The organism is Dyella sp. PARNA 12/25, from assembly GCF_055702865.1.
Window position 1 is genome coordinate 508,420 of record NZ_JBVQCI010000001.1, and the last position, 223,397, is coordinate 731,816.

Sequence of the window (223,397 nt, forward strand, 5' to 3'; positions counted from 1 at the left end):
TGGCGTAGGTCGTGCCTGCGGCCCAGGTGCCACGGAAGCGCTGAGACGTAGCCGGTAGCGAGCCATTGTTGCCGTACATCTGGTCGCCATCAAACGTGGACGGGTAGTACAGGTTGTCTCGAAACATGCCGATCGACGTGCGGCTCTTCCAGCTATACGTACGGATGCCAATAAGGTTCCAGCCAGTGAGCGGTGTGATGGTGGCGCTGATGGCGTTGTACGAAGAGGGGATGACACGCGAGTCGTTCTTTCCCATCCATGGCGTGTCGAGGTATTGATAGCCGCCGCGCAACAATAGCCATGGGTTGCCGAACTGCAGATACGCCTGACTGAAGGCGCCGATGGATTGATGCGGGCCCATCAGCGATACGTCGATCTTGGCCACGTCACTCGATTGCGTGCCGAGCGAATTCGCCGTTGCGAATGAGCCACCCACGCTGAAGCCGCCGAGAAACGGGCCAGTCTGCGCATTGATCAGCGCCGCCAACGAAAAGGCATGGGCGTCCGGCGTCTTGTCGGTGTCGTAGAGACGGCTGAAGTAATACGCGCGTAGCTCGCCGTCGGCATGGCCGTTGGTGAATATATCGTCGAGGCCCGTGTTGTCCGCATGGGCAACCGGCATAAGTGCAGGCAACAGCGCACTGACGGCAACAGCGAGAAGTTTCTTCTGCATGGCCTACCTCTGGTGAAGTGACAGAAGGTGAGCGCGGGCATCCGCAACCTCCCCGGGTTGCGCCGCGCGTTGAACACTTGGCATCGAAGGGCTGGCCTGCTCCCGCCACCCCTGACGAGCAAGCGCTATATATCAGACTATATAGCGACGGCGACATGATCTCGTAGCGACCTGATGCCGCTAAAGCCTGGGGTCACGCAAAGACTTGCGACGGGAAGCGCCAGCCACACGTGGTCCCGTATGACTGGCGGCCTCTCAAGGAGGGGCGGGGTTGCCCGACGTCAGGCGTCCAGCGCCACCGATGCCTCGGAGGTCAGCATCAGGAAGGTAAACGTCTCCTGCAGGTAGAGCCGAACCTCGCTGTCGGTATGGCTCAGGTAGCCGATGGATATGTCCTGGCCAAGGTGCAAGGCAAAGTCGCCGCCTCGTGTGCTGAGCACGAAGCCGCCTTTGATGGCAGGAGCCCACACGATGTCGCCATCCACCAGATGCTGGATATCGCGCAGCACGGGATAGCCTTCCTCCGTGGCGCCGCTGACGGCGGTGTAAGGCTGCTCACCCAGCAACAGCGTGTAAGGCCCGTTGACCCCCGCACGCCGCAATTGGCTTACTGCTTGCGCCACCGCCGCAGGGTAGTGGTCCACATCAGAGGGGAGCGCCATCACGGTGTTGCTGGTGCCTTGACGGATGCCTTGTATCCCTGCCGGGGCATAACCCTCGAACACGGCGCGATCCTCCGCCAGTGCGAGTTTGCGGGCGGCATCCTTCAGCGGTTGCAGGTCCGGATCCTGAGCACCCCATTCCACCGAGTCGAGCGCCTGCCGCGACAGAGCGAAAGGCACGCGAAGCTGCATAAGCGGCGTCACCTCGTGCTGTGCAGCCTGAATCCCTTCATCGGGATTCGCGATCTGCCGCAGATGGCCCGTGCCGACTGCGCTGTAGTCGGCGCCTTTCGGACCGATGACATCCACGACGCGCCGCGCTGCCATATGGCGCTTGAGCGTGCGGCATGCCTCTTCTTCGATGAGCTCCCACGCCTTTTCGGAGATCGGCGCCAATTTCCGGTGAAGGTTATTCATTTGCTGATGCTCCTTTTAGCGAACCGATGCCGAGCGAGCCATCGGCGGGTGGCTTGGGAGATTCGGATGATGGCGCCGTGGCAGGTCCGTCCGATGACAGGCCACGGCCCGATGGCGCAGCGTCGTCCACGGAGACGTTTTCCAGGAAGGTCGCCGACGGCACGAAGAACAAGGTGCCTGTGACGGCCCTGCTGTGATCGAGCAGCCGGTCGTAATTGCCGGGAGGGCGACCGACGAACATGTTGATCAGCATCTGCTCAATGCGATGCGGCGACTTGGCATAGCCAATGAAATACGTGCCGAACTCACCCTTGCCGGTATCGCCAAATGGCATGTTGGCGCGAACGATTTCCAGCTCTTCACCGTTCTCCACGATGCTCGTCAGCGCGTTGTGCGCATAAGACGGTTTCACCGCATCGTCCAGTTCGATATCCGACAACTTGGTGCGGCCGATGATGCGTTCCTGCTCCTCCACCGGCACGTTGTTCCAGCTCGGCATGTTGTGCACATACTTCTGCACAATCACGTAGCTGCCACCGGCAAAGCCCGGGTCTTCGTCGCCGATGAGGGTGGCATCGAGGGCATCCTGATCCACCGGGTTCTCGGTGCCATCGACAAAGCCGATCAGGTCGCGATCATCGAAATACTTGAAGCCCTTCACCTCGTCCGATGAAGCAACGGCGTCGCCGAGCTTCGCCATGATCTGGGTGGCGAGTTCAAAACACAGATCCATCCGCATCGCGCGAATGTGAAAGAGCAGGTCGCCCGGTGTGGCAACGGCGTGGTGCTGGCCTTTGATTTCACGGAAGGGATGCAAATCCGCCGGCCTGGGTTCTCCAAAGACCCGATCCCAGGCAGCCGAGCCAATCGCCATGACGCACGACAGGCGTCCTTCGAGATCACGAAAGCCTACGGCGCGCAGCAGCCCGGCAAGGCCGTTGCACAAGGCGCGGACGGCTTGGGCATGCTGTGACTCCGACTTCAGCGTCACCACAAGAAAAATGGCAGACGGGGTGAGTTTCGCCGTTACCGGCTGTGGAATAGCAGAGGGCACGCTCCATTCCTCACTCTTGGGGTCCCCTGAGTGTAGTCGCGGCTCCTCGCATTTCGAAAGCGTGTTTGGGGGATGAGCTTGTAAGCGCGGGTCGCCATCTTGTCGCATGCTAGAGTTTTCGCGGTTGTGAAAAGCCTGTTCGCGATGGCACCACGCCGCCGTTACAAACTTCCCGCCGTGATGAGTGAGGCACGACCTATGGATCGCCTGGAGGCCATGAAGATCTTCGTCGCGGCGCTGGATGAAGGGAGTCTTGCCGGCGCAAGTCGAAAGACCGGGCGTTCCGCGGCGGCCGTGAGCCGGGCCATTGCTTATCTGGAAGCGCATGTGGGCGTGCCGCTGCTGCACCGGACCACGCGATCCATCAAGTTGAGCGAGGCGGGTGAGCGTTATGCTGCGGCCTGTCGCAAGGTGCTGATGGATCTGGAAGAGGCCGACCGCAGCGCAGCGGGCGAGCGCTCCGTGCCACGCGGCACCTTGACCATCACCTCGACCATGTTCATCGGTGTGGAGATCCTGAGGCCCATCGTGGATGCCTTCATGCAGGAATATCCCACGGTCAATGTGCGGCTCTACCTGTTGGAGCGACCAGTCAACCTGATCGACGAAGGCATGGACCTGGCATTGCGCGTGACGCCCCTGGGGGATTCGTCGCTGGTTGCGCATCCTATTGGCGAAGCAAGGCGGGTGATTGTGGCGTCGCCTCGCTATCTCGCCACCCACCCACGCATCGCAGAACCCGCGGACCTCAGTAAGCACCAGATCATCGCCATGTCGCATCTGGGGCAGGATTCGTGGGCCTTTCCACCGCTGGATGGCTCCAGCGTGCCGCGCTCCGTGTCGTTTACGCCTCGCCTGGTGGTCAACAATGTGCGCGGTGCGGTTGCATCAGCGGTGGATGGCCATGGTGTAACGCGCTTGCTCGCCTATCACGTTTCGCCGGAAATCAAGCAAGACTTGCTGCAGATATTGCTAGCCGATGTCGAGCCGGCGCCGCTGCCGGTGAATATCGTGACGCCGTACGGAAGGTTGGCCGTACCCAAGGTACGAGCCTTTGTCGATTTCGCCGTGCCGCGTTTGCGGGCGCGCTTTGCCACTCTAGCCAAGGAAGCGGAAACACCGCCGAATGCCCCGATTCTTCCGCGGCGCGGAAGAATGTCTGCCGGATAGCGTGGATTCGCTAAGTCGTCTCGTGCTCCTAGATTGAAGGTGTCGGCGCCACAGGCCCGATCAGCACACGCTGAACCACCTTCATCCATGAGCGAGACAGACCATGAACAACCAGCAGAAAGTCGCCATCATCACCGGTGCATCCCAGGGTATCGGCGCGGGCCTCGTCAAGGCATTCCGTGACCGCAACTACCGTGTGATCGCCAACTCCCGTTCCATCAAGCCATCCAACGATCCCGACGTGATCGCGGTGCCGGGCGACATCGCCGATCGCGCCGTGGCCGACCGCATCGTAAAGGAAGCGCTGACGCGCTTTGGCCGTATCGATACGCTGGTCAACAACGCGGGCATCTTCATGGCCAAGCCTTTCACCGCGTATAGCGCTGAAGACTATGCCAGCAACCTGTCGGTGAATCTCACTGGTTTCTTCAACATCACCCAGCTTGCCATCGCTGAAATGGCAAAGCAGGGCAGTGGCCATGTCGTCAGCATCACCACCAGCCTGGTGGATCACGCGATTGACGGCGTGCCGTCGGTGCTGGCCTCGCTGACCAAGGGCGGCCTCAATGCGGCCACCAAGTCGCTGGCCATCGAATACGCCAAGCGTGGCGTGCGCGTGAACGCCGTGGCACCGGGCGTCATCAAGACCCCGATGCACGCACCGGAAAGCCATGCCGCGCTCGCCGGACTGCATCCGGTGGGGCGCATGGGGGAAATCTCCGATGTTGTGGACGCCGTGCTGTATCTCGATGGCGCCGGTTTTGCGACGGGTGAGGTGCTGCATGTCGACGGCGGCCAGAGTGCCGGTCACTGAACTGCGATGGGGTGGGCACCAGGCTCACCCCCCAATCATCGAGGAGAGCGTTATGCCTATCGTGAACATCAAGATTACCCGTGAAGGTACGGGGTCCGGCCGGAACGCAGCCACTGCCGAAGAGAAGGCCGCCTTGGTCAAAGGCGTCGGTCAGTTGTTGCTTGACGTGTTGCACAAGCCGCTCAACGCCACCATCGTGGTGATCGAAGAGCTGGACGTGGAGAACTGGGGTTGGGCGGGTGTGCCTTTGCCCGAATTGCGCAAGCAGCAGAGTGAGTAAGCCTAAGTGCCGCGGTTGCGTGGAGATGCTACGCAACCGCGGCTGCACGCAACTTATGCCAATGTGATGGCCACATCGATATTGCCGCGCGTCGCCTTAGAGTAAGGGCAGGTCTGGTGGGCGAGTTCGACCAGGGTCTGCGCGACGACACGGTCCAGGCCCGGCAGGCTGACGTTGAGGCGGGCCTGCAGGAAGTAGCCTTTCTCCGGCGTGTTGCCCAGATCCACTTCCGCCGCAACGGCGGCATCCTGGGGGAAACGGGCGCCAATGGTCTGGGCGGCCTTCTGCATGGCGCCAATGAAGCAGGCAGACCAGCCCGCGGCAAACAGCTGCTCGGGATTGGTGCCCGCGCCGTCAGAGCCCGGTACCGAGAGCTTGACGTCCAGCCGGTTGTCACTGCTGCGCGAAGCGCCGTTACGGCCACCGGTGGTGAGGGTCTTGCCGGTGTAAAGAATGGTGTTGTTCTGCGACATGGTAAGTTTCCTTGGGAATGGGCCGGGCCAGCGATGGGGTGGGAGCTGCTGGTCGGTGTGCATAGGAAACCGTGGCGCTGTATCGCGGGTGTGTCTCCGATGGGGCGCAAAGGCATCGCAATGTGTCACCGGCAGGGAGGGATACGTTTCGATACAAACGTCCTCACCTTCCGCCAGCTGTGGCACCCGGCGTTGCTACAAACGGATACAAAAAGCCGGCAGCGCGGACACGTCCGGGACAAGCGGCAGCGGTTTCATGGTTGCCACAGCGGCGCATGGTGACGCCGCGTCTGACCCACGAGGCAAGAACCATGTTTTCATTCCGAATCCTTGCAGCCACCGCCGTGATCGGTGCCGCGCTGGCGGCTTCCTGGCCCGGCGCGTGGAGCGATGCCAATGCACAAGGGGCGTCCACGCCCGCTAGGGCCCCGGAGCTGAGTGGTGCCACAGGCTGGCTCAATGGGCCCCCGCAATCGCTCGACGCGCTGCATGGCAAGGTGGTGCTGGTGGAGTTCTGGGCGCGCGAGTGCATCAACTGCATCCACGTGTTGCCGCATACCAAGGCCTTGCATGACAAGTACGCCAAAGACGGGCTGGTGGTGATTGGCGTCCACACGCCGGAACTCGATGAGGAGCGGAGTGTGTCCAGCCTGCAGGCGGCCATCCGTCAGTTCCAGATCGACTGGCCGGTAGCCATCGACAATGATTACCGCATCTGGAATGCCTACCGAAACCAGTACTGGCCGGCCATCTACCTTATCGACCGTAACGGCCGTCTGGTATACAGCCACTTTGGCGAAGGGAACTACGATGAAACCGAATCGCGCGTTCGCCAGTTGCTCGGGCAGGCGCCCTGACGCGTCAATGCAACCTCAGGGATAACGTCATGGATCATGTTGAGCACATTCTCGTCGTCGATGACGACCACGACATTCGCACCGGTGTGGTCGACTACCTGCGAAAGAATGGCCTTCGCGCCGATGCGGCAGTGGACGGTCGCGATATGTTTGCCAAGCTCGAGGCGTCGGCGTTCGATCTGGTGGTGCTCGACATCATGATGCCGGGCGACGACGGTCTGGTGCTGTGCCGTACCTTGCGCAGTGGCAAGCATCGCGCGCTACCGATCCTGCTGCTCACGGCGCGAGACGACGAGACCGACCGCATCATCGGTCTGGAAATGGGCGCGGACGACTATGTGGTGAAACCGTTCTCACCACGTGAACTGCTGGCGCGCATCAAGGCGGTGATTCGCCGTACCCACATGCTGCCGCCTAACCTGCGCATCACCGAAACCAGCGATGAGCTGTCGTTCGGCCGCTGGCGCCTTAACACCACGGCCCGCCACCTGATGGATGAGGACGGCACCATCGTGGCGCTGAGCGGTGCGGAGTTCCGTTTGCTGCGAGTATTCCTGGATCATCCGCAACGCGTGCTGTCGCGCGATCAACTGCTCAACCTTACCCAGGGCCGGGATGCGGAGTTGTTTGATCGTTCCATTGACTTGCTGGTAAGTCGCTTGCGCACGCGATTGGGCGATGGCGCCAAAGAACAGTCGTATATCAAGACCGTGCGCAGCGAGGGTTACGTGTTTTCCATGCCGGTGACCGTGCACGGAAACCTCTCATGAGCCGTACGTCACCGCGCTGGCTGCCGCGCAGCATGGCGTCGCGTCTTTACCTGATCATTCTTGCCGGGCTGATGCTGGCGCAGGGGCTTTCTTTAGCGTTGCTGCTGTACGAGCGTTATCAAAGCACCACCGCGGTGATGCTCAACACGGTGGAGCATGACGTGGGCACCTCGGTAGCTGTGCTCAATCGACTGCCTGCCGAGGAACGCGCGAGCTGGCTCGGCCGGCTGCAACGCGACAATTACCGCTATCTGCTGGGACCCGGGCAACCGGGCACGCCGTTGATCTCGGAGCGTTCGCGCGAAGTAACGCGGCGCATTGCGAAGGAGGTCGGTCCTGATTTTCAGGTGCATGCCGACACCATCTCCACGCAGCCTGAGCGCTATCAGGTGCACTTCACCCTGCACGACGGGACGCCGCTCACCCTCGAAATTACCCCACGCCTGACGCCGGTCGCACGGTGGCTGCCGTTTGTGCTGGTGCTGCAGGTGCTACTGCTGTTGTTGTTCACCTGGCTCGCGGTACGCCTGGCTACGCGCCCGCTTACCCGCCTCTCCCAGGCCGTGGAAGCGATGACGCCGACCGCGGATGGGCCAAAGATGAGCGAGGAGGGGCCCACCGAGGTCGCCCAGGCGGCGGTGGCCTTCAATACGATGCAGGAGCGCATCGGGCGACACCTGAAGGAGCGCCTGCACATCCTCGCGTCGATCTCACACGACTTGCAGACGCCGATCACGCGCATGCGGCTTCGCGCTGAATCACTGGAGGAGGGCGAAGATCGGCAGAAGATTCTCGGCGACCTGAAAGCCATGGAGCACTTGGTGCGCGAAGGCGTGGCCTATGCGCGCAGCGCGCACGGGGGCGCGGAGACCCCGGTGCGTGTCGATATATCCGCGCTGTTGGAGAGCATGGTGTTCGATTACCAGGACGTGGGGCGTCCGGTATCGCTTTCGACCACGGTCAGCGGCAGCGCCATGCTTCGGCAGCAGGCCTTGAAGCGCGTGCTGGGCAACCTGATCGACAATGCCATCAAATACGGCGGTGCTGCCGAAGTCAGTGCTTGGCGAAACACTGAGGGCGGGTTGTGCATCGCCGTCGCCGACCGCGGGCCCGGCATTCCCGAAGATGAGCTTGAGCAGGTGCTGCAACCGTTCTATCGCCTCGAGGCATCCCGCAATCGTGACACCGGTGGCTCTGGCCTTGGGTTGGCGATTGCCACGCAGCTGACGCGCGCCATCGGCGGAGAACTGACCCTCGCCAACCGCGAAGGTGGTGGTCTGACGGCATTGATGGTTTTGCCCTGATAGGAAGCGCGAAGCAGGACGGGCAGTAGCCAGTGGACTTGTGACATCTTCACGCGATCTTCGCATGTCGAACGTGCTTGCATGGCGTGCGCGCTAGCCTGGCCCAAACGGTGTCAGCTGACCTGGCGCGGGGCAAGTCGACGTCACCTGAGCCGCTGTCATCGGCAGCCGCCTCCGGCAATCTGTGCTACCTTTTTGACCACGCGACGATGCCGTTTCCGCCGCGATCACGGAAGTTTTCGAGCCACGTCCACCGCCCTCCAGCGGGCGGTATGTCCAGCCAGATTTTCCGGGAGCACCTTCGATGGCACTTACCCGCCGCGAATTCATCAAGTTCACTGGCCTAGGTCTGGCAGCATCGAGCCTTGGTGTGCTCGGCTTCGGACCATCAGGGGTGGCGCAAGCCGCTGCCGTAAGGCCCTTCAAGCTCACCCGCGCCACCGAGACCCGCAACACCTGCACCTATTGTTCGGTGGCCTGCGGCATTCTGATTTACAGCATGGGTGACCATGCTAAGAATGCGCGCTCCAACATCATCCATATCGAAGGCGACCCGGATCATCCGGTAAACCGCGGCACGCTGTGCCCGAAAGGCTCGGCCCTGCTCGATGTGGTGCACGCGCCCACGCGACTGAGGATGCCGCGCTATCGTTCGCCGGGCGGCACCGAGTTCAAGGAAGTGTCCTGGGATTTCGCCCTGGACCGCATCGCCAGGCTGATGAAGGACGATCGCGACAAGAACTTCATACCCAAGAACGCCGCTGGCACGACGGTGAACCGCTGGACCACCGTCGGCATGCTGGCTGCGTCGGCATCGTCCAACGAAACCGCGTACCTCACCTGGAAGGTGGCGCGCTCCCTCGGCATGGTGGTGTTCGACAACCAGGCGCGTGTCTGACACGGACCGACGGTGGCCAGTCTGGCCCCATCATTCGGTCGCGGTGCGATGACCAACACCTGGCAGGACATCAAAAACGCCAACGTCGTCGTCGTCATGGGTGGCAATGCCGCCGAAGCGCACCCGTGCGGATTCAAATGGGTGATCGAGGCGAAGATCGAAAATGGCGCCAAGCTCGTGGTCATCGATCCGCGCTTCACGCGCACGGCCTCGGTGGCCGACTACTACGTACCCATCCGTCCGGGCACGGACATTGCGTTCCTCAATGGCATCATCCGCTATCTGCTGGAGAAAGACGCCATCCAGCACGAGTACGTGCGCGCGTACACCAACGCCAGCCTGATCGTGAAAGACGGCTTTGCCTTCCAGGATGGCCTGTTCAGTGGCTACAACGAGGAAACGCATAGCTACGACAAATCCAGCTGGGACTACGAACTGGACGACAAGGGGTTCGCAAAGAGCGACGACACCTGGCAGAACCCGCATTGCGTGATCAATCTGCTCAAGCAGCATGTGTCCCGCTATACGCCAGAGATGGTTTCCCGCATTTGCGGCACGCCGCAAGACAAGTACCAGCACGTGTGCGAGCTGTTCGCCAGTACCTCCGCGCCCGACAAGGCGCTGACCAGCTTGTTCGCGCTGGGCTGGACTCAGCATTCGGTGGGTTCGCAGAACATCCGCACCATGGCCATGGTGCAGTTGCTGCTGGGCAATATCGGTGTGGCCGGCGGCGGCATGAATGCGTTGCGCGGGCATTCCAATATTCAGGGGCTGACTGACGTTGGATTGCTCTCCAACCTGATGCCGGGTTACCTCACCTTGCCCAACGACAAGGAAACCAGCTTCGACGAGTACATGAAGACGAAGCTGTTCAAACCGCTGCGTCCGGGCCAGACCAGCTACTGGCAGAACTACCGCAAGTTTGTGGTCAGTCTGCAGAAGGCGCTGTACGGCGACGCAGCCACCCAGGAGAACAGTTGGGCCTATGACTTGCTACCCAAGCTAGACATACCGCTGTACGACATCATCAAAGCGTTCGAGATGATGAACGCAGGGCAGATGAATGGCTACATATGCCAGGGCTTCAATCCACTGCAGGCGTTCCCGGATCGCGGCAAGATCCGCCGCGGCTTGAGCAAGCTGAAGTTCCTGGTGACGATGGATCCGCTGGATACGGAAACCTCGCGTTTCTGGCAGGACTTTGGCCCGCAGAACCCGGCCAAATCCGCCGAGATCCAGACCGAAGTATTCCAGCTGCCGACTACCTGCTTTGCCGAAGAGAACGGCTCGCTGGTCAACTCGGCACGCTGGCTGCAATGGCATTGGAAAGCAGCCGATGGTCCTGGTGAGGCAAAGTCGGATATCTGGATCATGAGCGGCATCTTCCATCGCCTGCGCGAGATGTATCGCAAGGAAGGCGGTGCGTTCCCGGATCCCTTGCTCAACATCACCTGGAAATACACCGATCCGGTGAATCCGGATCCGGAGGAACTGGCCAAGGAAATGAATGGCCGCGCGTTGGCCGATCTCACCGACCCGGCCACCGGTGCGGTGACCAAAGCAGGCACGTTGCTCGATGGCTTCGCTCAGATGCGTGACGACGGCACGACGGCGTCGGGTTGCTGGATCTTCTCAGGCAGCTTTACCGAGAAGGGCAACCAGATGGCGCGCCGTGATGCCACCGATCCACGCGAGCAGGGCATCGCGCCGAACTGGGCGTGGGCATGGCCGGCCAATCGACGCATTTTGTACAACCGCGCCAGCGCCGACCCGGATGGCAAGCCTTGGAATCCCGCTAAACCGGTCATCTCATGGAACGGCAGCCGCTGGGTGGGTATCGATGTGCCCGACTATGGCCCCACCGTGAAGCCCTCTGACGGCGTCGGTCCCTTCATCATGAACGCCGAAGGTCTGGGGCGATTGTTCTCGCGCGATCAGATGAGCGACGGTCCCTTCCCCGAACACTACGAGCCGTTCGAATCACCGGTCGAAAACGTGCTTCATCCCAAGGTGAGCAACAACCCGGTGGCGCGCGTGTTTGAAGGTGATCGTGCTGCATTTGGCAGTCCAAAGAACTTCCCATACGTGGCGACCACCTATCGCCTCACTGAGCACTTCCATTACTGGACCAAGCATGGGTTGATGAACGCGGTGCTGCAGCCGGAAGAGTTCATCGAGATCGGCGAGGTGCTGGCGAAGGAGAAGGGCATCGAGCAGGGCGGCTGGGTCAAAGTGACCTCCAAGCGCGGCGAGGTGGTGTGCAAGGCCTATGTGACCAAGCGCATCAAGCCGCTGTCGGTGGATGGCAAGCCGACGCACGTTATCGGCGTGCCCATCCACTGGGGCTTCACCGGTCAGGCCAGGAAGGGCTACGGCGCGAACACGCTGACGCCATCCGTCGGTGACGCCAACACCCAGACACCCGAGTTCAAGGCGTTCCTCGTCAACGTGGAAAAGACCAGCGCGCCGGTAGCGGCCTGAGGGGACAGTCATGTCAGATCTGCAATCACAAGACTACGTCCGCCGCTCCGCGTCGACCTTGACGCCGCCCTCGGCGCGTAGCCACGTAGAACAGGTGGCCAAGCTCATCGACGTCAGCCGATGCATTGGCTGCAAGGCTTGCCAGACGGCGTGCATGGAGTGGAACGACCTGCGTCCGGAGGTTGGCACCTTCGAAGGGTCTTATCAGAACCCTGCGGACTTGTCGCCGAGCGTATGGACTCTGATGAAGTTTGCCGAGTACGAGAACGAGCAAGGCAATCTCGAGTGGCTGATTCGCAAAGACGGCTGTATGCATTGCGAAGACCCGGGTTGCCTGAAGGCTTGTCCGGCGCCGGGCGCCATCGTGCAGTACGCCAACGGCATCGTCGATTTCATCAGCGACAAGTGCATCGGCTGCGGCTACTGCGTGAAGGGTTGCCCGTTCGATATTCCGCGTATCAGCAAGCAGGACCACAAAGCCTACAAATGCACGCTATGTTCCGATCGCGTTTCGGTCGGCCTGGAGCCGGCATGCGTCAAGGCTTGCCCAACGGGGGCCATCATGTTCGGTTCCAAGACCGACATGACGCACCAGGCCGAAGAGCGCATCGTCGACCTGAAGTCGCGTGGGTTTGAACAAGCCGGCCTGTACGATCCGCAGGAAATCGGCGGCACCCATGTGATGTATGTGCTGCATCACGCGGACAGGCCGTCGTTGTACTCGGGTCTGCCGGATCGACCGCACATCAGCCCGGTAGTGACGGCGTGGAAAGGCATCATCAAGCCGCTGGCCATGGTGGGTGTGGCCATCGCGGCGCTCGCGGGTCTGTTCCACTGGGTTGCCGAAGGCCCGAACGAGGTGACCGAAAAGGACGAGGCCGAAGGCGAGCGTGTCCTGCGCGAATCGGAATCGGAAACGGAGAAGTCGCCATGAGCGCGTCGAAAACCGTCATCACCCGATACACCACGCTCAACCGGGTCAATCACTGGATCAATGCCATTCTCTTTGTACTGATGGTGCTGTCCGGCCTGTCGATGTTTCACCCGATGCTGTTCTTTCTGTCGGGCCTGTTCGGCGGCGGAGAATGGACGCGAGCGGCGCATCCGTGGATGGGTAGCTTGCTGTTGATCAGCTACCTCGGCCTCGTCGTGCAATTCTGGCGTGAGAATCTTTGGACGAAGGATGATGTTACCTGGCTGAAAGCAGCAAGGTTCGTGGTGACCAATGAAGAGGACAGTGCACCGCCAGTCGGCACCAACAACGCCGGTCAGAAGATCGTGTTCTGGTCGATGACGCTGCTGATTCCCGTGCTGTTCTTCACCGGCCTGGTGATCTGGGAAGTGTATTTCGGCCGGGCCACCTCGATTCATGTGCAACGCGCCGCCGTGCTGATCCACAGCATGGCGGCCATCGCGGCGATCATCGTTTGGATTGTCCACGTGTATGCGGCGATCTGGGTACGCGGCTCCATGCGCGCCATGACTCAGGGTTACGTGACGCCCGGCTGGGCGTGGCGTCACCATCGCAAGTGGCTGGAGGAGCTGCCGTCCGGCCAGCATGGCAAGAACATGATCAGGAAACGCCCGTGAGGCAAGCCGAAACCCCGCCCGACAGCAAGTGGACCGGACCAGCGCACGCTGGCGTCAAGTCTCCCGACCCGATTGTGCTGGCCAACCCGGCCAAACGCTTCGCCGCTACCGCGCAACGCTTGGAACAACTGGCCACCCGGCACCCGCTGGAGCCCTGGCTGCGTTTCATGGCGACGCTGGCGCGGGCGCAGCACGCCGTTGCAACGACGCTCGCTCCCGCTACGGCACTCAGTTCGGCCGTGGTTGCCCAGGCCACGGAGGCGCGTTTGCCACCACTGGCGGCGGACGGCCATCGCCGCGATGCATCCTGGAGCCGGGGCCTTGCCGTGCTGCTCGACAGCATCGATCACGAGGCGTTGCCGCCTGCGGCGCAGGACGCCGTGGCGCAGCTGCGCCGCAGTGACGCTACCGCGCTGGACAAGCTGGCCGACCAGTTTCTGCGCGGCGGGCTCACGTCCACTGATGCGGGCGCTGCCGTCTTCGTTGCGGCGGCCTTGCAGGTCTACTTCACCGGCTCAGCGGCCCAGCTCAAGGTCGACGACTTGCGGCTGCTCGAAGAACGCAGTCTTTGCCCTTGCTGTGGATCGCCTTCCGTAGCCGGGGTGATTACCGCCAGCGGTATCACGCCAGGTACTCGTTACCTGTATTGCTCGCTGTGCTCAACGGCGTGGAATCACGTACGCGCCGTGTGCATAACCTGTGGCGCTACCAGGCAACTGCTTCTGCAAGGTATCGAAGATGACCCGGGCCTTGTCAAGGCCGAAACCTGTGGCGACTGCCACACCTACGCCAAGCTGCTCTATCAGGAACGCGATATGCAGGCTGACCCCTATGCGGACGACCTCGCCTCGCTGGGGCTGGATCTGCTGATCGCTGAAGAGGGCTTTGCCAGACACGCGCCGAATCCGCTGCTACTGATGGGTGATAGCGAGGCGGTCTTGGAGTAGACCGCACGTTTCTTCGATGCCCCTGTTCGCCTTGACCCTGCCAGTCGGTCGCTCCAGCATAGGGGCTACCAATTCTCCATCGCCGTGCGCCCGCGTTGACGTCTGGGCGACCGGTGGTGTCAGTGGATGAGCGCCATGGCCGAGCCCGAGGTCAATGTCCTGCGCCACCTGCCTGCGGTTGCCGCTGCGCTGGCAACCCCTGAGGCGGCGCTGCTGGTGGAGCGCTATGGGCGCATCGCCGCCACGGATGCGATTCGTCAGGTCATCGATGATGCGCGCGATCTCTTGCGCACGACACCCACGGCCGCACCCAGCGCCAAGGCGCTGGCCCAACAGGCCCAATCGCTTCTGGAAGCTCAGGTACCGAGCCTGCGCCCGCTGTTCAATCTCACCGGCGTGGTGCTGCACACCAACCTTGGTCGTGCCGTGCTCGCCGACGTCGCCATCAATGCGGCGGTGGAAGCGATGCGCCATGCAGTAGCGCTGGAATACGACCTGGCCAGCGGCACACGTGGCGATCGCGATGATCACCTGCGCGCGTTGCTTTGCGAGTTGACTGGTGCAGAAGACGCCACCGTGGTCAACAACAACGCCGCGGCGGTGCTGCTCTGCCTCAACACCTTTGCGCTCGGGCGTGAGGCGGTGGTGTCACGTGGTGAGCTGATCGAGATCGGTGGTGCGTTCCGCATGCCCGACATCATGGCGCGAGCCGGCGCCCGCATGGTCGAGGTGGGCACGACCAATCGCACCCATCCATCGGACTATCGCAATGCATTCAACGAGCACACCGGTTTGGTGCTCAAGGTACATACCTCGAATTACCGGATCCAGGGCTTTACGGCAGAAGTCGGCGCACGTGAGCTGGCTGACATCACCCGTGCCGCCAGCGTGCCGCTGTTGAACGACCTGGGTTCTGGCAGCCTTGTCGACTTGTCGCGTTACGGGCTCGTCAAAGAACCCACCGTGCGACAGGCGGTGGCTGAAGGCGCGCAGTTGGTCACCTTTTCCGGCGACAAGCTGCTGGGCGGTCCGCAGGCGGGGTTCATTGTCGGTGAGCGCGCGCTGATCGAGCAGATCAATCGCAATCCACTGAAGCGGGCGCTACGCGTGGACAAGCTTCGTCTTGCTGCCCTGGAAGCCACGCTGAGCTTATATCGCGATCCAGACCGTCTTGCCGAACGCCTGCCCACGCTGCGCTTTCTGGCTCGCCGCAAGTCGGATATCGACGCACAGGCTCACCGACTGCAAGCGGGCGTGGCCGAGCGGCTCGGTGACGCGTTCGTGGTCGAAGTCGGTGACTGCCACAGCCAGATCGGTTCCGGCGCCTTGCCGACGGATACGCTTGTCAGTAGTGGACTACTGATCCGCCCTTGCGGTAGCCAGCGCACACTCGAGACGTTGGCGGAAGCATTGCGCGTATTACCTCACCCGATCATCGGGCGCATTGCCGAGGGTGCGCTGTGTTTCGATCTACGTTGCCTGGCTGAGACGGATGAAACGCTCTTTCTGGCAGCGCTCGCGCAACTGGATACCAGTGACCTGACTGCGCGCACTTTATGATCGTCGGCACGGCAGGCCACATCGACCATGGCAAGACATCGCTGGTCAAAGCGCTGACTGGCATTGATGCCGATCGCCTGAAAGAAGAGAAAGCTCGCGGCATCACCATCGATCTGGGCTTCGCCTACCTGCCGCTTGAAGACGGCACCATTCTCGGCTTTGTCGACGTGCCCGGGCACGAGCGCTTTGTGCACACCATGGTGGCTGGAGCCAGCGGTGTCGATGTCGCCTTGCTGGTCGTGGCGGCGGATGATGGCGTCATGCCGCAGACGCTGGAGCATCTTGCGATTCTGGATCTGCTGCGCGTCAGGGGCGGATTGATCGCACTGACCAAGTCCGATCTGGCGACACCCGAACGACTGAACGAAGTGAGGGTGCAAATTCGCGAGGCAATCGCGGGCACGACGCTTGAAGGTGCGGAAATACTGCCGGTTTCCTCCGCCACAGGGCAGGGCATTGACGCGCTGCGTGATCGACTCGTTGACGAAGCACATGCGTTGGGAGAGCGCGTCGCCGATGGGCGCTTTCGCCTCGCCGTTGACCGCGTGTTCATCCTGTCCGGTATCGGCGTGGTGGTGACTGGCACGGTGCTTTCGGGCGAAGTACGCGTGAAAGATCAACTGCAACTGAGTCCTTCGGGGCTCACGGCCCGCGTGCGTTCGCTGCATGCGCAGAACCGGCCGGTGGAGCGTGGGCGGGCAGGGGATCGTTGCGCGCTCAACCTTGCCGGCGAGGGCATCGCCAAGAATACGATTCATCGCGGCGACCTGCTGGTGGATCCTGTGCTGCATGCGCCGACCAACCGTATCGACGCGCGGCTGCATCTCCTGCCCAGCGAACCCAAAGTGATGGGGCAGTGGTTTCCGGCCCGCCTGCATCATGGCGCCGTTGAGGTCGGCACGCGCGTCGTGGTGCTCGAAGGCCATCAACTGTTGCCGGGCCGTACGGCCGACATCCAGCTGGTGCTGGATCGACCGATTGCCGCGTCGGTGCTCGACCGTTTCGTGCTACGCGATGTCTCTGCCAGGCGCACCATCGGTGGCGGTCAGTTCATTGACCTGCGCGCGCCTGCGCGCCAGCGCCGTTCTTCCGAGCGCGAGTTGCAACGTCGCGCACAAGCCATCGACGATCCACAGGCGGCTTTTGCGGCCTTATTGGATGCACCTCCATTCGCTTGGGACCTTGCTGCGTTCGCGCGGGATCGTGCGTTGTCGGCGGCGAAGCGCGAGCACATCGCGACGGCACTTTCAGCGGTAATTTTTGATGTCGGCGAGGCGTGCATCGCCGTCAGTCCAGGGCATTGGCAGGCTTTCATCGTTGACCTGCTTGAGCGTCTCCAGGCTTTCCATAAAACCCAGCCCGACTTGCAGGGCATGGGGCGGGAACGGCTGCGGCAGGCCTTGCCACTCAAGTTGCCCGCTGCGGCGTTTGCGCTGGCTCTGCAACATGCCGACCTTGCGGATCGCGTGGTGCGCGATGGCGCCTTCGTGCGTTTAGCTGGCCATTCCCTGCAGCTGAGCGCGGAACGCGAGGCGCTATGGCGGGCCGTTGCGCCACTATTGGGTGATGACGTGCGATTCCGTCCACCGCGCGTGCGGGACATCGCTGGGACCCTGGCACGCGCGGAACCGGACATCCGACAGTTGATGAAATTCGCCGCACGCCTGGGTCTGGTGGATGAGGTGGCGCATGATCACTTCTTCCTGCGCACGACGACGCACGAGATGGTGCTGATTGCCGCCGACGTGGCCGCCCACGCAAGCGATGGTCGGTTTACGGCGGCGCAATTTCGCGACCGCCTCGACAATGGTCGAAAAGTGGCGATCCAGATACTGGAGTTTTTCGACCGACAGGGCGTGACGCTCAATCGTGGTACGTTGCGTAGCATTCGGGCGCAGTATCTCGACTTGTTTGGGCCCGCTACTGCAGTATCCAATTTACATGGAAGAGCATCGTCTCCGGTGGGGCGTCCGGACTTCAAATCCGGGTGAGGCAGATAAGACTGTCTCGGGTGGGTTCGACTCCCATTCTCTTCCGCCACTCTCGCTCGTCTTCTCCGCGAGTGCGGCACAGGCAAGGAACGGCGCATGGCGCCTCACCGCTTCACTTTCGACGTCATCCCGGCGAAGACCGGGATCCAGTGACTTTGCGCCTGGTTGTGGCAACACGGCTGGGTTGCCGCCTACGCGGCGGGCGTTTCGATCGTCTGCCGACGCTCGAGTCACTTTTCTTTTGCTGGCCCAAAAGAAAAGTAACCCAAAGAAAATGGCCTTAAGAGCGGGGCTGCCGTAGCGTCGTGATAAATACGAGCCTTGTCGTCTGCGAAGTCCGGATCGTCACGATCGCCCGACACGCGGTGCGGCTACACCGCAACGCGCCATCGCGAAGAGGACTTAAAGCGGTCGAACGCTATGTTGTGTGTTGGAGAGTCCGTGGTGAACTGCACTTCGCCCTCTCCCCTCCGGGGAGAGGGCTGGGGTGAGGGGCCAATCTTGCCTCACCGTTCCATATACAACTTCATTCCGGTGAAGCGAGGAATGACGAGCAAACTAATTCCACCGTTTGCTCAACCTGGATCTGGTGACGTACTGATCAGATGACCTCGATGCCCGGGGTGCCTGTCGTGGCTGTGCCGATGATGCTCGCTCGCGGATATCCCGCCTCTTCGATCATCGTCCGGATCTCCTCAGCGCGCTCAGGCTTGCACGCTACAAGCAGGCCACCCGATGTCTGCGGATCGGTCAGTAAGTCGCGACGCCATTCCGGCATGTCCGTGGAGAGGGTGACGCCTTCGCCATAGCTGAGCCAGTTTCGCTTGGAGGCACCCGTGACATAGCCGGCCTCGGCCAACGCCTCGGCTTGGGTGAAATAGGGAATGCGTGCCTGTTCGATTCGAAGTCGCATGCCGCTGCCACGGGCCATTTCCATGCCATGCCCCAGCAGGCCAAAACCGGTGACATCGGTGATCGCGTGGACGTCGTCATCCTTGGCCAGCTCATGGCCGACGCGGTTGAGCAGGGTGGTCGACGCAAGCATCTCGGCATAGGCGTCAGCTGATAGCGACTGCTTCTTGAACGCCGCCGAGTAGATGCCCACACCGATACCCTTGGTCAAAATCAAGGCATCGCCCGCTTGTGCACCCGTGTTGCGGCGCACGTTGGCGGGCGCGCACAACCCGATGGCTGCGAGGCCGTAAATGGGCTCGGCCGAATCGATAGAATGGCCGCCCGCAATAGGGATACCGGCCTGTGCGCAGATGGCTTCGCCGCCGGCGAGGATGGCGCGCACTGTTTCAATGTCCAGCTTGCCCAGAGGCATGCCCAGGATGGCCAGCGCCATGATCGGCCTGCCGCCCATGGCGTACACGTCGGACAGCGCATTGGCTGCAGCGATACGGCCGAAATCGTGAGGGTCGTCCACCACCGGCATGAAGAAATCGGTAGTGGCGATAACGCAGGTGTGTTCATCCACTTGCCACACGGCGGCATCGTCGCTGGATTCGGTGCCCACCAGCAGCTGCGCAAACGGCATCGCTGCCGGCTTGTCGGTAAGCAATTGCTGAAGCACTGAAGGCGCAAGCTTGCAGCCACAGCCGCCACCATGGGCTAGGTCGGTCAAACGAACGGAGGTCATAGCGATCCTGCGAAAGTCCCGATGGTGCTGAGGCCAGTCTACTGCGAGCCTCCCATGGTGGCCACGCCCGCGGGTGGCGCAAGAAGTCTAAACGGCCGTTGAAATGCTCTAGACAAAGCGGGCAGGGCCGGTTGCAAGCCTTTCTTCTCGTGACCATAGGAAGTCGGCGCGGGCACGTCCCATCGACACGCCGACGGAAAGCGACGAGCCGCGTTTCGTCATTCGAGCTATTCGCGTTCCGTCGATGGCGGCTTTAGTCGATCAACGCAAAAGGTAGCTGACATGGGTTGCAAGGAGTTTTGAGGCTTAGCGCTGGGTCGGACGAAAGATGAACTGGTTGATACCAGCGGATTAGGCCGTATTTGGAGCGCATACCGGGAGAACCGGTCTACCGGTTGTCATGCTGGCGTGCCAACGCCCACAGCCTTCATGTAAGGCTCTGCCCAGAGCGCGATCTGAATATGCATCGATTTGCACCAGGCTTTGTGCATGCGAGAGACGTCTGAACTATCGCGGCCCTTGGCAGCGAGATAGGGCCGTAGGGTTTCGTTGAGCACGGCAACGAAGGCGACGATGTCGCTATAGGGCACGTGGGATGTGGATGGCGCACCATCCGTCTGGTTCTTTTTCAGATGGGTATGTCTGAGTGCGATTTCATGCTGGTAGTCGAGCCAGTCCTGGTCGTAGGGTCGAAGACAGGTATCGCGAATCCATTGCTCGAACCGACGGCTGCTTCGCGCAAGATAATCCGGCAGCGGTGAGCCATCCACGTTTCGCGAGTGCATGGCAAGGTGGGGTATGCCCGCAATGATGTTGGCCCGCCAGTGTTTCACGATGGCCTCGACCTGCTCGTCGAGCACCGCACCGGCCATACGCAGAAAGTATTCGTCTTCGGCCGTAAATCCAGCGGATGCCTTGAGTTGTTCAAGATCGGCAAGTGTCACCGGCGAGGGTGCAACATCAGGTGTTCCGTAGGTATAACCCGGGATGTCGATGGCAGAACGGTTCATGGAGTATCTCGGTGAGGAAAGGTGTGGCTGCCCGATGCGTTGGCGCCGGGCAAGCCGGGAGCGTCGAGGCTGATCAGGCGGCGGTGCCGTACTGACTGACGGCGTCCATGACACGGGCCGAGTACACCAAGGCAGCACCTGCATTCAGGGCGATGGCCACGCCGAGCGCTTCTGCGATTTCCTCTCTGGACGCACCATGCTTGAGGGCTTCGCTGGTGTGGACGGTAATGCACCCGTCACAGCGGCTGGTGACTGCGACTGCCAAGGCGATCAGTTCGCGCGTCTTTGCGTCCAAATGGTTGGTCTTGCTGCCCGCTTTGGACAGCGTCTGATAGCCGGCCAGCGTGTCGGGGCTCAGCTTGCCGATGTCGCCAATTCGGCCCATCAGCTCCGTCCGGTATTCAGGCCAATTCATCATGAGCATTCTCCTTGGATTGTGAGGCGGGGCTTCCCTGGCCGGACCCGCACGTTTCTGAGATGTGTTGCGGAATCGTCAGAACGGGATGGGTGGGTACGTCAGGGCAGCGGGGGATGGGTGCGTAAGCTACGCCAAATATTTCTGCAAGTTGATCCAAAGATCTGCATAAGGTTCATGCACAATTGCATGGCTGTCGCTAGCACCAGTCCCTCAGTTTGATCGGAAAGCTATCTATGGAATGGAGTGATCTGCGGGTGTTTCTGGCCATTGCCCGCGAGGGAACGCTGGGTGGTGCCGCGCGCAAACTGGGGCAGACCCAGCCCACCATGGGACGGCGATTGCAGGCGCTTGAGCAAGCGTTGGGGCATCGGCTCTTGCATCGCACCAAGGATGGCTTCGTCCTGACCGACGAAGGTACGGCCGTGCTTGGCCATGCCGAACGCATGGAGGAAGAGGCCCTCGCTTTCCAGCGCCACCTCGCAGGGAAGGAGCAGCAGCTCGATGGCATGTTGCGCATCACCTCGTCGGACTGGTTTGCTGAGTTTGTGCTGACGCCGGTCATCGCTCAGTTCCATGAGCAACATCCGCGGGTCATGGTCGAGTTGCTGACTGACTCGCGAGTTTTCAGCCTGTCACGACGGGAAGCCGACCTGGCGTTTCGTATCCAGCCATTCGACGAACCGGACATCGTTTCGCGCAAGCTTCTTCAGATGCCTTATGGCGTCTATGTGGCCTCGACCTATCTGCATCCAGTACCTGGCGATGGCGAGGGTGCATCGCTGTTGATGATGAACCTTGCCTTTGGCGGCATGCCCGAGGTGGCCTGGTTGCAACGCATGCTGCCGAACGCGCGTGTCGCTTTCCGCAGCAACGCGCGAGCGGTGCAGGCACGCATGTGTGCCAAGGGTGCAGGCATTGCTGTGTTGCCTCGACCTTTGGGTGACGCCATCGGTGAGCTCAAGCGCATTGATCTGGGCGAGGAGCCGCCGGTGCGTGAAGTGTGGGTGGGCTATCACCGCGACATGCGTGGGCTTGCAAGGCTCAGGGCACTGCTCGATTGTGTGGTGGACCGGTTGGCCAGCTGACGGCTGGACGGATCTGCAACGAATGCGGGTCGGCCCTGGCGCGAGCCTGTCCAGCCGTCATGGCTGCCTTGTATAACTGGTTGCCTTGACCATCGAAGGGGAATACCTGTGCGCAGGAACCATCTAGTCGCAGCCCTGGTTGCTGTCTTGTTGAGCCATGGTGTCAGCGCCAAAGACGTGGTGCGTTACCCGCTTTCAGACAGTAACTTTCCTATTTCTGCGGCGGTAGAAGTACCTGCTGGTAAAGCATTGGTATTCGTCAGTGGTAACGTTCCGCCAGTGGTCGACGCCAACGCAGCCAAAGATTCCGTAGGCGCCTACGGGGATACCAAGACTCAGACCATCGGTGTGCTCACCGGGATACAGAAACAACTCCAGGCAAGGGGCCTGAGCCTGGGCGACGTAGTGAAGATGCAAGTGTTTCTGGTTGGCGATGACCAACACGGCGGGCGTATGGACTTCGACGGCTTCATGGCCGGCTATACGCAGTTCTTTGGCACCAGGACACAGCCACATCTGCCGGCTCGCTCGGCGTTCCAGGTCGCGGGGCTCGCCAACCCTGGCTACCGCGTGGAGATCGAGGTGATCGCGGCCAGGCCGTAGGGCAGGCCGCGAAGCCGCACGCGCTGAGGCCTGGATAGCCTCGCTGTCGCGCCGGGTATTTTCACGCGGGCTGGACCCCACATCGGGCTCCATGCACGTGTGCACGAGATTTGGGAACTTCGAAAGTCTCGCTCTCGCTCGTCATCCCCGCTTTCGCGGGAGCGACGGGTTATGCGAGGTTTCCATGCGTTATAACGGCTGCTGGCTTGCCCTCCGCCGTTGTGAGTGAATTCGAGCGTATCAACCGGGTAACGCTGCCGTCGTCCATCGTCGTAGGCCCTAAGCGCCATGATCATGCGGACTCTCAAGCGGTTGGTCATTTTGCTTTTGGTGGTACTGGCCACCATGGTTGGCATGCGCGCATGGGATGCGTGGCGCGGTCCGCCGCTGCACCCCTGGCACACCTTTGAGCCACACGAGCTGACTGCCGCCCAGATCGATGCCACCGACTGGAAAGGCTACCTCGCTGCTGAGAATGCGATCTTCGATGAGGTGAGGCGCAACGTCACCGAGAAGCTTCCCACCAGCGATCAAATTGCGACCAATCGCTATTACGCAAACGCGCCGATCTACCCCGGTCGCTTTGCCACGGATTGGAACCGCTCGTATCAGATGGTCCCCAACGGAACGCCTGTCGGTGCCGTGGTACTCCTGCACGGGCTGACCGACTCGCCGTACAGTCTTCGCCATATCGCCCGCGTTTACCGTGACGCGGGTTTCTACGTCGTCGCCATTCGCTTGCCCGGACATGGCACCGTGCCGGCAGGCCTTAGCCATGTGCAGTGGCAAGACTGGGTCGCTGCAACGCGGCTAGCTGTGCGCGAAGCGCGTGCCCATGTCGACCCTCATGCACCGCTGCACATGGTGGGCTTTTCCAATGGCGGTGCGCTGGCGTTGAACTATGCGCTCGATGCAATCGAGGACCATCGCCTTGCTCGTCCGGACCGGCTGATTCTCATCTCACCCATGGTCGGCATCACGCGCTTTGCCCGCTTCGCCGGCATAGCGGGCTTGCCCGCCATGTTGCCGGCATTTGCGCGCGCCTCCTGGCTGGATGTGGTCCCCGAGTTCAATCCGTTCAAGTACAACTCATTTCCCGTCAATGGCGCGCGTCAGGCCTATCGGCTTACTGACGTGCTGCAGAGCCAGCTGCAGCGCCTTGCGCAGAACCATCAGCTGGGTGATCTCGCGCCGGTATTGACCTTCCAGTCCGTAGTCGACTTCACGGTGAGCACGCGTGCGGTCATACGGTCGCTGTATGAACTGCTGCCGGACAACGGCAGCGAGATCGTCCTGTTCGACGTCAATCGCGATCACTTGTTTGATGTGCTGATGCGTCGTTCTTCATCCACGGCGCTGACGCGTGTGCTTCCCAATGGGCCGCAGAGTTTCCGCATCACCGTGCTGAAGAGCGTGCCGCCGGATGACGCCATCGTGGAGATGACCATCGCGCCGCATACCACGGAACAGCAGACACGCCCCCTGTCCCTGTATTACCCAGAGGGCGTGTTCTCCATGTCGCACGTATCCTTGCCTTTTCCCTTGGATGATTCGCTCTACGGCACGACACCCAACCCTAATGAGTTCTACGGCACCCATCTTGGTACCCATGCGCCGCGCGGTGAACGTGGGGCATTGGTGCTGAATATTGATGCCATGATGCGCATGGCATCGAATCCGTTCTTCAGCTACGTACTCGACCGGGTGCGCGAACAGATCGCCAACCCGGCCCCGCCACCGACCCGCGGCGATACCCGCAGCCTGAAGCCGCCCTCCAAAGCCGAAAGAGAGGCCATGGAAAAGGAATTCGAGGAAGACGGTGACATCGACGCAGGCGGGGCGCAGTTGCCCTGGTAGGGTGCGGGGCCTCAGCCCGAGTCCTACCCGGCATCTCTGATGCCCTCCGTTGACCCTTGGGCTGTGTTCTCTGATTTTCCCTAACGACCGGGCCATCGGGCCCAATGGCGCTGTTTCCCCATTGGGCATGACATCAATGTGTGTGCCATCCCAGAGATCAAAGTTTGCGCAGTTTGGCGGCGTTATCTACGTACTTTGCTAGTTGCTGGTCGGCAATGTCTGTGCAAATGCATATAAAACATACAGTTGCGTTGGATACATTTGCGACAACGCCTTCCCTTTTGACAACCAAAGTTGGTGCCGGAAAGATGATGCTGCTACGAGCGGGGGCGGGGATTCCGATCGCATACGGTTATGCCTGAGCCTGCGGGGGCGAGATTCGGCGAAGGCCGTCTGTCCGAGCACTCACCGCTCAAGTTGCGCTCCCCTGTAGATCAAGAAGAAAGCTATCGATAGCCTCGCCACATGTGATCTGACAACCAGTGCGACTTTTCCGTAGCGGTGAGCTATTGCATCGCATCAACACCCTGCCTGCAATCGAGAAGCGGCTGGATTGCGTTGATTATCGGCGCATGTATGTCAGATTTGCCACAGGATGGGTTCTGGCTATGACTTCAGATAGTTTGCGAAACGGTGGCCGCAGTGACATCGATAACGGAACATGAACTCCTTGGGATTGAAAGTTGATCGGTCACTTGGGGTTGCGCGTACTGATATGACCGGCAACTGACCTTTATTCCAAGACTCGGGCGGCCCTGCATACGAGCGCATAGCGTCGTATCTGATCTCCGACTTGCCGACCCCGGACATCCCGACCACAAAGATGATCTGGCCACGCATCCGCGTATCGAGTGCACGCAACACGGCCTGACGCCCCTTATCAAACGCCGGATGCCTGATGATGGTCCTCATTCGGAGTCCTCCGTAGCAAAGGGCTCTATCAACTTCACATTGGACGACCATCTCTCTAGTCGCTTCAAAGGAGTCGAGACGGCGCTCCGACTTTCAATGTCGTCCATCAGGTGCTCCACACTCCCGGCAGCAGCATTTGCCTCTGCCGCCCGAATTGAGCGCTCTTTCCGATTTGCATCTCGGATTCTTGCGTTATCAACGCGGACGTCTCTATCGAAAAGTGCTTCGGACAGTTTTGTTTCTGGCGATCACTGACCCCGACTTCAGTTGGGTCGCCCATAGGGCGGAGGTGGAAGATCCTGATAATTCTCATATGAGGATGGAACAAAGAATGGGAAGTTCATTTGCGTTGGGCTTACGCAAGAAGAACACGGAGCACCATATGCGTACATGTGTAGAGCGTACTGCGGTCGCTCGCGGATTGAAGGCAATTTTCGTTGAGGAAGCAGCCTCACTTACCTACACCCATCGGTCAAAACACCCCGTCGATCACATGATTAACTATATGTGCTTGGCTGAGGAAATCGGGGTGACTCTCGTCATGTTCGGCGTACCTAAGGTCGCGTCGCTATGGGAGGGTAACGCGGAGATTCTTCGCCGATCCAGGTTTGTCTTCATCGATCGCTATCGTCATGACGAGCAGGATGATAGGGGCAATTTCGAAAGGCTTTCGATGTCCATTGCCAAGGCTCACCGTTTCAGTCGACCAACCCTCATTCGAGACACTCTCGATTTGGCGTACGCGTCCAGCGCCGGTGTTTTCGGAGAGTTGGACGCGTACTATCGGCGAGCCGATGACCTTCGATCGCTTGAAGAATGCCCGGCAATTTGTAAGCGGCATCTCGAACAGGCTGTGAGTAGTCAGGCTACGTTGGCAACCCTTCACGCGGAGGCGTCGCTCTTTGACTTCCTGAGGACCCCCGCTGATGCCACGACCATTCGAAATATTCTTCAGTGATGGCACATAAGCGAACCTCACCGAAGATAAGCGTGCTCCTGCCTCATTGGACCGTATTGCCACCGCTCCCTATCCGTGGAGTAGGAACCTCCATGGTTGAATCGCTGGCCTATTACTATGATCGCCTCGTCTGGACTACGGGGTTGGCAGATGAAGAGATTGCTCTATTGATTCGCCCCGAGCGTGCCAAATCGCGAAATAGGCAATTTGATTTGCGCACTATCGACCCAGTGTTTAAGGATATCGTCGCATTGGAGGCATTGACAGGGCAGAGAAATCTGAGGCACGGGACTCTGTGGGCACTCTCCGGCGTCATTTCAAAATGTTCAAGTCAATATAGGCGAGGAACGCGGCGTTGGTGTCCAATGTGTTATCTGCATTGGAACGATGAGAGTTACGAGCCTTTGCTGTGGAGTGTTGATCTTATTAGCTGCTGCCCAGTTCATGAGTGCCGCCTTGAATTTGAGTGCACGATCTGCGGTTCATTCCAGACGAGGGTGAGCGATCTAAAGCGGCGAAGAATATGCTCATCATGCGGAGAATCCTTGGGATGGAAGTCTGCTCCTGCGCGATTGCCAACCCTTCTGTTGTGGGTTGATAAGCAGATTCAAGAGTTGGTCGAATTTTGCGCAACCCCTCGGGAGCATCCATTGTCACGGAGCACATACGAGCGTTTTGTTGAGGGGCTTCAAAAGAATGTACGTGGTCGTGGCGGTGTTCAAGGGGCCATTCGACTGTGCCTCCGCGACATTCACAGGAGAGCCTTTCTGAGGTCTGGCCGTTTGACGATTCGATCCTTAGTTAACTTGTGTGCCCTGCGAGGTATATCAGTAAGTCAGTTTTTGAATGCACCAAGTGAGTCATCAAGTCCGGCACTATTCGATCATTGGTGTGCGCTTTCCTATCCTCCGCTTCCATCGGCATGTCGTGCCAAGCGAATCTATGTGGCGACCAGACTAGTCGCTTCTATGCTTGACACTAGACCTTTATATGTACCGCCGTTGTCGCTTCTTTTGCGGCCTCTCAACGTTCGGGTGGCTATGGTTCGTGACGCGGATCCAAAGATTTGCGAAAGATATGAAGAGCTATATGCGTGTCAGGGAGACATTGAACGTCTCGAGTCTTTGAGACGTTCCTACATGTTCGTGAGACACCTAATCATCAAGCATGGCGTTCGATGGGAGGCGAGGTCTTTCTTGGACTCGATTGTTGATGCTGAAGTGAAGCGATCTGACGCGGTTAAGCTTTTGGATGGTGCTTTCGCAGCGATGAATGCTTACGACGCTTCGAATATTCAGGGCTATGAAAGAGATTTGCGAATCTGGGACGCCGTGGAATGGGTCATCGGCAAATGGGCTGATCGGGGCCAAGCACGATAGTCGAATGCCAGATTGACCGGGGGGATCCGCTAGACTGATTGAGACCTAATGTATGAGCAACGACCATCCAATTGACTTTAAGCTTGATCACGAACTCTTGACGTCCATTCGTGAGTTGCTCGAGCCAGGGGAGACTCTCGCCGGGTTTATTGAGGTTTCCTTGAGAAAGGCAGTTATTTTTCGGAAGATTCGCCGCGATTTCATAGCTCGGGGCATGGCGTCAGGTAATAAGGCTAGGGCGACTGGCCGCTATGTGACGGCGGATGAGGTCTTGAAATGTCTCGAGGAAATGCTGAAGTGAAATTTTGAAGAGTCGGTGATCAGGTGTTTTCTTGCCCATCCGGTGGTGCACATCGGGAGTCTTAGCTTGCCTGCGCTTCGGTTAAACGGGTTACCCGCCTGCTGAATTCGCGACCCAAGGTAGATGTCACCAGCATCAGGTTCACTACCCACGTAGTGTTCAGGCCAAACTGGAGATTGTTCGTGCAAGTTGGCGGCTAGGAAACGTCCGCTTCCGACCCAACGCGGACCTTTCGCAATGCAAGTAGTTTTACTTATCCAGCCGGCGTAGTTCTACGGTCGTCAATCGACACGACTAGCGTAAAACTGTCGTCTGTGCCCTCTCCGAACTAAGGAACTTGCCGCGACGGCGCTCAGCTATCGATGGTCGTTCGCCCCAGCCCAACCCGTGGCATGCGCAGAGCGCATTTCGGTCAACGCTGACTTCAGAGCAATTTTCAGGCGAAGAAGTGATGCAATCTCCGGCAATCAAAAAGAGTAATGCAGCGATGTCCAATCTGTGGCGTCAGTTTCTGATCATGGCCCGCACCTCCGCAACCTGCCTGATTTTCGCTGTGGCGTGCTACATGGTCCCTGTTTCGCAGAACGCTTCAGCTCAGGCGTCAAGCGCTCATCCAGTGTCTTCCTCCGAGGCAGAATCCATCGCACGTGAGGCCTACGTCTATACCTATCCAATGGTCCAGAACTACTTGACCATCTATCAATTCTCGCTCGATCCCCACGGTAGCCAGTACAAGGGGCCGATGAACCAGATTCACAACGTGGCGCGCGTCTTTACACCGGCAGACACAGCGATCGTCACGGCAAACTCCGATACGCCGTACTCATATCTCATTATGGATCTTCGAGCCGAGCCGCTGGTGGTGACGCTGCCGAAGGTCGCGAAGAACAGGTACTACTCGCTGCAACTGGTCGATTTATATACGCATAACGTCGACTACTTAGGTACACGCAAGGATGGCAATGACGGCGGCAAATTTCTCATCGCCGGACCCGGCTGGAACGGCCCGCTGCCGGCGGGGATCAAGCGAGTAGTGCACAGCCCCACGCAATTGATGTTCGCGCAATTTCGAACGCAGCTGTTCAACGCGGGAGACCTGCCCCAAGTAAAGGACATTCAGAGTGGATATGGCGTACAACCTCTGAGTGTCTACTTGGGCCGCGCGGCGCCACCCACCCCCCCAAGTATCGACTACCCGGCTATCACGCTGGAAAGTGCGAAAACCGACTTTTGGAGGTACGCCAACTTTCTCCTCCAGTTCGCCCCGCCTTTGGCCGGCGAAGATCACGTGCGGGCAAGATTCGCGCGAATTGGCGTCACTGCTGGCGCGCCGTGGCCGCCCGCCGGCCTCTCTGACCAGGTAAGGAAAGCGATCGGAGTCGGGGAGCAAGCCGCCTCCAAGGATTTGGAAGCTTCGACGCTCACGCTCAAGACATCCGTTGGGTTGTTCGGTACACCAGAAAAGATGCGCGGAAAATACAAAGAGCGGGCGCTAGGCGCGATGGGCGGCATCTACGGGAACGATGCGGAAGAGACGGTCTATCCAGTCTACCTGACAGATGCGGCCGGCAAGATGCTCGACACGGGCAAGTTCAACTACGCGATCACCTTTAAACCAGGCCAGCTTCCACCAGTCGATGCGTTTTGGTCGGTCACTATGTATGACGGCAAGACCCGTTTGATGGTCGAAAACCCAATCCATCGCTACTTGATCAATGCCGCGATGCTCGACTCCCTTAAGAGAGATGCAGACGGTGGCATTACCCTCTACTTCCAAAATGCCTCTCCAGGCCCGGCGCTCGAGTCCAATTGGCTGCCTGCGCCTGACGGACCAATGGGTCTGGTGATGCGCTTGTACTTGCCCAGGCCGCAGGTGATCAGTGGGCAGTGGACGCCTCCGCCGCTACGAGAGCTGGGGGAAGTAAAGAAGTGAGCTGACGAACTCCCATTCAAATTGGCCCGCTGCTCAAACCCAGGATACCATCATGCGCCATCACGCCATTGGTTACGCGCTTGTCGCTTCGCTTCTGAGTTTCGCGAGTGTCCACGCGGCCGTACCGCAGGGAGGGACGGTTCCCGTAACAGTCGACAATTTTCCGCGCGCCGAATCGGACACGTACCTTTTCGTCGTGAATAAGCGCGCCGGCGGCATCGGTGTGTTCAATCATGAGCGGCAACCCGCCGCCATCGACAAACAGGACGTCGTTCGCCTCAATCGTGACACGCTCTATTCCTCGGCTGTATTTGATCTGGATGCCGGCCCTGTCACGATCACGCTGCCCGATGCAGGCAAGCGTTTCATGTCAATGCAGATCATCAATGAGGACCACTACGTACCAGGGGTGTTTTATGGCGCTGGGAGCTACACGCTGGACAAATCGAAGGCAGGTACGCGCTACATCGTGGCTGCCGTGCGGACCCTGGCAGACCCTAGCGACCTGAGGGACTTGGATGCCGCGCATGCCTTGCAAGACGCCATCAAGGTTCAGCAAGCCAATCGGGGCAGCTTCGAAGTTCCGCACTGGGATCCGGCGAGCCAGAAGAAGGTACGTGATGCGCTGCTGGTACTCGGCTCCACCATTCCCAGTTTCAAAAACGCCTTTGGCCAGAAGGGCGAAGTTGACCCGATACAGCATCTCATCGGAACAGCGGCAGCATGGGGCGGCAATCCTGATAAGGACGCCATCTACCTGAACGTGACACCTGCCAAAAACGACGGCAAGACCATTTACCACCTCGTGGCAAAAGACGTGCCGGTCGATGCATTTTGGTCGATCAGCGTCTACAACGCCAAGGGCTACTTTGAGAAGAACGCGCTGAACGCCTATGCGCTCAATAACATCACGGCGAAAAAAAGCGCTGATGGCTCCGTTGCCATCCAGTTCGGCGGTTGCGACGGCAAGATACCTAACTGTCTACCCATCGTACCCGGCTGGAACTATATGGTTCGTCTCTACCGCCCCCGTGCGGAGATTATTGACGGATCGTGGAAGTTCCCTGAGGCGCACGAATAGGTGGTTAACGCGTTCGCCAACGGCGAAAGGCGGCATGAATACGTGCTAATCCTGGGGAACCTATGGCTCAGAGAGCATTCCTTCGAGCGGTCGCCTTGGCGTCTGTCCTGATCTTCGCATTTTTGCCGTCAGTCACTCTTGCGTACGACTCGTCACCGGCAAACGCGAATGGGTGGGACTTTCAATTTACACCCTATTTGTGGGGCGCAAGCCAGACAGGTAGCGTGCAGGTCAGAAATTTCCGCAGCGTCAATGTGGATGCTCACTTCTCGGATATCCTGAAGGACCTGAAGTTCGGCATCATGGGCACTTTTGAAGCCCATACGGGCAAGTGGTCCATCCTTGCAGATGCCTTTTATGTGAATGTGGGGAAGACATCCGATCCATTGCTGGGTGGCCGTCTGGGAACCGCACATTCGGGTGGCGAAACCGCCATTCTTCAGTTGGCCAGCGGCTACCGTATCAAGGATGACTCCACCTTCGTGGTCGACGCGGTACTCGGAGTGCGATACACGAATCTGTTGAGCCGGCTTGATTTATCTCAGAGTGCGTTGCTGCCCAACGGTGCTCGCTTCAATTCCCGCTACAGCTGGACTGACGGATTCGCCGGGGTTCGGGCGCTTTATCGTCTGGACCCTGCATGGACGCTAACGGGCTATGCCGACGTAGGTGCGGGCGGAACAAAGCTCTCCTGGCAAGCGCTTCTCGGTGCGAAGTACAACATGTCGAAATCATCCGACCTGATGTTTGGGTATCGCGTGCTTTCGCAGGATTACGGCGAAGCTGCTTTCCACTACAACATCCGCACCGGGGGCCCTTACTTCGGCGTGAATTTCCGTTTCTGAATGAATGGGTATGGAGAGCAAGATCGGCCATCGAGGCCTTTCCAAGGTGCGAAAAGGAATGGGCGCCAAGCCCGACATTCAGCGAGAAACGAAATGGTGTTCCGACTGATCGTTCGCCGGTATGAATAGCGCTGAGGTCCGATTCCGACCCATTATAGGTATTCCGCTACTCGCTTAAGGGGCTTCAATGCGCTACTGGTTCTGGGCTGTCCTGGCCTTGTTGCTGGCCACCGGTCCCGCTTTCGCACAGCCGTCCAAGGCGAGGATGACCGGGGTCTATAGCGATCTTCGCTACAACCGAGAAGGTGGTGATCTGCTGGGCATGGAGCTGCTGGTGGTCCCCAGTGCGTCTGGTTACACAGCCTTCGTGCAAATCGCCGAGGGTGGCGCGCCATATACGGCAGTGGTCCCAGTTGTTGTCGAAGGATCGCGAATCTCGTTCACGCTACCGCCCGGTGGGGCGTTTGGCGGTATGCGGTTTGATGGCGAGCTGAAAGGGGCCTCGCTGGTCATCAGTTCGCCGGCGGGAACCAAGGAGACCCTGATGCGAGGCAAAAGCTACTGGCAGTGATAGCGTTCGTGAATGTCCGCAACCCAGAGCGGACCTTACGCGGGCCGTCGCGTCGCTTGGTTCGGTATCAAGGCAGTCCTTTCCCCAAAAGAATCCGAAGCTTGCCCTTCAGTGCACATGTAGCCGGGCCCCAGTCGGCTGCGCCCGCTGACACCAATGTTTGTACCTCCCCTTTGACACCAATGTTTGTACAACTGGTACATACATTGGTGTCATGCCCACCATGCCTTGTGGCAGGGGTATGACTTCAGGCCCAGGTCACTACTGTTAACTTCGCACTATGGTGTAGTCGAGGCTATGTAGCAGTGCGGGTGGGCTATGGAAGACAACGTCGGCCATCTGAAGAAATTCCAGAAGGAGCTCTCCGCGGGCACCGTGTCGCTGGTGCTGCTGGCGGTGCTGGGCCAGTCGCGGCAGGCGATGTACGGCTATCAGATCGCCAAGCGTCTGGAAGAGGTGGGCGAGGGCGTGCTCGCTGGAAAGCAGAGCGCGCTGTATCCCGTGCTGCGCAATCTCGAGGGGGCGGGGCTGCTGGTGAGTGAGGTGGAGCCTTCGGTCAGTGGGCCGCCTCGCCGCTACTACCGCATAACGAAACAAGGGCGAGACGTGTTGCGGGACTGGGTGGATGCCTGGAATGCCACGCGTGACTCCGTCGATGCCGTATTGCAAGGAGGGGTGACATGAATGCGCCACGTACGATCGCCGAGTACCTGAAGCAATTGAGGGCCGCGTTGCGCGGTGCCGATCCTGCGTTGATCCAGGACGCGCTGTATGACGCCGAGGAGCATCTGCGCGCGGAATTGGCGGAGAACCCGCAGCGCAGCGAAGCGGAGATGTTGGCGCACGTGGTGGGCACGTACGGCGCGCCTGAAGAAGTCGCCGATATTTACCGCGATCAGGAAATCAAGATCCAGCGTGCGTTGCGCCCGCCGCCGATGCCCAAGCGCCGTTCGGTGTTGGGACGCTTCTTCGGCGTCGCTGCCGATTCGCGCGCATGGGGCGCCATGTTCTACATGCTGCTGGCGCTGGCTACCGGTATTTTCTATTTCGTGTGGGCGGTAACGGGCACGGTTGTATCACTGAGCTTTTCGTTGACGATCATCGGCATTCCGCTGGTGGTGTTGTTTCTCGGCACGGTGCGCGCGCTTTCGTTGTTGGAAGGGCGCATCGTGGAAACGATGTTGGGGGTACGCATGCCGCGGCGTCCGCCTTATCCGTCGCCGGCAGGTACTTCGTTCCTGCAGCGCATCGGTGCCATGTTCACCGATGGGCACACGTGGACGACCTTGCTCTACATGGTGCTGATGCTGCCGCTGGGCATTTGCTATTTCGTGGTTACAGTAACGCTGATGAGCGTGTCGCTTGCCTTTGTCGCAGCGCCCGTGTTGAAAACACTGAGCGTGACAGGCGTGCTTGGCCTGGATTGTGGCTCCCCGTACTGGCTCTGCAGCGAAGGTTACTGGTGGGCAGCTGTGCTGCTTTGCTTGCTCGGTATTCTGCTGCTGTTCGCCACGCTTCACGTCGTACGCGGTATGGGTACGCTGCATGGCGCCATCGCCAAGAACCTGCTCGTGCGCCAGACAGAGCGCGGGAACTGAGTCGTGCAGACGCACGCGCTCTGCCGATTGGCCGGGGATTGGTTGGGTAACGAATTGATTGCCACGACGCGATGGGGGCAGGGTGGCCCGGCGGTGGGACGCATCCAGGCCAAGCTGGCCCTGGGTGGCCGTGTCCTGGTGCAGGATTACCGTGAAGAGCGCGATGGCGAGGTGTCGCTGCAGGCGCATGCCGTGTTTGTGGCTGAGCCGGAACACAACCAGTACAGCCTGCACTGGTTCGACAGTGTTGGCTTTGTGCCCGGCACGCCGGCACCCGGGGTGTGGGACGGTGAGCGTCTGACTTTCGTACGCAGCTCGCCGCGTGGACAGACGCGACATGTCTATACGTTTGAAGGCGATGACGTGTTTACGTTGAAGCTGGAGAGTTCGTTTGACGGTGGTGTGAGTTGGGAGCCCGTTTTGAGCGGTATGTATCGCCGTTTGGATTGACTCTTGGAAAGCGTCGCGCGCAAGCGCGCTCCTACAAAGATGCGTTGTTGTAGGAGCGCGCTTGCGCGCGACCGTTAGTTACACCAGTTGCAGATCCTTCGGCTTGGCGCCCGGAAACACAGCCTGCAATTGGCTGCCCGAGAGGCCCCACATGCGCCCCAGCAACCCACCCAGCACGTCCCGGTAATTGTTGAGCACGGGGTAGTCGCGATTCTGGAATAGGCTCTGCGCGTTCACGGCCATCTGCTGGCCGGCCACGCGGCCACCATTCACCTTTCCGCCGAGCACCCAGTACACCGTGCCGTGCCCGTGGTCCGTGCCCTTGTTGCCGTTCTCGCGGAAAGTACGGCCGAACTCGGAAACCACCACGACCACGGTGTTATTCCACTCGTCGCCCAGTGCATCCGCATAGGCGGCCAGACCCTTGCCGAGATTGGTGAGGTTGTTGGCGAGCTGGCCGCTGGTGCTGCCCTGGTTAACGTGCGTGTCCCAGCCACCCACATCCACGAAGCCTAGCCGGTACTGGTCGCGCATCATCGTGGCGATGCGCTGCGTTTCTTCGGCAAAGTTCTTGGCGTTGGGTGCGCCGCGGTTGGCCTTCATCATCTCGTCTTGCAGCTCTTTGGAAACGGACTGCCGCAGCTCCAGACCGTCGGCTGCCGCAGAGGCCAGCGTCGTGTCCCGATACATGCCAGCCAAGATGCCGGACTGTCGTTCGTCGAACGTGGGCTTGGGGTTGCCGCGCAGGGAGATGTTAGGGATGTCGTGCTGGCCGCCCTGGAAGCTGAGCGGCAACGCATCGGTAAAGGCGATGGATGGCACACCGGTCATCTGCCCTGAAAGACGCGCCATGAAACCGGAGCGGAAATCGCTGCGCGCATTGCTTGGCTGGCCCGATTCGACGTTGTCCTGCGTTTCGAAGTGGCTGCGCGACAAATCGTCAGTACCGGCGAACGGCACAAACGCCACCTGACGTTTCTGCCACAACGGATAAATGGAATCGCGCAACACCGGATTAAGGCCCCATTCGCTGTCGAGGCCAAGGGCGCTGTTGGTGTTGTACGGATCGGGTCGGGCGATGGAAAGCGTGGGGCGTGACTCGTAATAGAAATCACTGCTGTGCGGCACCAGCAGGTTGTTGCAGTCGTAGCCGCCGCGCAGGAATACCAACAGAAAGCGCGGGGCGTTGGCGGGTGCAGCAAACAATTTTCCGGAAAAGGAGAGGGCAGGTGCGGCGACAACGGCGGTAGCAGCGGCAAGCAGGAATTCGCGGCGGTTCATGGCAGTCTGCCTCAGCGGTAATTGAAGTCGGGTGAGGAGAGCAGGAAGGTGTTCCATTCCTGCTGCGAGGTAGCTTTGGTCAATGCGTCCCGCGTCGGCGTGCTTAGCTTGGTGTCGTAAGTGTCGTAATAGAGCCGGGTGGTGAGCATCGGAAAGTCACCGCCAGTTTTCGGCTGCCCTTCCGGTGTCAGCAGGCGGTTGTTGCCGGTGCCGATGGCGCCAGCGATCTCAAAGCGTTTGGCCATCTGACCGGAGCTCGACCATCCCGTGCTGTCCAGCGGCCAACCGTCCGGTGTGAGGCGACCGAACACCGGTTCACCCAGCTGGTTGAGCCAGTTGAGCAGCGGCTTGGCGTTGGCAATGGGCTTGCCGTCATAGGCCATGCGCACCGATGAAACCACGAACTGCATAGGGTCTTTGAACTTCTTACCGTAGCTGGCGGCCAGCTCTTTCGAGTCGAACATGGTGCGTAGCACTTCGGCGATGTCGCCGTCGGTACGTTCGAAGGTGTGCGCCATCCTGGCCACCAGCTCCGGAGGCGGGTTGTCGGACACGAAGAACTCGGCGAGCTTCTTCGAGACGAATTGGGCGCAAGCAGGCTGCCTGGTGATCAGGTCAACGGCTTGAGCGATCTCGTCGAAGCCGCTGCCTTTGATCTTGTGGCCGAGCAACACCTTGTCACTGAAATCATGGCGCTTGGGGTTGAACTCGAACATGCCATTGCGCACTACCATTTCGGCTACGCGTGGGCGCATGGGGCCGGGTTCGCGCAGCGGTGCCACGCCAGCACCGGTGAGAATGAGTGCAAGTTGCTGCACGTCCTGCTGCGTGTAACCGGAGCCGACACCCAGTGTGTGCAGCTCCATCAGCTCGCGCGCATAGTTCTCGTTGACGTGGCCCTTGGCGTTTTGTGCGTTGTCGAGAAACTCCATCATCGCTGGACTTTCCAGCGTCGCCATCACCAGATCGCGGAACTTGCCCAGCGCATGAGGGCGAATGGTGTTCTGCACATAATCGGCGGCCACCCAGCGCACGCGGCCCTTAGCTCCGTACACGCTGAAATGATTGAGCCAGAACCACACCATCTGTTCCTTGAGCTGGTTAGGCCCATAGATGGCGTGCAGCATTTCGATTTCCTGTGCCTGCTGCAGCAGATCGTTGGCATGCTGTTGCTGCGCCTTCTTGGCGGCTTCCTTGGCGTCGCCATCCGGCATGGCTTTGATGTTCGCCTGCTGATCACGCAGGTTGGTCAGCAGTTGCTCGGTGGAAACGCTGCCAGCCTCATAGGAATTGATCAGCGCGTTGATCGGTGCCGGCAGCTCATCGCTGATGCGTCCATCCAACTGCCGGTCGAGCAGGCGCGAACGGCCAAGGTCGCGGTAGGTAGCGACGGTAGATGTGTCGAGTTCAAAGCTGTCCCGACGCAGCCAGTCCACGTCTTCCTGTGACAGCACGCGAGCATCGCGCGCCATGGTGCTGCCGGAGCTTAGTGTGAGCAGTACGGCGAAAGCGGTCAGCCAGGGGCGGATTTGAAGTTTCCGGGTGTCGCGCATGCGTCAGGGTTCCAGGCGGCAAGGTTGAACGACGGCGTTGGCTCGGCAGTGTCAACGCGGCACTTGGCGCCCGGATTACCGGGTTTGGGGCGGGTGGAGAAAATTTGTTCGGGGCGGATTCATGCGGCGGGCGCTTCCTTACGCTGGGCCTTCGGAAGGCAGGAGTGTCTTCTAAAAGGAGTAGGGGGGCGAGTTGCCTTGGACCAACCTAGTCGCAAGATTGGCGCCCTCTCCCCAACCCTCTCCCACGAGGGGAGAGGGAGCAAGAGCGGAGAGCCAAGAGCCAAGAGCCAAGAGCCAAGAGCCAAGAGCCAAGAGCCAAGAGCCAAGAGCCAAGAGCGCCACCGCGATGCTTTAAGCCCTCTGCGCGATGGCGCGTTGCGGTGTAGCCGTGCCGTTTGTCGGGCGATCGTGACGATCCGAGATTCGTTCGCGTCAAGGCTTGTATTAATCACGACGCTACGACGACCCCGCTCTTGAGGCCATTTTCTTTGGGTTACTTTTCTTTGACCCCGGGCATCCTGCCCTCCGCCCTTCGGGCCGGCTTTGCCGTTCGCACGCGCTCCTGCGCGTGCGTGGGCCAGCAAAAGAAAAGTGACTCGAGCGCCGGCAGGCGACATTGCCACCTTCGCGGTGGTCGAAACGCCCGCCGCGTCCCACAGGGACTAGCTTCGCGTCGTAGGCGGCACGCTGGCCTTATCGCCACATTCAGAGCCGAGAGCAAAGTCACTGGATCCCCGCTTTCGCGGGGATGACGATGAGGGGGCATGCGACGGTGAGAGGGGTATACGACGGTGAGAGGGGTGCGCGTTCTCGCCGACACACACTCTTCACCCCCAGCCCTCTTCCCGCAAGGGAGGGGGGACAACAAGCTAAAACTCATCCACAAACTCCACCACCGCCCCCAACAACGACGCCTCCACCTCCGTCACCGCCCGCACCGCCGCCGCATGCAAAGCATCCTTCGCCTGCACTTCGATCAGGAACAGCTCGCCCCCATTGTCATCCACCAGATCGGTAGAGCTGGAATCGTCGCGCAGGTAGCTCGTCTCGTCATCGAGCTCTTCAACGTGTTCGATGCCATCGATGCCATGCAGGATGGTCACCATCGTGTCTGCGCTGTCACGGCTTCCTGTCATGCGAATGCGGATCGTGGGCATGAGAGCGGCTCCCAGGTTCCAGCGCCCCTATGCTGGAACAAAGCACGTTCAAAGCAGGTGATAGCAACCTGTGGGATACCATAGTGCTTTGCAGGAGAGCCCCGTGCCCAAGATTTACGACCGCGCCTATTTCGACAAGTGGTACCGCCACCCGGATCACTCCGTCGCCTCTCCGGCGGAGCTGAAGCGCAAGGTGGCCATGGTGGTGGCGCAGGCCGAGTACTACCTGGGGCGCCCGGTGCGCAGCGTGCTGGACGTGGGGTGCGGTGAAGCGGTCTGGCGGGCGCCGTTGCGCTCACTGCGGCCCGGTATTCACTATCAGGGACTGGAGGCCAGTGAATATGCCGTGGCCCGTTACGGTCGCAGCCGGAATATCGGTTTGGCACGATTCGGGCAGCTGGAGCATCTGCGGTTCGATCATCGCTTCGATGTGATCGTTTGCACCGATGTGCTGCATTACCTCAAGCCCGCAGAGATTCGCGCCGGTCTGGTTGGCATCGGCGACATGCTCGAGGGCGTCGCATTTCTCGAGGTATTCACCAGCAAGGATGGTGTGGATGGCGATATGGATGGATTCCATTCGCGTGCGCCGTCCTGGTATCTGAAGGCGTTCAACGATGCTGGGCTGATGCCGTGCGGCTCCCATTGCTACCTTGGCCCAAGATTGGAGCGACGGGTGGCAGCGTTGGAGCGGGCGCAAAGCGCGTGATGCTTTTTTGTAGGAGCGCACTTGTGCGCGACCGCAACGCTTCGTGTAACGATATCGCTCGGCGGTCGCGCACAAGTGCGCTCCTACAGATAGAGAAAGGCAGTGGCTGTCAGAATTCCAGGTGCGCGCGCAGGCCAACGAAGCGCGCGGGGCCGCGGTCGCGGTTGTAGCCCGGGTTGTGGATCAACTGAAGATCCGGACTCAGCGTGAGGTGCGTGATGGGCGTGAAGCTGTAGTACGCCTCGAGAATTTGCTCGCGTCCGTAATTGAGAGCGCCATCGCCGAGCACGAAACCATTGCCACCCAGCGCCAGATAATCGCGATGGTCGCGTGACAGGCCGTTGATGTTCACCGCCATGGCGAAATGATCGGTGGGGCGGCCCCAATGCACACCCGACAGTTGAAAGCCGGCGCTCAGCGTGCGATCGACTTCGGTAAATACGAAAGACTCCGTGCGGCCGTCATTCCAGCCCGCGCGCATAAACAATCCCGTCTCGCCGTTGTCGGCAAGAGGAAGTTCGCCATTGATGCCGAAGCCATATTTATGCCGGCCCGGCTGGTCATCTGCGCGGATGTCTGGAGGCTGGCCCGTGGCAAGTGCGATGGCGGCGGCATCGCGATAGATTCCCATGCGCGCCTTGTTGCGGAACGCCAGAAAGCGCAGCGCCCAAGCGTCTGGCGAGGGCTGCACGGTCAGCTCGATTTGCTGGCCTTGCGAGTCGCTGAAGGAGCTGACCAGTCGCTGGCCGTTCGCTTCATAGGGCATGCGATAGATGCCGTAGCGCAGGCTCCAGCCCGCGTCGATCCACGCCATCATCAGGCCTTCGGTGTAGCCACGCGTATCGGCGGCGAAATCCCAGGCGGTGTTATTGAACAGCGACCAGTTCATGAACTGCGTGCGCGTGCTGCCGGCGTAGCGGTTCTTGTCGAAGTCATCGTTCACGGCCATCTTGCCGAGCTTCACTTCGAAGCGGCGCGCGGCTTCTTCGCTGGGCAGTTGATCCTGGGCGCGTTCTACCGGTGCGGGATCGCCGCCGAGCGGTAAGGTCCAGCGCAGGTAGGCTCGCGCGAGATACGGCGTCTTGCCCAGCGATACCGTGCCGGAGCGGATCACGTCGCCATTGGTGAGGCCGCCCAGGCCAGTGGCCCCGGACACGCCTTCGCCCTTGAACATCTCCACATCGGTATAGAGCTGCAGGTGCGCGGGTAACGCCACGCCGAAGTAGAGGCCAAAGGTATGCGAACGTGCGGTATCGCCGTTGGGGTGCAAGCTGTTGTCACCCGCATAGGGTGAATGTAGCGAATCCTGGTGCTGATCGACAAAGGTGTACTGTGCGCCCAACCATTGCGGCACAAACAGATTGGCCTCTTCGGCATGCAGAACGCAGGAAGCAGACAACAGGCAAGTCACAGCGGTAGCGAAGCGATATCGCATGAAAGGCTAGGCCAGCAGGGAGTCAGGTTGTGTGCACAGCCGGGGAACGGCGGGCACGCGAGCGCTGCTCCAATGTAAAAAGGCCACCTTGCGGTGGCCTGTTATGACCATTCCGCCAATGGGCGGCAAACTCACTCTTTGGCGATGACGCGGGCGTTCTCGCCGCTACCTTCGAGGTAAACCTTTTCGCCGTTGTGGAGTGCGGAGGAGGGTTGGGTGACAGAGACCAGCACGCCGTTCTTCAGACGAACGATAATCTGCTGGCCCGGCACCGGCTTGTCGTAGTGCTTCTGCACTTCGTTGCCGGCCACGGCGCCGCCGACGGTGCTCAGCACCATGGCGACATCGCGGCCCGTACCTGCGCCGATCAGGCTGCCCACGCCCAGGCCGACGGCGCCACCGACGACGGCACCTACGCCGGTGTGATGATTGCTCTGGATCTGCACATCGGTGATTTGCTCGATGACGCCAGCGCGGATTTCAGTGCTTCCAGCCGTGGTTCCGCTGGGCGATGTGGCGCAAGCGCTGAGTATGGCGGTAACGGCAAAAGTGGCGAATAGGCCCTGAAAGCGGTGTCCGGTCATGATCGCTCCTGTTCATTGGTGGGGTAACTGCGGCCCACGTCGGGCGAGGGTGGTGAAGAACCGCTCGATCGTCGTGGAGCTGTCACTCAATATCGTAGAGATCACCCAAGGAACGTGAAGTCGCCGACAGGGGGCCTTGTTTGCAGCTTTCCTGTGTGTCGGCATGCGAGTGATGGCCTTACGGACAGGCTCTCCAGGCAGAATGCCAGGCACAAAAAAAAGCCAGGCCGATACGGCCTGGCTTTTTTGGGGAGACCCTAACGATCAGCCCACGCCGCGCGAGGCTTTCTTGCGATCGTTTTCCGTCAGGTGCTTCTTGCGCATGCGGATTTCCTTCGGGGTGACTTCGACCAGCTCGTCGTCGTCGATGAAGTCCAGCGCCTGCTCCAGCGAGAACTTGGTCGCCGGGGTCAGCTGGATCGCGTCGTCCTTGCCCGAGGCGCGCATGTTGGTCAGCGGCTTGGGCTTGATGGCGTTGACGGTCAGGTCGTTGTCCTTCGCGTGGATGCCGATCAGCTGGCCTTCGTACACCGAGTCACCTTCGGCAGCGAACAGCTTGCCGCGATCCTGCAGCGGGCCAAGCGAGTAGGCCGGGGTGGTGCCGCCGGCGTTGGCGATCATCACGCCGTTGAGGCGCTTGGCGATGGCCACCGGCGTGTACGGACCGTAGTGGTCGAACACGTGGAACAGCAGGCCCGAACCCTGGGTAAGGGTCTTGAACTGGTTCTGGAAGCCGATCAGGCCACGGGCCGGGATCAGGTACTCAAGGCGCACGCGGCCCTTGCCGTCCGACACCATGTTTTTCAGGTCACCCTTGCGGATGCCGAGGCGCTCCATGACGCCGCCCTGGTGCTGTTCTTCGATGTCGACCACCAGCTGCTCGATCGGCTCCATCTTCTGGCCGTCGATGTCCTTGATGATCACTTCCGGGCGCGACACGGCCAGCTCGTAGCCTTCGCGGCGCATGTTTTCGATCAGCACCGAGAGGTGCAGTTCGCCACGGCCCGAAACCAGGAACTTGTCGGCGTCGGAACCGTCTTCCACGCGCAGTGCCACGTTGTGCACCTTCTCGCGGTCCAGGCGCTCACGCAGCTGGCGGCTGGTGAGGAACTTGCCGCCCGACAGATCCTTGTTGCCGACGAACGGCGAGTTGTTGACCTGGAAGGTCATGCTGATCATCGGCTCGTCGACGCTCAGCGCCGGCAGCGCTTCCGGCACGTCGACCGAGGTGACAGTGTCGGAAATGGTCAGCTCGGGGATGCCCGAGATGGCGACGATGTCGCCGGCTTCGGCGCTGTCCTGCTCGATGCGCTCGAGGCCAAGGAAGCCGAGCACCTGGCCGACCTTGCCCTGGCGCTTCTTGCCATGGCGATCGATGACGGCGACCGGCATGCCCTTCTTCAGGGTGCCGCGCTGGATGCGGCCGATGCCGATGACGCCGACGAAGTTGTTGTGGTCCAGCTGGCTGATGCGCATCTGGAAGGCGCCTTCCGGATCGACGTCCGGCTTGGGTGCGTGCTGCATGATCGCTTCGTACAGCGGGGTCATGTCGCCTTCGCGGGCGTTCTCGTCCAGCGAGGCGTAACCGTTCAGCGCCGACGCGTAGACGATCGGGAATTCCATCTGCTCATCGGTGGCGCCGAGCTTTTCGAACAGATCCCACACCTGCTCGACCACCCACTCCGGACGGGCGCCCGGACGGTCGACCTTGTTGACCACGACGATGGGCTTAAAGCCCATGGCGAACGCCTTCTGGGTCACAAAGCGCGTCTGCGGCATCGGGCCGTCCATCGCGTCGACCAGGATCAGCACGGTGTCCACCATCGACAGCACGCGCTCCACCTCGCCACCGAAGTCGGCGTGGCCTGGGGTGTCGACGATGTTGATGCGGTTCTTGGTGTCGGTCTTCTTGTCGGTCCAGGTGATGGCCGTGTTCTTGGCCAGGATCGTGATGCCACGCTCCTTTTCCTGGTCGTTGCTGTCCATCACGCGCTCGGCGAGCACGGTGCGCTCGTTGAGGGTGCCGGACTGCTTGAGCAGCTGGTCGACGAGCGTGGTCTTGCCATGGTCGACGTGGGCGACGATGGCGATATTGCGCAGATTTTCGATGGACATGGGGTCGGCTCGGGCGGCACGGGGGCCGTCGCGTGAGGTTTCTGAAGGGATAACCCGCGAATTATACGGGGTTATGTGACAGCTTGCTTGAAAAGTCTTAACAATCTCGTTCAGGCCCGAGAGTGGGCAAACGGTCGGCCGTCACCTTTGAGACACCCTGGCTGTGTTCCACTCTCGCGTTCCGGCGGGCTTGTCTCAGCGGCCTGCCAAGGTGGGGGCGTGAAAATTGGCCTTAGCCGATGGATGCTGCTTGCACCGCTGCTGGCGTCGTGCGTGGCTGCGCCTGTGCCCACGAACAAGGAGTCCGGCATGCAAGCCCCTGACTTTGTGCGCGGTGAAATACAGGTCACCGAGCACCGGGAAGGTGACGATTTATTGAGCGCCGGCCTGGGGTTGGCGGGGTTGACGGGCAACCCGATGCCGTTCGCCCAGCCGCAGCATCCGACCCCGGCTGAATTGCGTCGCCGCGCCATCCAGACGAGCTGGAAGGCTATTGCGGACCTGGGGCCGTTGGGCGGCTATGGCCGGGTTTATGGCGCGGTGCCCCCGGTGCCGGGGCGGGAGTACCAGGCCTTCGCGTGGATTCCGGGTGCCCATTCGCCGCATCGCGTGCTGCTGCAGGTGCCTGACCACTTTGATCGTTCGCGCCGTTGCCTGGTGGTCGCGGCGTCGTCCGGATCGCGAGGCATCTACGGCGCCATCGCGCTGGCGGGGGCATGGGGGCTGCCGCGTGGTTGTGCGGTGGCTTATACCGACAAGGGTACGGGCGCGGGCTATTTCGACCTGGCGGACGACAGCGGCGTGGCGCTGAATGGCACCCGTGCCAGGCGCGGCACGACTCTCTTGGAGTTTGAACCGGCAGAGGACGCGGAACGCACCGGTATCGCCGTCAAGCATGCGCACTCTGGCGACAACCCCGAGGCCGACTGGGGGCGTCACGTGCTGCAGGCTGCCCACTTTGGCCTGGCCATGCTCGATCGCGCATTTCCTGATCAGGCGCCTTTCACTGCGCAAAACACGCGCATCATCGCCACCGGGATCTCCAACGGCGGCGGCGCGGTATTGCAGGCCGCTGGCCTGGACGACGGCTACTTGCTTTCCGGTGTCGTGGCGCTGGAGCCGAATGTGCATGTGCCTGATCAGGGCAGGGCCTTGTTTGACTATGCGACGGAAGCATCCATCTGGCTGCCGTGTGCGTTGGCCGGAACCCGCTTCGACGCCTCACCGCTGGCGCGCACAGCGAAGGCAGAAGTACCGCCGGCATGGGCGCAACGTTGCCATCAGCTGCATCAGCGTGGACTGGTCAGTGGCACACGCGTGAATGCGCAGGCATCGCAGGCGTATGAGCATCTGCGCGCCAGTGGCTGGACCGATGAAACGATAATCACGGCGGCATCCACGACAGCCTTTGATCTGTGGCGTGCCATCACTGCGGCTTATGCGAGCGCGTACATGCGCCGCGGCCCGCACGATATGCCGTGCGGATTCCATTACGCGGGAATAGGTGCGCATGGCGGGCCCGGTGTGGCGGACGCCGTGACTCGCGCGAGCTGGTGGGCGGATGCCTCGGGCATCCCTCCGGGCAATGGCGTGGGTTTGTTCGGCGGCACGGATCATTCGGCGGACCCCACCTTGCCGGGAGCCTTGTGTTTGCGCGCTCTATGGGAGGACACCGATGCCAGTACTCAACCACTACGTGACGGTGTCGCGGCAACCACGGTGAAACTGCCACGCGGCAGCTTGCCGGTTTGGGTAGTGCACGGCGCGTCCGATGGCTTGCTGCCACCGGCCTTCACGTCCGACCCTTATGTCGCGTGGGTCCATGCCAAGGGCGGGCACCTGCTGTATTGGAAGGTGCCCCATGCCCAGCACTTCGATGCCTTTCTGGCGCTGCCGGGCTTCGGCGACCAGCATGTGCCCTTGCTTCCTTACGGCTATGCCGCGTTGGACCGGCTGTGGGCACATATCTATGAAGGCGCGCCCTGGCCGGCGGTGGTACCGACTCCCGCACCGCAACCGCGTGGCGCCGGGGCGATGACCAGGCAAACGCTGGACTTGCCGGCTGCGTGGACCCAAGGACCAGGGTGAGCCCGTTCTTGATGGGTGATGGGAGAGCAACCGCCTGCCGTTGACGCCAGCTGGAGTATGCTTGCCGGCCCGCAGGGCGCCTGTGGCCGCGCGCTGCTTTTGAAAACAAGGATTTCCGATGACCATCAACGTCACCTTCAACACCAACCGTGGTCCGATCCACCTGCGTCTGCACGACGACAAGACCCCGGTAACCGTGGCCAGCTTCGTCAATCTGGCTCGCCGCGGTTATTACGATGGCTTGTCGTTCCATCGCGTGATCGCCGACTTCATGGTTCAGGGCGGTTGTCCGGAAGGTAGCGGCCGTGGTGGTCCGGGCTATCGTTTCGAGGACGAGTTCAATCCGTCGCTGCGCCACGACAAGCCGGGCGTGCTGTCGATGGCCAATGCTGGTCCGCGCACCAATGGCAGCCAGTTCTTCATCACTCACGGCGCCACGCCGTGGCTGGACGGCAAGCACAGCGTGTTTGGCGAAGTGATCGGTGCGGAAGATCAGGCCGTGGTCGATGCCATTCGTCAGGGCGACGTGATCGAAAAGGTCATCGTGGAAGGCGACGTCGATGCGTTGCTGGCTGCCCAGGCTGAGCGCGTGAAGGAATGGAACGCGGTGCTCGATCAGCGCGGCTAAGCGCAAACGTGAAGTGGATGTGTAAGAGGCCGCCGATTCTTTTGAATCGGCGGTTTTTTTGTGCGCGGTTGTCATGGCAGCAGAGACATCCGCGGCCTAGAATCCATGAGCTCCACACGACACACGATGTGCGCCATCCCATTCCCTAGGAGATGTAGTCATGTCATTTCTCAATGATTTGCTCGGTGCGGTTCAGGGCAATCAGGCCGGCGGTTCCTCGCTGGTTTCGGTGGCAGGTCAGTTGATTGAAAAAGCCGGCGGCGTGCAGGGCCTCGTGGCCATGCTGCAGCAGCACGGGTTGGGCGACGCCGCGCAATCCTGGGTTGGCACCGGTGCCAATCAGGCGGTTTCAGGTGAGCAGTTGGGCCAGGCGTTGCAGAACGGCGGCCTTGGCTCGCTGGTGCAGGAAGCGGCAGGCAAGCTGGGCGTCGATCAGAACCAGTTGCTGGGTCAGCTTTCGCAGGTGCTGCCGCACGCGGTGGATCACCTGACGCCCGATGGCCAGGTGCCTGCGCAAGGGCAGGGCGGGCTGGATCTGGGTTCGCTTGCCTCACTGGCGGGCAAGCTGTTCGGCGGCGATAAAACCGCCTGAAGAGAGATCAGTAGCCCCGACGGTGCGCGACGCACCGTCGGGGATGCCTGCGTCCTTAGGTGACGTTACGCCGAAACAGCGCGTGATAGATCACCAGCAGAATCACGGCGCCGACGATCGATCCCAGGAAATGCACGAGACCGGTTTCCGGCCACCACCCCAACTTTTCGCCGACGTAGGTGGAAATAAACGAACCGGCAATACCGAGAATAGCGGTGATGATCCACCCCATCGCTTCTTTGCCCGGGGTTACCGCCTTGGCAATGATACCTACGACCAGACCGACAATGATCACCCATAGCCAGTGCATATTCGTATGTCCTTGGTGAGTGTTCGTAAGGTTTCCTGAGTGGTTCTGCCGAGCCCTCTCCGATGGGCCCGTTGCCCCGTAGCCGCCCCCTCCCGAGCGAATGCCCCGAGGCCGGCCCATCATGCTCCCGTCGCCGGTCGTGCGCACGTGACGGGTTCTTGAACGGCCTCGACTATGGAATAAGGCGGATGACGCGCCGCCGCATGCTAAAATTTCCGGGTTTACTGTCTTCGTAAGTCCCCAAACACGAGGAAGTCATGCCCCAGCTTGCCCAGCGTGTCGGTCGTGCCAAGCCCAGCGCGATCATGGTCATCGCCGAAAAGGCCAAGCAGCTCAAGGCTGCCGGTCGAGACATCATCAGCTTCTCCATTGGTGTTCCCAACTTCCTGCCCGGCGAGCACGTCTATGCCGCCGCACGCGAGGCACTCCAGCACGACACCGGTCAGTACGGCAGCAATCGCGGCGCGGATGCGTTGCTCGATGCCTTCCTGGCACACATCGAAAAGCTGGGCTTCACGGGTTACGGCCGCACCCATCTTTCCATCGGCATCGGCGCCAAACAGGTGCTGTACAACCTGGGCGAGGCACTGCTGAACGAAGGCGACGAAATCGCTTTTGCCGCACCGTTCTGGACCACGTATCGCGACATCGCCGACATCCTTGGCGCCAAGGCGAACATCCTTCATTGCGGCCCCGAGCAGAACTACAAGCTCACGCCCGCGCAGCTCGATGCCGCGCTGGCACGCAAGCCGAAAGTGTTCCTGTTCAACAACCCGTCAAATCCGACGGGCATGGTGTACACGCGTGATGAAATCGCGGCGCTGGCCGAGGTGCTGGCGAAGTATCCGGATACCTGGATCATCACCGACGACATCTACAACTCGATGGTGTTCGACGGCATCGGCTATCACAACTTCGTGCACGTGAAGCCGGAGCTGAAGGATCGCCTGATCTTCGTCGATTCCGTATCCAAGACCTACGGCATGCCGGGTTGGCGCGTTGGCCTCATTGCTGGCCCGGAGAACGTGGCCAAGGCCATCACCACGCTCAATTCCAACCACATTACCAGCCTGCCGGAAGTGATCACGGCGGCCGCTGTTGCCGCGTTCGGTGGCCCGCAGGACGTGCCGCAAGCCAAGTGCAAAGAGTTTGCCGGCAAGCGTGACATCGTGGTCAACGCACTGCGTGCGATCCCTGGCGTGGTGTGCCCGACTCCGCAGGGTGCGTTCTACGCATTCCCTGATGTCTCTGTCGCGTTCGGCAAGAGCTACAAGGGCGTGAAGATCAATGACGACATTGAACTGTGCGCCGTGTTGCTGGAGGCGGTAGGCGTGGCCTGCGTGCCAGGCTCCGCCTTCGGTGAACCGCGCGCCATGCGCATTTCCTATACCTGCCCGACTGCACAATTGCAGCCCGGGCTGGAACGCATCCAGGCGTTCTTTGCGGAACTGACCTGAGCATTCATGACCTCGTGCCTTACGGATATGCCGCCTCTTGCTCGTCATCCCCGCGAAAGCGGGGATCCAGCGCCTTTCGCCTGTAGATGCCCGAAAGTCACTGGATTCCCGCTTTCGCGGGAATGACGGTGTTTTGATGTTGCCCGCTGGCATGCATTTCGTTTTCCACGACTAGCAAAGTTGAAGGAGTTTCTCCGATGAAAGCCCCCGTTCGTGTTGCCGTTACCGGCGCTGCCGGCCAGATTGGTTACGCCCTGCTGTTCCGCATTGCCGCGGGCGACATGCTGGGTCCGGATCAGCCCGTGATTCTGCACCTGCTGGAAATCACTCCGGCGCTGCCCTCGCTGCAGGGCGTGGTGATGGAGCTCAACGACTGTGCGTTCCCGACGCTGGCCGGTGTCGTGGCCACCGACGACCTGAACGTCGCTTTCAAGGATGTGGACTACGCGCTGCTGGTCGGTGCACGTCCGCGCGGCCCTGGCATGGAGCGCAAGGATCTGCTCGAAGCCAACGGCGCCATCTTCGGCCCACAGGGCAAGGCCCTGAACGATCACGCCAAGCGTGACGTGCGCGTGCTGGTGGTCGGCAACCCGGCCAACACCAATGCGCTGATTGCTCAGCAGAACGCCCCGGACCTGGACCCGAAGTGCTTCACCGCCATGGTGCGCCTGGACCACAACCGCGCGCTGTCGCAGCTGGCCGAGAAGACCGGCAAGCACAACACCGACATCAAGAAGATGACGATCTGGGGCAACCACAGCTCCACCCAGTACCCGGATCTGCACCACGCCACCGTGGGCGGCAAGGCTGCGCTGTCGCTGGTCGATCAGGCCTGGTACGAGAGCGATTTCATCCCGACCGTGCAGCAGCGCGGTGCCGCCATCATCAAGGCTCGCGGTGCTTCGTCGGCTGCTTCGGCAGCTTCCGCTGCTGTCGACCACATGCGCACCTGGGCGCTGGGCACCGCGGAAGGTGACTGGGCGTCGATGGGTATTCCGTCTGACGGTTCGTACGGCATCGAGCCGGGCGTGATCTATGGCTACCCGGTGACCGTCAAGGATGGCAAGTACGCCATCGTGCAGGGCCTGGAAATCAATGATTTCTCGCGCGCCCGCATGGACGCCACCAACAAGGAACTGCGCGAAGAGCGCGCTGGCGTCGAGCACCTGTTCGCCAAGAAGTAAGCGAACAGCGATCGTTGCAGGGACAAGGGCGGCCATGTGCCGCCCTTGTCGTTTGTAGGCGCCTCAATGACCGCGCGGTGGGGGCTGCAAGGTGGCGAGAATGCTCCGCACGTAACCGATCAGCGCTTCGTCGGCCCACGAACTGCCGGTCAGTTCCGGCTCGTTCGCATGCGCTTCGCGGATGCGCTCATGCGTGCCCGGATCGTCGCCTGCATAGCTGCGGAACAGCGTCGCCCAGCGCAGGCCGAGTGCCCGTGCCTCGGGTTCATGCGGCGACGCGCCGTTGGTCATGGCCTTGCGCAGCTCGACCAACAGTGGCGGCCATGCGTTGAATGTCGCGCCGTAGTGTTCGCGCATAAAAGCGAATTCATCGGGTTTCAAATAGCGCTGGTAGATGGCCAGCCGGCCCTCCACGAAGGCCCGCTCGATGAAGCTTCGCATGGCGGTGGTGACCCCATGGCATCCCAGGAGCCTGGCTCGTTATCGTGCATGGTGTTGAGGCGCACCAGGAAATCCGGATTGCCGCCGGTGTCCCGATACAACGTGCGCATCCAGCGCAGCGCCAGGATCTGCGCCTCGGGCGCATCCGGCGACACGCCACGGTCTATCGCTGCCTGTACGGTGCTGACCATGGCGCTCCATTCGGCGCGGGTGTCTGCATCGTGAAGCAGCGGTAACTGCTTGATTTCCTCGGTGGAAAAGTAGTTCTCGTACATCGTCATCAGCTCCAGGGTGTCCAGCCATTCGGCCAGATCAGGGGGCTGTCCGGCGGCCAGCTGCGAACGCAACTGGATGAGCTTGCCGCGCAACCGCTCGGCACGCGTCATTTCGCGATCGATCTGAACCAACTGGCGGTCGATCAGCTCAGCCAGTGGCAGCTCCGGCCCGGACAGGGCTTTTCCGATGTCGGCCAGCGACAAGCCCAACTGGCGCAGGGCTTGAATACGATGCAGGCGCTCGATGTTGGCCCGGTCGTACAACCGGTAGCCGGCAGCGGAACGCAATGAGGGCACCAGCAGGCCGATGGCGTCGTAGTGGTGAAGCGTGCGGACGGTGAGTCCGCAACGCCGTGCAAGTTCGCCTACGGTCAACTCCATGCTGTGTCCTCCTTGCGTACCAGTGACTCTGGGGGCTCACGTTACGTGAGGGTCAAGCCTCTCTATGCGATGGCGCTTCATGGTTAAATCAGCGGATCCTCGACTGGAACATGGATATGAAGCAACTTATTGCGATCACCACCTGTTGTCTGCTACTCGCTGCCTGCGGCGGCGTTCACGGCATACGTGAGACCACTCCCAAGATGAGCAGCCGCACGAACAAGGACATGACGACCTATCTGGAGTGCGTGCAGGCGAAGTGGTCCGCGACGTCCCAGGTCAGCATGTCCAGCAAGAAGGAAGAGAGCACGCTCTCGGCAACCGACAAGGCGGGCGCGAAGATGCAGCTGGTGGTGACCCCGGATGGCACCGGCGCACAGGTGATGATGTACGAGACGCAGGACGTGAAGAAGGATTACAACTCCGCCTATCGCGAAGCGGCGATTTCCTGCCTGTGATGGTTTTGCCAGGGTGATGGCTATCTGTGCCATCACCCGGCAGACGCTCGACCAAGGTCGCAAGGTTCATTTCGTGCGGCTGATCTAGGCTAAGTCGGTAACCTGAATGAGGGTGCTGGCGATGCGTTACGAGGAGTTCTATCAGCGTTCGGTGGAGCAGCCTGAGGCGTTCTGGGCCGAACAGGCGCAGCGCATTCACTGGCACGTTCCGCCAAAGCAGATCCTCGACGTCTCCGATCCGCCGTTCCGGCGCTGGTTTGTCGGCGGCACTACCAATCTTTGCTACAACGCCATTGATCGCCACCTGGACGAACGCGGTGGCCAACTGGCGCTGGTGGCCATTTCGGCCGAAACCGGGCTAACGCGCGAACTCACGTATCGCGATCTCTATCGCGAAGTGAATACCTTTGCCGCCGTGCTTGAATCGCTGGGCGTGGGCAAGGGTGATCGCGTGGTCATCTACATGCCCAACGTCGCAGAAGCGGTCTTCGCCATGTTGGCGTGTGCACGCATCGGTGCGATTCATTCCGTGGTGTTTGGTGGTTTTGCGGCTCACAACCTCGCATTGCGCATCGACGATGCCCAACCCAAGCTGCTGATTGCTGCCGATGCCGGCATGCGCGGTGGCAAGGTTATTCCCTACAAGCCGCTGGTGGATGCGGCGCTGGAAGAAGCCCGGCATCAGCCACCTCATGTGTTGATTGTCGATCGCGGTCTTGATCCGCAGATGACGCGCGTCGCCGAACGCGATCTCGATTACGCAAGCCTGCGTGCCTCGTACGAGGGCGCGGAAGTACCGGTGACGTGGCTGGAATCCAACGAGCCAAGCTATTTGCTCTACACCTCGGGCACCACCGGCAAGCCCAAAGGTATCCAGCGCGATGTGGGTGGCTATGCGGTAGCCATGGCGCTATCGATCACCACCATCTTCGACATTGCACCCGGGCAGGTGATGTTTTCCACCTCCGATGTAGGTTGGGCGGTGGGGCATTCGTACAACGTGTATGCACCGTTGATCGGCGGCGCGACTTCGTTGCTCTACGAAGGTCTGCCGACCCATCCTGACCCGGGTATCTGGTGGAAGCTATGCGAGCGCTACGGCGTGCGCACCATGTTTTCTTCACCCACCGGCATTCGTGTGCTCAAAAAGCAGGACGTGAGCTGGCTGAAGAAATACGACTTGTCGCGGCTTCAGTGGTTGTTTGTTGCCGGTGAGCCGCTGGATGAACCGACCGCGCACTGGATCACCGAAGGTCTTGGCGTGCCGGTGATCGACAACTACTGGCAAACCGAAACCGGGTGGCCGGCGATCACGCTGATGCCAGGACTCGACCTGAAGCCTGTGAAATTCGGTTCGCCGGGTTTGCCCGCGCCGGGTTATCGCATGAAGGTGATTGACGAAGGCACCGGCGAAGAGCTGCCGCCGCACCAGAAGGGTGTACTGGTATTCGTGCCGCCGTTGCCGCCGGGCTGCCTCACCACCGTGTGGGGTGACGACGCGCGTTACGTCAGCAGCTACTTCAGCCACTTCAAGGAACAGCTGTACAGCTCGCTGGACTGGGCCATTCGCGATGAGAACGGTTACACCACCATCCTTGGCCGCACCGATGACGTGATCAATGTGGCGGGTCATCGCCTGGGAACGCGTGAGATCGAAGAGTCGGTATCCACGCATCCTGCGTGTGCGGAGGCTGCGGTGATCGGCGTGTACGACGAGTTGAAAGGGCAGGTACCGGTGGTGTTCGCCACGCTCAAACAGGGCGTAAGCGACGCTGCCGTGAGTGTTGCCAGAGGCATGCAGCAGCGTGTGGTGGAGCAGCTTGGCGGCGTGGCTAAGCCGGCACACATCTACATGGTCAATGCCTTGCCCAAGACGCGCTCCGGCAAACTGCTGCGGCGCTCGCTGCAGGCGTTGGTCCAGCACACGGATCCAGGCGATCTATCCACGTTGGATGATCCGGGTGCACTCGATGAAGTGAAGCGTGCGCTGGAGCGTGGCCCTGACGTCTGACGAGTGCGATCACGTGCGACGCACTGGCGGTTGGCCCGCATAGTTGGCGCGGGGGCGGATAAGGCCGCCGTAGTCCTGCTGTTCGAGCGCGTGTGCCAGCCAGCCAGCCATGCGGCCCGCGGCAAACAGCGAGAGCGCCGCATCCGCGCTTTGGCCGTAGAGCGTAGCGATGGTTGCCAGTGCAAAGTCCAGGCTCGGCAATCGGCCCACGCTGTCATGCACGGCGTCGGCCAACTGACGAATGCGCACCAGCCCGGCCAGGCGCGGGCGAACTTCACCAAGCATCTCAAGCAGCAGTGCGGCGCGGGGATCACCTTCGGGATACAGCGGGTGACCGAATGCGGGAAGCTCGTCGCCGCGACGCAGGCGTTCGCGCACGTGATCCACCGGGCGACGTTCGCGCAGCGCCTGTTGAATGAAGGCATGCGCGCGCGCTGCGGCACCGCCATGCTGCGGGCCGGACAAGGCGGCGAGCCCGGCACTCACGGAAGCATGCAGGCTCGCACCGGTGGATGCGGCTACACGCGTGGCGAAGGCCGATGCATTGAGTTCATGGTCCGCGCAGAGCACCAGTGCACCTCGCACGAGGTTCGCCAGCGATTCATCGCCTGGCTTCCAGCTCTGCGCCATCAGGCGGTGGATCGGGCGGCGATCGGGGCGAGTACCGCAGAGCAGGGCAGCGGTTTCCCGCAACAGTCGTGCAGCGCATTCGCGTCGTTGCTGTGGGTCGGAACTGAGCGTGTAGGGCGAGGTGAGGGCGAGCAAGGGCAGGGCAGCCGCGGTACGTTCCATCGGCGGCACTTCCTCGCGCCTGGACAGCAACGCCACGACGGGCGGCCAGGCGCCCACTGGTGCAGTGGTGAAGGGATCACCTTCGCCACCCCAAAGCAGGCGAGCCACGTCTTCCAGACTCGCGCTATCACGCGCCAGCGCAATGGCAGATTCGCCGCGGTAGTAGTGACCACGGGGCCGAATCAGCGAGATGCGCGTTTCCAGTACGGGCAGGCCCCAGGTCAGGCTGTGGGCCGCGCCTTGCGCCGCGCCACGTCCGGCCTGCCTGCGGTCGATCAGCCGCTCGATATCGTCGGTTCGGTATTCGCGGCTGCGTCCGTCGGCGCCGGGCCGCGAGTCGATCTTGCCGCGACTGACATAGGCATAGAGCGTGGAAGAGCTGACGCCCAGACGGCTGGCGGCTTCGCGGGCGGATAGGTAGTCAGAGCGCATGTGGACATATTGATCCTGTCGATCAAGATTGATCAATACATCGTCCGGTGACACAGTGATCACCGCGGGCGCGGCATGTACTGCGCCGCGACATGGCCTTGCCAACGCATCGCCTACAATATGAGGTTTAGGAGAAAGAGCATGTCCCTCCCCGAATCCGCCGGCACGCGTTTTCGCGCCGCCGTTGCCGCTGAAAGTCCCCTTCAGGTGATGGGCGCCATTACCGCCTACGCCGGCCTGATGGCCAAGCGCGTGGGCTACAAGGCGCTATACCTTTCCGGTGGTGGTGTCGCTGCCAACTCGCTGGGCATTCCCGATCTGGGCATCTCCACCATGGAAGACGTGCTCACCGACGCGCGCCGCATCGTGGACGCTACCCAGATGCCGCTGCTGGTGGACATCGATACGGGTTGGGGCGGCGCATTCAATATTGCGCGCACGATCCGCTCGTTCATCAACGTGGGCGTCGCCGCCGTACATATCGAAGACCAGGTGGGCCAGAAGCGTTGCGGCCATCGTCCTGGCAAAGAAGTGGTGGCCAAGGAAGAAATGGTCGACCGCGTCAAGGCTGCCGTGGACGCCCGCACCGACGCCGGTTTCGTGATCATGGCGCGTACCGACGCGGCTGCGGTGGAAGGCATCGATGCAGCGATCGATCGTGCCTGCGCCTATGTCGAAGCAGGCGCGGACATGATCTTCCCCGAGGCGATGAAGACGCTGGAGGACTACCGCCGCTTCAGGGCCGCGGTGAAGGTGCCGATCCTGGCCAACCTCACGGAGTTCGGCTCCACGCCGTTCTTCACCACGAACGAACTGCGTACCGCCAACGTGGATATCGCGCTGTATTGCTGCGGCGCTTACCGCGCCATGAACAAGGCCGCGCTCAATTTCTACGAGACGGTGCGTCGCGAAGGCACGCAGAAGAACATCATCGACACGTTGCAGACCCGCGCTGACCTGTACGACTTCCTCGGCTACCACGCCTACGAGGACAAGCTCGACGCACTGTTCGTCAGCAACAAGGCCTGAGCCACTACCCCATTCGCCGGCCGGGGCATGCCGCGGCCGGCAGAGTCGCATGCATTTAGGAGACGTATCCGATGAGCGAGCAAACCCTTCCCAAGCCCAAGAAATCCGTCGCGCTGTCGGGCGTGGCTGCTGGCAACACCGCGCTGTGCACGGTGGGCCGTAGCGGCAACGACCTGCATTACCGTGGCTATGACATCCATGACCTCGCAGCCAAGGGCTGTTTCGAGGAAGTGGCTTACCTGTTGGTGCACGGCGTGCTGCCGAACTGGGCTGAGCTGAATGCTTATCGCGCCAAGCTCAAGCGCCTGCGCGGTCTGCCCGCACCGGTAAAGAGCGCGCTGGAACTGCTGCCCGCCGCCACCCACCCGATGGACGTGATGCGCACGGGTTGCTCGGTGCTTGGCACCGTGCTGCCGGAGAAGGACGACCACAACGTCACCGGCGCTCGCGACATTGCCGATCGCCTGATGGCCAACTTCGGCTCGATGCTGCTGTACTGGTACCACTTCAGCCACAACGGCAAGCGCATCGAAACTGAGACCGACGACGAGTCGATCGCCGCTCACTTCCTGCACCTGCTGCACGGCAAAAAGCCAAGCGAGCTGCACGCGCACTCGCTGGACAAGTCGCTGATCCTGTACGCCGAGCACGAGTTCAACGCCTCCACCTTCACCGCGCGCGTGATTGCCGGCACCGGTTCGGACATGTACTCGGCCATCACCGGCGCCATCGGCGCGCTGCGTGGCCCCAAGCATGGCGGCGCGAACGAAGTGGCGATGGAAATCATTGCCCGCTACCACAGCGCAGCTGAGGCGGAAGCCGATATCCGCGCCCGTGTCGAGCGCAAGGAGATCATCATCGGCTTCGGTCACCCGGTGTACACGGTGTCCGATCCGCGTAACGAGATCATCAAGGAAATTTCGCGCAAGCTCTGCACCGAGGGGGGCAACCAGACCCTGTTCGATGTGTCGGAGAAGATCGAGCGGTTGATGTGGGACCAGAAGAAGATGTTCCCCAACCTCGACTGGTACTCGGCCAGCGCCTACCACATGATGGGCGTGCCGACGGCTATGTTCACTCCGCTGTTCGTGATCGCCCGCACCTCGGGCTGGAGCGCGCATGTGATCGAGCAGCGTGAAGACGGCAAGATCATCCGTCCGAGTGCGAACTATGTCGGCCCGGAAGACCAGACTTACGTGCCGATCGAGAAGCGCTGAGCTTTACGACAGGATGGTGTAAGTAAAAAGGGGCCTTCGGGCCCCTTTTCTTTGTGCATCTTTCGTTGCGGTTCAGGACCCTGTACGACATTGCTATCGTTTCGTGTGCATCGGTGTAACAGTTTCGATACAGCTGTTCCACATCGCGATTCGTCTTGCGAAGAGCCTTGTAACACCTTGATCTGGCGACTCATGGCCCTGTGTTTATGACCAGCGGTCAACTCGGCCTGCAGGGCGGGGTGTAGCAGATATGAATCACCAGGGGTATTTACCTGCCTGACTAAAGCCAGACTCAGTGGTCATGAGTCCACTCAAACGGCTGATTTCTCGGCTGTCGCACCAGCCCGTGCGCCGATGCTAAACGTGGCACGTATGTTGCGACTAATCCGTGCTGGACCTGCAAGACCAGCTACACAGGGGGTCACCGCATCGTTCCAGGAGTAATGACTATGCGTAAGACTCTAATTGCAACCGCGATTGTGCTGGGAATGGGGTTGGCACTCCCTGCATTCGCCGGAAATAACACCAATACGTCCAACAACAACACGCTGGATGATGCCAGCACACTCAGCAACACCACCAACGAAACCACGACGAGCTTCACCGACTCGTTCAACACCAACAACGCAACCGCCACCAGCAATTTGAGCGGCTATGTAACCAATGTCGTGGTATCGGGCATTGGCAACAACGCGTCAAACGATGGCAACGCGAACGGCGGTAAGGGCGGCAAGGGCGGCGGTGGCTGGGGTGGCGACGGCTACGGCGGCGACGGCGGCAAAGGTGGCAGCGGCGGCGACGCCCACTCCCACAGTGGCAGCGGCGGCTCGGCCGACTCGTACACCGGTGATGTCCATGGCAGGAGCAGGGCCAGTGGCGGTTATGGCCATACCTCTACGGGCGACGCCAATCTCACAAGCGATGACGACAACAGCGGCAGCGCCACCAGCGGTAACGCTGGCAATGCGACCGGTGGCAACGGCTCGTCCGGCAACGCCAACGGAACGTCTGGCAACGCGTCCTCTTCGGGTGGTGCCAGCGGTTCGTCCAGCAGCACGGCTGGCGCCGGTGGCGCTGGCGCCGCCGGTGGCGACGGCACGGGTGGTGCGGGCAGTGGCGGCAATGGTGCAGCAGGTGGCAATGGCGGCAGCATCAATGTCAACGCTGGCACCTTCGATATGTCCAACAACATGACGGGCGCAGCAGCTGCGGCGGCAGGAGTTTCGATCCTTGCGCAGAACAGCGGAGCTGCAGCTTTGATTCAGCAGAGCGTCAACGTTCAGGCCAACCTGAACTTCTCACATTAAGAGCGATAGCGGTTATGCACGGCGGGGCAGGTTTTTGCTCCGTCGTGCATGGCTTCCGGCCTGAACACTCGTTCTTGCGAATGTAGGTGCGTTCGTGCACCCATTCGGAGCACGAAAACGCCTGTGGAGAGACATCGTGCCTTCGTTCAAGTGGATGTTCAGTTTGTCCGCGCTGTGCGTGTTGTCGATGTCGACAGGCGTCAGCGCATCCGATGCTTCCATTCCTTCGGCTTACATCGCCGAAGGCGCCGATTCTCCCATCGCACTTTACGTCGAGGCATCCAGGGTGGAGGGTCCAGCGGACGTCAGTGAGCTTGGCAAAGGGGTGGACACTTCCACACTTGCCAGCATGAGTGGTGGCACCGACTACTACAACACGACGCAGAACTCGACGATTACCGGAACGGTGAGCGGTGATAGTGCCAGCCATGTGTATTCCGGGGACAACATCATTACAGGCGGTTCGTTTGCCGGCGAGGCAGGCATCCCCATTGTCGTGCAGAATTCGGGGAGCAACGTCCTCATTCAGAACGCCACGGTTATCTCCGTAGGGTTCAAACCATGAAGAAACAGGTGGCGCTGCTGGTGGTTTTGGCGGCGCTGCCGCTCGGAAGCCACGCCAGTACGCCGGTGGGCGTATTGGGTGGGCAGGGCAATACCTATACGGTGCAACTCACGAGCCTCAAAGAGGCACGCTACAGAAGCACCATCCATCAGAAGTACGACTTCAGCTGCGGCTCCGCGGCTGTTGCGACGCTGCTCACCTATCAGTACGGCTACCCGATGAATGAGCAGGTGGCCTTCGAGCAGATGTACACACACGGGGACCGCACCAAGATCAACAAGGAAGGTTTCTCCTTGTTGGACATCAAGAATTTTCTCGCAGCCAACGGGTTTGAAGCCGACGGCTTCAAGGTGCCGTTGGATCGGCTGGAGAAGGAAGGCCTTCCCGCCATCGTGCTGATCAACGAGAAGGGCTATCACCATTTCGTGGTCGTCAAAGGGATGCGCAATGAGCGCGTGCTGGTAGGTGACCCGGCGCGCGGTACGCGCGTAATTGCACTCGACCACTTCATGAAAATCTGGACCAACGGTTTGTTGTTCGTTATTCACAACCGACGCAATCTTGCCGTGTTCAACAGTGCCAACGACTGGAAAGTGGCGCCGTCAGCGCCGCTGTACATGGGCATCGATCGCAACGGCCTCTTCAACACCGTGATGCCCAAGAAAGGGCGGGACGACCTTTGAGGGGAGCGTGATGAGACCGACGGTACGCTTGATTTGCCTGGGAACGTTCTTTCTCGCATACGGTTATGTCGCCAAGGCGCAGGACGGGGTGGCGGTGCCCCCTGCTGCGCCGGCACCGGCAGCGGCCACGACGTCTGAAGCGGCAGCACTTCCCGGGGGGGACGAAGTGTCGCAATGGGCGCCCGTCAGCGCGGATACGCTGGACGACATGCGAGGTGGCTATGACATTGGCAATGGATTGATGGCGTCGTTTGGTATCGATCGCGCTGTTTATGTCAACGGCAATCTGGTTACGTCCACCAGCTTCAACGTGCCTGACATCGCGCACATGACCCAGGCTCAGGCCGCAGCGATGTCCAGCGCGCTGAACTCCGTGTCCGTAACGCAAGTCGGGCCCAACAACACGTTTGATCCGACCGCACTGAATGGTGTCTCTGCCGGGACGGTGATTCAGAACACGCTGAACAACCAGAAAATACAGACCATCACTACGCTCAATACGACAGTCAACACGCTTAACGCGTTCCGCCAGATGAATTTCCAGGACGCATTACAGCAACCACAACTGCAGTCGCCGGGGCATTGATCGCTATGGGACGCGTATGGAGATAAGTCCTTTAAATCTCCACGAACACGCCGCGTTTGTTTACCGCGGCGTGTTCGTTAACGCGCGATATCAAAACGTGAGTCATGGGGAAGCATGATGCGACACGTAGCGTGGAAGTACGTCTGGTCGGCAGGATGCACGGGCCTGGTGATGCTCGGCGCACCTGTTGCTGCCCAACAGGTGCAGACGCCTGCGCCGGCGTCGACGAACTGGGCACATCCGGCCTCGTCCAACATTCCGGTGGCGCCCAGCAACGCGCCTCCAGCGGCGCCTGCCGGTACGGCGCCAACGTCGGATGAGGTGCGAAAAAAGGTGGCGGAGCAGGGTGAGCGCATCGATGCCATGCGCAGCCAGATTTCCGCGCAGATGGAACAGCTGGACGCCATGAAGCGCGCGCTGGCGCAGCAGGAGTCTGACTATCAGGCTCTGCGCCACGCCGTCGGCATGGACGAACTGGACAAGCAGCGTGCGGGCAGCATTGCCGCGGGTGGTGCTGGCGCGTCGGCGTTGCCCATGCCGGCCGGACAGGCGGTTGCCGCGAATGCGCCAACTCCCGACCAGTCGGGTCAGCAGCCGGTGGGCGAGGCACCCAAGGTGGATACACGACCGCCAGCGGTGGCCCCGATCTTCCAGCAACCGGGTGTGCTGACGCCCAAGGGCCGGTTCATCCTCGAGCCGGCGTATCAGTTCGAGTACTCGTCGCTGGATCGCGTGGCCTTGGTGGGCTACACCGTGATTCCCGCCATCCTTATCGGCCTCATCGATGCGCGACAAGTCAAGACGACCACTCAGATCGGCTGGCTGACGGGGCGCTACGGCATCACCGATCGCATGGAAGTCGAGTTGCGCGTGCCGTATGTCTATCAGCACACCGATACGGTGAGTCGCGAAATATTCACGGGCACGGCGACTGACAATGCCTTCGGCTCCAGCGGTCATGGCCTGGGCGATGTCGAAGGCACTCTGCGCTATCAGTTGAACGTGGGCGGCCCGGATAAGGCGTTCTACGTCGGTTGGCTGCGTGTGAAATCGAACACCGGCAAAGATCCGTTCGAGGTCACGACTGATTGCGTGCACCGTTGCGTGGAAAACGTGATCAACGAAGTCGACCTTTCGGCGACCGGTACGGGCCTTCCGTTAGAGCAGCCCACGGGTACGGGCTTCTGGTCGATCCAGCCGGGCGTCACCTGGCTCTATGCCACCGATCCGGTGGTGTTCTTCGGCAACCTTAGCTACTTGTACAACGTGCCGCGCGATAACGTCAGTCGAAAGATTCTGCTGGGTGGCACCGAGGAACTGGGCAAGGTCAAGGAAGGCGATATCGCCGATGTCAGCATCGGCATGGGTTTGTCGCTCAATGAACGAGCATCGATCAGTATTGGTTACGACCAGAGCTTTGTTGGCCTCACCAAACAGAACGGCAAAACAGTGCCAGGCTCAGTCAAAACCGTGCTTGGCACACTGCTCTTGGGTGGCTCGTGGCGCATGACCGACAAACGCACGCTCAACTTCACCCTTGGCGTCGGCGTGACGCGTGACACGCCTGACGCCACCGTGACGGTGCGCGTACCGATGATGTACTAGCGCATCTAACGTGCGCGCAGCCGGGTGAATGCCGTGCGGCTCAAAGGCCCTCTTGCTGCATGGCTGCCTTGACCCCAGCGTCTTCCAGCATGCGCTGGTAGAAGCGGGCAATGTTGTCCAAGCCACTCAGGTCCACGCCCTTGGCCATTGCCCAGCGCAACACCACGAACAGATAAGGGTCGGCGATGGAGCGTGTGCCGACCAGCCAGTCCTTGCCTTGCAGCTGGGCGTCAAGGCGCTCGTAAAACGGACGCAGCCGCTCGATGGCCTTGCCGCGCACTGCTTCCTGGGCCGTTGCGTCATCGATGAAGCGCTCGGGACGGAACACCGGGCGGAAGGCGGGGTGCAGATCCGAGTTGATGTACGCCAGCCAACGATTGACCTCCGCACGACTGCGCATGCTGCCATCACCACCCAGACCGGCCTGCGGATACTTATCCGCCAGATAGTTGAGGATCGCGGTGTTCTCGGTGAGCACCCAGCCATCGGCTTCCTGCAGCGCTGGCACCACGCCAGCCGGATTGACCTGCCGGTACGCCGGTGTCCCCAGTTCGGTGCGTTCCACTCGATGCGTATCGTATGGCTGGCCAATCCATTCGAGCACGACGTGATCGGCCAGCGAACAGGCGCCCGGCAGGTAGTACAGCTTCATGCATGCATTCCTTGATGAGTGATAGCTGAGCAGTGTCGCCTGTCGGACGTGCGCGCCTCAAGCCTCAGCCTGAGCGCGCAGGCGGCGACGCTGCGTGAGCCAGCCACCCAGGCAGACACCCGCTACCAGGAGCACATCGAGAGCGTAGGCGGCCCATGCATGGGCTTCGAACCAGGGCGCGAGCCAGTGGTCGTGCGCGATCATGCGTGCCGCCGTCCAAGCGATGGCCGCAGCGCCGACGGTGACGATGATCGGGAAGCGTTCGATCAATCGAAGGATCAATGACGAGCCCCACACCACCAGCGGCACGCTGATCGCCAGGCCAAGGACCACCAGCAGCATGTGGCCCTTGGCGGCACCGGCGATCGCCAGCACATTGTCCAGGCCCATCAGTGCATCGGCCACCACGATGGTGCGCATGGCAGCCCAGAAACCGCCGGCGGCGTCCACGTCATGCGCAGGCGTGGCTTCCTGTTGCAGCAACTTCCACGCGATGGGCAACAGCAAAAGGCCGCCGACGAGCATGAGGCCCGGCAGCTTCAACAGGTAGACCACCACAGCGGTCAATAGCAGGCGCACGGCAACGGCGCCCACGGTGCCCCACAGCACGGCTTTTTTTTGCAGGCGGCGGGGAAGGTTGCGCGCAGCGAGTGCAATCACAATGGCGTTGTCGCCAGCGAGCACCAGGTCGAGCAAGACGATGGCCAGCAGGCCGTAAAGAAATTCGGTGAGTTCCATGCATCGATCTCTGCGCGTAAGACAAATGCAGCAACGACGGACACGCGCGGCCCGTCATTACTGCAAAAGTCTCGTTCGCGACAGAGCCGCTGCGGTGACCGGAGCGCTGTTGCGCTCGTGGTGACGACCACCGCAAGAACACCAATGACACGGTGTCCGGAACTACTCCCTTTTGGGATCAGTATTTTCGTATTGTCGAGGCCGGCTTGCACGCCAGTCAAGCCGGATTCTTAACCATGGGCCATTGGCAGAAGGCGAAGCGCCTTCGTTGGCTCACCCGGGAATACGTACCCAGCCTTCCATCAACACGCGTGCGCTGCGGCTCATCACCGCCTTCGTGACGGTCCAAGTTCCATCAACCCACTTCGCCTCAGCACCCACCCGCAACGTGCCGGACGGGTGACCAAAGCGCACAGCCTGGCGTTCGCCGCCGCCCGCCGCGAGGTTCACCAGCGTGCCCGGAATCGCCGCGGCCGTGCCAATGGCCACGGCCGCCGTGCCCATCATGGCGTGATGCAGCTTGCCCATCGACATGGCGCGCACGAGCAGGTCGATATCGCTCACCTTCACCGGCTTGCCACTGGACGCGACGTAATCGGCCGGTTTGGCGACGAAGGCCACCTTGGGTGTGTGCTGGCGCGTGGCGATTTCGTCGAGCGAGTTGATCAGGCCCATACGCAGCGCGCCGTGTGCGCGAATGGTCTCGAACATCGCCAATGCCTTGGCGTCACTGTTGATAGCGTCTTGCAGCTCCGTGCCCGTGTAGCCGATCGCGGCAGCCTCTACGAAGATCGTGGGGATACCCGCGTTGATCATGGTGGCCTTGAGCGTGCCGACGCCCGGTACGTCCAGATCATCGACGAGATGGCCGGTCGGAAACATCGCTCCACCAGCACCTTCTTCCTCGGCGGCTGGATCCATGAATTCCAGCTGCACTTCGGCGGCGGGGAAGGTCACACCGTCCAGCTCGAAATCGCCGGTTTCCTGCACGGCACCGTTGGTCATCGGCACATGGGCGATGATCGTCTTGCCGATGTTGGCCTGCCAGATGCGTACGATGGCGATGCCGTCGCTTGGTACGCGCGCGGGATCCACCAGACCACCTGCAATGGCAAAGGGACCGACCGCTGCCGACAGGTTGCCGCAATTGCCGCTCCAATCGACGAAGGCCTTATCGATGGCCACCTGGCCAAACAGGTAATCCACGTCGTGGTCGGGCCGCGTGCTCTTGGACACGATCACCGTCTTGCTGGTGCTGGAGGTGGCACCGCCCATGCCGTCGATCTGCTTGCCATAGGGGTCGGGACTGCCGATCACGCGCATCAGCAGTGCATCGCGCGCAGCGCCCGGCACTCGTGCCGATTCAGGTAAATCTTCAAGGCGGAAGAACACACCTTTGCTGGTGCCGCCGCGCAGGTAAGTGGCAGGGATGCGGATCTGCGGTTTAGTGCTCATGGGAATCCTGTGTCGATGCAAGCCTCCCCTCTCCCCAACCCCTCTCCCACAAGGGGAGAGGGGCTATCGCGATTCTTGATTCTTACGCGGAGAAAAGGGGGTGATGCTTTATCTCCCTTCTCCCCTTGTGGGAGAGGGGCCGGGGGAGAGGGGAACGCTTTTAGCGAGTTCTTTCAAAATCACCTCAAGCACCGCCTCGTTGTTTTGCAATATGTCATTGTTCCAAAACCGCAGCACAGTGAAGCCCTGACTCTGCAACCACGCGTCACGCACCGCATCGCTACTGCTGCCGTTGTGCTGGCCGCCATCGGCCTCAACGATCAAGCGTGCACCGAAATGCACGAAGTCCACGATATAGGCACCGATGGGCTGTTGCCGGCGGAATTTCTGATCACAAATCCGATGTGCTCGGAGGTGGCGCCACAACAGTTGCTCTGCGTCGGTCATGTTCTTGCGCAAGACCTTGGCGAGCTGTCTCCGCTCCATATCCCTCTCCCAACCCCTCTCCCGCAAGGGGGGAGGGGCTTTTAGGTCACGCCGCCTGGGAGGCTTCGAGGAAGTCCTGCGCGAAGCGCTGCAGCACGCCACCTGCCTCGTAGATCGACACTTCTTCCGCGGTATCGAGGCGGCACGTCACCGATACTTCGACGTGCTCGCCATTCTTGCGATGGATGACCAGCGTGAGGTCCGCGCGCGGCGTGCGCTTGCCGACCACGTCAAAGGTTTCGGTGCCATCAATACCAAGCGTCTTGCGGTTCGTGCCGGGCTTGAACTCCAGCGGCAGCACGCCCATGCCGATCAGGTTGGTGCGATGGATGCGCTCGAAGCCTTCAGCGGCGATGGCTTCCACGCCTGCCAGACGCACACCCTTCGCTGCCCAGTCGCGCGACGAACCCTGGCCGTAGTCGGCGCCCGCGATCACGATAAGCGGCTGCTTGCGATCCATATAGGTTTCGATGGCTTCCCACATGCGCATGACGTTGCCTTCCGGCTCCACACGAGCAAGCGAACCCTTCTTCACTTCACCGTCGACCACCGCCATCTCATTGAGCAGGGTGGGATTGGCGAAGGTGGCGCGCTGTGCCGTGAGGTGATCACCGCGATGGGTCGCGTACGAATTGAAGTCTTCTTCCGGCAGGCCCATCTTCGCCAGATACTCGCCCGCCGCGCTGTCGAGCAGGATTGCGTTCGACGGCGACAGGTGGTCGGTGGTGATGTTGTCGCCGAGCACTGCCAGTGGACGCATGCCCTTGAGCGTGCGCTCACCTGCCAGTGCGCCTTCCCAATACGGCGGACGACGAATGTAGGTGCTCTGCGCGCGCCAGTCATACAGCGGCGCAGCGGTGGTGCCGGTGCTGCCCGTGCGCGCGAACATGGGGTCGTAGACTTTGCGGAACTGCTCGGGCTTCACGCTGGAGGACACGATTGCATCGATCTCTTCGTCCGAGGGCCAGATGTCCTTGAGCGTCACCGGCTGGCCGTTGGCATCGATACCAAGCACGTCCTTCTCGATATCAAAACGGATGGTGCCGGCGATGGCATACGCGACAACCAGCGGCGGCGAGGCGAGGAAGGCCTGCTTGGCATACGGATGGATGCGACCGTCGAAGTTGCGGTTGCCGGAAAGCACAGCGGTGGCGTACAGGTCGCGATCGATGATTTCCTGCTGGATCGCCGGATCAAGCGCGCCTGACATACCGTTGCAAGTGGTGCAGGCGAACGCCACGATGCCGAAGCCGAGCTTCTCCAGCTCAGGCAGCAGATTCGCTTCCTTCAAGTACAACTCCACGGCTTTGGAACCGGGAGCGAGCGAGCTCTTCACCCACGGCTTGCGCACCAGGCCGCGTGCGTTTGCGTTGCGAGCGAGCAGGGCGGCGGCAATCACGTTGCGCGGATTGCTGGTGTTGGTGCAGCTGGTGATGGCAGCAATGATCACCGCGCCATCGGGCATCTGGCCCGGCTGTTCCTTCCACTCGCCAGCGATGCCGCGCGCGACAAGGTCAGCCGTTGGCAGGCGCTTGTGCGGGTTGGACGGGCCGGCCATGTTGCGCACGACGGAAGAGAGGTCGAACGACAGCGTGCGCTCGTACTGCGCATGCACCAGCGTGTCGGCCCAGAGGCCAGCGGCTTTGGCGTAGGTTTCGACGAGCTTGACCTGCTCATCGCTGCGACCGGTGAGGCGCAGGTAGTCGATGGTCTGGCCGTCGATGAAGAACATCGCCGCAGTAGCACCGTATTCCGGCGCCATGTTGGAAATGGTCGCGCGATCGCCCAGCGTCAAGCTGGCGGCACCTTCGCCGCGGAACTCCAGATAGGCGCCAACCACCTTCTCCTTGCGCAGGAATTCGGTGAGGGCCAGCACGATGTCGGTGGCGGTGATGCCTGGTTGACGCTTGCCGGTTAGCTCCACGCCGATGATGTCCGGCAGGCGCATCCAGGAAGCCCGGCCGAGCATGACGTTCTCGGCTTCGAGACCGCCAACACCAATGGCGATGACGCCGAGCGCGTCGACGTGCGGCGTATGGCTGTCGGTGCCGACGCAAGTGTCAGGATAGGCGACGCCATTCTGCACCTGGATCACCGGCGACATCTTCTCCAGATTGATCTGGTGCATGATGCCGTTGCCCGGTGGGATGACGTCGACGTTTTCGAACGCCTTCTTCGTCCAGTTGATGAAATCGAAGCGGTCTTCGTTACGGCGATCTTCGATCGCGCGGTTCTTCGTGAATGCATTCGGGTCAAAGCCACCGCATTCCACGGCAAGCGAGTGATCGACGATCAACTGCACCGGCACCACTGGGTTGACCTTGGCCGGGTCGCCACCGCGCTCGGCGATCGCATCGCGCAAGCCAGCCAGATCCACCAGCGCCGTCTGGCCGAGGATGTCGTGGCACACCACGCGCGCCGGGAACCAGGGGAAATCGCGCTCGCGCTTGCGTTCGATGATCTGCTTGAGTGATTCGGTGAGGATCGCCAGATCGCAACGGCGCACCAGATTCTCGGCAAGCACGCGCGAAGTATAAGGCAGCGTGTCATAGGCGCCTGGCTGGATCGCGTCCACGGCGGCACGTGCATCGAAGTAATCCAGCGACGTGCCGGGGAGGGATTTGCGGTAGACGGTATTCATAATGTCGAGAACCCTGGAGTTAACGTCCGGCGAACTGCCGGTCGACACAGGGCGCGTGCCGCTGCTCGATCGGCATGTGCGGCTTGTCTCGTGGACCACGGCCGCGCACACCGGGCGGAGGGGATGCGCCCGCACGTGTCCGAACGGCAGAAGTCCTAGTGCCGGCGACCATGGTGAAAATTTCACCGTGACAAAGGCACGATTGAGAAGTCGCACGATCAATCCAGCAATTGTAACGCACCCTCCCAGACGTGACCGCACCGGAACCTGCATTTGCGACCTTGGTCCAGGGGCACTATTCGAGCTTCCTTGCGGTTCCATCAGGCGTGCTCGCCAAAACGTTGATCATCTGTCCAACCGTCTGGGCAGGCCCTTCCCCTAGTCGTGAGATCTCCCCATGAGTCCGCATGACATTCGCTCGGCCAAGCGCCCCGATCCTGATCAGCCCATGGTGGATGTGGCCAACTACGTCATCGACTACGTTGTCGACTCTGTCGAGGCGTATGACACAGCGCGTTACATGCTGCTGGACTCGCTCGCCACCGCCTTGATGGCCATGAAGTTCCCCGAGTGCGTCAAGCACCTTGGCCCGGTCGTACCAGGTGCAAACCTGCCCGGCGGCGCCCGTGTGCCAGGCACCAGCCATGAGCTGGATCCGATGCAAGCAGCGTTCGCCATCGGCACTCAGATCCGCTGGCTGGACTTCAATGACACCTGGCTGGCGGCGGAGTGGGGCCACCCCTCGGACAATTTGGGCGCCATCCTCGCCGTTGCCGACTACCTCAGTCGCAAGGCCGAGCGAGAGGGTGGCAGGCCGATGACGGTCCGCGATGTGCTGACCTATGCCATCAAGGCCCACGAGATCCAGGGTTGCTACGCCCTCAGGAACAGCTTCAACCGCGTCGGCCAGGACCACGTGATCCTGGTGCGCCTGGCCAGCACGGCGGTCGCCACGGCCATGCTGGGCGGCACCACGGAGCAGATCATCACGGCCATCTCCCACAGCTGGATCGACAACGGCCCCCTGCGCACCTACCGCCATGCCCCAAACACCGGGCCACGCAAGAGCTGGGCCGCCGGTGACGCCTGCCGTCGAGCGGTCACCCACGCTATTAATGCGGTGTATCGCGGCGTGGTGGGCTACCCGTCGGCCCTCAGCGCCAAGACCTGGGGTTATTACGACGTCGCCTTCAAGGGCAACGCCTTCCAGTTCGAACGCCCATTTGGCAGTTACGTGATGGAGAACGTGCTGTTCAAGATCAGTTTCCCGGCCGAATTCCATGCCCAGACGGCCGTGGAGTGCGCCATGCAGCTCCACGGCGCCGTGGCCGGCAGGCTCGAGCTAGTCGAAAAAGTGGTGATCGAGACCCAGGAGGCGGGCGCGCGCATCATCGACAAGACCGGCCCACTGGCCAACTATGCCGACCGCGACCACTGCATCCAGTACATGGTGGCGGTGCCGCTGATCTTCGGCCGTCTCACCGCCGATGATTACAGCGACCAGGTGGCTGCCGACCCGCGCATCGACGCCCTGCGCGAAAAGACGGTCGTCAGCGAGAACCCGCAGTTCACCCGGGACTACTTCGACCCAGGCAAGCGTTATATCGGCAACTCGGTGCAGGTGTTCTTCATGGATGGCACCTGCACGGAGAAGGTCTCCATCGACTATCCGATCGGCCACCGCAAGCGCCGAGGCGAAGGTATCCCCTTATTGCTTGCGAAATTCGAAAGCGCGCTGCGTGGCCACTTGCCGGCCCACCGCGTGAAGGCCATTCTTGAAGCCACGGAGGACCAGGCCGGGCTGGACGGCATGGCAATTCAGGAGTTTCTGGGTCTCTTCACGTTGTAAAGACAGCGTGAGCAGAAAATGAACGGGCGTTTGGGGTCGATTTGCAATTGTTTAACTTTTGCTAAACTACTCCGCGCCCGTTTCGGGTAAATAGCTTGTTAGGTTTCAAAGTCATGTTCGGGGGTTCGATAGGAGTTGGAGTCCCTGGCTGATTGCTTTTCCCGTCTGGGGTGAACGGACGCGTACACCAATAAACGAGGAGACACCTGATGAAACGTAAGGGCCTGTACCTAATTATTGCCCTCGCCCTGGGCGGCGCCGGCGCCGTTCACGCGCAGGACAACACTTCCAGCTCTGCTGAATCGACCGCACCGTCTATGTCCACGACCACCTTCGACGGTCGCTGGTATATCGCGCCCACCGTCGGCGGCTACTACAACGACAGCAACCGCGACACCAACAGCCGTCAGTTCTACTACGGCCTGGGCTTCGGTAAGTTCTGGACGCCCAACTTCTCGCTGGACTTCTTCGGTGATCGCACCAAGCGCACCGTCGATACCAACGCCGGCGGTGGTCGCTGGTCCAACAACACATACGGCTTTGCTGCTCGCTACTACTTCCTTGATTGGAATGCATGGCGCCCGTACATCTTGGGCGGCGTGATGGGTAGCCAGCACATGAGCAACTTCGACAAGGGCTGGTCCCCGGCCGCCGAGATCGGTGCCGGTGTGTCCAAGACCATCACCGACAGCGCCGACTTCCGCGTGGAAGGTGGCTACCGTTACGACTGGGACGACAGCACCAAGCTGCCCAACCAGACCAACAACAAGAACGGTTACGGCGACTGGTTCCTGGGCTTCAGCATCGTGCAGCGCTTTGGTTCGCCGCCGGCGGCTCCCGCACCGGTTGCACCGCCGCCGCCGGATTGCTCCAAGCAGTTCCGCAATGGCGTGAACCTGTGCGACAACAAGTGCCCGGATCTGCCGGAAGGCACGATCGTCGGTCCGGATGGTTGCCCGCAGAAGGTCGTGATCGACCTGCGCGGTATCAACTTCAAGTTCGACCGTCCGAAGAAGGGCGAGAAGGACATTGCCAAGTCGCTGGCCGAACCGACGAAGGATTCGTTGGCCATCCTCGACCAGGCAGTGGACACCTTGCAGCGTTACCCGCAGGTACGCGTCTTGGTGGCCGGTCACACCGACAACATCGGTACGGCTGCGTACAACCAGTCGCTGTCCGAGCGTCGTGCGAAGATCGTGTACGACTACCTCGTCGCGCATGGCATCGATGCCAGCCGTCTGGATGGTCCGGTGGGCTTCGGCCTCACCAAGCCGATCGCCACCAACGACACGGAAGAGGGCCGCGCCCAGAACCGTCGTACGGAACTGCAGGTCCAGCAGGCTCAGCCGGCCCAGCCGGCGCAGCAGTAATCGGATCTGTCCGCAGTACCGAAAAGCCCGGCGTATGCCGGGCTTTTCTTTTTGTAGGTGTTCACACACAGATGAGTCAGGAATTCAACTGCTATTCGTGTAAGTCAATGCGCGACACGTTGCCACACATCTAGTGTTGGCGCGCAACGCAAACATGGTGTGCCTGAACCTCACTTCACCAAGACCGTCTCGTAATGCGTGCGATGAACTTAACGGTTTTGCTACACTTCGCGGCGCTTTGGATCTTGTGACACTTTTTCGATCGGGACGCAAAGCAAGGGACTGCGAATTTTGTCCCTGGATGTAGAAGCAGTTTTGATGCGCGTTTTCCGTCTGGGGTGGAACGGACGCGAATACCAATAAAGAGTGAGGAGACACCTGATGAATCGTAAGGGCTTGTATTTCGTTATCGCCCTAGCCCTGGGCGGCGCTGGTGCCGCACACGCGCAAGACAGCACTGCCGGTGCAGCCAGCTCGGGTTATGACGGCCGCTGGTACATCGCTCCGACGGTGGGCGGCTACTACAACGACACCGATCGCAACACCAACAGCCGCCAGGTTTACTACGGCCTGGGCGTTGGTCGCTTCATTAACTCGTACACCTCCATCGACCTGTTCTTCGATCGCACCAAGCGCGACCGTGACAGCGCCGTCGGCGGTGGTCGTTGGTCCAACAACAACGCTGGCGTTGCTGCTCGCTTCTACTACGGCGACTGGAATGCATGGCGTCCGTACGCCCTCGTCGGCGTGATGGGCAGCTACCACCAGAACTCGGGTGACCACGGTTGGGCACCGGCCGCTCAGCTGGGCGCTGGTATCTCCAAGACCATCACCGACAGCACCGACTTCCGCGCTGAAGCCGGCTACCGCTACGACTGGGACGACAAGAGCCAGTCGAACAAGAGCGGGTACGGCGATTGGTTCCTGGGCTTCAGCATCGTTGCCCGCTTCGGCGAGCCGGCTGCTGCTCCGGCCCCGGCTCCGGTTGCTCCGGTTGCTCCGGACTGCTCCAAGCAGTTCCGCAACGGCGTGAACCTGTGCGACAACAAGTGCCCGGATCTGCCGGAAGGCACGATCGTTGGTCCGGACGGCTGCCCGCAGAAGGTCGTGATCGACCTGCGCGGCGTGAACTTCAAGTTCGATCGTCCGAAGAAGGGCGAGAAGGACATCTCGAAGGCACTGGCCGAGCCGACCGCTGACTCGCTGGCTACCCTGAACCAGGCTATCGACACCCTGCAGCGTTACCCGCAGGTGCGCGTGACCGTTGCCGGCTTCACCGACAACGTCGGCAAGGCTGAGTACAACCAGGCTCTGTCGGAGCGTCGCGCACAGATCGTGTTCGACTACCTGACCGCTCATGGCATCTCCGCCAGCCGTCTCGAAGGCCCGATCGGTCACGGCATCAACAATCCGATTGGTGACAACACCACGGAAAGCGGTCGTGCCCAGAACCGTCGTACGGAACTGCAGGTCCAGCAGTAATCGGATCTGTCCGCAGTACCGAAAAGCCCGGCGCAAGCCGGGCTTTTCTTTTTGGGTGTGGGTATCGCGCACGCCAATCATCTACCATCATTTCTATGCGTCCTTCTCGACCTCGTCCCTCTACACGTCCTGCCGTCACGCCGAAGCATGGCTTGGCACGCGTGCTCAGCAAGTCCGGCGTCTGTTCACGCAGTCAGGCGGAGAAAGCAATACGAGAAGGGCGGGTGACTGTTGACGGCAAAGTGGTGCTTGATCCGGAACGTTCTGCTGATGCACAACGTCAACGCATCGCACTGGATGGTGTGCCGCTCATCGAGGCGTCGCGTGTGTATATTGCGCTCAACAAGCCGCGCGGCATTGTGGTGAGCGCAGCGGACGAACGCGGACGCGACACGGTGTACGACTTGCTGAAAGACGCCGGCCTGCCATGGCTTGGGCCGGTGGGGCGTCTCGACAAAGCCAGCGAAGGCTTGTTGCTGTTAAGTAATGACAGTGTGTGGGCGGCGCGCCTGACTGAGCCGAAGCATCACGTAGACAAGGCCTATCACGTGCAGGTGGATAGTGTTCCTGATCAGGTGTTGCTTGATGCACTGGTCGAGGGCGTGGTGGAGCAGGGCGAGCGCCTCGCTGCACGTAAAGCCACGTTGTTGCGGCATGGTGAGAAGAATGCCTGGCTGGAGATTGTGCTCGACGAGGGGCGCAATCGGCATATCCGGCGATTGCTGGCGGCACATGATGTGGCTGTGCTTCGGTTGATTCGAGTAGCGATTGGACCGCTGGTACTTGGTGGTTTAGCCAAGGGGCAGTGGCGGCATTTGACGCCGGAAGAGGTCAGGCTGCTGGGCGCCGATGGGGCGCGCTGACATTCATTATTTCTTCTCTATCGGCTCTTTTGTAGGAGCGCACTTGTGCGCGACAACCTGACGGCGCTGTGACGCCATCATGCCGCAGTCGCGCACAAGTGCGCTCCTACAAGAAACGCATCGACCGGCAGTGTGGGGCCGGTCGATGCATTTCAGATCAGATCACGCCGAGCTTCTTGCCCACTTTGGTGAAAGCAGCAATCGCCTGATCCAGATGCTCACGCGTGTGCGCCGCACTCATTTGCGTGCGAATGCGCGCCTGCCCCTGCGGCACCACCGGGTAGAAGAAACCGGTGACGTAGATGCCTTCCTCAAGCAGTTCGGTCGCCATGGCTTGCGCTTTCTTGGCGTCGTAGATCATCACCGGCACGATCGGGTGCACGCCCGGCTTGATGTCGAAGCCAGCCTTGGTCATCTGCTCGCGGAAATAGCGCGTGTTCTCCTTCACCTGATCGCGCAGGTCGCCAGCGGCGGCCAGCATGTCGAACACCTTGATGCCGGCAGCCACCACGTGCGGCGGCAACGAGTTGGAGAACAGATAAGGGCGTGAGCGCTGGCGCAGCATTTCGATCACTTCGCGGGGGCCGGTGGTGAATCCACCCAGCGCGCCGCCAAGCGCTTTGCCTAGCGTACCGGTGATGATGTTGATCTTGTTGAGCACGCCTTTGACTTCGGCCGAACCGCGGCCGGTGTCGCCGAGGAAGCCGGTGCAGTGGCATTCGTCGATGTGCACCAGTGCGTTGTACTTTTCGGCCAGCGCGGTGATTTCGTCGAGTGGCGCGATGAAGCCGTCCATCGAGAATGCGCCGTCGGTGGTGATCAGTTTGGTGCGCGCACCAGCGGCGTCGGCAGCTTGCAGCTGCTTCTCCAGATCAGCCATGTCGCAATTGGCGTAGCGGAAGCGCTTGGCCTTGCACAGGCGGATGCCGTCGATGATGGAGGCGTGATTGAGCGCGTCGGAGATGACCGCATCCTCTTCGCCCAGCAGTGGCTCGAACAGGCCGCCGTTGGCATCAAAGCAAGCGGCGTAGAGGATGGTGTCCTCGGTACCGAAGAACTCGGCAATCTTCTTCTCAAGCTGCTTGTGCAGATCTTGCGTGCCGCAGATAAAGCGTACGGAGGCCATGCCAAAGCCGTGGGTGTCCAGCGCGTCCTTGGCCGCCTGGATCACCTCCGGGTGGTCGGCGAGTCCGAGGTAGTTGTTGGCGCAGAAGTTGAGCACTTCCTTGCCGCTGTCGAGGCGGATTTGCGCCGACTGCGGCGAGGTGATGATACGTTCGGCCTTGAACAGGCCCTGCTCACGGATCGATTCGAGTTCGCTGGCAAAGCGCGACTGGCCGGGGTAGCTCATGGGGAAATTCCAGCTGGGTCAAAAGCCTATTTTGACCCCTCGGGGGCGAGCTGGGAAGGAACGGTGCAGCAGGGGCCCTCGCGGCCGGCGCGGCCTCCATGCCGTCATTCCGGCCTACGCCGGAATGGCGACGCTTTGAAGGGGGCGTTACCCCTGATGCAGGCCAAACTCCGCGCGGGTGGTCTTGCCCTTGTCGTCGATGCCGTCGGCGTTGAGCTTGGGGTCCTTGATGGCGACGCGCTTGTCGTCCAGCTTGCCCTTCAGCCAGGTCTGCACCGCAGCGGCGCGCCGGTTGGCCAAGTCACGCATGGCTTGCTCGTCGACCGACACGTTGGTTTCCATCAGGCTGCGCATTTCGTCCGGCTCAAGCGACTTTTTCAGGCCGAGCACGTTCGTGGGCTTGCCCTTGAAATCGGCGTCCTTGTAGGCGCGCTTGAGATACTTCTCGTACTCGTCGGGCGTCACATTCACGTCGGCCAGGGCGGTGTCGGAGGTGTCAGCGTTCTTGCCGGACTGGTCCAGTGCCTTCTGACGACGAACCTGGTTGTCCACCGTCACTTTGCGCAGGCCGTCCTGATCCTTGCTCGGGTCCACGCGACCGATGATGTCGAGGTTCAGCGAGGTTCGCTGATTCAACATCCCAACGATCTTGCCAAGTCTTTCCTGCGCGCTCTTGTCGAGCACGGCTGAGCCGGGTTCGAACTCGACATAGCCAAGATCTTCATGACTGCCGCCACCGAATGCGGCACCGAGCAGGCGGAAGGGTGCCGTGGCTGCCTTTGCGATCAGATTGCCGATGGCGCGCCAGATCAGGCCGCCCATGCTGAACTGCGGATCGTCCAGTGAGCCGGATACCGGCACGTTCACGTCGATGTTGCCCTGCGTGTCCTTCAACAGGGCAACGGCCAGTTTCACGGGCAGATGCTGGATGCCAGGGCTCTCGTCGCGATCACCGAAGGTCAGCTGGGTGATGAAGATGTGGTTGTCTGCATTGAGCTTGCGGTTGTCCAGCATGTAATGCACATCCACCGTCAGCTTGCCACCGGTGATCGGGTAACCGGTGTAGCGGGTGGAGTAGGCCGTGAGGCGGGTCAGCTCGACGTCATTCGCCTTGCCTTTGATGTCGAGGAAGGCCACTGGCTGCAGCGGATTGATGGTGCCGTCGATGTCGACGGGCGAGGCGTCATCCAGCGCTGCCTGCACCGAGAGATCGGCAGGCGGGTCGCCAGGCGTCGTGCCGAATGCGCCGATCTTGCCGGTGAGCTTGGTCAGGTTGGCCGTGTAATTCGGCTTGATAAAGTTGTCGGTGTAGTTGAGCTGGCCGTTCACCAGCGTGATGCCGCCAAGATGGATGTCCGCCGCAGGCGCGGCCGGTGTGCTTGGCGCGGCTGGCGTTGCAGCGGCGGTGGATGGCGTGGTCACCGCCGGGGCGGGCGCCTGCGGCTTGGGGGCGGTCGCTGCGGCGGCAGGCTGGTTGTTCTCGGCGCGGGTCACCGACACCGGCGCTTCTTCCGGTTTGGCCACGACGTCGGAGAGATTCAGCTTGCCACTCGCATTCACAATCACGCGGGCATAGAACGAGCTGAGCACCAAGCCGCCGATGTGCATGCGAGGCGTGCCCGATCCGTAGGCGACATCGAGGTTCGAGCCGCTGAGCGTGCGCCAGCGCAGGAAGTCGTCGCCAGTGAGTTTGTCCTGAATGCGCACCTGTTCCAGTGCCGCATTGCCTTTGTAGGTGAACTTGGGCTCGGTGGTGCGGCCGTCGTAATGCACCTTGCCGTTGCTGGTGATGCGTGCACTGGAGATGGTGACGTTGAGCGGCACGCTGATATACGGCTGGAAAGTGGAGATATCCAGCTGCTTGGTGGTCAACTGGATATCGGCCAGCGTCGGCGTGGGTTGCAGCTTGCCTGTGGCCGAGAAGCTGCCCTTGCCAATGTTGCCTTCAAGCTTGAGGTCACGCGGCTCGTTGAGCTTGTCGCTCAGGTTCTCCATGCCGCCGCTAAGCGAATCGATCTTGATCTTTACCGGCTTGTCGCCGGCGGCCAGATCGGTGAAGGCAATCGCGGCTTTTTCAAAGCCCAGGTGAGCAATGCTCCAATGCCAGGGCGGGCTGTTGGCCGCGGGCTTCTTGTTTTTGGCGTCCTTGGCGGCGAACAGGTCGAGCAGGCTGATGTACTTGTTGCTGTTGCGCTGCACGTCGAGGCTGAGGCCGGTGGCGACGACCTTGCCAAGCTTGGCCTCTTGCGTGGCCATGTCGACCTGGTTGATCTCGGCTTCCAGCTTGTTCCATGCCACCGGTGAGCCCTGTCCTTTGAACTGAGGCTCCATCGCAAAGTCGGTTACCGTCGCGTGCGCATCGGCGAGATGCACGTTGACGGCCTTGCTCCAGTCGAGCTGAAGCTGTCCTGAGGCATCCAGCTTGCCCTTGGTGAGACGTGCGGCCAGGCCTTGGTATGCCGAAGCCTGCAGTGCCGCGATATCGACATTCTTCTGTTCCAGCGTCGCGGCCAATTTGCTCGCGGCCAGATCCACCGTGCCGCGCATGGCGATTTCGCCACCAAAGAACGCCGCTGCCATGTCGAGTTTCGCGGGCGGGGCAGGGAGCATGCTCAGTCCCTGCAAACTGCCATGCACGTTGCTCAGGTCGATTTTGTCCTTGGTAGCATCGGTGTAGTGGATGGCGCTATTGGCGAGCGCCATCGAGGCGATGCGCATATCGGTGGGTGGCGCCTTCTTGTTGGCGTCCGCCTGCGCAGCAGGGGCCAAGAGCGTATCGAAGTTGCTATGACCGCCTTCGCCCGCCGTGTAGTGCAGCTGGGCCTGATCAAGCTTCATCGCGCCAAGGTGGTAGCGCGATATCAGTGGCTGCACATCGGCGAGCTCGGCCGCGCCGTGAACCAGGTTGAGAATCGGCTCGCTCTTGCTGCTGTTGAGGGTGAAATCGTCGAGCTGCAGGTTACCGGTGAGTTGCAGCTCAGGCGTGGGTTTGGCCTGCACGAAGTGCAGCACGAGCGCGCCGCTGAGCATTCCCTTGGGAATGGCCACAGGAAGCTGCATGGGCACGTAACCCATATAGCGCCCGAGATCCAGATGGTCGAGCTGAAAATCGATCGTCGACTCGCGTGTGTCGGCAAACGGTTTGGTGCGGCCTTCGATGCGCAGCGGGCTGCCGTCCACGTTCATGGAAAGCAGCGGCTGCACAAAGATGTCCGTCTTGCTGGGCAAGTTGGCAATGAAAGGAATGCCCAGTTCCAGTTGCTGGACGTGATGATTGGCCTTCAACACGTCGTCGTCGAACTGAATGTCGCCGTTGTGCACATGAATATTGGACAGCGCGTAACGCGTTGGCGGTGCATTCGGATCGGAGTTGGCGGTCAGGCGATCGACAATGTCGCTGAAGTTAAAACGCTGCTCCCCGGTGCGCACGATGCGGATGCGCGGATGCTGCAGGGCAAGCTCGTCCAGCACGGGCTTCATGCGGAACACGGACGACCACGATGTGTTGATGACAGCCTGATCGATATCCACGAAGGCTGATTTGCCATCACTATCGGCAATGTGCAGCTGATCCAGCTGCAGCCGCAGCGTATACGGGTTCAAGTGCACGCCACCGAGCGTCACCGGGCGCTGCAGGGCGGCGCTGGCGCGCGTTTCGATCTGGCTGCGAATGAGGGAGGGCGCGGCAAAGAAGCCAAGAAGGCCGAAGATCACCACCACAATGGCGAAGATCAGTGCCCACTTGCGGACCCGGTGTGATCGATAGACGGCGATAGCGCGGTCGCGTCCCGCGGCCAAATGAGGATTACTGAATACGTCAGCCATCCGACGATGCTCCCATGACATCGCGCGCCGACCGTGCACGGCCCTCTAGGCCTACACCTTCACAATCCCAGCGATTCTGTCGGCCGCCCTGGCATGAAGTGTACTAGGGCGGCCGAGATTTCAGCGTGACATTCCGAGCCCGAATGCCAAGGTGTGACAGGTTACGCTCAGGTCCAGGAGCAAACGACCTTGCCGCACTTGCCGGCATCCATCAGGTCGAAGCCCTTCTGGAAATCGTCGATATGGATCTGGTGCGTGAGCACCTTCTGCAGCGGGAAGCCGGTCAGCACCATCTGGGTCATCTTGTACCAGGTCTCGTACATGCGACGGCCGTAGATCCCCTGCAGGGTGAGGCCCTTGAAGATCACACGGTCCCAGTCGATGCCGGCGCCCTTGGGCAGAATGCCGAGCAGGGCGATCTTGCCGCCGTGGTACATGCAATCGAGCATGTCATTGAATGCGCGCGGGTTGCCGCTCATTTCCAGGCCCACGTCGAAGCCTTCCATGTGCAGGTCCTTCATCACGTCCTTCAGCGACTGGTTGGCCACATTCACCACGCGCGTGGCGCCCATGTCCGCGGCCAGCTTCAGGCGATAGTCGTTGACGTCGGTGACCACCACGTTGCGCGCGCCCACGTGCTTGGCGATGCCCGCGGCAATGATGCCGATGGGGCCTGCGCCGGTGATCAGTACGTCTTCACCGATCAGGTCGAACTCCAGCGCGCAGTGCGCCGCGTTGCCGTAGGGGTCGAAGAACGCGGCCAGCTCCGACGGAATCTGGTCCGGGATCGGCCACAGATTGGAGGCCGGCATGGTCATGTATTCAGCAAATGCGCCGTTGCGGTTCACGCCGATGCCGATGGTGTTCGGGCACAGGTGCTGGCGGCCAGCACGACAGTTGCGGCAGTGGCCGCACACGATGTGGCCCTCGGCCGAAACACGGTCGCCGATTTTGTAACCAGTGACGCCTGGGCCGATCTCGACAATGCGGCCGACAAATTCGTGGCCGATGGTCAGGCCGGGCTTGATGGTGCGCTGCGACCACTCATCCCACTTGTAGATGTGCAGGTCGGTGCCGCAGATCGCGGTCTTTTCCATCTTGATCAGCACCTCGTTGGGGCCGACCTCGGGAACGGGCACTTCTTCCAACCAGATGCCCTGTTCGGGGTTGCGCTTGACCAGGGCTTTCATCATCTGAGGCATGGGATTTCCGTGGGGAAGGACGAGAAAACGTCCATTATAAGACGCCGAGCGAGGCTGCCTTCTTGCAGTGCAGCGTTGCGACGGAGGCCGTCACGGACTATGGTCGTAATTTTTTGCGATGGCCTTGAGGAACAGGACGATGCGAGCGAAGAACAAGCTGCTGACCGCAGCACTGGGACTGGCCATGGCGACCGCCACGCAAGCCGATGAAGGTATGTGGATGCCCTCGCAGTTGCCGTCCATCGGCAAGCAGCTGCATGCCGCCGGCTATCAGGGCGACCCGGCCGACCTGGCTGACCTCACCAAGGCGCCGTTGAATGCGGTGGTGAAGGTGGGTGGCGCCACCGGCGCTTTCGTCAGCGACGATGGCCTGGTGCTGACCAACCACCACGTGGCCTTCGGCGTTATCCAGTACAACAGCAACGCGCAGCGAGACCTGATCCAGAACGGTTTCGTCTCGCACGATCGCGCGGAAGAGCTGCCCGCCAATCCGGACTTCCGCCTGCGTGTCACCACCGGGTTCGACAAGGTCACCGACAAGGTGCTGGCCGATGCCAAGGGCAAGACGGGTCGTGCCTACTTCGATGCGGTCGACGCGAGCAGCAAGACGCTGGTGGCCGAGTGCGAGCGGGAGCCGGGCATGCGCTGCAGTGTGGTCAACATGTTCTATGGCCGCGACTTCTATCTGGTAAAGCAGCTGGAGCTGCGCGACGTGCGGTTGGTCTACGCGCCGCCACGTGCCATCGGCAACTACGGCGACGAGGTGGATAACTTCGTATGGCCGCGCCACGCCGGCGACTTCACCATGCTGCGCGCCTATGTCGGTCGTGACGGCAAGCCGGCGGATTACGCCAAGGACAACGTGCCGTATCACCCGCCGGCGCATTTGCAGATCGCCACACAAGGTGTGAAGGAAGGGGATTTCGTGATGCTGGCGGGTTACCCCGGCATTACTTATCGCCACCGCACCGCGGCCGAGTTTGCTGACCAGGTGCAGTGGCGCTTGCCGACCACCGTGCAGGTGATGCAGCAATTGCAGGGGGTGATCGAGGACACCGGCCGGGACGATCGTCAGGCCGCCATCCGTTACGCCTCCCAGCTGCAGTCGCTGAAGAACGGCATCAAACGTTTTCAGGGCGAGCTGGATGGCCTCAAGCGCAGCGACGCCGTTGCCATTCGTCGTCAGGACGAAGACGCCATGTTGAACTGGCTGAAGGGTCAGGCGGGGGCAGGCGCGTTGCGTCCGCAGATCGATCAGATGAACCAGCTCATTGCGGCAGCCAACAGCATGCGCGAACGCGATCTGTTGCTGGGGCTGGTGCAATCGCAGTCACAGCTGATGCGCTCTGCACTGACTCTGCAACGCCTTGCCTATGAACGCGGCAAACCGGATGCGCAGCGAGAGGCAGGCTACCAGCAGCGTGACGAGGACCTGATCGCGGGCATGCTCCGCCAGGTGCAGCGTCGCTACGCCCCCTCGGTAGAAAAGCAGTTGCTGACCGCCTTACTGCTTCGCTACCAGAAGTTGCCCGATGCCCAGCGCCTGCCTGAATTCGATGCCGCCTTTGGGCGTACACCGGCTGAGCTGAAGGCCAAGTTGGATCGTGTTTACACCGCCACCCACCTGGGCGACGAGGCACAACGGTTGCAATGGCTGAAGGCGGACGCTGCCGCGCTCAAACAGTCGGATGACGCACTGTTGGCATTGGCCGTCCAGCTACAGCCGGCGCTATTGCGCATGGAAGACGAGCGCAAAGCCCGCGAGGGCGATCTGCTGCGCCTGCGCCCCGCCTATATGAAAGCGTTGATCGCGTACCGGGAGAAGCAGGGGCGCGCCGTTTACCCTGATGCGAACTCCACGCTGCGGGTGAGCTACGGCAACGTGACACCGCTGAAGGCACGTGATGGCGTGATGTACGACGCACTGACCACTACGCAGGGTATTGTCGAAAAGAACACAAATGCCGAACCGTTCGACGCGCCCAAGCCATTGCTGGAAGCCATTGCGAAAGGCGAGTACGAAGGTTATGTCGACGCCAAGAGCGGCGCCATGCCGGTGGACTTCCTCAGCAACCTCGATACCACCGGCGGCAACTCCGGTTCACCCGTGCTCAATGCCAAGGGTGAACTGGTCGGCCTCAATTTCGACAGCAATTGGGAGGCAGTCAGCGCCAGCTGGATGTTCGACCCCCGTTACAAGCGGGCCATCCACGTCGATCTTCGTTACATGCGCTGGTTGATGGACAAAGTGTACCCGGCACCACAGTTGCTCAAGGAGCTGGGCGTACCCGCTCACTAACCAGCAACTAGTCCCACCTAATGTAGGAGCGCACTTGTGCGCGACCGGGGTTCACCGTCGGTCCGCGGTCGCGCACAAGTGCGCTCCTACATAAAGCGAGGTGGGCAGGGGGTTCACACCGGTTTCATCGCCGTGAGCGTCCAGTAAGCGCCTCTTTCAGTGCCTGCTTGGCCTCTGGGGGCGTTATGAACCTCGAAGAGCACGGCTGCTGCGAAACCGCAGCAGGTATCGGTCGCCGTACGGTTTTGAAATCCGCGCTTGGTTTTGTCGCACTGGGCTTGGCAGGTGGCGTACCCGCGCTACTCCCGGGCGTGGCCGAGGCGGCAGCCTTGACCAAGGAACAACGCGACCGCCTGACACCCGATCAGATCATTGCGCTGATGAAGGAAGGCAACGAACGCTTCCGCACCGGCAAGATGCAGGCGCACGACTATCTCGCGCAGAAACGCGCGAGTGCGGCCGGCCAATATCCTGCTGCCGTTATCCTCAGTTGCATCGATTCGCGAGCGCCTGCCGAAATCATTCTGGACGCGGGCATTGGCGATACGTTCGTTGGTCGCGTGGCCGGCAACATCATCAATGATGATCTGTTGGGCAGCCTCGAATTCGCCTGCGCAGTGGCGGGCGCGAAAGTGGTGCTGGTGATGGGACACACTGCTTGTGGTGCCATCAAGGGCGCCATTGACGGTGCCAAGCTTGGCAACCTCACCGGCCTGCTCGACAAGATCAAGCCCGCCGTCCAGGCCACGCAGTTCACTGGCGAACGCAGCAGCAAGAACGACGCCTACGTCGATGCGGTCGCTGCCACCAACGTGCGCCTGACCATCGATGACATGCGCCGTCGCAGCGACGTGCTCGCCGGACTGGAGAAGGACGGCAAGATCAAGATCGTCGGTTCGATGTACAACCTGGTGGGCGGCAAGGTGGAGTTTTACTCCTGAGGCGCCAGCCCTGTTGTAGGAGCGCACTTGTGCGCGACCGCGGAGCATCGGTGCACCTCGTTCGCGCACAAGTGCGCTCCTACAGAGAGCAGGGGATTCACCGTTAGAATGGGCGGATGCCGATCGATCAGCGCCCGCTTGCCGTGTTTCTGATGGGCCCGACCGCGTCGGGCAAGACCGCGCTTGCCTGCGCACTGAGCGAGCAGTTTCCGGTGGAGCTGATCAGCGTCGATTCCGCGCTGGTCTATCGCGGCATGGATATTGGCACCGCCAAGCCCGATGCAGCGACCTTAGCGCGTTACCCCCATCGCCTTATCGACATTCGCGACCCTGCCGAGCCGTATTCGGCAGCGGACTTTCGTCAGGATGCCGTTGCTGCCATGCAGGACATGACGGCCAGGGGCAAGGTGCCGTTGCTGGTCGGCGGTACCGGACTCTACTTTCGCGCCTTGCAGCAGGGCCTGTCTCGCCTGCCTGAGGCCGATGCCACGATTCGCGAGCGACTGACCGGCGAAGCCATGACGTTGGGCTGGCCCGCGCTGCATGGGCGCCTGCAGCAGCTGGATCCCGCCGCCGCCGCTCGCATTGGCCCCAATGACGCGCAGCGCATCCAGCGCGCGTTGGAGGTGATCGGGCTGACGGGACGCCCTTTGTCCGAGCAACAGCAGGGCGGCAGCGGCGAACGCTTTCCGTGGCGCGTGCTCAAGCTAGCCTTGCTGCCGGCTGACCGCGCGCCGCTGCATGCTCGTATCGGGCAGCGCTTCGACGCCATGCTCGCCGCGAATTTTCTGGACGAAGTGCGCGCGCTGCGCGCCCGTGGCGGTCTTCATGCCGATCTCCCGGCGATACGCGCCGTGGGCTATCGGCAGGCCTGGGAGCATCTGGACGGCGAGACCGACGCGGCGACGTTCCGTGATCGCGGCATTTTTGCCACGCGGCAGCTAGCCAAGCGACAGATCACCTGGCTGCGCAGCGAGCTCGATGCTCGCGTACTGGATCCCGATCGCCCCGGTTTGCAGCAACGGGCAGAAGACGCCCTGCGGCTCTTTCTCGGTGACGACGAGTAGTCATGGGCGAGACGTCTTCTAAACGTCTTCTTCACACCTCGCACTTGGAAGCATTTGCTCTTTCATCAACGATTTAAAAGTGGTTAATATTCCTATGTCTTGGGCCGGGGCGCCTCGTGCGTCTTTTCTCCGGCCCGTCCGTTTGCAAGGGGAGAACAAGAAATGTCCAAAGGGCAATCGTTGCAAGATCCATTTCTCAATGCACTGCGCCGGGAGCGCGTTCCGGTCGCCATCTACCTCGTCAACGGCATCAAGCTTCAGGGCACCATCGAGTCTTTCGATCAGTTCGTCGTGCTGCTGCGCAACCAGGTGAGCCAGATGGTCTACAAGCACGCCATTTCCACCGTGGTGCCGAGCCGCAACGTGCGCGTGGGCAACGGCCACGACGGGCATGGCGACGCGGTGATCACGTCGACCGATACCGAAGGTTGATTCGGCGGGGCGGCCAACCCATGTGAGTAGGGACGGCGTCTGGCCGACCTGGCGTTATCGCCCGGTGGCCCGCCGACATACACTCTCCACTCCAGCCAGCGTCGCGGGCGACTCGCTCGCGGCGCGGCTTTGCTCATACAGGTCTATCCGCCCTCGTGTTTGATCGTCAAAAGAAAGGCGAGCGCGCCGTCCTTGTCCTGCCGCATTCGCGCGGCATGGGTGACGCGGAGCGACGCGCAGAAGAATTCGCCGAGCTGGTCAAGTCGGCCGGCGCCGAGATCCTCGGCAGCATCACGGCAAGGGTCGACGTACCCAACCCGCGCTATTACATCGGTACCGGCAAGGCCGACGAAATCGCCGAGGCCGCGCGCGCGCTCGACGCCGACCTGGTGCTCATCGACCACCTCCTGTCGCCCGTGCAGGAGCGCAACCTCGAGAAGCTGCTCAATATCCGCGTGGTCGACCGCGCCGGATTGATTCTGGACATCTTCGCCCAGCGCGCCCGCTCTCACGAAGGCAAGCTCGAGGTGGAGCTAGCCCAGCTCAAGCACCTGGCCACGCGCCTGGTGCGCGGCTGGACCCACCTGGATGCCCAGCGCGGCGGTGCCATCGGCAACCGCGGCCCGGGCGAAACCCAGCTGGAAACCGACCGCCGCCTGCTCGCCGAGCGGGTGAAGATGCTCACCAAGCGCCTGGAGAAGGTGCAGACCCAGCGCGGGCAGCAGCGCCGCGCGCGCCTGCGCAACACCGTGCCGAGGGTGGCGCTGGTGGGGTACACCAACGCCGGCAAGTCCACGCTGTTCAATGTGCTCACCGAAGGCGACGTATTCGCCGCCGACCTGCTGTTCGCCACGCTGGATCCGACCGTGCGCAAGCTGGATGGCCTGTCCTGCGGGCCGGCCGTGCTGGCGGATACGGTGGGCTTCATTCGTGAATTGCCGCACGACCTGGTGGCCGCCTTCCGCGGCACCTTGGCCGAGGCGCGCGACGCCGACCTGCTGCTGCACGTGAGTGACGCCGCCGACGAGGAGCGCGAGCGACTGGCGCGAGTGGTCGACACCGTGCTGGAGGAGATCGACGCTGGCGACCTGCCGCAGCTGAGGGTGATGAACAAGATCGATCTGGCCGGGATGGAGCCGCGCATCGACCGCGACGGCGACGGCCGGCCGACCACCGTCTGGCTGTCGGCAGCGACCGGCCAGGGGCTGGATCTGCTGCGCCAGGCGCTGGGCGAGCTGCTGGGCGGCGAGCGGGTACAGTCCGAGCTGCGTCTGCCGCATTCCGCCGGCCGCCTGCATGCCCGCCTCAAAGCCGCTGGCGCCATTGCCGGCGAAGAAGTGGACGAGGAGGGCTGGCGCCTGAACATCGACGCCCCGCGCAGCGTCATTGCCCCGCTCAGCGGTGGCAGCGCTGCGGAAGCGGCGCTGCTGCGAGACCTGCTCGGCACCGAAGAGCCCCTGTAGGAGCGCACTTGTGCGCGACCGGGGCATTGCATGGCAGCGCGAAAACCGGTCATCGCGGTATCCGGCCACCCTGCGGGTCGCGCACAAGTGCGCTCCTACAGTGGCCCCTTCTGTAAGACCGGGGCATGAATCCCCGCCCAGCTCTGGTAGAATGCCCGGTGTTTGTGCGGCCATCCGTGCGTGGGCGGCTCACTTGCCACGACAAGCACCCGACACCATGTCCAAACCCGCTCAACGCGCTTTCCGGCTAATGCTGCCGGCCTCCCAGCGGCCTCAAGGAGACTGACCATGGCCTGGAACGAACCCGGTAACAACGGGCAACGTGATCCCTGGGGCAAGAACCGCCAGCCCGGCAACAAGCCGGGCCTGGAGGACATGCTCAAGCAACTTCGCGACCGCTTCGGCAAGCTGGGCGGCGGCGCCGGTGGCATCTTCACCATCCTGCTGGCCTTTCTGCTGGTGTGGCTGGTGATGAGCAGCTACACCATCGTCGATGCCCGTCAGGCCGGCGTGGTGCTGCGTTTCGGCAAGTATTCCCGCACCTTGCCGCCAGGTTTCCATCTCAAGCTGCCCAGCCCGATCGAATCGGTCACCAAGGTCGGTACCACCGAGGTGCGCTCCGTTTCTGACAAGGTGCGCATGCTGACCAGCGACGAGAACATCATCGCCGTCGACTTCAACGTGCAGTATCAGGTGTCGGATGCCCGCAAATACCTGTTCTCGTTGAGCGGCCCGCCGGAAGACACCTTGCGCCAGGCCGCTGAAGCCGCCGTGCGCACCGTGGTCGGCGCCAACGTGATGGACAATGTTCTCACCAGCCAGGGTAACGAGCCCATCGCTGCACCCGCGCCGGTCGGCAGCGTGGCCGCACCCTCCACGGTGGCAGCGCCTGCAGCCCCTGCCGCTGTGGCGGTCAATCCGCAGACCCGCGATACCCTGCAGCAGCAGACCCGCGAGATTCTTCAGTCCACCTTGAACGAATACGACGCCGGCCTCGTAGTGACCGACGTGAGCTTCCAGAACGTGGCGCCGCCGCAGGAAGTGAAAGACGCCTTCGACGACGTCAACGCCGCCCGCGAAGACAAGCAGGCCAAAGAGAACGAAGCGCGTGGTTATTCGGCCCAGGTCGTGCCGGTCGCTCGCGGCGATGCCGCGCGCATTGCCGCCGAAGCCCAGGGCTACGCCGTGCAGCGCGTGGCATCGGCTACCGGTGACGCCGCTCGCTTCAACCTGATCCTGAAGGAATACAAGTCGGCGCCGGACGTGACCCGCCGCCGCCTGTGGCTGGAAACCGTCGAGGATGTGATGTCCAACAATCCGAAGGTGCTGGACGGCTCCGGCGGCCGCAACATGATTTATCTGCCGCTTGATCGTGCGACCGGCAAGGAAGTGCAGGGCGTGGGCGCGGTGATGCAGTCCGCCGCCAACGACAGCCTGACCGGCAAGGAGAAGCAGCCATGAAATTCATCGTCGGCATTATCGCCGTGCTGATCGTGCTGCTCGGCTTCAACAGCCTCTTCGTAGTGCATGAAGGCGAAACCGCCCTGGTGCTGCAGTTTGGCCGCATCGTGCGCACCGGCGACACGCCGGGCCTGCACGCCAAGCTGCCGTTCATCCAGCAGGTGATGACGTTCGACAACCGCATCCTGACCCTGGAAGCGCAGCCCGAGCGTTACTTCACCTCCGAAAAGAAGAGCGTCAACGTCGACTTCTACGTGAAGTGGCGCATTGCCGACAACGCCGCGTATTACCGCGCGACTGCCGGTGATGAGCTGCAGGCCGCCAACCGCCTTTCGCCCATCGTGAAGGATGCGTTGCGCTTCGAGTTCAACGGCCGCACCTTGCAGGAGCTGGTGGCCGCCGGCCGTAAGGACGTCACCGAGCGCGTGCGCAAGCAGACCGACACCGCCTCGCGCAAGAATCTCGGTATCGCCGTGGTCGATGTGCGCATCAAGCGCATCGACTTGCCGGACGAAGTGAGCGAATCGGTCTACAAGCGCATGCGTGCCGAACGCGCGCAGCTGGCCAACGAACTACGCTTCACCGGCCAGCAAGCCGCCGAAACCATCAAGGCCGACGCCGATCGCCAGGCACAGGTCATTAAGGCCGAGGCCGGGCGCGACGCCGCCAAGGTGCGCGGCGAAGGCGATGCCCAGGCCGCGGCCATCTACGCCCAGGCTTATGGTCAGGACCCGGAGTTCTTCGCGTTTTATCGAAGCCTTGCCGCGTACCGTACGTCGTTCAAGGACGGCAAGGGTGTACTGGTGCTCAAGCCGGATTCGGAGTTCCTGCGGTATTTCAACGACGGCGCGTCGTCGCGGCACTGAGTGGTGACGTTTGATGCCGCGTGAGCTGGTGGTTGCGTTGTGCCTGGTGCTGGTGATCGAAGGGCTGGTGCTGTTTGCCGCGCCGCGTGGGTGGCAGGCCACCATGCGCGAAGCGGTGAAACTCAGCCCGCGTACGCTGCGCCTGTTTGACGCCGCAGCCATCGGCGTCGGTTTGATCGCACTGCAGTTGATGCATTGAGTTAATGCGGTGGATGGGCCGCTCAACCCATCGGAATTTCCAACGAAGCCTCACCGTCGTCCCAGCAAAGGCTGGGACCCAGTGACTATAAAGGCGCTGGATTCCAGCCTTCGCTGGAATGACGAGCAATGGGTTTCGACTTAACTACGCCTCACGTAGGCACCCGATTCTTCAAATTGACGAGAGCAACATCATCATGGGCAAGTCAGTAGTCATCCTTGGTGCGCAGTGGGGCGACGAAGGCAAGGGCAAAATCGTCGACCTGCTGACCGAACAGGTCAAAGCCGTCGCTCGCTTCCAGGGCGGTCACAACGCCGGCCACACGCTGGTCATCGGCGGCAAGAAGACCGTGCTGCATCTGATCCCCTCGGGCATCCTGCGTGACGACGCGCTGTGCCTGATCGGCAACGGTGTGGTGCTGTCGCCGCAGGCGCTCAAGCAGGAAATCGAAGAGCTGGAAGCGCAGGGCGTGGAAGTGCGCTCGCGCCTCAAGATCAGCCCGGCCACCCCGCTGATCATGCCGTACCACATCGCCGTCGATAAGGCGCGCGAAGCAGCCGCCGGCAAGAGCGCCATCGGCACCACCGGTCGCGGCATTGGCCCGGCCTACGAAGACAAGGTGGCTCGCCGCAGCGTGCGCGTGGCCGACCTGATGTACCCGCACGAGCTGCCCGAGAAGCTCAAGGCAGCGGTGGAGTACCACAACTTCATCCTCACCCAGTGGCTGAAGGCCGAGCCGGTCGACTTCCAGACCGTGCTGGATGACGCGCTGGCCTATGGCGAATTCATCCGCCCGATGGTCGACGATGTCGCCACCATCCTGCACGACGTGCGCAAGGAAGGCGGCCACATTCTGTACGAAGGTGCGCAGGGCGCACTGCTCGACATCGACCACGGCACCTACCCGTACGTCACCTCGTCCAACACCACCGTGGGCGGCGCACTCGCCGGCACCGGCGTGGGCGCGGGCGACATCGACTACGTGCTGGGCATCTGCAAGGCCTACGCCACGCGCGTCGGCGGCGGTCCGTTCCCGACCGAGCTCAACGACGACATGGGCGAACGCCTGCGCAAGGTCGGCAACGAGTTCGGCGCCAGCACCGGCCGCCCGCGTCGCTGCGGCTGGATCGACCTCGTCGCGCTCAAGCGCGCCGTGCAGATCAACGGCATCAACGGCCTCGCTATCACCAAGCTCGACGTGCTCGACGGCCTGCCGACCATCAAGGTCTGCATTGCGTACGAATACCGCGGCAAACGCCGCGAGCTCGCACCGCTCGATGCGGATGGTTGGGCCGAGTGCAAGCCGGTGTACCTGGAATTCCCGGGTTGGGACGAATCCACCGCCGGCATCCGCGAATGGGACAAGCTGCCCGCCGCCGCCCGCGCCTACCTGCGTGCGGTGGAGGAGCTGTCGGGCTGCAAGCTCTCGCTCGTCGCCACCGGCGCCGACCGCGACGACACCATCGTGCTGGACGATCCGTTCGCCTGATCGCCGACGATGTGCAAGTGATACAGAGAAGCCCCGCATGGCGGGGCTTTTTTGTGGGCGATGGAGCGATGCATTGCTTCGAACCCCAAAGGCACTGGATTCCCGCCTTCGCGGGAATGACGGGAGTGAAAGTCCCCTCCACCTACGTCATTCCCGCGAAGGCGGGAATCCAGCGCCGTTCCGCTCCGCGGCACCATGACTTCTGGCCAGTGCCGACCTGAGGCCGCGTGCCTCACCATCGGAGCGTTTTGCGCCGATCAGGATCGTATCGGCCTGTCCACTGAGGGGAGACAACATGCGTACTCGTCTGGTTACCGCCATGGCACTGGCTCTCGCTGGTGTTTCGTTCACGGGTGCAGCGCTGGCGATGGATGTCTCGCCACAGGAGCAGGCCACCACCCAGCTTCCGCGCTCGGTGCGTCCCACGCACTACGACGTCTCGGTGGTGCCTCACGTCGACACGCTTAGCTTCGACGGCAAGGTCACTGTCGACATTGACGTACTTGAGCCCACCCGTAGCATCACGCTGAACGCGATCGACATGCGCTTCTCCTCGGTGGCGCTGACACCCGCCGCAGGCAAGGGCAGCTTCAAGGCGCCCAAGGTGTCTGTGGACGACAAAGCGCAGACCGCCACCTTCACCTTCGACAAGCCGGTGCCCGCCGGCAGCTACAAGCTGTCAATGAGCTACACCGGCAAGATCGGCACGCAGGCCAACGGCTTGTTTGCCATCGACTACGACAGCAAGGCCGGCAAGAAGCGCGCGCTCTACACGCAGTTCGAGAACTCCGGCGCACGCCGCTTCATCCCCTCTTGGGACGAGCCCAACTACAAGGCCACGTTCAACCTGATCGCCACCGTGCCGTCCAGCGAGATGGCCGTGAGCAACATGCCGGTGGCATCGAAGAAGGACATCGGTCACGGCCTGAGCCAGGTGACATTCCAGCAGTCACCGAAGATGTCGACCTACCTGCTGTTCTTTGGCACCGGCGATTTCGACCGCGTCACCACGATGGAAGACGGCACCGAGATCGGCGTCATCACGCAGAAGGGGTTGTCCGCGCAGGGTGCCTTCACGCTGGAGTCGGGCAAGGCTGTGCTGAAGGAATACAACGACTACTTCGGCGTGAAGTACCCGCTGCCCAAACTGGACAATGTCGCCTCGCCGGGTAGCAGTCAGTTCTTCTCCGCCATGGAAAACTGGGGCGCCATCTACACCTTCGAATACGCGTTGCTGCTCGACCCTTCGTTCTCCACGCTGCAGGACAAGCAGAACGTGTTCGGCACCGCTGCACACGAAATGGCGCACCAGTGGTTTGGCGATCTGGTGACCATGCGCTGGTGGGACGACCTGTGGCTCAACGAAGGCTTTGCCTCGTGGATGGCCTCACGCACCACGGCGCGCCTGCATCCGGAATGGAACACCAAGCTGAGTGACACCGTCGGTGCGCGTGAATCGGCCATGTCGCGCGACGCCGTGGGCACCACGCACCCCGTGGTGCAGCACGTGGAAACCGTGGACCAGGCCAGCCAGGCGTTCGACGCGATCACCTATTCCAAGGGCGAGTCGGTGATCGGCATGCTCGAAGCCTACGTAGGTGAAGATAACTGGCGAACCGGCGTGCGCAATTACATCAAGGCCCACGCTTACGGCAACGCGGTGTCCGACGATCTATGGCGCGCCATCGATGAAGCCGCGCCGGGTAAGCAGATCACCACCATCGCGCACGACTTCACGCTGCAGCCGGGCATTCCCCTGATTCGCGTGGAAGCGGGCACGTGCAGCAAGCACACCACCACGCTCAAGCTGACGCAGGGTGAATTCACTCGCGACCGCCCGGACAAGCAGCCGCTGCGCTGGCACGTGCCCGTCATCGCGCGCGCCGCTGGTGGCAAGGCAGTCAGCACCGTCGTCGACGGCGAAGCCACGCTCACTGTGCCGGGGTGCGGCACATTGCTGGTCAACGCAGGGCAGAGCGGTTATTACCGCACCCTGTACGCGCCCGCGCAGTTCGCCGCGATCAAAAAGGACTTCGCCAAGATCGCCCCTGTCGACCAGCTCGGTGTGATGGGCGATACGTGGGCGCTGGGCATGGCGGGTCTGCGACCGGCTTCCGACATCCTCGATCTTGCCAAAGCCACGCCGATCGACGCCGATCCGCAGGTCTGGGACGAAATTGCCGCCGACCTTTCCGGTCTGGATGCTTACTACGACGGTGATGCGAAGCGTCAGACCACCTTCCGCGCCGCCGCGGTCAAGTTGCTCGGCCCGAAATTCCAGCGCATCGGTTGGGAAGCCATGCCGGACGAAAGTGTGCCGACCACCATCCTGCGCACGCGCCTGATCAACGTACTGGCCGGCCTGAACGACAGCGCCGTGGTGGCCGAGGCGCAACGTCGTTATGCCGCTCAGGCGACCGATCCCAACGCGGTTCCCGTCGCGCTGCGCAAAACCATCCTGTCTGTGGTCGCTCATCACGCCGACGCCGCTACGTGGGAAAAGCTGCACGCGGAAGCCAAAGCCGAGAAGACGCCACTAGTGAAGGATCGCCTGTACGCGCTGCTTGCCGTCGCGGAAGACAAGTCGCTCGCGCAGCGCGCACTCGACCTTGCACTCACCGACGAGCCCGGCGCCACCAACAGTGCTGGCATGATCTCCATCGTCTCCCGCAAGTACCCGGAACTCGGCTTCGACTTCGCGCTCACGCATCGCGAGCAGGTCGACAAGCTCGTGGATGGCAGCTCGCACAGCCGCTATTACCCGGCGCTTGGCAGCAGCTCGTTCAACCCGGCGATGATCGACAAGATCAACGGGTACGCAAACCAGTACCTCGCCACCGGTTCACGCCGCGACGCGGAAACCGCCGTGGCGAACATCAAGTACCGCATCATGGTGCGCAATGAACGCCTGCCGGATGTGGACGGGTGGTTGGCCAAGAACGGCGGTTGAGTCACTCGGCCGAGCTTTCTCTCAATGCACGACCTCAAAAAGCCCCGGCTCGTCCGGGGCTTCTTGTCGAACAGATCAAGATCAACCTGTAAGTTGATTTGCACCCATTCAACCTGAAGGTTGATTTGCTTGTCCTCCGCCTGTCGGTTGAATCGTGGACGTCATTCGCATACCCGAACAGCTGGGCACCGTCTTGAAGGCAGCACGTCTACGCCTTGGACTCACCCAGGCCGATATCGCGCGCCAATTGGGTATTTCCGTGCAGGCTATGTCCAAGCTTGAAAACCAGGCAGGGCGAGCAACAGGCGTATCTGGCGGAAATCATCGATAAGGTGAATGGCTTGTTCGAAGGCCAGCTCAGCGATAACGATCAGTTGGTGTACGTCAACGGCGTTCTGAAAGGGAAGCTGCTTGAAAACGAGATGCTGGTGCAGCAAGCGGCGAGCAACAGCAAAGAGCAGTTCGCCAATTCACCCGATTTGAAGCATGCGCTGTTGCATGCCGGCATGGATGCTGAAGAGGCCTACACCATCATGAGCAGGCAGTTGCTGTCGTCCGAGCGAACCCTGGCCGGGGTGTTGCAGATCTTGTTGGGTCCGGCTCAGTTGTATGAAGCGCTGCGCGCGAAGAGTGAAGGGCGCGCACCGCCGCTGTAACGAGCGAGTGGGACCAGGGGCGCGAATAGGGATCGCGCCCCAGTTTGTGGAGCAGCCTGCTGATGGAGTGTTGATTGCCGGGTAGCCGCTTCAACACTGACACGCCTGTCGTCCATCCCAGACACTCACGTCGAGCCAAACCCTGACAGGCGAAACGCACCGCTGTTTGTTAGTTTCGGCATGTCACGCGCGGCGTCTTCGCAACCGGCTACGCGGGTGACCATGGCAGTAATGTCATGAGGCGCGGGCCGCAGGTGCTGACACACCCACGACCCGCTAACCACAACCAGCTGACTAAGAGTTGATCATGGCTAACCGCGATCATACGGCAGGCGCTCGCCCGTTAGTTCCCCCTGACGGCACCCTCACTGCACCACCCGGCAGCCCGCGCCCAGCGGGCACCCAAGGCACCCCACGGTTGTTGGCGTTTCCTGTTGATCCTGCATTGGCGGCGTACGCCTTGATGCGTTTGCGGATCGACATTGCGCGCTATCGGGAGGCCGAGGCATCGGGCCTGCCGGTCAAACCGGTGGCGTGGCCGGTCTCTGGTGAATTTATTGCCTACCTCACCACGGCCATTCATTGCCTGGACCACTACGCCGGCATGCTCGGTCCCGAGCCTCCAGTGACTGTTTAACCCCGTCCGATGATCGTCCCCCGTGGCGCATCAGCTCTCGGGTCGATGCGCCACACCTGGACGATCACCTACTGACGGATAGGTATTTCACCTACATGGATCAGCGTAGTCACTGATCCATCGCTGCCTCGTGCCCGACAGGAATGCGCTGCATGATCCTCACGAAGCTCGACCCACATATCGTTGTGGCTCCAACGTTGCGTCTGCCCACGCCGGGTGAGGCGTTGGCGCGGAAGTACATGCAGCCGAATGGGCTTCAGGCCGCACACTTGGCACGGCGCGCCGGCATCCCGGCTCCACACATTAGAGACATCATGCAGAACGCCCGGCCAGTCACCGCCAGCATCGCATGGCGGCTCGCATTGACCTTGGATACCAGCGGGCTTTATTGGATGCTGCTACAGGCGCACCACGATTTGCGGCAGGTGTTGCAACAACATTCAACGCGCTGACCCCAACTAGAACGGCAGGGTGTTCAGGAGCAGCTCTGATCCTTTGCGCTGTCATCGTCTTTCTCGTCGTCGTCATTGGCGCCCAGCGAGAGGGTCTTGCCGTTATCCATGTGCAGCTCGCCATCGTCGATTCGTTCCTCATCGCCACTCACCGTGGTGAATACCGCATCGACGAGGCCTGATCCGTGCGTGCCGCGTACGCGGAAGGCGAAGCTGTCGTCACGTTCGTCTTCGCTGGTGGCCGCCCAATCCAGTGAGACGTGCTCGATGTGGCCTACGCAACGCTGAATCACCGGGTGCTTGTTCATAGCCGCTGTGGCCTGATCGGTGAACTGGTGCCACCCCCAGTACGCTACGCCGCCACCGATCAGCACGAGACACAGCAAGGTCAGTAACACGCCCAGAAGAATACCGACCCATAGCGGTATTGCCCGGCGAGATTTAGGCGCAACGGGTGCGGGCCGCGTAGGGATGGGCGGCGGCGGAGGGAAGGGTGCAGGTCCTTGCATGGCGATACGTCACTGTCTTGGTGAATGAGCGGAGACCGAGAGGTGGCTGGGCTCCGTGTCACAGTGTGCAACAGCCACCGGCCGGATGCGCGCTGAGAACAACTCGCCACCCGCAGGCCCGCCTTGGTTACCACCGGCGCCGACCGGAGCGGCACCATCGTGCTGGACGATCCGTTGGCCTGAATGTTGGTGTATCGGTCATGCAATAAGCCCCGCCAAGTGCGGGGCTTTTGTCGTCTTGACGAGAAAGTAGGGCGCCGAGTTGTGACGCTGACTGCGCTAAGCGAAATTACCTGATGGCTTCCGTGGCTCGGAACACGAAGACTGCGATGCGTATCTCTGGGTAAGGGCTTATGTACGCTGATTCCGCTGCATGGGTGACCGTGTCGTACTTCGTCAGGCAAATACTATGAAGCGCTGGGCCACGACTTTCGTCGGTTTTTTTATGGTTGCACCGATAGCGTCTGCACCAGCAATGACTAGATCCTGCAACTTCACCCCGCTGACCATAACGGACAGCGCGGCGACCATCGGGAACTTGTCCGTTACATTGGGGGAAGTGGATAACCCTGATGACCCCAAGGCGTGGTTGGGGCCCGTAAGTATTTCTCTGCAGGGCCGACCGGTATGCGCGTCTAGTGCGTTCGTGCCCATCGTGGAGGAGCCCCTGTTAGTGGCGGGCAGGATGCTGTTTGTTCCTACCTATTCCGGTAGCCAACGGCGCGTTTACGCACTGGATATCAAAACTTGCAGAGTGCTTTGGAAGAGTCCGGTTTATGTCGCCGATCCCATTCTCCGGGACGATGTGCTGATGATTGGAGATCGCAGCATCCATCTGAATGAGTCGTGCGGCCCGGTCACATCGGCTGGGGGGAAGTAGTGGCCACCGGCCGGGGCCATCCTCTACAGGGCCTATAAAAAAGGGCCGGCAGTTAGCCGGCCCTTTTCTTTGGTGCTTACCTGTTCAAATCCTTCAGAAACTCCTTGGTGTACTGCAGTGGAGTCGTAGAAGGCACCGAGTTGCACGTTGATGACGCCGTCGTCTGGCTGCACGGATTGTCTCGGTCGAGCGACCAGAAGTGCAGGCCGGCCAGGCCGTTGGAGACGGCGTAGCTGGTGATGGTGTCGGTGTTGGCGATGCTGAAGTTCTCGTCGGACGCATCGTTTACGCCGATCATCGGGGTCAGCTCGATTTTGCTGGCTGGGATGCCATAGGTGTGTTGCAGGTTGGTCACCGCCTGGATGGCCGACTGACCCATGTCGCACTTGCCGTTCGACACCACGCAGACGGCGGCACCGGGGCTGCCGTAGTCCATCACCATCAGGTTGATGGTGTAGTTGGTGAGCGAAGAGGCTTTGACTGCCTTTACCACCATGTCGCCCAGACTGTTCACGCCGCCGTAGCTGCCGTCGGATGCACCCAGGGTGGCGACGGTGAAGGAGAAGCGCAGGTTGGGGTAAAGCGACTGGCCGTACACGGCGGCCGACACCAGGTTGTTGATGTCCGCTTGCGATTGGCCACCTTCAATGTCGAAATCCACCCCCACCATCTGCGGCGACATGTAGCGCGACAGGAAGGTGGCGAAGTTGGCCGTGCTGCCACACGTAAACGTTCCCGCCTGGCCGCCGGTGGAAACCACATAAGGCAGACTCGCGCTTGCCAGCGCGGAAATGTTGGCGCTGGCGAAGCTCGCGCCCGGCACGCCGCCCCAGTTTTCGCTGCCGCATTCGCCGGTGGCGAAGGCGAGGGTGATCGCACTGAGGTTGGTTACGTAGTTGGACTTGAGACTACCGCTGCCGACCACCGGAATCGACGAGCCCGTGGCGGCGGCCGTCTGCATGGTGTCGGTGTTCCAGTTCATGTTGACAGTGACGTCCTTGTACGGGCTAAACAGCAAGTTGGCGCCCGTGCCCGGCGGGTTCGCTGTACCGCCGCCGCCCGTGCCACCACCGCCGGTACCACCACCCGTGCCGCCGCCGGAGGAGCCGCCGGTGCAGGAGCCTTGCGAGGTCCAGGGCTGCGCGGAGCCGGTGGGGCCGTTGTTGGTCGCCGGATCGTTACCCTGCGTCCACCAGTTGGCGACGTAGTTGATGCCGTTTTCGCTGGCGGTCTGTCCGCCGGTGTAGACCTGGGTGGCGGCCCATGCCGTGGCGCAGGTGCCGCCGGAACCGCTGCCGCCCGTTCCGCCTCCGCCCGTGCTACCGCCGCCGCTGGAGCCCGACCCACTGCATGCGCCCTGGGATGTCCATGGCTGGCCGGTGCCGCTGCCACCGTTGCTGGTGGCGGGGTCGTTACCCTGCGTCCACCAGTTGGCGACGTAGTTGGTGCCGTTCTCGCTGACCACGGCGCCGCCGTTGTAGGCGGTGCTGGCGCTCCACGCCGCAGCGCAGGTGGCCTGCGCGTGTGCGGCCTGCACCGGGGCAAGCGTCATCAAGCTCATGGCCATCGCGCCACCGGCGCTTGCGCCAATGGCATGGAGTGCCGTGCGAAACCAAACAACCGACTTCTTCAAGCGCATGGAAGGTCTCCTGGTTGTGTTGCTCACTAGGGCGGAAGGTGTCCCTGGCGACTGGCCGTGATCCGGTTGGCGATGGGCGTCCCCGTGCTTCCTGCGTGCCGCGGCGTGCCTGGGCGGCGGCAATGTCTGTGCGTGTCCCCATATGACAACGTTGTCCGCAAACTGCAACGCAAACTGTGATGTCCGTTGTGCATCGAAGGGCCTGATCACTCTCAGTCGTTGTAGGCCAAAAATACGGCCAACTTGCGCATTATTGTGCAACGCGGCGATGCGACGGATGGAGTGTTGCGTTGCCAACGTCTGCTGTCGTGTTGCTCTGCAAAAAGATTGTTTCAGACGTCTGGACGTCCACGTTTCGCTGACAGAGACTTTAGTGACAACGTTGTCCTTTGATGCGACGGCGCACGGCGGGGCAGCCGGGCAGGATGCTCGGCGAGGTCGCGGGATCTACCGGCCGGCGCGAGGGGGCGTCGGTTTTCATGAAGCCATTCACAGGAGGTAGCGCATGGCATCGCGCTACGAGCAGCAACGCGGATATGTGCGCGCTGAACCCTAGTTTGGCCGGTGTGGTCAAACTAGGGGATTTCGAAGGCAAGGTCTGGCCAGAGGACGATTTGCCTTGACGGGCGAAAGCAGGGATTCCCTAGCCCGGCAGGCTGACCACCGGTACGAACCCGCCGAAGATCATGCGCTTGCCATCGAAGGGCATAGGGCTGGCGGCGTCCATGCGCGGATCTTTCATGACTTTCTCCATGCCGGCATCGCGGGTGGCCTTGTCGGGCCACTCGATCCAGGAGAACACCACGGATTCGTCCTGCGTCGCCTGCACGGCGCGGCGGAAATCGGTGTGCTTGCCGTCAGGCACGTCGTCACCCCAGCACTCCACCACTCGGATGGCGCCAAACTCCATGAAAATGGTGTCGAAGGTACGGGCGTACCCGATGAATAGCTCGCGGTTGGCAGTGGGTACGGCGATCACGAAACCATCGATGTAGGACATGGCTGTTTCCTCAGCGGAACGGGCGGCCGACATGGCCGCCATTATGGATGCGACGAACGAGCATGTGGGGGTTCGACACAGCACCCACCTTCTGCCCGTCGACGCAAGAAAGCGATTGACGGATGCTTCGTCAGCTGAGGTTGTACGCCCGGTCAAAGAAAAAGGGCTCCGCATGCGGAGCCCTTTCTGTGTACGACAGCGTAAACGCGATTACGCCACGTTCGGTTCGCTGAAGGCTTCGATCTCGCCCTTGAACGCTTCCACCGGCACGCAGCTGCAGAACACGTTCTTGTCGCCGTAGACGTTGTCGACGCGGGCCACCGGCGACCAGTACTTCTGGAACTTCAGGCTGGGCAGCGGGAAGGCGGCCAGTTCGCGGGGGTAGGCATGCTTCCACTCGGAAGCCGACACCATCACCGCGGTGTGCGGCGCGTGCTTGAGCGGGTTGTCTTCGCGATCCAGCTTGCCTTCGTCCACGGCGCGAATTTCGTCGCGGATCTGGATCATGGCGTCGATGAAGCGGTCCAGCTCGTACTGCGATTCGCTTTCGGTCGGCTCGACCATCAGCGTGCCGGCGACTGGGAAGCTCAGTGTCGGTGCGTGGAAGCCGAAGTCGATAAGGCGCTTGGCGACGTCTTCCGCACCAATGCCGGTGGCGTCCTTCAGCGAGCGCAGGTCGAGGATGCACTCGTGCGCCACCAGGCCATTGCGACCGGTGTAGAGCGTCTCGTAGTGCGGCGCCAGGCGCTTGGCGATGTAGTTGGCGTTGAGCAGGGCCACCTGGGTGGCACGGCGCAGGCCGGCGTTGCCCATCATGGTGACGTACATCCAGCTGATCGGCAGGATGGAGGCGGAGCCGAAGCTGGCGGCCGAGACCATGCCCACCTCGCCTTCACCGCCGAACGTGCGCGGCAGGAACGGAGCGAGGTGCGATTTCACTGCGCACGGGCCCACGCCCGGGCCGCCGCCGCCGTGCGGGATGCAGAAGGTCTTGTGCAGGTTGAGGTGCGAGACGTCCGAACCCCACTTGCCCGGCTTGGCGACGCCGACCAGCGCGTTCATGTTGGCACCGTCGGTGTACACCTGGCCGCCGTGCTCATGCACGATTTCGCAGATCTTGACGATGTCTTCCTCGAACACGCCGTGCGTGGACGGGTAGGTGATCATCAGCGCGGCGAGGCGGTCGCTGAACTTCTCGGCCGCGCGCTGAATGTCGGCCACGTCCACGTTGCCGTTCGCGTCGCACTTGGTCACCACCACCTGCATGCCGCACATCTGCGCGGAAGCGGGGTTGGTGCCGTGGGCGGATTCCGGAATCAGGCAGATATCGCGATGACCCTGGCCGCGCGAGCGGTGGTAGGCGCGAATGGCCAGCAGGCCGGCATATTCGCCCTGTGCGCCGGAGTTCGGCTGCAGGCTGACGGCGTCATAGCCGGTGCATTCCACCAGCATGGCTTCCAGCTCGTCGATGAGCTGCTTGTAACCGGTGGCCTGGTCGGCCGGGGCCAGCGGGTGGATGTTGGCGAACTCGGGCCACGTCACCGGGATCATCTCGGCGGTGGCGTTGAGCTTCATGGTGCAGCTGCCGAGCGGGATCATGGTGCGATCCATCGCCAGGTCCTTGTCGGCGAGCGAACGCATGTAGCGCAGCAGCTCGTGCTCGCTGTGGTGCGTGTTGAAGGCCGGGTGGGTCAGGAACTTGGTCTTGCGCAGCAGCTGCGGCGGCAGGGCGTCGTGCGTGCTGGCATCAAGCGCATCGATGTCGGTGATGGAGGCGCCGAACACCGTGGCCAGCGCGATGACGTCAGCGCGCGTGGTGGTTTCATCGAGGCTGACGCCGACGCTGTTGGCGTCGATCGCGCGCAGGTTGATGCCGGCGGCACGTGCCTTGGCATGCAGTGCGGCTGCATCCACACCAGTGACGTGCAGCGTGTCGAAGAAATGGGTGTTGGCGGTGACGCCAGCCTGACGCAGTGCCACGAACAGGATCGAGGCGAGGCGATGCACGCGACGGGCGATGCGGGTGAGGCCTTCCGGACCGTGGTACACGGCGTACATGCTCGCCATCACGGCCAGCAGCACCTGCGCGGTACAGATGTTGGAGGTAGCCTTCTCACGGCGGATGTGCTGTTCGCGCGTTTGCAGCGTGAGGCGGTAGGCCGGCTTGCCTTCGGCGTCGATGGACACGCCGATCAGGCGACCCGGCATCGAGCGCTTGTAACTGTCGCGGCAGGCCATGAAGGCAGCGTGCGGGCCGCCGAAGCCGAACGGCACGCCGAAGCGCTGGGTGTTGCCCACCACGATGTCGGCACCCCATTCGCCCGGCGAGGCGATCAGGGTGAGGGCGAGCAGATCGGTGGCCACGCAGACCACGCCGTGGCGCGCGTGCACGGTCTCGGCGAGTGCCTTGTAGTCGTTGATCTGGCCAAAGGTGTTGGGGTACTGCAGCAGCACGCCGTAGCTGTCCACCTTGGTGGCTTCGCTGTCGTCGGCGATGTGCAGGTCGATGCCCATTGCCTCGGCGCGGGTCTTGAGCACTTCCAGCGTCTGCGGGTGCACGGCGCTGGAAACAAAGAAGGTGTTGGACTTGGATTTGGCCGAACGCTTGGCCAGCGTCATCGCTTCGGCGGCGGCGGTGCCTTCATCAAGCAGGGACGCGTTGGCGATCTCCATGCCGGTGAGGTCGGCGCACATGGTCTGGAAGTTGATCAGCGCTTCCATGCGGCCCTGCGAGATTTCCGCCTGGTACGGCGTATAGGCCGTGTACCACGCCGGGTTCTCCAGGATGTTGCGCAGGATGACGTTCGGCGTGTGCGTGCCGTAGTAGCCCTGGCCGATGAAGCTCTTGAGCACCTGGTTCTTGTCGGCGATGGCGCGAATCTTGGCGATGGCCTCGACCTCGGTGATCGGGGCGGGCAGCGCCAGCGGAGCCGGCGACTTGATCTTGCCCGGCACGATGGCGTCGGTCATCGCTTCCAGCGAGTCGTAGCCCAGCAGCGCCAGCATGGTGGCGATTTCTGCGTCGTTGGGGCCGATGTGACGCTCGATAAAGGCGTCGTGGTGCTCGAGGTCGCGCAGGGAAGGATTGGCGTTCTGACTCATGGCAGGGGGCGTCCGTAAGAAACGTGCAAGCCGCACGCGAAGCGCCCCTCTGTCCTTTTGCCTGAGAGTTTGGAAGCTGGGGGATAGTCCCTTCGCTTCGTGCCCCTTCGGCGCCGGATTCAACCGGTCTCTCCAGAGTGTTACCGCGGGTGATGGTCTGGGGCCTGAGCGATTACGGGCGTTGCGCCTTCGGCAGCGGTTCGCACCGCTTCTCCCACCACACGCTAAACGAGGATTATAGGGTGCCTTGGCCTCAATTGCCTCCCCGGCGGGCGAGGGCTTCAGTCTCGGTGCTGCCTATGTCTCAAACCTCGTAAGATGGCTAGAGCCTTTCACTGCTCGTCATTCCCGCGAAGGCGGGAATCCAGCGCCTTGAGGCCATCACGAAGACAAAGACGCTGGATCCCCGCCTTCGCGGGGATGACGAGCGGAGCGTCCTCGCCAAAATTCAGCACCGGAGCCTCCCCATGCCCAAGCCCCCTTTCAAATTGGCCCGTATCGACCACGTGGTACTGCGCGTGGCCGATGTCGCCGCCATGCAGCGCTTCTACTGTGACGTGCTGGGATGCCGGGAAGAGCGCCGCCAGGATGAGATCGGCCTGGTCCAACTGCGCGCCGGGGACTCCCTGATCGATCTGGTGGCGCTGGACAGCAAGCTCGGCCGCATGGGCGGTGCTGGCCCGGGCAGGGAGGGGCACAACATGGACCACTTGTGCCTGCAGGTGGAGGGCTACGACGAGGCTGCCATCAAGGCCCATCTGACCGCTCATGGCGTGCGCGTGGGCGAGGTTGGCTCGCGCTACGGCGCCAAGGGCGAAGGTCCGTCGATCTATCTGTACGACCCTCAGGGCAACATGATCGAGCTGAAAGGCCCGCCGCACGCCTGACGGTCAGCGGCCGTCTCTGCTCGCCGCCTTCACCCGGTGGTCGCAAAATCCTGCCTATAGTCCCCGACCGCTAGTCCGGGTTGCGCGGTTCCCGCGTAGCCGGAGGTGCCCCGTCCCTGGCAAGCCAACGTTCGGCGCCACGGGACCAGCGCTGTACCCGATGCCGCCCACGGTTCCAGTTCTCACGTTTGATCCCGACAGGAGAACGAGCATGGCGACATACATCACGCTGACGCACCTGACCGAGCAAGGCATGCGTGCGATCAAGGACACCACGAAGCGCGCAGAGGCACTGAACACGGTCGCCGGAAAATTTGGCGCCAAGGTCAAGGACGTGTACTGGACGTTTGGGCAGTACGACATCGTGACTGTGATCGAAGCACCCGACGAGTTATCGGCAACGGCTTTCGGCCTGACCATCAGCGCTGCGGGGAATACGCGCTCAGAAACGCTGCGTGCGTTCTCCGGTGAAGAGATGCAGACCGTGCTGGGCAAGATGGGGTAAACCGGTCGACTGGCGATGGACCAAACTCATGGTGATGGGTTTGGTTCACTCGCTTGGTGAGCCATGCGCGTTGCGTAAGCTGCTAGAACCGATAAATCACCCCAAGCCCGCCGCCATTGGTATTGAGCTTGATTTGGTTGCCGTCCTCGTGACTGCTCTCATCCTGTCCGTAGTAGCGGTGGAACAGGTAACCCGTGAGCTTCCAGTTGGGTGAAAGCGTGTACTCGAGGCCAAGCACGAGCTCCCAGTTGGTCTGTGCGGTGGATACCTCGCCGCCTTCGGTGCGAAAACTGTTGAACCAGGGCAGGCGTCCCCACGTGCCATCGGCAGTGAAGCGAAGCGAGTCGTTCAGGGGATAGCGCAGGTGCAGGCCGAAGATCGGTACGGGCAGCTCCTGCACGTAGAAATCTTCTTTCAGTTCATTACCTACGCTGTCAGCGGCGATGTTGCCCTTGACCACGAAGTTGAGCATCACATAGGTGGCGCCGATGCTCCCCCAAAGCTCCCCGTCGTGACCCACCATGGTCAGTCGATGCCAATAGGAGGCATCGAATGCGATGAAGTCGTTGAAGTGGGTAGCGGAGCCCAATGGCCCTGGCGCAATGGTGGTGCCGTTGAAGTACACCGGTACATCGGTGCTCGAGTGGCCGATCAGCTGGCTGGTCGAGAATCCAAGATGCAGCTCGCTGACCTCCGAAAAAGGCTTCCACGCCAGAAATCGGATGGTTTGCATGTTGTTGACGTTGAGGTCGCTGCCGAAGTGCAGTCGGGTGCCCTGGACGTTGTTCTCGCGCACTTGCACCCAGCCATTGGGGGAACTCAGTTCACCAGCAAGCGAGAGATGCCAGGACGTGTCGTTGTCGGCCACGGCAGGGGAGGCCAACAGCACCCCCGCTATCGGCAGCAGGGCCCACCTGCGCCGGGCACGTGAAGCATGCCGCATCGTCAATGGCGTGGACGCGTTCATGGCAAGCAGGGTGGCGACGCGCCACGTGCCGTCCTTGGCTACCGATACCGGTCGCCAAGCCTCAATCGTTCAGCTTACGCTCCAGATCTGATCTGGCAATGCGCGATGTGTGAAAGGCTGGCGAACCGGCGATGACAGCGGGCCCGCGCTAACTCAACCCTGCGGAACACCCGTCATATCAGGGAGATGATGCGCAATGCCCTTGTGGCAGTCGATGCAGGTTTTCTCGCCCGTGACCAGCCAACGTTTATGGATATCCGCCGCGCGAGTGGATTGCCGGGTCAGGTCCATCGACTGGTAGTTGTGGCAGTTGCGACATTCCAGCGAATCGTTGGCTTTCAGTCGCGCCCACTCGTGCTGCGCCAGTTCCAATCGGTGGTCGAGAAACTTCTCGCGATTATCAATGGTGCCAAACAGCTTGCCCCAGACCTCTTTGGAGGCCTGCATTTTGCGGGCGATCTTGTCGGTCCAATTGTGCGGCACATGGCAGTCGGGGCAGGTGGCTCGCACGCCGGAACGATTGGTGTAGTGGATGGTCGTTCTCAGCTCCTGAAACACGTTGTCATGCATCTCGTGACATCCGGTGCAGAACGCCTCGGTGTTGGTGGTTTCGAGGGCGGTATTGAATGCACCCCAAAACAGCACGCCGGCGATGAAGCCACCCAGCGTCAGGAAGCCCAGGCTGTAGTGGACGCTAGGCCGGCGTAGCGTGCGCCAGAAGCTGGCGCCCCAAGACTTGATCCGGGACCACATGATCAGTTCGCCTTCTGCTGTGACTGTTCGGACAGCACCGTGTCGATGTCCTTGAAGTTGTTGGCGACAAGGGGCTTGGCGTCGGTCTGCACCACGTGGCATTGGTTACAGAAGTAGCGCCGTGGCGAGATGGTGGCGAGGAACTGGTTGTCACGGTCCATGTAATGGGTGACGCTCACCGGCGGCGCCTGGAATTTGTCGGCATTGGCGCGCGCATGACATAGCAGGCAGCGATTGGAGTTCTTGTCGACCTGGTAGTTGTCGATGCTGTGGGGGATGGTGGGTGGCTGCATGGGATAGGCGCGGTTGCGCCGAATATCCGCGTTCTCGACACGTGCCAGCAGTGGTGGCGTGCCGTGCTGGTCGATGGGTACGCCACGACGGAACGGGTCGATCTGTTCGCCGCGGGGACGCTCTTCTGCTGTCGAGGCGACAGCCGGTGTTGGCGAGGTTGCGGCAGCCGCCGTCACAGCAGGCTGGGTCGAGGTTTCGCCGCCCGTCTTTCGGCCCAGTGCGAAGGCAATGACAGCCACAACCAGCACAACCAGTGCGCCGATGGCAATAAGCGGTTTGTCGCGCATAAGGAGATCCTCTTAAACCGCCACCACTTTGACGGCGCACTTCTTGTAATCGGTTTGCTTCGAGATCGGGTCGGTGGCGTCCAGCGTCACCTTGTTGATCAGCTGGCCTGCGTCAAACCAGGGCACGAACACCACACCGGTCGGCATGTGGTTGCGTCCGCGCGTTTCGATGCGAGAGCGCATTTCGCCGCGCCGCGACACCACCTTGACCTCATCGCCACGCTTGAGTCCGCGGGACTTCGCGTCGTCGGGATTCATGAACACCACGGCCTGCGGGAAGGAGCGGAAAAGCTCGGGCACACGCATCGTCATCGAACCGGAGTGCCAGTGCTCAAGCACACGGCCGGTGACCAGCCAAAGGTTGAATTCGGCATCCGGCATTTCCGGCGGGGGCTCATAGGGCAGCGCCCAGATCACCGCACGCCCGTCGGGGTTGCCATAGAACTGGAAGCCTGTGCCGGGCTTGACGAAGGGGTCGCTGCCTTCGCGATAGCGCCAGAGCGTCTCCTTGCCATCGACCACCGGCCAACGCAAACCGTGCGCCTGGTGGTAGGCATCGAAAGGTGCAAGATCGTGTCCATGGCCTCGGCCGAATTCGGCGTACTCCTCAAACAGGCCCTTCTGCACGTAGAAGCCGAAAGCTGCCGACTCGTGATTCTCGTAACCCGCTTCGATGTCGGAGACTGGGTAACGATCCACCTTGCCGTTCTTGAACAGCACGTCGAACAGCGTCTTGCCCTTGAACTGCGGGTTGGCGGCGAGAATCTCCGCCGGCCAGCACTCGTCAGTGGTGAAGCGCTTTGAAAACTCCATCAACTGCCAAAGGTCCGAGCGCGCTTCGCCCGGAGCCCTCACCAGCTGATGCCAGAACTGGGTGCGACGTTCGGCATTGCCATAGGCACCTTCCTTTTCCACCCACATGGCGGCAGGAAGAATGAGGTCAGCGGCCTGCGCTGTAACGGTGGGATAGGCATCCGATACGACGATGAAGTTCCGAGGGTCGCGATAGCCCGGATACGTTTCCTGCATCAGGTTCGCACCGGCCTGCATGTTGTTGTTGACCTGCACCCAGTACGCATTGAGCAGGCCGTCTTTCAATGCACGGTTCTGCTGCACCGCGTGGAAACCGGGCTTGGGCTGAATGATGCCCTCCGGAATCTTCCAGATTTCTTCTGCACGCTTGCGGTGCGCGGGGTTGGCCACCAGCATGTCAGCGGGCAGGCGATGGCTGAACGTGCCGACTTCACGCGCCGTTCCACAGGCGGAGGGCTGGCCAGTCAGCGAGAACGGGCTGTTGCCGGGCGTGGAGATCTTGCCCGTGAGCAAGTGCAGGTTGTAGACCATGTTGTTGGCCCACACACCGCGCGTGTGCTGGTTGAAGCCCATAGTCCAGAACGACGTGACCTTGGTCTTCGGGTCGGCATAGAGCTCGGCCAATTGCTCCAGCCAGCCTTTCTCCACGCCGGTCATCTCCACCGCTTTTTCAAGGGTGTAGGGCGCGACAAAGGCAGCGAATTGTTCGAAGTCGATGACTTCGCTGGCGTTGGGATCCTTCGCGTTCTTCGCTTTCAGTTCGAGCGGGTTGTCAGGCCTCAGGCCGTAGCCGATGTCGGTGACGCCACGCTTGAACGAGGTGTGCTGATTGACGAAGTCCTTGTTGACGCGCCCCGTCTTGATGATGTGGTTGGCGATGTAATTGAGGATGACCAGATCCGTTTGCGGCGTGAAGATAATCGGGATGTCCGCCAGCTCGAAGCTGCGATGCTCGAAGGTGGACAGCACCGCCACCTTGACGTGCGGATTGGACAAGCGGCGATCCGTTACGCGCGTCCACAGAATGGGATGCATCTCGGCCATGTTCGAGCCCCACAGCACGAACGCATCGGCAGCTTCGATGTCGTCGTAGCAGCCCATCGGCTCATCCATGCCGAAGGTGCGCATAAAGCCCATCACGGCCGAGGCCATGCAATGGCGTGCATTGGGGTCAAGATGGTTGGTGCGGAAGCCCGCCTTGAACAGCTTGTTGGCGGCGTAACCCTCCCAAACAGTCCACTGGCCCGAACCGAACATGCCGACGGCCCCAGGGCCCTTCTCCTTGAGCACGCGCTTGAATTGGGCGGCCATCACATCGAAGGCTTCGTCCCACGACACCGGGGTGAACTCGCCATCCTTGGCGTACGCACCATCCTTCTTGCGCAGCAAAGGCTGCGTCAGACGATCGGTGCCGTACATGATCTTGGAAAGGAAATAGCCCTTGACGCAATTGATGCCGCGGTTGACCTCGGAGAGTTGGTCACCATGCGTGGCCACCACGCGGCCGTTCTTGACCGCTACGTTCACGCCACAACCGGTACCGCAGAAGCGGCAGGGCGCCTTGCTCCACTTGAGCTGGGTGAGATCGCCTTCGAGCAGCACATTGGTAGCCGCAGCGGGAAGAGCGATGCCCGCGACGTTGGCGGCGACAGCCACCGCCGTATTGCGGATGAACTCGCGTCGCGTCATGGTCATACGTCAGTCCCTCGCGAAGATGCCTGGAGTACCGCCACCGCATCGAGGTCGGCGTTGGACTCCACATGGTGATAAATGAGCGATACGTTGATGATGCCGGGCAGCGCTTCCATGGCATCGATGAGGTCGACGATCTTGCGCTGATGGTCGGTTTCGCAAAGCAACACGCAGCGACATTCGCCGGTAGCGGCGATGGCAAGTGCAGGATGTGATTCCACGAATGTGCGCAGTGCGGGCATGGCATCCTGACGATGCATCACGACCAGGCTGGAAATGTGCTCTTCACCATTCATCGTGCTAGCTCCATTCGAGGCTGGAACGCGAACGCGTGGCATGCGAAGCAGTTAGTGCCCATGGTCAGTGTCCCGGCGGGCCGCTGATGAACATCTGCCAGAACCACACGACGAAGCCGTAGGAGGCCACGATCATGACGGCGAGCACGGGGAACAGAACGACGGTGAGCAACAGAAAGGCCGTTCGCTCCTGTCGCTTAAGGTTTGTTGCAGGCGTCGTTTCCATGTACACCCCCATGAAGCGAGAAGGTTGTATCCAGACTCATACAGCGCAAGCATGCACTGCATAGGACGCCGAAATCTGACCTAGGTCAGCTAGGCTGTCGTTCGCAGAAAACCCCTGCGCTTCTGCGGTCACGAGTCGCAGAGGTACATGGTTGAGTGTAGCCAGCGCCTTTGGCTTATGCGGTGAAGTCCGTGTGAATTTAACTATCAAAGAAGGATGAGCTATGCCGTTTTGGACCAGAACGCATCTCCGGCCGTTCGCCGCCTGCCTTTTGATATTGCTGGCGGCTTCTTCGAGCGCCTTGGAGGTCGGCAGCACCGCAGCGCCCTTGCGAAGCTTGCGGGTCGTTCTACCCGGAAAGCTCGCGCTGACATTCGACGCCACGATGCTGTCGACGATGCCCCACACGGAGATCAAGGCGGGGGCGCACCATGAGCCTGTGAGCGTCTGGCGAGGTGTGCGGCTGCAGGACCTCCTCAAGCGGGCCGGTGTTGCACTGGATACGCCATTGCATGGCAAGGCTCTGGCGTCGTTTGTGAGGGTCAGTGCTGCCGACCAGTATCAAGTCGTGTTTAGCCTGGCGGATCTTGATCCCACGTTGGGTGACGCACAGGTCATGCTGGCGGACGAGCGTGACGGAAAGCCCCTGGCCGCTGACGGGCCGTTCCGGTTGGTGGTGCCCGGCGACAAGCGGCCAGCCCGCTGGGTACGCAATGTGACGGCGATAGAAGTGGTGGACGGCAGCGCAACCTCTGCGCCGTGACTGAGTGGTTGCTCAGGCGGCGTCTGCCGGTGGCACGTCGAGTTCGTTCACTGCTTCTCTGGCAAGTGGCAACAAGCCTTCGCCACCTTCGGCGAGATGGGCTTTCAACTGCCGGCGCATTGCCGGGTCCCAGAACCGTTTGAGGTGATCGCGCACACCGCTGACGGCGGTGGCGTGGTCCGGCTCCACCGCGAAGTAGATCGCGATGTCGTTGGCCATGGTGATGAGTCGCTCGATTCGCATGATGGTTCCAGCGGCGCCTACGGCAACAGACGTTGGGGATGGGTGTAGACGTTGTGGCTGCCGGGTCGCGCAAACCCCACCAGGGTCACGCCCGCGCTGCGAGCGAGTTCAATGGCCAAAGCGGTTGGCGCGGAGATGGCGGCGAGCACGGAGATGCCGGCGCTGGCAGCCTTGGTGACCATTTCGTAGCTGGCGCGACTGGTGACGAGCGCCATGCCATGGGCGGGAGAGATACCTGCGCGGTGCATGGCGCCGATCAGCTTGTCCAATGCGTTGTGCCGACCGACATCTTCACGCACCAGCACGATTTGGCCCGTTGAATCCGCCCACGCCGCAGCGTGTACGGCGCCGGTCGCGCTGTTCATAGGCTGCAGTGCCTGAAGCTGGTGGAGGGCATGCTCCAGCACGCCGCGTGTCATGGTGTAACCGACGGCAACCGTTCCACTTTGGCGAATGGCATGCTCCAGATCGCGGGTGCCGCAGATGCCGCAACCACTGCGGCCGGGCAGCAGACGCTGTTGTTCGATGTGTGCACCTGGGGCATCGTCGGGGACGCGCATGGCCAACTCGATACCTTCGAGCAATGCACGGCTCTCCACGGAGAGCAACTGGGACGCATCGGTGATCAGCCCTTCACTGAGCGAGAAGCCGAGCGCAAAGTCGTCCAGATCGAGTGGTGTCGCCATCATCACGGCGAAACTGGCGCCGTTGTAGACCATGGCAACGGGTACCTCTTCGGCAATTAAGTCGTCTTCACGCACGAGCTCGCCATGGCGCCAACGGTCGACCGTGCGGCGCACAACCCCATTCGACGCTTCGTTGGGCTCGGGAGCGCTCAAGCGGGTTTCCCCGATTGTTCCAGCAGCGCTTCCTGCGTCTCGGAAAAGGCGCGGTGGCGCTTCTGCCATTCGGATGGCTGGCTGACGCGCGTCACTTGAACCGCCGTGACCTTGTACTCCGGGCAGTTGGTGGCCCAGTCGGAATTCTCCGTGGTGATCACATTGGCGCCGGAACCGGGGAAGTGGAAGGTGGTGTAGACCACGCCTGGCTGCATACGGTCGGAAATGGCTGCGCGCAGTACGGTTTCACCCGAGCGACTGGCAATGCCGACCCAGTCACCGTCGACAATGCCGCGTTCCTCAGCGTCGTGGGGATGAAGCTCCAACCGATCCTCGTCGTGCCACATCACATTGGCGGTGCGCCGCGTCTGTGCGCCCACGTTGTACTGACTGAGGATGCGGCCCGTGGTGAGGATCAACGGGTGCTCCGCGTTGACCTTCTCCGACGTGGGTACGTACTCGGTGAGCATGAAGCGACCCTTGCCACGCACGAACTCATCGACATGCATGACCGGCGTGCCAGACGGGTGCTCGTCGTTGCACGGCCACTGGATGGAGCCAAGCTGGTCGATCTTGTCGAAGCTCACGCCGTGGAAGGTGGGAGTCAGTTGCGCAATCTCATCCATGATCTGCGAGGCGCTGCTGTAGTTCATGGGATAGCCCATCGCCTGCGCCAGCAACTGGGTGACCTCCCAATCGGCATAACCACCCTTGGGTTCCATCACCTTGCGCACGCGGGATATGCGTCGCTCGGCATTGGTGAAGGTGCCGTCTTTCTCCAGGAAGGAGCTGCCAGGCAGGAACACATGGGCGAACTTGGCCGTCTCATTGAGAAACAAATCCTGCACCACGATGCATTCCATCGCACTCAGCGCGGCCGTGACGTGCTGCGTATCCGGGTCGGACTGGGCGATGTCTTCGCCTTCGATATAGAGACCCTTGAAGCTGCCGTCCAGCGCCGCCTCGAACATGTTGGGAATCCGCAGCCCCGGTTCGCTCAACAGCGGTACTCCCCAGGCTTCCTCAAAGGAGTGACGCACCGCATCGTCGCCGACATGACGATAGCCCGGGAATTCGTGCGGGAACGAGCCCATGTCGCACGAGCCCTGCACGTTGTTCTGTCCGCGCAGCGGATTCACACCGACGCCTTCCCGGCCGATGTTGCCGGTGGCCATGGCCAGGTTGGCGATGGCCATGACCGCGGTGGAGCCCTGAGCATGCTCGGTGACGCCCAAGCCGTAATAGATCGCACCATTGCCTCCGGTCGCGTACAGCCGCGCGGCGGCGCGCGCCTGCACGGCCGGGATGCCGGTAACGCTTTCCATCGCTTCGGGGCTGTATTTGTCCTGCGCTACGAAGGCACGCCACTTGGCGAATGCCTCCGGTTCGCAGCGGCTGGCAACGAATGCCTCGTTCACCAACCCCTCGGTCACAATGACGTGGGCCAGTGTGTTGAGTACAGCAACGTTGGTGCCGGGACGCAGACGCAGATGATGGTCCGCCTGGATGTGCGGCGTACGTACCAGATCGATCCGGCGCGGGTCGATCACGATCAGACGGGCGCCGGCACGCAGGCGCTGTTTCATCTGTGAACCGAACACCGGATGCGCGTCGGTCGGGTTGGCGCCGATCACCAGCACCACATCGGTGGATTCGATGGAGTCGAAATCCTGAGTACCGGCTGATTCTCCCAGCGTGGCCTTGAGGCCATAGCCGGTCGGCGAATGGCAAACGCGGGCACAGGTATCGACGTTGTTGTTGCCAAAACCGGCGCGCACCAGCTTCTGCACCAGATAGGTCTCTTCATTCGTGCAGCGCGAAGAGGTAATGCCGCCAACGGCATGCTTGCCGTAGGTGGCCTGGAGCCGCTTGAACTCGTTGGCGACATGCGTGATGGCTTCATCCCAGCTCACGGCGCGCCACGGGTCGGAGATCTTGGCGCGAACCATCGGCGTGGTGATTCGATCGGGATGCGAGGCATAGCCAATGGCGAAGCGCCCCTTCACGCAGGAGTGGCCGTGGTTCGCGTGGCCGTCCTTGTTCGGGACCATGCGCACGATCTCCTGGCCCTTCATCTCAGCGCGGAAGCTGCAACCCACGCCGCAATAAGCGCAAGTGGTGACGACGCTGTGTTCTGCCTGGCCTTTGTCGATCAGCGATTTCTCGGAGAGTGTCGCGGTGGGACAGGCCTGCACGCAGGCGCCGCACGAAACGCACTCGGATTCCAGGAATCGGTTGTCCTGGCTGGCCGCCACCTTGGACTCGAAACCGCGTCCCTGGATGGTCAGCGCAAACGTGCCCTGGACTTCGTCGCAGGCGCGCACGCAGCGCGAGCAGGCAATGCACTTGGAAGGATCAAACGTGAAGTACGGGTTGGATTCGTCCTTGGCAGAGAACAACGGATTGACGGTGCCGTCCTTCTGTTTCGCGGCCACATGGTTGGCGCCGTCATAGCCGTAGCGCACTTCACGCAGGCCGACCACGCCAGCCATATCCTGCAACTCGCAGTGACCATTGGCGGGGCAGGTCAGGCAGTCCAAAGGGTGATCGGAGATGTAAAGCTCCATCACGCCACGGCGAATTTCGGCCAGCTTGGGCGTCTGCGTTGCGATCTTCATGCCTTCGCCGACAGGCGTGGTGCAGGAGGCGGGATAACCTTTGCGCCCCTCGATCTCCACCAGGCACAAGCGGCACGAGCCGAACGCTTCCAGCATGTCGGTGGCGCAGAGCTTGGGAATGTTGATGCCTGCCTGCGCCGCGGCACGCATCACAGAAGTACCTTCCGGCACCACGATGCGCCGGCCGTCGATGTCCAGCGAGACCATGGTCTCTGACGTGGACTTGGGTGTGCCGAAGTCGATGTCGACAATGGAAAGCATGCGGCGTTATCTCCTCAGACCTCGACCTTACCGGGGACCGTGAAATCCTCGTGGAAATGGTCCAGTGCGCTTAGGACAGGGAAGGGCGTCATGCCACCCAGGGCGCACAACGAGCCGGCCACCATGGTTTCGCACAGATCGCGCAACAACACTTCGTTGCGTTCGCGCTCAGTGCGATCGCTCGCGATCATGCGATCAATCACCTCCACGCCACGCGTTGAGCCGATACGGCAAGGTGTGCATTTGCCACACGATTCGATCGCACAGAACGCCATCGCGTAACGCGCCTGCGCGGCCATGTTGACCGTGTCGTCAAACACCACCACGCCACCGTGACCCAGCATGCCACCGATGGCAGCCAGCGCTTCGTAATCGATGGGCGTATCCAGTTGCGACGCAGGAATGTACGCGCCAAGGGGGCCGCCCACCTGCACCGCACGCACCGGTCGACCACTTGCCGTGCCACCGCCGTACTCTTCAATCAGCTCGCGCAGCGTCAGGCCAAAGGCACGTTCCACCAACCCCGGTCGCTTGAGGTTGCCAGCCAGCTGGATGGGCAGGGTGCCGCGCGATTTGCCCGTGCCGTAGTCGCGGTAATACGCAGGTCCCTGGTCGAGTATCAGCGGCACGCAGGCAAAGGTAAGCGCGTTGTTGATCACGGTGGGCTTGTCGAACAGGCCGCGCAGCGCCGGCAACGGCGGCTTGACGCGTACCTGGCCGCGCTTGCCCTCGATGGATTCGAGCATCGAGGTTTCTTCGCCGCAGATATAAGCGCCGCCGCCCATGCGGACTTCCAAATGGAAGGCCCTGCCACTGCCGCGCACGTCATTACCCAGATAGCCTCGGGCCTTTGCGACGGCCATGGCCGCCTCCATGGCGCGCTGCGCATGCGGGTATTCGACGCGAAGATAGATGTATCCGTGGGTGGCACCTACCGCGAGGCCAGCGATGGTCATGCCTTCGATCAACATGAAGGGGTCGCCTTCCATGATCATGCGGTCTGCAAAGGTGCCCGAGTCACCCTCGTCGGCGTTGCATACCACGTATTTGCGGTCGGCCTGCGCGTCCAGGCAGGTCTTCCATTTAATGCCGGTGGGAAAGGCCGCACCGCCACGGCCGCGAAGGCCTGATTCGGAGACGGCTTGTACGATGTCCGCGCCGCTCATACGCAGGCAGGCTTCCAGACCGCGATAACCGCCGTGTGCAAGATAGTCGTCCAGGCTACGCGGATCGACCACACCGACACGCGCGAACGTAAGCCGCTGTTGGTTCTTCAGGTAAGGAATCGATTCCGTGAGGCCGAGCGCCAATGCGTGCTCGCCGCCATGCAGGAAGTCGGCATCGAACAGGCCGGGCACGTCGTCCGTCTGCACGGGACCATACGCGATGCGTCCCTGAGCCGTTTCAACTTCCACCAGCGGTTCCAGCCAGTACATGCCGCGCGAACCATTGCGTACGATGCGTACCTCGATGTTGCGCCGCTTCGCCTCGTCGGCAATCGACATGGCTACCGTCTTGGCGCCCAACGACAGGGCGCCAGCATCACGCGGTACGTAGACGGTGACGCTCATGGCATCTCCTTGGCCAGCCACGCGTCGAATCGCTCTGGTGTCACTCGACCTTTCAGTTCCCCATCGACCATCATCGCCGGTGAACAGGCGCAGTTGCCCAGGCAATAGACAGGTTCCAGCGTGTAGATGCCATCGGTGGTGGTCTCGTGAAAGTCGATGCCCAGCCGATGCTTCACATGTCGCTCCAGCGGCACTGCGCCCATCGCCTGACAGGATTCCGCCCGGCACAGCTGGATGACATGTCGCCCCGCCGGCTTCTGGCGAAAATAGTGATAGAAACTGATGACACCGTGCACGTCGGCGCGTGACAGGTTCAGCTCGCGCGCGATCAATGGCACGGCCTGTTCCGGCACGTAGCCAAGCAAGTCTTGTATGCCGTGCAAGACCGGGAGCAGGGCGCCCGGCGTGTCCTTCAGCCCACCGGTGACTTCAAGCACGGTCGCGCGTATGGGTTCGGGGATCTCCGGCAGCGTGTTGCCGTTTGCCGTGCGTTTCATGTTTCCACCATCCGGAATCCCTTCAGAACAAGCTTGTGATCTTTGTTAACGCTACCCATACACCGATCAGGAAAGCATGCCAACGAGCTTTCCTATGGCCCGCCCACCGCTGCACGCATCGTGGACCAGGGATGCTGACAATACCGGGACACCCTAAAGGTGCGTTGTTGCGCCGCAGCGTGCGATATCCACAAAATGACCAGAACTCTTGCGCGGGCAGGTATGTCCACCCAGCATGCGGGTGATTTCGTATGCTCTTTCGCTAACCAACCTTTCAAGGCTCCATGATCGGCTACGACCAGGCACTGGAACGGCTCCTCGCGAACGCTAGTCGATTGCCCACGGAACCGTGCGCGACGACTGCGGCTCTCGGGCGCGTGTTGGCAAGCGACGTGTCCAGCCCCATGGCGCTGCCCTCGTTCGATCACTCGGCGATGGATGGCTTTGCGCTGGACGCAAGCCAACCATGCGAGGCGGGTTCGGAGCACGCCGTGGCGGGCTCTCAGGCAGCCGGCGATGACGCACGGCCGTCCTCCGGCAAGGCCTGGGAGATCATGACCGGCGCTAGGTTGCCGGATGGGCTGAATGCGGTGGTGCCCGTAGAGCGCACACAATGGCTGGCGACCCGTGAAGACGGCGCGCCCCTGCGCATACGTCTGCTTGATCCGTTGGAGCAGGGTGCCAACGTGCGCTATGCGGGTAGCGATGTGGCCGAAGGGGCTACCGTGATCGCTGCCGGCACCCGTATCGAGCCCTCTCATGTCATGTTGCTCGCCGCACTTGGCGTGATGAGTGTCGACGTGGTGCGGGTGCCACGCATAGCGGTGATAGCGACGGGCAAGGAACTGCAGCCGGATCCGACCCAGCCACTGGGCCCCGGCCAGATCTACAGCTCCAACGCGCCGTATCTCGCCGCTGCGCTGGTCGCCGCGGGTGTGCAGGTCATGTCGTGTGAGACGGTCGACGACACGGCCGATACCTATGCCGATGCCGTGCAGCGCGCTCGTTACGCCGGTGCCGACATCATCATCAGTACGGGCGCCGTTTCCATGGGGCGTTACGACTTTGTACCCGAGACCCTGAGCGGGCTGGGTGCCGAGCTGTTGTTCCACAAAGTCGCCATTCGCCCCGGTAAGCCGGTGCTTGCCGCCCGGCTCGACAACGGCACCTTGGTGATGGCTCTGCCGGGCACGCCGATGGCGGTCGCGGTGGGGTTTCGTTTCTTTGTGGTGCCGGTGTTGCGCGCCATGCTTGGCCAAGGCCGTGAGCAAGCGCTCTACGCATGGCTTGACTCGCCAGAGCACCCCAAGCCGGGTCTTCGCCACTTCTTGCGCGCTACGCTCTCGCAAGACGCGGAAGGGCGTTTGCACGCGAGCGTACTCAGCAAGCCCCAGCCGTTTCGCATCGAGCCGTTTGCACGAGCCGACGCCTGGGTGGTGTTGCCTGAAAGCTCGGGCGATTTTCCGGCGGGAAGTATCGTTCTCGTCGCCGGCTTGCAGCCCGGTGCACCGTTTGCCGCGATGGACAACCAACCGCAGGAGGCCATGTCATGAAACTGCAGATCGAAGGCCAGCATTTGCGCGTGCGCATTGGCGAGGAGGAACTGGCTCAGCTGCTGGCAGGCGAGCCAGTGCGTGCCAGCACCCAGTTCGCGAACGCATTCGCCATGGCCTGCACGCTGCGCCTCGCTGCTGGGGATGAAGCCCAGCTTACCGGGCAGCCGGAGGCATGGCTCATCGAACTGCCCGCAACATCCGTACGCGAGCACGCGGAACGGCTGCCAACGCGCGACGGTCTCGCTTTCACCCTCAACGGCCATAAGCCAGGCGACGCGCTCCAATTGCTGTTCGACGTGGATGTACGCGACAGCGTGCGCCAGCGGCGTTCCCGCTAGAACACACGCGCCATGCCTTCGTTAGGCTACTCTCGGGCGCGCTGACAGCAACGCGAAGGAGCGACCAGATGAAGCGTAGTGCATGGCGTGGACTGTTTTTGCTGGGCATGACGCTGTTGCCCTGGTCGATGGCCTCCGCCGCCGATGACCACATCACCGTCGCGGCGGCCGCGGATCTGCATCACGCCATGGATCAGGTGGTCGAGGCTTATCGGCATGACCATCCCGCTAGTCGCATCGAGGTGGTTTACGGTTCCTCCGGCAATCTGCTGACCCAGATCGAGCAAGGGGCACCGTTTGACTTGTTCTTCTCCGCTGACAGCGACTATCCGCAGCAATTGGTGGCGCACGGCAAGGCAGGGGGATCGCCAGTGCCTTATGCGCTTGGCCATCTGGTGCTGTGGAGCGCCAGCCTGGACATGACCAATGTGCAGGTGGCTGATCTGGCCCAGGCGCGCTTTGGTCGCATCGCCATCGCCAACCCCCAGCACGCGCCCTACGGCAAGCGCGCCGAGCAGGCGCTGCGCAAGGCCGGCGTGTGGGACAAGGTGCAGGAGCGGTTGGTATACGGCGAGAACATCGCGCAGACGGCGCAGTTTGCGCAGAGTGGTAACGCCCAGGTGGGCCTGCTTGCCGAGTCGCTGGTGCTGGCCGCACCGGGCAAGGGCAGCTACGCGGCGGTGCCGCAGTCGTTGTATGAACCGTTGCGGCAGAGTTTCGTGGTGACCCAGCGCGGCGCCAACAATCCATTGGCACAGGACTTTGCGCGCTTCGTGCAGGGAGTGCAGGCGAGGGCGATACTGAGCCGTTTCGGATTCAGCTTGCCCGGCAACACGGAGCCCTGAGCGAACACCATGGCGCTGCTGTCCGACCAGGATCTGCAAGCACTCGGGCTGACCCTGCGGTTGGCGACGACGGTTACCATGCTTTTGCTGTTGCTCGGTACACCGTTGGCATGGTGGTTGGCGCACACTCATTCACGCTGGCGGCGCCCGGTGGCGGCGGTGGTGGCGTTGCCACTGGTATTGCCGCCGACCGTGCTGGGCTTTTATCTGCTGATGCTGCTGGGCCCCGATGGAGCGGTAGGGCGACTTATCGCCGCGATGGGCTTGGCCGCACTGCCGTTCACCTTCAAGGGACTGGTGGTGGCTTCGATGCTCTACTCGTTGCCGTTCGTGGTGCAGCCACTGACGAATGCTTTCGAAGCCATCGGCAATCGCCCCATGGAAGTGGCTTCGAGCCTGGGCGCTGGCCCCTTGGACCGTTTTTTCACGGTGGCGATGCCGTTGGCGTTACCGGGCGTGCTGACGGCAACGGTGCTCGGCTTCGCGCATACCGTCGGCGAATTTGGCGTGGTGTTGATGATCGGCGGCAATATTCCGGGGCAGACACGCGTGTTGTCGATGCGTATCTACGATCACGTGCAGGCCGGTGAGTATCACCAGGCCAACGTCTTGTCTCTGTGTCTGTTGGTGGTGTCGTTCACTGCGCTGCTCGCTATGTCACTGTTCCAGCCGCGAAGGCACTCGCGTGACTGAGTCCCTGCATGGCCTTGATGCCAAGCTGTCGATGCGACGCGGTGCGCTTGCGCTCGATGTCGACTTCGCTTTGCCGCCACGTGGCATCACCGCTCTGTTCGGGCCTTCTGGCTCGGGTAAGACCACCTGCCTGCGCGCCATCGCAGGGCTGGAGCGCGCTGAAGGGCGCGTTTCGTTCGGTCATCAGGTATGGCAGGACAGCGCGAGTCGCGTGTTTGTGCCGCCGCACCGGCGCAGGCTTGGCTATGTGTTCCAGGAAGTCAGCCTGTTCACACATCACACTGTGGAAGGCAATCTGGATTACGGCTATCGGCGCGCCGGCAAGCCGGCTCATCTCGATCGTGAAGGGCTGATCGATCGCCTCGGCGTGCAGCCCCTGCTGGCGCGGCGCGTGAGCACGCTGTCCGGTGGCGAGCGCCAACGCGTGTCGATGGTACGGGCGCTTTTGTCTGATCCTGCACTGCTGCTGTTCGATGAGCCGCTGTCAGCGCTGGACGGCGCGGCGCGAACGGATCTGCTGGGCTGTCTGGAGAACCTGCACGCCTCGTTGCAAGTGCCGATGATCTACGTGAGCCACAACGTCGACGAGGTGTCGCGACTGGCCGATCACCTGGTGCTGATGGAGGCCGGTCATGTGGTAGCGCAGGGGCCCCTGCAGGCGACGCTCACCCGCCTGGATCTGCCACCCGCGCTGGGCGAGGCGGTCGGGGCGGTGATCGAAGGCGAGGTGGTCGGCTATGACGCACACGACCAGCTGATTGAGCTCCGCTTCGCCGGAGGCCGTTTGTGGCTGCCGTATCGCCACGAGGTGGTAGGCCAGGCCTTGCGCTGTCGCATCGGCGCGCGCGATGTGGTGCTTGTCCATGCACCGCACGAAGGCAGCAGTGCGCTGAACCAGATTCCATGCCGGATCGTGGCCATGGCCGATGCGGATCACCCCTCCCAGTGCCTGGTGCAGCTGGATGCCGGCGGTTGCACGCTGCTGGCGCGCATCACGCGCCGGTCGTGGCATGACCTTGGGCTGGAGCAAGGCAGTCAGGTCTGGGCCCAGGTCAAGGCTGTGGCATTAGGCCCCTGATGCCGGCGCATGGCGTAGTTGCGAGTCGCCGCCGCCGTGACCATGATGGTCGGCGACACCACGCACATTGGTATCCACGCCGCTGGGGCCTGTTAACACTATTCGCGTGGCTCGCGCCGAGAGCTGCTTGCCCGCCAGACAAGGAAGAACGAGGGAATGTATGTCGATACACGACCGAGTGATGACGCAGGATGGCGGGCAAGCAGACTCGGCCCGCACGCGGGGAGGCGCCATGGATGGCGCCGGCTTTGAGGAGCGAGGAAGGGTTGCTTGTCCGTGGCCGCCATGCGGCAGCGCGCAGCTTGACCTGGCAGCCGGCCAGGTCAGCGCCACGCACTACCACCTGACGGCCACGGATAAGCAACGCGAGCTACGCGAATAGTGCTAACAGGCCCCAATCATGCCCATGACCGAGTTGATCAGCGTTACCCAGGCCGAAGCTTTGATCGCCGAACACATGCCGACGTTCGGTAGCGAACGGATTCCGTTGGCCAAGGCGGCGGGCCGTGTCCTGCGTCAGGTCGTGCAGGCCGAGCACGACCATCCACCTTTCGATCGCGTGATGATGGATGGCATTGCGTTGCGCTGGAGCGAATCGCTGCCGCGAAGCTTCCCCCTGGCTGGCGCGCAGATGGCAGGCATGGCACGACAGGTACTGCAGGCCGGCGATGCCTGCATCGAAGTCACCACGGGCGCGATGTTGCCGGTTGGTTGCGACTGCGTGGTGCCGATAGAGCAACTCCATCGTGAAGGCTCAAGCTATCTGCTGATCGATGGCTATCAACCGGCGCATGGCCAGTTTATTCATCGACGCGGTTCGGATTGCCTTGAGGGAACTTCGCTATTGGCGCCGGGCGTGCGGATCGGCCCGCCTGAGGCAGCGGTGCTGGCGGCCAACGGTGTCGCCACCGTCGAGGTGGCGGTGATTCCCTCGATTGCGATCGTCTCGACCGGTGATGAGCTGGTGAATGTCGACGAAGCACTTGGGGAAGGGCAGATCAGGCGCTCCAATGACGTGGCCATTGCCACGGCGCTGCGCCTGGATGGGTTCGAGCGTGTGTCGATGGAACACATTGCCGACGATGCCTCCCTGACGCGGGACAAGCTGGCCCAGCTGCTGGAAAGTCATGATGTGCTTGTGCTCTCGGGCGGTGTATCGATGGGGCAGCGCGACTACGTGCCAGGGGCGCTTGATGCGCTGGGCGTACGACGCGTTTTCCATCGCATCGCCCAGAAGCCGGGCAAGCCCATGTGGTTCGGTATCGGGCCTCGTCGACAGGCGGTGTTCGCCTTGCCCGGCAACCCCTTGTCGGCCCTGGTTTGCGCCAGTCGCTACGTAAGGCGAGCCCTACAGACATCCCTGGGAATCCCGGCATCGCCGACGGAATATGCCTGCTTGGATGCCGCCGTCGATACCAGCACCATGTTGACCTGTTTCGTACCTGCCCACGTCCAGACTGACCCGCAAGGGCGATCCGTCGCCTATCCGGTTCCTTCACGTACCTCGGGTGATTTTTCTACCCTGCCGCGTACGCAGGGTGTGGTGCAGTTGCCCCCCGGCCAGGGCCCCGCACCGGCGGGTACTGTCGTGGCGTTTTATCGGTGGTGACATGAGTGCAATCGACGCCATTTCCGAAGTGACCGAAGCGCTGCCCCTCGACCGGCGAGGCCGGCCGCTGCACGATTTGCGCATCTCGGTGATGGATCGCTGCAACTTTCGCTGCCCTTACTGCATGCCAGAGGCCACCTATGGCGAGCACTTCACCTTTCTGCGCAACGACGAGCGGCTGAGCTTCGACGAAATCGAACGCCTGTGCCGGCTGGCCGCATCGCTGGGAGTAAGCAAGCTGCGCCTGACCGGCGGCGAGCCTTTGCTGCGTTCGAACCTGGCGGAACTGGTGGCGCGATTGCGCCGCCTGGACGGCATCACTGATCTCGCACTCACCACGAATGGCGTATTACTGGCGAGACACGCTGCCGAGCTGCGCGACGCCGGGCTTGATCGCGTCACCGTCAGCCTGGATACGCTCGATCCCGCGCTGTTCCATCGGATGAGTGGCGGTCGTGGCGCGCTGGACGATGTGCTGGCCGGCATTGAGGCGGCCCAGGCAGCCGGCTTCCCCAATGGTGTGAAGCTCAACACGGTGGTGCAGCGTGGGGTCAACGAGCACACCGTCACCGACCTGGTCGAGCGATTCCGCGGCTCTGGCATCGTGGTGCGTTTCATCGAGTACATGGACGTAGGCAATCGCAACGACTGGCGCCGGGAGGCGGTCGTGCCATCGCAGGAGCTGGTGCAGCGCATTCATGCGCGCTGGCCGCTGCGGGCGGTACCGCCCAAATACCCAGGCGAGGTGGCCACGCGCTATCGCTTCGAAGATGGGGCGGGCGAGATCGGTATGATTTCCTCCATCAGCCAGCCCTTCTGCGGCGGCTGCACGCGCGCGCGGTTGTCCTCCGAAGGCATGCTCTACACCTGCCTGTTTGCCGACCACGGCACCGACCTGCGCCACCCGCTGCGCGAGGGCGCCAGCGACGATGACTTGACCAAGCTGCTGCGCGACGTCTGGTTGCGCCGCAGCGACCGCTACAGCGAAGAGCGTGCGGAGCGTCATGGCAAGCCCAGCCACAAGATCGAGATGCATTACATCGGCGGCTAGACGGTTTCTTAATGTCTGAGCCACCCACCGGGAAGATAATCGGATATGTCGACACCATTCATTCGGAGCACGCCGTGACTGTCACGTCTGCCACGCTGTCACACGTCGATGAGGCGCAGCAGCCGCGCATGGTCGATGTCGGCGCCAAGCCGGTCACGCATCGCACGGCACAGGCGCGCGCTCGCGTGACCTTTCCCCACGATGTTGCCCAGGCACTGCACGCGGCCGGTTATGTCACGCCCAAGGGCGCCGTGCTGACCGTGGCGCAGATCGCTGGCGTGATGGGTGCCAAGGCGACGCCGCAGCTGATTCCGCTGTGCCATCCACTCAGCATCGACCGCTGTGATATCGCCATCCATATGGAAGGCGACGACGCGCTGATCGATTGCACCGTGTCCTGTCGTGGCAGTACCGGAGTGGAAATGGAAGCGCTGACTGGCGCCTCCATCGCGGCATTGACCATCTACGACATGTGCAAGGCAATGTCGCATGACATCGTGATTGGTGACATCCGTCTGCTAAAGAAAACAGGCGGCAAGCACGACTTTGGTACGCAGGAGCAGGCATGAACACGTCACCTCCGCCGCTCTATGGCTTGTTGCTCAGCGGCGGCGCGAGCCAGCGCATGCAGCAGGACAAGGCGGCGCTCGCCTATCGCGGTGAGCCGCAATTGCTGCGAGCTTGGCGATTGCTGGAGGCGGCGACCGAGCGTTGCTTCCTCTCGGTGCGCGAGAGCCAGCGCGCGGATACCGTACGTGCTGGCTTGCCGCAGATTGTGGATGCCTATGATGCGATTGGCCCTGCCGCTGGCATCCTGTCGGCACAGCAGCGTCACCCTGAGGCAGCCTGGCTGGTACTTGCCTGTGATCTGCCGCTGCTCGATGCCGATACGCTGCGCTGGTTGATCGCCGCACGCGATCCGAGCGCCGATGCCACCGCATTCACCAGTCGTCACGATGGCCTGCCAGAGCCGCTGTGCGCGATCTGGGAGCCCTCTACCCATGCATTGCTCAAGCAGCGTTACGAGGCGGGCAGCTATTGCCCGCGGAAAACCTTGATCCAATCCCGTACCGTGCTGCTGCCAGCGCCTGGCGAGGCGCTGGACAACGTCAATACACCCGAAGAGAGAGCAGCCATGCAACATCGCCTGGAGTCGTTGGCATGACCGTGGTGAATCTCCAGTACTACGCACAGCTGCGCGAGCAAGCCGGGATGGGCGGCGAGCAGGTGACCACCATGGCCACCTCGCTGCGCGAGCTATACGAAGAACTGCGCGCACGCCGCGGGTTCTCACTGGCGGCTGACGCGCTGAAGGTCGCGGTCAACACGCAGTTCAGCGGCTGGGACAGGCCGCTGCGCGACGGCGACACCGTCGTTTTCATTCCGCCCGTGGCGGGTGGCTGATGCGCTTTCTTCTTTCCAGTGAAGCCGTGGATACGACGCAGCTGCGCGATGCGCTGCGGCACCCGGGTAGTGGTGGCTACTGCGCGTTCGAAGGTTGGGTGCGTAACAGCAACGAAGGGCGGGAGGTCGACGGCCTGGAGTATGAGGCCTATAGCGAGCTGGCCGTCGCCGAGGGCGAGCGCATCCTCGAAGAAGCCTTGGCGCGCTACGGCGTCATCGACGCGTGCTGCATGCATCGCACGGGCGATCTGAAAGTGGGCGGCCTGGCGGTATGGATCGGTGTATCCGCGGCGCATCGCGACGAGGCCTTTCGCGCCTGCCGCTACATCATCGATGAGATCAAGCATCGCCTGCCGATCTGGAAGAAAGAGCACTACCTCACGGGTGAATCCGACTGGGTTGCCTGCACGCACGTCTATCGCGAGCACGAACACGAGACGCATCACCATCATGGGCATGAGCCCCACACCCATGCTGCGCCCTTTACGCCCGACTATTCGCGGCAGGTGCGTCTGCGTGAAGTGGGCGAGGCGGGGCAGGCGAAGCTGGCGGCTGCACGCGTTCTGGTGATCGGTGCGGGCGGTTTGGGATGTCCCGTCATCAGTTACCTCGCCGGGGCGGGCGTGGGCACGCTCGGCATCGTCGATGGCGATTGCCTTGATGCCAGCAATCTGCATCGGCAGATCATGTATGACGCCCGCGATATCGGCGAGCGCAAAGTGGATCTGGCGGCGCGGCGCGTGGCCGAGCTCAATCCCACCGTCGTGGTGAAAAAGTGGACAGAACCCTTGAACGCCGGCACGGCAGTCGACGTGTTCGGTGAGTTCGATCTGGTAGTTGAATGTACCGATGACATGCGCAGCCGCTATCTGAGCAGTGATGCGGCGGTACTCAGCGGCACGCCGTTGATCCTTGCCAGCATCTATCAATACGAAGGGCAGCTGCAGTTCGTGTCGGCTCAGCCGGGCCAGCCCTGCTTGCGCTGCTTGTGGCCCAACGAGCCCGCACTCGATGCCGTGGGTAGTTGCGCACAATCGGGCGTGCTGGGACCGGTGCCGGGCGTGCTCGGCGCGATGCAGGCGACGGAGGCACTCAAGTGGTTATTGGGATTGCCGCAACCCAGCGCATCGTCGCTGTTGCTGGTGAATCTGCTGGATCACACCATCCAACATCTACCCATCGATCCCACGCAGGGGTGCGCTGTTCACGGCGGTTGTGTCGAAGTTGCGCGGCAAGCGTTGTTCCAGGCGGAACAAGAGATCGGGGTCGATCTCGTATTCGGGCGACTGGAAGACGCCGTGGCTCAGGGTTTCGCCATCGTGGATCTACGCGATGCCGATGAGATCGCGACGGAGCCCATGCCTGTGACCGCCACGCATTGGATTCCCGCCGCGCAGGTGGCAGCGCGTTCCTGCGAACTAAGATCCGGACGGCAACTGCTGGTATGCGCTAGCGGTCGCCGCAGTGCGCATGCGGCACGCCAGTTACGAGCCGAGGGCATGCGTGAGGTGTACTCACTGGCCGGTGGCCTGAGTGCGCTGCGTGTGACGGGCTGAGGCAAAGGCTGCGTGAAAAGCGTAGCCCGAATTATCAAACGACAGAAACGAAAAAGCCCGCATCGCTGCGGGCTTCTTCTATAATTGGTGCCCAGGAGAGGAGTCTAGGGCTGTTTTTGTAGGTTCTAGCGCGCCACCGAAACACCTAGAAATACCAAGTGTTTCAAGTGGGTATGGCGCTAAGGTAAAGCAATAGCGCCACTAAATGCCACGATACTCCAGACTAGGATTACGCCAGTTTCCACGCCAAGATTCACCCATGGCGAGCTATCGGAAACGCGGCAAGATTTGGAGGGCGGAGCTGTACCGCGATGGGCAGCGTGAATCCGCCAGCTTCCCCAACAAGGCAGACGCGGTTGCCTGGGCAACCCAGCGCGAACAAGAACTCGTAGGCGGCAAGCTTCCCGAGCACACCCTATATGAGGCGCTCCGCCGCTACTCCCGCGAGGTATCGCCAAAGCACAAGGGCGAGAAGTGGGAGATAGCCCGGCTAGGGCTGCTTGAACGAGATCCCTTGGCCAAGCTTCGGATGGACAAGCTCAAGGCATCGGACCTAGCCTCGTGGCGGGATCGACGCCTTGAGAACGTCTCCGGGGCATCGGTCGCCCGAGAGATGAACCTGCTCAAGTCACTTTTCGAGGTGGCGAGGAAGGAGTGGGGCTGGATTCGGGTGAATCCGCTCATCGATGTGGGGCGCCCGTCCTCGCCGCCCAGTCGCAAGCGCCGCATCACCAAGGATGAGATCGACCGGCTGAAGGCGGCATTTGGGCTGAGTGATGGCGACGCGGCTGATACGGCCACACAGCGTACCGGCCTTGCCTTCCTGTTTGCGCTAGAGACGGCTATGCGGGCAGGGGAGATTCTCGGGCTTCAGTGGCGCGATGTGCACCCCAAGTTCGTCACCCTACCAAAGACCAAGAACGGTGATTCGCGAGATGTTCCCCTGTCCTCGCGTGCCCGCGAAATACTGAAGGCACTTCCTGGCGACGTGGGGCAGGTGTTCAACCTTGACCCACAAGTGCGTGACGCTCTGTTTCGAAAGGTCCGCGACCGTTGCGAGATCGCCGACCTTCATTTTCACGACAGCCGTGCTGAGGCCATATGGCGCCTATCCAAGAAGCTCGATGTGATGGAGCTGGCTCGAATGATCGGGCACCGCGACCTGCGTAGCCTCATGATTTACTACGCAACCTCCGCTGACGAGCTAGCCGATCAGCTTGGATAGCCTCGCGCCATTCCAGTAGCTCCTTTGCAATCCACCGCGGGTGTCCGTCGTTGTCGACACGCCTGGGAAAGCCTGGCTTGCATGCCAGGTGGTCGCGCACGTAGGTCGCGCTATAGCCAAGCAGCTCAGCGGCCTGCGCGGCGCTTAGGGAGCGAAGCTCAAAGGGTACGTCTAGTTTCTCAGCGGCGCCCATTGGCGACCTCCTTGCGGCGAAAGATGTAAAGCGACACTACGACCACCCTCTCCCTCACCTCATCACCTTCACGCATGGGGCGGCTCCGGTAGTGGCATAAAGTGTGTATACGGAGCCTTTTCGGTCATGCCGACGTAGCTCTCAGGCTTAGCCACGGACAGATAACAGTCGTACTGGTCTTCATAGATCGACCAATAGCCGCCTTCTCGGAAGTCGAAGTCGTGGTGTTCGCCGTCCTCATCGCGCCAAAAGACAACGACCAGATCGGAGTCATCGGGAGCCGAATCAACCGGCAACCACCCGCCACCCTCCCGCTGTGCGTGGTTGGTCATGCGGCCTCCCGCTTCATGAAAACTAGCCAGTGAGTCATGTGGCCACGACCTGATACTTGGCCGAACAACGGTCGCTCCGGGGTCAGCGCCAATACCTCGCGCACCTTCACCTGCGTTTCGTTCCACTTGAACACCAGCACGCCGCCGTCAATGAGCACGCGGAAGCACTCGGCGAAACCCTGGCGAAGGTCATCGCGCCAGTCAGCGCCAAGCTTCCCGTACTTTGCGGCAAGCCAGCTCTTGCGCCCGGCGCGGACAAGGTGCGGCGGATCGAACGCGACGAGGCGAAAAGAGCCATCGGCGTAGGGAAGGGCTCGGAAGTCCATCAGCTGATCCGGCTCGATCAACAGGGTGCGCGTGCCGTCCTCTCGGTGCGTGCGGTCGGTGACGACAACGGTTTCGCTACGCTGATCGCCGAACACCACGCCGGGATGGTTCTTGTCGAACCACATCATCCGACTACCGCAGCATGGATCGAGGATGTCGAGCTGCACGGACTCACCCATTCGCCTTCTCCGAGGCGTTGGCTATGTAAGTCATCTCCGCGCGTTTTCCTTGCACGTCCAGAAGGCGCGATAGATGAAGGCGCATTACCTTTGCTGTTTCATCTGAACCCGATTGACCAAGAATGGCGCGTGTAGCGGCTATGGCTATAGACAGCTCATCATTCGTGAATGGGAACGAAAGCATGGCTCTTGCCTTATCGGTCCGTTGATGTGCATTAAGAACGTCGGCCAGGGCCTCTTCTTCCGCTCCTTTGGCGAAGTCGCCGGACCACACCCATTCCAGTGCATGAAGCGCCACAGAGACGAGTTGCAAATGAGCGGCAAACTTGCGTTGTAGGTCGGTGGATGCGCTGCGCTCTATATGGTCCGCAGTGTCACGGACCTTCTCGTACACGTAATCCAAGCTACCCCCGCTCACAACTTCACCTCCCCGCCCTGGGCGGATAGGGCGGCTTCGACGAGTCCGCGCGCCTGCTGGTACAGGCCTGCATCTTCGGACCATTCATCGGCCGTCAAAGGGCCGCCGTTCAGTTCGTCGATGGTTCCGAGGGCCCAGGACAGAAGCGGCTGCCAGTGCAGGGCTATCGCCACGTTCGAACCACCCTGCGCGTTGCTGCGGGTGTAGAGGGGGCGTGTCTCAATCTTGGAATCGTCGTAGTTCGGTTTCTTGACGTAGTAGTGAAAGAGTTCTTCGCTGCACTCCTTCCACTCACTGGCATAACCCGAAGCGAGCACCATGCGGTACTGCCATGCCACAGCCTCACCCGCCTCATGGGCGCGGGTGTTCCAGGCGATTTGCCAGAAATGCCACGCGGACTGTGTGTCATTGCTCGCATAGCCGTTGCCGTGGCGTGTGAGCGAAAGCAAGTCAGCTTTCGCGTAGATCTCGAAAGCCTCGCGACAATGGAGCGTCTGGTCAGTCACTGGACACCTCCGCGCCGGACACGGCGGCGTTTGCGTTTATGCGTGAGGCGAACCATTCAAGATGCCGCTTTGCACGCATCATTTCGGCCTGTGACGGCTCGTCGCGCGTGATGCGCTGAAACTTGCAAGCGTGATAAGCGTCCTCATCTGTCACCACAACCTTGCGCGATAAGTGGGAGTCGATGGTGTCGGCTAGGTCCTTGAAGGTGATTCCATTTCCACCTGCATCAAAGTATGTCCAGCCTTTCCCTAGCCTAAGGATGTCCCGCACCTGCTCCAGCGTCATCCCGCTCATGTCCGTGTCTCCAAGGCTGCGGTGAGGGCACGACGCATACCGACTTCTGTTAGCAAACCACGATTGACGGTTCTTGCGGCATCTATCGCTCGCTTAATCATGGCTAGATCCACCCCACCAGCCTTGTCGATCAGGGCGGAGAGTTCGTCGGCACACATGGCCTTCTGATTGGCGTACTGCACTTGTCCCGAGTTGATGTCCTCTTGTACCTCGCTACGCCATTTAGCTAGCAAGTTCTCAATGTCGATGGCGCGGATCATGGCTTTCCTTCTCCGTCTACGTCGTCTATCTCTGGATCTAGTCCCGACTGACTGAGGAACTCGGCATGGCATTCCGAACATATCGGTGACAGATAGCTGGTCGGTTTGCCACAGGCTACGCAAACAATCTCCGGGCCATTCATCACTCACTCCCCAAGGCTTCGCGGGCTGCGTGGCAAACTTCGACAACGCGGCGGCACATATCCACATCAAACATGCCGATATGGCAATCCTTCTGCTGGATGCCCAACTGATCGGCCAACCAGGCATAGCAGCTGCCGCGCTTCTTCGTTCCGCTCTTCCACATGGGATCGAACGCGGCATGTGCCGCCATCTTTGCCTTGCGTAGCTCAGGATTTGCCAGACGACCAAGCGCGTTTGTGGTTCCCGGGTGGCATCCGACAAGCGCATCACACGGATTGCACTTATAGAACTTCTTTTCGCACAGGTCAGGGCGATGCGGGTACACAACACGGCCCGTCACCAGTGGTGCCTTCTTACCGCAGTAGTCACAGATGACCAACTCGCGCAGGGATGGGTTGGTGGTCATGTCATCACCTCGTACGGCGTCTCAGGTCGCTGCTTGCGGTACTGCACAACCAGGCCGTTTTCATCGCTGATCAGGATCACGTCATAGCCGAGCTGTTGGGCGGCAGCTACGCGCTGATCTAGGTTCACCAGCGACCAGTTCTTGCCAAGGTCTTCCCGGCTGTATCGCCACATCGTGCGTCGGTGTGCGTATTCAATGCCGCGCACATACGACCTAAACGTATCAAGCAGTCGCTGGTACGGATTTACGCGCTTCGTTTCTGTGCTCATGCGCGCTTCCTCTTGTCAGTGAGGATGGCTATCCACTCGGCTACCCGAGGCTCCAAGATCGAGACTCGTTCCTCCATCTGCTCCTCTTCTAGCGCAGTGATTTCGCACGGCAACACGATCAATCCGGCCTTTGGGTGGTCGCAGAGAAAGTCCATCGAATCCAGCTCACCCACCCACATACCCCACCGCGTTTGCCAACGGTATTCGGCTGGGATCTTCCGTGTGCGCATGACTTCCATGTATGCCTTATGCAACGGGTTCTTGGCCTCGATCCCATGCTTGCGGCCTACAACCCCATCCGGCGACCAGCCGACCCACGGAATGGTGGCGTGCTCGACAAAGCCACACTGCTCGATCACGTTATCCGTCTGGAATGCATACGATTCGCGCGTACCTTCCTCCAGGTTATTGCCGCGTTCCATCGCTGCTGACTTGTAGCTGCCGTGCTCTACAGGGCCATAGATACGGCCCCACGCAATGTCCATCACAAGGTCTTTCAAGCCCTGCGTGTCCAGGCCACCCATGATGGTTGCGGCGCGGGAGGCGCTCCAACGACCAGCCCGGATTTCGTGCCAGCGTTCCGTGCCTTGCTCAATGTCGAAGTGGAAGATGGGCGCGGTCATGCCGGTTCCTTCACGGCCTTCAAGTGCTCGTTGTAGGCAACGACCAGCGAGTGCGGAATGGCCTGCTGATTCCCATACGACGAGACCATTTCCGCCTTGACTGCCTTGCATTCGTCCGTCGTCGTCGCTGATTTGATCTTGCTAAGCCAGTCCAGTCCCTGGCCGTCCAGCGATGAGCTGGCACGGTAAGCATCGTCATCTTCGCCGTGACTGGTCAGGTTCAGGAGCGCCCCAGCGGTGTACCGCTTGCCATAGCTAATGCTGGATGCGACGGCCTGCACGTCGTTCTTGCTTCCGCTGTTGTCTGCCGGAAGCTTGATCGTCGTCTCTTCCTTGTGGCCGCCCTTGTGCGTCAACACGCCCGTCACGGAGATGCCTTGCGTGAAGTCCGTGCGAAAGGACAGGGCGAAGCCATACCGCTTCAGCACCGGCTTGATCGCGGCATTAATGTCCTCCCACAGCGCGAAGGTGTAGCGCACCGTGCCATTCACCTTCGCCTGGCCACGCTCACCGATGGCCGGCAAGGAATCCTGCATTTCCGCAAGGTCGGAATTGAATGCGGACTCTGCGCGCTTGGACTCGATAGCCTGGTACATGGCCATCAAGCGCTCCATCTTCTCAACGTCAACGTTAGGATCGGACGCCGCGCGGGAAATGACCGCTAGCAAAGTCGCGCCTTCCTGCTGGACGATAGGCATCTGCTCAATCTTGGCTACTGCGCTCACTGTGTTACCTCCGAAAGTTCTTTCTGCAGGCTGGAAACCTCGTTTTCCAGGTAGTCAACCTTGGATTCAAGGTCTTTCACCTGGCCCTCTAGGTCGTCGCGCTCGCGTTCAATATCGTGCTTGTCCGATACAGCGACACGCAGGGCTTCGCGTAGCTTTTCGGTGCCCTCGTTTTTTACCTGGCTAAGCAGCGCATCCATCCAGCGCTCCAGGGTGTCGTGGTTATCCGAGCCAACGATGCCGCGTAGGTCAGACAGCGTGTCGGTAAATGCTGCGTCGACAGCCGGACACGTCTCGGAGCAGTAACGGAACACTTCGCGATCAACGTCGGTTGCCATCAGAATCTCCGCACGCTTACCCGTGTGCTGGGTGCTTAGTTAGACAGGCCGAGCGCCGGAATGGACGTGGCGTGCTCGATAATGTTGGTCGTCAGGCTCTCGGTCATTTCGCGAGTCGTCTTAACCATGCTGTCGGCTACCACGGCGAGAATCCGGTCGATATGCGCTTCGGTCAGATTCAGGGTGACCTCGCACTTGTTGACATCAGAGAACGAGATGCGACCGCCAATGCAGCCAGCGCGGATACCCTGATGATCGAAGCCATAACGATTGCGAGAGATGATCAGTTCATTGAGTTGCATGTCGAATTCCTTTGGCCGCTACCCGCGACCGTGATGAATAAGTTGGCGGCAGACCGGCCCGTTCCAGAAAGCCCTTGCTGCCCGCAAGTGCCTGCCGCCGTTTAACGCGTGACGTACGCCAACCAGAAAACGACGCACGCCGACAAAGTGAATGTGAGAGCCCACTTAGCGATGCTTCGGAAGGTGGGCCAGGGGGTCATGCGGCTTCTCGCGTTTCCACTTCCTTGCCGTCGATAGTCACTTCGACACAGGCGCGGACAACCTTTGGTGCCTTGCACTTGGCCGTATCGCCACGGTTGATAATGGGGCGCAAGGTGGAGAGTTCGACGCCGACCGCAACGAACTTGGTGGCTTCGCGGAAGTACGCGAGTGCATGCGTCGGAGTTGGACCGAAGTGCAGGCCGTCACCGTGGACGAGTCGTAGGCCGTCACCGTGGACGAGTCGTAGGCCGTCACCGTGGACGAGTCGTAGGCCGTCACCGTGGACGAGTCGCAGGCCCTCACCGTGGACGAGCCGTAGGCCGTCACCTCCAGCCACACGCCACGCTCCGACCGGATTTCGATCCAATCCACCTTATCGGCGATGGCCTTATCTAGCTCTTCCTGAGTACGAACAACGCGAGTGGTCATGCGTTCTGCTCCAAGTGAAAGACGCCAGCCACAGCCTCCCCGCAGGGGTTCGGTTCAACTGCAGCTGGCAAAGTTGAGAGGTAGCGATTCAGGCGGATGAGCTGCAGGAACTTCTGCATCTCGCGCACCGTCGCGTCGATGTGGGCCTTCTCGACAGCAGGAGGCAGGTCGGATGTTGTGATTCCGGCGTTCATGCGGCACCTCCCGTCACGTACCGCAGCGCAAACTTGTCGATATGCGACCGCCCAGTGGCCAGCGCGACTTGCACATCCTTGTCCTCGTACATCGATTCCACAGCCTTCTGCTCGGCCTGACGGCTCACAACATCGCCAACGCGTGCGCAACGTGCGTAATCGCGAACCTTGCTGCGGACTTCGAAGAGGTCGGAGGGGTAGAGGGATGCCGTTTTCATGACGGGCTCCCGATGCGGTTCTTGGCAGCGTTGGCCATGCGTTCGATTTCTCGTCGCGCATTCCAGTGGCGATAGTCGGTAGCGCTCTCGCCGTAGCCCTGTGCATGGGCGAGCATGGTTTGAAATCCCTTCTGCGCCACGTAGTCGCCACGGTCAGCGCGTTCTTGAATTTCACGAACAACGCCAGCCATCTGAAAGCACAGCTTCACGCCAGCAAGTCGCTCAAGTTCAGCGAAGAAGTCAGCCTGCTGTTCCGTGTCCATTTCCCAGAACAGAGCCGCCATCAACTCAGGCGTCACTGCGACCTGAGCGGGCGCGGTGATTTCCACCCTCTGCGTCTCGGTGCTCATGTCCGAGCCTCCCAGCGATCAATAGACGCTTGGTCGTCGCGCTCTGCGATGAAGTCCTCGGCGTCCTGAAATGCCTTGGAGCGGATGACGGCCACGGTGGATTCGCGGAACAGGCGACCAAGCTCGGCGTCGTCGTTGCCGTCGCGAATCAGCGCGAGGATTGCGATAGCCTTCGGGTGATGTCCCGGGAACTCCGGGTTGTAGTACAGGACGTCGGCAGTTGATTCGCTGACGATCTGCAGGTCGTTGGTGTACGTGCTCGCCATTTCTTCGGCGACACGTTCGACCTCGGCGTCATGGCTGGCCGCGATACCCTGGGTGTGCTGGTACTCGCGGGCGGCGCGGTCGGCGTGGCAGGAGAGGGCGTTCATCAGCGGCTCCTCATCCGGTTGCACTGGCGGGCGCCCTCAATGAGGGCCTCTGCGATGTCCGCGGCTTCCTTCGGCTGTACGTGCAGGTCGTGGAACCACACGTCGTTGCCCTGAGCGAGTACCACCGCCTTAGCGTTGGCCTTCACTTCGACGACCACGGCGCTGTCGCCGACGATCTGTATGGGTTGGGACTGCCAGGTGTTCATGGGTATGTCTCCGGGCCGGGTATCTCGGCCTCGAAGGTAAAGTTACCTGCGAGGTAAACTAGTGTCAATACCCCAAAGGTAAATTAATTTGCATTGGGCACAAAAAAGCCCGCGCGAGGCGGGCTTTCGGTCCAGGCGATGGGTGGGGCGCTTATTGGCTGGTGAACATGCCGGCGCTGGCCTGGGAGGTCGTCGAGGACGATTTGACGTACTTGCCGTCCTTATCGAACGTGAGCGATGTGGTCATGGAGTTGGCATTGGAGTGCCCGACGAGCGGCCCCACGAGCGGTATGTAGCTGGCGCCATTGGCCGCAGCGTGGGTGTACGCGTAGACGATCAACGTAGAGCCGTCAGGCATCTTGCTGGTCGCGTTGGGCTGGCCGAGCTTGGCCTCGGCCTGTTCGATCGTGGTGACGCCTGGCTGGAACGTGTTGACGACGGTGGGGTCGGCCTTGGTGCCAGCGGAGACGCAGCCTGCGAGGGCGACGGCACTGACAGCGGCGAAGAGTAGCGCGCGCATCTAGTTTTCTCCTATTGCCTTGGGTTCGGTGGGTTGCTGCAGCGTCTGCCTTGTGGCTCCGGGCTCAGGTCTAGTATCAGCCCATAATGGCGTCGTCTTCCGTACTGATGACTCCTTGCTGTTAACGACCTTGAGGATAGGCCTAGCGCCTTGGACTTTTCCCCACCTTTGGTCCAGAAGTGCCATTAGATGGCACTGATGTGCTTCGCTCATCGTTCTCCAACCCTTGTGCCGGATTGCTTTTCAAGCTCAGCGCCAAAGACAAAACGTTCTGTGGTGTGAGCACCTCGGTAGGGAACCCCGACCGGATCTCATAGGCTTCGACGAACTCAAGAACGGGTCGTTGGTCATATTCCGCACCGGCCATCCTGGCGCGTCTCGTAAGCACTGAGACTACGTCGCTAAGCATCTCCGGATCGAATCTCATGGGTCGCGACGGTCCTTCGCCGGGCTGCAATTCCCATTGCGCCCAGTCCATCCAGCCGCGATCCAGGCCAAACGCTTCCTCGATTTCTCGCGCGATCTTCTCGCCAATGTTCTTCGTAGGCTTCTCGGCTGCGAAGTGGCTCACTTGAGGTGGGGTCTTGTTGAGCCGGGCTGCGAGCATGACTAAGCCACCAGCGCGCTCGCCGGTCTTGCCGGCAGCATCTTCGAGCTGGGCCACGAGCATCCGGACGTTCCGGTGCCTGATTTCATTGATATCCATCATGACGGGCATGGTCATGCGGGCTTACCTGTAAGGTAAACGTCCGCCAAGGTAAATTGCCAGTTGCAATAACAATACCTTTGAGGTAAGTTTCTGGCATGGACCTGAAAACCTACCTCGTTCAGCACGACGGACGCCTTGACCGGGAAGGCGTGGAACTGCAGCGCATTTCGGTCGAAACCGGCGTCACGCCGTACTACCTCTACATGATCGCCGCTGGCCACAAAAAGGCCAGTGCGTTGCTTACGCGCCGAATCACGGAGGCCACTGGAAACGCCGTGGCGCCCAGCGAGATCCGTGCCGACATCTTCGGCGCACCCGTCAAGGCCAAGCAGAAGAGGGTGGCTGCCTGATATGGCTAAGCGAATCCGAAACTTTTTCCTGTCGCTCCGTCGCCTCCTGCCTGTATCGCTACGACCGCGCTGTGCGGAATGTAGAGCTCGGTACGCGGTGCAGGTTGGGGCGCTCGTACTGACTGGTCCTCTGGACATAGTTCGGGATCTAGGACCACTGATAAGTAGTGAATGCCGTCTGTGTGGAGCTCTATTCCCTGCAGCACCGGATGAAGTCCATCCAGCAACTTCAGGCAGCGCGGCTTCTTCAACATCTCCACGCCGTAAGGGCTGGAGGCATTGATGATCACGAAAAACTTCATGGACTCCCTCCTGTTGGTCGGTTTGGTACGCGGGCAGCGCCCAGCCTACCACCGGGAGGAGTCCGCCCAGCTCCACGCAAGTACGCGCGCCCCGAGGGAAGGGGGCTATCGGGTGTCGCGCGCTACCTCTGCAAAAAAGTGCACCGCCCACTGCCAACCCCCAATTCATTGAAAGGAATTTCCCCATGTATCTCGATCCACGATTTCGTCGAGGGCGTGAGCCCCTCTACTTGAACGACTTCGAAGTTGAAGATGGATCACTTGCAGCGCGCCTCATCGGTATGGAGTGGGGCGAACTGAAACGTGAACTCATCAACCAAGGCGTTCGCCGACTGCTGCGGGAGCGTGGGCAGCAGATTAGTGCGGAGCCCAATGGACTCTAAAGCGCCCAATCCGGCGCTTTTCGAGGCCCCTTTTAAATCCGATTCAGTCGGGAGCGACGACGCCTACGGGCGACTTGTTGCCCTAGCTGTACTCGAAGGCATCACTGTGGAAGCAGCGGCAGAGAAGGCCGCCGTCACTGAGCTGGCGGCGGCCATGGATCTTTCGAATGACGACGCCCTGGCACTTTTGAGGGGCCTCAAAAAGCGCGGAGAGAGAGCATGAAAGAGTCTTTCGATCCGTTCAATCCCTACGGCCTCGATCACGAGCAGTTCCTCGCGTGGATGGCCGCACTCGATGCGATGGAGGAGTTTCAACTGTGACACTCATCCGACAGGAATCGTTCTGGGATCGTGAGCCGACCATTCGGCGTATCGAGACGCCCATTGCGCGCGCCACTGACCCCGAATCGAGTCATCAGGCAGCACGCGAGCTGACGGCAAGTGGTCGTCGCGGCCAGCAGATTGCCCAAGCCATCGCGGCAGTGCGCGCCTATCCCGGCTGCACCAGTCAGGAGCTGTGCGAGCGCACTGGTATTGATCGCTACACACTCGCACGTCGACTGCCCGAGGCTGCAACGGCTGGCGCGGTGGTGAAGGGGATTCAGAGGGCCTGTTCTGTCACTGGAAAGCTCGCGCTTACTTGGTGGCTTGCTGATGGCGTGCAGGCGGCTGCGTGAACGTCTCTTTTGAACAACACACGGCTAGCCCGACGGGGCGAAAGGGCGGTCTCCCGAGCCGCCTTGCCGGCGTGTCCTCATCGGGCATGACGGGGATGCATATGGCAAAGACATATTGGGAAAAGCTGAAGGATCCGCGCTGGCAGAAGAAGCGACTTGAAGCTATGGAGAAGGCGGATTTTCATTGCGAGTACTGCTTCGATGGGACGACCACTCTGCATGTTCATCACAAGGAGTACTTCAAGGGTCGTGAGCCTTGGGATTACGACCTCGAGCAGCTCGCGGTTCTCTGCGAAGAATGCCACGCAAGTCAACACGAGACCGATGACGCATTGAAGCTTGTGTGCTCATTCCTACCCATGTCCGGTCCGCATTCCCGGGAGGACGCTGCCGCGCTTCTCGCTGGCTGGGTGAATTTGCAGGAACCGAACCTCTCCAGCAATCACTTTCCGTTCCTAGCTGGCGACCTCGCGAACATGTTTGAGGGATACGGCCATTCACCAAACATCTACGATCTTCTCGCCGTTGCTGAGGTGGCGAAACGAGATCCCACAGCAATGTTCAAGGCCATGCTGGAGTTCGCCAAGCAGTACAAAGGGGCGAATGCCAAATGAGCCGCGCCCGCACCCTTAAGCCTGGATTCTTCAAGAACGATCGGCTTGCTGAATGCCATCCACTGGCACGCATCTTGTTCTCCGGGCTTTGGTGCGAGGCTGACAGGGAAGGGCGCTTGGAAGATCGTCCGAAGCGCCTGAAGGCCGAAGTGCTGCCGTACGACGAGTGCGACATCGAGGATCTTCTCGGTCAGCTCACTGGGCGTGGATTTATCGTTCGGTATGAGCACGCGGGTGTCCGATACATCGCTATTCCTGAATTCCTGAAGCATCAAAACCCGCATGTACGGGAGCTGCCTAGCGCTATTCCAGGTCCGACTGGTTCCGAGCACAACCTAGGCGGTGCTCAGGCACAACCTAGGCAGTGCTCAGGTGATGACGAGCATGGAACCGGCCCGGCTCTTTCCTCTTTCCCCTCTCCCCCTTCCCCTTCCCAGGAAGAGATAGATACGCACGCGACCATCGCCGGCAAATGTGCCAAGGCGATGCGGGACGCTGGGTGTTTCTCGATCAACCAAAGCAATCCCGACTTCCTGGTTGCCCTGGAAGAGGGTGTTACGGCCAAGGAGTTCGCTGATGCGGTGAACGCGACCAAGGCTTCTATCTCGGGCGCCGGCTTGTTCGCCTATGCCGTCAAGGTTGCCCGCACGAACCACGCCAAGGTCGCCTCCACCGTCACCAAGCAGACCGCACGCGCAGGGCCCGGCCAATCGCACGGAAAGACTGTCGCCGCTGTACTCGAACTCGAAGAGGTGAAACGTGGACTGGATAACTCGGGAACTCGCAACGGGCCTTCAGCAGCTGCTCTGCCTCGGCTTGGAACGCCAACCGGCTAGCGAGCTGATCAAAGGCACTTTGGCCATGTGGGAGCGCGTCATCACGAACAATCGCGCGTTCGACGAGCAGCGAGATACTCAGCGGTTCCGTGCAGCCTTCCTGACACTTGGTGCGCGGCGTACCTGGCCAGCCCCGCAGGATTTCATTGACGCTTTGCCACGGGTTGAGAAGGAGCGCATGCCGCTCCGCCTTATGTCCGACGAGCAGCGGGAGCGCAACCGCCAGCGCATCAATGGGTTGATCGATAGCCTGAATTTTGGAGGTGGACATGGCGACGCTTCATGACCGCATTCTCGGTGCGCTGGCCCTTCAGCCAATGACGGTGCAGCAGCTGGCTCTGTGCCTCACTGCCAATCACTGGAGCGTGCGCTCCGCAATCGAGACGCTGACTGATCGCGGTCAGGTACGCAGCCGCCAACTGCTCAAGCGTCAAAACCTGCACGAACTCAGCGGAGGTGCAGCATGAGCTGCGTTAAAGGATCAATGAAGCCAGACGGAAAGCTCTTCGCCGTGCTCAACCTGCTGCAAGAGGGTCCAGGCACGAGCAGCGAGATTGCCTGCGAAATGGAGATCTCGTGTCGTCTCGCCAGCGCCTATCTGCATGACCTCAAGCGTCGCGGAAAGGTCACTTGTGAGCCATTCCCGCAGAACACAGGCGGTCGCCCGGCGCAACTTTGGCACGCAGTGGAGCAGGCAGCATGATTATCGCAATCATCTATGGCGTTATTGCCTTGGCGCTCCTCATCTGGCTCATGTCGGAATGGCTGCGCGAGGGGACTAATAGCAGCGAGCTTCTCGGATGCCTCATCGTTGCGGCTACATGGCCTTTGCTAACGGCCGCATTAATCGTGCGCGTTATCTGCGATCTAGGTGAAGCATGACCATCCCCAACACCCACTTACGCCGAAAGATCGTCGATGTGCTTGGCGAGATTGGGCCGAGTACTGCGGAAAGGTTGGCCCTGAAGGTCTACACCGATCATCACGCGGTATTGCCTGCGCTGCGGGCGATGGCTGATCAGGGCCTGCTGCGTAAGTCAAAGGACCGGGTGCCGGTTTGGAGGTTGGCGTGATGATCGTTAAGGACGTCGCGGTCTTCCTGTGCAATCTGACGATGAACATGGCGGAGCCGTGGCTGCGCGCCGGATACGTCGTAGTGATGGTAGATCCGCAGCACCCGGAGGGCATCCGCACCGATGGTCGAATTGTTCGCATCGGCTGCAAGATCACCGATTGTCTTGATTACCTTGGTGAGTTAATCCGGTCCGGCCGCGTGGCTTTTGTGGCTGGCTTCCCGCCTTGTACCGATGTTTCCCTGAGTGGCGCGCGCTGGTGGGCAGCGAAGTTTGCAAAGGACCGTTACTTCCAGGCCAAAGCAGCGATTGTCGCTGAGCAGTGCAGGATGGTCGGGGCGCTCTCCGGCGCGCACTGGCTGTTTGAAAACCCCACCAGCGGCTTCAGCAAGATCTTTGGTTCCCCGCAGCACAAGTTTCACCCTCACCACTTCACCGGCTACTGCGCGGACGACAACTACACGAAGGAAACATGGATCTGGACAGGGGGGGCTTCATCATGCCTGAGCGCCTCATGCTGACCGATCTTCCGCCACCGGATGATCGCATTCACAAATGCGCTCCAAGCGAGGATCGCGGAAATATTCGCAGCGCTACGCCGATGGGATTCTCGAAGGCCGTGTTCCGCTTCAACGGACATCCGCTGCCGATGCAGATGGAGCTGGCCGCATGACCGGTCCGTGCGCAAAGCAAATCGTGACGGCCACGATCGTATGCCCGGATGGCAGCCGGTTTGTCGGCACAAACCATGTGCGCAACCCGCAGGCTACATGTCCTCGCCACGGAATGCCTACCGGTGTCGGGTACGAACTATGCCGGAGCATTTGCGACCAGGTGGGTCACGCGGAGGTTGTAGCCATCGGCATTGCTGGCGACAAGGCGGCCGGATCAACGCTCTATCTGCAAGGTCATACATACGCCTGCGACACATGCGCAAACGCATGCATAGAAGCGGGAATCGTCGAACTCGTGATAGGCGAGCCGCCGAAGGAGGCCGCATGACCACCCACATCCTCAACAGCGCCGAATCCCTGCAGCGCTTCATTGGCGATGTTCGGGAGTTGTGGAATGAGCACAAGTTCGTCCGGGCGAATCTGAAGACAGGGAAGGATCGCAGCGTCCTGCAGAACGATGTCAGTCACGTCTGGTACGAGCAGGTATCGCGCGAGCTTCGCGAGGACACGACGCTCGGCGTTAAGCGGTTCTGCAAACTTCACCTGGGCGTGCCGATCCTTCGCGCCGAAGATGCCGAGTTCCGCGCCTTCTACGACACCGCCATTAAGCCCCACCTGACGTACGAGGAGAAGCTCCAGGCCATGGACATGCTTCCGGTGACCTCGCGCATGTCTACCACGCAGCTGAACCAATACCTCGAAGCCATGCAGGCGAATTACGCGAAGCTCGGCGTCGTACTTGAGTTCCTTGAGAAGGGAAGGAGGGCCTGAATGGGTACTCAAATCGCTCATGAGAATGTTCTGGCCTATTGGATGGGCCGTCCTATCACCGAGCTTTCCCGTGAGGAGTTGATCGAGGTCGTCATGCACTGCGGAAGGCAGATTGAATCACTTCAGATTGACCGCGATAGCTATCGCCGTCACGTCGATTGGGCCTCATTCCTGAGAGATAAGTGATGAAGTCATCGCGCCCCAAAATTACCCCGCTCCGCGCATCCGCCAAGGGCGAGAACTGCACGCTCAACGTTGCCGGCGTGTGCAACTACAACCCAGAGACGACGGTTCTTTGCCACATGCCAATCGTGGAGCAGGCCGGGATGGGTCAAAAGACAAGCGACTTGTGCTCAGCCTATGGCTGCAACTGCTGCCACGACTGGATCGATAACCGCGACGGCGTGCATCCGCTTGAAGAGCGTCTTTTCTACGCCATCCGCGGCATCTTGCGGACGTGGAAGCGCTTCATCGAGAAGGGCCTCATCACTGTGAAGGGGATTGCGGCGTGAAAAGTCCATCACTCATGGGCCTGACGGGCGTAATGCGACAGTGGGAAATTGAGGTGCAGCGTGCTCGTGGTCATCACCTAGAGACTCTGGTCGCGCCCCCTCTGCAGGATGTGTGCCGCAACAAGTCACCGGGCAAGCCTTCGAGCTATAGGCCGGCACCGTGCGACGCGCCGCGTGGCAAGCGCCGGAGGCAATGGCGATGACACGCCATTCCAAGAAAGACGCCAATCATGACGCCATCGTTGCGCGCTTCACGGCGCTTGGGTGCAGCGTCATCGAGATGCACGCGACGGGGATTCCCGGCTTTCCTGACTTGGCCGTTGGTCTCTCAGGAGTAAACGGCCGCGTGACGCAGCTTGTAGAGGTGAAGAACCTCGATACCGCCTATGGACGCGCCGGGCTCAACGCCAACCAGACCGCCTTCGCTCGCGACTGGCGTGGCAGCAAGGTCTGGACCGTAACCAGCACCGACGAGGCTACGGCTCTGGTGATGAACTGGAGGAGAGCGGCGTGAAGAAGCCACACATCATCTATGTCAATGGAAAGTGGTGTATCCGGACGCGACTACTCCACATTGGCCTAATGGGTCCGGTGTGCATGCACGGCTACTCGAACTACGCGGACACGCCTGCAGAGGCCTACCGTAGTTGGGCTGCGCAGCACTCGCCACTCGCCCAGTGGAGGACGGTATGAAGCCACACATCATGTTCCGTCGCGGACTTTGGCGCGTTGTAGATCGACTCTGGATTTACACGGGAATAACTGTCAGAGAGGCCTGGAGGGAGTTTGAATCCTACAAAGGGATTCATCGATGACCGCCGACCACCTCACCGCACCCGAGCGCAAAGCCGAGCGTGCCATCGGCAAGCGGCAGGTCGCCAAGGTCTACCGGGCCGGTGGTTGTCCATTCTGCAAACACGCCGTCCACGGTTGGGGGAAGTCCGCATGCGACTCACCTGGTCGCGTATTCCCGCGCTGCTTGAGCACGCCGGGCAAGAGCTTTGAACCTGATTACGACAAACTGAAGGGGAATCCCAATGCGTCGAGCAAGTGACCTAGAGGCACGGCTTGTGGAGTGGGGCAAGGAGTACGGTGGCAGCCGGTACGAGGAAAACGGCTGGCACGGGTACTCACCCCTTCTAACCCTGATGACCTATCACGGCAAAGCGCCTGATGGTCTTAATCCGAAATCACGGAAGGACTTCACGCCAGCCGATCAGGTCGAGGCGGCTGTCACCGCGCTTGCGGCGCAGCAGGGAGGATGGCGCGCTGCCAACGTGATACGCGCAGAGTACACACTGCCGGGTCAGCCAGTGGACGCAAAGATGCAGAAGCTGAAGCGCGCAGGCGTACAGATCAGCGATCGCTCGCGCTACTCGCAGTTGCTACATTTGGCCCGCGTCCATGTCGCTGCGTCGCTCGGGATGCCGTTCAGTGACGAGCTACGGAAGGAGGCGGCGGCTTGATGCCCAAACGGACTTAAACGGACCGAAATGGACTGTTGATTTATAAATTTTCCCCTGTTCCAATCGCCACACACGAAGTAGCGAATATCGAAGCCCTGCCATCTGGCGGGGCTTTTTCGTATGCGAGCCTGGTCCAACTGGCAGGGCGCGATCCTTCCAAGATCGAAGATGCCGGTTCGACTCCGGCGGCTCGCTCCATACAGGACATTGCCATGCTGATCGGAATTGCGGGGGCCAAGCGCTCCGGCAAAGACACGCTTGCGCGCGGCCTGAGTAGGCTGCTGGACTTGCCGGTGGATAGCTTCGCCGCGCCGCTGCGCAAGTTCGTGGCCGACCTGCTTAACGTCAGCATGGCTACCCTGGAAGACTGCAAAGAACACCCAGTCAAGTGGCTGGACGGCAAGACGCCGCGCCAGATGATGCAGACCATCGGTACGGAGTGGGGCAGGGACACCGTTCACGCGGACCTGTGGCTGCGTTCGTTGCTGCACCGCATCCCGGCACGCGGCGCGATCATCAGCGACGTGCGCTTCCCGAACGAGGCGGCGGCGATTCTGGCAAAAGGTGGCGTGGTAATTGAGCTGAGCCGCGACGGCACGGGCTCCGGTGACAGCCATATCAGCGAGAAGCCGCTCGATGAGCATCTGGTGACGTTCCGCCTGCGGAACAACGGGACGCCTGACGATCTGGTCGATGCCGCGATGCACGCCATGGCGGCGCGCGGGCATGTGCAGAACGCCACCGGCACCCTCGGTTATATGATCGACGACACCCTGGCCGCCGAGTGCCATATGCCGCCGCCGAACTGCGATGGCATGGGCGTGTACGCGGAACTGGTGCGGAACTGACGCATGATTTGCCCCAAATGCGGATCTACCAACGTCATTAAGAATGGCGCCTCCAGGGTCATGTGCCGCGGCTGTGGCAAGTCATCGTTCCTGGCTGACGCCGAGAAGGCCAACGGGAAACCGGATGGCCGCACACCTGAAGCGGACCTGCTGCGCCGCGAAGTCGCTGCGCTGAAGTCTGAGAACAAGCGGCTGGCCAGCGAATCGGCTGACCTGACCGCGATCAAACGAATTATTCACAGCGTCGATCTCGCCGTGACCAATCCGCCCGCCTGGCTGAGTGCTACGCCGCGTGGCGGCAAGTTGGTACATGGCGTGCCGACGCTGATGCTGTCCGACCTTCACTTCGGTGAAACGGTGTTCGCCAATCAGGTGAACGGCGTCAACCAGTACAACACCACCATTGCCAAGCGCCGCTTGCGCCGGGTGGTCGATGGGTCGGTGAAGCTGCTGCGCCACACCCTGGCGCCCGGCCAGTTTGGCGGGATGGTCGTCATCCTCGGCGGTGACATGGTGGATGGCGTCATCCACGACGAGCTGCGCGACACGGCTGACGAGACGGTAATGCAGTCGGTCATCACGCTGCACGACGAGCTGGTGCCGGCGCTGAAGCAGCTGGCCGACGAGTTCCAGCGGATTCACGTTCCATGTGTGGCCGGCAATCACGGTCGCCTGGACCGTAAGCCGCGAATGAAGAACGGCCCCGGGCTGAACTTCGACTACCTGCTGTACCAGTTCCTGGCGCGCACTATCCACGCCGACCCGAAGTACCGCGACCGCATCACGTTCCAGATCCCTGACAGCTTCGACGCCTCGTACCGCGTGTACGGGACGCGCTACATGCTCACGCATGGCGATAGCTTCAAGGGTGGCTCTGGTATCACCGGGCCGCTGCTGCCTTGGATGCGTGGCGATGCCAAGACACGTAAGCAGTACGGCGCGCTGGGGATGCCCTACGACGTTTTGCTCATGGGCCACTGGCACCAACTGCGCTACCTCGGGCAGATCATTGTCAATGGGTGCCTACCTGGCTTCAACGAATATGCGATGAAGATGCGCTTCGACTTCGAAGTGCCTCAGCAGGCACTGTGGCTCACGCATCCGGTGCGCGGCCTGACGTTCCAAGAGGCTGTGTGGGCAGACGATCCGAAGCCAGTCAGTGAGGCTCCATGGGTGTCGGTGAAGGCGGCATGAGCACTGAGGCCGCCGAGCCAGAAGGTGATGGTGCTGCTCCCGTCATCCTGGCCGACGACCAGATTTACATATGGGACCCAGCCGCACTTCTCGATGAGTACCAAGCGGATGCCATTAGGGTCCGCGAGGGTGAGATCTGGGTGCTGAAAGAGAAGTCGCGTACCTGGGTTCGCGTTCAACCCATCAAACCATCCACGGCGGGCAAGGTCCGCGACATGAAGGGGCCGCCCGATGCTGGATAAACAGAAGCTCGCGCATGAGGTGACGCTGGCCTTCGTGAAGTTGTCACCTCCGGTAAGTGTGACGGCTGCTGCTGTGGCTGGATGGGGCCCGGACAAGTGGATGTATGCCGCCACGTTCTGTTACGTGATCTTGCAGGCCGTCTACTTGATCTGGAAATGGCGCCGCGAAGCCAAGGGTAAGACCGCGCCACACCTTCTGCCGCCCAAGTTCGAGTGAGCCATGGCTGACTTCGATAAAGCCTTCGGCGCCTTAATCGGTAACGAGGGTGGGTACAGCAATAACCCGGCCGATCCTGGTGGGGAAACGATGTGGGGTGTGACTGCCCGCGTCGCTCGCGCTCACGGTTACACCGGACAGATGAAAGACCTACCGCTGTCGTTCGCACGCTCGATCGCGAAGGCGCAGTACTGGGACCCCATTCACGGCGACTTCCTGCCCGAGCCCTTGGGCTTTCAGGTATTGGACGCCGCCTATAACAGCGGTGTGGATGTCGCGACCCGCTGGCTGCAGCGTGCGCTTGGCGTCACGGCTGATGGTGTGATGGGACCGGCCACGCTTGCTGCGGTCGCATGTACTGAACCACTGCACGTCGCATTGCGCTTCGACGCCTACCGCCTGCAATTCCTGATCAGCCTTGGAACCTGGCCGACCTTCGGCAAGGGCTGGGCTGCCCGTATCGCTGACAACATGCTGAAGGCTGCCGCATGAACATCAACTGGAAGGACATTGCGGGCGAAGTCGGCAAGGTTGCCCCTACGCTTGGTGTCGCCTTGGGCGGCCCCGCGGGGGCGGCGGTCGGCGCCATCGTATCGTCGGTGCTCGGCACCAATAATGACCCGCAGGCTGTCCAGGCTGCCCTGGCCAATCCTGACAACCTCGTGAAGCTGAAGCAGATCGAGAGCGACCAGACTTTGGGCTTACAGAAGCTTGTCGTGGAGGCTGAGCAGAACCGACTGGCTGCCGAGACTGCACAGGTGCAGTCGGTGAATGCCAGCATCCAGGCTGAGGCCAAGGCGGATCATTGGCCGACGTATACCTGGCGCCCCTATATTGGGTTCGCCTTCGGCACCTACATCGTTTCTCTGTTCGCACTGCCGTTGTTCCATCTCCAGCCGGTGCAGCTATCCGACTCGCTGGTCTTTGCTATCGGTGGTGTCCTCGGTGTGGCCTCCTGGTTCCGCGGCAAGATGCAAGCGGACCCGCGCATTCCCACGGACAACCGGGGCTGATATGGAACTGGGCCAGATCCTGCTTGGCAGCTTCGCCTGTATCAGCCTGGGTAGCCTCATCGGCATGGTGATCTGCGTTGAGGTGAGCCAGCGCCGGTTGGTGCGCACGGTCCAGAAGTTCGAGATCCATACGCCTCCGGATGCCAGCACCAGCTTTCCGATCCACCCCTACGCCTTCGCGGGACATCAGCCGACTGCCAGCACCATAGGCCTCGTCGGTGGGCCGCCTGGTGCCGAATGAGCCTCACCGCACGACAGCAGCGCTTCGTCGACGAGTATCTCGTTGATCTGAATGCAACACAGGCGGCTATCAGGGCTGGGTACAGCAAGAAGACGGCAAAGGTCATCGCCGCGCAGAACTTATCGAAACTTAACGTTCAGTCCGCCATCGAATCAGCCATGGCGATCCGGTCAAAGCGTGTCCAAGTGGATCAGGACTGGGTGTTGCGGCAGTGGAAAGAGATTGCAGACGCTGACCCGCGCGAGCTGATCGAATACCTGCGCATCTCGTGCCCGGAGTGCTGGGAAGGCGAGCTGCGAGAAGATCCCAACCCGGAGTGTCGTGAGTGCGGCGGACGCGGCAAGGGCCACGTCGTGCTGGCTGACACGCGCAAGCTGTCGCCAGCCGCCGCACGGCTGTATGCCGGCGTCCAGATCGGGCGAGATGGCATCAAGGTGAATCTACGAAGCCAAGACGGGGCGCTAGAGAACGTGGCGCGCCACCTCGGCATGTTCAAGGACAAGGTTGAGCTGACCGGAAAGGACGGCGGCCCGATCGAGCACCGCAAGCTTCAGGAACTGACCGATGAAGAGCTGCTCCAGATCGCCGGACGATCTCGAAGCGGCAGCAGCTGACGAACTGCTTATTCGTCGTGGCGCACGGGCCGACATTCTGGCCTATGCCAACGCGATCGAGGTTCCTGGCCGTCCGATAGGTGAAGACCCAGATTCGGAGTTCTTCCAGCCGATCGAGACAACGCTCGCCACGCATCACCGGCTCCTGCTGAGTAAGCTGGATCGAGTGAGCAGCACGCGGCACGGACGCCTGATGGTGTTCATGCCACCAGGCAGCGCGAAGTCGACCTATGCGTCAGTGGTGTTCCCAAGCCGGTATCTTGGCCAGGAGGGCGGGCGACGCCTGATCCTGTCTAGCTATGGTGATGACCTGGCCCGCAAGATGGGCAGGCGCACACGCAGCGTCATTCGCCAGCCACGGTATCGCGGCGTCTTCAACGCAGAGCTGACGCAGGAGTCGTCAGCGGCGCAAGAGTTCAGCCTTACCAACGGCAGCGAGTACATGAGCTGCGGCATCCTGTCGGGCATCACCGGCAACCGCGCTCACGGAATCATCATCGACGACCCAGTGAAGGGTCGCGAGGCTGCCGAAAGCAAGCTGATACGCGACAAGACATTCGACGCGTACCAGGACGACCTGAAGACCCGCCTGATTCCTGGCGGCTGGATCGTGCTCATCCAGACCCGCTGGCATGAGGATGATCTCGCCGGCCGCATCCTGCCGTATGGCTGGAACGGTGAGAGCGGAGTTTTCCAGTGTCAGGACGGCCTCGAATGGGAAGTGCTGTCGCTGCAGGCCAAGTGCGAAGTCGAGAGCGACCCACTCGGACGCGCCAAAGGTGAATACCTCTGGCCGGAGTGGTTCGACCGCAAGCACTGGGCGCAATTCGAGTCACAACCGCGCACATGGCAGTCGCTGTATCAGCAGCGGCCGGCACCACTGGAAGGCGCGCTGTTCAAGCCGGACAAGATCGAGGTCATTGATGCGCTCCCGGTGGGGGCCAAGCTGGTTCGCGCGTGGGACTTTGGAGCGACAGCGAATGGCGGTGACCCAACGGCGGGCGCCCTGCTTGGCCAGCTGACCGATGGGCGTTTCGTCATCGCTGACATGGTGAAGATTCAGGCGTCTGCCGAGGACGTGATGGCCACGCTGAAAGCGACGGCATCGCGCGATGGCAAACGCACCGACATCCACCTACCGCAAGACCCAGGGCAGGCGGGTAAGTCGCAGGTGCAGTACATGACTCGCGAACTTGGTGGCTATGTCATCAAGTCGAGCCCGGAGACGGGCAGCAAGATCACGCGCGCCGAACCGCTGGCTGCGCAGGTCAACGTGGGCAATGTGCTGATGATCCGTGGTGCTTGGAATCGCGACCTGATGGACGAGCTCCGTGTATTCCCGAACGGCTCACACGATGACCAAGTAGACGCCTTGAGCAGGGCATTCGGTGCGTTCTACGTGCCGAACAACAACGCATACCTAGATTTCATGCAGGCCGAGATCGCCAAGGCGAAAGCGGCTGAAGCGCAGGCATAAGGACACACCATGGCAGCAAAGGGCGGCATCGAAAACAAAATCGACGCCGGGACCGTTGCGCGCGCCGTGACTGGCAATCCTGGGAATGCCAGGTGGTTCGGTGACGGCGATTGGTTTGGTCCTGGCGAGCCCCTGAAGCCGGCAGCCCCTGAGTCCATCCAGGGTCGCCAGTTTCAGTTCCCGATCAGCCAGAACACCATGGTCTCGACGAAGACCGATGGCTTGTCGTTCCGGCAGCTGCGCATGTTTGCCGATGCCTGCGATCTGGTTCGGTTACTGATCGAGACGCGTAAGGATCAGATTTGCGGTTTGTCGTGGGTTGTCAAAGTGAAGGACGAACGGCCGCGCCCGAAGCTAGGTGACGCAAAGCCAAAGATCGACCCGCGCGTGAAGGAAGTGACCGCGCTGCTTCGCAAGCCTGACCGCATGCGCAACTGGTCGGAATGGCTTCGCATGGTGCTGGAAGACATGTTCGTCCTCGATGCGCCGTGCCTGTACGTGCAGAAGACGGTGGGCGGCAAGTCCTATGCCTTCCACCCGATCGACGGTGCGTCCATCAAGCGCCTGGTCGACGAGAAGGGTTGGACGCCCGCGGCACCCGCACCTGCCTACCAGCAAATTCTGAACGGCATCGTCGCGCTGCAGTACGGGCTCGACGAGATGATCTACAAGCCGCGCAACCCGCGCACCAACAAGGTGTACGGCTATGGGCCCGTGGAGCAGACCATCGTCACCGCGCAGCTTCTGCTGAAGCGTCAGGCTTCGAATCTGGAGTATTACGACACCGGCAACATGCCCGAAGGCTTCCTGACAGGCGCAGACGGCTGGACGCCAGACCAGTTGTTGCAGTTCCAGGGCATCATTGACTCGATGCTGTCGGGCAATCTGGCAGAGCGCCGCAAGATTCGCGCTGTTCCCCACGGCACCGCCTATACAGCTGCGAAGGAACCGGCGCTCAAGGGTGACTTTGACGAATGGCTCGCGCGCATCGCGTGTTTCGCCTTCGGCTATCCGCCCACGCCATTCATCAAGCAGGTCAACCGCTCGTCGTCTGACAACTCGAAGGAGTCGTCGGAAGAGGAAGGTCTGCAGCCGACGATGAATTGGATCAAGGAGCTGATCGACGAGATCATCCAGGACCGTCTTGGGTACGACGACCTCGAATTCATGTTCGAGGACCGCGAAGCCCAAGACCCGATGCAGCGCGCCCAGATCGACCAGATCTATGTGAATTGCGGCGTGCTGACGAAAGACGAGGTGCGCGCCGAGATGGGCTTGGCACCGCTGCCTGAGCCAGAAGAGGCGGTGCCGACCATCCCTATTACCGAGCAGCCTGTCACGGCGATCAGTGCGGCTAAGCCGGCAACCAGTGCCACACCCACAACGCCTACGCCTCCTGCCGCCAAGATGGCGAAGGCGGCGGACGGCTCATCGCCGGTTGACCGCAACCGCGAATCCATCCAGTTGCAGCAGAAGCAGCTGGCCGTCGAGATCGAGGCGGCGCTCAAGCTGTCGAGCGAAGAGGCTGAGCGGTCCGTCTTGTCGGCCATTGAACATGGCGCAATCGATGCCGCCGCGCAGAACGCGCTGGATAGCCTGGTGTTGAAGGGTCTGGCCGAGGTGCAGCCTGAGCTGCAGGACGCACTCAAGGCTATCGCACAGGAAGGCGCAGAGCAGGGCTTGCAGCAAGTGGGCGTGACCACCCAAGCCGTGCTGGACCAAGCTAATGAGAACGCAGTTATGTGGGCGAAGGCCCGCGCGGCAGAGCTGATTACCTCTGACGGCAACGGCGGCGAACTGCTTGATGCCACGCGCGACATGCTGCGCCAAACCGTCTCGAAGGCAATCAAGGAGGGCTGGAGCAATCAGCGCCTCGCCAACGAGCTGCGCGATAGCTACGCCTTCAGCAAAGAGCGCGCCATGACCATTGCGCGTACTGAGCTGGCCTTCGCAGACAGCGGCGGCAACATGATCGGCTACATCGCCTCGGGTGTCGTGGCTCGCAAACGCTGGCTTGAAGACGCCGAGGCATGCCCCGTGTGCAAGGCCAATGCCGCGCAGGGCGAGATTCCACTGATGACTGCATTCCAGAGCGGTGACATGCACGCACCGGCACACCCTCGTTGCGAGTGCGACATCCTCCCCATTGTTGAGGACTGAACCATGCAGATTTTTGCCAAGCTCACCAAGGTCAATGAGGCCGAGCGCACCGTTGAGGGCGTCATTGCCAACGAATCCGTCGACCTTTCCGGCGAGATCTTCGACTACGACCGCAGCAAACCTCACTTTCAGGCTTGGTCGGATGGCATCGCGAAGGCCACGGGCGGCAAGAGCCTGGGCAACGTGCGCGCCATGCACGGCAACGTGTCGGCCGGCATCACGAAGAACATGATCTTCGACGACATGGCCAAGGAGATCACGGTCAAGTCGGAGATCACCGACGACAACGAATGGCGCAAGGTGTTGAAGGGCAACTACACCGGCTTCAGCATCGGCGGCGGCTATGGCGAGCGCTGGGAAGACCCAGTGCAGAAGGGCAAGACCCGCTACGAGGCCAAGCCGAACGAGTATTCCCTAGTCGACATCCCCTGCAACACGCAGGCGCTGTTCACGGTAATCAAGGCGGACGGCTCGCAAGAGATGCGAAAGTTCGCCACCACGTTCGACAACAGCGAAGCGCTGGCCAAATGGGCCGAAGCCCTGACTGATGACGAGCGCGCCACGGTGTTGGCCAAGCTTGCGCCGACAGTCATGAATGACAAAGGCACCGAAGACTGCATCACCAAGACTGGCGGCATCCGTCAAGAATTTGCCGAACGCGTCCTGAAGAGTGCCGCTGCCGCACCCGTCGTGAATAGCCTGGCTCAGCTCATCGGCAAGCCCATGCAAAAGGGCATGTACAGCGTCAGCCAGTTGGCCGATCTGTTGTGCGAGTTGGGCTGGCTCGCCGAAGACAGCGAGTGGGAAGAGCAGATGGAGGGCGATGACTCGCCGGTCCCCGCTCAGTTGCGCGCGGCCGTGAAGCAGCTCGCGCAGATCCTGATCACCATGGCCAACGAAGAGACCACCGAACTTGCCGCTCGATTGGGCGGCGGTGCGGAGAAATCCACCCCAAAAGGCGACCTGCACAAAGGCGCCGCACTGTCCGAGGAGGACACCATGAGCGCCGAATTGCAGAAAGCCCATGACCTCGCCAAGGCCGATCTGGCCAAGGCGCAGGACGAGCTGAAGAAGATGACCGATGAGCGTGATGGCCTGCAGAAGGCTGTAACCGAGCGCGACGAACTGCTGACGAAGGCGGCCCAAGCCATCAACGAACGCAACGAGATCATCGCCCGCCTCGAAGCCGCGCCCGCACCGGTCAAGGCTGCTGTCATGTCCGTCAGCAAGAGCCACGACGTGGTGAGCAGGGATGACGAGACGGTCTCGAAGGTGATGAACACTGACGGCACCGTCAATGAGGCCGCCACCGAGATCAAGAAGGCCCTGAACAACCCGGTGATCCGCCGCTAAGCGGGCCACCACACCGAGACAACAAAGCCGCCTCCGGGCGGCTTTTTTTGTGCCCAACGCCCGCTCTGCGGGCTTTTTTATTTGGAGACATCCATGTCCGCAGATAACGCTCTAGACTCCATCGCCAAGGCGTTGCAGTCCCCGATTCCGGAGGCTTTGAAGAAGGCCTTCACCAGTCCGGCCAGCGCCACCACGGGCCTTGCCGAATACAACCTTGAGCAGGGCGCGCGCCTGATCTACCCGATCGACACGCCGCTCCGCAACATGATCCCGCGTGAAGTCGGTCAGGCTGGCATCCAGGCTAACTGGCGCGCGATCACCGCAGTGAATCCGAACGCTGAGAACATCGGCGTATCCGAAGGCAACCGTGGCGGCTACAACAGCTTCACTGAGGTCGACCGCTTCGCGAAGTTCGTGGAAATCGGCCTGGAAGACTACGTGACGTGGAAGGCCGAGCGCGCCGCTGGCAACTTCGAGAACCTCGATGAGCTGGCTGTGCAGATTCTTCTGCAGGCGACGATGGAAGCCGAAGAGAAAGTCATCCTCGGCGGCCTTGGCTCTGTCAAGCTGGGCACTACGCCGACCCCGACCGTTGCGACCTCGACCACGGGCGGTACGCTGCCGGCGCAGTCGGGTCTCCTGACCTGCGTGGCACTGACCCATCGCGGCATGGCGCAGTCCTCCTCCACGGCCATTCGCATTCCGTACACCCGCACCAATGCGGACGGCTCGCAGGACAGCATCCAGGGCTTCAGTGCCGCCCCGTCTGCAGGCGCCGCTGCCACGACCACCACGGCAGCCTCCTCGCTGACCGCGAGCGTCGCTGTTGTGCCAGGTGCGTTCGCCTACGCCTGGTACTACGGCGTGGCAGGCTCGCAGCTGCTTGCGGCGATTACGTCCATCAACTCCGTGTCGATCATCAACCCGCCCGTTGGCACGCAGAACCTGTCGACACTGCCGGTGAGCGATACCTCGAACGACCCGCTCGTCTTCGACGGCCTGATCGCGCAGATGCTCCAGGCCGGTTCCGGCTCCTACATCAGCTCGCAGGCGACCGGCACCGCTGGCGTCGGCACCAAACTGACCAGCACCGGCAGCGGCACGGGCGGCATTCTGGAGTTCGACAACGCCATCCAGTCGTTCTTCACCAACTACCGCTTGATCCCGACCGACATCTGGATCAGCGGCGCTGACCAGAAGGGCATCAAGAACCTGATCCTCAACGGCAACACCAACCTGCAGCCGTTCTTCGTCGGCAACGACGGCGAGGTGAAAGCGGGCGCCCGCGTCAAGACCTACACCAACCCGATCGGTTATGGCACGCCGGATCTGCGTCTGCGCGTCCATCCGTTCCTGCCCCAGGGCACGGTGTTGTTCAGCACGGACAAGGTGCCGTATCCGCTGTCGAACGTGCGCAACATCATGAAGATGAACATGCGCCGCGACTACTACTCGATCCTGTGGCCGCTCCGCAGCCGCAAGTACGAGTACGGCGTGTACGCGGACGGTGTGTTCCAGCACTACTTCCCGGCCTCGCTGGGCATGATCAACAACATCGCCCCGATGTAATCACCCTCATCAGGTGGTCTTTGAGCGCCTCGCAAGGGGCGCTTTCTTTTTCGCGAGGAACAAGACATGGCAGACGAACTTGTTCGACTGAATGCCCCAGAGGACGCCAGCGCGGCGTCGTTCGGTGGCAAGGAATACGCTGTCGAGAACGGCCAGGTAGCAGTGCCGTTTGATGCCGTAGCGGCGCTGGTGTCGCACGGCTACGCGTTGCCGAAGGCAAAGAAGGGCGGCTGATATGGCCCTTGGAGATCTCTGCGTCGTCGCTGACGTTCAGGCGTTCCTGTCGATTCCGACGAGTCAGGACCAGGCGTTGCTACAGACGCTGGTGACGAATGCCTCAGCGTTCGTGTCGAGCTATGCCGACCTGGCCTTTCCGGCTGCGAGCTATCTGGAAACGCGCAACGGCCACGGCGGCGCAGTGCTCCCGTTTCGGGAATACCCCGTGACCCAAGTGGCAAGCCTAACGATAGACGCGCAGGTTATCCCTGCCGCCGATCCGACGAAGCCATGCGGGTTCGGATACTTCTTCGATGCCCAGTTCCTGTACCTGCGTGACGGCTACTTCTGTCGCGGTCTGCAGAACGTGGTCATCAGCTACAGCGCAGGCCTAGCATCCATTCCGCCCGAGGTAGCGCAGGCGACAATAGAGATCGTAGCCAGCAAGTACAAGCGCCGCCTCGATCTTCACATCTCTGGCAAGACGCTGAACGGTGAGGTCATCAGCTTCACCATGGCTGACATGCCGGCGTCGGCACGCCTCGCTCTCGATACCTACAAGCGTGTGTTCATGGCATGAGCATTCAGCTAGTCGGTGCGGAACGCGTTTCGCTCAAGCTTCAAACAAAAGGGGAGGGCGTGCGCGCCCGCCTCCTTGAGATCATGGGCGCAGTCGCTATCGACATGTCCGGATACGTAAAGAGCCAGAAGCTGATGGGTCAGGTGCTCAACAATCGCACTGGACGACTACAGCGGTCGATATTTGATCGCGCAACGACCAGTGGCGACGACGTATCTGCGGTGATCGGCTCAAACGTCGAGTATGCACGACCGTTGGAAGATGGCAGTGCGCCGCACGAGATCCTTCCGGTACGCGCCAAGATGCTGTCGTTCATGGTCGGCGGCACCCGCGTGTTCGCCGCAAAGGTCAACCATCCAGGCAACAAGCCATTCAATTTCTTGAAAGGCACGCTCAAAGAAACGGCCCCACGCGAGATCCAGCGCATCCGTGAGTCCATGCGGGAATACCTGGCGGAATGACGACGATGACTCGCGAGGCCATCTACTCCGCGCTGTTCGCCGTCGCGAAAGGAGTGCCGGGATTCAAATTGGCAAGCCGACGTCTGCAGCACATTGACCAGGTTGATCCCGTCAACTTCCCGGCCGTGTTTCAGGTCCAGGTCGACGAGGATTGGAAGCAAAACGCTACCAATTTGCCGGCGATCGGCGATCTTCAGGTCGAGTGGTGGGTCTACGTCTACAGTGCTGACTACAACACATCACATGCTCAGCAGCTTAACCCGTTGATCGACGCCCTTGTGGCAGCACTTGGGCTTCCAAGCGCAATCAATTTAGCAGGCCCGCAAACCCTGGGCGGTCTAGTCCACTCACTTCATCTGAACGGGAAAATCCAATACGCGGAAGGCGTGATGGAAGACAGGGCGTTTGCTCGAATTCCTATTCTCATCAAGACCACAAGCTAACCCGAGGTAACCCCCGTGATTGACGAAACCGCATCCGCGCAAGCGGAGGGCACCGTGTTGCCCGAATCAAGCCAGCCCGCCGACGCGGGCTTTTTTGTGCGCGCCCAGTCAGTCGAGCAGCGCGTCATCGCCGCGCTCGATCGCTGGTACGCCGCCCACTTCCATGCCGCTGCCGTCGATGGCCGGCCGTCCATCACTGCCGAGGAAAAGGCGTCGCTGACCGCGCACGTCACCGAAGCGCTTACCCCGAAGGAGTAATCGACCATGACTGGTATCACTCAGCTCGGTAGCTTCGGCTCCGGCATCTTGTACGCCACGCCTTCGGGCGCCAATGCGACCCCTATTCAGTTCGGCGCACTGCAGGACATCAGCGCTGACCTATCGCGCACCACCAAACAGCTGTTCGGCCAGAACCAGCAGCCCCTTGCCATTGGTGCGGGCGAGTTGAAGGCGACGCTGAAGGCGAAGATGGGATTCGTCAGCGCAGCGACGTACGCCAACCTGTTCTACGGCGTATCGACGGCCACCGGTACGGTGGCTCTGGCGCAGAACGAGGTCCATTCGGTGCCGGCTTCCACGCCGTGGACCGTGACCGTTACCAACTCCGCGCAGTTCTCCAAGGACTTGGGCGTCACGTACGCCAACGGGAACACGCTGACCCAGGTTGCAAGTGCTCCGGCCGCTGGTCAGTACAGCGTCGCAGCTGGTGTCTACACCTTCGCCACTGCGGATGCGAACGCCTCCATCCTCATCAGCTACGAGTACACGGTCGCCGCGAGTGGCTCGACGGTCTCTGTGGGCACTGTCCTGCAGGGCGTCCAGCCGATCATCACGGTCGATCTCTACCGCGGCTACAACGGCACGGGCGAGCGCCACCGCTTCTGGGCAGCCGTCTGCTCGAAGCTCTCCATCCCGACCAAGATGGCCGACTTCGGCATCTCCGAACTGGACTTCGACTGCTTCGTCGACAGCCAGAACCGCTTCCACACCATCTACACCGACTGAGGACTGACATGATCCCCGGTTACACGATCGGCGAAGGGGCGGCGGCCATCACCGTCGCCCCCATGAATTTCCGTATCCAGTTCGACGACGAACTGGCGCCCGATGTCGAAGCGGTCACCAGCGGCACGACTGACGGCAAGGCGTTCCAGAAGGCCGCGCTCAACGTGATTCTGGCGTGCGCGCGTCGCAACCACGACGACCTCACCAAGGAAGCCTTGTACGAGGCTCTCGACGTGGGCGATCTCGGCAAGGTCATCGTCGCCATCCTCACCAAGTCGGGGTTCAATGCGCGCCCTTTGGCAGTAGCGGAGGCGGTGGCAAGCCCCTCACGCGAGCCTCAGTCATCGGCGCCATCGTCAACGGAACAGGCTGGACCATCGACTACATCCTAGACCACCTGACGATGCGGGATTACGCGGATCTGGCGGAGCACTGGCGGGATCACCCGCCCGTGCAATCCATGGTCCAGGCGTATCTGCGCATCAAGCCTCAGAGCGAACAACACGCGCCCAGCGAGGCGGAATGCACCGCATTCCTCCAGACGATGGCTGACAGACCCTTCAAGGAATAACGATGGCCGGCTCCTACGACGACGAGATCCAAGTCGCGCTAACTGCCAATGCCTCGCAGCTGCAGGAGGGTATTGCTCAGGCCACGGCGTCGATCAGCGGCATGCAGCAGACGGTGGCGCAGGAGGCGGCAGCCTTCAACACGGCCGTGCAGTCGAAAGTCGATTCCATGGTTAGGCTCAATGCGGCGTTCTCGGGCAATTTGGCCGCGACCGGTGGTATGGCCGAGGCTGAGCTTGCCCTCGATGCGGCGATGTCGGCCGGCGCTATCACGGCAGCGGAATATGCTGGGTACGTCGCACAGTTGGATGCTGCGGAAGCCAGCATGGCAGCGACGGCGACCGCGGCAACCGTTGCCATGACAGAGCAGGCCGCCACGATGCGCCTGACGGGCGGCGTGGCGCGCGAAGTGGGCGTGATGATCGGCGAGCTGGCGCGCGGCAATTACACGCGCCTCGAAGGGTCCACGATCACCTTGGCCAATCGCACCGGGTTCCTGTCGACGGCGCTGAACGCCGTGCTCAGCCCGCTGGGCATGGTCGCCCTGGCCGCTGCCGCGGTCGGCTACTCGATCTTCGAGGCCGGGCAAGAGTTCGAGCACATGGAAGGCACGGTGCTCGCCACGGGGGGCGCCGCTGGCTATACGGCGGGCCAGTTGGTCGAGATGGCCGACCGCATCGGCGAGTCCACGGGCAACATCTCGGGCGCTATGGAAGCCATCCAGAAGCTGGCCGAGTCGGGCCGGTTCGCCGGCCAGGATCTACAGCACGTCGGGCAGGCTGCCGCCGACATGTCCGCGCTCACTGGCGAAAGTATTCAGTCGTGCGTCGCGCAGATCATCCGTCTGCAGGAAGACCCGGTTAAGGCGGTCGCCAAGCTCAACGACCAGTTTCACTTCCTGACGCTCGCGCAGTTTCAGGAGATCGAGGCGGCGCAGGCGGCCGGCGACCAGCAGAAGGCCGCGGCCATTGCGTACGACGCGCTGGCCGACAAGATGCAGGGGCGCACCGACCAGCTGAACCAGCACGTCAACGTCCTTATTCGATCCTGGCGCGAACTGCGTCAGGTGTGGACCGAGACGATGCAGGAGGTCGACCACGCGCTCGGCGGTGGCGATGACGCCTATGGCCTGAACGAGGCAAAGACCCTTCTTGCGTTGCTGAAGCGTCAGGAGGAGCAGGCCAAGGAGACGGGTAGTAGCGCGCTGCCAGGCATCCGCCTCGAGATCGAGCGTCAGCAGAAGACCGTCGACGAGTTGACTGCGAAGTTCGCCGGTACGGCCAAGGCGGCCGCGCAGGTTGGCCAGGCTGCACAGGAAAGTGCGCGCCAGATCGACGCGGCGGCCAAGGGCTTCAAGGGCGGTGCCGGTAGCGGTTCCCGCGATCTTGAGTCCGACCTGCACCGACAGGAAGCCGAGCAGCAGATCAGCTACGACAAGCGCGAAGCCTTTGAGGCTCAGTTCTGGCAGAACGTGCTCGACACCTCGAAGGAGGGGAGCCAGGAGTACATCACCGCTTGGCAGCATGTGCAGTCCGCTCAACAGCAGCTGGACCGTCAGCAGGAGGAATCATGGTCGCGCGCACAGCGTCAGCGCGCCGCAGAAGCCAAGCAGGCCACGCGTGACATGATTCAAGGCTTCGAGCTGGAGCGCACGGAATCGCAGGCCGCCAGTTCGCAGCGGATCGCCATCGACGCGGCGATGATGGACCGCATTGCCCAGATGGAGGGGGAGAACTCGGCGGACTTCAAGCGGGCGCTCACTCAGCGCTTGTCGGATACGAAAGCCTTTGTTGACGCCTATCTGACGGAACTGAAGCGCGCGCAGGCCGAGGCGGACAAGGAATACAAGAGCGATGCAGAGGCTGGCCTCAAGTCCATCAACGAGGTGTTCAACGCTCGCTCGAAGGATGCCCAGGAACAGTATCGTCTACATCAAATCTCCAGCGAACAAGAGATAGCGCTTCTTCGGCAGAACGCGAACGACCAGTTGCAGGTCGAGACGGACATTCTTGAGCATTATCGCTCGTTGGTGGGCAATAAGCCGGATATCGTTCGGCAGATCAACCAGCAAATCGAAGGCCTGCAGACACAGCACAACCAGCGAATGAACCAGATTGATAACCTGGCTCTTCAGCAGCAGGCGACCCTCTGGAAGTCGCGTCTACAGCCCATCAGCTCGGCGTTCAATCAGTCCATTTCGGGCATGATCCAGGGCACGCAGACCCTTCAACAGGGCGTCTCGCGCATTCTTCAGTCGATCCTCCTTTCCTATATCCAGACCATCCTTCAGTCCAAAGAGGAATGGCTTGCCGGCGAGCTGGCGAAGGTCACCATGACATCGCAGACCTCGGCGGAAACGACCTCCATCCTTGCCACTCAGCGAGCCACCAACGATGCCGCTGATCAGGTGTCGTCGATTGCATCGGTCACTCGTGCTGCTGCAGTGGCCGGCGCTCAAGGCGTCGCGTCCTTCTCAGGCGCTCCGTGGCCGATTGATATGGGCGCTCCCGCCTTTGGCGCGCAGATGATGGCAACGGCCGCAGGCTTTGGCTCCGCTGCATCCGCTGCCGGTGGCTGGGATCGCGTCCCCTTCGATGACGCTCCAGCACTGCTCCATCGCAACGAAATGGTGCTACCGGCTCACATCGCCAACCCGTTGCGCGAAAGTTTGAGCAAAGGCGGTGGAGTGAATGGTGGCGGCGGCGATATGCACGTCCATATCCACACACTCGACGGCAAGTCCACTCAGGACTGGTTGCGCCGCGGCGGCGGCCAAGAGATCGCTAAGCACTTCTCCAACGCCACCAAGAACTCCGCCGTCACCCGGATGTAATCCATGACCTACCCGGTATTTCCGACGCTTCCCGGTCTAGCTATCGGGATCAAGCGAAAACTCGTGTGGCGTACTGGCGTGCAGTCGGCGATCTCCGGCAAGGAGACGCGCATCGCCTACATGAGCTATCCGCTGTATCAGTGGACGTTCGATATCGGTGTGATGCGCAGCTACGGCACGTTCGCGGAGCTTGCCCAGATGGTGGGCTTCTTAAACAGCCTGCAGGGCATGGCCTTGCCGTTCCTTTTCGCCGACCCCGAAGACAACGCGGTAACCGCGCAACCCCTCGGAACGGGTGATGGCGTAACGAAGAACTTCTACCTCGCTCGCGCCTATGGCAACTACGTCGAGCCGGTCCAGCAGCCCAATGTCATCAGCCAGATCACGGTGGGTGGCACGCCGACAGCGGCTTACACGCTTGGGGCGAACGGCCTGATCCAGTTCACCACCGCTCCCGCCTCCGGCGCTGCGATCGCGTGGTCCGGCTCGTTCTACTTCCTCTGCCGAATGCTGCAGGACGACCCTGAGGTCACCCAGGAACTCATCAACCTGTGGTCGGCAAAATCCATCGGGCTTCAATCCATCAAACTCTAATGAAAAACGTCTCCGCGGCCTTCCAGAACATCCTGTTCGGAGGTGGCACGCTGTTGCGCGCCGATCTCCTGACGATCACCACGCAGTGGAACACCGTGTACCGGTTCACGTCTGCGGACGTCGACCTGACGGTGGGCGGCAATACCTACAGTCACGGCCTGAAGTGGTCGCGGCTGGGCACTGCGCAGGCCATCGGCACGTCGCCCGACCAGATCGACATCGAGCTATACGACGACGGCGCGCTGTTGTTCTTTGGCGCTCCGCTGATGACGGCCGTGGCCGCAGGCCTGTTCACGAACGCCATCGTGCAGATCGACAAGATGGTGCTATCGAGCTGGACCGATACGTCGCCCGGCATCTGCGGCTGGTTCCTTGGCTATGTGTCCACGCCGAAGTCACTGGGCGGCGTCGCGACTCTCACGGTCAAGAGCATGGTCGGCAAGCTCGGCATTGCGATGCCGCGCACGATCATCCAACCGCAATGCAACAACGCTTTTGGCGATGGTGGGTGTGGATTCAATAAGGCGACGGTGACGTTCCCCGGAACCTGTACCGGTGGCACGCAGCTTCAGCCGACTGCATCGGGCCTGACCGATCACCAGTTTGACCTGGGCAAGATCACGTTCACGTCGGGCTCGAACTCCGGCGTCACGCGAAGCATTCGCTACAACCTCGGCGGCGTCGTCTATCTGGCGTACCCGCTGCCGTACGTGCCTGCCAATGGCGACACCTTCAACATTCAGCAGGGCTGTCTGCGCTCGCAGGCGGCATGCAGCACGTACAACAACCTGCAGCACTTCAAGGGCGCGCCGTATGTGCCTGATCCTGAAACGGCGCTTGAGGGTGGCGCTGGCGTTGCCGGTACGTCTGCCGATACGGGGAGCTATGGCGGCGCGATTGGTGGCTCTGGCAAGTCGTCCAGCCAAGGCCGCGGGACCTATGCGTACTGATTGGCGTGAGGCGGTTGTCGCTGAAGCGCGCAGCTGGATAGGAACGCCGTATCACCATTGCGCCGACGTGAAGGGCAGCGGCGTCGACTGCGCCATGATCACCTGGCGCGTCTATCACGACCTAGATCTGTTCGACGTACCCGACCCACGCCCGTACCCCTTTCACTGGCACCTGCACCGGGACGAGGAGCGCTATCTCCTCAACTTCGAGACGTGGGCCTACCGCGTCGACGAAGGCAAACAGCAGGCCGGCGACATCGCCCTGTTCCGCTTCGGCCGCACCGTCAGCCACAGCGGCATCCTGACTTCCCCCTCCACCATGGTTCACGCCTATGCGGGCGTGGGCTGCTACGAGGACGAGATCCGCAGCTTTGCGGACCGCCTCCATTCCTTCTGGAGCATCACCCCGTGACCGGATTGTTCGGCGGCAAGAAAGCGACGAGCCAGAAGAGCAAGGCTGTCTCTGCACTGCAGGTCCAGACCAGTACGTTCGGCCCTGTGTTGCCGATTGTCTACGGCAAGAACCGCGTCGCAGGCAATCTTGGCTGGTATGGCAACTGGGTGCCCACGCCGCATACGTCGTCGCAGTCATCGGGCGGCAAGGGCGGCGGTGGTGGCAACACAACCTCCACCAGCTACACCTACTCGACCGGCCTCCTCATGCTGTTGTGCGAGGGACCAATCAACGGTGTCGGCACGGTGTGGAAGGACAAGGAGCTGCATTCACTGGGCGACCTTGGCTTCACGCTATTCAACGGCACCACGCCGCAGACGCCTTGGTCCTGGCTGCAGGGCTACAACGCCTCGCAGGCGATCCCATACAGCGGCATGGCCTACGTCGCTGCATCCGCTCTGCAACTCGGCTCAAGCACGGGTCTCCCCAATCTCAACTTTGAGGTGAAGGGCCTAAAGCCCTACAACGCCGGCACCGTCGATGATGCGCTGCCATCCGACATCCTCACCGACTACCTGACCGACCCAGTGCACGGCGCGGGCTTCGGTGGCTACCTCGGTAGCACGACGCAGCTCTCAAACTACTGCCTGTCGCGCGGCCTGTTCATGTCGCCGATGGAGGACCAACAGCGCACCGCTGCGGACTTCGTGAAAGACATGTCCACCTGGTGCAACGTGGCCCCGGTGTGGAGCTACAACCAGCTCCTGTTTCTGCCGTATGGCGATGTGCCCATCACGAGCAGCTACGGCTCGTACACGCCGAACGTGACGCCCATCTATTCCCTTGGCGCCAACGACTTCAAGTACGAGCAGGGCAGCCAGTCGGGCGTGGAGCTGGACTGGAAGGATCTGGAGCAGTGCCATAACTCCGTGCGCATCGAGTACAACGACCGGAACAACAGCTATAACACGGTGACGCAGGAGGCCAAGGACCAGGCCGATATCGACCAGCGCGGCCCGTATCCGATGTCTAGCGTTCAGGTGAACGGCATCACGAGTGCCCAGGTAGCGCGCGATGTCGCCCAGCTGATGCTTCAGCGCGACCTGTATATCCGAAAGACCTACCGGTTCCGCACCGATATCCGGTACATGCTCCTTGAGCCGATGGATATCGTCACCCTGACGGACCCGAATGCCGGCCTGAGCAATGAGCTTGTCCGCATCACGAAGGTGACGGAGCAGAACGACGAGCTGGAGTTCGAGGCCGAAGAGCTGCCGATCGGCGTGGCCTCGGCACCGCAGTACGCACCACAGAACAGCGGCGGCTACTCCCAGGACTTCAACGTATCGCCTGGCAGCGTGTCCCAGCCGGTCATCTTCAACGCGCCCGGCCTGCTCACGCCCACCGGTTTCGAGACATGGATCGCCGTCGCTGGCATCGGCCAGTACTGGGGCGGCTGCGACGTGTGGGCATCCGAGGACAACATCACCTATCAGCGCGTCGGCCGCGTAACAGCTCCTGCTCGCTACGGCGCACTGACGGCCGCCCTCGCTGTCGGTAGCGATCCCGACACCACCAATACGGCACAGCTCTCCCTGCTGCGTGGCCAGCTCAACAGCGGCAGCCAGGCGGACGCCGACAACTGGCGGCAGATGGCCTTCATTGGTGGCGCGAGCGGTGGCGAATTCATCGCCTTTGAAACGGCGACTCTCACCGGCACGCTCTCGTACTCCCTCAGCTACTTGCGCCGTGGCGGCTACGGGTCTACGAATCAGGCGCATGTGTCCGGTGACGTGTTCGTTCGCCTCGATGAGGCCATCTTCCGCATTCCCTACGACAGGGGAAAGCGCAGCAACACGTCCTATTTCAAGTTCACCAGTTTCAACGTGTTCGGCGGCGCGATGGAACAGCTGTCGGCGGTTACGGCCTACAGTCATGTCATCGGCGCGTCCGATGTGCTAGCAGCACCAAAGCTCTATGACCAGCTGGCAGGCCAGTACGCCACCCCATCATCGGGCTCCAACTTCATCCCCAACCCCTCTTTCGAGCTGAACAACATCAACGCGCCATTGGCCGTGTTCACTACGGGCCAACCGGTTTGCGATAGCTGGTACATCTATTCGAACACTGGACAGTTCTTTGCTAGTCGCGATACCTCGACGCCCGATGTGGGAACCAGCGATCTGTCGATTGCGCTATCGGCCCCGACAACGCTTGCTGCGAGCGGAACGGCAGGATGTCGGGTCGTGTCCGCACCGATCTATGTGGCACCGGGCCAGCTGCTTTCCTTCAATGGTGACATTCGGACCGATAGCGGTGGTGGTAACGGCTCCACGATTCAGTGGACGATGGCCGTTGGCATGTTGTTCTTCAATCAGGCAGGAACTCAGGTTTCGGGCGGCGACATACTCGCAGCTCAGAATGCCGCGGCAAACGCATCCACAGGGGCATACCAAACCGTCACGCAAAGTCAGGTAACCGTTCCGGCTGGCGCAAGTTATGCCGTCGCCTATGTCGTCATCGTCGCTAACAACACCAGTTCCACCACGGCGGCGGCGCTCAACAGCTGGATTGCTCGGTTCGACAAACTCAACGGTTTGTTCGTTACCGCGGCAGGCCAGGTCAACTACAGCGGAGGCCAGACGGTCGACTCGCTGAAGCCGGCGTCGCCGAATGCGGACAACACCCAGGCAGCTGCTACGCCGCCCGTCATCAATGGTGGCTTTGACGCCTCGCCGGTTGGATACGGTTGGACGCCTGATTCTGGCGTCAGCCCATGGTACGTCGACACCTCGGGCATTACCCCTGGCGTGCCGCCCAACTGCGCGCGACGCGATGGCAACGGCACCGTTGTAACCATCGCCTATCGCAACAACGCCACCACGCCATGTCAGGCGGGGCAGGTCTATAAGTCGCAGGGTTGGGTCAAGGGCATCAATTCACCCAACGGCAGCGCCTCCGTCTACATTTCCTGGCTCAACGGGTCGTTAGCCGAGATCGGCACGACCTTCGGCAATGTCATCTCTGGCAATAACGCTGGCGGCTCGGTGGCGACAGGTACTGCACCAGCTGGTACGCAGTACGCGCGCACCTGCCTCGCGGCCTCCGGGCACTCCGTAGGTTCGTATCTCATCGACAATGTGGTCTGCACGCAATACCCGTCGTCTATTGATGAGGTGCCTGATGGCGCGACGTATCTACGCAATATGCAGCCAACTGGAACAGGCGCTGCATTGGATATCGACAATGGCATGTTTCAGCTGGCCCCGCTTTCAACTGGTGCCCCTCCGGGCTGGACTGTGTCGGGTGCGGGTGCCACCATTTTCTATCAGTCGTCGTCTCCGGCGCCTAACTACGGATCGCAGTACCTGGTTCTGTATTCCGGTACTACGACAAGCGCTACAGCGGTGGCGCGAAAGACGTTCAATGTAAAGCCAGGGGACACTATCTCGATAGCCGCACAAATCTACGCGGCAAGTGCCAATTTCTCCGCCGCAGTTGTCTCATTCTATACTTCGGCAGGCGCCTACATAAGCGGCATATCGGCCTTCAATTCGTCACAGTCCTGGCAGAAGTGTGTCGGGTCAGGTGTTGTTCCGGCGAGCGCGGCTACTGCGCAGATTGTGCTCAGCTGTCCCACCGCAAGTAGCTACGCGCTTTTCAACGCTGTCGTCGTCACGGTCAACGATACCCGCGTGGCCGGAAGTGGCGCGCAGATCGGTGACCAGCGAAATCTTAAGCAGCGCACGGTAACCAATATCCCGGCCAAGGTTCCGACGACGATCAGTTATAGCGCCACGGCTGGTTCACCGGCCACAGCGACGATCAGCGTCGGTGCATTCACGGTGCTCAATGGCAGCGTCAGCACGAGCTACAACGCCAGCAGCGCGAGCGTGACGGGTAGCAATGGCGCAACCGTCACTTACTACCTCTACATGAACGATCCGAACTTCGCGGGCGGCGCTCAGACGTTGGTGGCCACAACGAATGGAAACGACGTGTATAGCGGTGACGGATTCGTCTACGTCGGACCGGTATCCGTGTCGTACCCGTCCAGTGGTAGCGGCTCGGGTGGTGGTGGCGGTGGTGGTGGCGGCGCATGCGTCTGCGCTCACATGTGGCTGGATGAGGATACCCAGGCTGACGAAGCCGAAAAGGGTTACCTGGCTGACTGCCTCGACATTCCTACCTCGGGCCTGCGCAAGTTCCGCCGTCGCATGCTGGGCATGGAGAAGTCCATGCAGCCGTGCGTTCGTATCACCACGGAGCGTGGCGCGGTGCTTGAGTGCAGCGCATCCACGCCGTTCGATCTGCCTTCTGGTGGCATGACCTATGCGCCTGATATGGAAGGCCTGGAGGTCGTCACGGACAAGGGCATAGATACCGTTGTCAGCGTGATCGACATCGGTGAGCAGGAAGTTTGTCACCAGCACTACGGCGGTTGCAGTTACGCGGCTGGCGCTGACCCGTCGCACCGCGTCTACTCCCACAATGTAATAGCCAAGCCGTAGTCATAACACTATTGATGTATGATAATCACTCGAGTTCATTGGAGATAACCATGAGTGATCTATCTAGATTCATAGAGAAAACCCGTTCATGCGACTCTGGATGTATTGAATGGGCAGCATCAAAGGACAGGCAGGGCTATGGATATTTCTCGCTTGGCAGACTCATGCATGCCCACCGAGCGGCGTACATTCTGTTCAAGGGTGAGATACCCGAGAAAATGCTTGTTCTTCACTCTTGCGATAATCCTTCTTGCGTCAACCCAGATCATTTAAGCCTAGGCACTCACGCTGAAAACCAGAGGCAGAAGGCAGAGCGCGGAAGGTCCGTTAAGGGGCGGCCGTTCCCTGCTGTAAGGGTCGGAGAATTAAGCCCTCATTCGAGGCTATCTAACTCGACCGTACTATCCATCTACAACGATAAAAGGCCGCAGGCTCAGATAGCTCGTGACCATGGAGTTCCTCAACCTACCGTCGCTAGCATAAAACTTGGTCAGACATGGTCATCTGTCACCGGGCACGTGAAAGAGCGCCCTGGACACTTCCGTGGCTCACGTAGCTATCAGGCACTTTTGACTGACGAACAGGTTAGGGAAATTCGCGCATCAGGAAAGTCAGTGGCCCAGCTAAGCCGTGACTACTCCATGAGTTATGTGAGCATGTACAGGGTAGTCCGCGGAACAACCTACAAAGGCATTTGAGATGGCCTATACGAAACCCGCCCAGACTCCGTTCGTTGCAAACCTGGACGCCTCGGTTAACGAGTTCGTTGTCCAGCTGACCGATACGAGCAACTACGTCGCCGTCTATTGCCTGACGGATACGGAGCCAACCAGTGGTAACCCTACGTTCAAATCCTTGGCGCGCGTGGTGGATGCGACTGGAAAGGATCTTCTTGACGCCAACGGCCAGCCGATCACGTCAGTTTTCACGCACACGTCCAACCAGACTGAAGTGTCGAACAGTGGCGGCGTGCCCGGTATCCAGAAACAGGCACTTCTGGCGGTGCTGGGCGAGGCAACGACGATCTGGAACGACCCCATTCACGTCACCACCATGCAGAACGCTTCCATTCGCACGAATATCGCGACGGCGGCACACATCGGGCCAGCGGCGACTGGCAGCCTTCTCTGAGGACTACCCATGAAGCGACTGTTCCTGTTGTTCGTCCTGCCGCTCCTGGTGTTTGGCCTGGTGTTGACCCTGTGCCAGTACGTTGTATTCATCGTCACCAACCCGGCCAAGGCCTTCGCCATCGCTCGCGCTATCGACATCACGGTCAACACCGGATTCAACGGCAAGCCAGACACGACGATCAGCGCGCGGACGGCGCTGGCGCGTAACCGCGGTGAGGTCTGGGGCTGTATCGGCTGCAAGCTGTATGCACTATTTCAGCCAGACCACTGCGACATCGCGCTAGGGCTCAAGCCTGACGCCTGATTCCTGAAGGTACTCCCAGACCTTCTCTGTCTCGATGGGAATAGCCGTAAACCCGGCACCGCCGCAGATCGGGCATCCTGGCGCGGCGCGGCAGTCACACTCACGTTGTTCCAAGTAGCGACGGTGGACAAACTCGCCCTGGCCACAGTGGAAACACGTCATCCCCACTTGGTGCAGGAAGCAATGGCGCCGGCACACGTTGCAGATGCCAGCGTGACCCATGGTGGAGAATTTGACTTTGCGGCCCATGGGGGAAGGGTAGGCCTGCGTCATCTCAGGATGAGCGACTGTCCGCATCAGCGCGTCATGCCGGTAGAATGGCACCCATGACCTATCGCGATACAAGAAACGAAAAAGCCACCTCATGGGTGGCTTCTCGTCAAAATTACGCCAGATGCTTTAGAACCTCAGCAAATGCGTATTGTGTTGGTGCCCAGGAGAGGACTCGAACCTCCACGGTTTTACCCGCTAGTACCTGAAACTAGTGCGTCTACCAATTCCGCCACCTGGGCAGGTGTCACGCTTCGCTAAGTGGTCTGCGTGAGCCGCGTAGATTAGGCATGTGTCGGTGAGTTGTCAACTATTCTTTCACTGATTTTTCATCGGAACGCGTCAGGTGCGTTCCAACGCCCCCATAAAACCAAGTAAAGGCAAGGATGTGACCAGAAAAAAAGAACCGCGCAACGGCAAGCAGGGAGCCAAGCACGGCCCGTCGGCGCCGAAGAAGGGCGCTGCCCGTATCAAGCGCTCGGCCATCGCGCCGTCTCGCCGTCAGGTCGGTGTCGTCAGCGACCCGCATGCGGAACGTGAGGCGCAGCGCTACGAGCGTCCCATCCCCAGCCGCGAGTCCATCCTGGAGCTGCTGGAAAAACGCGGCGAATTGTTGACCGAGGCGCGCATCGCCGAGGCGCTCTCACTTTTCGATGAGTACGAGCTCAATGCCTTGCGCAAGCGCCTGGGCGCCATGGTGCGCGACGGCCAGCTGCTGTTGGGTCGCCGGGGCGGCTACGCGCCTGTCAGCAAGCTGGACCTGATCCAGGGTGTGGTGCTGGCCAATGCGGAGGGTTACGGCTTCCTGCGGCCGGATGACGGCAGTGAGGATCTTTACCTCTCACCACAGCAGATGCGCACGGTGCTGCACGGTGATCGCGTGCTGGGCAGCGTGGTCGGCCTCGACCGGCGCGGTCGCCGGCAGGGTGCCATCGTCGAGGTGCTGCAGCGCCGATCGCCGCGGTTGGTCGGGCGGGTGGTCATTGAAAACGGCGTGACGCTGGTGGCACCGGATGATCGCCGCCTGCACCAGGACGTGATGATCGTGCCCGGCCAGGACATGGCGGCGCGATCGGGCCAGATCGTGGTGGCCGAGATCACCGACCCGCCCACGCCGCATCGTGGCCCCATGGGAGCGATCCGTGCTGTGCTGGGCGAGCGCCTGCAACCGTCGTTGCTGGTCGAGATGGCGATTGCCAGCTACGACCTGCCGCACGATTGGCCGGGAGCGGTGACACGCGAAGCCGCCCAGGTGGAGCCACAGGTGACGGCGGCCGAACGCGAGGGCAGGGAGGATCTGCGCTCGCTGCCGTTGGTCACCATCGACGGCGCCGATGCGCGCGACTTTGACGATGCGGTCTACGCCGAACCCAAGCGGGGCGGCGGTTACCGGCTCGTGGTGGCCATCGCGGATGTATCCCACTACGTTAAGGTCGGCTCCGCGCTGGACAAGGAAGCCTACGAGCGCAGCACCTCGACCTATTTTCCGGGTTTCGTGGTGCCGATGTTGCCGGAGACGCTTTCCAACGGTATCTGCTCGCTCAATCCCAAGGTCGAACGCCTGTGCATGGTTTGCGACATGCATGTCGACGCCGAAGGCGAAGTGACCCGCTCCAAGTTCTACAACGCGGTGATGCGCTCGCATGCGCGGCTCACCTATGACCGTGTGTGGCAGGCCATTGGCCTCAACGATGCGGACGCACGCCACGAGCTTGCCGACGTCATGCCGCAGATTGAACATCTGCACGGGCTCTACAAGCTGATGGCGGCCCAGCGCAAACGGCGTGGCGCTATCGATTTCGAAACGCCGGAAGTGAAGTTCCGCCTCGATCAGCGAGGCGAAGTGGAGGCGGCGAGCGCCACCGAGCGCAACGATGCGCACAAACTGATCGAGGAGTGCATGATCGCCGCCAACGTGCAGGCGGCCCTGTTCCTCGAAAAGAAAAAGATCCCCGCCTTGTTCCGTGCGCACGAGCCGCCCCCGGCCGAGAAGTACGAGGACCTGCAGCAGTTCCTGCGCGAGTTCAAGTTGCGCATGCCGTCGGTGGAGGAGGTGACGCCCGGTGATTTTGCCGATGTGCTGAAACTGGTGCAGGATCGCCCGGAGCGCGAACTGATCCAGTCCGTGCTGCTGCGCTCGCAGAGCATGGCGGCCTACCAGCCCGACAACCGCGGCCACTTTGGCCTGGCGCTCGAGGCCTACGCGCATTTCACTTCGCCCATTCGCCGCTACCCGGACCTGCTGGTCCATCGCGCGATTCGTTACGCGATCGCCGGCGGCAAACCTTCTGCGTACAGCTACAGCCCCGGCGAGATGGCGGCGATGGCCGTGCACTGCTCGCAGCGCGAACGCCGCGCCGAGGAAGCCGAGCGCGATGTGGACGAGCGCTTCAAGTGCGCGTGGATGTCCAAGCACGTGGGCGAGGAGTTTGCAGGTACCGTCACCGGCGTCACCTCGTTCGGCTTGTTCGTCGAGCTGGACGAATCGAAGGTGTCGGGGCTGGTGCATATCAGCCAGCTGTCCAACGATTACTATCACTTCGATCCGGTACGTCATCTGTTGAAGGGTGAGCGATCGGGTATGCAGTTCCGCCTGGGCGATCACGTGCGCATCCAGGTGCTGCGCGCAAGTCTGGAGGATCGCAAGATCGACTTCCGCCTGGTGTCGCCGCGCAAGGAGAAAACTCCCGAGCCGCCGCGTGGTGAGCGTCGTTACGACTATGCTGCCGCGGGCGAGCGTTACTCACTGCCGCACGGCCGCAAGGGGACGGATCGCCCGGCGACGCGCGATAATGCCGGCCCCGCGGTCAACCTGCCACCACTACCCCCGGTGGAACGCAAGGCAGCGCCGAAGGCAAGCGAGAAGAAAGCAGGCGGCAAGGGCGTATTCGCCAAGGTGAAGTCGGCAGCCAAGGGCAAGCTGACTGCCGTGAAAGCCGCAGCGACGAAAGCAACCTCCACGGTCCGCAAGGCCGGCAAGAACAAAGGCAAACGATGAGTGAGAGTTGGATTGTCGGGATCAACCCGGTCGAAGGCGCACTGACCAACGACGCGTCGCGCGTGCGCGAAGTGCTGGTGGAGCAGGGACAGCGCAACGCGCGTGTGCAGGAGTTGGCCACGCGGGCCAAAGCGTTGAACATTCCGGTGCACCATCGTCCGCGCGAACAGCTCGACAAGTTGGCGGGTGAAGCTCGCCATCAAGGCGTGGTGGCGCTGTATGAAGCGCCGCCGATGGGCAACGAGAACGATATCCTCGGCCTGGTGGAAGCGGCAGGGCAGGATGCGCTGGTGCTGGTGCTGGATGGTGTCACCGATCCGCATAACCTCGGCGCCTGTCTGCGCAGCGCGGCGGCGGCGAGCGTCACTGCGGTGATTGTGCCGAAGGATCGCGCCGTGGGCCTGACGCCGGTGGTGCGCCGTGCCTCCGCCGGTGGCGCTGATCGCGTACCGTTGATTGCCGCTACCAATCTTGCGCGTGCATTGCGTACGCTCAAGGACGCGGGTGTGTGGATTACCGGCCTGGCCGGCGATACGGATACCAGCATCTACAGCATCGACATGAAAGGTCCCGTGGCACTGGTGCTTGGCAGTGAAGGTGAAGGCATGCGCCGCCTCACGCGAGAGACCTGTGATTTCGTGGCGAAAATTCCCATGCCGGGCACCATGGAGAGCCTCAATGTTTCGGTGGCCACCGGCGTGGTCCTGTTCGAAGCACTGCGTCAAAGGAGTGAAAAACGATGACCTTCTTGTGGCACGACTGGGCCGGTTATATCGGTGTGGTGTTGGTGCTGCTTGCGTTCCTGCTGCTGCAGGCACGCAAGCTGCGTGGTAACGGGCTCGGCTATCAGCTGATGAATATCTTGGGCGCGACCGGTGTGGCGCTGTCGTTGGTGTTTGGTGTGTCGCCCATGAATTGGCCGGCATTTCTGATGCAAATCGCCTGGATCGGCATTGGCGTGTACGGCATAACGCATACGGCGCGCGCTCGTCGTGAAGCACGCGATATCGCGGACAAGATCGCACACTGAACAGGGCATTCAGGCGGCTCGTGTAAAATGCAATGACCGGCCCCGCAATAGGGCCGGTCTGCGAGGACGACCTCGCACGCCTGTTTCTCCAGCGGGGACGACCCTGCTCTTCATCCAGAGGAGCGCATCATGCCCTGGATCTATCTTGCTCTCGCCGGCCTGTTCGAAGTGGTTTGGGCGGTGGGGCTCAAATACACCGAAGGCTTCAGCCGTTTGTGGCCGAGCGTCATCACGTTGTCTGCTATGACCGCCAGCATCATCCTGCTTGCCATAGCCGTGAAGACTTTGCCGATCGGTACCGCTTATGCCATCTGGACCGGCATCGGCGCCGTGGGTGCGGTCATTCTCGGCATCGTGCTGTTCGGTGACTCGGCGTCGCCGCTACGCCTGGCCTGCGTGGGCCTGGTGATGCTAGGCATGGTGGGGTTGAAGCTCACCAGCGGGCCGGCCTGATCGTAGTCCCACTAAACAAGAACGCCCCGGATCTTGGTCCGGGGCGTTCTTGCTTCAAGCGTTGGGCAATCAGTTGTCCTTGTTGCCCAGCTTGGTCAGCTCCGGGTTGGAGGTGAAATCGCGTTTCGCGCGCTGAGCGTTGAGCGGTTCGCCGTTGACCTGATACCAGATGCTCTCGGCAATGTTGGTGGCGTGGTCGCCGATGCGCTCGATGTTCTTGGCCATGAACAACAGGTGCGTGCACGGCGTGATGTTGCGCGGATCTTCCATCATGTAGGTCAGCAGCTGGCGGAAGTAGCCGGTATAGGCTTCGTCCAGCTCGGCGTCATCCTTCCACACCTGATACGCACGCTCGGCATCACGGTCGCGATAGGAGATCAGCACATCGCGCACTTCCTGCGCGGCCAGTTCGGCGAGATAGCCGAGGCCGCTGGTCGGTGCGATGGGAGCCACCATCGACAACGGGATGGAACGCTTGGCCACGTTGGCGGCATAGTCACCGATGCGCTCGATATCGGCGGCGATGCGCAGCGCGGCGAACACGTTGCGCAGGTCGCCGGCGATTGGTGCGCGCAGGGCCAGCAGGCGCACCACGTCGTGGCTGATTTCCTGCTCGAGCTGGTCGATGGCGTCGTCGTTGTTAACCACGTGCTGCGCGGCGCGCTCGTCGCGGCGGTCGATGACGTCGATGGCCGATTCCAGCTGGGTCACCGCAAGCTCGCCCATGCGAACGATTTCGCCGGTGAGGCGGGTCAGCTCGTCGTCGTAGCTCTTGATGATGTGTTCTTTGCTGCTGCCGCTCATGGTTAGATTCCGTGATGCGAGAAATAGATAAGGGTGTGGCAAGTCCCGCCCCTCACCCCAACCCTCTCCCCGCAGGAGAGAGGGAGCATAGCGATTAACCGAAGCGACCGGTAATGTAATCCTCGGTCTGCTTCTTGCCGGGCTTGGTGAAAATCTGCTCGGTACGATCGAATTCGATCAGCTCGCCAAGGTACATGAAAGCAGTGAGGTCCGAGCAACGGGCCGCCTGCTGCATGTTGTGGGTGACGATGACGATGGTGTACTGGCTCTTGAGCTCTTCCACCAGCTGCTCGATGCGGCCGGTGGCAATCGGGTCAAGCGCCGAGGTCGGTTCGTCCAGCAGCAGCACTTCCGGCTTCAGCGCGATGCCGCGCGCAATACACAGGCGCTGCTGCTGACCGCCGGATAGGCCGAGCGCACTCTGCTTGAGCTTGTCCTTCACCTCGTCCCACAGGGCGGCGCTGCGCAGAGCCTGCTCCACGCGGATGTCCATGTCGGCGCGCGACAGTCGCTCGTGGTGCCGAATGCCGTAGGCAACGTTTTCGAAGATGGTCATCGGGAACGGCACCGGCTTCTGGAACACCATGCCGACCTTGCTGCGCAAGCGGTTCATGGAGTAGCTGGAGTCGAGGATGTTCTCGCCGTCCAGCACGATCTCGCCCTTCGCTTCCAGCTTGGGGTAGATCGCATAGATGCGATTGAAGATGCGCAGCAAAGTGGATTTGCCACAGCCGGAGGGCCCGATGATGGCCGTGACCTTCTTCTCCGGAATATCCATGTTGATGCCTTTCAGCGCATGGAAACCGTTGTAGTAGAAGTGCAGGTCGCGCACCTTCAGCTTGGTGGGCGCGATAGGGGCCGACGTGGCCGCGGACTGCGGGTGAATGCCGGCGGCGGCGGACTCAGTCATGGGACACCTTGTTGCGTGAAAGGACCAGACGGGAAGCAAGACTCAGCAGCAGCACGAACATGGTGAGCACGAACGCGCCAGCCCAGGCGATGGCGTGCATCGCGTCACCCGGATCATTGGCGTATTGGTAGATCACCTGGGGCAGGCTGGACATCTTGTCCGACGGGTTGAAGGTCATGTAGTTGTTGCCAAACGCGGTGAACAGCAGCGGGGCGGTTTCACCGCTGATGCGAGCCAAGGCCAGCAGCACACCGGTGATGATGCCCGAGCGAGCCGCGCGGACGAGAATCTGCAGGGTCAGCTTCCACTGCGGAATGCCCAGCGACAGCGCCGCTTCGCGCAGGGTGGAGGGCACCAGGCGCAGCATTTCGTCCGAGGTGCGCACGATCACCGGCAGCGCGATCAGCGCCAGCGCCAGGCCGCCCGCCCAGCCGGAGAAGGTGGTCGAGCCGCTGGTGAGTGCGGTGGTCGGCAGCACGACGATGGTGTAAACGAACAGGCCCAGCACGATCGACGGTGCCGACAGCAGGATGTCGTTGAGGAAGCGGATCGATTCACCGAGCTTCGTGCCATTGGCGTATTCGGCGAGCCAGGTGCCGGCCAGCACACCGATCGGTGTTGCAATCAGGATGCCGATGGCATTAACGATCAGGCTGCCGACCATGGCGTTGGCCAGGCCGCCATCCTCGCCGTAGGCGGTGATCTTGGTAAACAGCTGCGGGTGCAGAGCGCCGATGCCCTGGCGCAGTGTTTCCCACAGGATCCAGGCCAGGAACATCAGGCCGATCAGCGTGGCGATCATGCTCATCGTGAGTGCCACGATGTTCTTGATGCGACGGTGCGTATAGAGATACGAATTGGTAGCCATCAGCGGCCCTCCTTATGGGCCAGCTGACGCAGCATCCAGCGTGCGATCAGCAACACGATAAAGGTCACCACAAACAGCAGGAAGGCCAGCGCCATCAGCGTCGACTTCTGCAGGCCTGCAGCCTCGCTGAACTGGTTGGCGATGGTGGATGCGATCGATGCGCCCGGATCGAGAATCGAAGCCGACAGCGTCATCGCATTGCCCAGCACGAAGGTCACGGCCATCGTCTCGCCCAGTGCACGACCCAGGCCCAGGAAAATGCCGCCGATCACGGCCGAACGGGTGTAGGGCAGTACGATGTCCCACACCACTTCCCAGGTGCTGGAGCCCAGCGCATAGGCCGATTCCTTCAGGCGCGTGGGTACGGTCTGGAACACTTCGCGCATCACCGAGGAAATAAACGGGATGATCATCACTGCCAGCACGATGCCTGCGGTGAGAATGCTGGCGCCGAACGGATAGTCGCTGCCGAACAGCCTACCGAGGAAAGTGTGCTGGGCAACCCAGGAAAGCTTGCCGTCATCCGGCTTGTTGCCCAGATAGTTGGTCATCCAGGGCTTGATGTGATCGGCGAAGAAGGGCGCAAAGATAAACAGGCCCCACATGCCGTAAATGATCGAAGGAATGCCGGCCAGCAATTCGATGGCCGAAGCCACCGGCGTACGCAGCCAGGGCGGCGCCACTTCGGAAAGGTAGAGCGCGATGCCGAAGCTCACGGGCACGGCGATCAGCAGGGCAATCACCGAGGTGGCGATGGTGCCGTAGACCGGCACGAGTGCGCCGTAGGTATCGGAGCCCGGATCCCAGGCGTCACTGATCAGGAAATGCCAGCCGAAGGTGCCGAACGCGTGGCGGCCGCCCCACAGGGTGGCGCCAGCGGCGCCGAGCAGACAGGCCAGCACGAGCAGGGCGCAGCCTTTGAGCACCCAGCTGAACAGCCTGTCGTGTCTTGCGTCGCGATGCGCACGCGCTTCCTGTGCCATGGTCGAGGCGACAGCGCCAACATTCGCTTGCATGTGCAGTGGTTCCCTCAACGTTCGGTCCGGCCGGCACGAGGGCCTGTCCGGTCGGTGGACGGTGCGCCGTTCCCGGCGCCTTTCAACGACAGGCCGCCCGAGGTTAATCGGGCGGCCGTGGTCGTGCGGTCAAGCGGCTAGGTTAAGTCTCGTCAGTTGCCGTTGCATGACTGAGCGAGACAGCGCCCTCAGTGCTTGTACTCGGTGCTCCAGTAGGCCTCGATCTTCTTGACCAGGGTGTCCGGCAGGGCAACGTAGTCGAGTGCAGCGGCGTCCTTCTGGCCGTTCTCGAGCGCCCACTTGAAGAAGTCGAACGCCACCTTGGTGTGCTCGGCATTCTTCGGCTTCTTGTACATCACCACCCAGGTGGTCGCCGTGATCGGCCACGCCTGCGCACCCGGGGCGTTGGTCATGATCACGTTGAAGTCCTTGGCGCTGCCCCAGTCGGCGGTGGCAGCGGCAGCGGCGAAGGCTTCGGCGCTCGGGGCGACGACCTGGCCAGCGGCGTTCTTCAGGTTCACCCAGCTGATCTTGTTCTTAACGGCATAGGCGTATTCGACGTAGCCGATCGAACCGATGATCTGCTTGACGTACTGCGACACGCCTTCGTTGCCCTTGCCGCCCACGCCGGTCGGCCACTCGACGGCCGTGCCGTACTTGACCTTGGAAGCCCAATCCGGGCTGACCTTGGAGAGGTAGTTGGTGAAGTTGAACGAGGTGCCCGAACCGTCCGAACGATGCACCACGGTGATCTTCTTGGTCGGCAGGTTCACGCCAGGGTTCATCGCGGCGATGCGCGGGTCGTTCCACATGGTGATCTTGCCGAGGAAGATGTCGGCGAGGGTGGGGCCGTCCAGCTTGATCTGGCCAGCCTGGATACCCGGGATATTGACCACCGGCACGATGCCGCCCACCACGACCGGGAACTGGCCCAGGCCGTACTGCGCGAGGTCTTCAGCCTTCACCGGTGCGTCGGTGGCGCCGAAGTCGATGGTGCCTTCCTTGATTTGGGCCACGCCGGCGCCCGAGCCGACGGACTGGTAGTTGAGCTTGTTGCCGGTCTTTTCGGCATAGGCAGCCGACCACTTGGAGAGCACCGGGTAGACGAAGCTCGAGCCGGCGCCGGTGATATCCGTGGCGTGCGCGGACATGCCGAACAGCGAAGCCGCAGCGAACACGGCAGCCGTGCCGATGCGGGACAGGTATTTGGTTGAGGTCAACACGGTGGCTCCTTAAGCGATAAGGGTCTCGGGGGATTCCCGCCCGCCGTTATTTCATGCGTCACGTGTTGCAATGAAATGAGTTCAATGTTTCAGCCATATGACAATTCGCCAGATGCTGTCATATGGCGCTGATAAAAAAGGAATTAAGCGGCCCTGCCGAAATGGCATCGGGGCAGCCATTCCTCTTTACATTGACTCAACACCGGTCTGTTCGCGTTCGAACATTTCGAGGGTGCGCCAGCGATTGATGATGGTGCAGAACAGCTCCGCGGTGCGCTCGGCGTCGTAAACGGCCGAATGCGCCTCGCGCGTGTCAAAGGGAATGCCTGCCGCTTGTACGGCCTTGCTAAGCACGGTTTGGCCGAAGGCGAGGCCGCTCAGCGTGGCCGTATCGAAGCAACTAAAGGGATGGAACGGGTTGCGCTTGTGGCCCACACGGCGCACCGCCGAATTGAGAAAGCCCAGATCGAAAGCCGCGTTGTGGCCTACCAGAATGGCCCGTTGGCAATCGGCATCGCGCATGGCATCCCGCACGGGCTTGAACACGTGATCCAGCGCCAGGCGCTCATCCAGTGCGCCACGGAGCGGGTTGTCCGGGTCAATGCCGGTGATTTCCAGCGCGCGCGGGTCGATGTTGGCGCCCGGGAAGGGCTGCACGTGGGCCGATACGGCTGGCATGGGCTGCAGGTAGCCCTCGGGCGTCATGTGCAATATGACGGCGGCGATCTCAAGTAGCGCGTCGCGCTCGGCGTCGAAGCCGCCGGTTTCCACGTCCACGATCACCGGCAGAAAGCCACGGAAGCGCTCGGCCATGCGGCCGGCCATGCTGTTGCAGAGGTTATCCATCCACCAAGCATATCAGCCGGCGCTGGTAGCCCTGTCGATGGCTTTTTCACATGGCCAGACGGGAAGTGCGTCAGCGGGTGTCTTTGTTCTGTCACATAACAGGCACATAACGGTAAAGGCGCGAGCCCATCCTGCGCTCCGATCGTGCTTGAGCCGCCGGAGATCGATAGGGGATCCATGGGGGTGGCTCAGGTGGTTCTTACCTACATGCGGAGAAAAACCATGCGTTCCAAGTTGCTCGCGGTGGCGATTGCTGCCGGTTTGGGCGTTACCAGCTTCCACGTCGTTGCCGATCCGGCACCGGCGAAGTCGACCTCCAAGACCAGCGCCCAGTCTTCGCAGGCCGCAGAGATCGAAGCGCTGAAGGCACAGCTGCAGGCACTGCAGGCGAAGGTCGTCGAGCTTGAGCAGCGTACAGATGCGCAGTCCGACATCAACGTCTCCACCGGCCAGGCCGTCGAGAGCGTGCAGAAGCAGGCCGCCGCAACGGATGCGCAGGTCAAGAAGTCGTCTGACAAGCTTGCCTACAAGGGCGTGAACATCACGCTGGGCGGCTTCCTCGCTGCCGAATCGATGTACCGCCAGCACAACACGGGCTCGGACATCGCCAGCAACTTCAACACGATTCCGTTCAAGAACGTGCCGCAGGGCCACACCAGCGAATTTCGCCTGAGCGCTCGCCAGAGCCGCGTGTCGCTGCTTGCCCAGGGTGACGTCGATCCGAACACGCACCTGGCTGGCTACATCGAGGCCGACTTCCTCGGTGGCGCCCAGACGGCCAACCAGAACGAGAGCAACTCGTTCAACCCGCGCATGCGCAACGTCTACATGACGGCGGATTGGGACACCACCGGCCTGCACCTGCTGGCCGGCCAGAACTGGTCGCTGCTCACGCTCAACAGCAAGGGCATCACGCCGCGCACCGAGCTGACCCCGCCGCAGATCGACGCGCAGTACGTCCCGGGCTTCACCTGGGCACGTCAGCCGCAGATCCGCCTGGTCAAGGATTGGGACAAGAAGTACTGGCTGGGTATCTCGATCGAGAACCCGCAGACCACGTTCTACCTCAACGGCAACCAGGCCAAGGCGCCGGTGCCGGCCATCGCTGCCGGTGGCACCATCCCGGCCACGGGCCCGTACTCGGTCTACAACATCAACGCTGGCTCGGGTTACGACTCGGTCAACACGCTGTCGCTCAACCACATTCCTGACGTCATCGTGAAGTTCGCCGCGGATCCGGGCTTCGGTCACTACGAAGTGTTCGGTATCGGTCGCTCGTTCTACAACCGCTACAACGGCCAGAACCACGACGCCTGGGGTGGTGGTTGGGGTATCGGCATGGTGCTGCCGCTTATCGACAAGACCCTCGACTGGCAGCTCTCCGGCATGAGCGGCAAGGGCATCGGCCGTTACGGCAGCGTGCAGCTGCCCGACGTGACCTTCAGCCCGAATGGCAACCTGGCTCCGATCAAAGAAAACATGATCCTGAGCGGCCTGACCTGGCACGTGAACTCCGATGTGGACGTCTATCTGTTCGGCGGCCGCGAAGGCGTGAGCAAGAAGGACTTCAACATCCTCGTCAAGGGCGCTCCGGTCCCCCTCGGTTACGGCAACCCCGGTTACAACAACAGCGGTTGCGATATCGAAGGCTCGACCACCTGCGTGGGCAACACCAAGGACGTCTGGCAGGGCACCACTGGCTTCTGGTGGAAGTTCTACCAGGGCAAGTTCGGCAAGATGCAGTTTGGTGCGCAGTACTCGTACACCAAGCGCGAAGCTTTCTCGGGCCAGGGTCTGGTCAACGGCGTGCTGGTCAACGGCGCCGCTCAGCCGAAGGCGACGGAGAACATGTTCTTCACGTCCTTCCGCTACTACCCGTTCTAAGCAACACCGGTACGGTTATCGTAAGGGAGTTCGACCCAGGGATTGGAGAAACGGCGGGCATTGCCCGCCGTTTCTGTTTTTGCACTTCGTAACCTGATCGCGATGCGATTTTCGTCTTGGCATCATGTGCCTCTTGTAGGAGCGCACTTGTGCGCGACAGCCTGACGGAGCGGCGAGATGGCTACGCTGCGGTCGCGCACAAGTGCGCTCCTACAGATGTGCGCTGATGTGTAGTTCAACTCTAAACACCACCTGACCCCGCGCGTGAAAAACCTTCAAAGGATCATCGCAAACACTTGCGAGTTGCGATGCCTTTCGATAGTTTGCTCCGCATGACTTCGCGTCTTAGCCACTCTCCGTTCGCTGTTTTCCTGGCGTGTCTGTTCGGCCTGCTCTTGCTGGTCGGCACGCCGGTGCGTCCGGTGCAGGCGTCTGCTGCTACTTCGGCAGACAAAGCGGTGGCGGCGAGCGTGATGGCTGATGACGTCGCGGATGCCGCTGGCGATCACGGCGACACCTGTTCACTCGACGACAACACTAACAACGGCGGCATGGATGACATTCTCCATCCGTTCGACGTTGCCTACCTGTGGGCTCCCACACCCTCGGTAGTTCCAGAAGCCGGCCCCTACGATGTGGGCCCGCACGATCCAGCGCGTTTGCTGCGCCCACCCGAAGCCGTCTGATACGCCACCGCTGACGCGGTCTGCGTTCCACGTGCGTGCACGCGCTGTCACGTGCCGTCGTTGATGGTCATGCCAGTGATTTGAAGTGTTCGTTGCTGCGGGCTCGTGATGCGCTCGTGAGCTGCGCTGGCCATCCGTTCCTCTTTCCCTGTCGACGCCCGTTGCCTGGCGCTTTGCGCCGTGGGCGTCGTCCCCGCATTTTTTCTGGAGTATTCGCATGAAGCGTTTGATCGAAGGTTTTGAGCAGTTTCGCAACGAGGTGTTTCCTGCGCAGCGAGAGCTGTTCGGCAAGCTGGCCAAGGGCCAGAGTCCCAGCACCATGTTCATCACCTGCGCGGACTCGCGCGTGATGCCGGAGATGATGTTCTCCTCGCAGCCTGGCGAGCTGTTTGTCTATCGCAACGTCGGCAACATCGTGCCGCCGTACGCACAGCATGTGAGCGGCGTGGTGGCGGCTATCGAGTATGCGGTGAAGGTGCTCAAGGTCCGCCACATAGTGATCTGCGGTCATTCCGATTGCGGTGCCATGAAGGCGCTGCAGTATCCGGAGCTCGTGCAGGACATGCCGTCCGTGGCGGCCTGGATGAAACATGCCGATGTGGCGCGTTACGTCGTGGAGCAGAACAGCCCAAGCCTGCAAGGCCCCGAAGGCTTGTGCCGCCTCACGGAAGAAAACGTGGTGGGTCAACTGGAACATCTGCGCACGCTGCCCGCCGTGGCGGCGGCGATGGCCAGTGGCCAGCTGCGCATCCATGGCTGGGTCTATGACATTGCGCATGCCGAGCTCAAGGCATTCGACGCGCAACGAGGATGTTTCGTGGCGATTGAGCCTGGCAAACGCGAGGTACCCGAGGCGACGCCGCATGCGCGCTTCTCGATGCCTGCTGCGTCTGCTGCCTGAGGGTTGCCGTTGTGATGAGTCAGTATTTCAAACAGGGACTGTTCGGGCGCGACCTGCTCGGCTCCATCGTGGTGTTTCTGGTGGCGTTGCCCTTGTGTATGGGCATCGCCATCGCTTCAGGCATGCCGCCTGCAGCGGGTCTGATCACCGGCATCATTGGCGGCATCGTTGTTGGCGTCATCGCCGGTTCGCCATTGCAGGTCAGCGGCCCAGCCGCTGGCCTTGCCGTGCTGGTGTTCGAGTTGGTGCGGGAACACGGCATCGCCGCGCTGGGCCCGGTGGTGTTGCTCGCGGGTGCCATCCAGATTGCTGCAGGTCTGTGCCGTGTGGGCGTGTGGTTCCGCATGTGTTCGCCGGCCGTGGTGGCAGGCATGTTGTCGGGTATCGGCGTGCTCATCGTGGCTTCGCAGCTGCATGTGTTGATCGATGCCGTGCCGAAGGCTCGCGGTCTCGAAAACTTCGCGGCGTTGCCCGGCGCGGTGATCAATGCGGTGCAGGGTGAGGTGGGCAGTTTGTCCGCCATGGCCGTGGGTATTGCCACGATCGCGATCATGCTGGGTTGGGAAAAGCTTCGTCCGGCGAGGTTGCGCTTTGTGCCTGGCGCGTTGCTGGCGGTGGTGGCGATGACCGCCGTGGTGCAGGTGATGGGACTTTCAGTAAAGACCGTGGATGTACCGTCGAACCTGATGGCTGCCGTGACGCTGCCGACATGGAGTGGCCTGTCCGGATTGCTTGAGCCGTCGTTGCTGATCGCCGCGCTCACGTTCGCCTTTATTGCCAGCGCCGAGACCCTCCTGTCTGCAGCGGCGGTGGATCGCATGCATGATGGCGCACGCACCAAGTACGATCGCGAGCTGACTGCGCAGGGCGTGGGCAACATGTTGTGCGGCCTGTTCGGCGCGTTGCCGATGACTGGCGTGATCGTGCGTAGCGCAGCCAACGTGCAGGCCGGATCGGCGACACGCATGGCAACCATCATGCACGGCGGCTGGATTCTGGTGTTTGCGCTGCTGTTGCCGTGGCTGATGCGCATGACGCCGGTGGCATGTCTGGCAGGCATCCTGGTCTACACCGGCATCAAGATGGTGAACTTCAAGCAGGTGAAGTCGCTTGCGGTCTACGGCAAGGGCACCGCGTGGATCTATGTGGCCACCACCGTGGCGATTGTCGCCACGGATCTGTTGGCTGGCGTGCTGATCGGCTTCGCGTTGTCGCTGTTCCGCCTCGCGCTGCATTCGTCCCGCCTGAAGGTGGGTCTGGATCAGCACGACGAGCCGGGCACCGCGTCGCTTCGTCTGGAAGGTTCCGCCACGTTCCTGCGCGTGCCGTCGGTGGCTCGCACGCTTGAACGCGTGCCGCCCAATACGCGGCTGCAGTTGGTGGTGGATCGCCTCCACCACGTCGATCAGGCCTGTCTGGAATTGCTGCGCGAGTGGGGTCGCAATGCCTCATCGCGTGGCTGTGAGCTGGTGGTGGACTGGCATCAGCTCAACCAGCGGGTCGAAGGTGTGCGCAGGGCAGCATAGGCCTCGCGCACCATCACAGGAGCCCCCATGCCTCCCCTCCCTCTCCACATGAGGGGCTCCTTGGGTCCCCAGGCGGTCGCTACGGAGTAGGTACCGTTGCGTCAGTGGGTCTGGGTTGTGCTGTCGGCCACCGCACTACCGGTGGTCGACAGCTGGACTGAATCCCAGCCGCCGCCTAACGCACGAATCAGGTCTACGCTGGCTTGCAGTCGTCTCGTACGTACCTGTTCCGCGCTGCGTTCCGCTTGCAGTGTCGCGGTCTGCGCACTCACCACATCGAGGTAGTTCACGGCGCCTTCGCGATAGCGATTGGTAGCGATCGTTTGCGAGTCGTGTGCTGCACTCGCTGCATCGTCCTGTTGGTGAGCTTCCTTGCCAAGCTGCTGCAGCAAGGTGAGGTTGTCTTCCACTTGCTGGAACGCGTTCAACACGACGCCACGATAGAGGCCGGCGGATGCATCAAGATTGGCTTGTGCTGCCTGCACCTTGGCATGACGCAGGCCACCATCGAACACGCTCATGGCGAGTTCCGGGCCCAACGCCCAGTAGCGGTTGCCTGCACTGAGCAAACTACCCATGCCAGTGTCCTGAAAGCCAAACACGGCTGACAGACTCAGACGCGGAAAGAACGCTGCGCGCGCCACGCCGATCTCCGCATTGGCAGCGAACATCCGTCGTTCGGCGGCGGCGATGTCGGGTCGGCGCTCCAACAATTGCGACGGTACACCAAGCGGAATCGCCGGCACGTTCATCGGCGCGTTGTCCTCCGGTAGTGAGAAGCGCGAAGCGGATTCACCCACCAGGGTGGCGATGGCGTGTTCGGTCAATGCACGTTGGGCCACCACTTCGGATACCTGCGCCTGCGCGTCCGCGAGTTGCGTTTTTGCGCGGCTCACGTCGAGGCCCGAGGCCACACCGCCTTCAAAGCGACGTTGGGTCAGGTCGAGCCCTGCCTGATAGGCATCCAGCGTGTCCTTGAGAATGCGTTCCTGCACGTCATAGCCGCGCAGAGCGACGTAGCGATCAGCCAGTTGCGCTTCCAGGCTTAGCTTCACCGAAGCGAGATCGGCTTCCGCTGCCGTCGCATTCGCCTTGCCGGCAGCGACTTCGTTGCGCACGCGACCCCACAAGTCCAGCTCATAATCGAGTCCGAAGCCAAACGTGTTGGCGGTGTATTCGTTGGGTTGGTTGCTGCCGCGCAACGGTCGGTTGTCCGACTGCCGGTTGCGGGAGGCTGAAGCACCGACGCCCAGCGTCGGATAGAGGTCCGAACGAGCTTCACCCAGCAGAGCGCGCGCAGCATCGTAGCGCGCAAGCGCAACGGCCAGGCTGGGGTTGGAGTCATCGAGCTGCTGCTCCAGCTTGTCCAGCTGAGGATTGGCATACACCGACCACCACGGACCGCGCGTGGCCATGTCCGCTGGATGCGCTGGCGCCCACAGTCCGTCAGCGGTCTGGCCGGCATAGCTGTCGGGTACTTGGCCTAGGTCCGGCTTCTTGTAAGCGGGTGCCAGCGAGCAAGCCGGCAGCGAAGTAACCAGGGCCATCAGTAGCAGTCGACGCAGCAAAGGCAGATTGAACGTCATGACATCATTCCGGCTTGGCTGCGTCGGTCGTATCGGCGCGTGCAATCTGCACGACATCGCCTTGCGCCAGCGAATCGGAGGGGTGGTTGATCACGCGGTCGCCCGCTTGCAGGCCTGTGTCGATGCGCAGGCGATCACCAAGATCCATCGCGATGTGCACATCGCGCAACACGACTTTGTTATCGGGACCTACCACGGCCACCTGCGGACCTTGTGCGCGGAAAATCAGCGTGGTCGCGGGCACCGTCAGGGTCTGGCTGTTGCCCGTCATCGGAATATGCACCTCGGCATAGGCGCCGGGCAGCAGATCGCCTTTCGGGTTGTCCACCTCAAACTGCGCCAGCAGCGAGCCCGTGGTCTGACTCACCGCACCCGAATTGCCGATCAGACGCCCGGTGAACTGTGCGCCCGGATGATCGGGCACATCGAGCTGTACGGTCATATCGGGTTTGATGGCATCGGCATAACCCTGTGGTACCTGCACGTACAGGCGCATGCGCGTGGTGTCGGAAACGGTGAATAGCGGCGGCGTGCTGTCGTTGTTGGCGCTGATCAGGTCGCCGATATCGGTGTTGCGTGCGGTGACGGTGCCGGCAAACGGCGCAGTGATGTGCTTGAACGCTTCCAGCGCGGCGATGCGGTCGACATCCGCCTGTGCGGCGAGCACGTTAGCTTGCGCAGCCTCCGCTTCACCGGCTTTCTCGTCCGCTTCCTGCTTGGACACGGAGTTGGAGGTGAGCAGGTTCTTCCAGCGCTTGTCGGTAAGCACGGCCAGGCGCGCATTGGCCTGGGCACGCGCGAGATTGGCCTTGGCTTGTTCAAACTGCTGGTCGACTTCCGGCGTATCGATCTCCGCCAGCGATTGCCCGGCGCTGACCTGGCTGCCGATGTCCCGGCTCCAGCCCTTGAGGTAGCCGCTGACCCGCGCATGGATCGGTGCGCTGATCCATGCATCCAGATGACCCGGCAGGGTCAGGCCCTGGTGGCCGACGGTGCTTTCCGGCGTGGCGATCTGCACGGTAGGCGTGACCTGGGCGTCGGTCCACTTCACCACGCGGTGGTAGTCGTAGGCACGCACGGAGATGCCGGCAATGGTCGCGACAATGGCAACGACCAGACCAAGGCGCACAGCGCGCCCGAGCCTCGGCGTTCGCGCGGGTGTTGCGGCGATGGGGTCATGCGACATGGACAGGTTCTCCAACAGCGGAATCGGATGCGGGCTGCACCTGCTCGCGACCGTGCACGATGCTGAAGATCACCGGCACGAAGAGCAGGGTGGCAAAGGTGGCGAACAACAGGCCGCCGATTACTGCGCGGCCCAGTGGGGAGTTCTGTTCCTGCGTCAGCGCCATCGGCAACATGCCGATGATCATCGCCAGCGCGGTCATGCAGACCGGACGGAAGCGCGTGAAGCCCGCTTCGAGTGCGGCCTTCATCGCATCGCCGTGTTCGGCGAGGCGTTCGCGACAGAAGCTGACGACCAGGATGGAGTTGGCAGTGGCCACGCCCATGCACATGATGGCGCCGGTCAACGCGGGCACGGACAGCGTGGTGTGCGAAAGGAACAGCATCCACACGATACCGGCGAGCGCTGCGGGAAGGGCAGTGATGATCACGAACGGATCCAGCCACGACTGGAAGTTCACCACGATCAGCAGATAGATCAGCACGATCGCACCGACCAGGCCAAAGATCAGGCCGCTGAAGGCCTCGTTCATGGTGCCTACCTGGCCGTGCAGACTGACCAAGGTGCCTTTCGGGCGTTTCGGTGCGAACTGGTCGAGCACCTTCTGCACATCGTTGGCCACCGCACCAAGGTCGCGATCCTGCACCGAGGCATAGATGTCGAACGACGGCATGATGTTGTAATGCGACACCACAGCAGCGCTGGGTACACGCGTAAAGATGGCGAGGCCGCCGAGCACCTGGCTGGCGCCCTTGCTGGCAGGCGTAACAGGCAAGCCGGCAAGGTCCGATATGCTGTTCATCTTGTACTGGGGCGTGGCGGCAACGATGGGATAGGACACGCCGTTCTTCGGATTGAGCCAGAACGTCGGCGCCACCTGTGAGCTGCCGGCTAACGAGGCCACCATCGTGTTGGTGACGTCGCGCTCGGTCACGCCCAGCATGTCCGCACGGGTGCGATTCACCGTCACGTTGAGCTGCGGGTAGCTGGTGCTCTGCTGCAAACGGACGTCCGCAATGCCCGGTACGTCGCGCAGGCGCTTCATGATTTCCGTGGCATAGGCTTCGTTGGCCTTCAAGTCACGGCCGGCAATGGAGACATCCAGCGGTGCGGGCGCACCGAAGTTGAGGATCTGAGAACTCATGTCCGCTGGCAGAAAGGCAAACTGCGTGCCGGGGAATTCACGCGGCAGGCGGGCGCGCAATTCGCGCACGAAGTCGGCGGTCGGGGCGTGGCCCTCCTTCAGCTCCACCTGGATGTCGCCATCCTGCGGGCCGATGGTGCCGCTGGCGTTGTAGACCATGTTCACGCCAGACAATGGCAGGCCGATGTTATCGATCACCGTGTCCAGCTGGTCCGGCGGAACCACCTTGCGGATGGCGTTTTCGATGCGATCGAACTCGGCGGCCGTTTCTTCTACGCGGGTACCCATCGGAGCGCGCACGTGCAAAGCGATGGCACCGGCATCGACATCTGGGAAGAAGTCACGGCCAAGGAAGGGCACCAGTGCGAACGAGGCGAGCACGAAAACCAGGAAGCCGATGACGAAGCGCTTGCGGTGGGTGAGGGCGACACTGAGCGTCGCGTGATAGGCATCGCGCACCTGTGCGAAGCGGTGCTCGAAACGCTGCTGAAACAGAACCATCGCGGCGAGCAAGGCGCCGCGCTTGCGCGGTAGCGGTTGATCGCCTTCGTGATGGTTGAGGTACTCGTCCTCCGGGTGGTCGCCAGGCCCCTGCTCGATGTGATGCGGCTTGAGCAGATACATCGCCAGGGTCGGCACCAGCGTGCGCGACAGCACAAACGAAGACACCATGGCGAAGATCACCGCCAGCGCCATCGGGCGGAACAGGAAGCCCGCAATGCCGTTGAGCAGGAACATGGGCACGAACACGATGCAGATGCACAACAGTGAGACGAAAGCGGGCGTCACAATCTGCTTGGCGCCATCCATGATGGCGTCGTGCACGCTCTTGCCTTGCTCGAGGTGCCAGTTGATGTTCTCGATGGTGACCGTGGCGTCGTCCACCAGGATGCCCACGGCCAACGCCAGGCCGCCCAGCGTCATCATATTGAGCGTCTGGCCAGTGGCCGAAAGCAGGGCGATGGCCGAGAGAATCGCGAGCGGAATCGACACCGCGATGATCACGGTTGAACGCCAGCTGCCCAGGAAGATCAGGATCATCACCGACGTAAGCAACGCAGCGATGACACCTTCGCGCGCCACCGAAGAAATGGCGCCCTTCACGAAGGTCGACTGATCACTCAACAAGGTGACTTTGAGGTTGTCCGGCAGCGATTCGCGCACCAAGGGCATCAGCGTCTTGATGCCTGACACCACGGCCAGCGTCGAAGCGTCGCCCACCTTCAGCGCCGGCATCAGCACCGCGCGCTTGCCATCCACACGCACCACGTTGGTCTGCGGGGCCGCGCCGTCGCGTACGTGTGCCACATCGCCGATGGTGATGGTAGCGCCGTGCACGCTCTTCACTGGCAGCTGGTTCAGCTCATCCATAGCGTTGGGGCTATTGTTGAGTTGCACGTGGTACTCGTAGGTACCGATCTTGGCCGTGCCCACCGGAATGATCTGATTCTGTTCGGCCAGCGCATTGCTCACGTCTTGCGCGGAGAGACCGTTTGCAGCGAGTGCACGGGGATCCAGATCCAGCGTGACCTGGCGCGCTGCACCGCCGTAGGGCGTGGGTACGGCCACGCCCGGCACGGAGGTGAGCATGGGGCGCATCACGTTGAGACCCTGGTCGAGGATCTTCGCTTCGGACATGCTCTTGCTCGACAGCGCCATCTGCAGGATAGGCACGGTCGATGCGTTGTAGTTGAGGATCAACGGCGGCGTAATGCCCGGCGGCATCTGCTTCAGCACCGTCTGCGAGATCGAAGTGACCTGCGCCGTGGCCGTGCGAATGTCCACGCCCGGCTGGAAGAAGATCTTCACGATGCCCATCCCGGGCAGCGACTGCGACTCGATGTGCTCGATGTTGTTCACCGAGGTGCTGAGCTGGCGCTCGTAGTAGTACACGACGCGGCCGGACATCTGATCCGGCGGCAGGCCGTTGTAGCTCCACACCACGCTGATCACCGGGATGCCGATGTTCGGGAAGATGTCGGTGGGGGTGCGGAATGCAGCCAGCGGGCCGGCGATGAGGATAAGCACCGCCAGCACAATGAAGGTCAGCGGTCGCGAGAGGGCGATTCGGACAAGGCCAAGCATGGAGTGTTGCGGCATGAGGGGCCTGGGGCCCGATGCGGGGCATGATCGCAATGCAATCTTGTGGAAACCTTTTGGGTTGGAATGGGGTTGCTTAAGTAATGGGATGGTGCTGCTTAAGTAATTGTGTTTACGGCTTTTTTAACGACGGGCTGCGCGGGGCGAGGGGCGTCTAAGAGGGGCTCGCCTCAGCGCTTCATTAGGACCGTCACCCCGGCGCAGGCCGGGGTCCAGAGCCTCGGTAATTGATTGTCGCGATGCGGCGACCGGGCTCGCCTGCGGCGGGCTTCCGAACCGCTGCCGCGGTCCGGGATACTTTTCTTTGCGTGGCCAAAGAAAAGTGACCCGGCCTCCGGCAGGAGGTCGGAAGCCCGCCGCAGGCGAGCACGCTGACGTAAGCCTCACACCAAAACAACTTCAGCCAGTTGGCAAACACTCCATACGAATCCGCACCAGCAACCCTCTGCCAAGTGGAGACTCCAACAACTCAATCGACGCCTCATGCAACTCAATCGCACGCTGCACAATACTCAGCCCCAATCCATACCCACGCGTCGCACTCTCCACCTCGCGATGGAAGCGCTGAAACACCGCCTGGCGCCGATCCTCGGGAATACCGGGCCCGTTATCACAGATATCGACAACCGCCTGCGAGCCCTCGCGTCGTACGGCAACGTCCACCTGGCCGCCCACCTCGGTGTAGCGCAGAGCATTCTCGATCAGGTTGCGGAACATCGCCGTAAGCGCGACTTCATGCCCCAGCACCACGACCATGTCGTCGTCGTGCGTGAGGCCTACCGCAATGTCCTTTTCGACAATGAGCGGCGCGAGTTCTTCGATCACCTCGGTGGCAATGCGGGTCAGGTCCATCGGAGTGCGCTGATGAGAAGCGGCGCCGGCTTCCAGTCGCGCCATGGCCAGGATCTGCTCGATGCGACGCCCCAACCGCGCCATGCTCTGCTGCGCATGACGCACGGTGAACTCCACCTCGCCCGGATCATCCGCGATCATCGCGCTTTCGAGATGGATCATGGTGGCGGCCAGTGGTGTGCGCAGCTCGTGCGCGACATCTGTGGCGAAGCGATGCTCGCGGTCGAGTGCATCCTCCAGCCGCTCCAGCTGTTGGTTGAGTGCCACGATCAGCGGTTTGATTTCGCTGGGCGCGACCTCTTCTGGCATGGGTCTGCGGCTACCCGGCGTGCGCCGGTCCAGCATGTCCGTGAGCAGGGCAACCGGCCGCAAGCCGCGTTTCACGGCGAGGCTCACCAACAGGGCAAGCAAGGGCAGGCCGATTAGCAAGGGCAGGGTGTGTTCGATCACCAGGCCACGTGCGATATCCAGGCGATTGTCGGAGCGTTCGCCGATGCGTATTACCAGTTGAGCACGATTCTGCAGGGTGAAGGTGCGCCACAGTCCCCCCGCGTGTTGAATGTCGCGAAAGCCGCGTTCGTCGGCGGTGGGCGGCGGCAGATCGGCCAGGTTCGAGGTGGCGGCGATCAGTTCACCGTTCGGATCGTAGGCCTGGAAGCCCACCTCGGGTTCGTAGTTGTGCGGGTGCACCGACACCACCACACCGTGATGGTGGCCATCGGCGTTCTGCGCCACGTTGGGCAGGTCTGCATCTTTCAGCGGCAGCTGGCCGTGCGCGATCAAAGTGCCGAGCGTGCGTCCTGCCTGGGCGAGACGGCCGTCGAGCAATTCGTTCATCTCGCGCAGTTCGCGTCGATAGCTGATCCAGCCCAATGGAATCAGCACCACGACCATCACGGTGATGATGAGCCAGGTCAGGCGAGTGCGAAGGCTGCGCGGTTTCATTGGGGTTCGCGCGGAATCATGTAGCCGATGCCGCGCACGGTGTGGATCACCTCGGGGCTTAACTTTCGGCGCAGCCAGTGCACCTGAACTTCGATGGCGTTGCGCTCTACGATGGTGTCCAGGCCGTACACGGAGTTCTCCAGGGTTTCTCTGCGCACGATACGGCCCGCGCGTTCCATCAGCACGCGCAACAACGCGAATTCACGACGGGTCAGGCTGACACGCTCGCCGCGAAATTCCACTTCGGCCGTGGCGAGGTTCAAGCTCAGTCCGCCCACTTCCACCAGATTGTCCGCCAGCCCCTGCGTGCGTCGGGTCAGTGAGCGAATGCGCGCGGACAGCTCTCCCAGATGAAAAGGTTTCACCAGATAATCATCGGCCCCCAGGTCGAGGCCGCGGATGCGCATTTCAAGCGCATCGCGCGCCGTCATCACCAACACCGGTGTCTTCACGCCAGCGCGACGCGCCTCGGCCAGCACCTCCAGGCCGTCCTTGCCGGGCAGGCCCAGGTCGAGCAGCACTAGGTCAACGGGATCACCGCGCAGGGCTTCGGTGGCCTCGCGGCCATCGCGCAGCCAGGTCACTGCATACGATTGGTGTTCCAGTGCGTGCTTGATAGCCGCGCCCAGCTCGGCGTCGTCCTCGACCAGCAGAATATGCATGCCATACCACCCGTGTCGGTGTCGGGAGGGCAGCTCTCACCCTCGCCCGAGACCATGATCGCGAAGCTTCCTTTTGTGGATCTTTTCCCGGCGTGCGGCCGGGCGTCGTCACGTTGGCGCGTGAGACGCTTTCCGTCAATTGGCGGGAGGCAAAAAAAGATGACGGCGAGCTGCTGCCCGCCGTCATCTTCCCTGCGATAGCACCTGAAGGAAGGTGCCGGTGAACCTTGTCTGGTAGGAGCCCTCAGGGCCTCTTTGCCAGAGCGGCGGTAACGATGGCGTTCGCCAGCTGCTCGTCGGTCATCGCGGTGGCCTGCGACTCGTTGATGGCGACGGCTTTCATGGACTGTGGCTTGAGGTCCAGATCACGCTGAATTTCCCAGTTTCTCGCGTCGCGCTGTGCCTGGGCGAAATCTTCAGGGGTACTGCCGACAAAACCGACCACGGCATAGCCGTTCAGGTCGACGGTATAGACTTCAACAGCGGCGCTGGCCTGACCTGCGAAAACAATGCCGAGCGCGATCAACGTGGGGATAAGTGCGCGTTTCATGGTGTGGCCTCCTGCGGGGGGATGCAATGTCCGGGGGGAGGCTAAACGTTAGGCTTTTACGTTACTCCAAGCTTGATGAAGTCGCGCGAAACACTGATGAATTTGTGAGGTTTTGTGGCTTATTTTGCGCTGTCTATGCCACTCGTCATGCATCTCGGCGGCATCATCGACTTGAGTCGGTAAGAAACACGTTGTGCCTATGACATCTGGTGGACACGCGCCATGTGTCATGGAAATGTGCACGGCGAATCGTGCGTATCGAAGAGAAAATTGACGCGCACGCGAAATTCACGCTTGGTAGTGCGATGAACGATGGTGCAGGTGTCTCAGCGCGAAGCCCGGCGCCTGCCTTGTTGCCCGCGTCGGCCGTCTTTACGGCTGCGTCTTGTCCTTGAAGCGACACAGGTCGCGAATCACACATTGCGGGCAATCGGGTTTGCGCGCCTTGCACACATAGCGGCCGTGCAGGATCAGCCAGTGGTGAGCGTCCTGCTTGAATTCGGCCGGCACCACTTTCTCAAGCTTATCTTCGACTGCGCGCACGTCTTTACCGGGGGCGAGACCCGTGCGGTTGGAGACACGGAAGATATGGGTATCCACCGCGATGGTGGGCTGGCCAAACGCCGTATTGAGCACCACATTGGCTGTCTTGCGGCCCACGCCCGGCAGCGCCTCCAGCGCCTCGCGCGTGCGCGGCACCTCGCCGTCGTGTTGCTCCACCAGGATGCTACACAGCGCCATCACGTTCTTGGCCTTGCTGTTGAACAGACCAATGGTGGCGATGTACTGCTTGAGCTTCTCTTCGCCCAGCTTGAGGATGGCCTGCGGTGTGTTGGCGACGGGGTAGAGCTTCTTGGTCGCCTTGTTGACACCCACGTCGGTGGCCTGTGCCGACAGCACCACGGCAATCAGCAACTCGAACGGCGTGGTGTAGTTGAGCTCTGTGGTGGGATGAGGATCGAGTTCGCGCAGGCGGGTAAAGAGCTCGACGACATCGGCCTTCTTCACGTGGACTTTCCTTGTTGTTTCGCTTTGGCGCGGGCAAGCGCTGCCAGTACGGGGTTGGCTTGCGTGGCCGTTGTGCCGACCTCGGCCTTGCGCGCTGCCAGCTCGGCCTCGCGCTGAGCCTGCTCGCGCACGAGCCTCGCTTCGCGGCGCTGGAAGTGCAGGCGCGCAGCATCCGCATGAGCCGGGTCATTCACCTGAGTCAGAGGCATCGGCTCAAGCACGATGCAGTCGACCGGGCAGGCCGGCACGCACAGTTCACAGCCGGTGCAATCGTCGGTGATCACCGTATGCATCAGCTTGGCGGCACCCAAGATGGCATCGACTGGGCAGGCCTGAATGCATTTGGTGCAGCCGATGCAATCGGCCTCGACGATGCGTGCCACGGTGCGCGGCTTTTCCACGCCGTGCTCCGGATCGAGCGGCAACACCGGCACATCCAGCAACGCAGCGAGCCGGGCGATACCGGCAGCACCGCCCGGCGGGCATTGGTTGATCTTCGCCTCGCCGCGCGCGATCGCCTCCGCATAAGGGCGGCAGCCGTGGTAACCGCATTGTTCGCATTGCGTCTGCGGCAGCAGGGCGTCGATGCGGTCGGCCAGCGACATGGCGGCGCGAGACTTAGCGGACCGTCGCGCCCGGCTTGGCGCCCTGGTCTGCATCGAGCAGGAACAGATCGCTGCCGCCATCGCCGGCGGAAAGGATCATGCCTTCGGACAGGCCGAAGCGCATCTTGCGCGGCGCGAGGTTGGCGATGAATACCACGTTGCGGCCGACCAGCTTTTCGGGCTCGCCGTAGGCGGCGCGAATGCCGGAGAAGATCTGGCGCTTGCCGAGCGAGCCGGCATCTAGTTCGAAACGCAGCAGCTTGTCCGAGCCGTCCACGAACTCGCAGACCAGCACCTTGCCGATGCGCAGGTCGAGCTTGGCGAAATCGTCGATGCCGATGATGGCGGCGCCGTCGACGGCGGGGGCGGCTGGGGTGGTGCTGGCTTCACTCATGGTCTTGCTGGAATCCTTGGATTTCTTGGGAGCGGGCTTGGCTTCGGCGGGCGCGAGGGAGTCCCTCGACGCTTCGACCATGGCCTCGACCTGCTTGGGATCGATGCGGCCGAGCAACGGCTCGAACACGTTGACGGTGTGGTTGTGCAGTTCGGCGCGGGCGTCGTCGAAGCCGCCGATGGGCGCGGCAAGGAAGCGTTCGGCCGCTTCCACCGTGGCGGGCAACACCGGCTTGAGCAGGGCGGACAGCAAGCGGAACGCGGCCAGCGCGAACGAGCACACTTGATGCAGCTCGGTGCGCAGGCTTTCGTCCTTGGCCATGGCCCAGGGTGCCTTGGTAGCGATGTAGCCGTTGACCATGTCGGCCATGGTTACGAAGCGACGGGCAACTTCGGCAAACTCGCCGCTGTTGTACAGCGCGGGCACGTCGCCGTAGAGCGACAGCAGCTCACGCCACAGCTCCTGCTCTTCGTGACTGAAGGCGGGGGCCAGGCGACCATCGAAATACTTGTGCACGAAGCCGGCCGTGCGGCTGGCGATGTTTACCCACTTGCCGACCAGGTGCGAGTTGACGCGTTCTTCAAAGGTCTTGAGGTCCAGGTCCACGTCCACCGGCGTATCGCTCAGCATGCTGGCGAAGTAGTAGCGCAGGAATTCCGGGTGCAGGCCGGAGTCCAGGTAGGTGCGTGCCTTGATGAAGGTGCCGCGCGACTTGGACATCTTCGCGCCGTTCACCGTCAGGTAGCCGTTGACGTGCAGAGCCGTCGGCGTGCGGAAGCCCGCGCCATGCAACATGGCCGGCCAGAACAGACCGTGGAAGTTGATGATGTCCTTGCCGATGAAGTGGTGCATCTCGGCGCGGCTGTCAGGAGCCAGGAAATCTTCGAACTTCAGGTCTGTGCGATCGCACAGCGCTTTGAAGCTGGCCAGGTAGCCGACTGGCGCATCCAGCCACACATAGAAGAACTTGCCCGGTTCATCGGGAATCGGGAAGCCGAAGTAGGGCGCATCGCGCGAGATGTCCCAGTCCTTCAGGCCGCCGTCCAGCCATTCGGCCAGCTTGGCGACCACGCCGCTGTTGGCGACCGGCTGACCCTCGGTGAGCTTGCCGCCGAACCAGTCGCGCAACAGTGATTCGAACTTGCTCAGCTCGAAGAAGAAGTGCTCCGAGTCGCGCAGCACTGGCGTGGCGCCGGACATCACCGAATACGGATTGATCAGATCGGTCGGCGCGTAGGTGGCGCCGCAGTTCTCGCAGTTGTCGCCGTACTGGTCGGGCGTTTTGCAGTTGGGGCAGATGCCCTTGATGTAGCGGTCCGGCAGGAACATGTCCTTTTCCGGATCGAACAACTGCTGGATGTTGCGGCGTGCGATGAAGCCGCCGTCACGCAGGCGGGTGTAGATCAGCGAGGCGAGTTCGCGGTTCTCTTCTGAATGCGTGGAGTGATAGTGATCGAACGCCACGCCGAAGTCCGCGAAATCGGCCTCGTGGCCAACGCGGATACCTTCAATGTAGGTCTCGGGCGAGAGGCCTGCCTTTTCCGCTGCCAGCATGATCGGCGTGCCATGGGCATCGTCCGCGCACACATAGATCGTCTCGTTGCCCTGCATCCGCTGCGCGCGCACCCAGATATCGGCCTGGATGTAGCCCAGCAAGTGACCCATGTGGAGCGGGCCATTGGCATAGGGCAGGGCATTGGTGACGAGTAGGCGACGGCTCATGGGCGGCGGCGGTAGAAGAGGGGCCGTCCATTATGACATGCGCGACTCTCGGTCCACCGTTGGTACTGGCGTCCAGCAGTGTGGGCGAGAGTGCCAACAAACTCACGAGGACAAAGCGGCGCTCGCCCGAAGGTCGCATAAGACGGAGTGAAACAGCGGCGAACGTGGCTATCGCCATGGACCGTGCTTGTGACTGTCATTTGGTCGGTGGAGGCCCGCACTCGGATGGCTGAGGTGGGGCAACAAGCGGATCACCGTGCTGGATTCATTTGCATGTTTTTGCACGATTGCGTACATTTATACCCATTCAGGCATCCCCACGAGTCGCTCGTGAAAGTCTTCCCCGAGTCTGTTTCAGCGAACAGTGGCGCCACCGTTGTGACCGCTGCCAAACGCGCCACCCGTTGGATCTTCCTGGTGGCAGGCATCAGCATGTCGGCCTGGGCGCCGATGGTGCCGTACGCCAAAGCGAGGCTCGCCCTGGACGACGCACAGCTGGGCCTGGCCTTGTTGGCGTTCGGCGGCGGCTCCATGGTGTCGATGCCGTTTGTCGGATGGCTGACCCATCGATGGGGCAATCGCGCGGTCATCATGACCTCGGGGTTGCTCACCTGCCTTGCCTTGCCGGCGCTCGCGTGGGTGTCGAGCCTGTCAGCGCTGATGGTGGCGCTGGTGTATTTCGGCATGACGCTCGGCGCGTTGGACGTCGCCATGAATGCGCACGCGGTCGATGTCGAGCGGATGGATGGCGGCCGCTTGATGTCAGGCTTCCATGGACTGTTCAGCGTCGGTGGGCTCACCGGCGCGGCGGTGATGAGCGCGATGTTGGCCGTTGGCGTGCCGCTGGTGGTTGCCGCTTCGTTGATCGCCACGGCGCTGGTGGCGACGGTACTCAGGTTGCGCAGCGGCTTGCTTGACGACGCGTCACCCCATGTCGAAGCCGAGAAGAAACCCCTGGGCATGCCGCACGCGCTCGCGTGGTTGCTGGGGCTGTTGTGCTTTGTAAGTTTCCTGGCGGAAGGCGCGATGCTGGACTGGAGCGCTGTGTTTCTGCGTGATTTCCGCGGGCTGGCGCCGGCCTCGGCCGGATTGGGCTACGCGTGCTTCTCGTTGGCGATGGCTGGTGGCCGTTTGTTCGGCGACCGGGTGATTGCGCGCCACGGCCCGGTGTGGGCCGTGCGCACTGGCGCTGCGCTGGCAGCGAGCGGCTTCCTGGTCGTTGCATGCGTACCTTCCATGACCATGTCGCTGGTGGGCTTTGTGCTGATCGGGCTTGGCGCTTCCAATATCGTGCCGGTGATGTTCAGCGCCGCGGGGCGTTTGCCTGGCACCTCACCGGCGATCGCCATCGCCACCGCGACCACGCTGGGTTACGCGGGCTTGCTCAGTGGCCCGGCATTGATTGGTTTCGTAGCGCATGCGAGCAGTCTGCCGATGGCGTTCGCGGCAGTTGCTGGGTTGTTGGTACTGGTAGGACTTTCAGCGAGGATCGTGCAGCGATGAGCAAGCGTGTCGATACGGTGATTTTCGACCTGGGCAATGTGCTGATCGGCTGGGATCCGCGCGGCCTTTATCGTCAGCTGTTCGATGACGAGGTGGAGATGGAATGGTTCCTGCGTGAGGTCTGCAACAGCGCCTGGAACGAGCAGCAGGATGCCGGGCGCCCCTGGGCGGAGGCCACGGCGCAACTGCGTGCAAAGTTCCCTGACTACGCCCCATTGATCGATGCGTACCACCTGCGCTGGGAAGAAACCCTGCTGGGCCCCATCGAAGGTAGCGTAGCGCTGCTGGCTGCACTTCGTGAGCGCGGTGTGCGCTTGCTTGCGCTCACCAACTGGTCGCAAGAAACATTCCCGGTGGCGCGGCAGCGTTATGCATTTCTGCAGTGGTTTGAAGGCATCGTGGTTTCCGGTGATGAGAAGCTGATCAAGCCCGATCCGCGTATTTTTCAGCGGCTGTTGGATCGTTATGACGTGGATCCTGCCACCGCGCTTTACATCGACGACTCCGCGCGCAACGTGGCAGCGGCAGAAGCACTGGGCATGGGCGGCTGGTGGTTCCGTGATGCCGCCAGTCTGCACGAACGCCTGTTGCAACTGGGCTTGTTGGACACATCACTACGCGAGGTGTCGCATGGTTAAGCTGCCGCCCGCCGACAACAACGCGCTGCCGCAGGAGCGCCAACAGCGCATCCTGTCACGGCTGCGCAGCGATGGCCGTGTGGTGGCGGCGGAGCTGGCGTTGGCGTTCGAGGTGTCGGAAGACTCGATTCGGCGCGATTTGCGCGAGTTGGCAGCGCAGGGGCTGTGCAAGCGGGTCTACGGTGGCGCGCTATTACCCGCTGCCACGCTTACGCCGCTCAAGCAACGTCGTACCGAGCATTCGGCGCGCAAGGAAGCGCTTGCTCGCAAGGCCGTCACGCTGGTGCAACCCGGGCACACCTTGTTGATCGATGCAGGTACCACCAATGCGGCCATTGCCGCGGCCTTGCCGCGCGAGGCGAAGCTGACGGTCATCACCAATGCGCCGCATATCGCACAGCTGCTACTCGATCGCGAGGGCTTCGAGGTGCTGTTGATTGGCGGTCGCATCGATCCGGCGTTTGGCGGCACGGTGGGCGCGCAGGCGGTGGAGCAGGTGAGGCGGTTGCGTGCTGACCTGTGTTTTCCCGGCGCCTGCGCCATTGATGCAGCTCACGGCTTATGGGGTTTCGACAGCGAGGAATCGCTGTTCAAGCGCGCCATGATCGAGGCCAGCGACGAGGCGGTGGTGGTAGCCACCGATGACAAGCTTGGTGCCGTGGCCACCTATCAGGTGTCGGAGCTGTCACGCGTGCAGCATCTGGTGGTGGAGCACTCGGCGGATCGCGCGGCGCGTGCGGCATTTACGTCGCGGGGTGTGGCGGTGCATCGGGCTGAGGCGGTCGCCGGTTGAGGTCGGGTTCTGTAGGAGCGCACTTGTGCGCGACCGCCGAGCGCATTGGCATGCATGGATGCCGCGGTCGCGCACAAGTGCGCTCCTACAGGGATGGTGCAGGGCTTACTGCTGGCGCTGCCATTCCTGGCTGCGGCCAATCAGCGAAAAGCCGATGTAGCCACGCACGGTGAGCTTGCTACCGTCCGCGCTCGGCTGCAGCTTCACCTTGTAGATCTTGCCGGTCTTGGGGTCGAGGATCTTGCCGCCGTCCCAGATGTCGCCGTCCTTGTGGACGCCCCACATGATGTTCATGCCCTCGACGGGCTTGTCCTTACGCTCGCCGTCGCAGTTCTTGCAGGTCGGGTGCGGGCCCTCGTCGGACTGCAGCACTTGCAGCACCGTGGCCTTGAGCTCACCACCTTCGTCGGTGATCTGCACAATGGACTTGGGCTTGCCCGTTTCATCGTCGATGGTTTTCCAGGTGCCAACTGGCGTGTTCTCGGCGGCGAACACGGCACCGGCGCCCAGCAGCAGGCCGGCGGCGACGGCAATGCGAAGCAGTGACTTCATCTGGTATTCCTCCCGTACGAAAGCGTATGTCCGGAGCCTGACCGACCTTGCGCAAAGCCGTCAAGCTGCATTGCGAAAGTCTGTCGCAGGCCCCCCAAGCCGTTGGCTGGCATAATGGGGAATCCCCAAAAGACAGGCCTCACACCGTATGACGCAGGCGAGCGAAGCCCTGGTCCGCCGCATTCTTGGCGAGCTGGTTGATCCCCATACCGGCGCCCCCGTCGGCGAGGCCATTCGTGCCGTGGGCGTAGATGGCGATCGCGTTTCGGTGGATATCCAGCTTGGCTATCCCGCCGCCGGTGCGGTCAATGCGCTGACAGCGCAGGTGAAACGGGCGCTGGAGGCTGACACCGCCATTGCTTCGGCCTCGGTGTCGATCAGTACACGCATTCACCCGCACAAGGTGCAGGGCACCCTGGCGCCGCAGCCGGGCGTGAAAAACGTCATCGTGGTGGCCTCGGGCAAGGGCGGTGTGGGCAAGTCCACGGTGTCGGTGAATCTGGCGCTGGCCCTCGCGGCGGAAGGCGCGAAGGTGGGCATACTCGATGCCGACATCTACGGCCCGAGCCAGCCGCGCATGCTTGGCATCACCGGCAAGCCGCAGTCGCCGGACGGCAAGACCATCATCCCGCTGGAGGCTCACGGCCTGCAGGCCATGTCCATCGGTTTCCTGGTGGATGAAGAAACGCCGATGATCTGGCGTGGCCCCATGGTCACCCAGGCCATGATGCAGCTGCTCAACGACAGCCGTTGGGAGCAGCTCGATTACCTCATCATCGACCTGCCGCCGGGCACCGGCGATATCCAGCTGACGCTGTCGCAGAAAGTGCCGGTTTCCGGTGCGGTGATTGTCACCACGCCGCAGGACATCGCCCTGCTCGATGCACGCAAAGCCCTGAAGATGTTCGAGAAGGTGGAAGTGCCGGTGCTGGGTGTGGTGGAAAACATGGCCACCCACGTCTGTTCCAACTGCGGGCACGAGGAGCACATCTTCGGCGAGGGTGGCGGTGTGCGCATGGCCGAACAGTACGGTGTGCCTTACCTGGGTTCGTTGCCGCTGGATATTCGCATTCGCGAGCAGGCCGATGGCGGTACGCCCACGGTGGTGGCGATGCCTGAGTCCGACCTCGCCGCGCGTTATCGCGAGATCGCCCGCAACGCAGCTGGTCGCTTGTCGCGCCAGCCGCGCAACAAGTCGCTCGGGCTTGGGAAGATCATGGTGCAGGGCGCACCGTGAGCCCGGACGCCGGAGGGACCCGGCCGTTCCATGTGATGTGCCTCTCAGGCAGCCTGCGCCAGCGTTCCGGCAACACGGCGTTGCTGCAGGCGGCGGCGCAGCTGTCGCCTCCTGCGCTGCGACTCAGCCTTTACGATGGCTTGGCGGCGCTGCCGCCGTTCAACCCCGACGTCGAAATGGCTGAGTTGCCCGATGGCGCGGCAGCCTTGCGGCGCGAGGTGGGGCTGGCCGATGCCTTGCTCATTGCCTGCCCGGAATACGCGCATGGTGTGCCCGGCAGTTTCAAGAACTTGCTGGACTGGCTGGTGGGCAGCCTGGAGTTTCCCGACAAGCCGGTCGCCTTGTGGAATGCCTCGGCGCGCGAGTCGCACCATGCCCAGGACGCCCTGCGGGAAATCCTGACCACCATGTCGGCACGGCTGGTCGGGGCGGCCTCGGTCACCATTCCCTTGCCGGGCGCCGGTTGCGAGGTGGGTGAGATCCTCGGTGACTCGGTTCAGCAGGGCCGAATTCGGGCCGCGCTGGCCGCCCTGGCGGGCGAACTGGCAGAGACGACTGGCGGGTGAACCCGCATTTCCGCTATTTTCGCCGTCTTTGACGCCAGCTGGCGCGACCCAGCCGGCCCCCGGGAGTTCGAGTGAGCATCAAATCCGACAAGTGGATCCGCCGTATGGCCGAGCAGCACGGCATGATCGAGCCGTTCGAGCCAGGCCAGATCAAGACGCGCGACAACACCAGGCTGGTGTCGTACGGCACGTCGAGCTATGGCTACGACGTACGCTGCGCACGCGAATTCAAGATATTCACCAACATCAACTCGACCATCGTTGATCCGAAGGCGTTCGATCCCACCAGCTTCGTCGACGTGGAAGCGGACGTGTGCATCATTCCGCCCAATTCGTTCGCGCTGGCGCGCACCGTCGAGTACTTCCGCATTCCGCGCAAGGTGCTCACCATCTGCCTCGGCAAGAGCACGTATGCGCGTTGCGGCATCATCGTCAACGTGACCCCGCTGGAGCCGGAGTGGGAAGGTCACGTGACCTTGGAGTTCTCCAACACCACGCCGCTGCCCGCGAAAATCTACGCCAACGAAGGCGTGGCCCAGATGCTGTTTCTCGAATCCGACGAGGAATGCGAGACCAGTTACAAGGATCGCGGCGGCAAATACCAGGGCCAGCAGGGCGTTACGCTGCCGCGCACCTGAGGCCACGCCTCTCGCCGAGCCAGCGCACCTGAATGAATGCCGTCCGGGCCCGATGCAGGGGCGCGAGGCGGCGCTACACTTCACTTGTTCACACCGATGCATTGCAGGAGATCCGCATGACCCGTTTTTCCACGCTGCTGACCCGCGCGGCCGCAGCCATCCTGCTGGGCAGCATGCTGGTGCTGACCGGTTGCCATCGCGGCAGCGCCAAGAGCGATGTGCGCACCGCCGACATGAAGAGCCAGTTCGACGTGGTGATCCAGGCCTATAAGAGCGGCCAGTTCATCGTCGACGGCGCCGTGTTGTCCGCGCTCGATACCGGCAGCCACTTTGCCTACCTCAAGGATCAGGGCAAGCTCCCCAAGACGGTGCTGCTCGAGCCCAGCGATGATTCCAAGATCCGCAAGCAGCACCTGCAGTACATGGCGCGCCTGCAGCTCGACTACGGTTTCACCGTGTACTACGACGATGGCGGCACCCTGAAGAAGATCAGCGTGGTCGATACCAAGGCCCGTGACCTGGAAGACTACAAGGCACCCGCGAAGGTAGATGCACCGCCGCCGCAGAAGCACATGTAATTCGTATGCCTGAATCAAAAAGCCCGCGGATCGCTCCGCGGGCTTTTTTGTGGGCAGTCAGGAAATCAGACACGCAGCAAGCACGGGCGGACAACCGTTACGCAGTCAGGGCGCTTCGCAACTCAGCCGCCAACGATGCCAATGCGTCCGATTCATACGGCACGGCTTTGCCGCTACCCCAAACCGGCCCCGGCCACGCGGCATCCCCTTCACGGCGTCCCACCACGTGGATATGCAGCTGGCGCACGATGTTGCCCAGCGCACCAAGGTTGAGCTTGTCGAACGGCATCAGCGAGCGCAGCGCTTGTGACGCGAGGTTGACCTCGTGCCAGAGGATGGCTTGCTCGTCAGCCTGCAGGTCGCAGATCTCCACGCGGTTTGTCTGGCGTGGCACCAGCACCAGCCAGGGAAAGCGCGTGTCGTTCATCAGCAGCACATCGCACAGCGTGAGCGAAGCGACGTGGCGTGTATCGGCCTGCAGGCGTGGATCGAGCGCAAATCCGGCTTCGCTCATGCGCCGTGCACCAGATGCTTGTCGAAGAACGCCAGCGTGCGTTCGTAAGCGAGTTTTGCGCTGGCTTCGTCGTACTGCGCGCCAACATCGCGATTGAATGCGTGATCGGCGGGGTAGGTGAACAACGACATCTGCGGCAGCATCTCGCGGTGCTTCTGCACCATCTCCGGCGGGATGCTCTTGTCCTTCTCGCCAAAATGGAACATCACCGGCGCCTTGGGCTTTTCACCCAGAAACGGCACATTGCGTGCGCCGTAGTAGCTCACCGACGGCAAGCCAAGGCGTATCGCCGAAAGCATGGCCACCGTGCCGCCCCAGCAGTAACCCACGGTGCCAATGCGCCCGGCGGACGAAATCGCTTCGGCGGCGCTGGCCACATCTTCCACGGCGCGGTCCAGGCCCAGTTCCATGATCAGGGCCTTGCCCCGCGCGTAGCCTTCTTCGTTGTAGCCCAGCTCCACGCCGGTCTCCAGATGATCGAAGAAGCTTGGTGCGATGGCCGTGTAACCGGCTTCCGCAAAGCGATCCGTCACATGGCGAATGTGCTCGTTGACACCGAAAATTTCCTGAATCACCACGATGCCGCCCTTGGGCTTGCCTGCCGGCTTGGCCAGATAGGCGCCGATGCACTGCATGCGCGTGGTGTTGAGGTTGATGGTCTGGCCCATGGTTCGCACTCCCGCGTGGCAATGGCGCATTTTAGCCATTCAGGGAAAGGGACGGTCCTGAGATATAATGGTCCGTTTTCCGCATGGTTACGCTTGCCCAGCCATGTCGCAGGTTTCGCCCAACGTCGGTTTCGTCAGCCTTGGCTGACCCAAGTGCACGGTATGTATATCGCGCCACCTGCCACACGCATTTCCAGAGGCGAGTTAAGGCCGATCCGACTTTTGCTAGGCAGCGGTCGTTGAGCCGAGTTACCCATTTGCAATGTCTGTTCTCGCCCCAAAGGGGCATGGCGGGTTCACTCTAGAACTGTGGCCAGCAGAGACACGTAGATACTAAATGACGAATGATAGTTGCCTCTTTCAGACTGTCCTGGCGGCTCCAATCGTGCCCTTCGCGACGGTAGCAATGGGCGGGCCGCGGTGCCGAAGGGTGTGCAGAAGATGGGTGCTCAGGTCACCGTATTTTTCTGAGACAATTCATACGCTATAGCATCGCTCAACAGTGATGTTTCTTTGGCCAGGGATTGGCACGTCTTCTCCATGCAGTCAGGGAGACATGCGCGCTAGTCATCATGCACGCCGGGTATGGGCGTGTTTGGTTTATCGATGTTCGTATTCATGACTAGATGGAGAGCAATTATGTTACTTCGCGATACGTCGCCGGCTTTGTCCGGTGCGATGCTCGGCTTCGCGCTTGGCTTCCTCGCTAACGCAGTGATGCCGTCGGTCGCTCATGCTGACGCTCCGCTGTCTTCAGCGACCAACCAGTACGTCGACATGTGTATGAATCAGGCCACCAATATCCCGGTGCCCTATGGTGAAGCCGATCTGAAAGGAAACCCCAAACTGGGTGACTACTGCCAGTGTTTCGGCGCCAAGTTTGCCGAGCGTGCGCTGGCATCGATGCAGAGCGGCGGCAAGCCCTCCTCATCGCTGGAAGACACTGTGAAGGAAGAGCAAGCGATGCGTAACGGTTGTCGCAATCAAGTCGGCTTGCCGTTACTGAAGTTCAAACCCTGACGCCTGAAAAGGGATGCCTGTTGATATGCACGCAAAGCGCGCCTCGCTGAGGGGTAGCGGCGTGCATCAACCAAACGCAATCGCTTCTCGCGTGATGACGATCTGATCAGGCCTACCAAAATTCGTACAAAGCTTGGCGACGACTGCAGGCCTTTGATGGATCGCACAGGTGCCCACCATAGGCTTGTTAGTCCGAATCAACTTATGTCGCCCCGTTACTTCAAAAGGAAGATGATCTATGCCATTGAATGGTTCTGCTGTATCGCGACATGTGCGGATCCTGCCGATCCTGGCCACCTGCTGTCTGACCCTGGTGGCATGCGGTAGTTCGGGCTCATCAACCGATGGCCACGCCGTCGCCACATCTACAGCGGCAAGCAGTAGCGCAACTAGTAGTGGCTATGAAGTGGTCCTGATTGATCGCCCGACTCCTGCCGACGGCATGCTCCATGGGATGGGCGATATGGCCTACAAGCTCTGTGTGGCCGGTGCCGAGTCACTGCATGTACCGGTCAAGCCTTTCCCGCACATGCCTGACGATTACATCACTCAGCGCACCACCTATATTTCCGATGGCCACTCCTGGATGAAAAAGACAGAGTCGGTCTACAAGGTCGATCTTGACAATCTGGCGGCCGATAAGGGTTGCGAGGTCAAAATCGTACCGGACAAGTCCTTTGACGTCGTCATCGAGCATGACGGTAAGCAGATCAACGTGAGCGGGCATGAGGACGGCACGACATCCGTGGACTCGGCTGATGACGATCTCGGCGCGATGAATGCCAGGAACCCGCCCCAGACCAATGAAGACTATACGGACGCGCGCATGGTGGCTGGCGTCAAGCTGCGTTGCCTGCCTAAGTCCAGTCCGCTCATCAGCCCGAAGGGCATCATCGACATGTGCGTCTATGAGAAAGACGGTGTCGTGACGACGTCGGACAAGAAGTCCATCGTGCTGTATCAAAACGTTGATCCCCTCAACGCTAGTCCGCTAGCTCCCTATACAATGATTTCCGAGGTGAAATCGTTGAAGCTTGGTACGGCGATTGATCAGAGCGTATTCGAGCCGAAAACCTATACTAGGTAATCACTCTGAACCATCCTGGGCATAAGCAGAAAAGCAGCACGTAAGTTGCTTGGCGCGGGATAGATTGGCGAGAGGCCGGTAGCTCCCTATTGGCTTCTTACCCTTTCGGACCGTCCGTTGAATTGGACGTTGCACGTTCGCCCGGCCGCCCGGCCAATGAATGATACGGACCATCCCGGGCGACACGCTGCTCAACGTGAAAGTCACGACGCAAGCGACGATGGATCTGTTCACCCCCCGCTGCACTGCTCGAAACTGCGCTCCAACAGGCCAGAGGAAGGGCCTTCTTCAAAGAAGGGACGGAGTGGAGGTAGTTGGGTGGGGTGTTCAATGTCCGTATCCGACTGCGGATTCAACCGATAGCTGCATTACGGGTCTTTCGACAGGGTAAAATGATGGGCTTCGTCAGCCAGGGCACTAATTCCCTGCGAGAACCGGTGGTCTAGTGAAAAACCGTTTAGAATCAAATATTAATGCTGTTTCAACGCCCAAGGTGGGCTTCGTCTCGCTCGGCTGCCCCTAGAGCAATCACCCGACACGTGGCGCCGGCATGGCACCTAATCAAAGAAAAAGCCCGCGTTTTGCGGGCTTTCTGCTGTTCTGATTCTCGTGTCTCAGCCTGTCCATTCGCGGAGGATTTCCTCCGTTACGATTGGTCGCGTGCAAACGGAGGGGGCGGTCGTGGTCAAGAATGGCAACAAGTGGGTTATGGGTGCTGTCAACACTCTGCTGGGCATCGCCGGCTTCGTGAATATTGGCTTCGGCACATGGTTCTGCATTCGGGGCCAAGTGTCAGGCAGCGGCATCATTACTGCAGGCTTAGTGCTGGTATTGGTCGCAACTGTGGACCGGTTCGAGGTGATTAAGGGTCTCGGATTGGAAGCGAAGACGAGGGCAGTCGACCGAAAGCTGGACGAGGTTGAGAACGTCCTGGCGAAGTTGCGGAGCCTTACCGCGCTCTTTGGGGCGGCTGTCATCCGAACAGCTTCGCAATCGGGGCGTTGGGGTGCGGGTAGTCAGCAGCGCGACATCCATCGGTTCGTAGAGAGTACGCGCGAGTTGCTTTCGGAACTCGGGGCCACGGACGAGGGCCTTCGTGACGGGCTAGATGCGTGGGCGCGAACCGTGGCGACTGATCTAGTCTTTCGCATCACCAACCCCTTGAGAGTTGTGAAGGGGAATAAGTTTCAGGCGCTCCAGGCCGCGTACCAAGACGAAGCAAACAAGGGCGATCCAAACGGCAGGGCTCTGCAAGCTGTGATTGGCCGCCAAACGCTTCTCGCAAATGCACATAGCTACATCGAGCAGAGATGGCAGTGGCCTTTAGAAGAGTGGGTGCCGCGCCTACGGCAGGCACTGGTCGATTTCCCCGAGCTTGAGCCCGAGGAAAAAGCGGCCGTCGTTGCGGATTTCGACAAATGGGCGCCCGAACTCGAACACCTGATTGAGCATCGAAAAATCAAGTCGCCGGAAAAGGTGCTCGCCCTATTGGAATCGCCTGCGGACTGAGTAAATGAATGGGGCGCATATAGCACCCCTTCTGCTGTTCTGTTCTCGGTCCTGGATCATGCGGCGAGTGCTGGCGATGGCACCGCATCCATGCACGGTGGCGACGAGTGGACCCGCAGGTGTCCTTGGCCGGCGAGGTAGCTCTCATGAGCGAGCACGGCCGTGCGCCACGCGTTATCCGCTACGGCCGGGCCGGCCTCGACCAAGTTGCCGTTCTCGTCGATAAGAGCGAAGCGCAACGGCTTCCCGCAAAAAGTCTGGGCAGCCAGGCCCGAATGCGACACGGCGCTGATGATGGCGGTCTGCAGTGGGTAGGGCGAGTTCGGACTGATCATGATCGTGGCGCACGTTTTCAAAAGGTGCTGCCCATGCTGGTGTCACGACAGCCGAGCTTGTCCATTGCTCTACCTATTGCAAACCGATTGCTGTCCGCTGCCACCAGTCACGATGCGGTCCTGCGGGCATCCGTGCGCCCTATGTGCGCCCGGAAACATTTTTTCGCCACGCAGCCATTGGTACGTCTCATTTGTTCCCTGATACGTAATCAGGGAACAGGCGTTTGGAAGGCTAAACTCCGGCTGAATAGTGAAGTGGTCCGATCTGGTCCGATGTGGCACCGGATGGCACTGAATGGCACCTAGTGAGCGGGTATGAGGGCGAATGAGCGATAGCCAAAAATCTGCGTTCGGAAAGTGGCTAGTTTTCGGTTTTTACTGCCAATAGTCTGCGCCCAACTCGAAACGCCAGTGGGCACATAAATGCAAACCGATACATCCAAGAACGATGCGGCTAGCGCCGCCTACGTTCTACTCAACACGGCGCAGGTCATGGAGGCGACGCACCAGAGTCGCAACCAGATCAACAACGCCATGAAGAAAAGCGGCTTCCCCCGGCCCATCAAACTCGGCTCGCGTTCCAATGCGTGGCTGCAGTCCGAAGTCCAGAAGTGGATCGCCGACCGCATCGCTGCGCGTGATGGAGCAGCTGCATGAGCCGCCTGACGATGAAACAGGCGTGCGCACTGCTGGGCTGGACGAAACGCCAGCTGTATTCCCGCGCTGGCTGGGATTTGACCTTTCCGGTGTTCATCAAGTTGCCCACCGGCGGCCTGGTACTAGATGAAGTCGAGGTGCGCACCTGGATGGCCGAGCGTGCGCGCAACAACCAGCGGCCGGAATACCGCCAATGTCTTACGCCGACCAACGGATGCACGAACCGCTCAATGGAATGACCATGACCGACGAAACACGCCTGGCGCATCTACGCGCCAAACACGAGCGCCTCACCGCAGAGGTCGAAGCGATCAACACCCGCTGCATCGCGGAGCACGGCCGCACGGCCGCACGGCCGACGACCTCATGGATGCCTACCTCAACGGCGAAGTGGAACTCCTGGATGTATTCAGCAAGCCCGAGGTAAATACTCTACTAGACCATCTCTTGACGCAACGGTAACTCGCAGAGATCACCACCGAGGTGACGTCATGAGCATCTCTGCCGGCGAGCACAAGATGTTCAATACGATCCGCCGCGCGTGGCTGATCGATCTATTTGCTGGCAGTGATGCGCCGATAGAGGTCCGTACTGAACAACTGCAAGTAATTCGGTGCGCGGTTGATAGCTGGCACGGCTACCAGGGCCTTAGTGAGGCGGCGCACCGCAAACTCGATCAGCTCGTGCAAATCATCTTGCACGCTGAGCGCCTGATCCATGAATTCGACTGCGTCATAAAGCTGGAGCCGATGTTCGATGTCGAGTCACGCACACCCGTGAATGTGCGCGTATTGATTGATGAGACCACCGCAGAGGCCACCCCGTGAGCGACACCCTCGTGTTCACCGCCGAGTCCGTCGCCGAGACCCTGGGCACGTCTGCTGCTGCGCTGCGCGACATCAAGGGTTTCCCGCCACTGGTCGACGGCGTCGATGCGAACGGCGCCGCCGTCACCGGCTACGACGCGCCGCAGTTCGCCGACTGGTGCAGCAACCTCAGCCAGGAGTCCAGGCGCAAGGCGCGCGCGCTGATCAGCATGGCGGAGGCTGCGGAGATCCTCGGCGTCGACGTGGACGATCTCGTCCAGCGAGTGACGGAAGGTATGCCGCGCCACGACCGCATGGCGCCCGGCGCCGTTTACATCGGCGAGTCGGCGGCGGTGCTTACCCGGGAGGAGGTCGAGAGCTACCGCGATCGGCTGGGCGTGATGAAACAGGTGTCTAGCGGCTCCGTGCACTGAGCCGGACGACAGCACGAACTACAGGCCCGGCCATCTGCCGGGCTTCTTCTTTTTGGGATATGGGTCAGCGCCAGCACTGCGGCCAATCTATCAGTCGTGATGATGATTTTAGTCCGACCGTATCAGTCGTGATGATGGACGCCAAGCGGGCCGCCGCGTCAAGCAGACTTTGGGCCAGGCATCACTTTCTCCTGGGGGATGGAGCCCAGACCACGTCGATATATCAGGGTGTGTCGTGACACCACCATTCGTGGCATAGCGCTGCTTTTGATGGGAATAGACGGACCTGGATGGTCAACGGCAGTCGGCGTAAATCCTGATGATCCCGTAGAGGGCATGACTATGACGACCGAGCAACGCGCCAAGCACAACCAGTACAACCGAGATTGGAAGCGGCGCCGATACCAGACGGACCCCGAGTTCCGTCGTGCGCAGATCGAGTCCGCGAAGCGTTTCTCCGTCAAGAAGCCTGCAGCCGCGCTCAGTCCCGAGCAGTTGGCTCAGCGACGCGCCAGCGATGCTGCGCGCCAGGCACGCCACCGAGCCGCAAGGCGCGCTGCTGCCAGCGCAGCACTCTGATTCATCTGGCCGTTTGATCGGCCACCAGCCCGCGAAACTCGATCAACTGCCGGTGACATCGGCGGTTGAAATTTGCGCGCCCATCTAGTCGTGACACGAACATGGGCGCGTAGCCGGAGGTCCGGTTATGGGTAGAGCGCGACGCCGAAAGGCGGACCCTTTAAAAGCGAAAACCACCGGTTAGCGGCCAGTGGTTTTCAGATGGAGCAACAAATTGTCTCGATGCAATTTTACCACAACCAACGCCGATGCAACCAAGTCGGATCAATCGAAAGCGCCAAAAAAGACCAAGAAGGAACCACCGCGATCGCTGTCGCTAGCCGAGGTCATCGGTGAGTTCTGCGGTGCAATGAGCGCTGAGGGCATCGGCCCGGCTGACCCGTCGCAGATCGTCGCATCGGGCGAGCTGGAGCGTTACGACGTCATTGGCGACAAGCGCAAGTCCGCCACTGGCTGGTACATCCTGCACGCCGATCGCTTCCCGAACGGCAAGTTCGGCTGTAACAAGCGCTACGGCAAAGACCACGACTTCATCTGGAAGTCCGAGCACACCGAGCGAGCGCCGATGAGCGAGGCCGATCACGCAGAGATGAAAGCCCGCAAGCTCGCGCGCGAAGAAAAGGCGTGCGCTGATCGAGCGCGTGTGGCTGAACTGGCGGACGGAATCTGGAAGAAAGCAAAGGCGCAGGGAGAGGCGTGGGACGGGGCGCATGCGTACCTTGCTGCCAAGGGTATCCAATCATGCAACGCCCGCATCGGTGACTTTCCCATATTCGACAGCGACAACGGGGAGATCAAGCACACCTACAAGGATGCGCTCCTCATACGTGCCCGCGACACGGATAACCGCACGCACACGCTGCAGGCGATCATTCAGCAGCACTGTGAGGATGGCTCGACTAAGTTCAAAAAGCTATTCATGTCCGGCGGCGCAGTGCGTGGGCATTTCGCCACGATTGGGAAGGCACGCGAGGTCGACGACCGCAAGATCATCCTCATTTGCGAGGGTTTCGCAACCGGCTCCACCATCCACGATGCGACCGATCACCTTGTAGTCGTGGCATTCGACGCGAGCAACATGCTGCCGGTCGCTGAGGCGATCCGTGCGAAGTTTCCAGCGGCAGTGATATTGATCGCGGCAGACAATGACGTGTACACGGTCACGCCAGTGAATAACCCCGGCCTCACGGCGGCACGTAACGCGGCGCATGCCGTTGGCGGATTGGTCGCATGGCCGGAGTTCCACGACCTATCTGATGAGCGGGACGCGGAAGGCAAGCTGATCGACCGGCCAACGGACTGGAATGATGCGCACCAGCGACCCGGCTACGGCGTGGAGTTCGTCAAGGCGGGCATCGAGACGGCCATCGAGGCTGCGCTGCATCCGGCGCCAGCACCGGAGCCGGAGCAGCCAGACAACGACAACCAGGACGACGCCGAGCCGGACCCGATGAAGACGGATGTCGTACAACACGCCGACGTCCAGCAAGCACCTACGGCGCAGCGTGACGGCGTGCAACTGGGGGGCATCGCGCAGGGGTCGGACAAACTGCCTTCGCTGAGTCCGTCCGCGCGCACTTACCTTGATAGCGCGTTGGGTGCGCTCAATCACGACGGCCCGTGGCCGATGGGCAAGAGCGGCGATCTGCACGCGTTCCTCAACCATCGGAAAGAGGTTGTTTTCCTTCGTTCGGCTGATTTGTTCAAAGATCACGGCATCCTTGAACTGCAGAGCCTCCTCAATTGGGAGGTGTTCCTCACGACGCAGGGTAGGAGCAGCGGCAAGGCCGGGAAGGATGGCGCACCGCGCAAGCTTGACCGGACGCTGATCGGGAATTACCTGCTTGACCTGTCGGCGCTCATTGGTGACTTCAATCCCGCGCACGTTCCGACGAATGTAATGCGCCCCGATGTGCTCGCGCGCAAGGTGGCGATCGCGGAAATGCGGGTGCGACCGAGCGCGCAGACGATTAGCCATTTCCTGATGATCGACCCGGCGTGGAAGGGCGTCATATGGGCAAACACGTTCGCCATGCGCGTGGAGGCGCGCATCGATCCGCCGAGCGGTGGCGGGGCTGGCTCGTGGACCGACGATCACACCACGCGGCTCTCGGCTTGGTTGGCGGCGGCGTACAAAGTGAAAGAGGTGAGCAGCCGGGCCGTAGATGGCGCGGTGAACCTGTTGGCCTCCGCCGATCAGCAGCACCCTGTGCACGTCTACCTGCACGGCCTGAAATGGGATGGCGTGTCGAGGATTGACGGCTGGATTCGCGACTATGCCGGAGTCGAGGATACCCTCCTTGCTCGCGCCTTCGCGTCGAAATCGCTGATCTCCATGTGCGCGCGCATCATGGTGCCAGGGTCGAAGGTTGACACCGTGCCGATCTTGGAAGGCCCGCAGGGTCTGAAAAAATCAACCTTGATCGAGGCCCTGATGCATGACAAGGAATGGTTCACGGATTCGCTGGACGGCAATCTGGGCAACAAGGATGCTGCCATTGGACTGATCGGCAAGTGGGCTGTTGAAGTCCCCGAGCTGGCAGCACTTGAGAGCACCGGCGCGAAAACGGCCAAGGCGTTCTTTTCCCGAAAAGTAGACCACTACCGCGCACCGTTCGGGATCAAGGCGGAGGACCATCCGCGCGCGTGCGTGTTCTGGGGATCGGTTAACCGGGAGGGCGACGGTAGCTATCTGCGCGACCCGACAGGCGGACGCCGATATTGGCCGATAGCGATGACCCGCATCGACCTGGCTGGCCTGAAGGCGGCACGTGATCAGATTTGGGCGGAGGCGTTCCACCGCTACAACTCTGGCGAGCAGTGGTGGTTGCATGACGAACTGGAGGCAGCCGCCAAGGTGGAGCAGGCCGCGCGACAAGAGAGCAATCCGTGGGATTGTCACCTTGAGCAGTTCATGGCGATGGCACCTGTACGCAACGAAAAGGGCGGCCTTGGCTGGATCGCGCGCAAGGCCCCCCTACTCAAGACCACGACCACCGAGATTTTCGAGACGTTCATGGGACGTGCCCTGGGGGCGAATAACACCCCTGACTCGAAAGCCATCTGCAACGCACTGAGGTCTGCCGGGTGGAAGCAATCGAACAGCAGGGCGCAAGGTGGTCGCTTCTGGTATCGCGACCCACCGACCGAGAGCGACGTGGGCGGCGAGCAGGACATGCCGATCTAGGTTGTGAAGTGGATGCAGCAAAGGAGCCGCCGACAAGGCGGCTTTTTTGTGGGTGACTGCAACACTTGCAACACCACCGTATTTCTTGTGTTGCACAGGAAGCTTTGGGAGACAAGGGCTACAACACTACAACACTGCAACACTTACTTCTTAAGACTTTTTTATCTATACGAGAGATTGCCGCACAGGAGGTACATGTGATGGCGCGCATCGCACGCGTATATAGAGAAACAGTTTTGAAACCCTATGTGTTGCGTGTTGCATGTGTTGCAGACCGACCTTTCCATCAGGCAGAGCCGATCATGCGGATGAGTCTGGTCTCAATCGCTGCGCTGCTCCAACACGGGCGCCGCTCTTTGCCATTCGCCACGGTCCGCTGCGGGTCGAAAGCGGAACAGCGCCACCAACCAAATTCGCTTCGCTGACGTTAGGGCGGTACTTTCCGAATATCCAGCCTTCCGCGAAGTAGCCCGGATTGCTTCGGGAAGGTCGCCTCCAAAAGCCCATCTCACTCTGACCCGCTTTATACCTTTCGACTATTTCTTGATGATTGTGCCGCGCGGTGGGCGAAGAGTGGCGGGCACCACGTCCTGCCCGGCCAAGATGATTTCGTTTTCGTAGGGAGACAGAAGCTCGCGCTGGTTGTGCATCGGAGTGCGGTCGAGAGGTACGTCGACGAATTGTGTCGGTCCGCAGTTTCGGTAACCGCAACCGAACTCGACGAAACGTCGCCCGGAGTTTCGCCAGAGCCGAGCGCCCTCAGCACACTGTCTCGGGCGAAAAATCCCTCCCAGGTCAAGGGGCGGCATGTCACTTTCCCCAAACTTGGACACTTGTCTTCCACCAGCAGGTAGATACGCGTGTCCAGCGTAGGCCCGATGCATGCGTGCTAGAGGACAGACCCTGCTTTCGTCCCGATCACCAGCGGCGTCACCTGCCCAAGGTGCCCGTAAAAGCCGGGTCCGAAACGTTCAGCGGCGGAAATCAGCTGCTGAGCGGCAGTCGGATCTCCGAGGCTGATCAAAGTGCGAATCGCTATGGCCTCGCGTATCTCGCCATTCATCACGGGCATGCCGGGCTGGACCTGGCCGACAGCCACCAGGTGATGCGATTCGAATCTGAGCCGGGTCCACCTTGCATACTTTCCGTCACAGTCAGCCTTGTATGAGTACCATTCTGGCGGCATTTCCAGTTGGTCACCGTTGTGGACGAAGATCGCCTCCCCATGCCACTGGTTACCAGCACCGTCGGTGACATCCGCTGATACACGGACGTAGAAATTGCCGTCGATGCCACGCAGAGTGATCTGCCACCCGTTGTTAGCGTCTCCAGTAACTGCGACCAGTACCTGCGCGACTGTGAGAGGTCCGTCCAGGTAGGGAAGGATGAGCGGATCAAGGTGTTCAACCTCCCCGGCCAATTTTAGCTGGCCATCAGCGATAGCTTGCGGCGCGTTGCTCCAGGTTGGGCGCGGATCCAGGAACTGGGTGTTCCCGAGCATGTTCCAGCTGAAATTACCCAGCTCGATTTGCCAATTGAGCACCGTGATTGGCAGCGGTGCGTCACGCAGTCTCGCGCGCACGCTGAAGGTTTCATCCCAAAATGTGCGTAACGTGTTGAACTGGTCCGCCGGGCAGCCCCAATCGGTTGCCTTAAGACTGAGTTGCCCTTTAATGGGACGCTTGTGGTTCCAGGTGCGCGATACGAGTGTCGCGTCAACGAGAAGCGACGGATTGAATTCGTTCCAGCGCGGCTCGCGACAAATCAGACCCGCGATGAACAGGGAGTCGGGTTCAATCGTGATCTCTGCTATTCGGGTCGGAAACGGCTGCTGCGGCGTGTTGATGGTGATAGATTTCGGAAACTGGGCTTGCATCGCCTCGTTGATCTTCTGTTCGAGGTATAGGCTGAGTAATACCATCACCGCCTGCCAGTTACTCTGCCCGAGCGCAAGCTGGAGAAGCCCGAGAACGGCGCCCGTGAATGAACTGGCGCCGACGTTAATGTTCGGTTGATGAATGTTAAAGCTCGAGAGCACTTGTCCGAGGTTCGTGACTCTGACGAAGATATCCATATCACCGCTGGCTGAGAACGAACCATCGCCCGTGATCAACTCAACTGATCCGGCGGCCTCGAAATGGACCGAGATGCTTCCTTGAGCGAGATTGACGTCGAGGCGATGCAGCATCGGTACCAAGTCGCTCTGCGCGAATGGGACATGAATTCTTTTGATTTCGACCGTCCCTTGGCCGCAAGGGGGAGGCACCGCCAAGTCGATCTGCTGTTGGCCGCCTGATACCTCAGGTCCACCCGGCAATGGCGAGCCCAGCCAAGTGTCCTCCAGGGCGGCGGCCTTATTCTGTATTCCCGTGGTGATGTCAGTCTGGACGTCGGCCTTGGCGCGATCGTAGTAAATCTGGAAATTCTGACCCGGATCCTTTGTTTCCTCATCGAGCAAGTGCTGAAGGAGATTCGCGTTGGCGTCGGCGGTAATCTGAGGTAGGTCGTTGTTGCGAGTCCAGTTGAGCCAGGAGTTGTATTCCCGTTGAGAGACCAGGAAGCGAATGACGTTATTGCGGACGGCCGGACAGCCAATGACCATCCTGAAAGCGTCCGCCGAAAGGAGTAAGGCAACGCGGCGGCCAGGGACTGCCGTGAATTGTCCCAGTTGGTTATAGAAGAATTCTTCCTGCGCCTGGGCGAGGTCGCCGCTATGTTTGCCAGCGATGCTTCCTCCGCTCGCAGCCGCGCGGTAATAACCGAATACACCGAGAGTTTCGCCATCGATCCACGCCACGGCCGGGATTGCCGACAGTTGCTGCGGATCGTTACTGTCGACGCCCAATGTTATGGAGAAGCCGAATAGCGGTAGCGATTGAGTCCCTATCGTGCCGAGGAAGTCGGAGAACGCTGTCTGAAGGGCGGCAGCCACCCGGTCAGCGCCGCCAGTTCCCAGAATCGAGTCGGCTGCGCTGCGCGTCATTGGATCTAGTGTGACGACCGGATTGCCGACAGGGAACTGGAAGACGGGAGTGTGCATTGAGTTTGGGGAGTTATCCGGAACCGCAAACCCAAGCGGAACATCCACGGTCAATACGCCATGAATTTCGTTCAATGCGCGGAGCGAGGCGGACGCTGAGCCGCCTCCGAATCCCACTGCTAACTTAGTTAGCGCCTGCCCAATAACGGGTTGAATCTGCGCGCTCATGATCAGCCTCATCGTCAATGTTCCGATCGAGCCGCCGAAATTGACGCTGAAATCCGTGCTGAATGGCCCGCCGAACAAGTAGATTGACTTGCCGTCGAGCGGATTTGTGATCGAAACGAGATTGAGCAGATCGCAGATCGTCTCGATGTGCACTTCGCCGATGACGTCGAAACCGGCAAGATTAGCCATCGTGTCTTCCCCTCGAATGCGCTGCGGCACCCTGGCGAGATGGGGGTTCGATCGTGCGCGCCTTCGTCCATGACCACAAGTGCCTCAGTTGCATCGCACAAATGGACGTGTGTTGTGTACCGGCTATCGACAGTCTTTCGGCTCAAATCACGATCTCGGTCTAGGCTGTGGGCGCCCAGTTCAACGAGCGAGACATCAAGTCACCGTGCGGTTGCCCAGATGGTCCACGAATCCCCATGTAGCTCCGATGAGGCTCGCGAGTACACCAAGACCACGGGGGGGCCGCTGTCACAGGTAGGCCCGGGACCATTTGATGGAACCAAGGAAGGGGCGTACCACGTTACAAGCAAGGGAGGGGATTGCCCCCTCGCCCCCATGGTGAGCGTCAACGGGGAAACGCCTATGCGGATGGTAGTCGTGACGGCCTAATCGATACTGGATTGATTCTTTATTGAGACCGGCAAGGCATGGCACGCAAAGCGCACGACCAACGGGACGAGGCCATTGAGGCCCTGCGTCAACTATCCAACGAGCACGGCGTCAAGGAAGGTTGCAGGCTTGCACGCGAGCGGTTCCCAGATATCCCAAAACCCACATGGGGACGCTGGCGTGTCGAGGCTGTTGGTTATCAGCCCGAGCAGGAAGCACGCGACACCGCGACCAGGGCGAGGGTGGGGCGTGAGGTGCGGGCGACCATTCCGGCCATCAGCGAGCTGGCGCCAGCTGCTGTCGACGTGATACCCGCGCAGCGTCGCGCCATCGACTTTTGGCGGCTTATCGATGAGCTGGATCAGGACGCCACCTTGATGCGTGACTTTGCCGTTACGAAAAATCCCGATGGCACCCGCAAGTTGCGCGTGCCGATGGCATTGGTGAACGCTCACCGCATGCGCAGTGACCTGATCAGATTGGCACTGGAGCATGCATCGATCGCATGGAGTGCCGAGCGCAACCGCGAATTTCAGGAAGCTGTGATCGAATGCGTTGGCGAGGCATCCCGTGAACTGCAGATGGCAGTGATCAGCCGCCTGCGTAAATTGAAGACCAACAATGAGGCGAAATATGGAATTTGACCTGCCTGCCATGAATCAGGCCGCACGTGAGCTACTGGTCGGCGTCGAGCGTGACATTGAACTCTTGCGTGCTGCAGGCGATGAGCGCGGCGCGAGGCGCGCGACCAAGCGCGTCGAGCAGTTGCGCCAGTCACTGGCGCGCATGTCGGAAAGCCAAGCGCATGACAAGAAGAGGAAGTGAAGTGAGAACAACCGAAAGCATTGCCGGCCACATCGCCCGCTTGCGCCCCGGGCGGCCCGGGATTTCCGATTGGGCACAGCGTGAGTTTGTGCGCCTGGGCACCAGGCTGGAAGCCGCTGCTGCGATGCCCGTGGGCCAGTGGCGCAGCTTGACCTTAATGGCTATCGAGCACCAGCTCAGCGCGCTTAACGCCGAGTTGGCGCGTCTGGAGACGCCGGTCATCACTCCGCGCGTCACCCCGGGAGATGCCGTATGAACACGCACGACGACAGTGAGTTGTTCAACCTGGTGTTGCGCTTGGTCGCAGCCCACGTCGAGCGCGCCGAGGGCGGCCTGGCCGAGTTGCGCGGTAAGGGGCGCGGGGCGTTCATCGCAGACCGCACGGCCGAACTTGACTCGATCCGCCAGCGCCTCGCAAAGGCCAGGACCGTCCCGGCGACCGAGGCTGCGTTAGATCATGCTCACGGGCTTATGCGCGACACCGAGCGGCTCCACGAGTCGATCATTGCCGCAGTGGTGGGTTGCGAAGCGGAGATGTCGAGGTGGATGGCTCAGGCCGGCATCGCGTCCTGACGCGCCCCATGTGCGCACCAAAGACAACAAAGGCCCTACGGGGCCTTTGTTTTGCTCGTTTGTTCCCTGACTAGAGATCAGGCTCTGTTACGCCGGCAGGTTCTTCTGATACAGCTCTGCGATTTCGCCGGCCTTCTTGCCGATCTTGACGTAGAGGTCATATAGGCCGTGCGTCTCGCCACGACCTGCGTACGTCTGGGCGGCATCGAGAAGGTCTCTCAGCTCAAGCTTCTTGAGGTCGATATCGTGTTGCCATTGCGGTTTTGCCATTGTGCTTCTCCAGGGTTTGGCAGTGGGTAAGTCCGGGAGATCATGGTACGCGGGATGGGCGCTCTGTTGCCGGGGCTCACGCGTTGGTCGACGTCGACAATGGATGCGCCACCTGGTATTTCAAGTAGTCCTCATTGCCTGTTTCGATGTGCTCAAGGTTGTCCTTGTCTTTCTTGTGGGAAATGAAGCGCAGATTTTCGACCATGTGCGCGGCATCCGATCTTTGCGGAGGCGCGAGTCGCTTCCAGGGTTTGACATGATCATTTTTGATTCTCCGGCTTGTCACGACTTGCGGGAATAAGCGGGCTGTTAGCGGTTCATCCAGTCGTGACTCGAAACTGGAGGTACACCAACCAGTCAACGAATTCCCCATGTCACTCGAAGCAAAAAACTCTCTCATGTCCGACTTGGAGAAGCGGCAATCGCAGTTGCAGGCCGACATCCAAAATGCAGCCCGCGGCGGCGGTGATTCGATGCAGCTGCGCCAGGAATTGAGAGTCTTGCAGCAGAAGTTGCAGGCCGCCCGCAACGACGTCGCCTCGATGCAGGCCGCCGGTCGCCAGGCCGCCGCCAGCGTCACGGCCAAGGCCGGCAACGCGATCGCCGGTGAAGCCATCGAGCGCATCCTCAGCAGCGCAGAGCCCCATGCTCAGATCCTGGCCGCCGGTGTACCTGCACTCGACCTCTCCGGCTCGCAGTCGGTGATCGCTGCAGGCCAAAACCTGGCAGCCGCGCGCCAGCGTGTTGCTGATGCCGAAGCCGAGCACGCCAGCGCCACGGCTGAAGCCGACGATCTGGCCGGTAAAGGCGCCAGCAAGCGCGAGCGCCATGCTGAGATCTTGAGCCAGCGCACCAGTGGCGATGCGGGCGAGGGCGGCCACGCCGAGCTGTATGCCATTTCCGAGGACGAAAAGACCATCTCCGGCATGCATGCCGCCGCGAAGGCGAAGGCCGACGGCTTGTTACCCGCAGTGAATGAAGCGCGCACCACTCTCCACGATGCCGAAAAACAGGCCGCCACGATTGAGCATCGCCTGAGTGCAGGGCACTTGGCCGCACACTGCAGGGCCCTGGACGCGGCACTCGTCGCGGCCCTGCGAGCCTGCCAAGTCGAAGGCGCCAAGGCTGGCGTTGGCATCGGTGCGCTGGTCAAGACATCTCTCGAGCTTCGGACGTTCGTGTCCACCGGAAACATCCCGGCACCGTTCGTCCGAAGCGCCTGATAGAGGACCGCACGCATGCGTTTCCAGACAGGCAACCCCGGCCGCGCCAGGGGCGTTGCCTTGCTCGCCACGATTCAACGTGACGTGCGGAAGTCCGCTATCCGCACGATTGGTCCGCGCGCGCCTGAGCTGCTGGACCTATGCGTTCAGCGCGCACTTGCCGGCAATGAGTTGGCTCTCGCCGCATGCATCAACCTCATGGCGGAGATGGTCGGCGAGAAGGACTCAACCAAGCAGCAGACGCCTAGCACGAGCCAGGCGTCTGCTACGAATTCGGATCAGGACAGGTATGGGGCCGAGTCCTGATGCGATCGGCATGCACCGACGCGAAGCCGTGCATGTCAGCCCACCCGGCCGCTGGCTCCACCCCTGGCCGAGGTGGGCACCTTTTCAACGTGGTGACGTCCTGCTCGGCGTCACCAAAGTGGGGGCGGCAGGCATGACTCACCTCGCCGCCCCTGCGACCCAATTTGATGATCATCAAGGATGAACGTGCAATGGCAACAGAATTTGAGCAACTAGCCACGAAGCTGCACTCGCTCGCTGAGAAGAAAAAGGCGCCGCTCGCGCTGCTGTTGAAGAAACCGGAAGCGGAGCGCAACGACCACGCTGACGACGATGTAGGGTGCCTCGCGAAGGCCCTGCAGTACGCACACAAGGCAGGCGCCATCACCGGCGCAGAGGCTGCGCGCCTGGATCTCATTGCCTGCCAGCACAAGTTGCCCGCCAACGTGCGCACCGCGCTGCTCGCCCTCGATCTCGGAAGTGAAGCATGCGCCGCGTAGAAATCCCTGTTGAGGCCAAACTCAACACCGGCGACATCGACGGTGAGCTAAAGCAGCTCACCGCCAAGATCAACGCGCTCGGCGCATCCATCGCCAAGGCGAACCACGTCAAGTTCAACCCGATCACCAAGGCCTCGCTTGATGACATGACGCGGATGAACACCGAGTTCGAGAAGCTCAAGCGCACCTCGCAACTCGGCCAGGACTTGAATCGCGCCGGCCAGGGCATCAAGTCGTTCCTCGATATTGACTGGAACACCATCGCAACCAACAGCATCGCGCGTGAAGCGCGGCGCTGCGGTGCGTTCAATAAAGTGTTTGCCGGCAGCGGCGCATCATTCACCCAGCCTGCGCCTACGCCTAAGCCCGTGCGACGCGGTGGCGGTGGCCGCCCGTCGCCTGGTGACGGTGGCTCGCCGTGGGGCAATGCCGGCCGAAAGGTCGTCAGCTCCGGCCTCAAGGCCGCTGGACCCTTGGTCGGGATTGCTGATGAGGCGATCAGCGCTGGTACCTCCGGCGGCGTCATGGCGGGCATGGCCGGTCTGATCGGCGGCGTTGTCGCGCTGGGCGTCGGTAAGCTGGTCGGCGGCGTCATGAACAAGATCGGCGACGCGCAGCAGGACTCCATTGGCTACGACACGCTACCAATGGGTTCACCTAGAGACAGTCAGGTTGGCGAACGACGTACAGCTGTTGCGTGCTGACGGCCATACTAAGTTGGCTGAGAGCGCGGAGCGTGATGTCGCCCGCACTCATCGGCGTGTTGATCGTCATTTGGCCGCGCTTCCAGAGGAACTGGAGGGGGCAGTACACGAATGAAGCTACTTCTCGATGACGTTATCGCGGCAATGGAGCGGAGTCTTACGTCTAGTAGCGACGCCAAGAAATAACAATTGCGCTTCGGCGGCAGCAATCAACGCTACATGGCGACAAACCGAACCGTTGCGCCGCTCCCTTTGAGAGCATCCTGCACGGCCGCTCGCTCGCTTGGCTCGCTAACAATGAGCACCACAATTCCCTTGAGCGAATTGGCCTTGAGTTGTTTGGAGACTTCACCAACGAATGTTGTGGTCTGCTTGGCGTTGGGGCCGCCAAGGATCAATAGGCCACCTGGCATTAGAAGGGGGCCGACACTGTGGACCACGGAATCAACCTCGTTGTGGCGACGCTCTTTGGCACCGACGTCGTTGCCGGCTGGGATGACATAGATGTAGGGCTGCATGCCCACGTCCTTAACGCGTAGCTTGCCCTGATCGGCCAAATAGCTACCCCATGTATGTTCATCGGCGGTGTCAGCCGGCCTGGCGGGCTCAGGCACGTCGCTGGTTGGTGCGGAGGCTGCCTCCGTCGCGGTCTGCTGATGGCAGCTCGATAGCCCCAGCATGAGGAACCATACGCCGAGTAGATATCCTTTGTTTCTCATAAGCGCTCCTGACCCTCGAGGCAATTGTTGAATTGCGGCGCTGTACCACCGAACAGTTGGTTAACTACGGAACTGATCCATAGTTTTGGCACGGATTCCACCGACAATGTTGACAACCCAAATTGAGGAGCTCAATAGTGTGAACGTGGGGAGTCCGCTTTTGGGGCGCTGACAATTGATCTGGCCGGCCGATCCGAGGGAACGGCAAGGAAGGGCGTGCGCATGGAATCGCAAGGCAATCGCAGGCGTGAAAGCGGTGCTAACGGTGTGCGGGGTTCAAACACGGAGCGCTCTCGCGGGCTCAAGTGGATGGCCTTTTGCCGGGCACTTACATGTGGCGTGCTGGCGTGTATCGGCCTCTGGGGTGGATGGGCGCAGGCGCAATCCAGCAACTACACCTACGATGCCAATGGTCGCCTGGTAGCGGTCACGCAGGGCACTGGCACCAGTGCCCAGTACAGCTACGACGCATTGGGAAACCTGGTGCAGGTGACCAGTGCGCCGGCAGGACAGCTTGCGGTCTTCGCGTTCTCCCCCACACATGGCGTTGCTGGCACGCAGGTGGCCATTTCCGGCCAGGGTTTCAGCTCGTCGCCTTCAGGCAACACAGTTACCTTTAATGGGGCTGTCGCAGCGGTTCTTTCGGCCTCGAGCACACGACTTACCGCCACAGTCCCCACGGGGGCTACGACGGGTCCCATTGGCATGGGCGTAGGCGGGGCCGTCACTAGTACAGCCGTGCCGTTTGTTGTGGATAGTACGGGGCTGCCGCCCACCATCGACGCCGTATCACCGATCGCCATTCCGGTGGGCGGTACGTTGACGGTGACCGGTGCACACCTCAATCCGATCGCTGGCCAAACGGTGATGGCTTTGGGTGGTCGGGGTGTTTCGGCCACGTCCTCGATCAGCGACAACCAAATCCAGCACACCGTAACGGCCAACGACACGAGTGGCTTTGTCAGCGTGGAAACACCCTACGGGCAGGCCGTGAGTGTGGCCCCGGTGGTTGTCGCTCCTGCAGGCGTGAGTGCTTCTGGCGTGGTTGCAACGGCGTATGCCGCTGTCGGTAGTGGCAACGTCAATCTGAACATTAGCGCTGCCCACCAGGTCGGCGCCGTGCTCTTCAACGGCAACGCCAACGATTGGATCAGCCTGCAGCTCAGCACCATCACGACCCAAGCTAGCACTATCAACTACGCCGTTTATGCGCCGGGCAATCAGCTCATTCTCCAGGGCACGGTATCGCGCAACGCGCCATCGATACATCTTCCGCAGTTACTCGTCGGTGGCACGTATTTGGCAACGTTCTCGCCCGACACGGCGGGTGCCCAATTGGCATTAGGGATTGAGAACGGCGGCGTCCTGATGCTTGGAACTCCTGCCACGGTTGCGACGGCCGTTGCGGGGCAAAGCAAGCGGTTACTGTTTCCGGCGGCAGTTCAGCAGATGCTGAGTCTCTCATTCACCAATGTAACGACTAGCCCGCCTGGTCAAGCCATTGGTTATGCCATCTACAATCCCAGCCAATTTAGCTATTTCAATACGTCAAGCACGAATAATGGGACCATTGTGCTGACTTCCCCTCCCAGTTCCGGCACGTATCAATTGATCGTAACCCCT

Annotated in this window: 238 protein-coding genes, 3 tRNA genes, 2 pseudogenes and 1 riboswitch (2 of these 244 only partly in view); of the genes and pseudogenes, 158 read left to right on the forward strand and 85 right to left on the reverse strand. The window is 61.4% G+C overall.

The genetic code is table 11. The features are described 5' to 3' along the window. The 3 genes from AC0GUR_RS02360 to AC0GUR_RS02370 form a co-directional block, all read right to left on the reverse strand. Positions 1–673: the 5' portion of a hypothetical protein gene (locus AC0GUR_RS02360; RefSeq protein WP_472875860.1), read on the reverse strand. It extends 656 nt beyond the left edge of the window; only the first 673 of its 1,329 coding nucleotides appear in the window; it begins with the start codon at positions 671–673; its stop codon lies beyond the left edge, outside the window. A 281-nt stretch (positions 674–954) separates the two neighbouring features. Beyond that, the gene (locus tag AC0GUR_RS02365) at positions 955–1,752 is read right to left on the reverse strand and encodes a family 1 encapsulin nanocompartment shell protein (protein WP_472875861.1); all 798 of its coding nucleotides are present in this window, start codon (positions 1,750–1,752) and stop codon (positions 955–957) included. Further along, on the reverse strand, positions 1,745–2,806 hold the full coding sequence (locus tag AC0GUR_RS02370; protein ID WP_472875862.1) for a Dyp-type peroxidase: 1,062 nt from the start codon (positions 2,804–2,806) through the stop codon (positions 1,745–1,747). The genes AC0GUR_RS02365 and AC0GUR_RS02370 overlap by 8 nt, the downstream gene beginning before the upstream one ends. A 198-nt stretch (positions 2,807–3,004) precedes the next feature. Here AC0GUR_RS02370 and AC0GUR_RS02375 point away from each other — a divergent pair, with 198 nt between their 5' ends. The 3 genes from AC0GUR_RS02375 to AC0GUR_RS02385 all read left to right on the forward strand — a co-directional run bounded on the left by AC0GUR_RS02375 (position 3,005) and on the right by AC0GUR_RS02385 (position 5,070). Then, positions 3,005–3,976, forward strand: coding sequence for a LysR family transcriptional regulator (locus AC0GUR_RS02375; protein WP_472875863.1), 972 nt, complete (start codon positions 3,005–3,007; stop codon positions 3,974–3,976). Between the two features lie 103 nt (positions 3,977–4,079). Next, positions 4,080–4,790 carry an SDR family NAD(P)-dependent oxidoreductase gene (locus AC0GUR_RS02380; protein ID WP_472875864.1) on the forward strand — a complete coding sequence of 237 codons (711 nt, stop codon included), beginning with the start codon at positions 4,080–4,082 and terminating at the stop codon, positions 4,788–4,790. 52 nt (positions 4,791–4,842) lie between these two features. After that, a complete protein-coding gene (locus tag AC0GUR_RS02385; RefSeq protein WP_472875865.1) occupies positions 4,843–5,070 on the forward strand; it encodes a tautomerase family protein in 228 nt (75 codons plus the stop codon). A 53-nt stretch (positions 5,071–5,123) separates the two neighbouring features. On the opposite strand, the gene AC0GUR_RS02390 is transcribed toward AC0GUR_RS02385, so the two are convergent. Continuing rightward, positions 5,124–5,543, reverse strand: coding sequence for an organic hydroperoxide resistance protein (locus AC0GUR_RS02390; protein ID WP_472875866.1), 420 nt, complete (start codon positions 5,541–5,543; stop codon positions 5,124–5,126). 311 nt (positions 5,544–5,854) lie between these two features. Between AC0GUR_RS02390 and AC0GUR_RS02395 the strand changes: the two genes are divergently transcribed. The 11 genes from AC0GUR_RS02395 to AC0GUR_RS02445 all read left to right on the forward strand — a co-directional run bounded on the left by AC0GUR_RS02395 (position 5,855) and on the right by AC0GUR_RS02445 (position 17,990). Further along, complete coding sequence (locus tag AC0GUR_RS02395) at positions 5,855–6,400, forward strand: redoxin domain-containing protein (protein ID WP_472875867.1); 546 nt, start codon at positions 5,855–5,857, stop codon at positions 6,398–6,400. 29 nt (positions 6,401–6,429) lie between these two features. Further along, positions 6,430–7,170: a response regulator gene (locus AC0GUR_RS02400; RefSeq protein ID WP_472875868.1), complete on the forward strand. Its 741-nt coding sequence runs from the start codon at positions 6,430–6,432 to the stop codon at positions 7,168–7,170. Further along, positions 7,167–8,474, forward strand: a complete 1,308-nt coding sequence (locus AC0GUR_RS02405; protein WP_472875869.1) for a sensor histidine kinase — start codon at positions 7,167–7,169, stop codon at positions 8,472–8,474. Before AC0GUR_RS02400 ends, AC0GUR_RS02405 begins: the two co-directional genes overlap by 4 nt. A gap of 304 nt (positions 8,475–8,778) precedes the next feature. After that, positions 8,779–9,372: a hypothetical protein gene (locus AC0GUR_RS02410; RefSeq protein ID WP_472875870.1), complete on the forward strand. Its 594-nt coding sequence runs from the start codon at positions 8,779–8,781 to the stop codon at positions 9,370–9,372. A 12-nt stretch (positions 9,373–9,384) separates the two neighbouring features. After that, positions 9,385–11,853 carry a formate dehydrogenase-N subunit alpha gene (gene fdnG, locus AC0GUR_RS02415; RefSeq protein WP_472875871.1) on the forward strand — a complete coding sequence of 823 codons (2,469 nt, stop codon included), beginning with the start codon at positions 9,385–9,387 and terminating at the stop codon, positions 11,851–11,853. Positions 11,854–11,863: 10 nt separating this feature from the next. Then, entirely contained in the window at positions 11,864–12,787 is a 924-nt protein-coding gene (gene fdxH / locus AC0GUR_RS02420; protein WP_472875872.1) for a formate dehydrogenase subunit beta, read from the forward strand. After that, complete coding sequence (locus AC0GUR_RS02425; RefSeq protein WP_472875873.1) at positions 12,784–13,443, forward strand: formate dehydrogenase subunit gamma; 660 nt, start codon at positions 12,784–12,786, stop codon at positions 13,441–13,443. Before fdxH ends, AC0GUR_RS02425 begins: the two co-directional genes overlap by 4 nt. Next, positions 13,440–14,390: a formate dehydrogenase accessory protein FdhE gene (gene fdhE, locus AC0GUR_RS02430; protein WP_472875874.1), complete on the forward strand. Its 951-nt coding sequence runs from the start codon at positions 13,440–13,442 to the stop codon at positions 14,388–14,390. Before AC0GUR_RS02425 ends, fdhE begins: the two co-directional genes overlap by 4 nt. Positions 14,391–14,516: 126 nt before the next feature. Beyond that, positions 14,517–15,950: an L-seryl-tRNA(Sec) selenium transferase gene (gene selA / locus AC0GUR_RS02435; RefSeq protein ID WP_472875875.1), complete on the forward strand. Its 1,434-nt coding sequence runs from the start codon at positions 14,517–14,519 to the stop codon at positions 15,948–15,950. Further along, the gene (selB, locus tag AC0GUR_RS02440) at positions 15,947–17,941 is read left to right on the forward strand and encodes a selenocysteine-specific translation elongation factor (RefSeq protein ID WP_472875876.1); all 1,995 of its coding nucleotides are present in this window, start codon (positions 15,947–15,949) and stop codon (positions 17,939–17,941) included. The genes selA and selB overlap by 4 nt, the downstream gene beginning before the upstream one ends. Next, positions 17,894–17,990, forward strand: a tRNA-Sec gene (locus AC0GUR_RS02445). The genes selB and AC0GUR_RS02445 overlap by 48 nt, the downstream gene beginning before the upstream one ends. Before the next feature lie 552 nt (positions 17,991–18,542). On the opposite strand, the gene selD is transcribed toward AC0GUR_RS02445, so the two are convergent. The 3 genes from selD to AC0GUR_RS02460 form a co-directional block, all read right to left on the reverse strand. After that, positions 18,543–19,583 carry a selenide, water dikinase SelD gene (gene selD / locus AC0GUR_RS02450; protein WP_472875877.1) on the reverse strand — a complete coding sequence of 347 codons (1,041 nt, stop codon included), beginning with the start codon at positions 19,581–19,583 and terminating at the stop codon, positions 18,543–18,545. A gap of 398 nt (positions 19,584–19,981) precedes the next feature. Beyond that, positions 19,982–20,593 (reverse strand): protoglobin domain-containing protein, encoded by a 612-nt coding sequence (locus tag AC0GUR_RS02455; protein WP_472875878.1) that lies wholly within the window; start codon positions 20,591–20,593, stop codon positions 19,982–19,984. Between the two features lie 73 nt (positions 20,594–20,666). Next, complete coding sequence (locus AC0GUR_RS02460; protein WP_472875879.1) at positions 20,667–21,011, reverse strand: carboxymuconolactone decarboxylase family protein; 345 nt, start codon at positions 21,009–21,011, stop codon at positions 20,667–20,669. A gap of 233 nt (positions 21,012–21,244) precedes the next feature. Between AC0GUR_RS02460 and AC0GUR_RS02465 the strand changes: the two genes are divergently transcribed. The 13 genes from AC0GUR_RS02465 (at position 21,245) to AC0GUR_RS02525 (ending at position 34,584) form a co-directional block, all read left to right on the forward strand. Continuing rightward, positions 21,245–22,096, forward strand: a complete 852-nt coding sequence (locus AC0GUR_RS02465; protein ID WP_472875880.1) for a LysR family transcriptional regulator — start codon at positions 21,245–21,247, stop codon at positions 22,094–22,096. 108 nt (positions 22,097–22,204) lie between these two features. Then, complete coding sequence (locus AC0GUR_RS02470; RefSeq protein ID WP_472875881.1) at positions 22,205–22,699, forward strand: RidA family protein; 495 nt, start codon at positions 22,205–22,207, stop codon at positions 22,697–22,699. A 288-nt stretch (positions 22,700–22,987) separates the two neighbouring features. Next, complete coding sequence (locus tag AC0GUR_RS02475) at positions 22,988–24,556, forward strand: alpha/beta hydrolase (protein ID WP_472875882.1); 1,569 nt, start codon at positions 22,988–22,990, stop codon at positions 24,554–24,556. A 1,294-nt stretch (positions 24,557–25,850) separates the two neighbouring features. Then, entirely contained in the window at positions 25,851–26,426 is a 576-nt protein-coding gene (locus AC0GUR_RS02480) for a hypothetical protein (protein WP_472875883.1), read from the forward strand. A gap of 92 nt (positions 26,427–26,518) precedes the next feature. Continuing rightward, positions 26,519–27,805, forward strand: a complete 1,287-nt coding sequence (locus tag AC0GUR_RS02485; RefSeq protein WP_472875884.1) for a TniQ family protein — start codon at positions 26,519–26,521, stop codon at positions 27,803–27,805. A gap of 52 nt (positions 27,806–27,857) precedes the next feature. Then, positions 27,858–28,106 (forward strand): YlcI/YnfO family protein, encoded by a 249-nt coding sequence (locus AC0GUR_RS02490; protein WP_472875885.1) that lies wholly within the window; start codon positions 27,858–27,860, stop codon positions 28,104–28,106. Between the two features lie 487 nt (positions 28,107–28,593). Next, entirely contained in the window at positions 28,594–30,039 is a 1,446-nt protein-coding gene (locus AC0GUR_RS02495; protein WP_472875886.1) for a DUF1254 domain-containing protein, read from the forward strand. Positions 30,040–30,091: 52 nt separating this feature from the next. After that, positions 30,092–31,120: a DUF1254 domain-containing protein gene (locus tag AC0GUR_RS02500; protein WP_472875887.1), complete on the forward strand. Its 1,029-nt coding sequence runs from the start codon at positions 30,092–30,094 to the stop codon at positions 31,118–31,120. A gap of 95 nt (positions 31,121–31,215) precedes the next feature. Then, a complete protein-coding gene (locus AC0GUR_RS02505) occupies positions 31,216–31,965 on the forward strand; it encodes a hypothetical protein (RefSeq protein WP_472875888.1) in 750 nt (249 codons plus the stop codon). Positions 31,966–32,152: 187 nt separating this feature from the next. Further along, positions 32,153–32,536 carry a hypothetical protein gene (locus tag AC0GUR_RS02510; protein ID WP_472875889.1) on the forward strand — a complete coding sequence of 128 codons (384 nt, stop codon included), beginning with the start codon at positions 32,153–32,155 and terminating at the stop codon, positions 32,534–32,536. 318 nt (positions 32,537–32,854) lie between these two features. Next, positions 32,855–33,220, forward strand: a complete 366-nt coding sequence (locus AC0GUR_RS02515) for a PadR family transcriptional regulator (protein ID WP_472875890.1) — start codon at positions 32,855–32,857, stop codon at positions 33,218–33,220. After that, positions 33,217–34,134 (forward strand): sensor domain-containing protein, encoded by a 918-nt coding sequence (locus tag AC0GUR_RS02520; RefSeq protein ID WP_472875891.1) that lies wholly within the window; start codon positions 33,217–33,219, stop codon positions 34,132–34,134. The genes AC0GUR_RS02515 and AC0GUR_RS02520 overlap by 4 nt, the downstream gene beginning before the upstream one ends. A 3-nt stretch (positions 34,135–34,137) precedes the next feature. Next, on the forward strand, positions 34,138–34,584 hold the full coding sequence (locus AC0GUR_RS02525; protein ID WP_472875892.1) for a DUF1579 family protein: 447 nt from the start codon (positions 34,138–34,140) through the stop codon (positions 34,582–34,584). Positions 34,585–34,662: 78 nt separating this feature from the next. Here AC0GUR_RS02525 and AC0GUR_RS02530 read toward each other — a convergent pair whose 3' ends face one another. The 3 genes from AC0GUR_RS02530 to AC0GUR_RS02540 form a co-directional block, all read right to left on the reverse strand. Further along, positions 34,663–35,865 (reverse strand): DUF1501 domain-containing protein, encoded by a 1,203-nt coding sequence (locus tag AC0GUR_RS02530; protein WP_472875893.1) that lies wholly within the window; start codon positions 35,863–35,865, stop codon positions 34,663–34,665. 11 nt (positions 35,866–35,876) lie between these two features. Continuing rightward, complete coding sequence (locus AC0GUR_RS02535) at positions 35,877–37,418, reverse strand: DUF1800 domain-containing protein (RefSeq protein WP_472875894.1); 1,542 nt, start codon at positions 37,416–37,418, stop codon at positions 35,877–35,879. Between the two features lie 872 nt (positions 37,419–38,290). Beyond that, positions 38,291–38,578 carry a hypothetical protein gene (locus tag AC0GUR_RS02540; protein WP_472875895.1) on the reverse strand — a complete coding sequence of 96 codons (288 nt, stop codon included), beginning with the start codon at positions 38,576–38,578 and terminating at the stop codon, positions 38,291–38,293. A 103-nt stretch (positions 38,579–38,681) separates the two neighbouring features. Between AC0GUR_RS02540 and AC0GUR_RS02545 the strand changes: the two genes are divergently transcribed. Then, the gene (locus tag AC0GUR_RS02545) at positions 38,682–39,287 is read left to right on the forward strand and encodes a class I SAM-dependent DNA methyltransferase (protein ID WP_472875896.1); all 606 of its coding nucleotides are present in this window, start codon (positions 38,682–38,684) and stop codon (positions 39,285–39,287) included. Between the two features lie 109 nt (positions 39,288–39,396). Here the strand turns inward: AC0GUR_RS02545 and AC0GUR_RS02550 are convergent, their stop codons facing one another. From AC0GUR_RS02550 to typA, 3 genes are all read right to left on the reverse strand, one after another. Then, complete coding sequence (locus AC0GUR_RS02550) at positions 39,397–40,722, reverse strand: carbohydrate porin (RefSeq protein ID WP_472875897.1); 1,326 nt, start codon at positions 40,720–40,722, stop codon at positions 39,397–39,399. Positions 40,723–40,853: 131 nt separating this feature from the next. Beyond that, entirely contained in the window at positions 40,854–41,306 is a 453-nt protein-coding gene (locus AC0GUR_RS02555) for a glycine zipper 2TM domain-containing protein (RefSeq protein WP_472875898.1), read from the reverse strand. A 264-nt stretch (positions 41,307–41,570) separates the two neighbouring features. Further along, positions 41,571–43,421, reverse strand: coding sequence for a translational GTPase TypA (gene typA / locus AC0GUR_RS02560; protein ID WP_472875899.1), 1,851 nt, complete (start codon positions 43,419–43,421; stop codon positions 41,571–41,573). A 309-nt stretch (positions 43,422–43,730) separates the two neighbouring features. Here typA and AC0GUR_RS02565 point away from each other — a divergent pair, with 309 nt between their 5' ends. The 3 genes from AC0GUR_RS02565 (at position 43,731) to AC0GUR_RS02575 (ending at position 46,729) form a co-directional block, all read left to right on the forward strand. Further along, a complete protein-coding gene (locus AC0GUR_RS02565) occupies positions 43,731–45,509 on the forward strand; it encodes a 3-hydroxybutyrate oligomer hydrolase family protein (protein WP_472875900.1) in 1,779 nt (592 codons plus the stop codon). A gap of 118 nt (positions 45,510–45,627) precedes the next feature. Beyond that, entirely contained in the window at positions 45,628–46,137 is a 510-nt protein-coding gene (locus AC0GUR_RS02570; protein WP_472875901.1) for a peptidylprolyl isomerase, read from the forward strand. A 160-nt stretch (positions 46,138–46,297) separates the two neighbouring features. Beyond that, on the forward strand, positions 46,298–46,729 hold the full coding sequence (locus AC0GUR_RS02575) for a YidB family protein (RefSeq protein WP_472875902.1): 432 nt from the start codon (positions 46,298–46,300) through the stop codon (positions 46,727–46,729). A gap of 55 nt (positions 46,730–46,784) precedes the next feature. Here AC0GUR_RS02575 and AC0GUR_RS02580 read toward each other — a convergent pair whose 3' ends face one another. After that, positions 46,785–47,039 carry a GlsB/YeaQ/YmgE family stress response membrane protein gene (locus AC0GUR_RS02580; protein WP_472875903.1) on the reverse strand — a complete coding sequence of 85 codons (255 nt, stop codon included), beginning with the start codon at positions 47,037–47,039 and terminating at the stop codon, positions 46,785–46,787. A 257-nt stretch (positions 47,040–47,296) separates the two neighbouring features. On the opposite strand from AC0GUR_RS02580, the gene AC0GUR_RS02585 reads away from it, so the two are divergent. Both AC0GUR_RS02585 and AC0GUR_RS02590 read left to right on the forward strand, forming a co-directional pair. Next, positions 47,297–48,496, forward strand: a complete 1,200-nt coding sequence (locus AC0GUR_RS02585) for a pyridoxal phosphate-dependent aminotransferase (protein WP_472875904.1) — start codon at positions 47,297–47,299, stop codon at positions 48,494–48,496. Positions 48,497–48,693: 197 nt separating this feature from the next. Beyond that, positions 48,694–49,680, forward strand: coding sequence for a malate dehydrogenase (locus AC0GUR_RS02590; RefSeq protein WP_472875905.1), 987 nt, complete (start codon positions 48,694–48,696; stop codon positions 49,678–49,680). 63 nt (positions 49,681–49,743) lie between these two features. Here AC0GUR_RS02590 and AC0GUR_RS02595 read toward each other — a convergent pair whose 3' ends face one another. Continuing rightward, complete coding sequence (locus AC0GUR_RS02595; protein ID WP_472876290.1) at positions 49,744–50,121, reverse strand: hypothetical protein; 378 nt, start codon at positions 50,119–50,121, stop codon at positions 49,744–49,746. Then, a complete protein-coding gene (locus AC0GUR_RS02600; protein WP_472875906.1) occupies positions 50,058–50,777 on the reverse strand; it encodes a MerR family transcriptional regulator in 720 nt (239 codons plus the stop codon). The genes AC0GUR_RS02595 and AC0GUR_RS02600 overlap by 64 nt, the downstream gene beginning before the upstream one ends. 116 nt (positions 50,778–50,893) lie before the next feature. Here AC0GUR_RS02600 and AC0GUR_RS02605 point away from each other — a divergent pair, with 116 nt between their 5' ends. Next, positions 50,894–51,235 carry a hypothetical protein gene (locus AC0GUR_RS02605; RefSeq protein ID WP_472875907.1) on the forward strand — a complete coding sequence of 114 codons (342 nt, stop codon included), beginning with the start codon at positions 50,894–50,896 and terminating at the stop codon, positions 51,233–51,235. A gap of 121 nt (positions 51,236–51,356) precedes the next feature. Continuing rightward, a complete protein-coding gene (gene prpE / locus AC0GUR_RS02610; RefSeq protein WP_472876282.1) occupies positions 51,357–53,246 on the forward strand; it encodes a propionate--CoA ligase in 1,890 nt (629 codons plus the stop codon). Between the two features lie 9 nt (positions 53,247–53,255). On the opposite strand, the gene AC0GUR_RS02615 is transcribed toward prpE, so the two are convergent. Further along, on the reverse strand, positions 53,256–54,470 hold the full coding sequence (locus tag AC0GUR_RS02615; RefSeq protein WP_472875908.1) for a citrate synthase family protein: 1,215 nt from the start codon (positions 54,468–54,470) through the stop codon (positions 53,256–53,258). 141 nt (positions 54,471–54,611) lie between these two features. On the opposite strand from AC0GUR_RS02615, the gene prpB reads away from it, so the two are divergent. The 7 genes from prpB to AC0GUR_RS02650 all read left to right on the forward strand — a co-directional run bounded on the left by prpB (position 54,612) and on the right by AC0GUR_RS02650 (position 61,462). Then, positions 54,612–55,499 carry a methylisocitrate lyase gene (prpB, locus tag AC0GUR_RS02620; RefSeq protein ID WP_472875909.1) on the forward strand — a complete coding sequence of 296 codons (888 nt, stop codon included), beginning with the start codon at positions 54,612–54,614 and terminating at the stop codon, positions 55,497–55,499. Positions 55,500–55,570: 71 nt separating this feature from the next. Further along, positions 55,571–56,716 (forward strand): bifunctional 2-methylcitrate synthase/citrate synthase, encoded by a 1,146-nt coding sequence (prpC, locus tag AC0GUR_RS02625; RefSeq protein WP_472875910.1) that lies wholly within the window; start codon positions 55,571–55,573, stop codon positions 56,714–56,716. A gap of 449 nt (positions 56,717–57,165) precedes the next feature. Beyond that, positions 57,166–58,023: a hypothetical protein gene (locus AC0GUR_RS02630; RefSeq protein ID WP_472875911.1), complete on the forward strand. Its 858-nt coding sequence runs from the start codon at positions 57,166–57,168 to the stop codon at positions 58,021–58,023. Between the two features lie 136 nt (positions 58,024–58,159). Continuing rightward, entirely contained in the window at positions 58,160–58,588 is a 429-nt protein-coding gene (locus AC0GUR_RS02635) for a hypothetical protein (RefSeq protein ID WP_472875912.1), read from the forward strand. Continuing rightward, the gene (locus AC0GUR_RS02640; protein WP_472875913.1) at positions 58,585–59,271 is read left to right on the forward strand and encodes a C39 family peptidase; all 687 of its coding nucleotides are present in this window, start codon (positions 58,585–58,587) and stop codon (positions 59,269–59,271) included. Before AC0GUR_RS02635 ends, AC0GUR_RS02640 begins: the two co-directional genes overlap by 4 nt. A 10-nt stretch (positions 59,272–59,281) precedes the next feature. Beyond that, complete coding sequence (locus AC0GUR_RS02645; RefSeq protein ID WP_472875914.1) at positions 59,282–59,857, forward strand: hypothetical protein; 576 nt, start codon at positions 59,282–59,284, stop codon at positions 59,855–59,857. Between the two features lie 114 nt (positions 59,858–59,971). Then, positions 59,972–61,462, forward strand: a complete 1,491-nt coding sequence (locus AC0GUR_RS02650; RefSeq protein ID WP_472875915.1) for an acetate kinase — start codon at positions 59,972–59,974, stop codon at positions 61,460–61,462. A 40-nt stretch (positions 61,463–61,502) separates the two neighbouring features. Here the strand turns inward: AC0GUR_RS02650 and AC0GUR_RS02655 are convergent, their stop codons facing one another. From AC0GUR_RS02655 to acnD, 5 genes are all read right to left on the reverse strand, one after another. Then, on the reverse strand, positions 61,503–62,114 hold the full coding sequence (locus tag AC0GUR_RS02655; protein ID WP_472875916.1) for a glutathione S-transferase family protein: 612 nt from the start codon (positions 62,112–62,114) through the stop codon (positions 61,503–61,505). Positions 62,115–62,171: 57 nt separating this feature from the next. Continuing rightward, the gene (locus tag AC0GUR_RS02660) at positions 62,172–62,852 is read right to left on the reverse strand and encodes a TerC family protein (RefSeq protein ID WP_472875917.1); all 681 of its coding nucleotides are present in this window, start codon (positions 62,850–62,852) and stop codon (positions 62,172–62,174) included. Positions 62,853–63,125: 273 nt separating this feature from the next. Then, positions 63,126–64,307, reverse strand: coding sequence for a 2-methylaconitate cis-trans isomerase PrpF (prpF, locus tag AC0GUR_RS02665; RefSeq protein ID WP_472875918.1), 1,182 nt, complete (start codon positions 64,305–64,307; stop codon positions 63,126–63,128). Between the two features lie 108 nt (positions 64,308–64,415). Continuing rightward, complete coding sequence (locus AC0GUR_RS02670) at positions 64,416–64,793, reverse strand: endonuclease domain-containing protein (RefSeq protein WP_472875919.1); 378 nt, start codon at positions 64,791–64,793, stop codon at positions 64,416–64,418. A 46-nt stretch (positions 64,794–64,839) separates the two neighbouring features. Then, complete coding sequence (acnD, locus tag AC0GUR_RS02675; protein WP_472875920.1) at positions 64,840–67,434, reverse strand: Fe/S-dependent 2-methylisocitrate dehydratase AcnD; 2,595 nt, start codon at positions 67,432–67,434, stop codon at positions 64,840–64,842. 397 nt (positions 67,435–67,831) lie between these two features. Here acnD and AC0GUR_RS02680 point away from each other — a divergent pair, with 397 nt between their 5' ends. From AC0GUR_RS02680 to AC0GUR_RS02695, 4 genes are all read left to right on the forward strand, one after another. Next, complete coding sequence (locus tag AC0GUR_RS02680; protein ID WP_472875921.1) at positions 67,832–69,283, forward strand: bifunctional 2-methylcitrate dehydratase/aconitate hydratase; 1,452 nt, start codon at positions 67,832–67,834, stop codon at positions 69,281–69,283. Between the two features lie 209 nt (positions 69,284–69,492). Continuing rightward, positions 69,493–70,653 (forward strand): OmpA family protein, encoded by a 1,161-nt coding sequence (locus AC0GUR_RS02685; protein WP_472875922.1) that lies wholly within the window; start codon positions 69,493–69,495, stop codon positions 70,651–70,653. 381 nt (positions 70,654–71,034) lie between these two features. After that, positions 71,035–72,135, forward strand: coding sequence for an OmpA family protein (locus AC0GUR_RS02690; protein ID WP_472875923.1), 1,101 nt, complete (start codon positions 71,035–71,037; stop codon positions 72,133–72,135). Between the two features lie 95 nt (positions 72,136–72,230). Next, entirely contained in the window at positions 72,231–72,998 is a 768-nt protein-coding gene (locus tag AC0GUR_RS02695) for a pseudouridine synthase (protein WP_472875924.1), read from the forward strand. Between the two features lie 157 nt (positions 72,999–73,155). Here AC0GUR_RS02695 and kbl read toward each other — a convergent pair whose 3' ends face one another. The 3 genes from kbl to tdh form a co-directional block, all read right to left on the reverse strand. Continuing rightward, positions 73,156–74,349 carry a glycine C-acetyltransferase gene (kbl, locus tag AC0GUR_RS02700; protein WP_472875925.1) on the reverse strand — a complete coding sequence of 398 codons (1,194 nt, stop codon included), beginning with the start codon at positions 74,347–74,349 and terminating at the stop codon, positions 73,156–73,158. A gap of 147 nt (positions 74,350–74,496) precedes the next feature. After that, positions 74,497–78,174, reverse strand: coding sequence for a DUF748 domain-containing protein (locus AC0GUR_RS02705; protein WP_472875926.1), 3,678 nt, complete (start codon positions 78,172–78,174; stop codon positions 74,497–74,499). 167 nt (positions 78,175–78,341) lie between these two features. Further along, positions 78,342–79,376 (reverse strand): L-threonine 3-dehydrogenase, encoded by a 1,035-nt coding sequence (gene tdh, locus AC0GUR_RS02710; protein WP_472875927.1) that lies wholly within the window; start codon positions 79,374–79,376, stop codon positions 78,342–78,344. Positions 79,377–79,515: 139 nt separating this feature from the next. Between tdh and AC0GUR_RS02715 the strand changes: the two genes are divergently transcribed. From AC0GUR_RS02715 to AC0GUR_RS02780, 14 genes are all read left to right on the forward strand, one after another. Next, positions 79,516–81,675, forward strand: coding sequence for a S46 family peptidase (locus AC0GUR_RS02715; protein ID WP_472875928.1), 2,160 nt, complete (start codon positions 79,516–79,518; stop codon positions 81,673–81,675). Between the two features lie 185 nt (positions 81,676–81,860). Then, positions 81,861–82,616: a carbonic anhydrase gene (locus AC0GUR_RS02720; protein ID WP_472875929.1), complete on the forward strand. Its 756-nt coding sequence runs from the start codon at positions 81,861–81,863 to the stop codon at positions 82,614–82,616. Between the two features lie 116 nt (positions 82,617–82,732). After that, complete coding sequence (miaA, locus tag AC0GUR_RS02725) at positions 82,733–83,683, forward strand: tRNA (adenosine(37)-N6)-dimethylallyltransferase MiaA (protein ID WP_472875930.1); 951 nt, start codon at positions 82,733–82,735, stop codon at positions 83,681–83,683. Between the two features lie 162 nt (positions 83,684–83,845). Continuing rightward, entirely contained in the window at positions 83,846–84,115 is a 270-nt protein-coding gene (gene hfq, locus AC0GUR_RS02730) for an RNA chaperone Hfq (RefSeq protein ID WP_472875931.1), read from the forward strand. Between the two features lie 155 nt (positions 84,116–84,270). Then, positions 84,271–85,578, forward strand: coding sequence for a ribosome rescue GTPase HflX (gene hflX, locus AC0GUR_RS02735; protein WP_472875932.1), 1,308 nt, complete (start codon positions 84,271–84,273; stop codon positions 85,576–85,578). 288 nt (positions 85,579–85,866) lie between these two features. Continuing rightward, positions 85,867–87,039, forward strand: a complete 1,173-nt coding sequence (gene hflK / locus AC0GUR_RS02740; RefSeq protein WP_472875933.1) for an FtsH protease activity modulator HflK — start codon at positions 85,867–85,869, stop codon at positions 87,037–87,039. Further along, entirely contained in the window at positions 87,036–87,905 is an 870-nt protein-coding gene (gene hflC, locus AC0GUR_RS02745) for a protease modulator HflC (RefSeq protein WP_472875934.1), read from the forward strand. Before hflK ends, hflC begins: the two co-directional genes overlap by 4 nt. A gap of 13 nt (positions 87,906–87,918) precedes the next feature. Continuing rightward, the gene (locus AC0GUR_RS02750) at positions 87,919–88,104 is read left to right on the forward strand and encodes a DUF2065 family protein (protein ID WP_472875935.1); all 186 of its coding nucleotides are present in this window, start codon (positions 87,919–87,921) and stop codon (positions 88,102–88,104) included. Positions 88,105–88,300: 196 nt separating this feature from the next. Continuing rightward, on the forward strand, positions 88,301–89,593 hold the full coding sequence (locus AC0GUR_RS02755) for an adenylosuccinate synthase (protein ID WP_472875936.1): 1,293 nt from the start codon (positions 88,301–88,303) through the stop codon (positions 89,591–89,593). A gap of 295 nt (positions 89,594–89,888) precedes the next feature. After that, positions 89,889–92,543, forward strand: a complete 2,655-nt coding sequence (locus AC0GUR_RS02760; protein WP_472875937.1) for a M1 family metallopeptidase — start codon at positions 89,889–89,891, stop codon at positions 92,541–92,543. A gap of 154 nt (positions 92,544–92,697) precedes the next feature. Then, positions 92,698–92,874 carry a helix-turn-helix domain-containing protein gene (locus AC0GUR_RS02765; RefSeq protein WP_472875938.1) on the forward strand — a complete coding sequence of 59 codons (177 nt, stop codon included), beginning with the start codon at positions 92,698–92,700 and terminating at the stop codon, positions 92,872–92,874. After that, complete coding sequence (locus AC0GUR_RS02770; protein ID WP_472875939.1) at positions 92,822–93,199, forward strand: hypothetical protein; 378 nt, start codon at positions 92,822–92,824, stop codon at positions 93,197–93,199. The genes AC0GUR_RS02765 and AC0GUR_RS02770 overlap by 53 nt, the downstream gene beginning before the upstream one ends. Before the next feature lie 307 nt (positions 93,200–93,506). Then, positions 93,507–93,836: a hypothetical protein gene (locus AC0GUR_RS02775; RefSeq protein WP_472875940.1), complete on the forward strand. Its 330-nt coding sequence runs from the start codon at positions 93,507–93,509 to the stop codon at positions 93,834–93,836. A 152-nt stretch (positions 93,837–93,988) separates the two neighbouring features. Continuing rightward, a complete protein-coding gene (locus AC0GUR_RS02780) occupies positions 93,989–94,288 on the forward strand; it encodes a HigA family addiction module antitoxin (RefSeq protein ID WP_472875941.1) in 300 nt (99 codons plus the stop codon). 23 nt (positions 94,289–94,311) lie between these two features. On the opposite strand, the gene AC0GUR_RS02785 is transcribed toward AC0GUR_RS02780, so the two are convergent. From AC0GUR_RS02785 to gcvP, 4 genes are all read right to left on the reverse strand, one after another. Further along, positions 94,312–94,686, reverse strand: coding sequence for a hypothetical protein (locus AC0GUR_RS02785; RefSeq protein ID WP_472875942.1), 375 nt, complete (start codon positions 94,684–94,686; stop codon positions 94,312–94,314). Between the two features lie 1,067 nt (positions 94,687–95,753). Next, positions 95,754–97,316: a carbohydrate-binding protein gene (locus AC0GUR_RS02790; protein WP_472875943.1), complete on the reverse strand. Its 1,563-nt coding sequence runs from the start codon at positions 97,314–97,316 to the stop codon at positions 95,754–95,756. 643 nt (positions 97,317–97,959) lie between these two features. After that, positions 97,960–98,316, reverse strand: coding sequence for a DUF1428 domain-containing protein (locus tag AC0GUR_RS02795; RefSeq protein ID WP_472875944.1), 357 nt, complete (start codon positions 98,314–98,316; stop codon positions 97,960–97,962). 210 nt (positions 98,317–98,526) lie between these two features. Further along, positions 98,527–101,418 carry an aminomethyl-transferring glycine dehydrogenase gene (gene gcvP, locus AC0GUR_RS02800; RefSeq protein ID WP_472875945.1) on the reverse strand — a complete coding sequence of 964 codons (2,892 nt, stop codon included), beginning with the start codon at positions 101,416–101,418 and terminating at the stop codon, positions 98,527–98,529. A gap of 39 nt (positions 101,419–101,457) precedes the next feature. Beyond that, positions 101,458–101,564, reverse strand: a riboswitch (glycine riboswitch). 321 nt (positions 101,565–101,885) lie between these two features. Here gcvP and AC0GUR_RS02805 point away from each other — a divergent pair. Both AC0GUR_RS02805 and AC0GUR_RS02810 read left to right on the forward strand, forming a co-directional pair. After that, positions 101,886–102,305, forward strand: coding sequence for a VOC family protein (locus tag AC0GUR_RS02805; RefSeq protein ID WP_472875946.1), 420 nt, complete (start codon positions 101,886–101,888; stop codon positions 102,303–102,305). Between the two features lie 211 nt (positions 102,306–102,516). Beyond that, the gene (locus tag AC0GUR_RS02810) at positions 102,517–102,810 is read left to right on the forward strand and encodes a GYD domain-containing protein (protein WP_472875947.1); all 294 of its coding nucleotides are present in this window, start codon (positions 102,517–102,519) and stop codon (positions 102,808–102,810) included. Positions 102,811–102,892: 82 nt separating this feature from the next. Here the strand turns inward: AC0GUR_RS02810 and AC0GUR_RS02815 are convergent, their stop codons facing one another. The 6 genes from AC0GUR_RS02815 to napE all read right to left on the reverse strand — a co-directional run bounded on the left by AC0GUR_RS02815 (position 102,893) and on the right by napE (position 108,138). Then, positions 102,893–103,693: a hypothetical protein gene (locus AC0GUR_RS02815; RefSeq protein WP_472875948.1), complete on the reverse strand. Its 801-nt coding sequence runs from the start codon at positions 103,691–103,693 to the stop codon at positions 102,893–102,895. A gap of 237 nt (positions 103,694–103,930) precedes the next feature. Continuing rightward, a complete protein-coding gene (locus AC0GUR_RS02820; protein WP_472875949.1) occupies positions 103,931–104,530 on the reverse strand; it encodes a cytochrome c3 family protein in 600 nt (199 codons plus the stop codon). 2 nt (positions 104,531–104,532) lie between these two features. Next, positions 104,533–105,111: a nitrate reductase cytochrome c-type subunit gene (locus tag AC0GUR_RS02825; protein WP_472875950.1), complete on the reverse strand. Its 579-nt coding sequence runs from the start codon at positions 105,109–105,111 to the stop codon at positions 104,533–104,535. A 12-nt stretch (positions 105,112–105,123) separates the two neighbouring features. Then, on the reverse strand, positions 105,124–107,619 hold the full coding sequence (gene napA, locus AC0GUR_RS02830; RefSeq protein ID WP_472875951.1) for a periplasmic nitrate reductase subunit alpha: 2,496 nt from the start codon (positions 107,617–107,619) through the stop codon (positions 105,124–105,126). Next, entirely contained in the window at positions 107,616–107,912 is a 297-nt protein-coding gene (locus AC0GUR_RS02835) for a chaperone NapD (RefSeq protein WP_472875952.1), read from the reverse strand. Before AC0GUR_RS02835 ends, napA begins: the two co-directional genes overlap by 4 nt. Positions 107,913–107,976: 64 nt before the next feature. Further along, on the reverse strand, positions 107,977–108,138 hold the full coding sequence (gene napE / locus AC0GUR_RS02840) for a periplasmic nitrate reductase, NapE protein (protein WP_472875953.1): 162 nt from the start codon (positions 108,136–108,138) through the stop codon (positions 107,977–107,979). A gap of 223 nt (positions 108,139–108,361) precedes the next feature. Between napE and AC0GUR_RS02845 the strand changes: the two genes are divergently transcribed. Next, entirely contained in the window at positions 108,362–108,901 is a 540-nt protein-coding gene (locus AC0GUR_RS02845) for a molybdopterin-dependent oxidoreductase (RefSeq protein WP_472875954.1), read from the forward strand. Positions 108,902–108,913: 12 nt separating this feature from the next. Here the strand turns inward: AC0GUR_RS02845 and AC0GUR_RS02850 are convergent, their stop codons facing one another. Genes AC0GUR_RS02850 through AC0GUR_RS02870 form a run of 5 tightly spaced genes read right to left on the reverse strand, consistent with a single transcriptional unit; the run spans position 108,914 to position 114,930 of the window. Further along, positions 108,914–109,144 carry a formate dehydrogenase subunit delta gene (locus AC0GUR_RS02850; RefSeq protein WP_472875955.1) on the reverse strand — a complete coding sequence of 77 codons (231 nt, stop codon included), beginning with the start codon at positions 109,142–109,144 and terminating at the stop codon, positions 108,914–108,916. 17 nt (positions 109,145–109,161) lie between these two features. Beyond that, entirely contained in the window at positions 109,162–109,983 is an 822-nt protein-coding gene (gene fdhD / locus AC0GUR_RS02855; RefSeq protein ID WP_472875956.1) for a formate dehydrogenase accessory sulfurtransferase FdhD, read from the reverse strand. After that, on the reverse strand, positions 109,980–112,862 hold the full coding sequence (gene fdhF / locus AC0GUR_RS02860; RefSeq protein WP_472875957.1) for a formate dehydrogenase subunit alpha: 2,883 nt from the start codon (positions 112,860–112,862) through the stop codon (positions 109,980–109,982). Before fdhF ends, fdhD begins: the two co-directional genes overlap by 4 nt. Positions 112,863–112,876: 14 nt before the next feature. Further along, positions 112,877–114,433, reverse strand: a complete 1,557-nt coding sequence (locus AC0GUR_RS02865; RefSeq protein ID WP_472875958.1) for a formate dehydrogenase beta subunit — start codon at positions 114,431–114,433, stop codon at positions 112,877–112,879. Beyond that, on the reverse strand, positions 114,430–114,930 hold the full coding sequence (locus AC0GUR_RS02870; RefSeq protein WP_472875959.1) for a formate dehydrogenase subunit gamma: 501 nt from the start codon (positions 114,928–114,930) through the stop codon (positions 114,430–114,432). Before AC0GUR_RS02870 ends, AC0GUR_RS02865 begins: the two co-directional genes overlap by 4 nt. Before the next feature lie 284 nt (positions 114,931–115,214). On the opposite strand from AC0GUR_RS02870, the gene AC0GUR_RS02875 reads away from it, so the two are divergent. The 14 genes and pseudogenes from AC0GUR_RS02875 (at position 115,215) to AC0GUR_RS02940 (ending at position 126,285) form a co-directional block, all read left to right on the forward strand. Then, positions 115,215–116,483: a molybdopterin molybdotransferase MoeA gene (locus AC0GUR_RS02875; protein WP_472875960.1), complete on the forward strand. Its 1,269-nt coding sequence runs from the start codon at positions 115,215–115,217 to the stop codon at positions 116,481–116,483. Further along, positions 116,480–116,824, forward strand: a complete 345-nt coding sequence (locus tag AC0GUR_RS02880; protein ID WP_472875961.1) for a hypothetical protein — start codon at positions 116,480–116,482, stop codon at positions 116,822–116,824. The genes AC0GUR_RS02875 and AC0GUR_RS02880 overlap by 4 nt, the downstream gene beginning before the upstream one ends. A gap of 68 nt (positions 116,825–116,892) precedes the next feature. After that, a complete protein-coding gene (gene modA / locus AC0GUR_RS02885; RefSeq protein ID WP_472875962.1) occupies positions 116,893–117,669 on the forward strand; it encodes a molybdate ABC transporter substrate-binding protein in 777 nt (258 codons plus the stop codon). Positions 117,670–117,678: 9 nt separating this feature from the next. Further along, positions 117,679–118,362: a molybdate ABC transporter permease subunit gene (gene modB / locus AC0GUR_RS02890; protein WP_472875963.1), complete on the forward strand. Its 684-nt coding sequence runs from the start codon at positions 117,679–117,681 to the stop codon at positions 118,360–118,362. Continuing rightward, positions 118,355–119,440 (forward strand): molybdenum ABC transporter ATP-binding protein, encoded by a 1,086-nt coding sequence (modC, locus tag AC0GUR_RS02895; RefSeq protein WP_472875964.1) that lies wholly within the window; start codon positions 118,355–118,357, stop codon positions 119,438–119,440. The genes modB and modC overlap by 8 nt, the downstream gene beginning before the upstream one ends. Before the next feature lie 160 nt (positions 119,441–119,600). Continuing rightward, on the forward strand, positions 119,601–119,822 hold the full coding sequence (locus AC0GUR_RS02900; protein WP_472875965.1) for a hypothetical protein: 222 nt from the start codon (positions 119,601–119,603) through the stop codon (positions 119,820–119,822). Between the two features lie 24 nt (positions 119,823–119,846). Beyond that, positions 119,847–121,049 (forward strand): molybdopterin molybdotransferase MoeA, encoded by a 1,203-nt coding sequence (locus AC0GUR_RS02905; RefSeq protein WP_472875966.1) that lies wholly within the window; start codon positions 119,847–119,849, stop codon positions 121,047–121,049. A 1-nt stretch (position 121,050) separates the two neighbouring features. Next, complete coding sequence (gene moaA / locus AC0GUR_RS02910; protein ID WP_472875967.1) at positions 121,051–122,100, forward strand: GTP 3',8-cyclase MoaA; 1,050 nt, start codon at positions 121,051–121,053, stop codon at positions 122,098–122,100. A 74-nt stretch (positions 122,101–122,174) separates the two neighbouring features. Then, positions 122,175–122,669, forward strand: a complete 495-nt coding sequence (moaC, locus tag AC0GUR_RS02915; RefSeq protein ID WP_472875968.1) for a cyclic pyranopterin monophosphate synthase MoaC — start codon at positions 122,175–122,177, stop codon at positions 122,667–122,669. Then, a complete protein-coding gene (locus AC0GUR_RS02920; protein WP_472875969.1) occupies positions 122,666–123,265 on the forward strand; it encodes an NTP transferase domain-containing protein in 600 nt (199 codons plus the stop codon). Before moaC ends, AC0GUR_RS02920 begins: the two co-directional genes overlap by 4 nt. After that, entirely contained in the window at positions 123,262–123,504 is a 243-nt protein-coding gene (locus AC0GUR_RS02925) for a MoaD/ThiS family protein (RefSeq protein ID WP_472875970.1), read from the forward strand. Before AC0GUR_RS02920 ends, AC0GUR_RS02925 begins: the two co-directional genes overlap by 4 nt. Further along, positions 123,504–123,905 (forward strand): annotated as a pseudogene (locus AC0GUR_RS02930) (molybdenum cofactor biosynthesis protein MoaE); the annotation flags it as partial. The gene AC0GUR_RS02925 and the pseudogene AC0GUR_RS02930, both read left to right, overlap by 1 nt. Before the next feature lie 105 nt (positions 123,906–124,010). Then, positions 124,011–125,060, forward strand: a pseudogene (locus tag AC0GUR_RS02935) (ThiF family adenylyltransferase); the annotation flags it as partial. A 259-nt stretch (positions 125,061–125,319) separates the two neighbouring features. Then, positions 125,320–126,285 carry a tyrosine-type recombinase/integrase gene (locus AC0GUR_RS02940; protein WP_472875971.1) on the forward strand — a complete coding sequence of 322 codons (966 nt, stop codon included), beginning with the start codon at positions 125,320–125,322 and terminating at the stop codon, positions 126,283–126,285. A gap of 261 nt (positions 126,286–126,546) precedes the next feature. Here the strand turns inward: AC0GUR_RS02940 and AC0GUR_RS02945 are convergent, their stop codons facing one another. The 20 genes from AC0GUR_RS02945 to AC0GUR_RS03040 form a co-directional block, all read right to left on the reverse strand. Next, positions 126,547–126,810, reverse strand: a complete 264-nt coding sequence (locus tag AC0GUR_RS02945) for a hypothetical protein (RefSeq protein ID WP_472875972.1) — start codon at positions 126,808–126,810, stop codon at positions 126,547–126,549. Continuing rightward, positions 126,807–127,316, reverse strand: a complete 510-nt coding sequence (locus tag AC0GUR_RS02950; RefSeq protein ID WP_472875973.1) for a class I SAM-dependent methyltransferase — start codon at positions 127,314–127,316, stop codon at positions 126,807–126,809. Before AC0GUR_RS02950 ends, AC0GUR_RS02945 begins: the two co-directional genes overlap by 4 nt. Next, a complete protein-coding gene (locus tag AC0GUR_RS02955; protein WP_472875974.1) occupies positions 127,309–127,719 on the reverse strand; it encodes a hypothetical protein in 411 nt (136 codons plus the stop codon). Before AC0GUR_RS02955 ends, AC0GUR_RS02950 begins: the two co-directional genes overlap by 8 nt. 11 nt (positions 127,720–127,730) lie before the next feature. After that, positions 127,731–128,240: a hypothetical protein gene (locus AC0GUR_RS02960; protein WP_472875975.1), complete on the reverse strand. Its 510-nt coding sequence runs from the start codon at positions 128,238–128,240 to the stop codon at positions 127,731–127,733. Beyond that, complete coding sequence (locus AC0GUR_RS02965; RefSeq protein ID WP_472875976.1) at positions 128,233–128,535, reverse strand: hypothetical protein; 303 nt, start codon at positions 128,533–128,535, stop codon at positions 128,233–128,235. The genes AC0GUR_RS02960 and AC0GUR_RS02965 overlap by 8 nt, the downstream gene beginning before the upstream one ends. After that, a complete protein-coding gene (locus AC0GUR_RS02970; RefSeq protein ID WP_472875977.1) occupies positions 128,532–128,795 on the reverse strand; it encodes a hypothetical protein in 264 nt (87 codons plus the stop codon). Before AC0GUR_RS02970 ends, AC0GUR_RS02965 begins: the two co-directional genes overlap by 4 nt. 142 nt (positions 128,796–128,937) lie before the next feature. Continuing rightward, a complete protein-coding gene (locus AC0GUR_RS02975) occupies positions 128,938–129,345 on the reverse strand; it encodes a zinc-finger-containing protein (protein ID WP_472875978.1) in 408 nt (135 codons plus the stop codon). Then, positions 129,342–129,614: a hypothetical protein gene (locus AC0GUR_RS02980; RefSeq protein ID WP_472875979.1), complete on the reverse strand. Its 273-nt coding sequence runs from the start codon at positions 129,612–129,614 to the stop codon at positions 129,342–129,344. The genes AC0GUR_RS02975 and AC0GUR_RS02980 overlap by 4 nt, the downstream gene beginning before the upstream one ends. After that, entirely contained in the window at positions 129,611–130,237 is a 627-nt protein-coding gene (locus tag AC0GUR_RS02985; protein ID WP_472875980.1) for a YqaJ viral recombinase family protein, read from the reverse strand. Before AC0GUR_RS02985 ends, AC0GUR_RS02980 begins: the two co-directional genes overlap by 4 nt. Beyond that, positions 130,234–130,935: an ERF family protein gene (locus AC0GUR_RS02990; protein WP_472875981.1), complete on the reverse strand. Its 702-nt coding sequence runs from the start codon at positions 130,933–130,935 to the stop codon at positions 130,234–130,236. Before AC0GUR_RS02990 ends, AC0GUR_RS02985 begins: the two co-directional genes overlap by 4 nt. 23 nt (positions 130,936–130,958) lie before the next feature. Further along, positions 130,959–131,300 (reverse strand): hypothetical protein, encoded by a 342-nt coding sequence (locus AC0GUR_RS02995; RefSeq protein WP_472875982.1) that lies wholly within the window; start codon positions 131,298–131,300, stop codon positions 130,959–130,961. 35 nt (positions 131,301–131,335) lie between these two features. Then, on the reverse strand, positions 131,336–131,602 hold the full coding sequence (locus AC0GUR_RS03000; protein ID WP_472875983.1) for a hypothetical protein: 267 nt from the start codon (positions 131,600–131,602) through the stop codon (positions 131,336–131,338). A 196-nt stretch (positions 131,603–131,798) separates the two neighbouring features. Continuing rightward, complete coding sequence (locus AC0GUR_RS03005) at positions 131,799–132,140, reverse strand: hypothetical protein (protein ID WP_472875984.1); 342 nt, start codon at positions 132,138–132,140, stop codon at positions 131,799–131,801. Positions 132,141–132,228: 88 nt separating this feature from the next. Further along, on the reverse strand, positions 132,229–132,426 hold the full coding sequence (locus tag AC0GUR_RS03010) for a hypothetical protein (RefSeq protein ID WP_472875985.1): 198 nt from the start codon (positions 132,424–132,426) through the stop codon (positions 132,229–132,231). Beyond that, positions 132,423–132,644: a hypothetical protein gene (locus tag AC0GUR_RS03015; RefSeq protein ID WP_472875986.1), complete on the reverse strand. Its 222-nt coding sequence runs from the start codon at positions 132,642–132,644 to the stop codon at positions 132,423–132,425. The genes AC0GUR_RS03010 and AC0GUR_RS03015 overlap by 4 nt, the downstream gene beginning before the upstream one ends. Next, on the reverse strand, positions 132,641–132,994 hold the full coding sequence (locus AC0GUR_RS03020) for a hypothetical protein (RefSeq protein ID WP_472875987.1): 354 nt from the start codon (positions 132,992–132,994) through the stop codon (positions 132,641–132,643). The genes AC0GUR_RS03015 and AC0GUR_RS03020 overlap by 4 nt, the downstream gene beginning before the upstream one ends. After that, complete coding sequence (locus AC0GUR_RS03025) at positions 132,991–133,365, reverse strand: hypothetical protein (protein ID WP_472875988.1); 375 nt, start codon at positions 133,363–133,365, stop codon at positions 132,991–132,993. Before AC0GUR_RS03025 ends, AC0GUR_RS03020 begins: the two co-directional genes overlap by 4 nt. After that, entirely contained in the window at positions 133,365–133,571 is a 207-nt protein-coding gene (locus AC0GUR_RS03030) for a hypothetical protein (protein ID WP_472875989.1), read from the reverse strand. The genes AC0GUR_RS03025 and AC0GUR_RS03030 overlap by 1 nt, the downstream gene beginning before the upstream one ends. A gap of 151 nt (positions 133,572–133,722) precedes the next feature. Continuing rightward, positions 133,723–134,091: a hypothetical protein gene (locus AC0GUR_RS03035; RefSeq protein ID WP_472875990.1), complete on the reverse strand. Its 369-nt coding sequence runs from the start codon at positions 134,089–134,091 to the stop codon at positions 133,723–133,725. A gap of 142 nt (positions 134,092–134,233) precedes the next feature. Beyond that, positions 134,234–134,815, reverse strand: coding sequence for a hypothetical protein (locus AC0GUR_RS03040; RefSeq protein ID WP_472875991.1), 582 nt, complete (start codon positions 134,813–134,815; stop codon positions 134,234–134,236). An 80-nt stretch (positions 134,816–134,895) separates the two neighbouring features. Between AC0GUR_RS03040 and AC0GUR_RS03045 the strand changes: the two genes are divergently transcribed. After that, positions 134,896–135,150 carry a hypothetical protein gene (locus tag AC0GUR_RS03045; protein ID WP_472875992.1) on the forward strand — a complete coding sequence of 85 codons (255 nt, stop codon included), beginning with the start codon at positions 134,896–134,898 and terminating at the stop codon, positions 135,148–135,150. Positions 135,151–135,155: 5 nt separating this feature from the next. On the opposite strand, the gene AC0GUR_RS03050 is transcribed toward AC0GUR_RS03045, so the two are convergent. Beyond that, a complete protein-coding gene (locus AC0GUR_RS03050) occupies positions 135,156–135,452 on the reverse strand; it encodes a hypothetical protein (protein ID WP_472875993.1) in 297 nt (98 codons plus the stop codon). Between the two features lie 185 nt (positions 135,453–135,637). Between AC0GUR_RS03050 and AC0GUR_RS03055 the strand changes: the two genes are divergently transcribed. The 46 genes from AC0GUR_RS03055 to AC0GUR_RS03280 all read left to right on the forward strand — a co-directional run bounded on the left by AC0GUR_RS03055 (position 135,638) and on the right by AC0GUR_RS03280 (position 167,379). Further along, positions 135,638–135,835, forward strand: a complete 198-nt coding sequence (locus AC0GUR_RS03055) for a hypothetical protein (protein WP_472875994.1) — start codon at positions 135,638–135,640, stop codon at positions 135,833–135,835. Positions 135,836–136,152: 317 nt separating this feature from the next. After that, positions 136,153–136,512 (forward strand): MarR family transcriptional regulator, encoded by a 360-nt coding sequence (locus AC0GUR_RS03060; RefSeq protein WP_472875995.1) that lies wholly within the window; start codon positions 136,153–136,155, stop codon positions 136,510–136,512. Positions 136,513–136,613: 101 nt separating this feature from the next. Further along, entirely contained in the window at positions 136,614–137,126 is a 513-nt protein-coding gene (locus AC0GUR_RS03065; RefSeq protein WP_472875996.1) for an HNH endonuclease, read from the forward strand. Continuing rightward, on the forward strand, positions 137,123–137,962 hold the full coding sequence (locus AC0GUR_RS03070; protein WP_472875997.1) for a hypothetical protein: 840 nt from the start codon (positions 137,123–137,125) through the stop codon (positions 137,960–137,962). The genes AC0GUR_RS03065 and AC0GUR_RS03070 overlap by 4 nt, the downstream gene beginning before the upstream one ends. Positions 137,963–137,987: 25 nt before the next feature. Then, positions 137,988–138,248 (forward strand): hypothetical protein, encoded by a 261-nt coding sequence (locus tag AC0GUR_RS03075; protein ID WP_472875998.1) that lies wholly within the window; start codon positions 137,988–137,990, stop codon positions 138,246–138,248. Further along, positions 138,232–138,429, forward strand: a complete 198-nt coding sequence (locus AC0GUR_RS03080; protein ID WP_472875999.1) for a hypothetical protein — start codon at positions 138,232–138,234, stop codon at positions 138,427–138,429. The genes AC0GUR_RS03075 and AC0GUR_RS03080 overlap by 17 nt, the downstream gene beginning before the upstream one ends. Then, a complete protein-coding gene (locus tag AC0GUR_RS03085; RefSeq protein WP_472876000.1) occupies positions 138,426–138,665 on the forward strand; it encodes a hypothetical protein in 240 nt (79 codons plus the stop codon). The genes AC0GUR_RS03080 and AC0GUR_RS03085 overlap by 4 nt, the downstream gene beginning before the upstream one ends. Next, complete coding sequence (locus AC0GUR_RS03090) at positions 138,662–138,844, forward strand: hypothetical protein (protein ID WP_472876001.1); 183 nt, start codon at positions 138,662–138,664, stop codon at positions 138,842–138,844. Before AC0GUR_RS03085 ends, AC0GUR_RS03090 begins: the two co-directional genes overlap by 4 nt. Continuing rightward, complete coding sequence (locus tag AC0GUR_RS03095) at positions 138,841–139,035, forward strand: hypothetical protein (protein ID WP_472876002.1); 195 nt, start codon at positions 138,841–138,843, stop codon at positions 139,033–139,035. The genes AC0GUR_RS03090 and AC0GUR_RS03095 overlap by 4 nt, the downstream gene beginning before the upstream one ends. Then, entirely contained in the window at positions 139,032–139,556 is a 525-nt protein-coding gene (locus AC0GUR_RS03100) for a hypothetical protein (protein WP_472876003.1), read from the forward strand. The genes AC0GUR_RS03095 and AC0GUR_RS03100 overlap by 4 nt, the downstream gene beginning before the upstream one ends. Beyond that, complete coding sequence (locus AC0GUR_RS03105; protein WP_472876004.1) at positions 139,535–139,708, forward strand: hypothetical protein; 174 nt, start codon at positions 139,535–139,537, stop codon at positions 139,706–139,708. Before AC0GUR_RS03100 ends, AC0GUR_RS03105 begins: the two co-directional genes overlap by 22 nt. Further along, positions 139,705–140,037: a hypothetical protein gene (locus tag AC0GUR_RS03110; RefSeq protein WP_472876005.1), complete on the forward strand. Its 333-nt coding sequence runs from the start codon at positions 139,705–139,707 to the stop codon at positions 140,035–140,037. The genes AC0GUR_RS03105 and AC0GUR_RS03110 overlap by 4 nt, the downstream gene beginning before the upstream one ends. Further along, on the forward strand, positions 140,034–140,480 hold the full coding sequence (locus tag AC0GUR_RS03115; protein WP_472876006.1) for a hypothetical protein: 447 nt from the start codon (positions 140,034–140,036) through the stop codon (positions 140,478–140,480). The genes AC0GUR_RS03110 and AC0GUR_RS03115 overlap by 4 nt, the downstream gene beginning before the upstream one ends. Further along, positions 140,481–140,666, forward strand: a complete 186-nt coding sequence (locus AC0GUR_RS03120; protein ID WP_472876007.1) for a hypothetical protein — start codon at positions 140,481–140,483, stop codon at positions 140,664–140,666. Next, a complete protein-coding gene (locus tag AC0GUR_RS03125; protein ID WP_472876008.1) occupies positions 140,666–140,992 on the forward strand; it encodes a nuclease domain-containing protein in 327 nt (108 codons plus the stop codon). Before AC0GUR_RS03120 ends, AC0GUR_RS03125 begins: the two co-directional genes overlap by 1 nt. 199 nt (positions 140,993–141,191) lie before the next feature. After that, positions 141,192–141,506: a hypothetical protein gene (locus AC0GUR_RS03130; protein WP_472876009.1), complete on the forward strand. Its 315-nt coding sequence runs from the start codon at positions 141,192–141,194 to the stop codon at positions 141,504–141,506. Between the two features lie 297 nt (positions 141,507–141,803). Beyond that, positions 141,804–142,046 carry a hypothetical protein gene (locus tag AC0GUR_RS03135; RefSeq protein ID WP_472876010.1) on the forward strand — a complete coding sequence of 81 codons (243 nt, stop codon included), beginning with the start codon at positions 141,804–141,806 and terminating at the stop codon, positions 142,044–142,046. After that, positions 142,030–142,458 carry a hypothetical protein gene (locus AC0GUR_RS03140; protein ID WP_472876011.1) on the forward strand — a complete coding sequence of 143 codons (429 nt, stop codon included), beginning with the start codon at positions 142,030–142,032 and terminating at the stop codon, positions 142,456–142,458. Before AC0GUR_RS03135 ends, AC0GUR_RS03140 begins: the two co-directional genes overlap by 17 nt. A 122-nt stretch (positions 142,459–142,580) precedes the next feature. Then, positions 142,581–142,656, forward strand: a tRNA-Gly gene (locus AC0GUR_RS03145). A gap of 14 nt (positions 142,657–142,670) precedes the next feature. Beyond that, on the forward strand, positions 142,671–143,306 hold the full coding sequence (locus AC0GUR_RS03150; RefSeq protein WP_472876012.1) for a deoxynucleotide monophosphate kinase family protein: 636 nt from the start codon (positions 142,671–142,673) through the stop codon (positions 143,304–143,306). Between the two features lie 60 nt (positions 143,307–143,366). Continuing rightward, positions 143,367–144,500: a hypothetical protein gene (locus AC0GUR_RS03155; RefSeq protein WP_472876013.1), complete on the forward strand. Its 1,134-nt coding sequence runs from the start codon at positions 143,367–143,369 to the stop codon at positions 144,498–144,500. Beyond that, positions 144,497–144,742 carry a hypothetical protein gene (locus AC0GUR_RS03160; RefSeq protein ID WP_472876014.1) on the forward strand — a complete coding sequence of 82 codons (246 nt, stop codon included), beginning with the start codon at positions 144,497–144,499 and terminating at the stop codon, positions 144,740–144,742. Before AC0GUR_RS03155 ends, AC0GUR_RS03160 begins: the two co-directional genes overlap by 4 nt. Beyond that, on the forward strand, positions 144,732–144,959 hold the full coding sequence (locus tag AC0GUR_RS03165) for a hypothetical protein (RefSeq protein WP_472876015.1): 228 nt from the start codon (positions 144,732–144,734) through the stop codon (positions 144,957–144,959). Before AC0GUR_RS03160 ends, AC0GUR_RS03165 begins: the two co-directional genes overlap by 11 nt. A 3-nt stretch (positions 144,960–144,962) precedes the next feature. After that, positions 144,963–145,451, forward strand: a complete 489-nt coding sequence (locus tag AC0GUR_RS03170) for a glycoside hydrolase family 108 protein (RefSeq protein ID WP_472876016.1) — start codon at positions 144,963–144,965, stop codon at positions 145,449–145,451. Next, positions 145,448–145,972 (forward strand): hypothetical protein, encoded by a 525-nt coding sequence (locus tag AC0GUR_RS03175; RefSeq protein WP_472876017.1) that lies wholly within the window; start codon positions 145,448–145,450, stop codon positions 145,970–145,972. Before AC0GUR_RS03170 ends, AC0GUR_RS03175 begins: the two co-directional genes overlap by 4 nt. 1 nt (position 145,973) lies before the next feature. Then, a complete protein-coding gene (locus AC0GUR_RS03180) occupies positions 145,974–146,213 on the forward strand; it encodes a hypothetical protein (protein ID WP_472876018.1) in 240 nt (79 codons plus the stop codon). After that, the gene (locus AC0GUR_RS03185) at positions 146,210–146,827 is read left to right on the forward strand and encodes a terminase small subunit (protein WP_472876019.1); all 618 of its coding nucleotides are present in this window, start codon (positions 146,210–146,212) and stop codon (positions 146,825–146,827) included. Before AC0GUR_RS03180 ends, AC0GUR_RS03185 begins: the two co-directional genes overlap by 4 nt. Beyond that, on the forward strand, positions 146,778–148,304 hold the full coding sequence (gene terL, locus AC0GUR_RS03190) for a phage terminase large subunit (RefSeq protein WP_472876020.1): 1,527 nt from the start codon (positions 146,778–146,780) through the stop codon (positions 148,302–148,304). The genes AC0GUR_RS03185 and terL overlap by 50 nt, the downstream gene beginning before the upstream one ends. 9 nt (positions 148,305–148,313) lie before the next feature. Continuing rightward, the gene (locus tag AC0GUR_RS03195; protein ID WP_472876021.1) at positions 148,314–150,464 is read left to right on the forward strand and encodes a phage portal protein; all 2,151 of its coding nucleotides are present in this window, start codon (positions 148,314–148,316) and stop codon (positions 150,462–150,464) included. A 3-nt stretch (positions 150,465–150,467) separates the two neighbouring features. Continuing rightward, positions 150,468–151,817 (forward strand): hypothetical protein, encoded by a 1,350-nt coding sequence (locus tag AC0GUR_RS03200; RefSeq protein ID WP_472876022.1) that lies wholly within the window; start codon positions 150,468–150,470, stop codon positions 151,815–151,817. A 93-nt stretch (positions 151,818–151,910) separates the two neighbouring features. Then, the gene (locus tag AC0GUR_RS03205; RefSeq protein ID WP_472876023.1) at positions 151,911–153,386 is read left to right on the forward strand and encodes a hypothetical protein; all 1,476 of its coding nucleotides are present in this window, start codon (positions 151,911–151,913) and stop codon (positions 153,384–153,386) included. A 66-nt stretch (positions 153,387–153,452) separates the two neighbouring features. After that, a complete protein-coding gene (locus tag AC0GUR_RS03210; RefSeq protein ID WP_472876024.1) occupies positions 153,453–153,620 on the forward strand; it encodes a hypothetical protein in 168 nt (55 codons plus the stop codon). A gap of 1 nt (position 153,621) precedes the next feature. Next, on the forward strand, positions 153,622–154,182 hold the full coding sequence (locus AC0GUR_RS03215; RefSeq protein WP_472876025.1) for a hypothetical protein: 561 nt from the start codon (positions 153,622–153,624) through the stop codon (positions 154,180–154,182). A gap of 59 nt (positions 154,183–154,241) precedes the next feature. Further along, complete coding sequence (locus AC0GUR_RS03220) at positions 154,242–154,643, forward strand: hypothetical protein (protein ID WP_472876026.1); 402 nt, start codon at positions 154,242–154,244, stop codon at positions 154,641–154,643. Positions 154,644–154,648: 5 nt separating this feature from the next. Continuing rightward, positions 154,649–155,086, forward strand: a complete 438-nt coding sequence (locus tag AC0GUR_RS03225) for a hypothetical protein (protein WP_472876027.1) — start codon at positions 154,649–154,651, stop codon at positions 155,084–155,086. Between the two features lie 15 nt (positions 155,087–155,101). Then, on the forward strand, positions 155,102–155,344 hold the full coding sequence (locus tag AC0GUR_RS03230; protein ID WP_472876028.1) for a hypothetical protein: 243 nt from the start codon (positions 155,102–155,104) through the stop codon (positions 155,342–155,344). A 6-nt stretch (positions 155,345–155,350) separates the two neighbouring features. Further along, positions 155,351–156,091, forward strand: a complete 741-nt coding sequence (locus tag AC0GUR_RS03235; protein WP_472876029.1) for a hypothetical protein — start codon at positions 155,351–155,353, stop codon at positions 156,089–156,091. 8 nt (positions 156,092–156,099) lie between these two features. Beyond that, positions 156,100–156,483 (forward strand): hypothetical protein, encoded by a 384-nt coding sequence (locus AC0GUR_RS03240; RefSeq protein WP_472876030.1) that lies wholly within the window; start codon positions 156,100–156,102, stop codon positions 156,481–156,483. Between the two features lie 181 nt (positions 156,484–156,664). Beyond that, positions 156,665–159,493 (forward strand): phage tail length tape measure family protein, encoded by a 2,829-nt coding sequence (locus tag AC0GUR_RS03245; protein ID WP_472876031.1) that lies wholly within the window; start codon positions 156,665–156,667, stop codon positions 159,491–159,493. Between the two features lie 3 nt (positions 159,494–159,496). Beyond that, positions 159,497–160,087, forward strand: a complete 591-nt coding sequence (locus tag AC0GUR_RS03250) for a DUF2460 domain-containing protein (RefSeq protein ID WP_472876032.1) — start codon at positions 159,497–159,499, stop codon at positions 160,085–160,087. Beyond that, a complete protein-coding gene (locus AC0GUR_RS03255; RefSeq protein ID WP_472876033.1) occupies positions 160,087–161,037 on the forward strand; it encodes a DUF2163 domain-containing protein in 951 nt (316 codons plus the stop codon). Before AC0GUR_RS03250 ends, AC0GUR_RS03255 begins: the two co-directional genes overlap by 1 nt. Then, positions 161,027–161,449 carry a C40 family peptidase gene (locus AC0GUR_RS03260; protein WP_472876034.1) on the forward strand — a complete coding sequence of 141 codons (423 nt, stop codon included), beginning with the start codon at positions 161,027–161,029 and terminating at the stop codon, positions 161,447–161,449. Before AC0GUR_RS03255 ends, AC0GUR_RS03260 begins: the two co-directional genes overlap by 11 nt. Continuing rightward, positions 161,446–165,942, forward strand: a complete 4,497-nt coding sequence (locus AC0GUR_RS03265) for a phage tail protein (protein ID WP_472876035.1) — start codon at positions 161,446–161,448, stop codon at positions 165,940–165,942. Before AC0GUR_RS03260 ends, AC0GUR_RS03265 begins: the two co-directional genes overlap by 4 nt. 164 nt (positions 165,943–166,106) lie before the next feature. After that, a complete protein-coding gene (locus AC0GUR_RS03270) occupies positions 166,107–166,640 on the forward strand; it encodes an HNH endonuclease (RefSeq protein ID WP_472876283.1) in 534 nt (177 codons plus the stop codon). A 1-nt stretch (position 166,641) separates the two neighbouring features. After that, the gene (locus tag AC0GUR_RS03275) at positions 166,642–167,073 is read left to right on the forward strand and encodes a hypothetical protein (RefSeq protein WP_472876036.1); all 432 of its coding nucleotides are present in this window, start codon (positions 166,642–166,644) and stop codon (positions 167,071–167,073) included. Positions 167,074–167,082: 9 nt separating this feature from the next. Then, entirely contained in the window at positions 167,083–167,379 is a 297-nt protein-coding gene (locus AC0GUR_RS03280; RefSeq protein WP_472876037.1) for a hypothetical protein, read from the forward strand. 427 nt (positions 167,380–167,806) lie between these two features. Here AC0GUR_RS03280 and AC0GUR_RS03285 read toward each other — a convergent pair. Beyond that, a tRNA-Leu gene (locus tag AC0GUR_RS03285) sits at positions 167,807–167,891 on the reverse strand. Between the two features lie 146 nt (positions 167,892–168,037). Between AC0GUR_RS03285 and rnr the strand changes: the two genes are divergently transcribed. From rnr to sugE, 4 genes are all read left to right on the forward strand, one after another. After that, positions 168,038–170,647, forward strand: a complete 2,610-nt coding sequence (rnr, locus tag AC0GUR_RS03290) for a ribonuclease R (RefSeq protein WP_472876038.1) — start codon at positions 168,038–168,040, stop codon at positions 170,645–170,647. Continuing rightward, complete coding sequence (gene rlmB, locus AC0GUR_RS03295) at positions 170,644–171,390, forward strand: 23S rRNA (guanosine(2251)-2'-O)-methyltransferase RlmB (protein ID WP_472876039.1); 747 nt, start codon at positions 170,644–170,646, stop codon at positions 171,388–171,390. The genes rnr and rlmB overlap by 4 nt, the downstream gene beginning before the upstream one ends. Next, positions 171,387–171,677 (forward strand): CBU_0592 family membrane protein, encoded by a 291-nt coding sequence (locus AC0GUR_RS03300; RefSeq protein ID WP_472876040.1) that lies wholly within the window; start codon positions 171,387–171,389, stop codon positions 171,675–171,677. Before rlmB ends, AC0GUR_RS03300 begins: the two co-directional genes overlap by 4 nt. A gap of 129 nt (positions 171,678–171,806) precedes the next feature. Beyond that, complete coding sequence (sugE, locus tag AC0GUR_RS03305; protein ID WP_472876041.1) at positions 171,807–172,130, forward strand: quaternary ammonium compound efflux SMR transporter SugE; 324 nt, start codon at positions 171,807–171,809, stop codon at positions 172,128–172,130. A 69-nt stretch (positions 172,131–172,199) separates the two neighbouring features. Here sugE and phoU read toward each other — a convergent pair whose 3' ends face one another. The 6 genes from phoU to rnt all read right to left on the reverse strand — a co-directional run bounded on the left by phoU (position 172,200) and on the right by rnt (position 177,797). Further along, positions 172,200–172,934 carry a phosphate signaling complex protein PhoU gene (gene phoU, locus AC0GUR_RS03310; protein ID WP_472876042.1) on the reverse strand — a complete coding sequence of 245 codons (735 nt, stop codon included), beginning with the start codon at positions 172,932–172,934 and terminating at the stop codon, positions 172,200–172,202. A 94-nt stretch (positions 172,935–173,028) separates the two neighbouring features. Then, entirely contained in the window at positions 173,029–173,844 is an 816-nt protein-coding gene (pstB, locus tag AC0GUR_RS03315) for a phosphate ABC transporter ATP-binding protein PstB (protein ID WP_472876043.1), read from the reverse strand. Then, entirely contained in the window at positions 173,837–174,712 is an 876-nt protein-coding gene (pstA, locus tag AC0GUR_RS03320) for a phosphate ABC transporter permease PstA (RefSeq protein ID WP_472876044.1), read from the reverse strand. Before pstA ends, pstB begins: the two co-directional genes overlap by 8 nt. Continuing rightward, entirely contained in the window at positions 174,712–175,728 is a 1,017-nt protein-coding gene (pstC, locus tag AC0GUR_RS03325) for a phosphate ABC transporter permease subunit PstC (protein WP_472876045.1), read from the reverse strand. Before pstC ends, pstA begins: the two co-directional genes overlap by 1 nt. A gap of 188 nt (positions 175,729–175,916) precedes the next feature. Beyond that, the gene (gene pstS, locus AC0GUR_RS03330) at positions 175,917–176,948 is read right to left on the reverse strand and encodes a phosphate ABC transporter substrate-binding protein PstS (RefSeq protein WP_472876284.1); all 1,032 of its coding nucleotides are present in this window, start codon (positions 176,946–176,948) and stop codon (positions 175,917–175,919) included. Positions 176,949–177,137: 189 nt separating this feature from the next. Continuing rightward, complete coding sequence (gene rnt, locus AC0GUR_RS03335; RefSeq protein WP_472876046.1) at positions 177,138–177,797, reverse strand: ribonuclease T; 660 nt, start codon at positions 177,795–177,797, stop codon at positions 177,138–177,140. Between the two features lie 222 nt (positions 177,798–178,019). Between rnt and AC0GUR_RS03340 the strand changes: the two genes are divergently transcribed. From AC0GUR_RS03340 to AC0GUR_RS03355, 4 genes are all read left to right on the forward strand, one after another. After that, positions 178,020–179,681, forward strand: a complete 1,662-nt coding sequence (locus AC0GUR_RS03340; RefSeq protein WP_472876047.1) for a coiled-coil domain-containing protein — start codon at positions 178,020–178,022, stop codon at positions 179,679–179,681. A 332-nt stretch (positions 179,682–180,013) separates the two neighbouring features. Further along, complete coding sequence (locus tag AC0GUR_RS03345; protein ID WP_472876048.1) at positions 180,014–180,367, forward strand: hypothetical protein; 354 nt, start codon at positions 180,014–180,016, stop codon at positions 180,365–180,367. A 217-nt stretch (positions 180,368–180,584) separates the two neighbouring features. Next, the gene (locus AC0GUR_RS03350) at positions 180,585–181,268 is read left to right on the forward strand and encodes a carbonic anhydrase (protein WP_472876049.1); all 684 of its coding nucleotides are present in this window, start codon (positions 180,585–180,587) and stop codon (positions 181,266–181,268) included. A gap of 14 nt (positions 181,269–181,282) precedes the next feature. Next, positions 181,283–182,794, forward strand: a complete 1,512-nt coding sequence (locus tag AC0GUR_RS03355) for a SulP family inorganic anion transporter (protein ID WP_472876050.1) — start codon at positions 181,283–181,285, stop codon at positions 182,792–182,794. Positions 182,795–182,895: 101 nt separating this feature from the next. Here AC0GUR_RS03355 and AC0GUR_RS03360 read toward each other — a convergent pair whose 3' ends face one another. The 9 genes from AC0GUR_RS03360 to metG all read right to left on the reverse strand — a co-directional run bounded on the left by AC0GUR_RS03360 (position 182,896) and on the right by metG (position 195,548). Next, positions 182,896–184,380 carry an efflux transporter outer membrane subunit gene (locus AC0GUR_RS03360; protein WP_472876051.1) on the reverse strand — a complete coding sequence of 495 codons (1,485 nt, stop codon included), beginning with the start codon at positions 184,378–184,380 and terminating at the stop codon, positions 182,896–182,898. A 4-nt stretch (positions 184,381–184,384) separates the two neighbouring features. Next, complete coding sequence (locus AC0GUR_RS03365) at positions 184,385–185,566, reverse strand: efflux RND transporter periplasmic adaptor subunit (protein ID WP_472876052.1); 1,182 nt, start codon at positions 185,564–185,566, stop codon at positions 184,385–184,387. Continuing rightward, positions 185,556–188,795 carry an efflux RND transporter permease subunit gene (locus AC0GUR_RS03370; RefSeq protein WP_472876053.1) on the reverse strand — a complete coding sequence of 1,080 codons (3,240 nt, stop codon included), beginning with the start codon at positions 188,793–188,795 and terminating at the stop codon, positions 185,556–185,558. Before AC0GUR_RS03370 ends, AC0GUR_RS03365 begins: the two co-directional genes overlap by 11 nt. 414 nt (positions 188,796–189,209) lie before the next feature. After that, positions 189,210–190,607 carry a sensor histidine kinase gene (locus AC0GUR_RS03375; protein ID WP_472876054.1) on the reverse strand — a complete coding sequence of 466 codons (1,398 nt, stop codon included), beginning with the start codon at positions 190,605–190,607 and terminating at the stop codon, positions 189,210–189,212. Next, positions 190,604–191,269, reverse strand: a complete 666-nt coding sequence (locus AC0GUR_RS03380; RefSeq protein ID WP_472876055.1) for a response regulator — start codon at positions 191,267–191,269, stop codon at positions 190,604–190,606. Before AC0GUR_RS03380 ends, AC0GUR_RS03375 begins: the two co-directional genes overlap by 4 nt. A gap of 244 nt (positions 191,270–191,513) precedes the next feature. Next, positions 191,514–191,819 (reverse strand): SH3 domain-containing protein, encoded by a 306-nt coding sequence (locus tag AC0GUR_RS03385; protein WP_472876056.1) that lies wholly within the window; start codon positions 191,817–191,819, stop codon positions 191,514–191,516. A 372-nt stretch (positions 191,820–192,191) separates the two neighbouring features. After that, positions 192,192–192,827 (reverse strand): endonuclease III, encoded by a 636-nt coding sequence (nth, locus tag AC0GUR_RS03390; RefSeq protein ID WP_472876057.1) that lies wholly within the window; start codon positions 192,825–192,827, stop codon positions 192,192–192,194. Further along, on the reverse strand, positions 192,824–193,432 hold the full coding sequence (locus tag AC0GUR_RS03395) for an RnfABCDGE type electron transport complex subunit B (RefSeq protein WP_472876058.1): 609 nt from the start codon (positions 193,430–193,432) through the stop codon (positions 192,824–192,826). The genes nth and AC0GUR_RS03395 overlap by 4 nt, the downstream gene beginning before the upstream one ends. Before the next feature lie 13 nt (positions 193,433–193,445). Next, the gene (metG, locus tag AC0GUR_RS03400; RefSeq protein WP_472876059.1) at positions 193,446–195,548 is read right to left on the reverse strand and encodes a methionine--tRNA ligase; all 2,103 of its coding nucleotides are present in this window, start codon (positions 195,546–195,548) and stop codon (positions 193,446–193,448) included. A gap of 330 nt (positions 195,549–195,878) precedes the next feature. Here metG and AC0GUR_RS03405 point away from each other — a divergent pair, with 330 nt between their 5' ends. The 3 genes from AC0GUR_RS03405 to AC0GUR_RS03415 are packed head-to-tail and all read left to right on the forward strand — an operon-like array spanning position 195,879 to position 198,482. Further along, positions 195,879–197,051 carry an MFS transporter gene (locus AC0GUR_RS03405; RefSeq protein WP_472876060.1) on the forward strand — a complete coding sequence of 391 codons (1,173 nt, stop codon included), beginning with the start codon at positions 195,879–195,881 and terminating at the stop codon, positions 197,049–197,051. After that, positions 197,048–197,689: an HAD family hydrolase gene (locus AC0GUR_RS03410; protein WP_472876061.1), complete on the forward strand. Its 642-nt coding sequence runs from the start codon at positions 197,048–197,050 to the stop codon at positions 197,687–197,689. The genes AC0GUR_RS03405 and AC0GUR_RS03410 overlap by 4 nt, the downstream gene beginning before the upstream one ends. Further along, positions 197,682–198,482 carry a DeoR/GlpR family DNA-binding transcription regulator gene (locus AC0GUR_RS03415; RefSeq protein ID WP_472876062.1) on the forward strand — a complete coding sequence of 267 codons (801 nt, stop codon included), beginning with the start codon at positions 197,682–197,684 and terminating at the stop codon, positions 198,480–198,482. The genes AC0GUR_RS03410 and AC0GUR_RS03415 overlap by 8 nt, the downstream gene beginning before the upstream one ends. Before the next feature lie 105 nt (positions 198,483–198,587). On the opposite strand, the gene AC0GUR_RS03420 is transcribed toward AC0GUR_RS03415, so the two are convergent. Further along, on the reverse strand, positions 198,588–199,034 hold the full coding sequence (locus tag AC0GUR_RS03420; protein WP_472876063.1) for a DUF2147 domain-containing protein: 447 nt from the start codon (positions 199,032–199,034) through the stop codon (positions 198,588–198,590). Between the two features lie 148 nt (positions 199,035–199,182). On the opposite strand from AC0GUR_RS03420, the gene apbC reads away from it, so the two are divergent. The 4 genes from apbC to AC0GUR_RS03440 all read left to right on the forward strand — a co-directional run bounded on the left by apbC (position 199,183) and on the right by AC0GUR_RS03440 (position 202,053). Continuing rightward, a complete protein-coding gene (gene apbC / locus AC0GUR_RS03425; protein ID WP_472876064.1) occupies positions 199,183–200,271 on the forward strand; it encodes an iron-sulfur cluster carrier protein ApbC in 1,089 nt (362 codons plus the stop codon). Then, a complete protein-coding gene (locus AC0GUR_RS03430) occupies positions 200,268–200,837 on the forward strand; it encodes an NADPH-dependent FMN reductase (protein ID WP_472876065.1) in 570 nt (189 codons plus the stop codon). The genes apbC and AC0GUR_RS03430 overlap by 4 nt, the downstream gene beginning before the upstream one ends. 71 nt (positions 200,838–200,908) lie before the next feature. After that, positions 200,909–201,475, forward strand: coding sequence for a dCTP deaminase (gene dcd / locus AC0GUR_RS03435; RefSeq protein WP_201316603.1), 567 nt, complete (start codon positions 200,909–200,911; stop codon positions 201,473–201,475). A gap of 116 nt (positions 201,476–201,591) precedes the next feature. After that, complete coding sequence (locus AC0GUR_RS03440) at positions 201,592–202,053, forward strand: hypothetical protein (protein ID WP_472876066.1); 462 nt, start codon at positions 201,592–201,594, stop codon at positions 202,051–202,053. A gap of 97 nt (positions 202,054–202,150) precedes the next feature. Here AC0GUR_RS03440 and AC0GUR_RS03445 read toward each other — a convergent pair whose 3' ends face one another. Together AC0GUR_RS03445 and AC0GUR_RS03450 are read right to left on the reverse strand one after the other, a co-directional pair. Further along, positions 202,151–202,567, reverse strand: a complete 417-nt coding sequence (locus tag AC0GUR_RS03445; protein WP_472876067.1) for an HIT domain-containing protein — start codon at positions 202,565–202,567, stop codon at positions 202,151–202,153. Continuing rightward, positions 202,564–203,235: a dienelactone hydrolase family protein gene (locus tag AC0GUR_RS03450; RefSeq protein ID WP_472876068.1), complete on the reverse strand. Its 672-nt coding sequence runs from the start codon at positions 203,233–203,235 to the stop codon at positions 202,564–202,566. Before AC0GUR_RS03450 ends, AC0GUR_RS03445 begins: the two co-directional genes overlap by 4 nt. Positions 203,236–203,874: 639 nt before the next feature. On the opposite strand from AC0GUR_RS03450, the gene AC0GUR_RS03455 reads away from it, so the two are divergent. The 3 genes from AC0GUR_RS03455 to AC0GUR_RS03465 all read left to right on the forward strand — a co-directional run bounded on the left by AC0GUR_RS03455 (position 203,875) and on the right by AC0GUR_RS03465 (position 206,851). Then, complete coding sequence (locus tag AC0GUR_RS03455) at positions 203,875–204,255, forward strand: hypothetical protein (RefSeq protein ID WP_472876069.1); 381 nt, start codon at positions 203,875–203,877, stop codon at positions 204,253–204,255. Between the two features lie 238 nt (positions 204,256–204,493). Beyond that, positions 204,494–205,342, forward strand: coding sequence for a hypothetical protein (locus AC0GUR_RS03460; protein ID WP_472876070.1), 849 nt, complete (start codon positions 204,494–204,496; stop codon positions 205,340–205,342). Between the two features lie 681 nt (positions 205,343–206,023). Further along, the gene (locus AC0GUR_RS03465) at positions 206,024–206,851 is read left to right on the forward strand and encodes a hypothetical protein (RefSeq protein ID WP_472876071.1); all 828 of its coding nucleotides are present in this window, start codon (positions 206,024–206,026) and stop codon (positions 206,849–206,851) included. Positions 206,852–206,907: 56 nt separating this feature from the next. On the opposite strand, the gene AC0GUR_RS03470 is transcribed toward AC0GUR_RS03465, so the two are convergent. Further along, positions 206,908–207,186, reverse strand: a complete 279-nt coding sequence (locus tag AC0GUR_RS03470) for a hypothetical protein (RefSeq protein WP_472876072.1) — start codon at positions 207,184–207,186, stop codon at positions 206,908–206,910. 423 nt (positions 207,187–207,609) lie between these two features. On the opposite strand from AC0GUR_RS03470, the gene AC0GUR_RS03475 reads away from it, so the two are divergent. The 7 genes from AC0GUR_RS03475 to AC0GUR_RS03505 all read left to right on the forward strand — a co-directional run bounded on the left by AC0GUR_RS03475 (position 207,610) and on the right by AC0GUR_RS03505 (position 212,849). Beyond that, positions 207,610–207,843 (forward strand): helix-turn-helix transcriptional regulator, encoded by a 234-nt coding sequence (locus AC0GUR_RS03475; protein ID WP_472876073.1) that lies wholly within the window; start codon positions 207,610–207,612, stop codon positions 207,841–207,843. Further along, on the forward strand, positions 207,840–208,082 hold the full coding sequence (locus AC0GUR_RS03480; protein ID WP_472876074.1) for a helix-turn-helix transcriptional regulator: 243 nt from the start codon (positions 207,840–207,842) through the stop codon (positions 208,080–208,082). Before AC0GUR_RS03475 ends, AC0GUR_RS03480 begins: the two co-directional genes overlap by 4 nt. A gap of 2 nt (positions 208,083–208,084) precedes the next feature. Then, complete coding sequence (locus AC0GUR_RS03485; RefSeq protein WP_472876075.1) at positions 208,085–208,270, forward strand: hypothetical protein; 186 nt, start codon at positions 208,085–208,087, stop codon at positions 208,268–208,270. 64 nt (positions 208,271–208,334) lie between these two features. Then, on the forward strand, positions 208,335–208,670 hold the full coding sequence (locus tag AC0GUR_RS03490) for a hypothetical protein (RefSeq protein WP_472876076.1): 336 nt from the start codon (positions 208,335–208,337) through the stop codon (positions 208,668–208,670). Next, positions 208,667–209,083 carry a hypothetical protein gene (locus tag AC0GUR_RS03495; protein WP_472876077.1) on the forward strand — a complete coding sequence of 139 codons (417 nt, stop codon included), beginning with the start codon at positions 208,667–208,669 and terminating at the stop codon, positions 209,081–209,083. Before AC0GUR_RS03490 ends, AC0GUR_RS03495 begins: the two co-directional genes overlap by 4 nt. 336 nt (positions 209,084–209,419) lie before the next feature. Then, positions 209,420–209,662: a hypothetical protein gene (locus AC0GUR_RS03500; RefSeq protein WP_472876078.1), complete on the forward strand. Its 243-nt coding sequence runs from the start codon at positions 209,420–209,422 to the stop codon at positions 209,660–209,662. 565 nt (positions 209,663–210,227) lie between these two features. Continuing rightward, positions 210,228–212,849, forward strand: a complete 2,622-nt coding sequence (locus AC0GUR_RS03505) for a VapE domain-containing protein (RefSeq protein ID WP_472876079.1) — start codon at positions 210,228–210,230, stop codon at positions 212,847–212,849. A gap of 889 nt (positions 212,850–213,738) precedes the next feature. Here AC0GUR_RS03505 and AC0GUR_RS03510 read toward each other — a convergent pair. Continuing rightward, positions 213,739–216,246, reverse strand: a complete 2,508-nt coding sequence (locus tag AC0GUR_RS03510) for a hypothetical protein (protein WP_472876080.1) — start codon at positions 216,244–216,246, stop codon at positions 213,739–213,741. Between the two features lie 467 nt (positions 216,247–216,713). Between AC0GUR_RS03510 and AC0GUR_RS03515 the strand changes: the two genes are divergently transcribed. From AC0GUR_RS03515 to AC0GUR_RS03530, 4 genes are read left to right on the forward strand one after another with little or no spacing between them, the layout of a single operon-like run. Next, positions 216,714–217,319 (forward strand): hypothetical protein, encoded by a 606-nt coding sequence (locus AC0GUR_RS03515; protein ID WP_472876081.1) that lies wholly within the window; start codon positions 216,714–216,716, stop codon positions 217,317–217,319. After that, the gene (locus AC0GUR_RS03520) at positions 217,309–217,500 is read left to right on the forward strand and encodes a hypothetical protein (RefSeq protein ID WP_472876082.1); all 192 of its coding nucleotides are present in this window, start codon (positions 217,309–217,311) and stop codon (positions 217,498–217,500) included. Before AC0GUR_RS03515 ends, AC0GUR_RS03520 begins: the two co-directional genes overlap by 11 nt. A gap of 1 nt (position 217,501) precedes the next feature. After that, a complete protein-coding gene (locus AC0GUR_RS03525) occupies positions 217,502–217,756 on the forward strand; it encodes a hypothetical protein (protein ID WP_472876083.1) in 255 nt (84 codons plus the stop codon). Continuing rightward, the gene (locus AC0GUR_RS03530) at positions 217,753–218,073 is read left to right on the forward strand and encodes a hypothetical protein (protein WP_472876084.1); all 321 of its coding nucleotides are present in this window, start codon (positions 217,753–217,755) and stop codon (positions 218,071–218,073) included. Before AC0GUR_RS03525 ends, AC0GUR_RS03530 begins: the two co-directional genes overlap by 4 nt. An 87-nt stretch (positions 218,074–218,160) precedes the next feature. On the opposite strand, the gene AC0GUR_RS03535 is transcribed toward AC0GUR_RS03530, so the two are convergent. Together AC0GUR_RS03535 and AC0GUR_RS03540 are read right to left on the reverse strand one after the other, a co-directional pair. Continuing rightward, positions 218,161–218,343 (reverse strand): hypothetical protein, encoded by a 183-nt coding sequence (locus tag AC0GUR_RS03535; RefSeq protein ID WP_472876085.1) that lies wholly within the window; start codon positions 218,341–218,343, stop codon positions 218,161–218,163. A 76-nt stretch (positions 218,344–218,419) separates the two neighbouring features. After that, positions 218,420–218,548, reverse strand: coding sequence for a hypothetical protein (locus tag AC0GUR_RS03540; protein ID WP_472876086.1), 129 nt, complete (start codon positions 218,546–218,548; stop codon positions 218,420–218,422). A 193-nt stretch (positions 218,549–218,741) separates the two neighbouring features. Here AC0GUR_RS03540 and AC0GUR_RS03545 point away from each other — a divergent pair, with 193 nt between their 5' ends. The 4 genes from AC0GUR_RS03545 (at position 218,742) to AC0GUR_RS03560 (ending at position 221,055) form a co-directional block, all read left to right on the forward strand. Beyond that, positions 218,742–219,566 (forward strand): hypothetical protein, encoded by an 825-nt coding sequence (locus AC0GUR_RS03545; protein WP_472876087.1) that lies wholly within the window; start codon positions 218,742–218,744, stop codon positions 219,564–219,566. A 15-nt stretch (positions 219,567–219,581) separates the two neighbouring features. After that, positions 219,582–219,872 (forward strand): hypothetical protein, encoded by a 291-nt coding sequence (locus AC0GUR_RS03550; protein ID WP_472876088.1) that lies wholly within the window; start codon positions 219,582–219,584, stop codon positions 219,870–219,872. Between the two features lie 167 nt (positions 219,873–220,039). Then, a complete protein-coding gene (locus AC0GUR_RS03555) occupies positions 220,040–220,351 on the forward strand; it encodes a hypothetical protein (RefSeq protein ID WP_472876089.1) in 312 nt (103 codons plus the stop codon). Beyond that, positions 220,339–221,055, forward strand: coding sequence for a hypothetical protein (locus AC0GUR_RS03560; protein WP_472876090.1), 717 nt, complete (start codon positions 220,339–220,341; stop codon positions 221,053–221,055). The genes AC0GUR_RS03555 and AC0GUR_RS03560 overlap by 13 nt, the downstream gene beginning before the upstream one ends. 215 nt (positions 221,056–221,270) lie before the next feature. Here AC0GUR_RS03560 and AC0GUR_RS03565 read toward each other — a convergent pair whose 3' ends face one another. Then, a complete protein-coding gene (locus AC0GUR_RS03565; protein ID WP_472876091.1) occupies positions 221,271–221,573 on the reverse strand; it encodes a hypothetical protein in 303 nt (100 codons plus the stop codon). Positions 221,574–221,996: 423 nt separating this feature from the next. Here AC0GUR_RS03565 and AC0GUR_RS03570 point away from each other — a divergent pair, with 423 nt between their 5' ends. Beyond that, a protein-coding gene (locus tag AC0GUR_RS03570) for a beta strand repeat-containing protein (RefSeq protein ID WP_472876092.1) crosses the window boundary here: on the forward strand, positions 221,997–223,397 show its 5' portion. It continues 1,362 nt past the right edge of the window; 1,401 of the gene's 2,763 nt are visible here — the first part of the coding sequence; the start codon lies at positions 221,997–221,999; its stop codon lies beyond the right edge, outside the window.

Excerpts from the sequence above, each read along its gene's own strand:
- AC0GUR_RS02875 (WP_472875960.1), top strand. The coding sequence starts at position 115,215 with ATGATCGGCTACGACCAGGCACTGGAACGGCTCCTCGCGAACGCTAGT.
- AC0GUR_RS03185 (WP_472876019.1), top strand. The coding sequence starts at position 146,210 with ATGAGCCTCACCGCACGACAGCAGCGCTTCGTCGACGAGTATCTCGTT.
- AC0GUR_RS03470 (WP_472876072.1), bottom strand. The coding sequence starts at position 207,186 with ATGATCAGTCCGAACTCGCCCTACCCACTGCAGACCGCCATCATCAGC.
- sugE (WP_472876041.1), top strand. The coding sequence starts at position 171,807 with ATGCCCTGGATCTATCTTGCTCTCGCCGGCCTGTTCGAAGTGGTTTGG.
- prpE (WP_472876282.1), top strand. The coding sequence starts at position 51,357 with ATGCGTTACGAGGAGTTCTATCAGCGTTCGGTGGAGCAGCCTGAGGCG.
- AC0GUR_RS02530 (WP_472875893.1), bottom strand. The coding sequence starts at position 35,865 with ATGAACCGCCGCGAATTCCTGCTTGCCGCTGCTACCGCCGTTGTCGCC.
- AC0GUR_RS02515 (WP_472875890.1), top strand. The coding sequence starts at position 32,855 with ATGGAAGACAACGTCGGCCATCTGAAGAAATTCCAGAAGGAGCTCTCC.
- hfq (WP_472875931.1), top strand. The coding sequence starts at position 83,846 with ATGTCCAAAGGGCAATCGTTGCAAGATCCATTTCTCAATGCACTGCGC.
- apbC (WP_472876064.1), top strand. The coding sequence starts at position 199,183 with ATGACGCAGGCGAGCGAAGCCCTGGTCCGCCGCATTCTTGGCGAGCTG.
- AC0GUR_RS02480 (WP_472875883.1), top strand. The coding sequence starts at position 25,851 with ATGCGTACATGTGTAGAGCGTACTGCGGTCGCTCGCGGATTGAAGGCA.
- AC0GUR_RS02780 (WP_472875941.1), top strand. The coding sequence starts at position 93,989 with ATGATCCTCACGAAGCTCGACCCACATATCGTTGTGGCTCCAACGTTG.
- AC0GUR_RS03415 (WP_472876062.1), top strand. The coding sequence starts at position 197,682 with ATGGTTAAGCTGCCGCCCGCCGACAACAACGCGCTGCCGCAGGAGCGC.
- AC0GUR_RS02695 (WP_472875924.1), top strand. The coding sequence starts at position 72,231 with ATGCGTCCTTCTCGACCTCGTCCCTCTACACGTCCTGCCGTCACGCCG.
- gcvP (WP_472875945.1), bottom strand. The coding sequence starts at position 101,418 with ATGAGTCAGAACGCCAATCCTTCCCTGCGCGACCTCGAGCACCACGAC.
- AC0GUR_RS02510 (WP_472875889.1), top strand. The coding sequence starts at position 32,153 with ATGCGCTACTGGTTCTGGGCTGTCCTGGCCTTGTTGCTGGCCACCGGT.
- AC0GUR_RS03225 (WP_472876027.1), top strand. The coding sequence starts at position 154,649 with ATGACTCGCGAGGCCATCTACTCCGCGCTGTTCGCCGTCGCGAAAGGA.
- AC0GUR_RS02810 (WP_472875947.1), top strand. The coding sequence starts at position 102,517 with ATGGCGACATACATCACGCTGACGCACCTGACCGAGCAAGGCATGCGT.
- AC0GUR_RS02600 (WP_472875906.1), bottom strand. The coding sequence starts at position 50,777 with ATGGAGTTGACCGTAGGCGAACTTGCACGGCGTTGCGGACTCACCGTC.
- AC0GUR_RS02405 (WP_472875869.1), top strand. The coding sequence starts at position 7,167 with ATGAGCCGTACGTCACCGCGCTGGCTGCCGCGCAGCATGGCGTCGCGT.
- AC0GUR_RS02375 (WP_472875863.1), top strand. The coding sequence starts at position 3,005 with ATGGATCGCCTGGAGGCCATGAAGATCTTCGTCGCGGCGCTGGATGAA.
- AC0GUR_RS03020 (WP_472875987.1), bottom strand. The coding sequence starts at position 132,994 with ATGAGCACCGAGACGCAGAGGGTGGAAATCACCGCGCCCGCTCAGGTC.
- AC0GUR_RS02705 (WP_472875926.1), bottom strand. The coding sequence starts at position 78,174 with ATGGCTGACGTATTCAGTAATCCTCATTTGGCCGCGGGACGCGACCGC.
- AC0GUR_RS02825 (WP_472875950.1), bottom strand. The coding sequence starts at position 105,111 with ATGCGCGACAAACCGCTTATTGCCATCGGCGCACTGGTTGTGCTGGTT.
- AC0GUR_RS03055 (WP_472875994.1), top strand. The coding sequence starts at position 135,638 with ATGTATCTCGATCCACGATTTCGTCGAGGGCGTGAGCCCCTCTACTTG.
- AC0GUR_RS02755 (WP_472875936.1), top strand. The coding sequence starts at position 88,301 with ATGGGCAAGTCAGTAGTCATCCTTGGTGCGCAGTGGGGCGACGAAGGC.
- AC0GUR_RS02385 (WP_472875865.1), top strand. The coding sequence starts at position 4,843 with ATGCCTATCGTGAACATCAAGATTACCCGTGAAGGTACGGGGTCCGGC.
- AC0GUR_RS03445 (WP_472876067.1), bottom strand. The coding sequence starts at position 202,567 with ATGAGCGAAGCCGGATTTGCGCTCGATCCACGCCTGCAGGCCGATACA.
- AC0GUR_RS03240 (WP_472876030.1), top strand. The coding sequence starts at position 156,100 with ATGATCCCCGGTTACACGATCGGCGAAGGGGCGGCGGCCATCACCGTC.
- AC0GUR_RS03375 (WP_472876054.1), bottom strand. The coding sequence starts at position 190,607 with ATGAAACCGCGCAGCCTTCGCACTCGCCTGACCTGGCTCATCATCACC.
- modB (WP_472875963.1), top strand. The coding sequence starts at position 117,679 with ATGGCGCTGCTGTCCGACCAGGATCTGCAAGCACTCGGGCTGACCCTG.
- AC0GUR_RS03370 (WP_472876053.1), bottom strand. The coding sequence starts at position 188,795 with ATGCTTGGCCTTGTCCGAATCGCCCTCTCGCGACCGCTGACCTTCATT.
- AC0GUR_RS02950 (WP_472875973.1), bottom strand. The coding sequence starts at position 127,316 with ATGGGTGAGTCCGTGCAGCTCGACATCCTCGATCCATGCTGCGGTAGT.
- AC0GUR_RS02795 (WP_472875944.1), bottom strand. The coding sequence starts at position 98,316 with ATGTCCTACATCGATGGTTTCGTGATCGCCGTACCCACTGCCAACCGC.
- AC0GUR_RS03475 (WP_472876073.1), top strand. The coding sequence starts at position 207,610 with ATGCAAACCGATACATCCAAGAACGATGCGGCTAGCGCCGCCTACGTT.
- AC0GUR_RS03250 (WP_472876032.1), top strand. The coding sequence starts at position 159,497 with ATGACCTACCCGGTATTTCCGACGCTTCCCGGTCTAGCTATCGGGATC.
- AC0GUR_RS02400 (WP_472875868.1), top strand. The coding sequence starts at position 6,430 with ATGGATCATGTTGAGCACATTCTCGTCGTCGATGACGACCACGACATT.
- AC0GUR_RS03025 (WP_472875988.1), bottom strand. The coding sequence starts at position 133,365 with ATGAACGCCCTCTCCTGCCACGCCGACCGCGCCGCCCGCGAGTACCAG.
- AC0GUR_RS02615 (WP_472875908.1), bottom strand. The coding sequence starts at position 54,470 with ATGCGCTCTGACTACCTATCCGCCCGCGAAGCCGCCAGCCGTCTGGGC.
- AC0GUR_RS02685 (WP_472875922.1), top strand. The coding sequence starts at position 69,493 with ATGAAACGTAAGGGCCTGTACCTAATTATTGCCCTCGCCCTGGGCGGC.
- AC0GUR_RS03035 (WP_472875990.1), bottom strand. The coding sequence starts at position 134,091 with ATGCGCGCGCTACTCTTCGCCGCTGTCAGTGCCGTCGCCCTCGCAGGC.
- AC0GUR_RS03550 (WP_472876088.1), top strand. The coding sequence starts at position 219,582 with ATGCGTTTCCAGACAGGCAACCCCGGCCGCGCCAGGGGCGTTGCCTTG.
- AC0GUR_RS03105 (WP_472876004.1), top strand. The coding sequence starts at position 139,535 with ATGCCTGAGCGCCTCATGCTGACCGATCTTCCGCCACCGGATGATCGC.
- AC0GUR_RS03085 (WP_472876000.1), top strand. The coding sequence starts at position 138,426 with ATGAGCTGCGTTAAAGGATCAATGAAGCCAGACGGAAAGCTCTTCGCC.
- AC0GUR_RS02670 (WP_472875919.1), bottom strand. The coding sequence starts at position 64,793 with ATGGAGCGGAGACAGCTCGCCAAGGTCTTGCGCAAGAACATGACCGAC.
- AC0GUR_RS03480 (WP_472876074.1), top strand. The coding sequence starts at position 207,840 with ATGAGCCGCCTGACGATGAAACAGGCGTGCGCACTGCTGGGCTGGACG.
- AC0GUR_RS02850 (WP_472875955.1), bottom strand. The coding sequence starts at position 109,144 with ATGCGAATCGAGCGACTCATCACCATGGCCAACGACATCGCGATCTAC.
- AC0GUR_RS02535 (WP_472875894.1), bottom strand. The coding sequence starts at position 37,418 with ATGCGCGACACCCGGAAACTTCAAATCCGCCCCTGGCTGACCGCTTTC.
- AC0GUR_RS03395 (WP_472876058.1), bottom strand. The coding sequence starts at position 193,432 with ATGTCGCTGGCCGACCGCATCGACGCCCTGCTGCCGCAGACGCAATGC.
- AC0GUR_RS02965 (WP_472875976.1), bottom strand. The coding sequence starts at position 128,535 with ATGAGCGGGATGACGCTGGAGCAGGTGCGGGACATCCTTAGGCTAGGG.
- AC0GUR_RS03030 (WP_472875989.1), bottom strand. The coding sequence starts at position 133,571 with ATGAACACCTGGCAGTCCCAACCCATACAGATCGTCGGCGACAGCGCC.
- AC0GUR_RS03365 (WP_472876052.1), bottom strand. The coding sequence starts at position 185,566 with ATGTCGCATGACCCCATCGCCGCAACACCCGCGCGAACGCCGAGGCTC.
- AC0GUR_RS03245 (WP_472876031.1), top strand. The coding sequence starts at position 156,665 with ATGGCCGGCTCCTACGACGACGAGATCCAAGTCGCGCTAACTGCCAAT.
- AC0GUR_RS02380 (WP_472875864.1), top strand. The coding sequence starts at position 4,080 with ATGAACAACCAGCAGAAAGTCGCCATCATCACCGGTGCATCCCAGGGT.
- pstB (WP_472876043.1), bottom strand. The coding sequence starts at position 173,844 with ATGACTGAGTCCGCCGCCGCCGGCATTCACCCGCAGTCCGCGGCCACG.
- AC0GUR_RS02590 (WP_472875905.1), top strand. The coding sequence starts at position 48,694 with ATGAAAGCCCCCGTTCGTGTTGCCGTTACCGGCGCTGCCGGCCAGATT.
- AC0GUR_RS03140 (WP_472876011.1), top strand. The coding sequence starts at position 142,030 with ATGCGTCGAGCAAGTGACCTAGAGGCACGGCTTGTGGAGTGGGGCAAG.
- AC0GUR_RS02940 (WP_472875971.1), top strand. The coding sequence starts at position 125,320 with ATGGCGAGCTATCGGAAACGCGGCAAGATTTGGAGGGCGGAGCTGTAC.
- AC0GUR_RS03010 (WP_472875985.1), bottom strand. The coding sequence starts at position 132,426 with ATGAACGCCGGAATCACAACATCCGACCTGCCTCCTGCTGTCGAGAAG.
- AC0GUR_RS03350 (WP_472876049.1), top strand. The coding sequence starts at position 180,585 with ATGAAGCGTTTGATCGAAGGTTTTGAGCAGTTTCGCAACGAGGTGTTT.
- AC0GUR_RS03000 (WP_472875983.1), bottom strand. The coding sequence starts at position 131,602 with ATGCAACTCAATGAACTGATCATCTCTCGCAATCGTTATGGCTTCGAT.
- AC0GUR_RS02975 (WP_472875978.1), bottom strand. The coding sequence starts at position 129,345 with ATGACCACCAACCCATCCCTGCGCGAGTTGGTCATCTGTGACTACTGC.
- AC0GUR_RS02465 (WP_472875880.1), top strand. The coding sequence starts at position 21,245 with ATGGAATGGAGTGATCTGCGGGTGTTTCTGGCCATTGCCCGCGAGGGA.
- AC0GUR_RS03075 (WP_472875998.1), top strand. The coding sequence starts at position 137,988 with ATGTGGGAGCGCGTCATCACGAACAATCGCGCGTTCGACGAGCAGCGA.
- AC0GUR_RS03505 (WP_472876079.1), top strand. The coding sequence starts at position 210,228 with ATGAGCGAGGCCGATCACGCAGAGATGAAAGCCCGCAAGCTCGCGCGC.
- AC0GUR_RS03015 (WP_472875986.1), bottom strand. The coding sequence starts at position 132,644 with ATGAAAACGGCATCCCTCTACCCCTCCGACCTCTTCGAAGTCCGCAGC.
- prpB (WP_472875909.1), top strand. The coding sequence starts at position 54,612 with ATGTCCCTCCCCGAATCCGCCGGCACGCGTTTTCGCGCCGCCGTTGCC.
- AC0GUR_RS02925 (WP_472875970.1), top strand. The coding sequence starts at position 123,262 with ATGACCGTGGTGAATCTCCAGTACTACGCACAGCTGCGCGAGCAAGCC.
- AC0GUR_RS03545 (WP_472876087.1), top strand. The coding sequence starts at position 218,742 with ATGTCCGACTTGGAGAAGCGGCAATCGCAGTTGCAGGCCGACATCCAA.
- AC0GUR_RS03050 (WP_472875993.1), bottom strand. The coding sequence starts at position 135,452 with ATGAAGTTTTTCGTGATCATCAATGCCTCCAGCCCTTACGGCGTGGAG.
- fdxH (WP_472875872.1), top strand. The coding sequence starts at position 11,864 with ATGTCAGATCTGCAATCACAAGACTACGTCCGCCGCTCCGCGTCGACC.
- AC0GUR_RS03490 (WP_472876076.1), top strand. The coding sequence starts at position 208,335 with ATGAGCATCTCTGCCGGCGAGCACAAGATGTTCAATACGATCCGCCGC.
- AC0GUR_RS03155 (WP_472876013.1), top strand. The coding sequence starts at position 143,367 with ATGTGCCGCGGCTGTGGCAAGTCATCGTTCCTGGCTGACGCCGAGAAG.
- AC0GUR_RS03360 (WP_472876051.1), bottom strand. The coding sequence starts at position 184,380 with ATGACGTTCAATCTGCCTTTGCTGCGTCGACTGCTACTGATGGCCCTG.
- AC0GUR_RS02660 (WP_472875917.1), bottom strand. The coding sequence starts at position 62,852 with ATGGAACTCACCGAATTTCTTTACGGCCTGCTGGCCATCGTCTTGCTC.
- AC0GUR_RS02410 (WP_472875870.1), top strand. The coding sequence starts at position 8,779 with ATGGCACTTACCCGCCGCGAATTCATCAAGTTCACTGGCCTAGGTCTG.
- pstA (WP_472876044.1), bottom strand. The coding sequence starts at position 174,712 with ATGGCTACCAATTCGTATCTCTATACGCACCGTCGCATCAAGAACATC.
- AC0GUR_RS03460 (WP_472876070.1), top strand. The coding sequence starts at position 204,494 with ATGCCATTGAATGGTTCTGCTGTATCGCGACATGTGCGGATCCTGCCG.
- AC0GUR_RS03510 (WP_472876080.1), bottom strand. The coding sequence starts at position 216,246 with ATGGCTAATCTTGCCGGTTTCGACGTCATCGGCGAAGTGCACATCGAG.
- AC0GUR_RS02865 (WP_472875958.1), bottom strand. The coding sequence starts at position 114,433 with ATGAGCGTCACCGTCTACGTACCGCGTGATGCTGGCGCCCTGTCGTTG.
- AC0GUR_RS03270 (WP_472876283.1), top strand. The coding sequence starts at position 166,107 with ATGCATGCCCACCGAGCGGCGTACATTCTGTTCAAGGGTGAGATACCC.
- AC0GUR_RS03095 (WP_472876002.1), top strand. The coding sequence starts at position 138,841 with ATGACCATCCCCAACACCCACTTACGCCGAAAGATCGTCGATGTGCTT.
- AC0GUR_RS03275 (WP_472876036.1), top strand. The coding sequence starts at position 166,642 with ATGGCCTATACGAAACCCGCCCAGACTCCGTTCGTTGCAAACCTGGAC.
- AC0GUR_RS02880 (WP_472875961.1), top strand. The coding sequence starts at position 116,480 with ATGAAACTGCAGATCGAAGGCCAGCATTTGCGCGTGCGCATTGGCGAG.
- AC0GUR_RS02900 (WP_472875965.1), top strand. The coding sequence starts at position 119,601 with ATGTCGATACACGACCGAGTGATGACGCAGGATGGCGGGCAAGCAGAC.
- rnt (WP_472876046.1), bottom strand. The coding sequence starts at position 177,797 with ATGGATAACCTCTGCAACAGCATGGCCGGCCGCATGGCCGAGCGCTTC.
- AC0GUR_RS03120 (WP_472876007.1), top strand. The coding sequence starts at position 140,481 with ATGGGTACTCAAATCGCTCATGAGAATGTTCTGGCCTATTGGATGGGC.
- AC0GUR_RS02395 (WP_472875867.1), top strand. The coding sequence starts at position 5,855 with ATGTTTTCATTCCGAATCCTTGCAGCCACCGCCGTGATCGGTGCCGCG.
- typA (WP_472875899.1), bottom strand. The coding sequence starts at position 43,421 with ATGTCCATCGAAAATCTGCGCAATATCGCCATCGTCGCCCACGTCGAC.
- AC0GUR_RS03235 (WP_472876029.1), top strand. The coding sequence starts at position 155,351 with ATGACTGGTATCACTCAGCTCGGTAGCTTCGGCTCCGGCATCTTGTAC.
- AC0GUR_RS02585 (WP_472875904.1), top strand. The coding sequence starts at position 47,297 with ATGCCCCAGCTTGCCCAGCGTGTCGGTCGTGCCAAGCCCAGCGCGATC.
- AC0GUR_RS02845 (WP_472875954.1), top strand. The coding sequence starts at position 108,362 with ATGCCGTTTTGGACCAGAACGCATCTCCGGCCGTTCGCCGCCTGCCTT.
- AC0GUR_RS02630 (WP_472875911.1), top strand. The coding sequence starts at position 57,166 with ATGCGTAAGACTCTAATTGCAACCGCGATTGTGCTGGGAATGGGGTTG.
- AC0GUR_RS03440 (WP_472876066.1), top strand. The coding sequence starts at position 201,592 with ATGACCCGTTTTTCCACGCTGCTGACCCGCGCGGCCGCAGCCATCCTG.
- hflC (WP_472875934.1), top strand. The coding sequence starts at position 87,036 with ATGAAATTCATCGTCGGCATTATCGCCGTGCTGATCGTGCTGCTCGGC.
- AC0GUR_RS02605 (WP_472875907.1), top strand. The coding sequence starts at position 50,894 with ATGAAGCAACTTATTGCGATCACCACCTGTTGTCTGCTACTCGCTGCC.
- selD (WP_472875877.1), bottom strand. The coding sequence starts at position 19,583 with ATGACCTCCGTTCGTTTGACCGACCTAGCCCATGGTGGCGGCTGTGGC.
- moaA (WP_472875967.1), top strand. The coding sequence starts at position 121,051 with ATGAGTGCAATCGACGCCATTTCCGAAGTGACCGAAGCGCTGCCCCTC.
- AC0GUR_RS03500 (WP_472876078.1), top strand. The coding sequence starts at position 209,420 with ATGACTATGACGACCGAGCAACGCGCCAAGCACAACCAGTACAACCGA.
- AC0GUR_RS03090 (WP_472876001.1), top strand. The coding sequence starts at position 138,662 with ATGATTATCGCAATCATCTATGGCGTTATTGCCTTGGCGCTCCTCATC.
- AC0GUR_RS03110 (WP_472876005.1), top strand. The coding sequence starts at position 139,705 with ATGACCGGTCCGTGCGCAAAGCAAATCGTGACGGCCACGATCGTATGC.
- AC0GUR_RS03125 (WP_472876008.1), top strand. The coding sequence starts at position 140,666 with ATGAAGTCATCGCGCCCCAAAATTACCCCGCTCCGCGCATCCGCCAAG.
- AC0GUR_RS03485 (WP_472876075.1), top strand. The coding sequence starts at position 208,085 with ATGACCGACGAAACACGCCTGGCGCATCTACGCGCCAAACACGAGCGC.
- AC0GUR_RS03535 (WP_472876085.1), bottom strand. The coding sequence starts at position 218,343 with ATGGCAAAACCGCAATGGCAACACGATATCGACCTCAAGAAGCTTGAG.
- AC0GUR_RS03200 (WP_472876022.1), top strand. The coding sequence starts at position 150,468 with ATGCAGATTTTTGCCAAGCTCACCAAGGTCAATGAGGCCGAGCGCACC.
- AC0GUR_RS03115 (WP_472876006.1), top strand. The coding sequence starts at position 140,034 with ATGACCACCCACATCCTCAACAGCGCCGAATCCCTGCAGCGCTTCATT.
- AC0GUR_RS02715 (WP_472875928.1), top strand. The coding sequence starts at position 79,516 with ATGCGAGCGAAGAACAAGCTGCTGACCGCAGCACTGGGACTGGCCATG.
- napA (WP_472875951.1), bottom strand. The coding sequence starts at position 107,619 with ATGACCATGACGCGACGCGAGTTCATCCGCAATACGGCGGTGGCTGTC.
- AC0GUR_RS02920 (WP_472875969.1), top strand. The coding sequence starts at position 122,666 with ATGAACACGTCACCTCCGCCGCTCTATGGCTTGTTGCTCAGCGGCGGC.
- AC0GUR_RS03175 (WP_472876017.1), top strand. The coding sequence starts at position 145,448 with ATGAACATCAACTGGAAGGACATTGCGGGCGAAGTCGGCAAGGTTGCC.
- AC0GUR_RS03205 (WP_472876023.1), top strand. The coding sequence starts at position 151,911 with ATGTCCGCAGATAACGCTCTAGACTCCATCGCCAAGGCGTTGCAGTCC.
- selA (WP_472875875.1), top strand. The coding sequence starts at position 14,517 with ATGAGCGCCATGGCCGAGCCCGAGGTCAATGTCCTGCGCCACCTGCCT.
- AC0GUR_RS02575 (WP_472875902.1), top strand. The coding sequence starts at position 46,298 with ATGTCATTTCTCAATGATTTGCTCGGTGCGGTTCAGGGCAATCAGGCC.
- AC0GUR_RS02475 (WP_472875882.1), top strand. The coding sequence starts at position 22,988 with ATGATCATGCGGACTCTCAAGCGGTTGGTCATTTTGCTTTTGGTGGTA.
- modA (WP_472875962.1), top strand. The coding sequence starts at position 116,893 with ATGAAGCGTAGTGCATGGCGTGGACTGTTTTTGCTGGGCATGACGCTG.
- AC0GUR_RS03135 (WP_472876010.1), top strand. The coding sequence starts at position 141,804 with ATGACCGCCGACCACCTCACCGCACCCGAGCGCAAAGCCGAGCGTGCC.
- AC0GUR_RS02995 (WP_472875982.1), bottom strand. The coding sequence starts at position 131,300 with ATGGCAACCGACGTTGATCGCGAAGTGTTCCGTTACTGCTCCGAGACG.
- AC0GUR_RS03255 (WP_472876033.1), top strand. The coding sequence starts at position 160,087 with ATGAAAAACGTCTCCGCGGCCTTCCAGAACATCCTGTTCGGAGGTGGC.
- AC0GUR_RS02520 (WP_472875891.1), top strand. The coding sequence starts at position 33,217 with ATGAATGCGCCACGTACGATCGCCGAGTACCTGAAGCAATTGAGGGCC.
- selB (WP_472875876.1), top strand. The coding sequence starts at position 15,947 with ATGATCGTCGGCACGGCAGGCCACATCGACCATGGCAAGACATCGCTG.
- AC0GUR_RS03180 (WP_472876018.1), top strand. The coding sequence starts at position 145,974 with ATGGAACTGGGCCAGATCCTGCTTGGCAGCTTCGCCTGTATCAGCCTG.
- AC0GUR_RS02985 (WP_472875980.1), bottom strand. The coding sequence starts at position 130,237 with ATGACCGCGCCCATCTTCCACTTCGACATTGAGCAAGGCACGGAACGC.
- AC0GUR_RS03045 (WP_472875992.1), top strand. The coding sequence starts at position 134,896 with ATGGACCTGAAAACCTACCTCGTTCAGCACGACGGACGCCTTGACCGG.
- AC0GUR_RS02835 (WP_472875952.1), bottom strand. The coding sequence starts at position 107,912 with ATGAATGGTGAAGAGCACATTTCCAGCCTGGTCGTGATGCATCGTCAG.
- fdhF (WP_472875957.1), bottom strand. The coding sequence starts at position 112,862 with ATGCTTTCCATTGTCGACATCGACTTCGGCACACCCAAGTCCACGTCA.
- AC0GUR_RS03340 (WP_472876047.1), top strand. The coding sequence starts at position 178,020 with ATGCGTTCCAAGTTGCTCGCGGTGGCGATTGCTGCCGGTTTGGGCGTT.
- AC0GUR_RS03210 (WP_472876024.1), top strand. The coding sequence starts at position 153,453 with ATGGCAGACGAACTTGTTCGACTGAATGCCCCAGAGGACGCCAGCGCG.
- AC0GUR_RS02495 (WP_472875886.1), top strand. The coding sequence starts at position 28,594 with ATGTCCAATCTGTGGCGTCAGTTTCTGATCATGGCCCGCACCTCCGCA.
- AC0GUR_RS03420 (WP_472876063.1), bottom strand. The coding sequence starts at position 199,034 with ATGAAGTCACTGCTTCGCATTGCCGTCGCCGCCGGCCTGCTGCTGGGC.
- miaA (WP_472875930.1), top strand. The coding sequence starts at position 82,733 with ATGCCGATCGATCAGCGCCCGCTTGCCGTGTTTCTGATGGGCCCGACC.
- AC0GUR_RS02690 (WP_472875923.1), top strand. The coding sequence starts at position 71,035 with ATGAATCGTAAGGGCTTGTATTTCGTTATCGCCCTAGCCCTGGGCGGC.
- AC0GUR_RS03150 (WP_472876012.1), top strand. The coding sequence starts at position 142,671 with ATGCTGATCGGAATTGCGGGGGCCAAGCGCTCCGGCAAAGACACGCTT.
- AC0GUR_RS03450 (WP_472876068.1), bottom strand. The coding sequence starts at position 203,235 with ATGGGCCAGACCATCAACCTCAACACCACGCGCATGCAGTGCATCGGC.
- AC0GUR_RS02555 (WP_472875898.1), bottom strand. The coding sequence starts at position 41,306 with ATGACCGGACACCGCTTTCAGGGCCTATTCGCCACTTTTGCCGTTACC.
- AC0GUR_RS02870 (WP_472875959.1), bottom strand. The coding sequence starts at position 114,930 with ATGAAACGCACGGCAAACGGCAACACGCTGCCGGAGATCCCCGAACCC.
- AC0GUR_RS03065 (WP_472875996.1), top strand. The coding sequence starts at position 136,614 with ATGGCAAAGACATATTGGGAAAAGCTGAAGGATCCGCGCTGGCAGAAG.
- AC0GUR_RS03260 (WP_472876034.1), top strand. The coding sequence starts at position 161,027 with ATGCGTACTGATTGGCGTGAGGCGGTTGTCGCTGAAGCGCGCAGCTGG.
- rlmB (WP_472876039.1), top strand. The coding sequence starts at position 170,644 with ATGAGTGAGAGTTGGATTGTCGGGATCAACCCGGTCGAAGGCGCACTG.
- AC0GUR_RS03170 (WP_472876016.1), top strand. The coding sequence starts at position 144,963 with ATGGCTGACTTCGATAAAGCCTTCGGCGCCTTAATCGGTAACGAGGGT.
- acnD (WP_472875920.1), bottom strand. The coding sequence starts at position 67,434 with ATGAATACCGTCTACCGCAAATCCCTCCCCGGCACGTCGCTGGATTAC.
- AC0GUR_RS03130 (WP_472876009.1), top strand. The coding sequence starts at position 141,192 with ATGACACGCCATTCCAAGAAAGACGCCAATCATGACGCCATCGTTGCG.
- prpC (WP_472875910.1), top strand. The coding sequence starts at position 55,571 with ATGAGCGAGCAAACCCTTCCCAAGCCCAAGAAATCCGTCGCGCTGTCG.
- AC0GUR_RS03345 (WP_472876048.1), top strand. The coding sequence starts at position 180,014 with ATGACTTCGCGTCTTAGCCACTCTCCGTTCGCTGTTTTCCTGGCGTGT.
- metG (WP_472876059.1), bottom strand. The coding sequence starts at position 195,548 with ATGAGCCGTCGCCTACTCGTCACCAATGCCCTGCCCTATGCCAATGGC.
- terL (WP_472876020.1), top strand. The coding sequence starts at position 146,778 with ATGAAGAGCTGCTCCAGATCGCCGGACGATCTCGAAGCGGCAGCAGCT.
- phoU (WP_472876042.1), bottom strand. The coding sequence starts at position 172,934 with ATGAGCGGCAGCAGCAAAGAACACATCATCAAGAGCTACGACGACGAG.
- AC0GUR_RS02720 (WP_472875929.1), top strand. The coding sequence starts at position 81,861 with ATGAACCTCGAAGAGCACGGCTGCTGCGAAACCGCAGCAGGTATCGGT.
- AC0GUR_RS02365 (WP_472875861.1), bottom strand. The coding sequence starts at position 1,752 with ATGAATAACCTTCACCGGAAATTGGCGCCGATCTCCGAAAAGGCGTGG.
- AC0GUR_RS02550 (WP_472875897.1), bottom strand. The coding sequence starts at position 40,722 with ATGCGATATCGCTTCGCTACCGCTGTGACTTGCCTGTTGTCTGCTTCC.
- AC0GUR_RS03555 (WP_472876089.1), top strand. The coding sequence starts at position 220,040 with ATGATCATCAAGGATGAACGTGCAATGGCAACAGAATTTGAGCAACTA.
- AC0GUR_RS02490 (WP_472875885.1), top strand. The coding sequence starts at position 27,858 with ATGAGCAACGACCATCCAATTGACTTTAAGCTTGATCACGAACTCTTG.
- AC0GUR_RS03300 (WP_472876040.1), top strand. The coding sequence starts at position 171,387 with ATGACCTTCTTGTGGCACGACTGGGCCGGTTATATCGGTGTGGTGTTG.
- AC0GUR_RS02390 (WP_472875866.1), bottom strand. The coding sequence starts at position 5,543 with ATGTCGCAGAACAACACCATTCTTTACACCGGCAAGACCCTCACCACC.
- AC0GUR_RS02595 (WP_472876290.1), bottom strand. The coding sequence starts at position 50,121 with ATGCGAAGCTTCATCGAGCGGGCCTTCGTGGAGGGCCGGCTGGCCATC.
- AC0GUR_RS03355 (WP_472876050.1), top strand. The coding sequence starts at position 181,283 with ATGAGTCAGTATTTCAAACAGGGACTGTTCGGGCGCGACCTGCTCGGC.
- pstC (WP_472876045.1), bottom strand. The coding sequence starts at position 175,728 with ATGCAAGCGAATGTTGGCGCTGTCGCCTCGACCATGGCACAGGAAGCG.
- AC0GUR_RS02790 (WP_472875943.1), bottom strand. The coding sequence starts at position 97,316 with ATGCGCTTGAAGAAGTCGGTTGTTTGGTTTCGCACGGCACTCCATGCC.
- AC0GUR_RS02540 (WP_472875895.1), bottom strand. The coding sequence starts at position 38,578 with ATGCCCACGATCCGCATTCGCATGACAGGAAGCCGTGACAGCGCAGAC.
- AC0GUR_RS03040 (WP_472875991.1), bottom strand. The coding sequence starts at position 134,815 with ATGACCATGCCCGTCATGATGGATATCAATGAAATCAGGCACCGGAAC.
- AC0GUR_RS02655 (WP_472875916.1), bottom strand. The coding sequence starts at position 62,114 with ATGAAGCTGTACTACCTGCCGGGCGCCTGTTCGCTGGCCGATCACGTC.
- AC0GUR_RS03080 (WP_472875999.1), top strand. The coding sequence starts at position 138,232 with ATGGCGACGCTTCATGACCGCATTCTCGGTGCGCTGGCCCTTCAGCCA.
- kbl (WP_472875925.1), bottom strand. The coding sequence starts at position 74,349 with ATGAGCTACCCCGGCCAGTCGCGCTTTGCCAGCGAACTCGAATCGATC.
- AC0GUR_RS03455 (WP_472876069.1), top strand. The coding sequence starts at position 203,875 with ATGTTACTTCGCGATACGTCGCCGGCTTTGTCCGGTGCGATGCTCGGC.
- AC0GUR_RS02485 (WP_472875884.1), top strand. The coding sequence starts at position 26,519 with ATGGTTGAATCGCTGGCCTATTACTATGATCGCCTCGTCTGGACTACG.
- AC0GUR_RS02455 (WP_472875878.1), bottom strand. The coding sequence starts at position 20,593 with ATGAACCGTTCTGCCATCGACATCCCGGGTTATACCTACGGAACACCT.
- AC0GUR_RS02750 (WP_472875935.1), top strand. The coding sequence starts at position 87,919 with ATGCCGCGTGAGCTGGTGGTTGCGTTGTGCCTGGTGCTGGTGATCGAA.
- AC0GUR_RS03215 (WP_472876025.1), top strand. The coding sequence starts at position 153,622 with ATGGCCCTTGGAGATCTCTGCGTCGTCGCTGACGTTCAGGCGTTCCTG.
- AC0GUR_RS02565 (WP_472875900.1), top strand. The coding sequence starts at position 43,731 with ATGCAAGCCCCTGACTTTGTGCGCGGTGAAATACAGGTCACCGAGCAC.
- AC0GUR_RS02805 (WP_472875946.1), top strand. The coding sequence starts at position 101,886 with ATGCCCAAGCCCCCTTTCAAATTGGCCCGTATCGACCACGTGGTACTG.
- AC0GUR_RS03380 (WP_472876055.1), bottom strand. The coding sequence starts at position 191,269 with ATGCATATTCTGCTGGTCGAGGACGACGCCGAGCTGGGCGCGGCTATC.
- AC0GUR_RS02650 (WP_472875915.1), top strand. The coding sequence starts at position 59,972 with ATGATGCGACACGTAGCGTGGAAGTACGTCTGGTCGGCAGGATGCACG.
- AC0GUR_RS03515 (WP_472876081.1), top strand. The coding sequence starts at position 216,714 with ATGGCACGCAAAGCGCACGACCAACGGGACGAGGCCATTGAGGCCCTG.
- AC0GUR_RS02905 (WP_472875966.1), top strand. The coding sequence starts at position 119,847 with ATGACCGAGTTGATCAGCGTTACCCAGGCCGAAGCTTTGATCGCCGAA.
- AC0GUR_RS03565 (WP_472876091.1), bottom strand. The coding sequence starts at position 221,573 with ATGCAGCCCTACATCTATGTCATCCCAGCCGGCAACGACGTCGGTGCC.
- AC0GUR_RS03410 (WP_472876061.1), top strand. The coding sequence starts at position 197,048 with ATGAGCAAGCGTGTCGATACGGTGATTTTCGACCTGGGCAATGTGCTG.
- napE (WP_472875953.1), bottom strand. The coding sequence starts at position 108,138 with ATGGAAACGACGCCTGCAACAAACCTTAAGCGACAGGAGCGAACGGCC.
- AC0GUR_RS02500 (WP_472875887.1), top strand. The coding sequence starts at position 30,092 with ATGCGCCATCACGCCATTGGTTACGCGCTTGTCGCTTCGCTTCTGAGT.
- prpF (WP_472875918.1), bottom strand. The coding sequence starts at position 64,307 with ATGAGCACTAAACCGCAGATCCGCATCCCTGCCACTTACCTGCGCGGC.
- AC0GUR_RS02460 (WP_472875879.1), bottom strand. The coding sequence starts at position 21,011 with ATGATGAATTGGCCTGAATACCGGACGGAGCTGATGGGCCGAATTGGC.
- AC0GUR_RS02820 (WP_472875949.1), bottom strand. The coding sequence starts at position 104,530 with ATGTGGTCCCGGATCAAGTCTTGGGGCGCCAGCTTCTGGCGCACGCTA.
- AC0GUR_RS02990 (WP_472875981.1), bottom strand. The coding sequence starts at position 130,935 with ATGCCTATCGTCCAGCAGGAAGGCGCGACTTTGCTAGCGGTCATTTCC.
- tdh (WP_472875927.1), bottom strand. The coding sequence starts at position 79,376 with ATGCCTCAGATGATGAAAGCCCTGGTCAAGCGCAACCCCGAACAGGGC.
- AC0GUR_RS03280 (WP_472876037.1), top strand. The coding sequence starts at position 167,083 with ATGAAGCGACTGTTCCTGTTGTTCGTCCTGCCGCTCCTGGTGTTTGGC.
- AC0GUR_RS03165 (WP_472876015.1), top strand. The coding sequence starts at position 144,732 with ATGCTGGATAAACAGAAGCTCGCGCATGAGGTGACGCTGGCCTTCGTG.
- AC0GUR_RS03560 (WP_472876090.1), top strand. The coding sequence starts at position 220,339 with ATGCGCCGCGTAGAAATCCCTGTTGAGGCCAAACTCAACACCGGCGAC.
- AC0GUR_RS02945 (WP_472875972.1), bottom strand. The coding sequence starts at position 126,810 with ATGACCAACCACGCACAGCGGGAGGGTGGCGGGTGGTTGCCGGTTGAT.
- AC0GUR_RS02775 (WP_472875940.1), top strand. The coding sequence starts at position 93,507 with ATGGCTAACCGCGATCATACGGCAGGCGCTCGCCCGTTAGTTCCCCCT.
- AC0GUR_RS03160 (WP_472876014.1), top strand. The coding sequence starts at position 144,497 with ATGAGCACTGAGGCCGCCGAGCCAGAAGGTGATGGTGCTGCTCCCGTC.
- AC0GUR_RS02645 (WP_472875914.1), top strand. The coding sequence starts at position 59,282 with ATGAGACCGACGGTACGCTTGATTTGCCTGGGAACGTTCTTTCTCGCA.
- AC0GUR_RS02970 (WP_472875977.1), bottom strand. The coding sequence starts at position 128,795 with ATGATCCGCGCCATCGACATTGAGAACTTGCTAGCTAAATGGCGTAGC.
- AC0GUR_RS03385 (WP_472876056.1), bottom strand. The coding sequence starts at position 191,819 with ATGAAACGCGCACTTATCCCCACGTTGATCGCGCTCGGCATTGTTTTC.
- AC0GUR_RS02425 (WP_472875873.1), top strand. The coding sequence starts at position 12,784 with ATGAGCGCGTCGAAAACCGTCATCACCCGATACACCACGCTCAACCGG.
- AC0GUR_RS03070 (WP_472875997.1), top strand. The coding sequence starts at position 137,123 with ATGAGCCGCGCCCGCACCCTTAAGCCTGGATTCTTCAAGAACGATCGG.
- AC0GUR_RS03540 (WP_472876086.1), bottom strand. The coding sequence starts at position 218,548 with ATGGTCGAAAATCTGCGCTTCATTTCCCACAAGAAAGACAAGGACAAC.
- hflK (WP_472875933.1), top strand. The coding sequence starts at position 85,867 with ATGGCCTGGAACGAACCCGGTAACAACGGGCAACGTGATCCCTGGGGC.
- AC0GUR_RS02570 (WP_472875901.1), top strand. The coding sequence starts at position 45,628 with ATGACCATCAACGTCACCTTCAACACCAACCGTGGTCCGATCCACCTG.
- AC0GUR_RS03520 (WP_472876082.1), top strand. The coding sequence starts at position 217,309 with ATGGAATTTGACCTGCCTGCCATGAATCAGGCCGCACGTGAGCTACTG.
- AC0GUR_RS03195 (WP_472876021.1), top strand. The coding sequence starts at position 148,314 with ATGGCAGCAAAGGGCGGCATCGAAAACAAAATCGACGCCGGGACCGTT.
- AC0GUR_RS03530 (WP_472876084.1), top strand. The coding sequence starts at position 217,753 with ATGAACACGCACGACGACAGTGAGTTGTTCAACCTGGTGTTGCGCTTG.
- AC0GUR_RS02640 (WP_472875913.1), top strand. The coding sequence starts at position 58,585 with ATGAAGAAACAGGTGGCGCTGCTGGTGGTTTTGGCGGCGCTGCCGCTC.
- AC0GUR_RS02680 (WP_472875921.1), top strand. The coding sequence starts at position 67,832 with ATGAGTCCGCATGACATTCGCTCGGCCAAGCGCCCCGATCCTGATCAG.
- AC0GUR_RS02760 (WP_472875937.1), top strand. The coding sequence starts at position 89,889 with ATGCGTACTCGTCTGGTTACCGCCATGGCACTGGCTCTCGCTGGTGTT.
- AC0GUR_RS02980 (WP_472875979.1), bottom strand. The coding sequence starts at position 129,614 with ATGAGCACAGAAACGAAGCGCGTAAATCCGTACCAGCGACTGCTTGAT.
- AC0GUR_RS02580 (WP_472875903.1), bottom strand. The coding sequence starts at position 47,039 with ATGCACTGGCTATGGGTGATCATTGTCGGTCTGGTCGTAGGTATCATT.